This is a genomic window from Streptomyces sp. NBC_01267 (genome assembly GCF_036241575.1).
GTDB lineage: Bacteria > Actinomycetota > Actinomycetes > Streptomycetales > Streptomycetaceae > Streptomyces.
The window spans coordinates 685,140-913,818 of the sequence record NZ_CP108455.1 but is presented as its reverse complement, the minus strand read 5'-3'; the positions used below and the strand labels follow the sequence as shown (position 1 = coordinate 913,818).

General features: G+C 70.4%; 204 protein-coding genes and 4 pseudogenes (2 of these 208 only partly in view). 110 read left to right on the top strand and 98 right to left on the bottom strand.

Annotated elements, in window-relative coordinates; translation table 11 throughout:
- Nucleotides 1–332: the 5' portion of a fluoride efflux transporter CrcB gene (crcB, locus tag OG709_RS04305; RefSeq protein WP_250300758.1), read on the bottom strand. 160 nt of this gene lie to the left of the window's left edge; the window shows 332 of its 492 coding nt (coding positions 1–332); the start codon lies at nt 330–332; its stop codon lies beyond the left edge, outside the window.
- A gap of 243 nt (nt 333–575) precedes the next feature.
- Complete coding sequence (locus OG709_RS04300; RefSeq protein ID WP_250300756.1) at nt 576–1,106, bottom strand: gamma carbonic anhydrase family protein; 531 nt, start codon at nt 1,104–1,106, stop codon at nt 576–578.
- Between the two features lie 122 nt (nt 1,107–1,228).
- Here OG709_RS04300 and OG709_RS04295 point away from each other — a divergent pair, with 122 nt between their 5' ends.
- On the top strand, nt 1,229–1,951 hold the full coding sequence (locus OG709_RS04295) for an acyltransferase (protein WP_308409476.1): 723 nt from the start codon (nt 1,229–1,231) through the stop codon (nt 1,949–1,951).
- Nucleotides 1,952–2,047: 96 nt separating this feature from the next.
- Entirely contained in the window at nt 2,048–2,602 is a 555-nt protein-coding gene (locus tag OG709_RS04290; RefSeq protein WP_250300752.1) for a YbaK/EbsC family protein, read from the top strand.
- Between the two features lie 76 nt (nt 2,603–2,678).
- On the opposite strand, the gene OG709_RS04285 is transcribed toward OG709_RS04290, so the two are convergent.
- Nucleotides 2,679–3,095, bottom strand: a complete 417-nt coding sequence (locus tag OG709_RS04285) for a CoA-binding protein (protein ID WP_250300751.1) — start codon at nt 3,093–3,095, stop codon at nt 2,679–2,681.
- A 58-nt stretch (nt 3,096–3,153) separates the two neighbouring features.
- Between OG709_RS04285 and OG709_RS04280 the strand changes: the two genes are divergently transcribed.
- From OG709_RS04280 to OG709_RS04265, 4 genes are all read left to right on the top strand, one after another.
- Nucleotides 3,154–3,780 (top strand): YigZ family protein, encoded by a 627-nt coding sequence (locus OG709_RS04280; RefSeq protein ID WP_266644160.1) that lies wholly within the window; start codon nt 3,154–3,156, stop codon nt 3,778–3,780.
- 139 nt (nt 3,781–3,919) lie between these two features.
- A complete protein-coding gene (locus tag OG709_RS04275) occupies nt 3,920–5,086 on the top strand; it encodes an exonuclease SbcCD subunit D (RefSeq protein WP_266644162.1) in 1,167 nt (388 codons plus the stop codon).
- Nucleotides 5,083–8,094, top strand: coding sequence for an AAA family ATPase (locus tag OG709_RS04270; RefSeq protein WP_250300748.1), 3,012 nt, complete (start codon nt 5,083–5,085; stop codon nt 8,092–8,094). The genes OG709_RS04275 and OG709_RS04270 overlap by 4 nt, the downstream gene beginning before the upstream one ends.
- 115 nt (nt 8,095–8,209) lie before the next feature.
- Complete coding sequence (locus tag OG709_RS04265) at nt 8,210–8,767, top strand: GNAT family N-acetyltransferase (protein ID WP_250300747.1); 558 nt, start codon at nt 8,210–8,212, stop codon at nt 8,765–8,767.
- A gap of 149 nt (nt 8,768–8,916) precedes the next feature.
- Here OG709_RS04265 and OG709_RS04260 read toward each other — a convergent pair whose 3' ends face one another.
- Together OG709_RS04260 and OG709_RS04255 are read right to left on the bottom strand one after the other, a co-directional pair.
- The gene (locus OG709_RS04260; RefSeq protein WP_250300745.1) at nt 8,917–10,608 is read right to left on the bottom strand and encodes a DUF885 domain-containing protein; all 1,692 of its coding nucleotides are present in this window, start codon (nt 10,606–10,608) and stop codon (nt 8,917–8,919) included.
- A gap of 101 nt (nt 10,609–10,709) precedes the next feature.
- Entirely contained in the window at nt 10,710–11,198 is a 489-nt protein-coding gene (locus OG709_RS04255; protein ID WP_250300743.1) for an Lrp/AsnC family transcriptional regulator, read from the bottom strand.
- A 59-nt stretch (nt 11,199–11,257) separates the two neighbouring features.
- Here OG709_RS04255 and OG709_RS04250 point away from each other — a divergent pair, with 59 nt between their 5' ends.
- Nucleotides 11,258–12,472, top strand: a complete 1,215-nt coding sequence (locus OG709_RS04250; protein WP_266644166.1) for a trans-sulfuration enzyme family protein — start codon at nt 11,258–11,260, stop codon at nt 12,470–12,472.
- Here the strand turns inward: OG709_RS04250 and OG709_RS04245 are convergent.
- Both OG709_RS04245 and OG709_RS04240 read right to left on the bottom strand, forming a co-directional pair.
- Nucleotides 12,387–13,772, bottom strand: coding sequence for a GNAT family N-acetyltransferase (locus tag OG709_RS04245; RefSeq protein WP_329164868.1), 1,386 nt, complete (start codon nt 13,770–13,772; stop codon nt 12,387–12,389). The two genes, OG709_RS04250 and OG709_RS04245, sit on opposite strands and share 86 nt — an antisense overlap.
- 369 nt (nt 13,773–14,141) lie before the next feature.
- Nucleotides 14,142–14,972 carry an alpha/beta fold hydrolase gene (locus tag OG709_RS04240; protein ID WP_326695284.1) on the bottom strand — a complete coding sequence of 277 codons (831 nt, stop codon included), beginning with the start codon at nt 14,970–14,972 and terminating at the stop codon, nt 14,142–14,144.
- A gap of 158 nt (nt 14,973–15,130) precedes the next feature.
- Between OG709_RS04240 and OG709_RS04235 the strand changes: the two genes are divergently transcribed.
- Together OG709_RS04235 and OG709_RS04230 are read left to right on the top strand one after the other, a co-directional pair.
- Nucleotides 15,131–16,015: an RNA polymerase sigma-70 factor gene (locus tag OG709_RS04235; protein WP_326695285.1), complete on the top strand. Its 885-nt coding sequence runs from the start codon at nt 15,131–15,133 to the stop codon at nt 16,013–16,015.
- Between the two features lie 293 nt (nt 16,016–16,308).
- Complete coding sequence (locus OG709_RS04230; protein ID WP_250300738.1) at nt 16,309–17,070, top strand: GntR family transcriptional regulator; 762 nt, start codon at nt 16,309–16,311, stop codon at nt 17,068–17,070.
- Between the two features lie 37 nt (nt 17,071–17,107).
- On the opposite strand, the gene OG709_RS04225 is transcribed toward OG709_RS04230, so the two are convergent.
- The 3 genes from OG709_RS04225 to OG709_RS04215 form a co-directional block, all read right to left on the bottom strand.
- Complete coding sequence (locus tag OG709_RS04225) at nt 17,108–18,265, bottom strand: ROK family protein (protein ID WP_250300736.1); 1,158 nt, start codon at nt 18,263–18,265, stop codon at nt 17,108–17,110.
- Between the two features lie 105 nt (nt 18,266–18,370).
- Nucleotides 18,371–19,021, bottom strand: coding sequence for a response regulator transcription factor (locus tag OG709_RS04220; protein WP_250300735.1), 651 nt, complete (start codon nt 19,019–19,021; stop codon nt 18,371–18,373).
- Between the two features lie 4 nt (nt 19,022–19,025).
- The gene (locus OG709_RS04215; RefSeq protein WP_266644173.1) at nt 19,026–20,150 is read right to left on the bottom strand and encodes a sensor histidine kinase; all 1,125 of its coding nucleotides are present in this window, start codon (nt 20,148–20,150) and stop codon (nt 19,026–19,028) included.
- A gap of 108 nt (nt 20,151–20,258) precedes the next feature.
- Between OG709_RS04215 and OG709_RS04210 the strand changes: the two genes are divergently transcribed.
- From OG709_RS04210 to OG709_RS04200, 3 genes are all read left to right on the top strand, one after another.
- On the top strand, nt 20,259–21,206 hold the full coding sequence (locus OG709_RS04210; RefSeq protein ID WP_266644175.1) for an ABC transporter ATP-binding protein: 948 nt from the start codon (nt 20,259–20,261) through the stop codon (nt 21,204–21,206).
- A 239-nt stretch (nt 21,207–21,445) separates the two neighbouring features.
- Nucleotides 21,446–22,027, top strand: coding sequence for an ABC transporter permease (locus OG709_RS04205; RefSeq protein WP_329164865.1), 582 nt, complete (start codon nt 21,446–21,448; stop codon nt 22,025–22,027).
- A gap of 67 nt (nt 22,028–22,094) precedes the next feature.
- Complete coding sequence (locus OG709_RS04200) at nt 22,095–22,532, top strand: hypothetical protein (RefSeq protein ID WP_250300729.1); 438 nt, start codon at nt 22,095–22,097, stop codon at nt 22,530–22,532.
- A gap of 135 nt (nt 22,533–22,667) precedes the next feature.
- Here the strand turns inward: OG709_RS04200 and mug are convergent, their stop codons facing one another.
- Entirely contained in the window at nt 22,668–23,216 is a 549-nt protein-coding gene (mug, locus tag OG709_RS04195; RefSeq protein ID WP_250300728.1) for a G/U mismatch-specific DNA glycosylase, read from the bottom strand.
- A gap of 8 nt (nt 23,217–23,224) precedes the next feature.
- Nucleotides 23,225–24,658, bottom strand: coding sequence for an adenylosuccinate lyase (gene purB / locus OG709_RS04190; protein WP_266644179.1), 1,434 nt, complete (start codon nt 24,656–24,658; stop codon nt 23,225–23,227).
- A gap of 116 nt (nt 24,659–24,774) precedes the next feature.
- Here purB and OG709_RS04185 point away from each other — a divergent pair, with 116 nt between their 5' ends.
- On the top strand, nt 24,775–25,407 hold the full coding sequence (locus OG709_RS04185) for an alpha-ketoglutarate-dependent dioxygenase AlkB (protein WP_250300726.1): 633 nt from the start codon (nt 24,775–24,777) through the stop codon (nt 25,405–25,407).
- A gap of 170 nt (nt 25,408–25,577) precedes the next feature.
- On the top strand, nt 25,578–27,113 hold the full coding sequence (locus tag OG709_RS04180) for an ATP-dependent DNA ligase (protein ID WP_329164859.1): 1,536 nt from the start codon (nt 25,578–25,580) through the stop codon (nt 27,111–27,113).
- 139 nt (nt 27,114–27,252) lie between these two features.
- Here the strand turns inward: OG709_RS04180 and OG709_RS04175 are convergent, their stop codons facing one another.
- From OG709_RS04175 to OG709_RS04160, 4 genes and pseudogenes are all read right to left on the bottom strand, one after another.
- Nucleotides 27,253–28,095 (bottom strand): SGNH/GDSL hydrolase family protein, encoded by an 843-nt coding sequence (locus OG709_RS04175; RefSeq protein WP_329164858.1) that lies wholly within the window; start codon nt 28,093–28,095, stop codon nt 27,253–27,255.
- 58 nt (nt 28,096–28,153) lie between these two features.
- Entirely contained in the window at nt 28,154–29,188 is a 1,035-nt protein-coding gene (locus OG709_RS04170; protein WP_329164857.1) for a hemolysin family protein, read from the bottom strand.
- A complete protein-coding gene (locus OG709_RS04165; RefSeq protein WP_329164855.1) occupies nt 29,185–30,519 on the bottom strand; it encodes a hemolysin family protein in 1,335 nt (444 codons plus the stop codon). The genes OG709_RS04170 and OG709_RS04165 overlap by 4 nt, the downstream gene beginning before the upstream one ends.
- A gap of 177 nt (nt 30,520–30,696) precedes the next feature.
- Nucleotides 30,697–30,891, bottom strand: a pseudogene (locus OG709_RS04160) (GNAT family N-acetyltransferase); the annotation flags it as partial.
- Between OG709_RS04160 and OG709_RS04155 the strand changes: the two are divergent.
- A complete protein-coding gene (locus OG709_RS04155) occupies nt 30,892–31,509 on the top strand; it encodes an MBL fold metallo-hydrolase (protein ID WP_250300719.1) in 618 nt (205 codons plus the stop codon).
- A 78-nt stretch (nt 31,510–31,587) separates the two neighbouring features.
- Here the strand turns inward: OG709_RS04155 and OG709_RS04150 are convergent, their stop codons facing one another.
- A complete protein-coding gene (locus OG709_RS04150) occupies nt 31,588–32,478 on the bottom strand; it encodes a TIGR03621 family F420-dependent LLM class oxidoreductase (RefSeq protein WP_250300717.1) in 891 nt (296 codons plus the stop codon).
- Nucleotides 32,479–32,632: 154 nt separating this feature from the next.
- On the opposite strand from OG709_RS04150, the gene OG709_RS04145 reads away from it, so the two are divergent.
- Together OG709_RS04145 and OG709_RS04140 are read left to right on the top strand one after the other, a co-directional pair.
- Nucleotides 32,633–32,842: an antitoxin gene (locus OG709_RS04145; RefSeq protein WP_250300715.1), complete on the top strand. Its 210-nt coding sequence runs from the start codon at nt 32,633–32,635 to the stop codon at nt 32,840–32,842.
- 40 nt (nt 32,843–32,882) lie between these two features.
- The gene (locus OG709_RS04140) at nt 32,883–33,257 is read left to right on the top strand and encodes a fic family toxin-antitoxin system, toxin component (RefSeq protein WP_250300713.1); all 375 of its coding nucleotides are present in this window, start codon (nt 32,883–32,885) and stop codon (nt 33,255–33,257) included.
- Between the two features lie 7 nt (nt 33,258–33,264).
- Here OG709_RS04140 and OG709_RS04135 read toward each other — a convergent pair whose 3' ends face one another.
- The 4 genes from OG709_RS04135 to bioB form a co-directional block, all read right to left on the bottom strand.
- On the bottom strand, nt 33,265–33,960 hold the full coding sequence (locus tag OG709_RS04135; RefSeq protein WP_250300712.1) for a class I SAM-dependent methyltransferase: 696 nt from the start codon (nt 33,958–33,960) through the stop codon (nt 33,265–33,267).
- Nucleotides 33,961–34,066: 106 nt separating this feature from the next.
- The gene (gene bioD, locus OG709_RS04130; protein WP_250300711.1) at nt 34,067–34,774 is read right to left on the bottom strand and encodes a dethiobiotin synthase; all 708 of its coding nucleotides are present in this window, start codon (nt 34,772–34,774) and stop codon (nt 34,067–34,069) included.
- Between the two features lies 1 nt (nt 34,775).
- On the bottom strand, nt 34,776–36,047 hold the full coding sequence (locus OG709_RS04125; protein WP_250300710.1) for an adenosylmethionine--8-amino-7-oxononanoate transaminase: 1,272 nt from the start codon (nt 36,045–36,047) through the stop codon (nt 34,776–34,778).
- A complete protein-coding gene (gene bioB, locus OG709_RS04120) occupies nt 36,040–37,101 on the bottom strand; it encodes a biotin synthase BioB (RefSeq protein WP_250300709.1) in 1,062 nt (353 codons plus the stop codon). Before bioB ends, OG709_RS04125 begins: the two co-directional genes overlap by 8 nt.
- Before the next feature lie 143 nt (nt 37,102–37,244).
- Between bioB and OG709_RS04115 the strand changes: the two genes are divergently transcribed.
- A complete protein-coding gene (locus tag OG709_RS04115; RefSeq protein ID WP_250300708.1) occupies nt 37,245–38,402 on the top strand; it encodes an 8-amino-7-oxononanoate synthase in 1,158 nt (385 codons plus the stop codon).
- Between the two features lie 267 nt (nt 38,403–38,669).
- Nucleotides 38,670–39,101: an ATP-binding protein gene (locus OG709_RS04110; protein ID WP_326695289.1), complete on the top strand. Its 432-nt coding sequence runs from the start codon at nt 38,670–38,672 to the stop codon at nt 39,099–39,101.
- Nucleotides 39,102–39,205: 104 nt separating this feature from the next.
- On the opposite strand, the gene OG709_RS04105 is transcribed toward OG709_RS04110, so the two are convergent.
- From OG709_RS04105 to OG709_RS04095, 3 genes are all read right to left on the bottom strand, one after another.
- Nucleotides 39,206–39,679 carry a C40 family peptidase gene (locus tag OG709_RS04105; protein WP_250300705.1) on the bottom strand — a complete coding sequence of 158 codons (474 nt, stop codon included), beginning with the start codon at nt 39,677–39,679 and terminating at the stop codon, nt 39,206–39,208.
- Between the two features lie 537 nt (nt 39,680–40,216).
- Entirely contained in the window at nt 40,217–40,525 is a 309-nt protein-coding gene (locus OG709_RS04100; RefSeq protein WP_250300703.1) for a hypothetical protein, read from the bottom strand.
- A gap of 7 nt (nt 40,526–40,532) precedes the next feature.
- Nucleotides 40,533–41,165, bottom strand: coding sequence for an ATP-dependent Clp protease proteolytic subunit (locus OG709_RS04095; RefSeq protein WP_250300702.1), 633 nt, complete (start codon nt 41,163–41,165; stop codon nt 40,533–40,535).
- Between the two features lie 70 nt (nt 41,166–41,235).
- On the opposite strand from OG709_RS04095, the gene OG709_RS04090 reads away from it, so the two are divergent.
- On the top strand, nt 41,236–41,505 hold the full coding sequence (locus OG709_RS04090; protein ID WP_250300700.1) for a type II toxin-antitoxin system Phd/YefM family antitoxin: 270 nt from the start codon (nt 41,236–41,238) through the stop codon (nt 41,503–41,505).
- A gap of 275 nt (nt 41,506–41,780) precedes the next feature.
- A complete protein-coding gene (locus OG709_RS04085; protein WP_250300869.1) occupies nt 41,781–43,313 on the top strand; it encodes an alpha/beta hydrolase in 1,533 nt (510 codons plus the stop codon).
- Nucleotides 43,314–43,398: 85 nt separating this feature from the next.
- On the opposite strand, the gene OG709_RS04080 is transcribed toward OG709_RS04085, so the two are convergent.
- The 7 genes from OG709_RS04080 to OG709_RS04050 form a co-directional block, all read right to left on the bottom strand.
- Nucleotides 43,399–44,433 (bottom strand): NAD-dependent epimerase/dehydratase family protein, encoded by a 1,035-nt coding sequence (locus OG709_RS04080; protein WP_250300698.1) that lies wholly within the window; start codon nt 44,431–44,433, stop codon nt 43,399–43,401.
- Nucleotides 44,434–44,512: 79 nt separating this feature from the next.
- Nucleotides 44,513–45,214, bottom strand: coding sequence for a lysophospholipid acyltransferase family protein (locus OG709_RS04075; protein ID WP_250300696.1), 702 nt, complete (start codon nt 45,212–45,214; stop codon nt 44,513–44,515).
- Nucleotides 45,215–45,303: 89 nt separating this feature from the next.
- Entirely contained in the window at nt 45,304–45,465 is a 162-nt protein-coding gene (locus OG709_RS04070) for a hypothetical protein (protein WP_250300694.1), read from the bottom strand.
- A 55-nt stretch (nt 45,466–45,520) separates the two neighbouring features.
- Entirely contained in the window at nt 45,521–46,474 is a 954-nt protein-coding gene (locus OG709_RS04065) for a cytochrome c oxidase assembly protein (RefSeq protein WP_250300693.1), read from the bottom strand.
- Nucleotides 46,475–46,597: 123 nt separating this feature from the next.
- Nucleotides 46,598–47,623, bottom strand: coding sequence for a 6-phosphofructokinase (locus tag OG709_RS04060; protein ID WP_250300692.1), 1,026 nt, complete (start codon nt 47,621–47,623; stop codon nt 46,598–46,600).
- A gap of 141 nt (nt 47,624–47,764) precedes the next feature.
- On the bottom strand, nt 47,765–48,493 hold the full coding sequence (locus OG709_RS04055) for a type 1 glutamine amidotransferase (protein WP_250300691.1): 729 nt from the start codon (nt 48,491–48,493) through the stop codon (nt 47,765–47,767).
- Nucleotides 48,494–48,510: 17 nt separating this feature from the next.
- Complete coding sequence (locus OG709_RS04050; protein ID WP_250300690.1) at nt 48,511–49,749, bottom strand: MurT ligase domain-containing protein; 1,239 nt, start codon at nt 49,747–49,749, stop codon at nt 48,511–48,513.
- Nucleotides 49,750–49,864: 115 nt separating this feature from the next.
- On the opposite strand from OG709_RS04050, the gene def reads away from it, so the two are divergent.
- On the top strand, nt 49,865–50,395 hold the full coding sequence (def, locus tag OG709_RS04045) for a peptide deformylase (RefSeq protein ID WP_250300688.1): 531 nt from the start codon (nt 49,865–49,867) through the stop codon (nt 50,393–50,395).
- A gap of 32 nt (nt 50,396–50,427) precedes the next feature.
- Here def and OG709_RS04040 read toward each other — a convergent pair whose 3' ends face one another.
- Nucleotides 50,428–51,078 carry a TetR family transcriptional regulator gene (locus tag OG709_RS04040; protein WP_250300686.1) on the bottom strand — a complete coding sequence of 217 codons (651 nt, stop codon included), beginning with the start codon at nt 51,076–51,078 and terminating at the stop codon, nt 50,428–50,430.
- 164 nt (nt 51,079–51,242) lie between these two features.
- On the opposite strand from OG709_RS04040, the gene OG709_RS04035 reads away from it, so the two are divergent.
- Nucleotides 51,243–52,472 carry an acyl-CoA dehydrogenase family protein gene (locus tag OG709_RS04035; protein WP_250300684.1) on the top strand — a complete coding sequence of 410 codons (1,230 nt, stop codon included), beginning with the start codon at nt 51,243–51,245 and terminating at the stop codon, nt 52,470–52,472.
- A gap of 53 nt (nt 52,473–52,525) precedes the next feature.
- Here OG709_RS04035 and OG709_RS04030 read toward each other — a convergent pair whose 3' ends face one another.
- Nucleotides 52,526–53,014 (bottom strand): glutathione peroxidase, encoded by a 489-nt coding sequence (locus OG709_RS04030; RefSeq protein WP_250300682.1) that lies wholly within the window; start codon nt 53,012–53,014, stop codon nt 52,526–52,528.
- Between the two features lie 331 nt (nt 53,015–53,345).
- Between OG709_RS04030 and OG709_RS04025 the strand changes: the two genes are divergently transcribed.
- Complete coding sequence (locus OG709_RS04025; protein ID WP_266644200.1) at nt 53,346–53,534, top strand: hydrophobic protein; 189 nt, start codon at nt 53,346–53,348, stop codon at nt 53,532–53,534.
- 43 nt (nt 53,535–53,577) lie between these two features.
- Here the strand turns inward: OG709_RS04025 and OG709_RS04020 are convergent, their stop codons facing one another.
- Nucleotides 53,578–54,450: an acyl-CoA thioesterase gene (locus OG709_RS04020; protein ID WP_250300679.1), complete on the bottom strand. Its 873-nt coding sequence runs from the start codon at nt 54,448–54,450 to the stop codon at nt 53,578–53,580.
- Between the two features lie 34 nt (nt 54,451–54,484).
- Complete coding sequence (locus tag OG709_RS04015) at nt 54,485–57,067, bottom strand: DEAD/DEAH box helicase (protein WP_250300678.1); 2,583 nt, start codon at nt 57,065–57,067, stop codon at nt 54,485–54,487.
- Between the two features lie 82 nt (nt 57,068–57,149).
- Here OG709_RS04015 and OG709_RS04010 point away from each other — a divergent pair, with 82 nt between their 5' ends.
- A complete protein-coding gene (locus OG709_RS04010; RefSeq protein ID WP_250300677.1) occupies nt 57,150–57,944 on the top strand; it encodes a metal-dependent hydrolase in 795 nt (264 codons plus the stop codon).
- Nucleotides 57,945–58,037: 93 nt separating this feature from the next.
- Here the strand turns inward: OG709_RS04010 and OG709_RS04005 are convergent, their stop codons facing one another.
- The 4 genes from OG709_RS04005 to OG709_RS03990 all read right to left on the bottom strand — a co-directional run bounded on the left by OG709_RS04005 (nt 58,038) and on the right by OG709_RS03990 (nt 65,257).
- A complete protein-coding gene (locus OG709_RS04005; RefSeq protein WP_266644203.1) occupies nt 58,038–59,819 on the bottom strand; it encodes an ABC transporter ATP-binding protein in 1,782 nt (593 codons plus the stop codon).
- Entirely contained in the window at nt 59,816–61,666 is a 1,851-nt protein-coding gene (locus OG709_RS04000) for an ABC transporter ATP-binding protein (protein WP_329164840.1), read from the bottom strand. Before OG709_RS04000 ends, OG709_RS04005 begins: the two co-directional genes overlap by 4 nt.
- A gap of 114 nt (nt 61,667–61,780) precedes the next feature.
- On the bottom strand, nt 61,781–64,729 hold the full coding sequence (locus OG709_RS03995) for an FAD-binding and (Fe-S)-binding domain-containing protein (RefSeq protein ID WP_329164839.1): 2,949 nt from the start codon (nt 64,727–64,729) through the stop codon (nt 61,781–61,783).
- A 72-nt stretch (nt 64,730–64,801) separates the two neighbouring features.
- A complete protein-coding gene (locus OG709_RS03990; protein ID WP_250300673.1) occupies nt 64,802–65,257 on the bottom strand; it encodes a MarR family winged helix-turn-helix transcriptional regulator in 456 nt (151 codons plus the stop codon).
- A 175-nt stretch (nt 65,258–65,432) separates the two neighbouring features.
- Here OG709_RS03990 and OG709_RS03985 point away from each other — a divergent pair, with 175 nt between their 5' ends.
- Nucleotides 65,433–67,235 carry an ABC transporter ATP-binding protein gene (locus OG709_RS03985; RefSeq protein WP_250300671.1) on the top strand — a complete coding sequence of 601 codons (1,803 nt, stop codon included), beginning with the start codon at nt 65,433–65,435 and terminating at the stop codon, nt 67,233–67,235.
- Between the two features lie 327 nt (nt 67,236–67,562).
- On the opposite strand, the gene OG709_RS03980 is transcribed toward OG709_RS03985, so the two are convergent.
- Nucleotides 67,563–68,645 carry an FAD-dependent oxidoreductase gene (locus tag OG709_RS03980; RefSeq protein WP_250300670.1) on the bottom strand — a complete coding sequence of 361 codons (1,083 nt, stop codon included), beginning with the start codon at nt 68,643–68,645 and terminating at the stop codon, nt 67,563–67,565.
- A gap of 222 nt (nt 68,646–68,867) precedes the next feature.
- Between OG709_RS03980 and OG709_RS03975 the strand changes: the two genes are divergently transcribed.
- Entirely contained in the window at nt 68,868–69,290 is a 423-nt protein-coding gene (locus OG709_RS03975; RefSeq protein ID WP_250300668.1) for a secondary thiamine-phosphate synthase enzyme YjbQ, read from the top strand.
- A 384-nt stretch (nt 69,291–69,674) separates the two neighbouring features.
- Here the strand turns inward: OG709_RS03975 and OG709_RS03970 are convergent, their stop codons facing one another.
- Together OG709_RS03970 and OG709_RS03965 are read right to left on the bottom strand one after the other, a co-directional pair.
- Nucleotides 69,675–69,938: an RICIN domain-containing protein gene (locus OG709_RS03970; protein WP_250300879.1), complete on the bottom strand. Its 264-nt coding sequence runs from the start codon at nt 69,936–69,938 to the stop codon at nt 69,675–69,677.
- A gap of 94 nt (nt 69,939–70,032) precedes the next feature.
- Nucleotides 70,033–70,158: pseudogene (locus OG709_RS03965) on the bottom strand (IS5/IS1182 family transposase); the annotation flags it as partial.
- Between the two features lie 162 nt (nt 70,159–70,320).
- On the opposite strand from OG709_RS03965, the gene OG709_RS03960 reads away from it, so the two are divergent.
- The 6 genes from OG709_RS03960 (at nt 70,321) to OG709_RS03935 (ending at nt 77,615) form a co-directional block, all read left to right on the top strand.
- Nucleotides 70,321–70,926, top strand: a complete 606-nt coding sequence (locus OG709_RS03960) for a class I SAM-dependent methyltransferase (protein ID WP_250300667.1) — start codon at nt 70,321–70,323, stop codon at nt 70,924–70,926.
- A gap of 584 nt (nt 70,927–71,510) precedes the next feature.
- The gene (locus OG709_RS03955; RefSeq protein WP_250300665.1) at nt 71,511–72,314 is read left to right on the top strand and encodes a serine/threonine protein kinase; all 804 of its coding nucleotides are present in this window, start codon (nt 71,511–71,513) and stop codon (nt 72,312–72,314) included.
- A gap of 94 nt (nt 72,315–72,408) precedes the next feature.
- The gene (locus OG709_RS03950; protein ID WP_329169048.1) at nt 72,409–73,893 is read left to right on the top strand and encodes a serine/threonine-protein kinase; all 1,485 of its coding nucleotides are present in this window, start codon (nt 72,409–72,411) and stop codon (nt 73,891–73,893) included.
- 386 nt (nt 73,894–74,279) lie between these two features.
- Entirely contained in the window at nt 74,280–75,500 is a 1,221-nt protein-coding gene (locus tag OG709_RS03945; protein WP_329164831.1) for a DUF4185 domain-containing protein, read from the top strand.
- Nucleotides 75,501–75,559: 59 nt separating this feature from the next.
- Nucleotides 75,560–76,552, top strand: a complete 993-nt coding sequence (locus OG709_RS03940) for an LGFP repeat-containing protein (protein WP_443068530.1) — start codon at nt 75,560–75,562, stop codon at nt 76,550–76,552.
- Between the two features lie 70 nt (nt 76,553–76,622).
- Entirely contained in the window at nt 76,623–77,615 is a 993-nt protein-coding gene (locus tag OG709_RS03935) for an alpha/beta hydrolase (RefSeq protein WP_250300660.1), read from the top strand.
- A gap of 152 nt (nt 77,616–77,767) precedes the next feature.
- Here OG709_RS03935 and OG709_RS03930 read toward each other — a convergent pair whose 3' ends face one another.
- The gene (locus OG709_RS03930; RefSeq protein ID WP_266644221.1) at nt 77,768–79,294 is read right to left on the bottom strand and encodes a long-chain-fatty-acid--CoA ligase; all 1,527 of its coding nucleotides are present in this window, start codon (nt 79,292–79,294) and stop codon (nt 77,768–77,770) included.
- 225 nt (nt 79,295–79,519) lie between these two features.
- Between OG709_RS03930 and OG709_RS03925 the strand changes: the two genes are divergently transcribed.
- The 7 genes from OG709_RS03925 to OG709_RS03895 all read left to right on the top strand — a co-directional run bounded on the left by OG709_RS03925 (nt 79,520) and on the right by OG709_RS03895 (nt 87,977).
- Entirely contained in the window at nt 79,520–80,551 is a 1,032-nt protein-coding gene (locus OG709_RS03925) for an AraC family transcriptional regulator (protein WP_250300658.1), read from the top strand.
- A 321-nt stretch (nt 80,552–80,872) separates the two neighbouring features.
- Nucleotides 80,873–81,931, top strand: a complete 1,059-nt coding sequence (locus OG709_RS03920) for a 3-keto-5-aminohexanoate cleavage protein (RefSeq protein ID WP_250300656.1) — start codon at nt 80,873–80,875, stop codon at nt 81,929–81,931.
- 88 nt (nt 81,932–82,019) lie between these two features.
- Nucleotides 82,020–82,994: a quinone oxidoreductase family protein gene (locus tag OG709_RS03915; RefSeq protein ID WP_250300653.1), complete on the top strand. Its 975-nt coding sequence runs from the start codon at nt 82,020–82,022 to the stop codon at nt 82,992–82,994.
- Between the two features lie 96 nt (nt 82,995–83,090).
- Nucleotides 83,091–84,005, top strand: a complete 915-nt coding sequence (locus OG709_RS03910; RefSeq protein WP_250300651.1) for a TauD/TfdA dioxygenase family protein — start codon at nt 83,091–83,093, stop codon at nt 84,003–84,005.
- Between the two features lie 33 nt (nt 84,006–84,038).
- On the top strand, nt 84,039–85,379 hold the full coding sequence (locus OG709_RS03905) for an MFS transporter (protein ID WP_250300650.1): 1,341 nt from the start codon (nt 84,039–84,041) through the stop codon (nt 85,377–85,379).
- The gene (locus OG709_RS03900; protein WP_250300648.1) at nt 85,376–85,954 is read left to right on the top strand and encodes an RBBP9/YdeN family alpha/beta hydrolase; all 579 of its coding nucleotides are present in this window, start codon (nt 85,376–85,378) and stop codon (nt 85,952–85,954) included. Before OG709_RS03905 ends, OG709_RS03900 begins: the two co-directional genes overlap by 4 nt.
- A 46-nt stretch (nt 85,955–86,000) precedes the next feature.
- Nucleotides 86,001–87,977: an acetoacetate--CoA ligase gene (locus OG709_RS03895; protein ID WP_329164825.1), complete on the top strand. Its 1,977-nt coding sequence runs from the start codon at nt 86,001–86,003 to the stop codon at nt 87,975–87,977.
- Between the two features lie 98 nt (nt 87,978–88,075).
- Here OG709_RS03895 and OG709_RS03890 read toward each other — a convergent pair whose 3' ends face one another.
- The 3 genes from OG709_RS03890 to OG709_RS03880 all read right to left on the bottom strand — a co-directional run bounded on the left by OG709_RS03890 (nt 88,076) and on the right by OG709_RS03880 (nt 91,184).
- Nucleotides 88,076–88,834 (bottom strand): class I SAM-dependent methyltransferase, encoded by a 759-nt coding sequence (locus OG709_RS03890; protein WP_250300645.1) that lies wholly within the window; start codon nt 88,832–88,834, stop codon nt 88,076–88,078.
- A gap of 265 nt (nt 88,835–89,099) precedes the next feature.
- Nucleotides 89,100–89,675, bottom strand: a complete 576-nt coding sequence (locus tag OG709_RS03885) for a hypothetical protein (RefSeq protein WP_250300644.1) — start codon at nt 89,673–89,675, stop codon at nt 89,100–89,102.
- A 159-nt stretch (nt 89,676–89,834) separates the two neighbouring features.
- The gene (locus OG709_RS03880; RefSeq protein WP_329164822.1) at nt 89,835–91,184 is read right to left on the bottom strand and encodes a lipase/acyltransferase domain-containing protein; all 1,350 of its coding nucleotides are present in this window, start codon (nt 91,182–91,184) and stop codon (nt 89,835–89,837) included.
- 136 nt (nt 91,185–91,320) lie between these two features.
- Here OG709_RS03880 and OG709_RS03875 point away from each other — a divergent pair, with 136 nt between their 5' ends.
- The 4 genes from OG709_RS03875 to OG709_RS03860 all read left to right on the top strand — a co-directional run bounded on the left by OG709_RS03875 (nt 91,321) and on the right by OG709_RS03860 (nt 99,199).
- Entirely contained in the window at nt 91,321–95,742 is a 4,422-nt protein-coding gene (locus OG709_RS03875; RefSeq protein ID WP_329164821.1) for a WD40 repeat domain-containing protein, read from the top strand.
- Between the two features lie 161 nt (nt 95,743–95,903).
- The gene (locus tag OG709_RS03870; RefSeq protein WP_329169045.1) at nt 95,904–97,022 is read left to right on the top strand and encodes a hypothetical protein; all 1,119 of its coding nucleotides are present in this window, start codon (nt 95,904–95,906) and stop codon (nt 97,020–97,022) included.
- A 228-nt stretch (nt 97,023–97,250) separates the two neighbouring features.
- Entirely contained in the window at nt 97,251–97,922 is a 672-nt protein-coding gene (locus OG709_RS03865) for a GntR family transcriptional regulator (RefSeq protein ID WP_250300638.1), read from the top strand.
- A 68-nt stretch (nt 97,923–97,990) separates the two neighbouring features.
- Entirely contained in the window at nt 97,991–99,199 is a 1,209-nt protein-coding gene (locus tag OG709_RS03860) for an amidohydrolase (protein ID WP_329164819.1), read from the top strand.
- A 142-nt stretch (nt 99,200–99,341) separates the two neighbouring features.
- Here OG709_RS03860 and OG709_RS03855 read toward each other — a convergent pair whose 3' ends face one another.
- Nucleotides 99,342–99,743, bottom strand: a complete 402-nt coding sequence (locus tag OG709_RS03855; protein ID WP_326695306.1) for a DUF5997 family protein — start codon at nt 99,741–99,743, stop codon at nt 99,342–99,344.
- Between the two features lie 106 nt (nt 99,744–99,849).
- Here OG709_RS03855 and OG709_RS03850 point away from each other — a divergent pair, with 106 nt between their 5' ends.
- Both OG709_RS03850 and OG709_RS03845 read left to right on the top strand, forming a co-directional pair.
- Entirely contained in the window at nt 99,850–100,617 is a 768-nt protein-coding gene (locus OG709_RS03850; protein WP_266644237.1) for a LysR family substrate-binding domain-containing protein, read from the top strand.
- Between the two features lie 203 nt (nt 100,618–100,820).
- The gene (locus OG709_RS03845) at nt 100,821–101,732 is read left to right on the top strand and encodes an eCIS core domain-containing protein (protein WP_329164817.1); all 912 of its coding nucleotides are present in this window, start codon (nt 100,821–100,823) and stop codon (nt 101,730–101,732) included.
- A gap of 33 nt (nt 101,733–101,765) precedes the next feature.
- Here the strand turns inward: OG709_RS03845 and OG709_RS03840 are convergent, their stop codons facing one another.
- A complete protein-coding gene (locus tag OG709_RS03840; RefSeq protein ID WP_266644240.1) occupies nt 101,766–103,112 on the bottom strand; it encodes a COG1470 family protein in 1,347 nt (448 codons plus the stop codon).
- A 211-nt stretch (nt 103,113–103,323) separates the two neighbouring features.
- Between OG709_RS03840 and OG709_RS03835 the strand changes: the two genes are divergently transcribed.
- The 6 genes from OG709_RS03835 to OG709_RS03810 all read left to right on the top strand — a co-directional run bounded on the left by OG709_RS03835 (nt 103,324) and on the right by OG709_RS03810 (nt 111,402).
- Entirely contained in the window at nt 103,324–103,950 is a 627-nt protein-coding gene (locus tag OG709_RS03835) for a response regulator transcription factor (RefSeq protein WP_250300628.1), read from the top strand.
- A gap of 229 nt (nt 103,951–104,179) precedes the next feature.
- Nucleotides 104,180–106,285: an HYR domain-containing protein gene (locus OG709_RS03830; protein ID WP_329164815.1), complete on the top strand. Its 2,106-nt coding sequence runs from the start codon at nt 104,180–104,182 to the stop codon at nt 106,283–106,285.
- A 57-nt stretch (nt 106,286–106,342) separates the two neighbouring features.
- On the top strand, nt 106,343–107,137 hold the full coding sequence (locus OG709_RS03825) for a DUF4255 domain-containing protein (protein ID WP_326695310.1): 795 nt from the start codon (nt 106,343–106,345) through the stop codon (nt 107,135–107,137).
- Nucleotides 107,134–109,215, top strand: coding sequence for an ATP-binding protein (locus OG709_RS03820; RefSeq protein ID WP_329164813.1), 2,082 nt, complete (start codon nt 107,134–107,136; stop codon nt 109,213–109,215). The genes OG709_RS03825 and OG709_RS03820 overlap by 4 nt, the downstream gene beginning before the upstream one ends.
- Before the next feature lie 109 nt (nt 109,216–109,324).
- Nucleotides 109,325–110,140, top strand: a complete 816-nt coding sequence (locus tag OG709_RS03815; RefSeq protein ID WP_250300625.1) for an alpha/beta fold hydrolase — start codon at nt 109,325–109,327, stop codon at nt 110,138–110,140.
- Nucleotides 110,137–111,402: a cytochrome P450 gene (locus tag OG709_RS03810; protein ID WP_250300624.1), complete on the top strand. Its 1,266-nt coding sequence runs from the start codon at nt 110,137–110,139 to the stop codon at nt 111,400–111,402. Before OG709_RS03815 ends, OG709_RS03810 begins: the two co-directional genes overlap by 4 nt.
- A 27-nt stretch (nt 111,403–111,429) precedes the next feature.
- On the opposite strand, the gene OG709_RS03805 is transcribed toward OG709_RS03810, so the two are convergent.
- A complete protein-coding gene (locus OG709_RS03805) occupies nt 111,430–111,762 on the bottom strand; it encodes a hypothetical protein (protein ID WP_250300622.1) in 333 nt (110 codons plus the stop codon).
- A gap of 179 nt (nt 111,763–111,941) precedes the next feature.
- Here OG709_RS03805 and OG709_RS03800 point away from each other — a divergent pair, with 179 nt between their 5' ends.
- The 3 genes and pseudogenes from OG709_RS03800 to OG709_RS03790 all read left to right on the top strand — a co-directional run.
- The gene (locus tag OG709_RS03800) at nt 111,942–112,811 is read left to right on the top strand and encodes a helix-turn-helix domain-containing protein (RefSeq protein WP_250300620.1); all 870 of its coding nucleotides are present in this window, start codon (nt 111,942–111,944) and stop codon (nt 112,809–112,811) included.
- Nucleotides 112,808–113,047 carry a DUF397 domain-containing protein gene (locus tag OG709_RS03795; RefSeq protein WP_250300618.1) on the top strand — a complete coding sequence of 80 codons (240 nt, stop codon included), beginning with the start codon at nt 112,808–112,810 and terminating at the stop codon, nt 113,045–113,047. Before OG709_RS03800 ends, OG709_RS03795 begins: the two co-directional genes overlap by 4 nt.
- A gap of 353 nt (nt 113,048–113,400) precedes the next feature.
- Nucleotides 113,401–113,791: pseudogene (locus tag OG709_RS03790) on the top strand (transposase); the annotation flags it as partial.
- Nucleotides 113,792–113,928: 137 nt separating this feature from the next.
- Here the strand turns inward: OG709_RS03790 and OG709_RS03785 are convergent.
- Entirely contained in the window at nt 113,929–114,621 is a 693-nt protein-coding gene (locus OG709_RS03785) for a hypothetical protein (RefSeq protein ID WP_250300615.1), read from the bottom strand.
- A gap of 31 nt (nt 114,622–114,652) precedes the next feature.
- On the bottom strand, nt 114,653–118,447 hold the full coding sequence (locus OG709_RS03780; protein ID WP_329164810.1) for a phage tail protein: 3,795 nt from the start codon (nt 118,445–118,447) through the stop codon (nt 114,653–114,655).
- Between the two features lie 231 nt (nt 118,448–118,678).
- Between OG709_RS03780 and OG709_RS03775 the strand changes: the two genes are divergently transcribed.
- The 4 genes from OG709_RS03775 to OG709_RS03760 all read left to right on the top strand — a co-directional run bounded on the left by OG709_RS03775 (nt 118,679) and on the right by OG709_RS03760 (nt 121,423).
- Entirely contained in the window at nt 118,679–120,235 is a 1,557-nt protein-coding gene (locus tag OG709_RS03775) for a phage tail sheath family protein (RefSeq protein WP_250300611.1), read from the top strand.
- Between the two features lie 146 nt (nt 120,236–120,381).
- Nucleotides 120,382–120,825, top strand: coding sequence for a phage tail protein (locus OG709_RS03770; protein WP_250300609.1), 444 nt, complete (start codon nt 120,382–120,384; stop codon nt 120,823–120,825).
- A complete protein-coding gene (locus OG709_RS03765) occupies nt 120,825–121,283 on the top strand; it encodes a hypothetical protein (RefSeq protein WP_266644253.1) in 459 nt (152 codons plus the stop codon). Before OG709_RS03770 ends, OG709_RS03765 begins: the two co-directional genes overlap by 1 nt.
- The gene (locus tag OG709_RS03760; protein ID WP_250300606.1) at nt 121,280–121,423 is read left to right on the top strand and encodes a DUF6760 family protein; all 144 of its coding nucleotides are present in this window, start codon (nt 121,280–121,282) and stop codon (nt 121,421–121,423) included. Before OG709_RS03765 ends, OG709_RS03760 begins: the two co-directional genes overlap by 4 nt.
- A gap of 369 nt (nt 121,424–121,792) precedes the next feature.
- Here the strand turns inward: OG709_RS03760 and OG709_RS03755 are convergent, their stop codons facing one another.
- A complete protein-coding gene (locus tag OG709_RS03755; RefSeq protein ID WP_266644256.1) occupies nt 121,793–121,996 on the bottom strand; it encodes a hypothetical protein in 204 nt (67 codons plus the stop codon).
- 634 nt (nt 121,997–122,630) lie between these two features.
- On the opposite strand from OG709_RS03755, the gene OG709_RS03750 reads away from it, so the two are divergent.
- From OG709_RS03750 to OG709_RS03700, 11 genes are all read left to right on the top strand, one after another.
- Entirely contained in the window at nt 122,631–123,293 is a 663-nt protein-coding gene (locus OG709_RS03750; protein WP_329164806.1) for a hypothetical protein, read from the top strand.
- A gap of 133 nt (nt 123,294–123,426) precedes the next feature.
- The gene (locus tag OG709_RS03745) at nt 123,427–123,867 is read left to right on the top strand and encodes a phage tail protein (RefSeq protein ID WP_250300604.1); all 441 of its coding nucleotides are present in this window, start codon (nt 123,427–123,429) and stop codon (nt 123,865–123,867) included.
- 5 nt (nt 123,868–123,872) lie between these two features.
- The gene (locus tag OG709_RS03740; protein WP_329164803.1) at nt 123,873–124,670 is read left to right on the top strand and encodes a CIS tube protein; all 798 of its coding nucleotides are present in this window, start codon (nt 123,873–123,875) and stop codon (nt 124,668–124,670) included.
- On the top strand, nt 124,670–126,595 hold the full coding sequence (locus OG709_RS03735) for a VgrG-related protein (protein ID WP_326695318.1): 1,926 nt from the start codon (nt 124,670–124,672) through the stop codon (nt 126,593–126,595). Before OG709_RS03740 ends, OG709_RS03735 begins: the two co-directional genes overlap by 1 nt.
- Before the next feature lie 90 nt (nt 126,596–126,685).
- The gene (locus tag OG709_RS03730; protein ID WP_250300601.1) at nt 126,686–126,964 is read left to right on the top strand and encodes a PAAR domain-containing protein; all 279 of its coding nucleotides are present in this window, start codon (nt 126,686–126,688) and stop codon (nt 126,962–126,964) included.
- Between the two features lie 6 nt (nt 126,965–126,970).
- Nucleotides 126,971–127,447, top strand: coding sequence for a GPW/gp25 family protein (locus OG709_RS03725; RefSeq protein WP_326695319.1), 477 nt, complete (start codon nt 126,971–126,973; stop codon nt 127,445–127,447).
- Nucleotides 127,444–129,399, top strand: a complete 1,956-nt coding sequence (locus tag OG709_RS03720) for a putative baseplate assembly protein (RefSeq protein WP_250300599.1) — start codon at nt 127,444–127,446, stop codon at nt 129,397–129,399. Before OG709_RS03725 ends, OG709_RS03720 begins: the two co-directional genes overlap by 4 nt.
- Nucleotides 129,400–129,404: 5 nt before the next feature.
- Nucleotides 129,405–130,001 (top strand): phage tail protein, encoded by a 597-nt coding sequence (locus OG709_RS03715; RefSeq protein WP_326695321.1) that lies wholly within the window; start codon nt 129,405–129,407, stop codon nt 129,999–130,001.
- Between the two features lie 425 nt (nt 130,002–130,426).
- Nucleotides 130,427–131,221, top strand: a complete 795-nt coding sequence (locus OG709_RS03710; RefSeq protein ID WP_250300865.1) for a discoidin domain-containing protein — start codon at nt 130,427–130,429, stop codon at nt 131,219–131,221.
- Between the two features lie 117 nt (nt 131,222–131,338).
- On the top strand, nt 131,339–133,558 hold the full coding sequence (locus OG709_RS03705; protein WP_266644263.1) for an NADP-dependent isocitrate dehydrogenase: 2,220 nt from the start codon (nt 131,339–131,341) through the stop codon (nt 133,556–133,558).
- A gap of 163 nt (nt 133,559–133,721) precedes the next feature.
- Nucleotides 133,722–134,768, top strand: a complete 1,047-nt coding sequence (locus OG709_RS03700) for a lactonase family protein (RefSeq protein WP_250300596.1) — start codon at nt 133,722–133,724, stop codon at nt 134,766–134,768.
- 111 nt (nt 134,769–134,879) lie between these two features.
- Here the strand turns inward: OG709_RS03700 and OG709_RS03695 are convergent, their stop codons facing one another.
- The 4 genes from OG709_RS03695 to OG709_RS03680 all read right to left on the bottom strand — a co-directional run bounded on the left by OG709_RS03695 (nt 134,880) and on the right by OG709_RS03680 (nt 138,756).
- Nucleotides 134,880–135,806 carry a sirohydrochlorin chelatase gene (locus tag OG709_RS03695; RefSeq protein ID WP_250300595.1) on the bottom strand — a complete coding sequence of 309 codons (927 nt, stop codon included), beginning with the start codon at nt 135,804–135,806 and terminating at the stop codon, nt 134,880–134,882.
- 86 nt (nt 135,807–135,892) lie between these two features.
- The gene (locus tag OG709_RS03690) at nt 135,893–136,900 is read right to left on the bottom strand and encodes an N-acetylglucosamine kinase (protein ID WP_266644266.1); all 1,008 of its coding nucleotides are present in this window, start codon (nt 136,898–136,900) and stop codon (nt 135,893–135,895) included.
- Nucleotides 136,897–137,574, bottom strand: coding sequence for a uracil-DNA glycosylase (locus OG709_RS03685; RefSeq protein WP_250300593.1), 678 nt, complete (start codon nt 137,572–137,574; stop codon nt 136,897–136,899). Before OG709_RS03685 ends, OG709_RS03690 begins: the two co-directional genes overlap by 4 nt.
- 48 nt (nt 137,575–137,622) lie before the next feature.
- Nucleotides 137,623–138,756 (bottom strand): WD40/YVTN/BNR-like repeat-containing protein, encoded by a 1,134-nt coding sequence (locus OG709_RS03680; RefSeq protein ID WP_329164797.1) that lies wholly within the window; start codon nt 138,754–138,756, stop codon nt 137,623–137,625.
- A 208-nt stretch (nt 138,757–138,964) separates the two neighbouring features.
- Between OG709_RS03680 and OG709_RS03675 the strand changes: the two genes are divergently transcribed.
- Together OG709_RS03675 and OG709_RS03670 are read left to right on the top strand one after the other, a co-directional pair.
- Entirely contained in the window at nt 138,965–140,797 is a 1,833-nt protein-coding gene (locus tag OG709_RS03675) for an ABC transporter ATP-binding protein (RefSeq protein ID WP_329164796.1), read from the top strand.
- The gene (locus tag OG709_RS03670) at nt 140,794–142,635 is read left to right on the top strand and encodes an ABC transporter ATP-binding protein (RefSeq protein ID WP_329164794.1); all 1,842 of its coding nucleotides are present in this window, start codon (nt 140,794–140,796) and stop codon (nt 142,633–142,635) included. Before OG709_RS03675 ends, OG709_RS03670 begins: the two co-directional genes overlap by 4 nt.
- 42 nt (nt 142,636–142,677) lie before the next feature.
- Here OG709_RS03670 and OG709_RS03665 read toward each other — a convergent pair whose 3' ends face one another.
- The 3 genes from OG709_RS03665 to OG709_RS03655 form a co-directional block, all read right to left on the bottom strand.
- Nucleotides 142,678–143,361 (bottom strand): GntR family transcriptional regulator, encoded by a 684-nt coding sequence (locus tag OG709_RS03665; RefSeq protein ID WP_250300589.1) that lies wholly within the window; start codon nt 143,359–143,361, stop codon nt 142,678–142,680.
- A gap of 118 nt (nt 143,362–143,479) precedes the next feature.
- On the bottom strand, nt 143,480–143,803 hold the full coding sequence (locus OG709_RS03660) for an L-rhamnose mutarotase (RefSeq protein ID WP_250300588.1): 324 nt from the start codon (nt 143,801–143,803) through the stop codon (nt 143,480–143,482).
- Nucleotides 143,803–144,666, bottom strand: coding sequence for a fumarylacetoacetate hydrolase family protein (locus OG709_RS03655; RefSeq protein WP_250300587.1), 864 nt, complete (start codon nt 144,664–144,666; stop codon nt 143,803–143,805). The genes OG709_RS03660 and OG709_RS03655 overlap by 1 nt, the downstream gene beginning before the upstream one ends.
- Before the next feature lie 345 nt (nt 144,667–145,011).
- On the opposite strand from OG709_RS03655, the gene OG709_RS03650 reads away from it, so the two are divergent.
- Genes OG709_RS03650 through OG709_RS03640 form a run of 3 tightly spaced genes read left to right on the top strand, consistent with a single transcriptional unit; the run spans nt 145,012 to nt 147,817 of the window.
- A complete protein-coding gene (locus OG709_RS03650; RefSeq protein WP_266644274.1) occupies nt 145,012–145,767 on the top strand; it encodes a (Fe-S)-binding protein in 756 nt (251 codons plus the stop codon).
- Nucleotides 145,764–147,188 carry a LutB/LldF family L-lactate oxidation iron-sulfur protein gene (locus OG709_RS03645; RefSeq protein ID WP_266644275.1) on the top strand — a complete coding sequence of 475 codons (1,425 nt, stop codon included), beginning with the start codon at nt 145,764–145,766 and terminating at the stop codon, nt 147,186–147,188. Before OG709_RS03650 ends, OG709_RS03645 begins: the two co-directional genes overlap by 4 nt.
- Nucleotides 147,185–147,817, top strand: coding sequence for a LutC/YkgG family protein (locus tag OG709_RS03640; RefSeq protein WP_329164793.1), 633 nt, complete (start codon nt 147,185–147,187; stop codon nt 147,815–147,817). Before OG709_RS03645 ends, OG709_RS03640 begins: the two co-directional genes overlap by 4 nt.
- Before the next feature lie 162 nt (nt 147,818–147,979).
- Here the strand turns inward: OG709_RS03640 and OG709_RS03635 are convergent, their stop codons facing one another.
- Nucleotides 147,980–149,059, bottom strand: coding sequence for an NADH:flavin oxidoreductase/NADH oxidase (locus tag OG709_RS03635; protein ID WP_329164791.1), 1,080 nt, complete (start codon nt 149,057–149,059; stop codon nt 147,980–147,982).
- A 184-nt stretch (nt 149,060–149,243) separates the two neighbouring features.
- On the opposite strand from OG709_RS03635, the gene OG709_RS03630 reads away from it, so the two are divergent.
- Nucleotides 149,244–149,588, top strand: coding sequence for an ArsR/SmtB family transcription factor (locus tag OG709_RS03630; RefSeq protein ID WP_250300581.1), 345 nt, complete (start codon nt 149,244–149,246; stop codon nt 149,586–149,588).
- Between the two features lie 69 nt (nt 149,589–149,657).
- On the opposite strand, the gene OG709_RS03625 is transcribed toward OG709_RS03630, so the two are convergent.
- From OG709_RS03625 to OG709_RS03610, 4 genes are all read right to left on the bottom strand, one after another.
- Nucleotides 149,658–150,296 (bottom strand): TetR/AcrR family transcriptional regulator, encoded by a 639-nt coding sequence (locus OG709_RS03625; protein ID WP_329164789.1) that lies wholly within the window; start codon nt 150,294–150,296, stop codon nt 149,658–149,660.
- Between the two features lie 283 nt (nt 150,297–150,579).
- The gene (locus OG709_RS03620) at nt 150,580–151,275 is read right to left on the bottom strand and encodes an HAD family hydrolase (protein ID WP_329164787.1); all 696 of its coding nucleotides are present in this window, start codon (nt 151,273–151,275) and stop codon (nt 150,580–150,582) included.
- Nucleotides 151,276–151,335: 60 nt separating this feature from the next.
- Nucleotides 151,336–152,271, bottom strand: a complete 936-nt coding sequence (locus OG709_RS03615; protein WP_250300574.1) for a M56 family metallopeptidase — start codon at nt 152,269–152,271, stop codon at nt 151,336–151,338.
- Between the two features lie 153 nt (nt 152,272–152,424).
- Nucleotides 152,425–153,009, bottom strand: coding sequence for a DUF5134 domain-containing protein (locus OG709_RS03610; RefSeq protein ID WP_329164786.1), 585 nt, complete (start codon nt 153,007–153,009; stop codon nt 152,425–152,427).
- 155 nt (nt 153,010–153,164) lie between these two features.
- Here OG709_RS03610 and OG709_RS03605 point away from each other — a divergent pair, with 155 nt between their 5' ends.
- The gene (locus tag OG709_RS03605; protein ID WP_250300570.1) at nt 153,165–153,725 is read left to right on the top strand and encodes a GNAT family N-acetyltransferase; all 561 of its coding nucleotides are present in this window, start codon (nt 153,165–153,167) and stop codon (nt 153,723–153,725) included.
- Nucleotides 153,726–153,815: 90 nt separating this feature from the next.
- On the opposite strand, the gene OG709_RS03600 is transcribed toward OG709_RS03605, so the two are convergent.
- Together OG709_RS03600 and OG709_RS03595 are read right to left on the bottom strand one after the other, a co-directional pair.
- Nucleotides 153,816–154,466: a glycerophosphodiester phosphodiesterase gene (locus OG709_RS03600; RefSeq protein WP_250300864.1), complete on the bottom strand. Its 651-nt coding sequence runs from the start codon at nt 154,464–154,466 to the stop codon at nt 153,816–153,818.
- A gap of 114 nt (nt 154,467–154,580) precedes the next feature.
- Nucleotides 154,581–154,706 (bottom strand): hypothetical protein, encoded by a 126-nt coding sequence (locus tag OG709_RS03595; protein WP_266644287.1) that lies wholly within the window; start codon nt 154,704–154,706, stop codon nt 154,581–154,583.
- Between the two features lie 299 nt (nt 154,707–155,005).
- Between OG709_RS03595 and OG709_RS03590 the strand changes: the two genes are divergently transcribed.
- The 4 genes from OG709_RS03590 to OG709_RS03575 all read left to right on the top strand — a co-directional run bounded on the left by OG709_RS03590 (nt 155,006) and on the right by OG709_RS03575 (nt 158,924).
- On the top strand, nt 155,006–156,406 hold the full coding sequence (locus OG709_RS03590; protein WP_329164785.1) for a DUF6421 family protein: 1,401 nt from the start codon (nt 155,006–155,008) through the stop codon (nt 156,404–156,406).
- A gap of 26 nt (nt 156,407–156,432) precedes the next feature.
- Nucleotides 156,433–157,179, top strand: coding sequence for an SDR family NAD(P)-dependent oxidoreductase (locus OG709_RS03585; protein ID WP_250300566.1), 747 nt, complete (start codon nt 156,433–156,435; stop codon nt 157,177–157,179).
- The gene (locus tag OG709_RS03580; RefSeq protein WP_250300863.1) at nt 157,176–158,237 is read left to right on the top strand and encodes a threonine aldolase family protein; all 1,062 of its coding nucleotides are present in this window, start codon (nt 157,176–157,178) and stop codon (nt 158,235–158,237) included. Before OG709_RS03585 ends, OG709_RS03580 begins: the two co-directional genes overlap by 4 nt.
- An 87-nt stretch (nt 158,238–158,324) precedes the next feature.
- Nucleotides 158,325–158,924: a transglutaminase-like domain-containing protein gene (locus tag OG709_RS03575; protein WP_250300564.1), complete on the top strand. Its 600-nt coding sequence runs from the start codon at nt 158,325–158,327 to the stop codon at nt 158,922–158,924.
- Nucleotides 158,925–158,970: 46 nt separating this feature from the next.
- Here OG709_RS03575 and OG709_RS03570 read toward each other — a convergent pair whose 3' ends face one another.
- Complete coding sequence (locus OG709_RS03570) at nt 158,971–159,693, bottom strand: lysophospholipid acyltransferase family protein (protein WP_250300562.1); 723 nt, start codon at nt 159,691–159,693, stop codon at nt 158,971–158,973.
- Nucleotides 159,694–159,948: 255 nt separating this feature from the next.
- On the opposite strand from OG709_RS03570, the gene OG709_RS03565 reads away from it, so the two are divergent.
- From OG709_RS03565 to OG709_RS03545, 5 genes are all read left to right on the top strand, one after another.
- On the top strand, nt 159,949–160,368 hold the full coding sequence (locus OG709_RS03565) for a thioredoxin family protein (RefSeq protein ID WP_250300560.1): 420 nt from the start codon (nt 159,949–159,951) through the stop codon (nt 160,366–160,368).
- Nucleotides 160,369–160,582: 214 nt separating this feature from the next.
- Nucleotides 160,583–161,104, top strand: a complete 522-nt coding sequence (locus tag OG709_RS03560) for a flavin reductase family protein (protein ID WP_250300559.1) — start codon at nt 160,583–160,585, stop codon at nt 161,102–161,104.
- 199 nt (nt 161,105–161,303) lie between these two features.
- Nucleotides 161,304–162,089, top strand: a complete 786-nt coding sequence (locus OG709_RS03555) for an electron transfer flavoprotein subunit beta/FixA family protein (RefSeq protein ID WP_266644293.1) — start codon at nt 161,304–161,306, stop codon at nt 162,087–162,089.
- 71 nt (nt 162,090–162,160) lie between these two features.
- Nucleotides 162,161–163,123 (top strand): electron transfer flavoprotein subunit alpha/FixB family protein, encoded by a 963-nt coding sequence (locus OG709_RS03550; RefSeq protein ID WP_250300555.1) that lies wholly within the window; start codon nt 162,161–162,163, stop codon nt 163,121–163,123.
- A gap of 152 nt (nt 163,124–163,275) precedes the next feature.
- Complete coding sequence (locus OG709_RS03545; protein ID WP_250300553.1) at nt 163,276–164,574, top strand: DUF6986 family protein; 1,299 nt, start codon at nt 163,276–163,278, stop codon at nt 164,572–164,574.
- Nucleotides 164,575–164,644: 70 nt separating this feature from the next.
- Here OG709_RS03545 and OG709_RS03540 read toward each other — a convergent pair whose 3' ends face one another.
- On the bottom strand, nt 164,645–165,622 hold the full coding sequence (locus OG709_RS03540) for a LacI family DNA-binding transcriptional regulator (protein ID WP_250300862.1): 978 nt from the start codon (nt 165,620–165,622) through the stop codon (nt 164,645–164,647).
- A gap of 189 nt (nt 165,623–165,811) precedes the next feature.
- Here OG709_RS03540 and OG709_RS03535 point away from each other — a divergent pair, with 189 nt between their 5' ends.
- Nucleotides 165,812–166,771: an ROK family protein gene (locus tag OG709_RS03535; RefSeq protein WP_266644295.1), complete on the top strand. Its 960-nt coding sequence runs from the start codon at nt 165,812–165,814 to the stop codon at nt 166,769–166,771.
- On the opposite strand, the gene OG709_RS03530 is transcribed toward OG709_RS03535, so the two are convergent.
- Nucleotides 166,761–168,791 carry an NPCBM/NEW2 domain-containing protein gene (locus tag OG709_RS03530; RefSeq protein WP_329164776.1) on the bottom strand — a complete coding sequence of 677 codons (2,031 nt, stop codon included), beginning with the start codon at nt 168,789–168,791 and terminating at the stop codon, nt 166,761–166,763. The genes OG709_RS03535 and OG709_RS03530 overlap by 11 nt on opposite strands.
- A gap of 268 nt (nt 168,792–169,059) precedes the next feature.
- Here OG709_RS03530 and OG709_RS03525 point away from each other — a divergent pair, with 268 nt between their 5' ends.
- From OG709_RS03525 to OG709_RS03505, 5 genes are all read left to right on the top strand, one after another.
- Complete coding sequence (locus tag OG709_RS03525) at nt 169,060–170,352, top strand: ABC transporter substrate-binding protein (protein WP_250300548.1); 1,293 nt, start codon at nt 169,060–169,062, stop codon at nt 170,350–170,352.
- A gap of 23 nt (nt 170,353–170,375) precedes the next feature.
- On the top strand, nt 170,376–171,290 hold the full coding sequence (locus OG709_RS03520) for a carbohydrate ABC transporter permease (protein WP_266644298.1): 915 nt from the start codon (nt 170,376–170,378) through the stop codon (nt 171,288–171,290).
- Entirely contained in the window at nt 171,287–172,204 is a 918-nt protein-coding gene (locus tag OG709_RS03515; protein ID WP_250300544.1) for a carbohydrate ABC transporter permease, read from the top strand. Before OG709_RS03520 ends, OG709_RS03515 begins: the two co-directional genes overlap by 4 nt.
- A gap of 111 nt (nt 172,205–172,315) precedes the next feature.
- The gene (locus tag OG709_RS03510) at nt 172,316–173,794 is read left to right on the top strand and encodes an FG-GAP-like repeat-containing protein (RefSeq protein ID WP_329164773.1); all 1,479 of its coding nucleotides are present in this window, start codon (nt 172,316–172,318) and stop codon (nt 173,792–173,794) included.
- 329 nt (nt 173,795–174,123) lie between these two features.
- Nucleotides 174,124–175,161, top strand: coding sequence for an NUDIX domain-containing protein (locus OG709_RS03505; RefSeq protein WP_250300540.1), 1,038 nt, complete (start codon nt 174,124–174,126; stop codon nt 175,159–175,161).
- A 115-nt stretch (nt 175,162–175,276) separates the two neighbouring features.
- On the opposite strand, the gene OG709_RS03500 is transcribed toward OG709_RS03505, so the two are convergent.
- On the bottom strand, nt 175,277–176,641 hold the full coding sequence (locus OG709_RS03500; RefSeq protein WP_250300538.1) for a dipeptidase: 1,365 nt from the start codon (nt 176,639–176,641) through the stop codon (nt 175,277–175,279).
- 155 nt (nt 176,642–176,796) lie between these two features.
- On the opposite strand from OG709_RS03500, the gene OG709_RS03495 reads away from it, so the two are divergent.
- Nucleotides 176,797–178,104 carry a geranylgeranyl reductase family protein gene (locus tag OG709_RS03495; protein ID WP_329164771.1) on the top strand — a complete coding sequence of 436 codons (1,308 nt, stop codon included), beginning with the start codon at nt 176,797–176,799 and terminating at the stop codon, nt 178,102–178,104.
- A gap of 93 nt (nt 178,105–178,197) precedes the next feature.
- Here OG709_RS03495 and OG709_RS03490 read toward each other — a convergent pair whose 3' ends face one another.
- Nucleotides 178,198–178,659, bottom strand: coding sequence for a nitroreductase family deazaflavin-dependent oxidoreductase (locus OG709_RS03490; RefSeq protein WP_250300534.1), 462 nt, complete (start codon nt 178,657–178,659; stop codon nt 178,198–178,200).
- Between the two features lie 131 nt (nt 178,660–178,790).
- On the opposite strand from OG709_RS03490, the gene OG709_RS03485 reads away from it, so the two are divergent.
- From OG709_RS03485 to OG709_RS03475, 3 genes are read left to right on the top strand one after another with little or no spacing between them, the layout of a single operon-like run.
- Nucleotides 178,791–179,486, top strand: a complete 696-nt coding sequence (locus tag OG709_RS03485) for a TetR/AcrR family transcriptional regulator (protein ID WP_250300532.1) — start codon at nt 178,791–178,793, stop codon at nt 179,484–179,486.
- A 59-nt stretch (nt 179,487–179,545) separates the two neighbouring features.
- Nucleotides 179,546–180,904 carry a sensor histidine kinase gene (locus OG709_RS03480; protein ID WP_329164768.1) on the top strand — a complete coding sequence of 453 codons (1,359 nt, stop codon included), beginning with the start codon at nt 179,546–179,548 and terminating at the stop codon, nt 180,902–180,904.
- On the top strand, nt 180,901–181,566 hold the full coding sequence (locus tag OG709_RS03475; protein ID WP_250300528.1) for a response regulator: 666 nt from the start codon (nt 180,901–180,903) through the stop codon (nt 181,564–181,566). Before OG709_RS03480 ends, OG709_RS03475 begins: the two co-directional genes overlap by 4 nt.
- Here the strand turns inward: OG709_RS03475 and OG709_RS03470 are convergent.
- The 3 genes from OG709_RS03470 to OG709_RS03460 all read right to left on the bottom strand — a co-directional run bounded on the left by OG709_RS03470 (nt 181,527) and on the right by OG709_RS03460 (nt 183,928).
- Complete coding sequence (locus tag OG709_RS03470; protein WP_329164765.1) at nt 181,527–181,799, bottom strand: DUF6332 family protein; 273 nt, start codon at nt 181,797–181,799, stop codon at nt 181,527–181,529. The two genes, OG709_RS03475 and OG709_RS03470, sit on opposite strands and share 40 nt — an antisense overlap.
- An 85-nt stretch (nt 181,800–181,884) precedes the next feature.
- Nucleotides 181,885–182,622 (bottom strand): maleylpyruvate isomerase family mycothiol-dependent enzyme, encoded by a 738-nt coding sequence (locus OG709_RS03465; RefSeq protein ID WP_266645141.1) that lies wholly within the window; start codon nt 182,620–182,622, stop codon nt 181,885–181,887.
- Nucleotides 182,623–182,662: 40 nt separating this feature from the next.
- Nucleotides 182,663–183,928: an MFS transporter gene (locus OG709_RS03460; protein ID WP_250300524.1), complete on the bottom strand. Its 1,266-nt coding sequence runs from the start codon at nt 183,926–183,928 to the stop codon at nt 182,663–182,665.
- Between the two features lie 87 nt (nt 183,929–184,015).
- On the opposite strand from OG709_RS03460, the gene OG709_RS03455 reads away from it, so the two are divergent.
- Together OG709_RS03455 and OG709_RS03450 are read left to right on the top strand one after the other, a co-directional pair.
- Nucleotides 184,016–185,230 carry an ROK family protein gene (locus OG709_RS03455; protein ID WP_250300522.1) on the top strand — a complete coding sequence of 405 codons (1,215 nt, stop codon included), beginning with the start codon at nt 184,016–184,018 and terminating at the stop codon, nt 185,228–185,230.
- A gap of 275 nt (nt 185,231–185,505) precedes the next feature.
- Entirely contained in the window at nt 185,506–185,796 is a 291-nt protein-coding gene (locus tag OG709_RS03450) for an SHOCT domain-containing protein (protein WP_329164763.1), read from the top strand.
- A gap of 85 nt (nt 185,797–185,881) precedes the next feature.
- Here the strand turns inward: OG709_RS03450 and OG709_RS03445 are convergent, their stop codons facing one another.
- Together OG709_RS03445 and OG709_RS03440 are read right to left on the bottom strand one after the other, a co-directional pair.
- A complete protein-coding gene (locus OG709_RS03445) occupies nt 185,882–186,376 on the bottom strand; it encodes an ATP-binding protein (RefSeq protein ID WP_250300518.1) in 495 nt (164 codons plus the stop codon).
- Nucleotides 186,377–186,516: 140 nt separating this feature from the next.
- Nucleotides 186,517–186,825: a hypothetical protein gene (locus OG709_RS03440; protein WP_250300515.1), complete on the bottom strand. Its 309-nt coding sequence runs from the start codon at nt 186,823–186,825 to the stop codon at nt 186,517–186,519.
- Nucleotides 186,826–187,047: 222 nt separating this feature from the next.
- Between OG709_RS03440 and OG709_RS03435 the strand changes: the two genes are divergently transcribed.
- Nucleotides 187,048–188,181, top strand: coding sequence for a PLP-dependent cysteine synthase family protein (locus OG709_RS03435; protein ID WP_284347920.1), 1,134 nt, complete (start codon nt 187,048–187,050; stop codon nt 188,179–188,181).
- Nucleotides 188,182–188,235: 54 nt separating this feature from the next.
- On the opposite strand, the gene OG709_RS03430 is transcribed toward OG709_RS03435, so the two are convergent.
- Together OG709_RS03430 and OG709_RS03420 are read right to left on the bottom strand one after the other, a co-directional pair.
- Entirely contained in the window at nt 188,236–188,709 is a 474-nt protein-coding gene (locus OG709_RS03430; protein ID WP_250300512.1) for an SRPBCC family protein, read from the bottom strand.
- A 305-nt stretch (nt 188,710–189,014) separates the two neighbouring features.
- On the bottom strand, nt 189,015–189,851 hold the full coding sequence (locus tag OG709_RS03420; RefSeq protein WP_250300510.1) for a DeoR/GlpR family DNA-binding transcription regulator: 837 nt from the start codon (nt 189,849–189,851) through the stop codon (nt 189,015–189,017).
- A gap of 207 nt (nt 189,852–190,058) precedes the next feature.
- On the opposite strand from OG709_RS03420, the pseudogene OG709_RS03415 reads away from it, so the two are divergent.
- Nucleotides 190,059–192,400 (top strand): annotated as a pseudogene (locus OG709_RS03415) (hypothetical protein); the annotation flags it as partial.
- Here the strand turns inward: OG709_RS03415 and OG709_RS03410 are convergent.
- From OG709_RS03410 to OG709_RS03395, 4 genes are all read right to left on the bottom strand, one after another.
- The gene (locus tag OG709_RS03410; RefSeq protein WP_250300508.1) at nt 192,376–194,811 is read right to left on the bottom strand and encodes a right-handed parallel beta-helix repeat-containing protein; all 2,436 of its coding nucleotides are present in this window, start codon (nt 194,809–194,811) and stop codon (nt 192,376–192,378) included. The pseudogene OG709_RS03415 and the gene OG709_RS03410 sit on opposite strands and share 25 nt — an antisense overlap.
- Nucleotides 194,812–194,901: 90 nt before the next feature.
- Nucleotides 194,902–195,507, bottom strand: coding sequence for an Rv1733c family protein (locus tag OG709_RS03405; protein ID WP_250300506.1), 606 nt, complete (start codon nt 195,505–195,507; stop codon nt 194,902–194,904).
- Nucleotides 195,508–195,639: 132 nt separating this feature from the next.
- On the bottom strand, nt 195,640–196,473 hold the full coding sequence (locus OG709_RS03400) for an MOSC domain-containing protein (protein ID WP_329164755.1): 834 nt from the start codon (nt 196,471–196,473) through the stop codon (nt 195,640–195,642).
- A 43-nt stretch (nt 196,474–196,516) separates the two neighbouring features.
- A complete protein-coding gene (locus OG709_RS03395) occupies nt 196,517–196,954 on the bottom strand; it encodes a DUF6643 family protein (protein ID WP_250300502.1) in 438 nt (145 codons plus the stop codon).
- 283 nt (nt 196,955–197,237) lie between these two features.
- Between OG709_RS03395 and OG709_RS03390 the strand changes: the two genes are divergently transcribed.
- The gene (locus OG709_RS03390; RefSeq protein ID WP_329164753.1) at nt 197,238–198,539 is read left to right on the top strand and encodes a TerD family protein; all 1,302 of its coding nucleotides are present in this window, start codon (nt 197,238–197,240) and stop codon (nt 198,537–198,539) included.
- Between the two features lie 4 nt (nt 198,540–198,543).
- On the opposite strand, the gene OG709_RS03385 is transcribed toward OG709_RS03390, so the two are convergent.
- On the bottom strand, nt 198,544–199,770 hold the full coding sequence (locus OG709_RS03385; protein ID WP_329164751.1) for a glycosyltransferase: 1,227 nt from the start codon (nt 199,768–199,770) through the stop codon (nt 198,544–198,546).
- 58 nt (nt 199,771–199,828) lie between these two features.
- Between OG709_RS03385 and OG709_RS03380 the strand changes: the two genes are divergently transcribed.
- The 5 genes from OG709_RS03380 (at nt 199,829) to OG709_RS03360 (ending at nt 204,311) form a co-directional block, all read left to right on the top strand.
- Nucleotides 199,829–200,614, top strand: a complete 786-nt coding sequence (locus OG709_RS03380) for a glutamate racemase (RefSeq protein ID WP_329164749.1) — start codon at nt 199,829–199,831, stop codon at nt 200,612–200,614.
- Between the two features lie 59 nt (nt 200,615–200,673).
- A complete protein-coding gene (locus OG709_RS03375) occupies nt 200,674–201,219 on the top strand; it encodes a hypothetical protein (RefSeq protein ID WP_266644315.1) in 546 nt (181 codons plus the stop codon).
- A gap of 103 nt (nt 201,220–201,322) precedes the next feature.
- Nucleotides 201,323–202,936, top strand: coding sequence for an apolipoprotein N-acyltransferase (gene lnt / locus OG709_RS03370; RefSeq protein WP_250300491.1), 1,614 nt, complete (start codon nt 201,323–201,325; stop codon nt 202,934–202,936).
- Between the two features lie 20 nt (nt 202,937–202,956).
- A complete protein-coding gene (locus OG709_RS03365) occupies nt 202,957–203,436 on the top strand; it encodes an NUDIX hydrolase (protein ID WP_250300489.1) in 480 nt (159 codons plus the stop codon).
- An 80-nt stretch (nt 203,437–203,516) separates the two neighbouring features.
- Nucleotides 203,517–204,311: a 3-hydroxybutyrate dehydrogenase gene (locus OG709_RS03360; RefSeq protein ID WP_329164747.1), complete on the top strand. Its 795-nt coding sequence runs from the start codon at nt 203,517–203,519 to the stop codon at nt 204,309–204,311.
- Between the two features lie 187 nt (nt 204,312–204,498).
- Here the strand turns inward: OG709_RS03360 and OG709_RS03355 are convergent, their stop codons facing one another.
- Entirely contained in the window at nt 204,499–205,398 is a 900-nt protein-coding gene (locus OG709_RS03355; RefSeq protein WP_401275061.1) for a PaaX family transcriptional regulator, read from the bottom strand.
- Between the two features lie 199 nt (nt 205,399–205,597).
- On the opposite strand from OG709_RS03355, the gene OG709_RS03350 reads away from it, so the two are divergent.
- From OG709_RS03350 to OG709_RS03340, 3 genes are all read left to right on the top strand, one after another.
- A complete protein-coding gene (locus OG709_RS03350) occupies nt 205,598–206,311 on the top strand; it encodes a helix-turn-helix domain-containing protein (protein ID WP_266644317.1) in 714 nt (237 codons plus the stop codon).
- Nucleotides 206,312–206,515: 204 nt separating this feature from the next.
- Nucleotides 206,516–207,742 (top strand): EfeM/EfeO family lipoprotein, encoded by a 1,227-nt coding sequence (locus OG709_RS03345; protein ID WP_329164744.1) that lies wholly within the window; start codon nt 206,516–206,518, stop codon nt 207,740–207,742.
- A 215-nt stretch (nt 207,743–207,957) separates the two neighbouring features.
- Nucleotides 207,958–209,811, top strand: a complete 1,854-nt coding sequence (locus tag OG709_RS03340; protein ID WP_326695344.1) for a phospholipase C — start codon at nt 207,958–207,960, stop codon at nt 209,809–209,811.
- 64 nt (nt 209,812–209,875) lie between these two features.
- Here OG709_RS03340 and OG709_RS03335 read toward each other — a convergent pair whose 3' ends face one another.
- From OG709_RS03335 to OG709_RS03275, 13 genes are all read right to left on the bottom strand, one after another.
- A complete protein-coding gene (locus OG709_RS03335; RefSeq protein WP_250300477.1) occupies nt 209,876–210,604 on the bottom strand; it encodes a hypothetical protein in 729 nt (242 codons plus the stop codon).
- Nucleotides 210,605–210,774: 170 nt separating this feature from the next.
- Entirely contained in the window at nt 210,775–212,682 is a 1,908-nt protein-coding gene (locus tag OG709_RS03330; RefSeq protein WP_443068529.1) for a glycosyl hydrolase family 28-related protein, read from the bottom strand.
- Between the two features lie 127 nt (nt 212,683–212,809).
- A complete protein-coding gene (locus OG709_RS03325) occupies nt 212,810–213,784 on the bottom strand; it encodes an acetylxylan esterase (protein ID WP_329164741.1) in 975 nt (324 codons plus the stop codon).
- A gap of 4 nt (nt 213,785–213,788) precedes the next feature.
- Nucleotides 213,789–216,185, bottom strand: a complete 2,397-nt coding sequence (locus OG709_RS03320; protein ID WP_329164739.1) for a polysaccharide lyase 8 family protein — start codon at nt 216,183–216,185, stop codon at nt 213,789–213,791.
- Between the two features lie 8 nt (nt 216,186–216,193).
- Nucleotides 216,194–217,345, bottom strand: a complete 1,152-nt coding sequence (locus OG709_RS03315; RefSeq protein WP_250300472.1) for an SGNH/GDSL hydrolase family protein — start codon at nt 217,343–217,345, stop codon at nt 216,194–216,196.
- Nucleotides 217,333–218,412, bottom strand: a complete 1,080-nt coding sequence (locus OG709_RS03310; protein ID WP_266644326.1) for a right-handed parallel beta-helix repeat-containing protein — start codon at nt 218,410–218,412, stop codon at nt 217,333–217,335. Before OG709_RS03310 ends, OG709_RS03315 begins: the two co-directional genes overlap by 13 nt.
- Nucleotides 218,412–219,047, bottom strand: a complete 636-nt coding sequence (locus OG709_RS03305) for a DUF624 domain-containing protein (RefSeq protein ID WP_329164736.1) — start codon at nt 219,045–219,047, stop codon at nt 218,412–218,414. The genes OG709_RS03310 and OG709_RS03305 overlap by 1 nt, the downstream gene beginning before the upstream one ends.
- Before the next feature lie 3 nt (nt 219,048–219,050).
- Nucleotides 219,051–221,027, bottom strand: a complete 1,977-nt coding sequence (locus OG709_RS03300; RefSeq protein ID WP_329164735.1) for a hypothetical protein — start codon at nt 221,025–221,027, stop codon at nt 219,051–219,053.
- Between the two features lie 3 nt (nt 221,028–221,030).
- Nucleotides 221,031–222,818 carry a heparinase II/III domain-containing protein gene (locus OG709_RS03295; protein ID WP_266644330.1) on the bottom strand — a complete coding sequence of 596 codons (1,788 nt, stop codon included), beginning with the start codon at nt 222,816–222,818 and terminating at the stop codon, nt 221,031–221,033.
- A complete protein-coding gene (locus tag OG709_RS03290) occupies nt 222,806–223,570 on the bottom strand; it encodes an SDR family NAD(P)-dependent oxidoreductase (protein WP_250300461.1) in 765 nt (254 codons plus the stop codon). Before OG709_RS03290 ends, OG709_RS03295 begins: the two co-directional genes overlap by 13 nt.
- Before the next feature lie 24 nt (nt 223,571–223,594).
- Complete coding sequence (locus OG709_RS03285; protein ID WP_250300459.1) at nt 223,595–224,497, bottom strand: carbohydrate ABC transporter permease; 903 nt, start codon at nt 224,495–224,497, stop codon at nt 223,595–223,597.
- The gene (locus OG709_RS03280) at nt 224,484–225,458 is read right to left on the bottom strand and encodes a carbohydrate ABC transporter permease (protein WP_250300457.1); all 975 of its coding nucleotides are present in this window, start codon (nt 225,456–225,458) and stop codon (nt 224,484–224,486) included. Before OG709_RS03280 ends, OG709_RS03285 begins: the two co-directional genes overlap by 14 nt.
- A 12-nt stretch (nt 225,459–225,470) precedes the next feature.
- Nucleotides 225,471–226,736, bottom strand: coding sequence for an ABC transporter substrate-binding protein (locus OG709_RS03275; protein ID WP_266644331.1), 1,266 nt, complete (start codon nt 226,734–226,736; stop codon nt 225,471–225,473).
- 226 nt (nt 226,737–226,962) lie between these two features.
- Here OG709_RS03275 and OG709_RS03270 point away from each other — a divergent pair, with 226 nt between their 5' ends.
- The gene (locus OG709_RS03270) at nt 226,963–228,093 is read left to right on the top strand and encodes a LacI family DNA-binding transcriptional regulator (RefSeq protein WP_250300453.1); all 1,131 of its coding nucleotides are present in this window, start codon (nt 226,963–226,965) and stop codon (nt 228,091–228,093) included.
- A gap of 15 nt (nt 228,094–228,108) precedes the next feature.
- On the opposite strand, the gene OG709_RS03265 is transcribed toward OG709_RS03270, so the two are convergent.
- Nucleotides 228,109–228,679 carry the 3' end of an IclR family transcriptional regulator domain-containing protein gene (locus OG709_RS03265; RefSeq protein WP_250300451.1) on the bottom strand. Its footprint extends 1,091 nt past the window's final position, so only the last 571 of its 1,662 coding nucleotides appear in the window; its start codon lies off the right edge, out of view — the gene reads right to left on this strand; it ends in the stop codon at nt 228,109–228,111.

Sequence of the window (228,679 nt, the reverse complement as noted above, 5' to 3'; positions counted from 1 at the left end):
GTGAATCCGCCGAGCACCCCGGTACCGAAGAACGGCCGCACCAGCCGGTGCGCCGCCCAGACGTCGCTGATCACCACCATGAACACGCCGATGACCGCGCACCCCACGACGTTCACCACCAGGGTGGTCCAGGGGAACCCGGCGGGGGCCGTGGGCCAGATCAGGGCCGCCCCGTAACGGGCGGACGCCCCGATCGCACCGCCGACGGACACCACCGCCAGTACCGGCCAGGTATCACGTGTGATCTCGTGCCGCCGTGCCGGTGGTGAAGGCAGGGGACCGGGGGCCGGCTCGTCGGGCTGGTCCACCGTAGGGGGCTGCTGTGCGCCCATGGACATATCTCTCCTACTCACAGGGCTCCCGCACGCGGGAGCGATCCATCGCAAGTAGGGACCGTTGGCGGCCTCGTGCGCCGCGGTTCGGGTCCGGCGGGCCCCACCGCCGTGCATCCGCCGCAGTGGCGGACGCACCATCAAGGCTAGCGTCAGGTGACCGGCCGCCGCCAACCGGCCCGCTCGTGCGCCCCCCCGGTCCCGGCGTGCCCGCTTCGGGCCGTTGCTTCCGTACGAACCGTCTCAGCCGGCGTGCGCCTCGCGATGGGCCTTCGCCAGGTCGACGTACACCGCCGCGTTCAGCCTGATGCCCTCGCGCTCCTCCTCGGTCAGCTCGCGCCGGACCTTGGCCGGTACACCGGCGACCAGCGAACCCGGCGGCACCCGCATTCCCTGCGGAACCAGCGCCTGGGCGGCGATCAGTGAACCCGCCCCGATGTGCGCGCCGTTGAGGACCGTGGCGCCCATGCCGACGAGTACGTCGTCCTCGACGGTGCAGCCGTGCAGTACGGCGTTGTGGCCGACCGACACCCGCTCGCCGACCGTGACGGGGAACCCCACGTCGACATGGACCGTGGCGTTGTCCTGGATGTTGCTGCCGGCGCCCAGGACGATCGGGCCGCCGTCGGCGCGCAGCACCGTGTGGTACCAGACGCTCGATCCGGCGGCCAGTGTCACCTCGCCGAGCACGACAGAGGTCGGCGCCGTGAAGGCCTCCGGGTCGATGACCGGCTCCTTGCCGCCGACGCCGCTGATCAGGGCCTGCTCCGCCATGGCTGTCTCCTGGTTCCCGTGCTCGGTGTGGTCGCGCGCCACCGGCACCGTAAGCGACGTTGGGTGGAAGATCACAGCCCACCCCACTGATCGGCGCTCGGCGGGCTGAGTACGGTGTGGGGGTGGCCCGGAACAGAAACACGTTCTCATCGCTGACCTCCCGTGCGCTGCACGCCGGATGGCACTGGGTCCAGCGGGCGGGCGCGGTGACGGCGGAGCGGCCGGGCCGGCTGCGCTTCAGGAGCATAGGCACCGGGACCCGGCTCGCCTTTCCGCAGGGCGCCGTCTTCGGCGAGCCCTGGATCGAACTCGGCGACCACTGCATCATCGGTGAACAGGTCACCCTCACCGCCGGGATGATGCCCGATCTGGATCTCGGACCCGATCCGATCCTGACCCTCGGCAACGGGGTCGTGCTGGGGCGTGGCAGCCATGTGATCGCCGATACGAAGGTCACCATCGGCTCGGACACCTACTGCGGCCCGTACGTCTACATCACGTCCACGAACCACAGTTACGACGATCCGCACGAGCCCGTCGGCAAGCAGTGGCCGCGCATGGAGCCGGTCGAGATCGGGCCGGGCTGCTGGCTCGGAACGGGCGCGGTCGTCCTGCCCGGAGCCAGGCTCGGCCGCAACGTGGTGGTGGCCGCCGGTGCGGTCGTACGCGGCGAGGTGCCCGACCACGCGGTGGTGGCCGGGGCGCCCGCGCGGATCGTGCGGAGCTGGGACGCGGAGAAGGGCTGGCAGCCTCCGCTGCGCACACCCGCACCCGTACCGATCCCGGAAGGTGTGACGCCGGAACAGTTGCTGGCCCTCGCCGACCTCGAACCCGACACGTCCTGAGAACCGCGCCGGGGCCATCGGCCGACTGCTCGACGGCGGTCAACTTCCTGAAGGGCCGCCCGACATCACCCGCGCCGGTTCAGTAGCGTGACAGGCATGCGTGCTCCCATCGGAACATTCGACGTCGTCCACCCCGCCCCGGACTGTCTGGACCTGCTCACCGCACCCGTCGCGGACGCGGTGCGGAACTGGCAGGGGGACGTACCCGCCCAGGACCTGATCTATGTGGACAGCGATCCGGAGATCGCCGACACCGATGCCTTCGTGGCGCACTACGGGCCCGAACTCCTCGACGTCTCGGCGAACTGCGTCGTGGTCGCGGGCAAGCGCGGCGGCGAGGTCTCGCTCGCCGCGTGTCTGGTGCTCTCGCACACCCGCCTCGACGTCAACGGCGCCGTGCGCAAGCAACTCGGCGCCCGCAAGGCGTCCTTCGCGCCGGTGGAGACGGCCACCGGCGAGACCGGCATGGAGTACGGCGGGATCACACCGATCGGGCTTCCCGGTGCCTGGCCCCTGCTCGTGGACTCCGCAGTGGTGGACCGGGAATGGGTCCTGATCGGCAGCGGCCGGCGCCGGGGCAAGCTGATCGTGCCCGGCAAGGCCTTCGCCGGACTGCCGGGTGCGGTCGTCCTCGACGGACTGGGCGGCTGACGGCGAGGACGGCCGGAAGCGGGGGCGGAACGAGCCGAGCAGGGGCACGGCGCATCGGGACCAGGGCGGGCCCGGATCAGGGCAGAGCCGGTATCTCGATCGCCGGGCAACGGTCCATGACCATGTCGAGACCCGCGGCGGTGGACCGCTCGTACGCCTTCTCGTCGATCACCCCGAGCTGGAACCAGACGGCCTTGGCCCCGATGGCAACAGCCTGGTCGGCCACCTCCCCGGCCAGCTCGCTGTTGACGAAGACATCGACGACATCGACCGGGAACGGGATGTCCCGCAGCGAGGCGTACCCCGGCTCGCCGTGGACCGTCTCCGCCTTGGGGTGGACGGGCACGATCTGCTTGCCGAAGCGCTGGAGCACCCCGGCCACACCGTACGCCGCCCGGTGCTGGTTGTTCGACAGGCCCACCACCGCCCAGGTGTCACCCGCCGAGGTCAGGATCCTGCGGATGGTTTCCGTGTCTGCGTGGTCTGCGTGCATACCCGGTCAACGGCCCACCCGCGGAGACTGTTCCCGCCGGGCCGCATAGGCTGGCCGGATGCAGGAGCAGTACCGGACGGTCGCCCGTGAGGGCGTGCACGAGACCGAGATCAACCGATCGCGCTTCATCTGCGCGCTCGCGCCCGCCGCGAGCGAGGGGGAGGCGCAGGCCTTCGTCGCTCGCATCCGCAAGGAACACCCCACGGCCACCCACAACTGCTTCGCGTACGTCATCGGCGCCGACGCGTCCGTCCAGAAGGCGAGCGACGACGGCGAGCCCGGTGGCACCGCGGGAGTGCCGATGCTCCAGATGCTGATGCGACGCGAGATCCGGTACGCGGTCGCGGTCGTCACCCGCTACTACGGCGGGGTGAAGCTGGGAGCGGGCGGGCTGATCAGGGCGTACGGAGGAGCGGTCGGCGAGGCCCTGGACGAGCTGGGCACCCTCGTCCGGCAGCGCTTCCGGCTGGTCACCGTCACCGTCGACCACCAGCGGGCGGGCAAGCTGGAGAACGATCTGCGGGCGACCGGCCGGGCGGTGCGCGAGGTGCGGTACGCGGAAGCGGTGACCATCGAGATCGCGCTGCCGGACACGGACGTCGAGAACTTCCGGGCCTGGCTCGCGGACAGCACGGCGGGGTCGGCGGAGCTGGAACTCGGCGACGAGGCGTACGGGGACGTGTGACGGGCCCGTGGTCCGACGGGCCGGCGGATCCGGCGGGCGGACCCGTCCACGCCGGGTGGTCAGGCAGCGCGGCCGGATCCGACCGGACGGACGGAGTGACCGCATGCGCTGTCAGACCCCCCGGATAACCTCGGGCAACATGAGGCTGCTGCACACATCGGACTGGCACCTGGGCCGGTCCTTCCACCGGGTCGGGCTCCTCGACGCCCAGGCCGCGTACCTCGATCACCTGCTGGCGACGGTGCGTGAGCACGGGGTGGACGCCGTCCTGGTGGCCGGGGACGTCTACGACCGGGCGGTGCCGCCGCTCGCCGCCGTCGAGCTGTTCGACCGGGCGCTGCACCGGCTCGCCGAGGCGGGCGTACCGACGGTCATGATCTCGGGGAACCACGACTCCGCACGCAGGCTCGGGGTCGGCGCGGGCCTCATCGGGCGGGCGGGGATACATCTGCGGACCGATCCGGCGGGCTGTGCCACCCCGGTGATCCTCTCCGACGCGCACGGCGATGTCGCGCTGTACGGGCTGCCGTACCTCGAACCAGCCCTGGTACGTGATGAGTTGAAAGCGGCGAAGACAGGGCACGAGGCCGTGCTCGCCGCCGCGATGGGCCGGGTGCGGGCCGATCTCGCGCAGCGCGCGTCCGGCACCCGCTCCGTGGTCCTCGCCCATGCGTTCGTCGCCGGAGGCGAGCCCAGCGACAGCGAGCGGGACATCACCGTCGGCGGGGTGGCCGCCGTACCGGCCGGCGTCTTCGACGGCGTGGACTACGTGGCGCTCGGCCATCTGCACGGCAGCCAGACGCTCTCCGAGCGGATCCGCTATTCGGGCTCCCCCCTCGCGTACTCCTTCTCCGAGGTCGCGCACCGCAAGACGATGTGGCTGGTCGATCTGGGGCCCGCCGGGGAGATCACCGCGGAGCGGATCGACTGCCCCGTCCCCAGGGGGATCGCCAGGATCCGGGGCACGCTGGCGGACCTGCTGGCGGACCCGGCGCTGGAGCGGCACGAGGACTCCTGGGTCGAGGCGACCCTGACCGACCCGGTGCGGCCGGACGAGCCCATGACCAGGCTGGCCGGGCGCTTCCCGCACACGCTCAGCTTGCTGTTCGACCCCGACCGGGGCGTGGAGGACCCGCTCGTCTCGTACGCGCGGCGCCTCGAAGGCCGTACCGACCAGCAGATCGCGGAGGACTTCGTGGCGCACGTACGGGGCGGGGCCGGGCCCGACGAGGCGGAGCGGGGCGTGCTGTCGGGCGCCATCGACGACGTGCGGGTGGACGACGGTGTGAGCGAGGTGGCGCGATGAGGCTGCACTCCCTGCGTATCACCGCCTTCGGCCCCTTCGGCTCCACGCAGGAGGTGGACTTCGACGCGCTCTCCGCCGCCGGGATCTTCCTCCTCCACGGGCCCACCGGAGCGGGCAAGACCTCCGTCCTCGACGCTGTCTGCTACGCGCTGTACGGCGCGGTGCCCGGTGCCAGACAGACCCCCGGTGCCGGCCTGCGCAGCGATCACGCGCCCGTCGGCGAACCGACCGAGGTCTCCCTCGAACTGACCATCGGCGGACGTCGGTTGGAGATCACCCGGCTGCCCGCGCAGCCGCGCCCCAAGAAACGCGGCACCGGGCTCGTCATGGAGAAGGCCCAGAGCAGGCTGCGCGAGTACGACCCGCGGAGCGGCGACTGGCGGGCCCTGAGCCGGTCCCACCAGGAGATCGGCGAGGAGATCACCCAACTCGTCGGCATGAGCCGGGAGCAGTTCTGCCAGGTGGTCCTGCTGCCCCAGGGCGACTTCGCCCGGTTCCTGCGCGCCGACGCGGAGGCGCGCGGCAAACTGCTGGGCCGGCTCTTCGACACCCGCCGTTTCGCGGCAGTCGAGGAACGGCTCGCCGTCCTGCGCAGGGCGGCCGAGGCGCAGGTGCTCGCCGGTGACGAACGGCTGCTGACCCTCGCCCACCGGATGGCGGAGGCTGCGGGCCCCGCCGCAGGGGACTGGCCGCCGCCCGGCGACCGGCCCGGCGAACCGGGCCTCGCGGAGTCCGTCCTGGTGTGGGCCGCGGTCGCCCGCAGCGGAGCCCGGGAGCGTCTGGACATCGCACGGTCGGCCGTGTCGGCAGCGGAGAACAGACAAGCCGCTGCCCGGCTCGCCCTGGAAGCCGAACGAGAACTCGCCAGGCTCCAGGAGCGGTTCGAGCAGACCCGTCGGCGCGCCGAGGCGCTGGCGGGATGCCGGACCGAGCGTGAAGCGGCGCGCGACCGGCTGGACCGGGCACGGCGCGCCGAACGGATCGCCGACCCGCTGGCCCAGCGCGACGGGGCCGCGGAGCACCATCGTGCCGCGGCCCGCGCCTGGGAGGCCTTCACACAGAGGCTCCCCGATGAACTCGCGGGCGCGGGCGCCGAGCAGCTCTCCGCGCACGAGCGCAAGCTCCGGCAGGAACTGGGCGGCCTCGAGGCCGCCAGACGGGCCGAGCGACGCAGCGCCGACATCACCGCGGAGCGTGCGGGGCTGGACCGGCAGGCCCGTGCCGACGACGAACTGATCCAGGAATCAGCCGGCTGGCTGGCCGGCTGGGAGGCCGTGAGCCGCCGCTGCCAGGACCGGATCGACGCGGCCCAGGAAGCGGCGACCCGTGCCGAGCAGCTGGCCGGACAGCTCGAACCGGCCCGTCTGAGGCTGGAGGCCGCGCGCACCCGCGACCGGCTCACGGACGAATCGGCGGCGGCCGGCCGACGGCTCGACGCCGCCCGCGAGCACGCGAACGCCGCACGCGAGACCTGGCTCGACCTCCGTGAGCGCCGACTGCGCGGCATCGCGGCCGAGCTGGCCGCCGGGCTGCGCGACGGCGAGTCCTGCGCGGTATGCGGCGCCACCGAACACCCGATGCCCGCACGGGCCGGTACGGGGCATGTGGACCGTGCCGCGGAGGAAGCAGCGTACGAGACGCACACCCGTGCCGATCAGGACCGGGCCGCGGCCGAGCGCGCGCTCGGCACCGTCCGGGAGACGATCGCCGAGGCGCGCGCCGGATCCGGCAGCGCCTCCGTCGGCGAACTCGAAGAGCTCGTGGGTGAGTTGCGCCGCGAGCACACCAGGGCCCATCAGATCGCGGCAGACACCCACGCCGCACGGGAAGCTCGCAGCCGGGCCGAGCGCGAGCACGGCGAACGGATCACGGCGCAGCAGCAGGCCGAACGCAGAGTCGCCGCCCGGACGTCCCGGCGAGAGGCCCTGGAGGCCGAACAGGACTTGCTGGAGAAGGAGTTGGCGCTGGCGCGCGGTGCGGCAGGCAGTGTCGCCGAACACGCCGCGCTGCTGGAGCGCCGGGTGCTGTTCCTGGACCGGGCCGCCGAGGCGGTGCGCGCTGTCGACGCCACCGCCCAGCGGCTGAAGGAGGCCGACGGCCGACTCGCCGAGGCCGCTTTCCGCGCCGGGTTCGACACCCCGCAGGCAGCGGTGGCCGAGTTGGCGGACGACGCGGAGCACCGCGAACTGCAGCAGCGGCTCGACGCATGGCAGGCCGAGGAAGCCGCAGTCGCCGACCGGCTGGCCGAGCAGGACGCGGCCGACGCGGCCACCCGTCCACCGGCTGCTCCGGAGGCCGCCCTGACCGCGTTGGCGACAGCGGAACACGCGCTGCGGGACGCGGCTTCGGCGCTCGACGCGGCCGGTGAGCGCCGCACCGCGCTGGTACGCCTCTCGCAACAGGCATCCGTCGAACGGGACCGGCTCGGACCGCTCCGGTCGGAGTACGAGAGGGTGGCGCGACTCGCCACCCTCACCGCAGGCACCGCCGCTGACAACGAACGCAAGATGCGTCTGGAGTCGTACGTCCTGGCGGCCCGTCTGGAGCAGGTGGCCGCCGCCGCCACGGCCCGGTTGCACCTCATGTCCTCGGGCCGCTACACCCTGGTGCACTCCGACGCCAGAGACGGCGGGCGGGGCAGATCAGGACTCGGCCTGCACGTGGTCGATTCCTGGACCGGGAGGGAGCGCGACACGGCGACCCTCTCCGGCGGCGAGACGTTCTTCGTCTCCCTGGCCCTGGCGCTGGGGCTCGCCGATGTGGTCACCGACGAAGCGGGGGGCATGCGGCTCGACACGCTCTTCATCGACGAGGGCTTCGGAAGCCTGGACGACCAGACGCTGGACGAGGTCCTCGATGTGCTGGACTCGCTGCGCGAACGGGACCGCAGCGTCGGCATCGTGAGCCATGTCGCCGATCTGCGCCGGCGGATCCCGACCCAGCTGGAGATCGTCAAGGAGCGCCACGGGTCGGCGGTTCGGCACCGCACGGCAGGAGCCGACGGCTGAGGAGCCGGCCGCCCGAAGACAGCCCGGCCGAGCCACCGCCAGGCAGGAGCGGCTTCATTTCTCCCGCTCACCGGTTTTCCTGGACACGGATACCCGGGCTTGGTCGGATAGCGGGATGACATCGTTCTGGAAAGGCAAGCGGGTACGCCTGCGCGGCATCGAACCCGACGACTGGACCGCGTTCATGCGCTTCGCCGAGGACGAGGAGCGGCTGGGTGACGTACTGCACCCTCCCCGGTCCGCGGAGAACTACCGTGTCCGGGCCAAGGAACAGGCCGCCGCCAAGCCCGGCGACGACTGCTTCCAGCTGGTGATCGAAGCCGTCGACACCGGGGCCGTCGTCGGTGTCATCGGCTCCCACCACGCCGACCGCCGTGCGGGCCGGTTCGAGTACGGCGTCACGATCGGCGCGGACCACCGACGTAAGGGGTACGCGGCGGAAGCCGCCCGGCTGCTGATGCGCTTCATGTTCGCCGAGCAGCGCTTTCACAAGTGCGAAGCACACGTCTTCGCGTGCAACGAGGCGTCGTTGGAGCTCCAGCGCCGACTCGGTCTCGTAGAGGACGGGCGCCTCCGCGATCACGCGTTCCTCGACGGTCGGCACCACGACGTCGTGGTGATGAGCATGCTCGCCGACGAGTTCGCCCAGCGGCACCCGGCGGGCGAACGCTGATCCCGGTCTTCCTCAACACGCAGACCCACCAGGGAAGACGGCCGGTGCGTGACCACCGCCCCTTCGGTGTCGCCGGGAGAGTCCGCAGCGTCCCGGCAGCCGGGCCCACGCCACTCGCGTGAGCCCGGCCGCTGTCCGCAGCTGAGCGGCTACAGCTTCGAGAGTTCGTCGACCAGGTCGTCGAGGCCCAGCGACCCCTGCGACAGCGCCGCCATGTGCCAGGCCTTCGCATCGAAGGAATCGCCGTGCGCCTTACGGGCGTTCTCCCGGCCGAGCAGCCACGCACGCTCGCCCAGCTTGTACCCGATGGCCTGGCCGGGCATCGACAGATAGCGGACGAGCTCGCTCTCCACGAAGTCCGCCGGTCGCCCGCTGTGGTTGCCGAAGAACTCCTGGGCCAGCTCCGGTGTCCACCGCTCGCCCGGGTGGAAGGGCGAGTCCGCCGGAATTTCCAGCTCCAGGTGCATGCCGATGTCCACGATCACCCGACAGGCACGCATCATCTGCGCGTCCAGGTACCCGAGCCTGCGCTCCGCGTCCGGCAGGAATCCCAGCTCGTCCATGAGGCGTTCGGCATAGAGCGCCCAGCCCTCGGCGTTGGCGCTGACCAAGCCGACGCTCGCCTGATAGCGGGAGAGCTGGTCCGCGACATGCACCCACTGCGCCAGCTGGAGGTGATGACCGGGCACGCCCTCGTGGTACCAGGTCGAGACCAGGTCGTACACCGGGAAGCGGGTCTCGCCCATGGTCGGCAGCCAAGTGCGCCCCGGGCGGGAGAAGTCCTCCGAGGGCGACGTGTAGTACGGGGCTGCGGCCCCGCCGGGCGGGGCGATGCGGGATTCCACCCGCTTCACCCGGTCGGCGAGTTCGAAGTGGGTGCCGTCCAGCGCGTCCATGGCTTCCGTCATCAGCCCCTGGAGCCACTTCTGCACTTCGTCCACGCCCTCGATGTGCGTGCCGTGCTCATCGAGATGGGCGAGCGCCTCCCACGGCCCGGCGCCGGGCAGGATCTTCTCGGCCTCGGTCTTCATCTCGGCGAGCAGCCGATGGTATTCGGACCAGCCGTACGCGTACGCCTCGTCGAGATCGAGGTCGGTGCCGTTGTAGTAGCGCGACCAGCGGGCGTACCGCTCACGGCCCACGGTGTCCGGTGCGTCCTCGACGGCGGGCGCGTACACATCGCGCATCCAGTCCCGCAGCTCCGCCACGGCAGCGGTCGCCGCGCCCGCAGCGGTGTCCAGTTCCTCGCGCAGCGCCTGCGGGCCGGCAGCCGCGAACACCTCGAACCAACCGCTGCCGGCGGAGCCGTCGCCCGCCCACTCCGCGAGCTGGCCGACGAAGGTCTCGGTGGGGCGCGGACCGCCGAGCAGCCCCCGCTCAAGGCCCAGCGCCAGAGATTCCCGGTAGCCGCCGAGCGCGGCGGGGACGCCGTCCAGCCGCTTCACGACTGCGGCCCAGTCCGCGTCCGTCTCGGTCGGTGTCACGGTGAACACCTCGCGCACGGAATGCGCCGGGGACTGGATGTTACTGACGACGCGCAGCGCCTCATCGGCTTCGTGCACGGCGAGTTCGGCGTTGAGCCGCTCGCGCAGCAGCCTTCCGCAGCGCCGTTCGGCGTCGCTGTCGCCTCCCGGCCTGCGCTCCGCCTCGTCGAGTGCGGCCAGTGTCGTCCGGGCGAGCCCGGCGAGGGCGGCCTGTCCGGCCGGGGAGAAGTCCGGGAGGCGGCTGGAGCTCTCGCTCACGCCGAGATAGGTGCCGGTGATCGGGTCGAGTGCGATCAGGTCGTCGACATAGGCGTCGGCGACCTGGCGGGGCAGTGGGCGGTCGGAAGTCTGTGACATGGGGACATCCTGGTACGTCGGAGAGATCAGCGCCAACACTCTTCGACACCGGACTGCTCCCACCGGGATCCCGAGTTCCCGGCCTTCCGAACCACAGCGGCCTATGCCCCGGTTCCTCGCGCAGGTGGCAACAGCGGGCCGCAGTCCCACTGCTGGAAGATCAGCCGGGTCTCGACCCGGGCGACTTCGCGGCGCGCGGTGAATTCGTCCAGCACCAGACGTTGCAGGTCGGCGGTGTCCGCCACCGCTACGTGCACGAGGTAGTCGTCGGGGCCCGCCAGATGGAAGAGGGCCAGTGACTCGGGCAGGACCCGGATGCGCTCCACGAACGGCCCCACCAGTTCCCGCCGGTGCGGCCGTACCTGGACCGAGAGCAGTGCTTGCAGCCCCCGGCCGAGCTTTGCCGGGTCGAGTCTGAGCTGCTGGCCGAGTATCACCCCGGAGCGGCGCAGCCGCGCCACCCGGTCGAGACAGGTCGACGCGGCCACGCCGACCTCGGCCGCCAGTTCGCGGTAGGTCGTCCGGGCATCGTTCTGCAGCAGGCTGAGCAGATGCAGATCCACCGGGTCGAGTACGACAGATTCGGCCATCCGGCGAACGTAACACGGGATCTTTCCCGCATCCCCTTACGGGTGTTCAGAGTCCAGCCATGGAATCCGATGCCTCGGCCACACCCAGGGCCCTCGCCACCGAAGCCGTGCACGCCGGACGCGAAGACCTCGCCGGCCTCGGTCTGCACGCGGTACCCATCGATCTCTCGACCACCTACCCCTCCTACGACAGCAGGCGCGAGGCGGCGCGCATCGACGAGTTCGCCGTCACCGGCGCCCGCCCGGACGGCCCGCCGGTCTACGCCCGGCTCGACAACCCGACCACGGCCCGGTTCGAGACGGCACTCGCCCGGCTGGAAGGCACCGGGAGCGCCGTGGCGTTCGCCAGCGGCATGGCCGCGCTCACCGCGGTCCTGCTCGCACGGGCGAGCCAGGGGCTGCGTCATGTGGTGGCCGTCCGCCCGTTGTACGGATGCAGCGACCACCTCCTCACCGCGGGACTGCTCGGCACCGAGGTGACCTGGACGGACCCGGCAGGTGTTGCCGACGCGATACGGCCCGGAACCGGTCTGGTGATGGTCGAGACACCGGCCAATCCGACGCTCGCGGAGATCGACATCCGGGCGCTCGCCCACTCCTGCGGATCGGTGCCGCTACTCGTCGACAGTACGTTCGCCACGCCTGTGCTCCAGCGGCCGGCGGAACACGGCGCGCGGATCGTCCTGCACAGTGCCACGAAGTATCTCGGCGGCCACGGTGACGTGCTGGCCGGAGTGGTGGCCTGCGACGAGGAGTTCGCGCGGACGCTGCGCAGGATCCGGTTCGCGACGGGCGGCGTACTGCATCCGCTGGCCGGGTATCTGCTGCTGCGCGGACTCTCGACGCTGTCGGTCCGGATGAAGGCAGCGGCGGCCGGCGCGGCGGACCTGGCCGGCCGGCTGGCGGCCGATCCGCGGGTCGCACGCGTGCACTACCCGAAGCTGGGCGGCGCGATGGTCGCCTTCGAGGTGCACGGAGATCCGCACCAAGTGATCGCCGGTGTACGGCTGATCACCCCAGCTGTCAGCCTCGGGAGCGTCGACAGTCTCATTCAGCACCCGGCCTCCATCAGCCACCGCATCGTGGCCGAGGAGGACCGGCGTTCCGTGGGTGTGAGCGAACAACTGCTGCGGCTGTCCGTCGGTCTTGAGGACGTCGACGACCTGTGGCGGGACCTGGACGGTGCGCTCAGCAACCACTCTGTTCGCTCTGCCCGTAAGGGAGTTCATGCGGAAGACGCGAGCGGTCGGGTGTCGCCGCAAGCCGTGCGGTGATCACCAGCGTGCCGTCCTCGATCTGGTAGTCGATCGGCAGCCCGAGACCGCGCATGGCCGCCACCATCCCGGTATTGGCGGCCTGCGTCACGGCGTACACGCTTTCGCAGCCCGCTTCGTCCGCCATCGCCATCAGCCGGCCGAGCAGTTCGGAGCCGATGCCCCGGCGCTGCCAGTCGTCCTCGACGAGCAGGGCGACCTCGGTCTCGTCGCCGTCCCGGAGAAGGTGGCCCAGGGCGACGATGCGCCCCGAAGCGGTCTGCACGGCGAGGGTGCGGCCGAAGCGGGGGCTCAGCAGGTGGTCGAGGTAGCGGTCGGCGTCGCCCACCGGGCCGTGGTAGCGCAGACCGAGGGTCCGCTCGGTGCACCGGTCGTGCATCGCGCGGGCCGCCTGCACGTCGTCAGGACCGGCCCTGCGCACGGTGATCTCATTGCCCTCGGGCAGTGTGAACACGTCCCGGCTGTGGGGCATCCGTGAGCCGAGCCGGGCGTCGAGCTCGATGAGCGCGCGAGCCCGCGCGAACTCCGTGGGGGTGAACGGGAGATACGGCCGCTCGACGATGATGGCTCCGCCTGACGGGTCGCGCAGCCGCATCACGGTCTCCTGGAGCGCGCCGTCCATGGGGGTCGGATCGTCGGCCGGTGTGCCGTCGGCCGGGGCGGGCAGCGACCGGATCGTGCAGCGGCCCAGCAACTGCCTCAGGGCCAGGGGAAGTTCGGCGGTGTCGAGCGCGGTACGGGTGGCGAGTCCGAGAACCCGGGTCGGGGTGTCGACGAGGTCGTGGGCGTCCGCGCGCTCGATCCATGTGTGGTTCCCGCCCGCCGAGGCGATCTCGTGGCCCAAATGCTGGGCCTGGAACGTGACCGGCGCGCGCAACAGGAACTCGTCGACCGTGCCGTCGGCGAGAGGGTGGGTCTGGAGCGTCAGGATGTCCACCCGGTGACGGGCCAGCGCGGTGCACAGGGCAGCGAGGCTGCCCGGCTCGTCCCGCACGGTCGTGCGCATGCGCCACAGGGCGGTCTCCGGCCGGACCATCTCGTCCTCGTGCGGCGTATCAGCTGCGGCGGCGGGCGGCGGGGCGTGGCTGTGCCGCTGCGCCCACCAGAGGTGGAAGGCGGCCGTACCGGAGAGAGCCACGGCGGCGGCGACGAGCAGAAAGGGGCCGTCGGGTCCGTGCGCGACCAGATCGGCGACGACGTCGGCCAGGGCGACAGCGGTGAACAGGGCAGCCAGTTCGATGAGATCCCGGCGCCAGCGGTGCGGATGGCGGACACTCTTCGCGGAAGTCGTATCAGTCATGGCGTCACTGTGACTCAGCGGTGTTGCGCGATCACGAACACTCTGTGACTGATGGGTTAAGTGTGGTTTTGGTTGATTAAGGCCCATTTTCCGCCAGGCGCGGCGCAGCGCGCGAGATTCCATGCGCCATGGTGATGAAACTGCCATTGAACGTACCCCCTCACCCCAAGTGAACCGATCCCGGCATCAATTGGTTCCTGCCGGCAGCCGGACACCGTGCTCGATCTCTGGCGGTACTCGGATGCGCATCCGAGTACCAGCCGTACGACGCCGTCGCGAGGGTGGACGGTTCCCCGGCCGGACGGCGGCGACCGGAGCGGGGTGAGGTGTGGAACGCGGCCGAACGCGTGGCCGGATGTCGGGGTGGGCTCAGCGGCTGGTGTCCAGGATGACGCGGGCCACCAGTGCGGGATCGTCATTCATCGGAACGTGGCCGCAGCCGGGCAGTCGCACCAGCCGGGCGGCGGGCATGGTGTGCCTGGCGCGGATCCCCTGGCGGCGCAGCAGCAGCCGGTCCCTGGTACCCCAGGCAACGGTGACGGGCACCTTGTTCACCTCGGAGGTGAACAGGACGTCCCGTCCGGCCGCGAGGGTTTCGGCGAACCCCGTCGCGGTGCGCAGTGCCAGGGTCTCCGCCACGACGGCCTCCGGTGAACGGCGGCCGGGCCGTGCGTAGATGGTGCCGGTGAGGGCCGCCCGCCCGGCCGCCGAGCGGGAGAGCCGTTCGATGACGGGGAGCGGCAGGATCCTCGCCCCGTGCCGCATCGCGGTCAGTGTCGAGAAGGCGTAGCGCCGCTCGCCCTGCGTCCAGAACCCGGCAGGCGACAGCGCGGTGACCGACCGGACGAGATTCCGGTTCCCGAGCTCCAGCGCGAGCAGCCCGCCGAGGGAGTTCCCGGCGACATGCGGCCGCTCGATCCCGAGCGCCCCGCACATGGCCCGGAGCACGGGCACCACGGAGGCGAGGTCGTACGGCACGCCCTCGGGCAGCGCGGGCGAAGCGCCGAAACCGGGCAGGTCCACGGCGATCACCTCGCGTTCGGCGGCCAGAATGTGCCGCACGGGGTCCCAGGCCTGCCGGTGGTGGCCGATGCCGTGCAGCAGCAGGAGTGGATCGCCGCTCCCTGCGCGCTCGTACGCGATCGATACGGGGCGGTGACCCGCGGGGGTGTCGACCGTAAAGGTGACCTGGGCGGTCATGCTCTGCTCCCTCTGGTCGGGGGGCTCCCCGATGACAGGGAGGAGAATCTTAGACACTGCGTCAGTAACAATTACCCTCCGGTAGCTTGCACTTCAAGAGGGCGGCGTCGGACGGGTACCTCCTGGACAGCCTCCGATCGGTCGGCTGGGATGGGGGAGTGGCGACCGACACCGTGACGGAACTCTTCGAACAGCACCGCTCCGTACTGACCGGAGTGGCGTACCGCATGCTCGGCCGGGTGGCCGACGCCGAGGACATCGTGCAGGAGGCATGGCTGCGCTGGTCTGCGGAGGACCGCGAGGAGGTACGCGAACCGCGTGCGTTTCTCGTGACGATCACTACCCGGCTGGCCATCGACCGGCTCCGGCACGTGAAGTCGCGCCGCGAGGCGTACGTAGGGCCTTGGCTGCCCGAGCCGCTCGCCACCGAGTACGGCGACACGGTGACGGATACGGCCGAACGGGCGGTCCTGGCGGAGTCCGTCTCGTTCGCCGTCCTTGTGGTGCTCGAATCGCTCTCGCCGCTGGAGCGTGCGGTGTTCGTGCTGCGGGAGGCCTTCGGGTTTCCGTACGGGGAGATCGCGGCCGTACTCGACCGCGGTGAGGCCGCCGTACGTCAGCTCGCCGGTCGGGCCAGGCGTCACGTGGAGGAACGGAAGCCGCGCTACGACGTCGATCCGGTCGAACGGCGTGACCTGACGGAACGGTTCCTGGCCGCGGCGGCGGGCGGGGACCTGGAGCAGTTGCTCTCGCTCCTCGCCCCCGATGTGCGGCTGGTGGGCGACAGCGGAGGCAAGTCCAAGGCGCCGCTGCGGGTCATCGAAACCGCGGACAAGGTGGGTCGCTTCATCCTCGGCACCGCCGCAAAGGGGCTCGCGGGCGCCGAGTTTCGCTTCAGGGAGCTCAACAGCGCTCCTGCGCTCGTGGTGTACATCGAGGGCAAGGTGGACTCGGTGTTCCAGGTGGAGGTCGCTGACGGCCGCATCGCAAAGATATACATCGTGCGCAACCCGGACAAACTCGCCCTGCTTGCCGAGAAGTAACCCCTCGTTCCAGGACGGTTCCGCCTTCAAGGGAACCCCTGACCCCGCGCGCAGAGCCCCGCGAGCCGAGCCCCGCGAGCCGATCTGGCCGCGGGGCTCCGTGCTGTGCGGGACCCCATCGAGAACATCCCGTGAACGCTCTGCGGCAGGACCCGGCTTCGCTCCGTAGCGGGGCGAGGATTGGTCTTGACCAAGGAGAGGCGCCGTCCTACTCTCGCAGGGATAGTGCAGGAACCTTTAATAAATAAGGGCACAGAAAAGCCGCCGGGTTACGGCGATTGCGGAGGATCAGGGTGGGGACCACGCAGCTGGAGTCGGTGCCGGAGCCGAAGTACTGGCATCTCAAGACCGTTCTCAGTGACGCACTGGACTCGGATTTCGCCGTGGGGGAGATCCTTCCGAACGAGCGTGAACTGGCTGCCCGTTTCGGGGTCGCCCGAGCCACGCTGCGCCAGGCGCTGGAACAGCTGGAGCTGGAAGGCCGACTTCAGCGCCGCCGCGGAGTGGGCACCACGGTCGCCCCGCCGCGCGTGGGCGTCGACGTGTCGACCTCGCAGCAGACCTGGCCCGGAGCGTCCGACGACGCCTGGGAACCCGTCGGGTGCGGGGGCACTGTGCCACCGGCCGCGGTGGCCCGGATGCTCGACGTGGAGAGCGACGACGAGGTCCACACGGTACGCAGGATCCGGGTGACACACGGCCAGTCCGTCGCCACGGAACTGCTCTACGTCCCGACCGCGTCCGTGCCCGGACTGTCGGCCATCGACGTGCCGTCGGGCCCTGCGCGGGCCCGTGGGGTGCTGCGCGAGCTCCAGCACCTCAGCCTGGAGGGGCAGGACCGCGCGGTCGAACTCGGCTCGGCCCGTGCCGAGGACGCGAAAGAGCTCGACCGGTTGCCGGGGGCGCCCGTGCTCGTCGTGACCACCCGATACCTCGCCGGGGGCAGGACCCTCGCGGTATCGGTGGCCACCTACCGGGCGGACACCTGCCGGTTGACCTTCGGTGATTCGGGCGACCTGGAGATCAGCGACCAGCTGCCGGAGAAGGCCTGCTGACCCCTGATACGCGCTCATGCGCGGCCCGCCACCGACTTCAGCGGCGGGCCGTCACCGTGCTCTCCACCGCGAACAGTTGCTCCTCCACGTGGTCGAGCGCGAGCCGCAGCGCACCTGTCGCCACCGCGGCCTCGCCGAGCAGGGAGAGCGCGACCTGTGGCGGGCGCAGGCAGTAGCGCGCCAACTCGCCGCGCAGCGGCTCCAGTACGCCGTCGAGCCCGGCAGCCCAGCCCCCGATCACGACCAGTTCCGGATCGAGCGCCAGAACCAGCGCTGCCACATCGTGCACCAACCGCTGGATGAACCGCTCGACGGCGGCCCGGGCCCGTGCGTCGCCCTCCTTGGCATGGGCGAAGACCTCGGCCACAGCGAGCTCGTCCAGCGGATGCAGCGGCTCGTCCGTGGTGGAGAGCAGTTTCTCCGGTGTGACATCGCGGCCCAGCAGATGCAGTGCGCCGATCTCACCGGCTGCACCGCCGAAGCCGCGGTGCAGCCGTCCGCCGATCAGCGATCCCGCACCGGGGCTGAGCCCGGCGAGCACGAAGACGATGTCGTCGGATTCGGTCGCCACGCCCTTCCAGTGCTCGGCGACCGCAGCGGCGTTGGCGTCGTTCTCGACAAGCACCGGGCAACGGAACGAGCGTCGGAGCCGCTCGCCGAGCGCGAGTCCCGTCCACTCGGGAAGCGCGGTGCCCAGCCGTACGGTGCCGTCGGCCTCCACGATGCCGGGGCTGCCGACGCCGACCGCGCGCAGACTGCTGCGTGCCACTCCGGTCCGGCGCAGCACATCGGCGACCGTGGCGCGGACCCGCTCCAGCCGTTCGTCGGCGGATGCTGTCTCCGACACCTCACGGGAACCCGCGCCGAGGATCCGGCCGTCGAGGCCGGAGAGCAGTGCGGCTACCCGGTGCGGCCCGATCTCGATGCCGAGCAGGTGGCCGGCCTCGGCACGGAACCGGAACCGTCGGGCGGGGCGCCCCTGCCGACGGGTCTCACCCTCCTCGGGTGCGTCCTCGACGACCAGTCCGGCCACTATGAGACCTTCGATCACGCCCTCGACCGTCGGCCTGGACAGCCCGGTGATGCGGGTGAGATCGGTCAAGGTCGGGAACACCGCGCCACGTAGTGCGTGGAGCACCACGGACGAGTTGATCCGCCGCAGCAACGAGGGATCCCCGCCGGTCAGCTGCCCCAACGTGTGTCCTCCCAGCTCAGCTCGTGCTTGTGTCTGCCGGATGGTACCGGGTGACCGGGCGGGCGGCGAGTGGAGCCGGTCGCGGGCCCCGGGCCGGCCCCCGGATCAGGCGGGAGCGACGAATCCGGATTCGTACGCGGCGATGACCGCCTGGGTGCGGTCCCTGGCTCCCAACTTGGCCAGCACGGCGCTGACGTGGGACTTCACGGTCTCGGCCCCGATCACGAGCTGGGCGGCGATCTCCGCGTTCGACAGACCGCGGGCCATCAGCCGCAGCACCGCGGCCTCCCGTTCCGTCAGCGCGGCCCGGTCCAGGACTTCGCGGGCCGCGCTGTTGCCGTACTCCGCGGCGAGCGAACGGACCGCGGCCGGGAACAACAAGGATTCGCCCTCGGAGATCAACCGCACCGCGTGGACGATCTCGGCCGGACGGGCCCGCTTGAGCAGAAAACCATCGGCGCCCGCGCGCAGCGCCTCGTAGACGTACTCGTCGTTCTCGAAGGTCGTCACGACGAGGATCTTCGGTGGCGGTTGTGCGGACCGCAGCACCGCCCGGGTGGCCGCGATGCCGTCCAGCAAAGGCATCCGCACGTCCATCGCCACCACATCGGGCCGCAGCTGCCGCACCAGCGGCACCACGGCTGCGCCGTCCGCTGCCTCGCCGACCACTTCGATGTCTGGCTGGGCCTCCAGGACCGCGCGCAGTCCGGCGCGTACGAGAGGTTCGTCGTCGACAAGGAGCACGGTGATCGGCACCCGGTCAGCCTAGGCCGTCCAGCGGCAACTGCGCATACACCCTCCAATCACCCTCGTGGGGACCGGTCTCCGCCGTCCCGCCCAGCAGAGCCGCACGCTCCCGGATACCGCGCAGTCCGCTGCCGCCGGGCGAGCGGCCTGCGGCGCCACTCAGCGGATTGGTCACCTCCAGGTCGAGCAGACCGGCCACCACGGCGATCCGTACGCGCACCGGAACGGGGCCCGAGTGACGCAGCACATTGGTGAGTGCCTCCTGGAGGATGCGGTACCCCTCCCGGGAGATGGGGCCGGGCACCAGCTCCACCGGACCGCTCACCTCGGCCTCCACCTTCGCCCCTGAGGTGCGCGCGGACTCCAGCAGCCGGTCCGCCTCGCTGAGGGACGGACGCTGCCCCACCGGTGTGCCCGACTCCCGGAGAATGAGCAGTACGCGCTCCAGATCGTCGAGTGCTTCCCGCCCGGTCTCCTCGATCGCGGCCAGCGCCCGATCGGTGAACGCCGGGTCCTTCACGGCCCGCGCCGCGCCGGCCTGCACCACAGCCACCGTCAGGGCATGACCGATGGAGTCGTGCAGCTCGCGCGCGATGCGGTTGCGTTCGAGCAGTTGCTCGGTGCGCTCCTCCAGTACGGTCAGCCGCTGGGCCGCCGACGGCCCGAGCAGCCGACGTCCAACCACGGTGATCAGCGCCCCGGATGTGATGACGCTGAAGGGAATCGCGGCTGCCACCAGGGGGACGAGCAGCGCGGACCACCAGGAAGCGACGGCGAGCAGCCTGGGTATCAGCAGGGCCAGCTGCGCAGGCAGGAGCAGCGCCGGGACACTGAACAGCAGCCTTGCCTCCAGCCACAGCACCGTGCGCCAGCGGTCGGCCCATGTCAGGGACGATGCCACGGCGATCGAGGCATCGGGGCGCCCCCGCTCGTGCGGGGTCAACAGCAGCTGGGCCTGTATCCCTTCCTCCAGTCTGACCGCCGGGACGAGCCCGACCGGAATGACCAGGAGGGCGGGTACGTAGAAGTCGCGCATGTCGATGAACAGCCACACGGCGACAAACGCGAGCGGGACGCACATGTGCAGCCATCGCGTGTAGGTGACCGGGCGCAGTATCGGCCGGAGCAGGCGGAGCATGCCGATATCGTGCCAGCCCCACCGGTGCGGGCGGCTCCCCCGCACGGGGGATCCGAACTCCCCGCACGGGGGACGCGGCAGGCGTGGGCCGGCCGTCACGCTGAAGACATGACCAGCATCGATGTCCAGGAACTCACCAAGGAGTACGGGACCACCCGCGCTGTGGACCGGCTCACCTTCAGTGTCAGGCCCGGCCGGGTCACCGGCTTCCTGGGCCCCAACGGCGCCGGCAAGTCCACGACGATGCGGCTGCTGCTGGGCCTGGACCGTCCGACTTCCGGTACGGCCACGATCGGTGGGCGGAAGTACACGACTGCCGCTCAGCCGCTGGGACTTGCGGGGGCGCTGCTCGACGCGAACGCCGCGCACGGAGCTCGCACGGCCCGCGACCATCTGCTTGCTCTCGCTGTCAGCAATCGCATATCTGCCCGCCGGGTGGGCGCGGTCCTGGAAGAGGCGGGCATCGCGAGTGTCGCGGACCACCGCATCAGGACGTTCTCGCTCGGCATGCGGCAACGACTCGGAATAGCCGCCGCCCTGCTCGGGGAACCGTCGGTACTGCTGCTGGACGAGCCGTCGAACGGGCTGGATCCCGAAGGAATCATCTGGATCCGTGAGCTGATGCGGCGTCTCGCCCAAGAGGGCAGAACGGTTCTGGTCTCCAGCCATCTGATGAACGAGACCGCCTCGTTCGCCGATCATCTGGTGGTCCTGGGCAGGGGCAAGCTGCTGGCCGACACCCCGACACGGACGTTCATCGACTCACGCATCCGGCCCCGAGTGCGATTGCGGACCCCGGATGCGGACCGTCTGCGCGCTCTTCTGCTGAGGGAGGGGTTCGCTCTTGTCGAGTGCGAGGACGGTCGCCTGGTGGTCGAGGGAGCGCGGGTCGAGGACATCGGTCCCGTTGCCGCGGCGGAGGGCATCGCGCTGCTGGAACTCACTACGGAGGAAGCCACGTTGGAGCAGGCCTATCTCGACCTCACAGCGGACCTGGCGCAATTTGTGGCCCGCCGCACCACTGCGAAGCCGATGGGAGCCGCCACCCCTCCCTGACCCCGCTGTCAGCCTCGAACTCGAACTTCACCTCGTACATGGATGTATGCGCGTACGGCCCAGGAGGTATGAGACATGTCTTTTCCCGCGGTTCTCCACTCGGAGTGGATCAAGATCCGCTCGGTGCGTTCACTCGGAGGTGCGCTGCTGTCAGTGTTTCTGGCCACTGTGGCTTTCTCCCTGCTCGGCAGTGCCACCGTGGGGCACGAGAATGCGGGCAAGCCAGATATTTCGACCCCGTGCTCACCTCGTTCTTCGGCCTCAACTTCGGTCAGATCGCCGCTATTGGTTTCGGTGCGACAGTTGTTGCGGGCGAGTACCGAAACGGTGGTGTCCGTCTTGCCCTCACCGCGGTCCCGCGCAGAGGCCTGTACTACGCGGCGAAGTTGACCGCGATCGGGGCTCTTGTCCTCGCGGTCGGTCTGATCACCAGCCTCACCTGCTTCCTCGTCGGCCAACTGCTGATCGGCAGAGCGGGTATCGGCATCGGTGACCCCGGTGGGCTGCGGTCCGTTGTGGGCTGTGCGCTCTATCTGGCTCTCATAGCGCTGTTCGCCGCGGGCCTGGCAGCTGTCCTGCGGAGCGGGCTCGCCGTCATGGGGATACTCATCCCGTTCGTTCTTCTGGTCTCCTTCGTGATCGGAGATGTGTCCCGGAGTGCGAGCCTCGCCGACTTCCTGCCGGACCGGGCAGGCCAACAGGCCCTGCTCCAGAATCCTTCAGGTCAGCTGGGTCCCTGGAGCGGACTCGCTGTGATGGCCGGTTGGGTGGCAGCCGCCGTCGGGGCGGGCTGGGCGGCGCTGAGCCGCCGTGACGCCTGAACGGAGGTCACGGGCGAAGGAGGCGCTACGTGAGCCAACTGTCAGTGGTACCAGGTTTACTGACGTGATGACCACCGCCCAGTACCTTGCCGCCATCGACCTGTTGCGGGCCCGTCCGTTTCCACCTCGGCACGGCAGATCGGAGACGGGCACCAGCGGGCCCGGGTACCACGTGGTGGCGCTGTGCACGAGTGAGGACTTCTGGGACGACGACGGCACCCGTCGCCCGGAAGTGGAGGACCAGTACGAAGCGGAGTGCGAGTCACTGGCCATCGCACTCGATGAACGCTGGGGCGCGTCGCAGATGTTCAGCCTCTGGAGTGTGCTGAGCCGGCAAACGGAGGGGGAAGACATCCCCGAACCCTGGAGCGAGCTGTGCGGCACCACGCCGTACCTCCATCTCTGGAAGGTGGAGGAGCGATGGGTCGCTCTCGGCGTCGGCCAGTGGGACCAGGAGCTGCAATTTCAGTTGATCGCTACGGTCACCGAGATCGATCCGCCCTGAGATGTGGTCGACATGGGCGGAACCGATCGGTACGTGGCAAGAGAGGGCCGGCGGAAGACAGCAGGCAGGAGACGGCAAGCAAGGGACAACGGGCGAGCGGCACGGGAGTGACAGCGGAGCGACCCGTCACCTGGTTCAGGACCCGGCCTCGCTCTCCACGGCCGTACGCAACCGGCCGTACTCCTCCGCCATGGTCTGCGCGGTCCAGTGGGCGTTGAGTCCACTGGGGTTGGGCAGGGCCCAGATCCGGGTGGAACCGATCGTCCGTGTCTGCGGTCCGATCCGGGCCTTGAGGTCGCCGAAAGCCGTGCGGTATGCGGTGACACCCACGACGGCGAGCCACCGCGGTCGCAGCTTCTGCACCTTCGCAGTCAGAGCCCGCCCGCCCTCGCGGTACTCGTCGGCGCTCAGCTCATCGGCCCGAGCCGAGGCCCGTGCCACCACGTTCGTGATGCCGAGGCCGTACGTCAGCAGCTCCCGCTGCTCGGAGGGGGCCAGCAGGCGGGGAGTGAAGCCCGACAGGTGGAGTACCGGCCAGAAGCGGTTGCCGGGCCGGGCGAAGTGGTGGCCCGTCGCAGCCGTCATGAGCCCGGGGTTGATGCCGCAGAAGAGCACACTCAAGCCCTCCGCGACCACATCGGGAACGAGGCGGTCGCGGGCGGCTTCGAGTTCTTCGGGCTTCATGCCGATGATCAGAGGATCGAGCCCGGCGTGTAGGCGGCGGCTTCCGGGTGCTGCTTGGTGATCTCCTCGATCCGGGAGATCACCGCGCTCACCTGCGCGCCCGCCGCGCCGGTGAAGGAGAGCTTGTCGGCCATCAGCGCGTCCAGCTGAGCGCGGTCGAGCGGCATCCGCTCGTCGGCCGCCAGTTTGTCCAGCAGCTCGTTGCGCTCGGCTCCCTGCTCACGCATCGCGAGCGCGGAGGCGACCGCGTGCTCCTTGATGACCTCGTGCGCCGCTTCCCGGCCGACTCCGGCCCGTACCGCGGCCATCAGCACCTTCGTGGTGGCGAGGAACGGCAGGTAGCGGTCCAGCTCGCGGGCGACGACGGCGGGGAACACGCCGAATTCGTCGAGCACCGTCAGGAACGTCTCCAGCAGGCCGTCGAACGCGAAGAAGGCATCGGGCAGAGCGACCCTGCGTACGACCGAGCACGAGACGTCGCCCTCGTTCCACTGGTCACCGGCCAGCTCACCGGTCATCGAGGCGTAGCCGCGGAGAATCACCATCAGGCCGTTGACGCGCTCGCAGGAGCGGGTGTTCATCTTGTGCGGCATCGCGGACGAGCCGACCTGCCCCGGCTTGAAACCTTCGGTGACGAGCTCGTGCCCGGCCATCAGCCGGATGGTCTTCGCCAGCGAGGACGGAGCACCGGCCAACTGCACCAGCGCGGTCACCACGTCGTAGTCGAGCGAACGGGGGTAGACCTGGCCGACCGAGGTGAAGGCGTGAGCGAAGCCGAGGTGCCCCGCGATCCGCTGTTCGAGATCGGCCAGCTTGGACTCGTCCCCGCCCAGCAGGTCGAGCATGTCCTGGGCGGTACCGACCGGGCCCTTGATCCCGCGCAGCGGGTAGCGGCCCAACAGGTCCTCCAGGCGCCCGTAAGCCACCAGGAGCTCGTCCGCCGTCGTCGCGAACCGCTTGCCCAGCGTCGTCGCCTGCGCGGCCACGTTGTGTGAACGCCCGGCCATCACCAGCTCGGCCTGTTCACCGGCCAGCTTGCCGAGGCGTGCGAGCACGGCCACTGTCCGGTCGCGCATCAGCTCCAGCGAGAGCCGGATCTGAAGCTGCTCGACGTTCTCGGTGAGGTCCCGCGACGTCATGCCCTTGTGGACCTGCTCATGGCCGGCGAGGGCGTTGAACTCCTCGATGCGTGCCTTGACGTCGTGCCGGGTGACTTTCTCCCGCTCGGCGATCGAGGCCAGATCGACCTGGTCGAGCACCCGCTCGTAGTCGGCGACGGCCGCATCGGGCACCTCGATCCCGAGGTCCTTCTGGGCACGCAGCACGGCGAGCCACAGCTGGCGCTCCAGCTTCACCTTCTGCTCGGGGGACCAGAGGACGGCGAGCTCCGTGGAGGCGTAGCGGCCGGCCAGGACGTTGGGGATGCGAGGCTTTGCAGTCACGTGAAGTGATTCTACTGGCGGTTTCTGCAGGCCAGCGCCCCGGTGCTCTTTGTGGCTTGCTACGAGTGGAATCATCCGTCATGGCATACGAACAAGTGTTCGCTTAGGATGAGTGTATGGCTGTCCACCTGCAGAGTTCCCTGTTCGACCAGGACGACGCGATCACCCTTCGCCCGCTGGACGGGCTGCGCCGCTGCGACCTGGGACGGGGCGCCTGGATCGATGTGCTGCCCCAGTGGCTCGTCGGCGCGGACGCGCTCTTCGATGTGCTGGCTCGCGACGTCGAATGGCGCGCCGAGCGGCGCGTCATGTACGAGCGGGTGGTGGAGGTGCCACGGTTGCTGTCGTTCTTCGCCGCCCACGCCCCGTTGCCGCACCCGAGTCTCGACGAGGCGCGCGCGGCGCTCGGCGCGCACTACGCGGAGGAGCTCGGTGAACCGTTCACCACGGCCGGACTGTGTTTCTACCGGGACGGGCGGGACGGTGTCGCCTGGCACGGGGACACCATCGGCAGGGGAGGCAGCCAGGACACCATGGTGGCGATCCTCTCGCTGGGAGCGCCCCGGAATCTGGTGTTGCGGCCACGGGGAGGTGGCGGCCCGGAAAGCGTGAGGACGCCGCTCGGACACGGCGACCTCATCGTGATGGGCGGAAGCTGCCAGCGCACCTGGGAGCACGCGATTCTGAAGACGGCGCGACCGGTGGGGCCGCGTATCAGTGTGCAGTTCCGTCCGCACGGTGTCCTCTGACCGGAAGCCGACATAGCCGACGTAGCCCACGCAGCCGACGAAGTCCATGAAGCCGATGAAGTCCCCGGAACGCACCGGGAGCATCGCAATGTGGCGGAAGGGACCGGGACACCCGCGCGGAAAACGGGTACGGATCGGCCACCGTCGAGCGACCACCCGGAGTCCCAGCCGTGCTGCTTCATGAACTCGCCGAAACCTCTCGTGCCGTGGGCGCGGAAGCGGCCAGAAACGCGAAGATCTCTCTGCTGGCGGACTACCTGCGGAGTCTGGCACCGGAGGTACTGCCTGTGGCGGTCGCGCTGCTCTCCGGCGAATCCCGGCGCATGAGGATCGGTGTGGGACCGGCCGCCCTGCGGGAGCTGCCGCAGCCCGCACCCGCACCGTCCCTGGGTGTGGTGGAGACGCAGGACGCGCTGACCGCGCTCGCTGCCGTGCACGGCCCTGGCTCGCAGGGCGAACGGCGGACGCTGCTGGCGGAACTGTTCGGCAGGGCCACCGCGCAGGAGCAGGCCTTCCTCGGTGCCGTTCTCGTCGGTGAGTTGCGGCAGGGGGCGCTCGACGCCGTAGTGGCGGACGCGGTGGCGAAGGCCGCCGGAGTCGCCTCGGCGGATGTGCGCCGGGCGCTGATGTTCCGCGGTTCCGCGCGCGCCGTTGCCGAAGCGGCCATGTCGGGCGGGAAGGAAGCCCTGCGGGCGTTCGGCCTGGAGATCGGGCGGCCGGTGCGGCCGATGCTCGCCGTGGCGGCCCCCGATGTGGCCACGGCCCTGGACCGGATCAGCCCCGCCGCCCTGGAGTGGAAGCTGGACGGTATCCGGGTGCAAGTGCACAGGAACGGCGACGACGTGTCGGTGTTCACCCGGAGCCTGGACGACATCACGTCCCGTGTCCCCGAAGTGGTCGAGGCGGCAGCGGGGCTGCCGGTGCGGTCCGCCGTGCTCGACGGCGAGGCCGTCGCCGTGGGGCCTGACGGGCGTCCCCTCCCCTTCCAGGTCACGGCGGCGCGCGCCGCCTCGCGGCAGGACCCGGAGCGGCTCAGAGCCGAGGTGCCGCTGCACGTCTACTTCTTCGACCTGCTGCACCGCGACGGCAAGGACCTGATCGATCTGCCCGCGCGAACCCGCTGGGACACGCTCACCGGCCTGGTACCCGCGGAACTGCGCGTTCCGCGCATCGTGACCGAGGACGCCGCCGACGCCGAGCGCTTCTTCGACGCGGCTCTGGCGCACGGGCAGGAGGGAGTGGTGGTGAAGGCCCCCGAAGCGCCGTACGCGGCCGGGCGGCGCGGAGCCGGGTGGATCAAGGTCAAACCGCGGCACACCCTGGACCTGGTGGTCACCGCGGCCGAGTGGGGCCACGGCAGGCGCCGGGGCCGGCTGAGCAACCTTCACCTGGCGGCGCGCGGCGAGAAGTCGGATCCCGCACCATGGGTGATGCTCGGCAAGACCTTCAAGGGACTCACCGACGAACTGCTCACCTGGCAGACCCGGGAACTGCTGGACCGCGAGGAGAGTCGCGACGCCTACGTCGTACATGTCCGGCCCGAACTGGTGGTGGAGGTCGCGTTCGACGGACTCCAGCGGAGTCCGCGCTACCCGGCCGGTCTGGCCCTGCGGTTCGCCCGCGTACTCCGCTACCGGCCGGACAAGAGCCCGGCCGAGGCCGACACCCTCGCCACGGTCCGGGCTCTGGCCCCCGACTCCCTGTGAGCCCCGCACCGCCGGACCGGGGCCTGGCCGGCCGATCTCTGCCGGGCCCGGGACCGACAGGGCAGGCAAGCACCGACAGCGTGACCGGACCGACAGCACGACCGGACCGACTGCACCGACAGCACGACCGGACGAGGTCCTAAGGTGCCTCGTCGAGACGGCGCCACCCGGTGACCGGACCGGGGTCGTCCGCGTTCACCGGAGTGATCCAGAACGCCTTCCCCCGCTCGGGGCTGAACTGCGCACCCGTGCGCCCGTCACCGGACGACCGCCCGGTCAGGCGGCGGCCGATCCACGGCAGCAGGTGCTCGCGCGCGAACCGCGCATCGCTGACCCGCCGCGAAGCCCAGGAAGCAGGAACCGGCGGAGGCAGCAGTGCCTGCCAGTCGTCCTCCGCCTCCAGCCCCAGGGCCTGCCACACCGCCTCCGCGACCCGGCGGTGCCCCTCTGCCGTCAGATGCAGCCGGTCGACGCCCCACAGCCGCGGGTCCCCGAGCACCGGAGCGCCGTACAGATCGACCGTCAGTGCGCCGTACTCCGCGGCCAGCTTGTCGATGAAGGTGAACAGCTCCTCCATGCGCGGCCGGAAGCGTTCCATCACCGGGCCGTTGCGGCCGGGACTGCGCATCAGCACCAGTTGCCCGCACACGGGCGCCAGCCGTCCGACGGCCTCCTCCAGCCGTCCCCGCACCATGCCCATGTCGCACTTGGGGCGCAGCGCGTCGTTGAGACCGCCGACGAGCGTCACGACGTCGGGCCGTAGGGCCGCCGCGGCGGCGGTCTGCTCGTCGGTGATCTGGCCGATGAGCTTTCCGCGTACGGCGAGATTCGCGTAACGGAACCCGGAGGTCCGGGTGGCCAGGCGCGCGGCGAGCAGGTCCGCCCAGCCGCGGTACGAACCGTCGGGAAGGCCGTCCGACATTCCCTCGGTGAAGGAGTCGCCGACCGCGACCAGACTGGTGTAAGGGGCATTCGGTTTCATGGCGGGGAGATCGTATCGCGGTGGTGCGGCACCCGGCCCGTCCCGGACCGGCCTTCCCTCAACCGCCGGGTCCGGCCGGTGCGGTCGGTGGCCCGACCAGTTCCCGCAGGACGTCCTCCATCGTCACCAGGCCGGTGAGCGTGCCGTCGTCGCCCATCACGGCGGCCAGGTGCGTACGGCTGCGGCGCATCGCGGTCAGTACGTCGTCGAGCGGGCTGGAGGCCCGCACCCGGGCGATCGCCCGCATCGCGGCGACCGTGAACGGAAGGTCGCGTGGCAGGGCGTCCAGCGCGTCCTTGACATGCAGATAGCCCAGGATCCGCCGGTCGTCGTCCACCACGGGAAAGCGCGAGAAACCGGACTCGGACGACAACTGCTCCAGCTTCTCCGGCGTCGTGCCTAGGCGCGCGTACACCACCTGCTCCAGCGGCACGATCACGTCGCGCACCGGCCTGCGGCCCAGTTCCAGTGCGTCGTGCAGCCGCTCACCGGCCCGGTGGTCGAGCAGGCCCGCAGCCGACGCGTCGGTGACCAGACGGGCCAGTTCGTCATCCGTGAAGGTCGCGGCGACCTCGCTCTTCGCCTCGACGTGCAACAGCTTGAGCAGCGCGTTGGCGAAAGAGTTGATGGCGAAGATCACCGGTCGCAGCGCACGCGCCAGCGTCACCAGCGGCGGTCCGAGCAGCAACGCGGTACGGACCGGCCCGGCCAGGGCGATGTTCTTCGGGACCATCTCGCCGAAGAGCATGTGCAGATACGTCGCCACGGTGAGCGCGATGACGAAGGAGATGGGGTGGATCAGCCCGTCCGGCATCCCGACCCCGTGGAACAGCGGCTCCAGGAGATGAGCGATGGCCGGTTCGGCGACCACGCCGAGCACCAGCGTGCAGAGCGTGATGCCCAACTGCGCCGCCGCCATCAGCGCCGACAGATGCTCCAGCCCCCAGAGCACGCTCCGAGCCCGCCGGTCGCCCTCTTCCGCGGCGGGTTCGATCTGGCTGCGCCGTACCGAGATCAGCGCGAATTCCCCGCCCACGAAGAAGGCGTTGACGACCAGCGTCAACAGGCCGATGAACAACTGCAGAGCGGTCATCGGTCCGCCTCCTCTTCCTCACTGCCGGGAACCGGCGCGTGCAGCAGCAGACGTGCGGCGCGCCGCCCCGTCGCGTCCACCACGTCGATCCGCCAGCCACCCAGCTCGATGGTGTCGCCCTCGGCCGGGATGCGCCCCAGCACGGTGGCGACCAGACCGGCGAGCGTCTCGTACGGCCCTTCCGGGGCCCGCAGGCCGATGGACTCCAGCTGATCGGTGCGCGCGGCCCCGTCGACCGAGTAGACCGGCCTGCCCTCCGCGTCCTCACCGGCGCCCGCGAGATCGGGTGTCTCGTGCGGATCGTGCTCGTCGCGTACTTCCCCGACGACCTCTTCGACGATGTCCTCCAGGGTCACGACGCCCGCGGTGCCCCCGTACTCGTCGATCACCACGGCCATGGTGCGCTTGCCGTACATCCGGTCGAGCAGCCGGTCCACCGTGAGCGTCTCCGGTACGAGCAGCGGCTCGCGCAGCAGCTGGGAGACGGGATACCGGTTCCTGCGCTCCGCGGAAAGGGCCAGTACGTCCTTGATGTCGACGACGCCCACGATCTGGTCGAGGCCGCCGCGGTAGACGGGAAAGCGGGAGAGGCCGGTCGCCCTCGTGGCGTTCGCGACGTCCTCGGCCGTCGCCTGCAGATCGAGCGCCATCACCTGGACCCGCGGGGTCATCACGTTCTCGGCGGTCAGGTCCGCCAGGTTGAGCGTGCGGACGAACAGTTCGGCGGTGTCCGCCTCCAGGGCGCCCGCCTTCGCCGAGTGCCGGGCCAGCGCGACCAGCTCCTGCGGGGAGCGGGCGGAGGCCAGCTCCTCCGCCGGTTCCATGCCGAGTCTGCGCAGCAGCCGGTTGGCCGTGTTGTTGAGGTGGCTGATCAGTGGGCGGAAGACGGCACTGAAGTACCGCTGCGGGGTCGCCACCACCTTGGCCACGGCCAGCGGTGAGGAGATCGCCCAGTTCTTGGGTACCAGTTCGCCGACGACCATCAGGAAGACGGTGGAGAGTGCGGTGCCGATGACCAGGCCCACGGAGGAGGCCGCGCCGGAGGAGAGACCGAGCGATTCGGCCGGCCCGCGGATCAGCTTCCCGATCGAAGGCTCGGCGAGCATGCCGATGACCAGATTGGTGACCGTGATGCCGAGCTGCGCGCCGGAGAGCTGAAAGGTGAGCCCGCGCACGGCCCGCAACGCGCTCGCGGCGCCCCGCTCACCTCGGTCCACGGCCTGTTCGAGCTCGCTGCGCTCGACCGTCGTCAGCGAGAACTCCGCCGCGACGAAGGCTCCGCAGGCCAGGGAGAGCAGCAGCGCCACGATGAGCAGGAGCACTTCGGTCATCGTTTCACCTCCGTCCCATGATCGGCCAGGGAGTGGAGGAACGCGCGGTGTCGGCTACTGGGAGGCTCGCCCATGGGCGGACGCTCACACCTTTCGGTCGGTGACGCAGGGAACAGCCATAGTAAAGGACCGGCAAAGCAATGGCCCGGCCGTGAGCTTCACCCCGTCGCGAGGCGGCTACAACGGCTTCACCCAGCGTCGCCAGTGGTCCTCGCGAGGGTAGCCAGCCGCCGCCCACGCCCGCTGCGCCGGCTCGTTGGCCTCCAGCACCATGGCGTCGGCCCGGCGCCCGCCGAGGCCGATGAAGCGCTGCTCAGCCGATGCGGTCAAAGCGGCGGCGCCACCCTCGGCCGCGCGCGTACGCTCAGCAGGATGCGACTCACCAAGTACACGCACTCCTGTGTCCGGTTGGAGCATCCGGAGGGCGGGACACTGGTCATCGACCCCGGCATCTGGAGCGAGCCGCGGGCACTGCGCGGCGCCGACGCGATTCTGGTGACGCACGAACATGTCGACCACGTCGATGTGCTGCGGCTCAAAGGCCTGGGAGCGCCGGTGTACGCGCCCAGGGGCGCGGACTTCGGCGGTCTTCTGGACGTCATCGAGGTGACTCCGGGCGAGGAGTTCACCGCGGCCGGTTTCCACCTCACGGCCCACGGCGGCCGGCACGCCCGGATCTACGGTGAACTCCCTGACTGCGCCAACCTCGGCTACCTCGTCGACCGGAGCCTCTACCATCCCGGCGACTCCCTCCACGTACCCGACCGGCCGGTGGAGACGCTGCTCGTGCCTCTGCAGGCGTCGTGGATGCGGACTTCCGAGGCGATCGACTTCGTCCGCGAGGTCGGGCCGCGGCGCGCCTACGGCATCCATGACGCCCAGCTCAACGAGCGGGGCCTGCACAGCGTCAACGGCTGGCTGGAGGAGGAAGCGGGCGGGTGCTACAGCTGGCTGCCGCCGGGCACACGCTCCCCCTGCTCTCCGGCGTGACCGCCGGATCCGGGCTGCCCGGACCTCCCCCTCGCCCCCTCGGGCCTGCCGCACGGCCGCCCCGATTCCGCACAGCGGTCAGCTCCCCGCCAGTTCCTCGATCACCGGGCCGAACGCCTCCATGCAGGGGTCGAGCACGGTGATGTACGAGAAGCCGTAGCGCTCGCGCTGCTCACGGAGCTGGTCGGCCATCTGCCCGACCGTGCCGATGAGGAACACCGGAAGTCCGAGTACCTGATCCTCGGTCAGGTACGGGAAGGCCGGGACCTTGTCCCGCACCGCGGCGCGGCGGTCGTCCGTGACGATCACGGACTGGATGTGCAGATTCAGCTCCGCGGGCCTCCGCCGCCCGGCCGCCAGGCCCTGGTAGACGGCCACCCGCTCCTCCAGCTGACCGGCGGTGAGGAGCTCCAGCGCACCGTCCGCAGCCCCCGTCGCCGTGCGCGCGCCGGTGAACGCCGCGATGTCGGCGTGCTCCGCCGTCAGCCGCAGCATCCGGTCGCCGTTCCCGCCGAGCAGCAGCGGCGGCCCGGGGCGCTGCGCGGGCCGCGGCAGGTGCTCCTCGTCGGCCAGCAGCCGCTCCAGTTCCTGGACGGTGCGCCGGAGGTGGTCCACCCGGCCACCGGGCGAGCGCCACTCCACCTCGGCCTGCTCGTGCTCGCTCCGTACGTACCCGGTGCCGAGCCCCACCTCCAGGCGCCCGTCCGTCAACGCGTCGGTCGTGGCGATCTCACGGGCGAGGAGTGCGGGGGTCCAGAAGGCGGCGTTCAGCACGAAGGTGCCGACCCGGGGACGGCGGGTCGCCGCCGCAGCCGCCAGCACAGCGGGGAACGGCGCGGGCATCCCCAGATGGTCCGCGACGAGCAGGACGTCGTAACCGAGATCTTCGGCCCGACGGCACCGACGCCGCCACTCGGTGCCACCCGCGGGGGTGACCATGTTGACTCCGAAACGGAACGGCCTTGCCATGAGGGCTCCTCGTCCAGTTGTCCAGGGTGGTCCGGTGCCGCACATCATGGCCGCGAGCCGCACCGGCAGGCGCGCGGTTTCGCGCAGAGCGAGACGGCGGGACCGGTGGAGCCTCCTCTTGCCGGTGCTAGCACCCGCGCGCTAGCTTGACGGGGTGGCCAAGACCCAGTTGAACGTACGCGTGGACGAGGCAACCGCCGAAGCGGCGCGAGAGCGTGCGCTCCAGCGCGGGATGAGCGTGAACCGCTACATCGAGGAGCTGGTCAATCAGGACGCGGGCGAAGTGGGACACACCTTTGTCGAGGCAGCCGCCGACTTCATGAAGCAGTACGAGTCGGTGTTCGCCGAGGAGTTCGCCACGTGACAGCGGGCAGGACCGACAACGACCCTGGCAGGGGCAGCCGTTGAACCTCCGGATCGATCTGGCCTGGCTGCTCATGGTCGCCGAGCACAAGACACCGGGCGACCCGCCGGTCACCGACTGGGGCGCGCTCGTGGCAGCGGTCAGCAGGCACGAGGCGGAGGTCTTCGGCGTCCCTGTGTACAGCGACCCGCACAGCCGTGCCGCCGCACTGCTCCAACTGCTGCTCCATGTACCGGCGTTGGAGCATTCGAATGCGATGTTCGCGTCCGCCGTCGCCTACGGGTACCTCGTCGCCTGCGGACTGAAGGTCGTCACCTCGCCCGAACAGGTACGAGACCTGGCCCGGCTCGTCAAACAGGACAAGGCCGATGTCCGGGCGATCGCCGACGAACTGCGGCAGTGGAGCCTTCTCTGAACCCCGCTCACCCGGCGCCGTCGGCCGTCCCCGAAGGACCCGGCCGCCGTGCCACTCCCAGAACACAGGGCGACGTGGGGACCTGGAGACCGCTCTCCGGGATGGTCAGCCGCCGGTACTCGCCCAGCTCGAAGCCCGCAGCCCGGATCGCCGCCGGCGTGTCCCGCGCCGTGTGACAGCCACCGAAGAGCAGCGGCCAGACCGTACGGTCCAGAGCCCGCTGCGTCGTGGTCATCGCCCGCCCCCGGCCCAGCCCGTGCTCGAAGAACCGCAGCTCGCCGCCGGGCCGCAGTACCCGCCTGATCTCGGCGAGCGCCTGCGGTACGTCCCGCACGCTGCACAGCACCAGCGACGCCACGGCCGCGTCGAACATCTCCCCCTCCACCGGGAGGGCCTCGGCCGTCCCCGGCATCACGTCCACCGGAGTCCTGGCGCGCATCGCCGACCGGACCGCCAACTGCCGCAGGGAGCGCTCCGGTTCGACGGCCACCACCTCGGTGACGGCGGCCGGGTAGTGGGTGAAGTTGAGCCCGTTCCCGGCGCCGATCTCGATCACCCGCCCGGAGAGACCCGAGAGCAGTTCCGCGCGGTGGGCGGCGACCCCTCCCTTGACGTCGGCGCTGACACTGAACCGGGCGTAGAAACGTGCGAAGAGCGGATGGTGCACGTCGTCCCGGGACGTCCTGCTGCTGCGCAACGGCATTGCGGTCCTCTCCGGCGAAGGTGATGGCGAAGGTGATGGCGATGGCGATGGTGGGCGTTGGTGAAGGGGTGCGGGGGCACGGTGATTGTCCCCCCGACCACCCGGTTCATTCCCCGTGCGCGGCGGAGAACCCGGAGGACCGGACGCCGCCGAGCCGTGGTGCGAGCCAGCCCGGGGCCCTGTCACGGAAGTCGCCCGGCGTGAGCCGGCCCGCCCCGGCCGGGACCACGCCGAGCAGCGGAGCCCCCGCCGCCTCCGGCAGGTCCAGGAGATTGCACCGGGCGTCCAGGCCGGGATCGGCGGGCCAGCTGCCGATCACCACCCCCGGGCACTCCAGCCCCCGGTTCCGCAGGGCCTCGGCGGTCAGTGCGGTGGCATTGAGGGTGCCGAGCCCGGCGGGTGCCACGATCAGGACCGGCGCCCCCATCAGCACGGCCGCGTCGGCGAGCGTGCCGCCCGTGTCATCGAATCGTACGAGCAGTCCGCCCGCGCCCTCGACCAGCACCAGATCGTGCTCCGTGGCCAGTTTCCGTGCCGCGTCCGCCACGTCCCGCGGATCCACCGGGACCGCTGCGGCCCGGCGCGCGGCCGTCGCGGGCGCCAACGGGTCCGGGTACCGGGCGAGTTCGACGGCGGTCACCGGCCCGGCCAGCCGTGCGACCTCGGCCACGTCGCCGTGCTCACCCGGCTCAAGACCGGTCTGCGCGGGCTTGAGCACGGCGACCGACCTGCCCCGGGCGGCAGCCGCCACCGCGGCGGTCACCACCGTCTTGCCGATCTCCGTACCCGTTCCCGTCACGACGAGAATCGTCATGTCATCCCTCCCGCGCCACAGCGCACACCGCACGGCAGATCCGTGCCAGGTCCTGGTCCCCGGTGATGTACGGCGGCATGGTGTAGACGAGATCGCGGAACGGCCGCAGCCACACGCCCTCGCGCACCGCCGCCCGCGTCGCCGCTGCCATGTCCACCTCGTGGTCCAGTTGTACGACGCCGATCCCGCCGAGCACGCGTACGTCCCGTACGCCGGGCAGCGAGGCCGCCTCCGCGAGGCCGTCCCGCAGGCCCGACTCCAGCCGCCCGATCTCCCGCTCCCAGTCCTGGCCGAGCAGCAGATCGATCGAGGCACAGGCCACCGCGGCAGCAAGCGGATTGCCCATGAACGTCGGGCCGTGGGCCAGTACCGGCACCTCGCCCCGGGCGATGCCTTCGGCCACCCGGGGAGTGCAGAGCGTCGCCGCCATCGTCAGATAGCCACCGGTCAGGGCCTTGCCCACGCACATCACGTCCGGTGCGACCCCGGCGTGACCGGCGGCGAACAGCTTGCCCGTACGGCCGAACCCGGTGGCGATCTCGTCGAACACCAACAGCACGTCGTGCGCGTCGCACGCCTCGCGGAGCACCCGCAGATACGCCGGGGAGTGGAACCGCATTCCGCCCGCCCCCTGCACCACCGGCTCCACGATCACCGCGGCCAGCTCGTCGGCGTGGCGTGCCACCAGCTCGTGGAGATGGTCGGCGTACGTCTGCTCGTACTCCGCCGGCGGCGCGTCGGCGAAGACCTGACGCGGCAGCACCCCCGACCACAGCTCGTGCATCCCGCCCTCGGGGTCGCACACCGACATGGGCTGCCAGGTGTCCCCGTGGTAACCGCCCCGCCAGGTCAGCAGCCGCTGCTTGGCCGGGCGGCCGACCGAACGCCAGTACTGCAGACACATCTTCACCGCGACCTCGACGGACACCGAGCCCGAGTCCGAGAGGAAGACGTGCTGGAGCGGCTCGGGCGTGATCTCCACCAGTTTCGCCGCGAGCCGCACGGCGGGCTCATGGGTGAGCCCGCCGAACATCACATGACTCATCCGGTCCAGCTGGCCACGGGCGGCCTCGTCGAGCACCGGATGGCTGTACCCGTGGATCGCCGACCACCAGGACGACATGCCGTCGACGAGGTCTCCCGCCCCGGCGACGCGCAGCCGGACACCGGACGCGGACTCGACGAGCAGCGGCTCCTGCCGACCGGGCATCGGACCGTAGGGGTGCCAGACATGGCGCCGGTCGAGGTCGAGGATCTCCCTGGTGTCAGGCATTGGGCGCGAGATCTGTCCCGGCACCCCGGCGGCGGACCGACACCAGGCCCTCACGGTGTTCGGGCAGCGTGGTGGTCTCCGCGCCCTCCACCTCGAAACCGGCGTCCGCGATCATGTCCAGGTCGGCCCGGCCCGCCTGTCCCTCGCTGGTCAGATAGTCCCCGAGGAAGATCGAGTTGACCAGGTGCAGAGCCAGTGGCTGCAACGAGCGCAGATGCACCTCGCGCCCGCCGGCCAGCCGCACCTCCGCGTCGGGGCAGATGAACCGTGTCATCGCCAGGATGCGCAGACAGCGCTGCGGCGTGAGGTGCCAGTCCCCGGCCAGCGGGGTCCCCTCCATGGGGATCAGGAAGTTCACCGGCACCGAGTCCGGGTCCAGTTCGCGCAGCGCGAAGACCACGTCCACCAGATCGGCGTCGCTCTCGCCCATCCCGGCGATCAGCCCGGAGCAGGCCGAGAGCCCGGCGGCCTGCGCCTGTTGGACGGTCTCCACCCGGTCGGAGAAGTCGTGGGTGGTGCAGATGTCCGCGTAGGTCGCCTCCGAGGTGTTGAGGTTGTGGTTGTACGCGTCGGCGCCGGCCGCCCGCAGCCGCTCGGCCTGGCCGTCCTTCAACAGGCCGAGACAGGCGCACACCTCGATGTCCTCGTGCTGTCCCTTGATCGCCTCGATGGTCTCCGAGACCCTGTCCACGTCACGGTCGGTCGGCCCGCGGCCACTGGCGACCAGACAGACCCGCTTCGCCCCGCCGGCCACCCCGGCAGCCGCTGCCCGCGACGCCTCGTCGGGCTTCAGCCAGGTGTACTTGAGGATCTCGGCCTTGGAGCCGAGCCGCTGCGAGCAGTACGAACAGTCCTCCGGGCAGAGTCCGGACTTCAGATTGACCAGATAGTTGAGTTTCACCCGTCGCCCGAACCATTGACGGCGTACCCTTCCGGCCGCCGCCACCACATCCAGCAGTTCGTCGTCGGACGTCGCCAGTACGGCGAGCGCCTCTTCACGGGTCGGCAGTTCGCGCCGCAGCCCCTTGTCCACCAGCGTGTTCAACAGGTCCATAGCGCTGATCCTGGACCACGGCCCGGCCTCCGTCCAAGGAGGAACCGGACAACACCGCTGCCTTGTCGTGTGTGTATTGCCACACCATGCACCCGCACCACCCCGGCTAGGGTCTGTTAACTGCCTACAAAAAGGGACCGATCATGCCCTCAGCCACTCCACGAGCGCCCTTCGAGTGGACCGACGCCGCCGCCCGCGGGCGCGCGGCGGCCGGGCTGGTGCGCACACTCCGTCCGCGTACCGCCGAACCCGATCTGCTGGATCTGGCGAGCAACGACTATCTCGGACTGACCCGCAGGCCGGAGATCACCGGGGCCGCCGCAGCGGCGGCCCGCCGGTGGGGCGCGGGTGCCACCGGATCACGGCTGGTCACGGGCTCCACCGTGCTGCACGCCGAACTGGAGCGCGAGCTGGCGGAGTTCTGCGGCTTCGAGGCCGCGCTGGTCTTCTCGTCGGGTTACGCGGCCAACATCGCCGCGCTCACCGCGCTCACCGACCGGGGCTCCCTCATCGTCTCGGACGCGGACAACCATGCCTCGATCGTGGACGGTTGCCGGCTCTCCAGGGCGCAGACGGCCGTCGTCCCGCATGCCGACCCGGAGGCCGTGGACAAAGCGCTGGACGCCCACGACGGCCGCGCGCTCGCCGTGACCGACTCGGTCTTCTCGGTCGACGGCGACGCGGCGCCGCTGACCGAACTGGCCGCCGTCTGCCGCAGATACGGAGCGGCCCTGGTCGTCGACGACGCGCACGGCCTCGGTGTGCTCGGTGACGGCGGACGGGGCGCGCTGCGGGCGGCGGGGCTCGCGGGCGACGGCGACGTGGTCGCCACAGTGACCTTGTCGAAGTCCCTCGGCAGCCAGGGCGGTGCGGTACTGGGGCCCGCCCGGGTCATCGACCATCTCGTCAACACGGCCCGTACGTTCATCTTCGACACGGGACTGGCGCCGGCGTCGGCGGGGGCCGCACTGGCGAGTCTGCGGCTGTTGCGGAGCGACCCCCAACTGGCCGACCGGGTCCGTACGGTGGCCCGCACCCTGCACGGACGTCTCACCGCGGCGGGGCTGAGCGCCGTACAGCCGCAGGCCGCTGTCGTCTCCGTACTCGCCCCGTCGCCGGACCAGGCGCTGCGCTGGGCGGCCGACTGCCGTGACGCGGGCCTCGTCGTGGGCTGTTTCCGGCCGCCTTCGGTGCCCGACGGAATCTCCCGGCTCAGGCTCACGGCCCGCGCGGATCTCACGGAACGGCAGATCGAGGCGGCGGTGGGCACGATTCTGCGGACCGCGCCGACCGGACGATAGGGGGACCGGCCGGGACGCGAAGTCGACAAAGCCGACTCGACCCCCGAAATGCGGTCTCCCGTCGCAGAGTTCATCACTTTGAGCGACAGATATATGCGCATCTTGGTGGATCGCCGGTGTTCCGGTCACTTTGAGTGGCAGGCTGGCACGAAGCGCCGTCCGCAGCCGCCCGCAGCCGCCCGTGCCCGGCTGTGACCGGCTGTGACCGTCCTCGAAGCGCATCCGTACGAGTCGGAACCGGCACCGGCGGGAAAGGGGCAGGCCGTCATGGCAGACCACCAGGAAGCAACCGTCACCCTGCCGAGCGAGGCCGCTTCGGTTCCGGCGGCCAGGACGTTCGTGGCCCGAGCACTGGCCGAGTGGGGGCTTCCGGCGGACGCCGACCTTGCGGACACGGTCCGGCTGATCGTCTCGGAACTGGCGACCAACGCGGTTCAGCACACGTTCGGTCAGTCACCGGTCTTCACGGTCCAGGTCGTGCTGGAACGGGACGAACGGCTGTGCGTCGGCGTGACAGACAGTCACCCGCGGTGGCCTCAGCGCCTGCCTGCGGCCGTGCAGCAGGACAACGGCCGGGGGATGGTCATCATCCGCTGGCTGGCGGTCGAGAACCGCGGGCGGCTCTTCGTCACTCCGACGAAGGACGGCGGCAAGACCGTATGGATCGCGCTGCCCTGGACGGCAGCCGTCCAGGGCTGAACTGCCGCGATGCGCACCGGGGCCGGGGGCGACCGGCTCCGGTGCACGTGCCGGGTGCGGCGTCAGGTCACGCTGACCGGTCCGCCGAAGAGTGACGAGTGACCTCAGCCCACGCGGCCGTACCAGACGCTGTGGGTCCAGATCTTCTCCAGCCTGACCACGGATCCGGTCTTGGGCGAGTGCCAGATCTTACCGTTACCGGCGTAGATGCCGACGTGGTAGACGCTCCGGCCGTAGTGGAAGAACACCAGGTCCCCGCGCTGTCTGCCGGAGGCCGAGATGTGGCGCACGTTGTTGTACTGCCCCTGAGCCGTGCGCGGCAGCTTCTTGCCGGCCTTCTTGAACGAGTAGAGCGTCAGCCCCGAGCAGTCGAACCGTGAGGGCCCGGACGCTCCCCACTGGTAGGGCGAACCCCGCTTCGAGGCCGCGATCTGCACGGCTCTGACGCCGTGTGCCGCGGCCTGGGCCTCGGATGCGGCGCCCGGCGCCAGCGAGGTCCCCGCGACTGCGACAAGCGTGAAGGCCGATGCGGTTCCGACCCGGGTGAGCAGTGACGGGACGTGAATCTGCGCAGTCATGCGCAACCCTTCGTCAAACCGCCTGTGAAGGATGACCTGTCGGGTTCGGGCCGGCGAAGTTGCCCGGCCGCCGTGCGGGGTGACCGACTGATCAAGTCGGCCTTCCCGCCAAGCGGCTTCACCCCGAGGAGCGACAACGCTGTCGCCCCGGACTGCTTGGGTCCTCCACTCCTGCCGATCCACTCGTGTCGACCAGACATCCGGGTACGGCGGCAGGACTCGGCGTCCGCCCGGACCGCCCCGCCGTGGTGGCGGGGGCTTGTCGTCACCCGGATCTTCACTCACGACGCGCCGGATTTCTGGCTGACCGCGCCGAATTGTGAGGCTCCTCACCAATGGCCTGTTCGAGTGGACAGCTGGGCTGCGGTACTGGTCGTCGAGAGGTGTCCGCCGCCCTCACCAGGGCGGGAGCGCGGGGCCGGGACAGGCATACGGGCGCTGTGCGCAAGTCGGGACAGCCGATCGACCTACATGCGTCTAAGCCTTCCGGCGGACCCCCATCGGTGTACGAGCGACCGCCGAAAGGAGGGCGAAGGGTCAGCCGGCGGTGGCCCGGGGCACGGTGACGCGCCCGGTCCTGCGCTCGCCGTCCAGAACCAGCAGTGCGCGGACCAGAGTTTCGGCGTGCAGACGGCTTTCGCCGCGCTGGTGCATCAGCGTCAGGGCGTCCCGCAGGGCAACGGCACGGCCGGCGAGCGCCTGCGCCGCGCGGAGCGCGCTGTAGGTGTCACCCCCGTGTGCCGGATTGATGCGCCCCAACTGATCGACCACCTCGAGATAGTTGTCGATGAGCCGGCCCTCGGCGCGGGTGAGTGCGGGCAGCGGTGGCAACTCGGGCGGCAGCACGGGCGATTCACCTGCCGGGCCCGGCGGCGGACTGCTTACGGCTGTCCAGCACCTGGTCCACCAGTCCGTACTCCCGGGCTCGGGCCGCGTCGAACACCTGGTCCCGCTCGATGTCGGCCGCGATCCGGTCCGCGGACTGCCCGGTGTGACGTGCCAGCAGGTCCGCCACCACCGTTCGCACCCTGAGCAACTCGCGGGCGTGGATGTCCAGATCGGACAGCTGACCCTGCACCGGTTCGTCGAAGGCGGGCTGTTGCACGACGACCCGCGCCCCCGGCAGCGCCGTGCGTTTACCGGGGGCGCCCGCGGCCAGCAGTACGGCCGCCGTCGACGCCGCCTGCCCCAGGCAGAACGTCGCGATGTCACAGGAAACGGCCTGCATCGTGTCGTAGAGCGCGGTCATCGCGTCGACCGGGCCGCCGGGGGAGTTGATGTACAGCGAGATGTCCTGGTCGGGGGAGTCGTACTCCAGATACAGGAACTGCGCGATCGCATCGTTGACCGCGGTGTCGTCGACAGCGGTCCCCAGGAAGACGATGCGTTCCCCGAGCAGTTTGGAGTACGGGTCGAGGGTGCGGCTCCCGGAACTGGTGCGTTCGGTGAACTCAGGGAGGACGTGGCGGGCGGAAGGCCGGTGCATGGCATACCTCTCCTCGGATGACGCCTCTGTAAAAAATGTACAGGACGTACAGGCCGTTATGATGGGGAGCATGGCCTATGAGATTCCGGTGACGCAAGCCCGGGCAGAGCTCGCCGAGCTGATCAACCGTGTCGTCTACGGCGGGGAGCGGGTGGTGGTGACGCGGCACGGCAAGCCGCTCGTGGCCCTGGTCTCCGCCGCTGACCTGGAGCGACTCGAAAGCATGCGGGAGGCGGCCGAGGAACAGGTGACCAGTGCGGTGTCCTCGGTCCACCCGGTCACGTCCGCTCCCGGCGAACGCGGGCGCTTCGGGATCGCGGCGGAACACCGAGAGCGGTGATCGAGAACCGCCGGAAGGCCGGGTGCCGCAGCGGGAGTGCTCCGGTTCCGCCCCGCTGCACCGCTCACCGGGACAGGAGACTCCGCATTTCGGGTTGGTAAAGAAACGCCCATGTGGCCTGTTGTCAGGAACGGTTCACAGGCAAAGATCCCCCGTATGTACTGGAGAGCGCCGCGGCGAGCGGTGCTTCACTCAGGGGGAGGTACCACGTGAGACGTACCGCAGTGCTCGGCTCGGCCGGCGCTCTGGCCGCGGCGACTCTCATAGCGGGCGCCATGGCGGCTCCGTCGGCGATCGCCGACGGGCGAGGCCACGGCAGCCGGCACGGAAACCACGGCAGCTCCGAGGCGCACGGCGCCGCGGTCGCCGCCGCGCGTGCGGCGAGCGCAGGCATCGACTGGCAGGACTGTCCGGCGGACTGGGCACTCGCGAAACCCATCCAGTGCGGTTGGGTCACCGTCCCGGTCGACTACGCCAAGCCCGACGGGAAGCAGATCAAGCTCGCCGTCGACCGCGCGACGAGCACCGGAACCAAGTCCGAGCGACAGGGCTCCCTCGTCTACAACCCCGGCGGCCCCGGTGGTTCGGGCATGCGCTTCCCCACCAGGATCACCAACAAGAGCGCACTCTGGGCCAACACCGCCAAGGCGTACGACTACGTGGGCTTCGACCCGCGGGGGGTGGGCCACTCGGCGCCGATCTCCTGCATCGACCCGCAGGCGTACGTCAGTGCCCCGAAGGCCGATCCCGTACCGGACAGCGAGGCCGACAAGCGGGCCCAGCGCAAGCTCGCGGCGGAGTACGCCGACGGCTGCAAGGCGCGCAGCGGCGCGATGCTGCCGTACATGACCACGCCGAACACCGCACGGGACCTGGATGTCATCCGTGCCGCGCTCGGCGAGAAGAAGCTCAACTACCTGGGCGTCTCCTACGGCACCTACCTCGGTGCGGTCTACGGGACGCTCTTCCCCGACCATGTCCGCCGGATGATCGTCGACAGTGTGGTCGACCCCGAGCAGTCCAACATCTGGTACGAGGCCAACCTCAACCAGGACGTGGCGTTCCAGGGCCGCTGGAACGACTGGCAGACCTGGGTCGCCAAGAACGACGCCACCTTCCACATCGGGCGTACCGCGGCCGAGGTCGAGCAGCAGTGGCTGAAGCTGCGGGCCGAGGCGAAGAAGCACCCGATCGGCGGAGTCGTCGGCCCCAGCGAACTGCTCGGCTACTTCCAGAACGCCCCGTACTACGACTCCTCGTGGGTGCCGGTCGCCAAGGTCTGGAGCCAGTACCGGGCAGGTGACACGCAGGCCCTGGTCGACGCGGCGGGCCCCGACATGTCCGACGTCGCGGGCAACATCTCCGCGGAGAACGGCACCGCCGTCTACACCGCGGTCGAGTGCGCCGACGCCAAGTGGCCGACCAGCTGGCAGAAGTGGGACCGGGACAACACCCGGCTCAACAAGGACTATCCCTTCCTCACCTGGTCCAACGCCTGGATGAACCTGCCGTGTGCCACCTGGCCCGCCAAGCAGCAGACCCCGGTGGACGTCCACACGGGCAAGGGACTCCCGCCGGTCCTGATCGTGCAGTCCACGCGTGACGCGGCCACCCCGTTCCAGGGCGCTGTCGACCTGCACCAGCGATTCAAGGGTTCGCGTCTGATCATCGAGAAGGACGCGGGTTCGCACGGTGTGACCGGGCTCGTCAACCCGTGCATCAACTCCCGGGTGGACAGCTATCTGCTCACCGGCAGCACCGACCGCCACGATGTGACGTGCGCCCCGCACGCCACGCCGCAGCCGTAAGGCCGCACGTCCCACCGGGAGGGGGGTCGCCGGAGTCGTTCCGGCGGCCCCCCTCGCGGGTGTTCGCGTCAGGTCGTGGCACCGGTCAGGCCCTGCTGAGCCAGGCGTCCTCCGCCGCGTAGTCGAAGAGGTCGCCGTGCGGGTCGTACGTCCTCGCCAGGGTGGGGAAGGCCTCCCGCCAGTCCCGGCCGTGGAGCTGCGCGGTGAGCCACTCCACCGTCGCGGGCAGCGACTCCGCGTACCCGGTCACCGGGCGGTAGCCCAGCTCGCGTTCGGCCGCCGACATGTCGTACACGACGGGGCGGTCCACGCCCCAGGGCGTGTTGCCGACCGGGGCGGGCCCCTCGATCAGGACCAGTTCGCTCCGCACCCCGACGGCCTCGTCGATCGCCGTACTGATCTCCGCGACGGTCGGCGCCTGCGGATCCGCGCCGTTGAGGACGCGCGCCCCCGGTCGCAGCGCCGCCAGCCGGATCAGCTCCGCGAGGTTGGAGACGTGCGCCGGATGGAAGCGGCTCCGGCCGCCGTGGGCCAGGATCCGCACCGGACGCTTGTCCAGCGCGCGCTTCACGAAGAACAGCTCACGCGGGGAACGGCAGTGCGGGCCGTGGATCGCGCCCGCCCGCACCAGCGTCACCGGCAGCGTCCCGGCCGCTGCCAGCAGCCCCTGTTCCAGGGCGGTCTTGCGGGTGCCGTACGTCTGCGGGCCCGGCGCCAGGGTCCGCTGGTCCTCCGGGATCGGCACCGGGTAGCGCGGCTCGCCGTCCGGATCACCCATGGTGTCGAAACTGCGGCCCTCGGCGTCCTCGTACACCGCGCCGCTGGATATCACCACCGCCGAGCCGATCCGGTCCGCGAGGCCGGTCAGCTGCCGGGCGTGGGCATGGCCGTACGCGACCATGTCGACCAGTACGTCGCAGCCGTCACCGAGCGCGGTGGCCAGCTCCCCCTCGGCGTCGCGGTCGACGCGCACCGAACGCACCTCCCCGGGCCAGCTCGCGTCGCGGTCCGCCCCGCGTGCGGCCGCCCGGACCTCCCAGCCGTCCGACACCAGCGCGCGCACCGCCGCGCGCCCGATCTGCCCGGTGGCCCCGAGTACGAAAACACTTCCTCTGCTCATGCGGCCGACGCTACGGCGCACCCGCCCGGCGGCACCAGAGGAATCTGCCCAGGGCCGAGCCGGACCGTCCGACCGGTCGTCAGCGCAGCCTTCGCGGGAACTTCTTCGCGTGTGCGGCCTTCACGTCCGCGGCGTACGCGTCGACGTACTCCTGGCCCGAGAGCCCGAGGATCGCGTACATGATCTCGTCGGTGACCGCGCGCAGCGCTGCCTTCTCGTTCTCCAGGCCCGCGTAGCGGCTGAAGTCCAGCGGTTCGCCGAAGCGGATCGTCACCCGCTTGATCTTCGGCATCCGCTGTCCGGGCGGCTGGATCTCGAAGGTGCCGACCATCGCGCACGGCACCACCGGGACCCCGCCCCGGACGGCCATCACGGCGACTCCCACCTTGCCCTTGTACAGCCTGCCGTCGTGCGACCGGGTCCCCTCCGGGTAGATCCCGAGCAGCTCGCCCCTGCTGAGCACGCCGAGCCCTTCACGGACCGCGGCCCTGCCCGCTTCCCTGCCGGACCGGTCCACCGGGATCTGTCCCACGCTGCGGAAGAACGCGGCGGTCAGCCGGCCCTTGAGCCCGGGACCGGTGAAGTACTCCTGTTTCGCGAGGAAGGTGATGCGCCGTTTGAGGACGACCGGCATCAGGAAGTGGTCGGAGAACGAGAGGTGGTTGCCCGCAACGATGGCGGCGCCGTCCCTCGGGATGTGGTCGAGCCCCTCGATCCTGGGCCGGAACAGCAGGCGCAGCAGAGGTCTCAGAACGGCGTACTTCAACAGGTAGTAGAACATCGCGGCCTGCCTCCCGTGAACCCCCGGCGCCGACGCACAGTAGACGCCGGCCGGCCTCGTGCGATAGCCGACGGACCGAAACCGGCAGCTCAGCGGCTGCCACGCGACGCGATCATCCCGAGGGTCACCAGCCCCAGCACCACCCAGCCGAACCACAGCCAGCCGTTGCTCCCGAGCACCGCCGAGTAGCCCGTCACCGTGACCAGGGCTCCTACGGTGATGACACCCATCGTCTTCGTGGAACCGGGCATGGCCCCTCCTTCTGGAGATGGAGTGGCCATCGTCGCCCGAGGAGGGCCTCCTCCGCTACTGCCCGCGGGTACCCAGTGACGCGAGGTAGGCGTTGTACGCGGCCAGCTCCTGGTCGCCGTTGCGGTCCTCCGCCCGGTCGGAGCGCCGGGCGATCCGCTGTTCCGAGCTGTACCACTGGAAGACCAGGGCGATCAGCACCAGCACCGACGGGATCTCGCTGAAGGCCCAGGCGATCCCGCCCGCGGCCTCCTGGTCGCTGAGCGCGTCGATCCCCAGCGACACCGGCGGATGCTTGTACACCTGCACCATCGGCTCGGTCCCCATCATCAGCGCGATGCCGAAGAACGCGTGGAAGGGCATTCCCGCGAAGAGCTCCAGCATCCGCATGATGTAGCCGGGCCGGTGCGGTCCCGGGTCCACGCCCATGATCGGCCAGAAGAAGACCAGGCCGACGAAGAGGAAGTGCACCATCATCGCGATGTGCCCGGTCTTCGACCCCATCAGGGTGTCGAACAGCGGGGTGAAGTACAGGCCGTAGAGGCTGGCGATGAACAGCGGGATGGTGAACGCCGGATGCGTGATGACACGCATGTACCGGCTCTGCAGCAGGGCGAGCAGCAGCTCCCTCGGCCCCTTGCGGTTGCCCCGGCCCGCGACCGGCAGCGCCCGAAGCGCCAGGGTCACGGGTGCGCCGAGCAGCAACAGGATGGGCGAGAGCATGCTGATGATCATGTGCTGCACCATGTGCACGCTGAACATGACCATGCCGTAGTCGTTCAGCTTGGTGCACATCGTCACCCCGACGGTCAGCACGCCGACGACGAAGAGTGCGATCCGGTGGACCGGCCAGCTGTCGCCGCGTCGGCGCAGCCGCACGACGCCCCAGCCGTACAGGGCGAGCCCCACCAGACAGCTGATCAGGAAGAACGGGTCCGCGGAGAACTCCAGCCCCCGTCCCAGCGTGAACGGCGGCAGATCCATGGTCATGCCGTGCCCGCTGTGGTCCATCCGCTCACTCCTGATTCGTGCCCGATGTCCGCACCAGCGTAGAACTGCCCCCGGCCGCAGTTGCGACCGGGGGCAGTTCGTACCGTATCGGGCGAATGTGAAGCCCTGGTCCGGCCGGTGGACTCAGAGAACGCACTCGGCCTCGGCGTACCGCTCGGCCGGGACGGTCTTGAGGGTCTCCACCGCCTGCGCCAGCGGCACCAGGTTGATCTCCGTGCCGTGCAGCGCGGTCAGCATGCCGAACGCGCCGCGGTGCGCGGCCTCGACCGCGTGCCAGCCGAAACGGGTCGCGAGGACCCGGTCGTACGCGGTCGGGGTGCCGCCGCGCTGCACGTGGCCCAGTATCACCGGGCGGGCCTCCTTGCCGAGGCGCTCCTCCAGCTCGATGGAGAGCTGCCTGGCCACCCCGGCGAAGCGCTCGTGTCCGTACACGTCCTTGGCCCCGACGTCGAAGCTCATCGAGCCCTCGCGCGGCTTGGCACCCTCGGCGACCACGACGATCGCGAACTTCTTGCCCGCCGAGAAGCGCCTGCCGACCACTTCCGTCAGCTCGTCCATGTCGAAGGGACGCTCGGGAACGACGATCGCGTGGGCCCCGGCGGCCATGCCCGAATGCAGGGCGATCCAGCCGGTGTGCCGCCCCATGACCTCGACGATCAGCACCCGCTGGTGCGATTCGGCGGTGGTCTTGAGCCGGTCCAGTGCCTCGGTCGCGACTCCGACGGCCGTGTCGAAGCCGAAGGTGACATCGGTCGACGCGATGTCGTTGTCGATGGTCTTCGGTACGCCGACGATCGGCAGCCCCGCCTCGGAGAGCAGGTTCGCCGCCTTCAGCGTGCCCTCGCCGCCTATCGGGATGATCGCGTCCAGGCCGAGATCGGCCACATGACCCCTGGCGCGCTCCACGCCGTCCCGCAGATGCGCGGGCTGCACCCGGGAGGAGCCGAGGATCGTACCGCCCCGGGCCAGGATGCCGCCCACCGCGTCGAGGTCGAGCTTGCGGTAGTCACATTCGAGGAGGCCCTTCCACCCGTCGTGGAAGCCGATGACCTCGTCGCCGTGGTCGACGACGGCGCGGTGAACGACCGAGCGGATGACGGCATTCAGGCCGGGGCAGTCCCCGCCGGAGGTGAGCACACCAATTCGCATTGCCCGACTTACCTTTGCAACGTGGGCCTCTGACCGGACCACGTCGTCCGGGCTGGATCCCCGTCACCCTACCGGCGGAGGGCGACGGGGACATACCAGGCGTCCGACTGCTGGACGCCGCTCAGATGTACGTGAGAAGCCTCATGCGGGCTGGGTCGCGGCGGCGATGCGCTCGGCGCGCAGGGCCTCGTACCAGCGGTCGTCCGTCGGCGGCAGCGCGTTGACGTCGAGGGCCAGTTTCAGCAGCAGGTCGGCGATCAGCGGGTTGCGGGCCAGCACCGGGCCGTGCATGTACGTACCGAACACGGTGTCGTTGTACGCGCCCTCGGTGCCGTCGCCGGTGCCGTTGCCCCGGCCGAGCTGCACCCGGGCGAACGGCCGGGCGGTCGGACCGAGATGGGTGATGCCCTGGTGGTTCTCGAAGCCGGTCAGCTGCGGCAGTCCGAGCCTCGGGTCGATGTCGGCGTACACGTCGCCGACGCAGCGGTCGCCCTCGCCGCGGGTGGAGATGACGTCCAGCAGACCGAGACCCGGCTCCCGCTCACCGAGGTCGTTGATGAACTCGTGACCGAGGATCTGGTACCCGGCGCAGACCGAGAAGATGATCGCGCCGTTGGAGGCCGCCCGGCTGAGGCCGCCGTCGCGGCGCAGCCGCTCGGAGGCCAGCCGCTGCGGCCGGTCCTCGCCGCCGCCGATCAGATAGATGTCGCCGGAGGTCGGTACCGGCTGGTCGCTGCGTACGTCGATACGCGTCACGTCGAGGCCGCGCTGGCGGGCCCGGCGCTCCACCACCAGGGCATTGCCCTGGTCCCCGTACGTGCTCAGCAGGTCCGGGTAGACCCACACCAGGCGCAGGCTGTTGTCGCTCATCATCGTTTCCTCTGCGGTCAGTTGCCGACGCGGCGGCGCACGTCCTGGAACGCGGTGTAGTTGGCGATCAGTTCGATCCGGCCGGGGGGCGCGGACTGGACCGCCTCGTCGACGCTCTCGCAGACCCTGAACTGGAGGCCGGCCACTTCCAGGCGCACCGCGAGGTCCAGCTTGCGGTCACCGATCACCAGGATCGGGTGCCCGGCCAGCCGGGTGTAGTCCACGTCCCACAGCCAGGAGGTGTCCGTGCCGTCGGCGCCACGGGCGTTGACGCCGAGGATGACCGGGGTCGGCGGCGGGTCGATCAGTGAGAACGTTTCGAGCCAGCCCGCGGGGTTCTTGGCGAGCAGCAGACGCAGCTCGCGGTCGAGGAACGACACCACGTCGTACCGGCCCGCGACGGCCTGCACCGAGTACATCCGCTCCAGAGCGACCTGGGGCGGCACGCCGAAGGTCGCGGCGACGGCCGCCGACGTGGTCGCGTTCGCCTTGTTGGCCCGGCCGGGCAGCTGGAGATGGATCGGCCAGGCCGACCCGTGCGGGTCCAGGACGTAGTCGCCGGAGAGCGCCCAACTGGGCGCGGGGCGGCGGAATCCGCAGTCGCCGCAGTACCAGGAGTCGTTCGGCCACTGGAGTACGCCACCGCAGGACGGGCACGACCAGGCGTCGTCCTTCCACTCCTGGCCCGCCGCCACCCACACCACCGTGGGGGAGGAGGAAGCGGCCCAGACGACCAGCGGGTCGTCCGCGTTGGCGATGACGACGGCCTGCGTGCCGGCCAGTCCCTCGCGCCAGCGCTCGGCCAGCATGCGGGTCTCGCCCGCCCGGTCGAGCTGGTCGCGGGAGAGGTTCAACAGCGCGATCGCCTTGGGCGTCGTGTCGCGTGCGACCCCGGCGAGGTACTTCTCGTCGACCTCGATCACGCCGTAGCGCGCGTCCGACCCGCCGGCCAGTGCGGAGGTGATGCCCGCGGGCATGTTGGCGCCCAGGGCGTTCGACACGACCGGACCGCTGGCCCGCAGCGCCTCGGCGATGAGCCGGGTCGTCGTCGTCTTGCCGTTCGTCGCCGAGACCAGGATCACGTCCAGATGCTGGGCGAGACGTCCCAGCAGATCGGGGTCGAGCCTCAGCGCGACCTTGCCGCCGATGACCGATCCGCTGCCGCGTCCCGCGGCGCGCGATACCGCTGCCGCGGCCCTGCCTGCCGTCACGGCCAGTTTGGCCCGCGGCGACAGCGGCTCCGTGTTGCCGTCCATCGTCCTAGATCCTCCTTGCATCGGCGCGGGGCTCAGCCTATCGAGATCCGGCCGCGTGCCCGACCTCGGCACCACCGGGGCAGTGCGGTGTCCGGTGGAACGTACGCTTGCCGCCATGCGAAACCGCCCGATCCCCGGCAGTTCCGGACGCGTGAGGCCGATGAGTCTGTTCGGCGACCCCGTACTGCACGCGCCGTGCGAGACCGTGACCGATTTCGACCCGTCGCTCCACCGGCTCGTCGAGGACATGTTCGCCACGATGTACGCGGCGCAGGGCGTCGGCCTCGCGGCGAACCAGGTCGGCGTCGGACTCCGGGTGTTCGTGTACGACTGCCCCGACGACGAAGAGGTACGTCACCTCGGGCACCTGGTCAACCCGCGACTGGTCGAGGCGGACGGGGTCACCGTACGCGGCGCCGAGGGGTGTCTGTCGCTGCCGGGTGTCGAGGCGGGCACTCCGCGCTTCGACACCGCCGTGGTCGAGGGTTTCTCGGTGACCGGCGATCCGGTCCGGGTGAGCGGCACCGGGTTCTTCGCCCGGTGCCTCCAGCACGAGTGCGACCACCTCGACGGCACGGTGTACACGGACCGGCTGTCCGCCCGGCGCCGGAACAAGGCGCTGCGGGCGGCGGGCAAGGCCTCGTAGACCAGCTCGTACACGGGCCGTCGCGCCTCGCCTCAGAACCCCGGACCGCCCGGACGGTCCGCCGCGAGCGCGAGCCTGCCCCAGAGCAGGTCGGCCAGGCTGCTCACCAACTGCGCGCGGGGACAGGGGCGTTCGCCCAGCCACCAGTCGCCCGCCGCGTGCATCATGCCGACGATCCCATGGCCCCACACCCGGGCGAGCTGTGCGCTGTCCGGGCCGAGGTCGACGCGTTCGGCGATCACTTTGGCGAGCTCCTCGCCGAGCCTGCGCAGCAGCGGCGCCGAGTGCAGTCCCACGTCGAAGGGCTGCTCGGGCTGCTGGGACTCGTCCGCCGGATGCATCAGGAAGCGGTAGACCTGAGGACGGGCCTCGATCGCCGCGAGATACGTGTCCAGCGTCGCCTCGACGCGCGCGCGGCGTTCGGCCGGGGCGTCGAGCGCCGCCCGGAGCGCGTCGAGCAGTGCGTCGGTGTGGCGCTTGGCGAGGGCGCGGTAGAGCCCGCCCTTGTCGCCGAAGTGCCGGTAGAGGATGGGCTTGGTGATGCCGGCCTCGGCCGCGATGGCGTTCATGGACGCCTTCGGGCCGTCCCTGAGCACGACCCGGTCGGCGGCTTCCAGCAACTCCCTGCGACGGGTTTCCGCCGAACGCTGCTGCGTGGCCTGTGCGGCCTGTGTGGTGCCCATGGTGTCTCTCCCCGCCCGTACGTTTCGTGCCCCCGCGGAAACGTAACACCCCGCCCCATATGGGGGCCGATCGAGCCGGGAGGAGGTTGACAGGTGCTACTTGTCGGTAACAGACTGCGGTTACCGCAAGTAACATACTGATCGACCGCAGCGCTGGAGGGGACATGGCCGAGTTCACGCTCGAACTCAACGATGACCAGAAGCAGGTACGCGACTGGATCCACGGGTTCGCCGCGGACGTCATCCGCCCTGCTGCCGCAGAGTGGGACGAGCGTGAAGAGACGCCCTGGCCGGTGATCCAGGAGGCTGCCAAGGTCGGAATCTACTCGCTCGACTTCTACGCCCAGCAGTTCTTCGACCCCACCGGCCTCGGCATCCCGATGGCCATGGAGGAGCTCTTCTGGGGCGACGCGGGCATCGCGCTGTCGATCGTCGGCACGGGCCTGGCTGCCGTGGGCGTGCTCGCCAACGGCAACGAGGAACAGATCGGCACCTGGATCCCGCAGATGTACGGCGACGCCGACGACGTCAAGGTCGCCGCCTTCTGCTCCTCGGAGCCCGACGCCGGATCCGACGTCGCCGCGATGCGTACCCGCGCGGTGTACGACGAGGCGAAGGACGAGTGGGTGCTCAACGGCACCAAGACCTGGGCGACCAACGGCGGTATAGCCAACGTCCATGTCGTGGTCGCCGTCGTCGACCCCGAACTCGGCTCCAAGGGCCACGCGTCCTTCATCGTGCCGCCGCGCACCCCCGGCCTCTCACAGGGCCAGAAGTTCAAGAAGCACGGCATCCGCGCCTCGCACACCGCCGAGGTCGTGCTGGAGGACGTCCGCGTCCCCGGACACTGTCTGCTCGGCGGCAAGGACAAGCTCGACGAGCGCCTGGCCCGCGCCCGTGAGCGCGCCAGGCAGGGGGGCGGCGAGCGCGTGAAGAACGCCGCGATGGCCACCTTCGAGGCCTCCCGCCCCGCGGTGGGCGCCATGGCGGTCGGCACCGCGCGTGCCGCGTACGAGGTCGCCCTCGACTACGCCAAGACCCGCAGCCAGTTCGGCCGCCCGATCATCGACAACCAGGGCGTTGCCTTCCAACTCGCCGACATGCGGACCCAGATCGACGCCGCACGGCTGCTGGTCTGGCGCGCCTCCTGGATGGCAGCGGCGAACAAGCCGTTCACCTCGGCCGAGGGATCCATGTCCAAGCTGTACGCCAGCGAGACCGCCAAGAAGGTCACCGCCCAGGCCATCCAGATCCTCGGGGGCAACGGATTCACCCGCGAGTACCCGGTGGAGCGCATGCACCGGGACGCGGCGATCTACACCATCTTCGAGGGCACCAGCGAGATCCAGCGGCTGGTGATCGCCCGGACCCTGTCCGGCATGCCCATCCGCTGACCGCGGCAGGCCGGCGGGGGAAGCGGTCACCGCACCCCCCGCCCGCCGTCGGTTCAGGCCGGCAGCTGGCCCTCGATCAGGGCGACGACCACCGGCGCCTCGGGCTCGGTGCGCGGGCGGATACGGGCAACGACGTCACCCGCCGGGGAGATCAGGAACTTCTCGAAGTTCCACTGGACGTCCCCGGCCGTGGCCTCGTCGTCGGACGCCCGAGTCAGCTCCACGTACAGCGGGTGCCGCTGCTCGCCGTTGACGTCGGTCTTCTCCAGCATCGGGAACGTCACGCCGTAGTTCGCCGAGCAGAAACTCCCGATCTCCTCCGCGCTGCCCGGCTCCTGGCCCCCGAACTGGTTGCAGGGCACGCCGAGCACGGTGAACCCCCGGTCCGCGTACTGCTTCTGCAGGCGCTCCAGCCCGGTGTACTGCGGGGTCAGACCGCACTGGGACGCGACGTTCACCACCAGCACCGCCATGCCCCGGTACTCCGCCAGGGAGGTGGGATCGCCGGTCAGGGTGCGCAGCGGGATGTCGTAGAGGCTCATGGAAGGCTCCTGGTCCTGGGTCGGTGTCGGTACGGATACCGCCGGTCCACGGCCGGGCGCTTCACCCGGCCACTGACCTACAGGCTTCAGTATCGCGATGAACGACCGCTCGGAGATCAGTACCGGCCGATCTGGCAGGACGGCCTCCGGGACCGGCCGAGCGGCTGTGGGTGCGCCCGGGGCGACAACGCGTACGGTCGGCATCCGGCCCCTGCTGCGTCCCTGCCGCGGCCCAGGCAGGGCCCGGGAGTGCGGAGTAAAATCGGAGGTGCCTGATCATCGGCGCGCGTATGCGCGGCCTCGGGCAATGACGGCTTGGAGGCTGATCGCCATGGGGCCGCTTCTGATCGTTTTCCTGATCCTGGTTGTCGCGCTGGGGCTGAGCTTCCTCATTCACGCGCTCTGGTGGATCGTCATCGTCATCTTCGTGCTGTGGATCCTGGGGCTCGTCATCCGGCCCGCACGCCGTCGGAACCGGACCGATGACCAGCGGGAGAACGAGCGTTGGTACCACTGGTAGCAGGTTGGTACCACTACGGTGCGGCCCCGGGAGCGGACCGTCTTCATTCGCCGAGCCTGCGGAACAGTCCTTCCTGGACGACCGAGACCAGCAGGTTCCCCGCCCGGTCGAAGATGCGCCCGCGGGCAAGTCCCCGGCCACCGGTCGCGATGGGCGACTCCTGGTCGTAGAGGAACCACTCGTCGGCACGGAACGGCCGGTGGAACCACATGGCGTGATCGAGTGAGGCCATGTCGTAACCACGCGGTCCCCACAGCGGTTCGACGGGGATACGGACCGCGTCGAGCAGCGTCATGTCGCTGGCGTAGGTGAGGGCACAGGTGTGGACGAGCGGGTCGTCACCGAGCGGGCCGACCGCCCGCATCCACACCGCGCTCCGCGGGTCCGCGCCCTCGATCTCCTCGGGGGTCCAGCGAAGCGGGTCCGCGTACCGGATCTCGAACGGCTGCCTGCGCGCCATCCGTTCCAGGGCCTCGGGCAGCGCGCCCAGGTGTGCCCTGATCTCCTCGCTGACCGTCGGCAGCGACTCCGGGTCGGGGACCTCACGGGCCGGTGGCAGCTGGTGCTCGAAGCTGCCCTCCTCTGGCCGGTGGAAGGACGCCGTCAGGTTGAAGATGGTGCGGCCCTGCTGGACGGCGGTCACCCGGCGCGTGGTGAAGGAGCGGCCGTCCCTGACCCGTTCGACCTGGTAGACGATCGGGACCCCGGGCCTGCCGGGGCGCAGGAAGTACGCGTGCAGCGAGTGGACCGGACGTTCTCCGTCGGTGGTCCGGCCCGCCGCCACCAGCGCCTGTCCGGCGACCTGTCCGCCGAAGACCCGTTGCAGGGACTCGTGCGGGCTGCGTCCGCGGAAGATGTCGACCTCGATCTGCTCCAGGTCCAGCAGGTCGATGAGCCGCTCGCTCGGGTTCGTCATACGCTCTTCTCCCAGTTCGCAGTGGGTGCCGGGGTCACAGCTGGCCCACGGCGGTCACCCGGACGACCGCACGGCCCTCCTCGTCGGAGGCCGCGAGGTCCACCTCCGCGCTGATGCCCCAGTCGTGGTCGCCGTTCGGGTCGGCGAAGATCTGCCGGACGCGCCACATCCCGCGTGCGGTGTTCTCCTCGTCCGCCTCGATGATCAGCAGCTTGGGGCCGCGGGCGTCGGGACCGGTACCCAGATCGTCGTACTCGTCCCAGTAGGCGTCCATCGCCTCGCCCCAGGCGTCCTCGTCCCAGCCCGCGTCGCCGTCCAGCTCGCCGAGCGCGGCCACATTGTCCAGGGCGGCCAGTTCCACCCGGCGGAACATCGCGTTGCGCACCAGCACCCGGAAGGCGCGGGCGTTGGCGGTGACCGGCTTGACCTGGTCGGCGCGCTCCTCGGCCTGCTCGGCCGTCTCCACCTCGGGGTTGGCGAGCTGCTCCCACTCGTCGAGCAGACTGGAGTCCACCTGACGCACCAGCTCGCCCAGCCAGGCGATGAGGTCCTGAAGGTCCTCGGACTTCAGATCGTCCGGAATGGTGTGATCGAGGGCCTTGTACGCGCCCGCGAGGTACCGCAGCACGATCCCTTCGGTGCGCGCGAGTTCGTAGTGCGACGTGAACTCGGTGAAGGTCATGGCGCGTTCGTACATGTCGCGGATGACGGACTTCGGCGAGACCGGGTGGTCACCGACCCACGGGTGGCTCGTGCGGTAGACGTTGTACGCGTGCACCAGGAGCTCTTCGAGCGGCTTCGGGTACGTGACCTCCTGGAGCCGCTCCATCCGCTCCTCGTACTCCATGCCGTCGGCCTTCATCTGGCCGATCGCCTCACCGCGTGCCTTGTTCTGCTGCGCCGCCAGGATCTGCCGCGGGTCGTCCAGCGTCGACTCGACCACGGAGACCATGTCCAGGGCGTACGAGGGGGACTCGGCGTCCAGCAGGTCGAACGAGGCCAGCGCGAAGGTGGACAGCGGCTGGTTGAGCGCGAAGTCCTGCTGGAGATCCACGGTCAGCCGGATGGTGCGGCCCTCGGCGTCCGGGGTGTCCAGCTGCTCCACCACACCGCCGTCGAGCAGTGAACGGTAGATCGCGATGGCACGGCGGATGTGCCGCAGCTGGGCCTTGCGCGGCTCGTGGTTGTCCTCCAGCAGGTGACGCATCGCCTTGAAGGCATTGCCGGGCCGCGCGATCACCGAGAGCAGCATGGTGTGGGTGACCCGGAAACGGGAGGTCAGCGGCTCGGGATCGGAGGCGATCAGCTTCTCGAAGGTGGTGTCGCTCCACGCGATGAACCCCTCGGGGGCCTTCTTGCGGACCACCTTGCGGCGCTTCTTCGGGTCGTCGCCCGCCTTGGCGAGCGCCTTCTCGTTCTCGACGACGTGCTCGGGGGCCTGGGCGACGACGAAGCCCGCGGTGTCGAATCCGGCCCGGCCCGCCCGGCCCGCGATCTGGTGGAACTCCCGGGCGCGGAGCGTACGGACGCGCGTCCCGTCGTACTTCGTCAGCGCGGTGAACAGCACCGTACGGATGGGCACGTTGACCCCGACACCCAGCGTGTCCGTACCGCAGATGACCTTCAACAGACCGGCCTGCGCCAGCTTTTCGACCAGGCGGCGGTACTTGGGGAGCATCCCCGCGTGGTGGACGCCGATGCCGTGGCGTACGTAACGCGAGAGGTTCTGGCCGAACTTGGTGGTGAAGCGGAAGCTGCCGATCAGCTCGGCGATCTTGTCCTTCTCCTCGCGCGTGCACATGTTGATGCTCATGAGCGACTGCGCCCGCTCGACGGCGGCGGCCTGCGTGAAGTGCACGATGTAGACCGGCGACTGCTTGGTCTCCAGCAGCTCGGTCAGGGTCTCGGTGATCGGCGTCAGGCGGTACTCGTACGACAGCGGGACCGGGCGGCTCGCGGACCTGACGACCGAGGTGGGCAGGCCGGTGCGACGGGTCAGGTCCTCCTCGAAGCGGGCGACGTCACCGAGGGTCGCCGACATCAGGATGAACTGCGCCTGCGGCAGCTCCAGGATCGGGATCTGCCACGCCCAGCCGCGGTCCGGCTCCGCGTAGAAGTGGAACTCGTCCATCACGACCTGGCCGATGTCGGCGTACTTGCCGTCGCGCAGCGCGATCGAGGCCAGCACCTCTGCCGTGCAGCAGATGACCGGGGCGTCGGCGTTCACCGACGCGTCACCGGTGAGCATGCCGACGTTCTCGGTGCCGAAGAGCTTGCACAGGTCGAAGAACTTCTCCGAGACCAGCGCCTTGATCGGAGCGGTGTAGAAAGTGACCTTGTCCTGAGCCAGCGCGGTGAAGTGCGCACCCGCCGCGACCAGGCTCTTTCCCGATCCGGTGGGCGTCGAGAGGATCACGTTGGCCCCGGACACCACCTCGATCAGCGCCTCCTCCTGAGCCGGATAGAGCGTGATGCCCTGATCCTCCGCCCACGACGAGAAAGCCTCGAAGAGAGCATCGGGGTCGGCGGTCGGGGGGAGCTGATCGATAAGGGTCACACCCCCATCTTGCCTGCCTTCACCCTCCAGGGGGGAACCGGCTGCCGGTATGAAGATCATGAGCGATACGCTTCCCTCTCGACCGAACCACGCCTGAACCTCAACTGGGCTTCAGCACAACGGAAAACGGGGCGGAACGACCATGATGGGACCGGCACACTCGCTGTCAGGAGCGGCGGCCTGGCTGGGGGTGGGGGCGGCGGCCTCGGCGTACGGACATCCGATGCCGTGGCCGGTCATCGTCGTCGGCGCGCTGATCAGCGCGGGCGCCGCGCTCGCCCCGGACCTGGACCACAAGGCCGCGACGATCTCGCGGGCCTTCGGGCCGGTGTCGCACGCGCTGTGCGACATCGTCGACTCGATCGCCACCGTCGTCTACCGGGCGACCCGCGGCAAGAAGGACCCCCGCCGGGAGGGCGGTCACCGCACGCTGACCCACACCTGGCTCTGGGCGGTGCTGCTGGGTACGGGAGCCTCGGCCGCGGCGATCTACGGCGGACGGTGGGCCGTCCTCGGCATCCTCTTCGTCCATGTGGTGCTCGCCATCGAGGGTCTGCTCTGGCGGGCGGCGCGCGGCTCCAGCAGCGCCGTTCTGGTGTGGCTGCTGGGCGCGGCCGGCGCCTGGATCCTGGCCGAGGTGCTGGACCAGCCGGGCATGGGCTCGGACTGGTTCTTCACCGCCCCCGGCCACGAGTACATGTGGCTGGGCCTGCCGATCGTGCTGGGCGCGCTCATGCACGACCTGGGGGACGCGCTGACGGTGTCGGGCTGCCCGATCCTCTGGCCGATCCCGATCGGGCGCAGGCACTGGTACCCGATAGGGCCGCCGAAGATGATGCGGTTCCGGGCCGGGAGCTGGGTGGAGCTGAAGGTGCTCATGCCGGTGTTCATGGTGCTGGGCGGCGTGGGCTGCGTGGCAGCGCTCGGGATCTTGTAGCCGTGCGGGGGCCGGTCGGCCCCCGCACCGGACGAGCGTGCCCCGCCCGCGACCGGTCCCGGCACCGCGGGCGGGGAACAGCGGGCCCGCCCGCTATCCGTGCCAGGACCTCCACAACGCCGCGTACGCGCCGTCCGCGGTCACCAGCTCCTCGTGGCTGCCCAGCTCACTGATCCGCCCCTGCTCCACCACCGCGATCACATCCGCGTCGTGCGCGGTGTGCAGCCGGTGGGCGATCGCCACGACCGTACGGCCGTCGAGCACCCGCGCGAGCGACCGCTCCAGATGGCGGGCCGCACGCGGGTCGAGCAACGAGGTCGCCTCGTCGAGCACCAGCGTGTGCGGATCCGCGAGGACCAGCCGGGCCAGCGCGATCTGCTGGGCCTGGGCCGGGGTGAGGGCCAGGCCGCCCGAACCGACCTCGGTGTCCAGCTCCTTCTCCAGGGCGCGCGCCCATCCGTCGGCGTCGACCGCGCCGAGCGCCGCCCACAGCTGGGCGTCGTCCGCGCCGGTCCGGGCCAGCAGCAGGTTGTCGCGCAGCGAGCCCACGAAGACGTGGTGCTCCTGGTTGACCAGGGCGACGTGTTCCCTCACCCGTTCGGTCGGCATCCGGGACAGCTCGGCGCCGCCGAGCGTGATCTCGCCGGTACGCGGCGCGTAGATCCCGGCGAGCAGCCGGCCGAGCGTCGACTTGCCCGCGCCCGACGGGCCGACCAGCGCCATCCGGGTGCCGGGCGGTACGTCGAGCGACACCCGGTGCAGGACGTCGACGCCCTCGCGGTAGCCGAAGTGCACGTCGTCGGCGCGCACCACGCGCCCGTCGGGACCGATCCGTTCGTCTCCGGCGTCCGGTTCGATCTCCCGTACGCCGACGAGCCGGGCCAGCGACACCTGGGCGACCTGGAGCTCGTCGTACCAGCGCAGGATGAGACCGACCGGGTCCACCATCATCTGGGCGAGCAGCGCACCTGTGGTGAGCTGCCCGACGGTCATCCACCCCTGGAGCACGAAGACCCCACCGAGCATCAGCACCGCGCCGAGGATCGTCACATAGGTGACGTTGATGACCGGGAAGAGCACCGACCGCAGCCAGAGCGTGTACCGCTCCCACGCGGTCCACTCCTTCACCCGCTGCTCGGACAGCGCCACCCGGCGCGGGCCGAGGCGGTGCGCCTCGATGGTCCGCCCCGCGTCCACCGTCTCGGCGAGCATCGCGGCGACCGCCGCGTATCCGGCAGCCTCCGAACGGTAGGCGGACGGGGCCCGCCGGAAGTACCAGCGGCAGCCGACGATCAGCACCGGCAGCGCCACCAGGACCGCGAGCGCCAGCGGCGGCGCCGTGACGGTGAGCGCGCCGATCAGCAGACCGGCCCACACCACCCCGATCGCCAGCTGGGGCACGGCCTCCCGCATCGCGTTCGCGAGCCGGTCGATGTCGGTGGTGATACGGGAGAGCAGATCACCGGTACCGGCCCGCTCCAGGACACCCGGCGGTAGCGCCACCGACCGTACGAGGAAGTCCTCGCGCAGATCGGCCAGCATCTGTTCGCCGAGCATCGCGCCGCGCAAACCCATCAGCCGTACGAAGACGGTCTGGACGACGAGTGCGATGCTGAAGATCACCGCGACACGCGCCAGATGGAGGTCGTGCGTGTCCCTGGAGAGGTCCTCGACCAGCCCGCCCAGCAGGTAGGGGCCGACCAGCGAGGCGATCACGGCGATCGCATTGGCGCCGATGAGCACGGCGAACGCCCGCCGGTGACGGCCCAGCAGCTCGCGGACGTAGGTCCGGACGGTGGTGGGCGTACCGACGGGCAGGGTGGCTGCCGTCTCCGGTGCCGCCGGGTCGTGGGCGGGCCGGGCCACGCCGATCATGCCGACTCCTCGATGTCCGCGAAGGCTTGCACGGTGTCTTCGGTGCTTCTGGTGTTCTTGGCGCTCATGGTGCTCTCGGTGTGTTCGGTGTCGTCGGCCTCGCGGGTGACGACCGCGCGGTAGAGCGGTTCGGCGCCCAGCAGTTCGCGGTGCGTGCCGACCGCGGCGACCGTGCCCTCGTGCACGAACACCACCCGGTCCGCCTGGTCGAGCAGCAGCGGTGACGAGGCGAAGACCACCGTCGTACGCCCGCCGCGCAGCTGCTTCACGCCCTGCGCGACCCGGGCCTCGGTGTGTGAGTCGACGGCCGAGGTCGGTTCGTCGAGCACCAGCGCCTCCGGGTCGGTCACCAGCGAGCGGGCCAGGGCGAGGCGCTGCCGCTGCCCGCCGGACAGCGACCTGCCGCGCTCGGTGATCCGCGTCCGCATGGGGTCCCCGCCCGGCTCCACGGACGCCTGGGCGAGAGCCTGCAGAACATCCCCGCACTGAGCCGCGGCCAGCGCGTCGTCGGCCGTCACCTTGCCGGACGACGGCACATCGAGCAGCTCCCGCAAGGTGCCCGACAGCAGTACCGGGTCCTTGTCCTGCACCAGGACAGCCGTACGGGCGGTGTCCAGTGGCAGCTCGTCGAGGGCGACCCCGCCGAGCAGCACCGAAGGAGGCCGCTGCGCCTCTTCCTCGGCCGCGGGATGCCCGCCGAGGCGTTCGGCCAGTGCGCCGGCCGCGTCCGGGTCCCCGCACACCACAGCGGTGAAGTCACCGCCGGTCGCCAGCAGTCCGGTCGCCGGGTCGTAGAGATCCCCGCTCGGAACACCGCCCGCCGTGCCCTCGTACGCGCGGGTGTCGTACGTGGTGCGCTCCAGCGCCAGCACCCGTGCCGCCCGCTTGGCCGAGGGCCGGGAGAAGGAGTACGCCATGGCGATCTCCTGGAAGTGCCGCAGCGGGAAGAGCAGCAGGGTCACCGCGCTGTACACGGTGACGAGCTGACCGACCTCGATGCGTCCGTCGGCGGCGAGCTTCGCGCCGTAACAGACCACCCCGATCAGCAGCAGTCCGGGCAGCAGCACCTGGATTCCCGAGATCAGCGCCCACATCCGGGCACTGCGCACGGCCGCCCGGCGCACCTCCTGGGAGGCACTCCGGTAGCGGCCGAGGAACAGTTCCTCGCCGCCGATGCCGCGCAGTACGCGCAGACCCGCGACGGTGTCCGAGGCCAGCTCGGTCGCCCGCCCGGCCTTCTCGCGCTGCACGTCGGCCCGCGCGGTGGCGGTGGAGAGCAACGGCAGTACGGCCAGGGCCAGTACGGGCATCGCGAGCGCCACCACCACACCCAGCGACGGCAGGTAGAGGACCAGCCCGACGCAGATGATGACCAGCGCCGTCGCCGCGGCGGCGAAGCGGGAGAGCGCCTCGACGAACCAGCCGATCTTCTCGACGTCGCCCGTGGACACCGCGACGACCTCGCCCGCCGCGACCCGGCGGGTCAGCGCCGACCCGAGTTCGGCGGTCTTCCGCGCGAGGAGTTGCTGGACCCGGGCCGCCGCGGTGATCCAGTTGGTGACGGCGGTCCGGTGCAGCATGGTGTCGCCCACCGCGATCACGGCGCCGAGCAGCAGAATCAGCCCGCCGGAGAGGGCGAGACGACCACCCGAGCGGTCGACCACGGCCTGCACGGCGAAGCCGACGGCCAGCGGCAGCCCGGCGATCCCGCACTGGTGGAGCAGCCCCCAGCCGAGCGACTTGAACTGGCCGACCAGCTGATTGCGTCCGAGCCAGTAGAGGAAACGGGGCCCGGACCGTACGTCGGGATCACCCGGATCCGGATAAGGAAGATCTCGAATCTGCATGACGCCCCATGAATCGGTGGTTGGCTCAAACCGTGCAAGGTTCGCGCTTCAGCACTGTTCAGGGCAATCGAATTTCCCGCGCGGACGGCCGCCCGGATGGATCCCGGGCGCGGTTCAGCTGCGCCGGAGGTACGCCGGGCCGGGGCGGGTGGCCCGCTCCAGCTCCAGCAGGACGGAGTAGTAACTGCGGCCCGTCGCATGGTCCATGCCGACCTCGCACATCCGGTTCGCCGAGAGATGGGCGTCGAAATCCCTCGCCTTGACCTCGGCGGCCTCGCGGGCGGTCGCCGACTCGGTGAGTTCCTTGTGGAGCATCCCGCGGTCCCCGGCGAACGCGCAGCACCCGACGTCGTCCGGCACGACGACCTCCTCGGCGCACGCCTCGGCGACCGCCCGCAACTCGGCCTCGTCGCCGAGGTGCTGCATCGAACAGGTGGGGTGCAGGACGGCCGAACCGGCCTTGCGCAGCACCGTGAGCCGGGGGAGGAGTTCGTCGGCGGCCCAGACGACCGAGTCGACGATCTTCAACTCGCGGTGCAGTTCCCGGTTGTCGTCGCTGAGGTAGGGCACCACCTCGTGGGCGATGCCCAGTGTGCAGGAGGAGGCGTCGACGATCAGCGGGTACTTGCCCCCACCGGTCCAGCCCCAGGCGGCCTCGACGATGCGATTGGCCATCAGGGTGTTGCCCTCGTCGTACCCCTTGGAGTGCCAGATCGTCGCGCAGCAGGTCCCCGCGACGTCCTCGGGGATCCACACCGGCTGCCCGGCCCGCTCGGCGAGGGCCACGACGGCCTGGGGGAGCGACGGCCCGCGGAAATCGGCCGGTCCGCCGAAGATCCGGTTGACGCACGCCGGGTAGTAGACCGCGGTCGCGCCCTTGCGCGAGGTGCGCGGGAGCCTACGGGCGGCGGCGCCGGGAATCTCCGGCAGCCACTCGGGCACCAGGTCCGGGCGCACCGCCTTGCGGGCGAGGCCGGTGACCGACTGCAGCAGCCGGTCACTGATCCGGTCCGCGGCGCCCACCGCGAGCCGGGCCGCGGCCTCGACCGCCTTGAAGTTCTTGGCGGTCAGCGCGGCGATCCGCTCCTCGCGCGGGGTGTGCCGCCGGTGGCGGAAGTCCTTCATCAGCGCGCCCGTGTCGATGCCGACCGGACAGGCCAGCTTGCAGGTGGAGTCGCCCGCGCAGGTGTCCACCGCGTCGTACCCGTACGCGTCCAGCAGCCCGTTCTCGACCGGGGAGCCGGGGGACTGGCGCATCATCTCCCGGCGCAGCACGATCCGTTGGCGCGGAGTGGTGGTCACGTCGTGGCTGGGGCAGGTCGGTTCGCAGAAGCCGCACTCGATACAGGGGTCCGCGATCAGCTCGACCTCGGGAATGGTCTTGAGACCGCGCAGATGGGCCTCGGGGTCCCGGTCGAGGACGATGCGCGGCGCGAGCACCCCGTCGGGGTCGATGACCTGCTTGATGCGCCACATCAGCTCGGTCGCCTTCGGGCCCCATTCGAGCTCCAGGAACGGTGCGATGTTGCGGCCCGTGGCGTGCTCGGCCTTGAGGGAGCCGTCGAAACGCTCGACCGTCAGCCGGCAGAAGTCGTCCATGAACGCGGCGTAGCGCGCCACGTCCGCGGGCAGCGCAGCGTCGAAGGCCAGCAGGAAGTGCAGATTGCCGTGCGCGGCGTGACCGGCCACGGCGGCCTCGAAATCGTGCCGGGTCTGCAATTCGATGAGCGCCGTACAGGCGTCGGCGAGCTTCGACGGCGGGACGGCGAAGTCCTCGGTGATCAGCGTCGTACCGGACGGGCGGGCGCCGCCCACCGCGGTGACGAATGCCTTGCGGGCCTTCCAGTAGCCGGCGATGACCTTGGGGTCACGGGTGAACTCATTGGTCACCGACGCGACGGGCGCGACCAGTTCGAGCCCCGCGACGGCCTCGGCCGCCACCCGCTCGTACGCCTCCCGGCCCGCTTCGTCGGGCGCCCGGAACTCGACGAGCAGCGCCGTCGTCTCCTTGGGCAGCCCGGCCCAGTCGGCGGGCACCCCCTCGACGCTCACCGAGGCGCGCAGCGTATTGCCGTCCATCAGCTCGACGGCCATGGCACCGGCCTCGTTGAACAGCGGGACGGCCGCCGCCGCGGCACGCAGGGTCGGGAAGAAGAGCAGCGCGGTGGACAGCTTGCGGTCCAGCGGCAGGGTGTCGAAGACGACCTCGGAGATGAAGCCGAAGGTGCCCTCGGAGCCGACCATCAGCCCGCGCAGGATCTCGACCGGCGTCGCGCCGTCCAGGAAGGCGTCCAGTCGGTACCCGTTGGTGTTCTTGATCTCGTACTTGGCACGGATGCGGGCGGTGAGCTCCGGGTCCGCCTCGATCTCGGCCTTGATCGCGAGCAGCCCCGCGCACAGCTCGGGCTCGGCCGCCGCGAGGTCCTCGTCGGCGGAGGGGGCCGCCGTGTCGACGACGGTGCCGCCCGGCAGGACGAAGGTCAGCGAGGCCAGCGTGCGGTACGAGTTGCGGGTGGTGCCCGCGGTCATGCCCGACGCGTTGTTGGCGACGACGCCCCCGAGGGTGCAGGCGATCGCACTGGCCGGGTCGGGGCCGAGGATCCGGCCGTGCCGGGCGAGCGTGGCGTTGGCCCGCACCACGGTGGTGCCCGGCCGGATCCGGGCCCGTGCCCCGTCGTCCAGGACCTCGATGCCCGACCAGTGGCGGCGTACGTCGACGAGGATGTCCTCGCCCTGCGCCTGCCCGTTGAGCGAGGTACCGGCGGCCCGGAACACCACTTCGTGGCCCGTGCCGCGCGCGTACGAGAGGACGGACGCGATGTCGTCGACGTCCTCCGCGATCACCACGACCCGGGGGACGAAGCGGTAGGGGCTCGCATCGGAGGCGTAGCGCACGAGGTCGGAGACCTTCGACAGCACCTTCTCCGCACCGAGCAGCGCGACCAGCTCACCGCGCAGCGGTTCCGGCGTCCCGGCCGCGCCCGCGTCGGGCACCCGGTCGGGTGACGGCGTTCCGCCCGTACGCGGACGGAGTGCGCCGGGCTTCGGCTCCAGCAGCGGCATCTGGCAGTTCCCCTCGTGCAACTTTCGGACAGGAAAAATCTGGGACAGAGCAGAGACGGACGGTGCGGCGGGTCAGCGGTGGTGGCCGGGCGGGCCGTCCATGAGTGTGGACAACAGCTCGCCGAGCACCTCGCGCTGCTCCGCGGAGAGTGGCGCAAGGATCTCCTCCGCGGCGCCTCGGCGCGCGGCGCGCAGGGCGCGCAGGGTGGCCCGCCCGCTGTCGGTGAGCTCGATCCGTACCACGCGGCGGTTGGTCGGATCGGGCACGCGGCGGACGCTGCCGCTCTCCTCCAGGGCATCGACGAGGCTGGTCACGGCGCGGGGCACCACCTCCAGCCGCTGGGCGAGATCGGCCATGCGCGGCGGCTCGGCGCAGTGCGAGACGGTGCGCAGCAGCCGGGACTGGGCGGGGGTGATACCGACCGGCTCCAGATGGTGCTTGTGGATCCGGTGCAGTCTCCGGGTCAGCCGGAGGAGCTGCTCGGCCAGCAGGCCGTCGGTGTCGGGTGCACCAGCAGGTGATGACATGCCGGGAACAATATCAGGACCTTGTACATTGTGAGCATAGGTAACAGTGAGCTATGCTCGCAAAGTCCTGCCCCGGCCCGGCCGTCGCACTGCCTGTGACGCCCCTCCGCCGCTGATGTCCGCTTCTCGCGACGCCCGGTGCTGTCGTTTCCTCAGCTGTCTGCCGAAGGAGCCCATGAAACCCGATCGCCCCGACTGGACGCCTCCACCCCGTGACGCCGGGCAGCCGCCCGCCGAACTGCGGCGCATCGTCCGGCTCTTCCGCCCCTACCGCGCACGCCTGGCGCTCGTCGGACTGCTCGTCTGCGCGTCGTCGCTGGTCTCGGTCGCTTCGCCGTTCATGCTGCGCGAAATCCTCGACACCGCGATCCCGCAGAACCGCACCGGGCTGCTGAGCCTGCTCGCCCTGGGCATGATCGTCACGGCCGTGGTCAACAGCGTCTTCGGAGTCCTCCAGACCCTGATCTCGACCACGGTCGGCCAGCGCGTCATGCACGACCTGCGCACCGCCGTCTACACCCAGCTCCAGCGCATGCCGCTCGCCTTCTTCACCAGGACGCGCACCGGTGAGGTCCAGTCCCGTATCGCCAACGACATCGGCGGCATGCAGGCGACCGTCACCTCCACCGCGACCTCCCTGGTCTCCAACCTCACCGCTGTGATCGCCACGGTGGTCGCGATGCTCGCCCTCGACTGGCGGCTGACGATCGTCTCGATGCTGCTGCTCCCGGTGTTCGTCTGGATCAGCCGCAGGGTCGGCCGCGAGCGCAAGAGGATCACGACGCAACGGCAGAAGCAGATGGCGGTGATGGCCGCCACGGTCACCGAGTCGCTGTCCGTCAGCGGCATTCTGCTCGGCCGCACCATGGGCCGCGCGGACTCCCTCACCAAGAGCTTCACCGAGGAGTCCGAGCAGCTGGTCGACCTCGAAGTGCGCTCCAGCATGGCGGGACGCTGGCGGATGTCGACGATCGGCATCGTCATGGCCGCCATGCCGGCCGTCATCTACTGGGCGGCCGGCCTGGCGCTCCAGGAGGGCGGCCCCCAGGTCTCGATCGGCACGCTCGTCGCTTTCGTCTCGCTCCAGCAGGGCCTCTTCCGGCCGGCCGTGAGCCTGCTGTCGACGGGTGTGGACATGCAGACCTCGCTCGCCCTCTTCCAGCGGATATTCGAGTACCTGGATCTGCCGGTGGACATCACCGAGCCCGAACACCCGGTCCGACTGGACAAGGTCCGCGGCGAAGTGCGCTTCCAGGACGTCGACTTCGGATACGACGAGAAGAGCGGCCCCACCCTGGCCGCCATCGACATCGAGGTGCCCGCGGGTGGCAGCCTCGCGGTCGTCGGACCCACGGGCTCGGGCAAGTCCACGCTCAGCTATCTGGTGCCGCGGCTGTACGACGTGACGGGCGGCCGGGTCACCCTCGACGGCGTCGACGTGCGCGAGCTCGACTTCGCCACGCTGGCCCGTGCCGTGGGCGTCGTCTCCCAGGAGACGTACCTCTTCCACGCGTCGGTCGCCGACAACCTGCGCTTCGCCAAACCGGACGCCACCGACGCGGAACTCGAAGAGGCCGCCCGGACGGCGCAGATCCACGACCACATCGCTTCGCTGCCCGACGGGTACGAGACCCTGGTCGGCGAGCGTGGCTACCGGTTCTCCGGTGGGGAGAAGCAGCGTCTGGCCATCGCCCGTACGATCCTGCGCGATCCGCCGGTGCTGATCCTCGACGAGGCGACCAGCGCCCTGGACACCCGCACCGAACACGCCGTCCAGCAGGCCATCGACGGACTCTCCGCGGGCCGCACCACCATCACCATCGCGCACCGGCTCTCCACGGTCAGGGATGCCGACCAGATCGTGGTGCTGGACGCCGGGCAGGTCGCCGAGCGGGGCACGCACGGGGAACTGCTCCGCCTCGACGGCCGGTACGCCGCGCTGGTCCGCAGGGACAGTGAGCTGGCACCGGCCGTGTGACGGCCCGGTGAAACACGACAGCGCCGCCGCTCCCGTGGGACGGGAAGCGACGGCGCCGGTCAGGACGGGTGTCAGACGAGCCAGCCCACGAAGTGGACGATGCCGGCGAGCAGGTTGGTGAGGAAGTTCATGATGGTGCGTTCTCCTAGTACATGGTTTCGTGCAGTGGGACTGCGCCTGCGAGATCTGCAGCTCGTCGCTTGCGCTCAGTAAGCATGTTGCTTCGTGGGGTAGTTGAGCAACCAAATCCCGTACGACCACACGTTCCAGCGAACACCCGATCCCCTGTTCGTGTGTTCGTAGCACTGAATGAAGAAACCATGGGTGTCAGACCGGCGCCGGTACGCGCTCCAACAGCCGCCCGATGTCGCGGACGGCGGCCCGGCCGGCCCGGTTGGCGCCGATCGTGGAAGCCGAAGGGCCGTATCCGACCAGGTGGATCCGCTCGTCACGCGCGGCGCGGGTGCCCTCCATGCGGATGCCGCCGCCCGGCTCACGGAGCTTCAACGGCGACAGGTGATCTATCGCGGCCCGGAAACCGGTGGCCCAGAGAATGCGGTCCGCGGCCACCGTGCGTCCGTCGTCCCAGGCCACCCCGTCCGGTGTGATCCGGTCGAACATCGGAAGGCGGTCGAGTACGCCCTCGGCGCGCGCGGCCCGGATCGCGTCGTTCACCGGCAGCCCGGTCACGGCCACGACACTCTGCGGGGGAAGCCCCTCCCGTACCCGTTCCTCGACCCTCGCGACGGCGGCGCGCCCCTGCTCCGCGTCGAACGGACCCTCCCGGAAGACCGGGGGCCGCCGGGTCACCCAGGTCGTCGCCTCGGCGACCTCGGCGATCTCCATCAGATGCTGGGTTCCGGACGCGCCGCCGCCCACCACGACCACCCGCCGGCCGGTGAACTCCTGCGGACCGCGGTACCCGGACGTGTGCAACTGCCTGCCGAGGAAGGTCTCCTGGCCGGGATACCGCGGCCAGAACGGCCGGTCCCAGGTGCCCGTGGCGTTGACCACCGCCCGTGTCGACCAGACCCCCTGCGACGTCTCCACGCGCAGTCGTCCGGCAGCGCCCTCGCGGACGGCTGCGACCTCGACCGGCCGGCGCACCCGCAGCTCGAAGGCGTCCTCGTACGCCGCGAAGTAGTCACCCACCACCTCGGACGACGGCCGGCTCCCGTCGGCGTCCGTCAGCTCCATGCCGGGCAGGGAGTGCATTCCGTGCACCTTGCCGTACGTCAGTCCGGGCCACCGGAACTGCCAGGCGCCGCCCGGTCGCGGGGCGTGATCCAGTACGACGAAGTCACGGTCGGGCACCAGGCCCGCCCGCCGCAGATGGTAGGCGACGGACAGCCCGGCCTGCCCCGCGCCGATGACCACCACGTCCACGTCGCGTACCCGGAAGTCGTTCACGTTTCACCTAACGGCGCGGGGTCCCGGTATCTTCCCGCTCTGCGCTCTGCGCTCTGCGCTCAGCACTGTGGCGCTCAGCGGTGGTCACCGGTGAACAGCAGCGGAGCGCCACAGGGTGCGGGAACGTCTCACCACACGGACGCGCGATCCCACTCCTGGAGAGGGAAGACCTGGAGAGGGAAGACCTGGAGAGGGAAGACCTGGGGAGGGAGGATGGGAGCCATGTCCGAAACCTTCGCCACACACGTCCTGCACATCGAGACCGGCAGCACCGAGACCGTCACCGACCTGACGGAGAACTGCGAGCAGTTCCTGCGGGAGACCGCGGCGGGCCGCGACGGCCTGCTGAACATCTTCGTCCCGCACGCGACGGCTGGGATCGCCGTCATCGAGACCGGAGCGGGCAGCGACGACGACCTCCTCGCCGCCCTGCACGGCCTGCTGCCCGCCGACGACCGCTGGCAGCACCGGCACGGCAGCCGCGGTCACGGCAGGGACCATGTGCTGCCCGCGTTCGTTGCGCCGCACGCGACGCTGCCGGTGATCGGCGGGAGGCTGGAACTCGGGACGTGGCAGTCCGTGTGCCTGGTGGACACGAACATCGACAATCCCGACCGGCAGGTGCGGCTGAGCTTCCTGGGCTGACCAGGACCACTCCCAGGGGCCGTGCCGCCTGCTGCGTCCCTATGACGGATGCCGCAAAAGTCTGCTCGGAGCGCGATGGCTGTCGCGCATGAAGCGGGCTGCGCCATCCCTCGAACGCCAGCGGGAGAACGTGCTCGCTACCGCCGCGTCCGTGGGCGCGCACATCATCGGCTGGGCCGACGACTCGGAGTTCTCAGCGCCACGGACCCCGTCACGCTTCCGAAGCTTGGACTCTGGCTCCGCGATGAGAGGGGCCCTTACGACGGCCTTGTCGGGGCCGTGAGACCCCGGCCGCCCGCCGGGGCCGAGTTCCGCCGTCGTCGGTCGCGCTTGGGCCCGGCCCGCCCTCTGCGCCTTCATGCGGAGGGCGGGCGGTGGATCACCTCAGAGTGTGTCCTTGACCTTGATGTAGCCGCGCTGGACTACGAACTTCTGGTTGGTATTGGTGGAGCCGCACTGGTAGAGGATGACGCTGTCACCGTTGTTGCGGGTGTTGCCGACGTCCAGAAACATTCCGGATTTACGGGGCGTCTCGACGTTCAGAGTGCCGTCGTTGATCGTGTACTCGGTCCCGTTGTGGGGATCTTTGTACTTGAAGCTGCCGTTGTCCTTCGGGAGGGTCACCCCGGAGGGCGCCGAGGCGTTCACGGTGACCTGCGGATCGACTTGGCCAGCGCGTTCCGCAAGCCGCCGCGCACCATTGGGGACAGCAGCCTCGCTTCCCGACATCGCAATCGCAGGCCCGGATGTGGGGAATCTTGTCCAGCAGCGGCATGAGCTGGGTGACGTAGTGTCGGTTTCCGCTGGTCAGAGAGACGGCGAGTGGGGTTCCGTACCGGCCGACGATGTTGTGGTGTGTCGTTGGGGCAAGGGAGACCCGGCCTTGTTGCTCCGCCAATGCCCGGCGGCACGGGTGCCCCAGTCGGCAACTGCGGTCAGGGTGATGGTCGAACGAGGTTGCTGCTCTGCTCGGGTGTAGCACTGGGAGTTGGTTCCTTGGGCGAGATCGGGCGCCCCTATAGTTGACCTTATGAGTCGCTGGGCGGATTTGACCGGGAATGCGTCCGGGGAGCACTATGCCGCACGATTCGCGGCCCTGGCCCGTAGTGGCAAGAACGTGCACGGTGAGGCGCGGTTCTGCGCAGCTCTCGTGCCTGTGGGGGCGCGGGTGCTGGACGCCGGGTGCGGTACCGGACGCGTCATGATCCGGCTCGCGGAACTCGGCTATGACTGTGTCGGGGTGGATCTTGACGCGTCGATGCTGGCAGTGGCGCGGAAGCAGTCGCCTGGCCTGCCCTGGTTCCAGCTCGATCTGGCCGAGTTCGAGCCGACCCTGCTCGGCATTGCAGGAGGCTTCGACCTTATCGTTGCTGCGGGCAATATCTTCCCGTTGCTCGCCCCCGGCACCGAGACCACGGTGGTTGAGCACCTGTCCGCGGCACTGTGTCCGGGCGGCCTGCTGGTCGCCGGCTTCGGTCTGGACGAAGCCCACCTGCCGGTGCCGCCCAGCCTCACGCTGTCGGACTACGACGACTGGTGCTCCGGGGCCGGCCTTACCCTCGTCGACCGGTTCGCCACCTGGGATGCCGACCCTTACGACGGCGGCGGTTATGCCGTCAGCGTCCACCGTCGGTGAGGGCGTACTGGACGTCTTGACTGCAGAGCCCACCAGGCGGGCTGGGGACCACTGTGCGCCGTGGGTAACTCCCTGGAGGTAACCAGTTGTTGGTTTTCATTCCTCGGATGGTGCAGGGCGGCACTTGGGAATAGCCAGGTCGCCGAAAGGCTGAGTTGCCTCAACGGAGTTTGGTGGGAAAGAACACCGACGACCCCTACCGTCAGGTGCGGTTGAGCTTTCCGGGATGCCGGGGTCCACCGAAGCGGGTGACTGTCCACGACGCTCACGACGTGGCGCGACCGACGGAGGTGCATCGATGACCGGTGAGAACGTGTCCGAGGTCGAGTCCGATCAGGTGGCTGAGCCGCAGTCGGCGAGGACCGTGGACGGTCAGCTCATCGACGGGTCGGTGCAGCCGTTCGCAGCCCGTCGTCAGCCCCAACTCCACTGGAATCACCGCTCGTTCGGCAGATCCGTGACACGTGCGGTGAAGGCGAGTACCACACGTACAGAATCTGCCGGAATCAAGCGGGAGACCCCCGCACCGTATGGGTAGCTCTGGTCTGTGCGGCAACTGCCGACGTGTGGGGGAGGACGGGGCGATGAGCGGCATTGTGATTCATCTTCCGCGGGGGAGCGGTGATGTCGGAGGGCGGCCGGGTGACGCGGTGACGTTGCGGCTCGGGCCGGGGGAAGTTGCGCGGTTCGGGCGGGGATCGGCGACGGTCCCGGTCGAACTCCGTCTCGTCGACGCGGCGATCTCCCGGCTGGCCGGTGAGATCCGGGTGACCGACGACCACTGGCAGTTGAGCAACTACAGCGCGACCCACAGCTATCTGGTGGAGAACCCGGAGGGTGCGGGTGAGTACCTGAGGGTGCCGCCTCGACGGGCCGGGGCGCCCATCCCGTTCGAGTTCTCCCGGGTCGTCCTGCCGGCCCTCCGCGACACCACGGTCGCCTTCCACGTGTTCGCCCCCGACCATGTCTACCTCGACCCCGACGGCACCGGTGATCCGAGTGGAAGCCGTACGGTCATGGCGTACTCGCTGGACGAGTCGGCCGCCTACTTCCTGGTACTCGTCGCGCTGTGCGAACCACGGCTGCGGGACGAATCACCGGTCGCGGTGCCGACCACCCCCCAGATCGTCGAGCGGCTCAGGGACCACGCCGCCTGTGCCCGGCTGACCGCCCGTGCGGTCAGTTCGCACATCGACTATCTCGCCGAGGAGAAGTTACGGATCAGCGCCCCGGCCGAGGACGATCCGGGTAAAGGGGCGCGCCGCAACGGCAAGCGGGAGACGATCGTCGGTGTCACGCTGCGGTTCGGGCTCGTGCGGGAGGAGCATCTCGCGCTTCTGCCGCCCCGGAGCGGGACGGCCGTGGGGAAGCGGCCGAAGGCGGAATGACGTGGCAACCGGGGGAGGACAAGTGGTGTACGCCGGCACGGAAGGTGCACCGGAGAGAGCGGTGAACACGGCCGACGCACGGGGGAGCGACCACATGGACGTGCTGCCGCGCGGTTTCCGGCTCGGTGACTGGGAGGTCGTCGAGCTGATCGGGACGGGCGGCTGGTCCACGGTCTACGCGGGCCGGCCCGCCCACGCCGGCACGGGCGATCAGGACACCGGTCCGGGCGCGGAACCCGTCGCGCTCAAGGTGCTGCCGACCGCCGGGCTCACACCGCGCCAGGCCCGCGAGGTGGCCGAGGCGGCCGGCCGTGAGCTCGAACTCGGCCGCCGGGCCAGCCATCCCCGGCTGATCCGCCTGCTGGACTCCCTCGTACTCACCGAACCGGAACACCCTTCCCTGGACGGCGCGATCGTGCTCGTCATGGAGCGCGCCGACTGCAGTCTGCGGGATCTGCTCGCGACCGGAACGAGCGAGGCGGAGGGCGCGCGGATCATCGGCGAGGTCTGCGAGGGTCTCGCCTATCTGCACCGCGGCGGCTGGGTGCACGGGGACCTCAAACCGGACAACGTGCTGGTGGGACCGGACGGTTCGGCCAGACTCTCGGACTTCGGGCTCGCCACGGAGCTGACCGGCACCCACGGGTACGCGCCTCCGATGGGCACGCTCGACTACCTTCCGCCGGAGCGGTGGAAGAGCCGGCTCGGCGTAGACGGTGTGCGGGTCCGGCCGAGCGCCGACGTGTGGGCCCTGGGCATCGTGATCCACGAGGTGTTCGCGTCCGGCGCCTCGCCGTTTCCCGGTGCCACTCCGGCGGCGCGCAGTGCCGCGGCACAGGAGTACGCGGACGGGCGCGCCCCGTTACGCATGGACAACGCGGTGCCGCCGTTCTGGCGTGCGCTGGCCGCCGACTGTCTGGCCCCGACGCACGCCGCCCGTACGGTGCACACCGCCGAGAGCCTGCTGACGCGCATCACCGCATGGCGGGCCGCTGGGACGGAGGCCGCCGGAACAGAGGCCGCTGGGAGTTCCGGGAGTTCGGGGAACTCAGCGCGGTCCTTCGCCGGTCCCGGCGTCGCCGACCGTCCCGCCGCACGTTCGACGGCCCGTGGACGAGGACGCATCCGCGGAGCGCTCGTGGTGGTCGCGGTGTGTGCGCCGGTCTGGGCCTGCGCGGTGCGTGACGATGCGGCCGGCCGGCTCGCCGGATCCGGCCGGCCCGTCGGCCGGCTCCGGGTGTTCAACGCCGAGGAGCGCTGCCAGGACCGAACGGACCGGCGCCTCGTGTGCAGTCTCGGCCTTGCGATCGATCCCTTGCGGCACTACACCCCCGACAACGTCGTACCGGTACGGGTGTGGGACGGCGACATCCTCGCTGTCGACTGCCAACTGTCCGACGGGACGATCATCGTCGACGAGGAGGGCACGCCGTCGACCCACTGGTACCGGGTACGTCTCCCGTCGGGTTCCGCACGCTCCACGGCGTGGCTGCCCGCCGTACGCACCAGGGACCGGCCGGCGGTTCCCCGGTGCCTGAGTCCCACGGCTCACCGGCAGTCGGAGGCTCCCACTGCCTGAGGACACCTCCGCGCCGGGCCGACCTGGCCGCCGCCGATGCGGAGGGGCGCGACCGCGCGATGCCGCTGTTCACCGGTCGGCACGGCTCGCGCACCAAGTCGTTAGCGGACAGGGGGACGCGCTGTCACTCCGGATCGTTCCGGGTGCCCTGCTCCGGGTCCCTGTCACTACCGTGCGGGTCGTGCCGGTCCACGGACGGGGACGACCCGGTCCGAGGAGGGTTCCATGACATCTGATCTGCTCGCAGGCCCCGCGTCCTTCAGCGGCAAGCGGATCTACTGGCTCTCCGTCGGTCAACTCGCCCCGCTCGTACCGCCGAAGGGCAACTCCAACTCGGCCTGACCTCGTACGACAACTCCACACCCTCACCCTCAGAGAGGTTCACGATGTCCGTCGAACCGAGACCGCAGGACCAACCGCTCACCCGCCGACTGACACTCAAGGCGGGTGTGGGGCTCGTTCTCGGGGCGGGGCTGGCCGCCGCCCCCTTGCCCGCCGCTGCGGCGACCGGGAGCACGCCGAAACCGCGTACCGGCCCGCGCGTCCTCGCAAGCGGCGCCTCCCTGTGCGACCAGCCCGGTGACTCGGCGAGCGCCCAGGGCCTGGGCTCCGGCGACCTCGCGATCCCCTACTACCGGGAGCACGACGGCTCGTGGGGCTATGTCTTCGGCGACTCGTGGACCGGCATTCAGCAGACCGGCGACTACATGGGCTCGCCGATCATGCTGAACCAGGATGGTTTCGACGCCTCGGGACAGACCCCGATCTCGTTCACCTGGGCGATGCCCAGCGGCGGAGGGGCACGGCAGCTCTTCGACTACACCCCTCAGCAGGACAACGGCCACGGCTGGGAATTCAGCCGCATCCCCAACGACTGCGTGGAGTTCGGCGGCCGTACCTACCTCCAGTACACGTCCGTGAACACCTGGACCCCCGGTGCCGGCCGTGACGGTTCCCTGATGTCCGGCGTCGCCTACTCCGACGACTACGGGGTCACCTGGACCGACTACCCGTACCACTGGGCCGGTGACGAGCAGGGAACCAACCAGTCCATGTACGGCATGTGGTCGTTCGCGGGCATCGACCCCGACGGCTGGCTGTACGTCTTCTCCAAGCGCTGGAACGGCAGCCACCGCAACACCGCCGACGGCGGTGCGATCCAGCTGTTCCGTATCCAGCCGAGCGACTTCCGCGACGGAAATTTCGGAGCACAGCAGAACTGGGCGTACGTGGGCAACAGTTGGCAGTGGACCACGGATGCGGCGCCCTCGGCGATCCTCACCGGCAACAACATCGGTGAGTTCTCCGTGAAACGGATCGGATCCACGTACTGCATGAGCTACTTCGACGTGGACGACTACTCGATCTGCACCCGCACCGCGTCCCGCCCCGACGCGGTGTGGTCCGCGCCCACCCCGCAGATCGTCGGCAACAACACGGTCCCGCCCAGCCATTGGGGCAGGCCTCAGGTGCCCACCCTGTACGGCGGCTACATCCACCCCGGCAGCGCGAGCGCCACCTCCCTGACGCTGATCGTCTCCCAGTGGAACGGCCAGAAGGGCTCCCCTCCGTACTGGGCGCTCCAGTTCGACGGGGTGAACCCGTGACGGGCTTCGTGGGTGGCGTCCGGCGGGACAGTGCCGCCGTTCGGCGTGCGGGATGTGTGATGGCTGTGCTGTTGCTCATGGCGGTCGTGACCGCGCTGAGCGGTCGGCCCGCGTGGGCGCGGGACGCGAACCCCGTGCCCGGACCTCTCGGGAACCGGGCGCCCGCCGCGGTGTTCTGCGACGTCCCGGCCGACCGGGACATCGCCGTCACGCGCAAGGTCTACGAGGTGGGCCAGCGCATGAACGTCTCCGACAAGGTGATGCTGGCCGGCTTCGAGACGGGCTGGGTCGAGTCCCACATGAACAACCTGAACTGCGGGGACCGGGACTCACTCGGTGTCTTCCAGCAGCGGCCCTCACAGGGCTGGGGCACGGCTGAACAGATCCTCGACGTCGACTACGCGGCGGGCAAGTTCTTCGAAGTGGCCCAGCAGATGGAGCCCGGCATGGAGGGCAGTACCGCCGGGCAGCTCGCCCAGGCCGTGCAGCGCTCCGCCTACCCGGACCGGTACGACGAGGCGGAGGGCACCGCCCGGCAGCAGCGGGACGAGGCGTTCCAGCCGTACGGCACGATCGGGGCGAAGTACGCCGACCTGGGCGGCCCCGGTGGCATCCTCGGGCCGCCGATCCGCGCCGAGGCGGACGCCTCCCTCGGCGGGCGCTTCCAGCAGTTCCAGAACGGCATCATCCTCTGGCACCCGGACGTGGCCTACGCGGTCCACGGGGACATCCTGACCGAGTTCTGGGCGACGGACGCGGAGCGCAGCTGGGGCTTCCCGACGATGGACGAGGCGGACGCCGCACAGGCGCCCGACGGTACCCGGGGCCGCTACCAGTTCTTCGAACACGGCCTGTTCCTGTGGTCGCCGCAGACCGGTGCGCACATCGTCCACGGCGCGATCTACGACGCGTTCCACGCCGCGGGCCACGAGGGCGCTCTCGGCTACCCCGTCGCCGACGAGGTGGACGAGGGCAACGGCAGGGCCCAGCAGTTCCAGAAGGTCACGATCCACTGGAACGCCGACCGGGGCACCTGGATCACCGACAACTGACGGATCAGCCATAAGTGCCGGACCGTCACCAACTGTCAGCAATCCCGTCAGTCATGCGAATCAGGAGATCATGTTGAGCGAGCACCGGCCCACGCGCAGGAGTGTCCTCAAGGCCGTCGGCGGCGCGTCCGCGGCGCTGGCAGTCGGGGGCGCGGGCGTCCTCGCGTCCGCGTCGTCGGCCGCCGCGGCCGACGACGGCTTCGGGCTGCACATCGTCGAGCACAACGAGAGCGACCCCCGCATGTGGTACTACCGGTTCCAGACCGCCGAGATCGGCTGGAACCCCGGCGTCAACGTCCTGCTCCCCGACGACTACCACACCAGCGGTCGCACCTACCCCGTCCTGTACCTGCTCCACGGCGGCCTCCAGGACTTCATCACCTTCGACAGCCCGCCCCAGAACATCCGCGACTGGACGGCCGGCAAGCCGCTCATCGTCGTGATGCCCGACGGTGGCCACGCGGGCTGGTACTCCAACCCGGTCAGCTCCAACGCCGGCCCCCGCAACTGGGAGGCCTTCCACATGAACCAGCTGCTCCCGTGGGTCGAGGCGAACTTCCGGACGTACGCCGAGTACGACGGCCGTGCCGTGTCGGGGTTCTCGATGGGCGGCTTCGGGGCTCTGAAGTACGCGGCGAAGTACTACGGAACCTTCGCCTCGGTGAGCGCCCACTCCGGGCCGGCCAGTCTGCGCCGCGACGGCGGTCTGGTCGTCCACTGGGCCAACGTGTCCTCCGCGGCCTCGGACCTGGGCGGTGGCACGGTCTACGGCGCGCCGCTGTGGGACGAGGCCAGGGTCAGCGCCGACAACCCGGTGGAGCGCATCGAGAGCTACCGGAACAAGCGGGTCTTCCTGGTCGCCGGCACCAGCCCCGACCCGACCAACCCGTTCGACTCGTTCAACGAGACCCAAGTGCTCGCCGGGCAGCGGGAATTCCGCGGCCTCCTCGACAACGCGGGCATCCCGTACGAGGCACACGAGGAGCCCGGCGGACACATCATTCGCGAAGCCATGGTCCGTCTGGACATCGACGGCATCGTCGGCCGTCTCCGTAAGGCGTAGCCGAGGCGGTCCGGCAGGCCGGGTGCGCGACGCCGGTGTCAGCGTGCCCGGTGCCTGCCCTTCAGCCGGGGAACGTCGGCCCGTCGTGGCGGAGCGGGACGTGGCGACGGCCCTGGACCGTGATCCGGCCGTCGCCACGACTCACGCGCCACTCACCCGCTGTCCCCTGCGGAACCCTCCAGATCCTCGACCGTGATCTCACGCTTGAGGATCTTGCCCGTAGCCCCCTTGGGGAGTTCGTCGGTGAACGTCACGATTCTGGGGTACTTGTAGGCGGCCACCCGCTCACGGACGAAGTCACGGATCTGGTCCGCCGTGGCCCCGCTGCCCTCCCGCCGGACGACGACGGCGGCCACCTCCTCGCCGTGCAGGTCGTGCGGCACACCGACGACCGCGGCCTCGGCCACGGCGGGGTGCTCGTACAGCACCTCCTCGACCTCCCGCGGGTAGACGTTGTACCCGCCGCGGATGATGAGGTCCTTCCGACGGTCGACGATGAAGTAGAAGCCGTCCTCGTCGACGCGTGCGAGGTCGCCGCTGCGGAACCACCCGTCGTGCAAGGCCCCGGCGGTCGCCTCCGGCCGGTTCCAGTAGCCCTTCATGACGTTCTCGCCGCGGATCGCGATCTCACCGACCTCGCCGGGACGCACCGGCGCGCCCTCCGCCGACACGAGGGTCATCTCGACGCCGCGGACGGGCAGCCCGATCGACCCTGCCTTGCGAGGCCGGTCCGGATGATTGAACGAGGTCACCGGGGAGGTCTCGGACAGCCCGTACCCCTCCAGCACGATGACGTCGAAGTTCTGCTCGAACGCGTGCAGGATCTCGACGGGCAGCGCCGAGCCGCCGGACACGGCCAGCCGCAGCCGGGAGAGACCGGAGGCGTCGAAGCCGTCGGAGGTCTCGGTCCGGAGCAGGGCGGTGTACATGGTGGGCACGCCGAGGAAGACGGTGACCCGGTCCCGGTGCATGATCTCCAGCGCCCGGCGCGGATCGAACCGTGGCAGCAGGGTGAGTGCCGCCCCCGCCGAGATCGCGGCGTTGAGGGCGCAGGTCTGTCCGAACGCGTGGAACAGGGGGAGTCCGCCGAAGAGCACGTCGTCCGGCCCCAACGTCAGCAGCGTCTCGACCGTGGTGACCGTGTTGCTGATCAGATTGCCGTGCGTGAGCTCGGCGCCCTTCGGGGTGCCGGTCGTGCCGGAGGTGTAAAGGATCACCGCTGTGTCGCTCGGCGCCCGGTCGCCGACCCCGGGCTCCGGCGACACGGCCCGCAGCGCGGCATCGAACGCCGCCGAGCCCGTGACCAGGCACTCGGCCCCGGTCTCCGCCGCGGCCCGGGTGGCTTCCCCCGCCGACATCGGAGACGTCACCACCGTCCGTGCACCGGAGTCGCGGAGCACGAACGCGATCTCCCGTGCCTTGAGCAGCGGATTCATCGGCACCACGACGGCCCCGGCGCGGAGGACGCCGTAGTACGCGACCGGGAAGGAAGTGATGTTGGGCATCGCCAGGGCGACCCGATCGCCCGGCCGGACTCCGTCGGCGTGGAGCAGCGCCGCCATCCGGGCGCTCGCGTCGTCCAGTTCCGCGTACGTCAGAACGGTTTCGGACTCGCGTACGGCGACTCGGCCGCCGTGCTGCCGGGCGGCGTGCACCAGGAATGTGGCCAGGTTGGTCATGCCGTTGCCTCCTCGGGTCGGAGCAGCCGGCGCGTCTGCCACGGGCCCGGCACCGGATGCCCTGCCCGTGGTCGAACGCCGCATCCTCTGTCAGGGTGCCCCGCGCGGTCGCCGGCCGTCCGCGGTGCACCTGCGGAGCCACCACGGTAGGTCGCGCGGCATCCGGGTGCTTGACGTGGCGGGACAGGCTACTTACCTTTCGGGGACACCGCGGTGAGGAGTGCGATGAGACCGCTTGTCCGCAGCGCGGCACTCAACGGCTATGTGGAGTTGAGCCGTTCGCTGGCCATCGACCCGCAGCCGCTCATGCAGCGTGTGGGGTTGGACGCCGCCGCCCTCACCGTGCAGGACCGGTGGATCTCCGGCGTTGCGGTGGCCCGCCTGCTGGAAGTCTCGGCGGCCGACTCCGGCCATGAGGACTTCGGCCTGCGGATGTCCGAGTTCCGGCGCCTGGGCAGTCTCGGCCCCATCAGCCTCGCCCTCCGTGAGGAACCGGACGTACGCAGTGTGCTGGAGCTGCTGCTGCGCCATGAGCACATGTACAACGCGGCACTCCATGCCCGGCTCTCCGAGCGGGAGGACCTGGCCACCCTGAAGGTGGCACTCGACTTCGGGGAGGCGGTGGAGGCCCGGCAGGCCACCGAGCTGGCCGTGGGCGCGTTCCACCTGGTGCTGCGCATGTTCCTGGGCCCCCAGTGGCTGCCACTCTCCGTGTACTTCGCCCATGGGGCGCCGGCGGACCGCGGCACGCATCGGCGGATTTTCGGCCCGACGGTGCAGTTCGACCAGGAATTCGACGGAATCATCTTCTCGGCGAGTGATCTCGACCTGCCCAACACGGCGTCCGATCCGCTGCTCAGGAACTATGCCCGGCAGTACGTCGAGACCGTCGCGGTTCCGAGGGACACCGACACCGTGGACCGGGTGCGCGAGCTGATCGAGGTCCTGCTGCCGACCGGGCGGTGCTCGGTGGACCGGGTCGCGCGCAGCCTGGGCGTGGACCGGCGCAGCGTGCACCGGCGCCTCGCGAGCACCGGCGACACCTTTTCCTCGCTCCTCAATTCGACGCGCGTGCGGATGGCCGAGCAGTTCGTGGCGAACCCGAGCCGCTCTCTCACCGAGGTCTCCGATCTGCTCGGCTTCTCCACGGCCAGTGCCTTCTCCCGTTGGTTCCGGGAGCAGTTCGGGTGCAGCCCGAGGGAGTGGCGTGGCCGGGCGACGACCGGCTCCGACCTCACGAGGACCGACCCCCACTGACCGCCCCTCCGGGCGCTCACTCACCGCTGCGGTGCCTCGCAGCAGGCTGCCGTGGGTCCGTCACCGCACCGTCGCGGGAGAGTCCCCAAACGGCAAGTTCCCCGTCCCACAGGGTTAAGCGCGCGCGTTCATCGGCTCCTACCTTGGGGTTCACCGCAACGTAGCCGCGTTCCGCGAGGGCGGCCCGCAGGTACTCCCGATCCGAGCCGTCTGTGCACGGCAGGGTCGTCACGGCCTCACCCCGTCCTCGCCATCAGGCTCGTGCCACCCCGCGTACCAGACGCAGGTGGGGGCCGACCCAACCGACGAAGGAGACGGACCGTGCACTTCCACGACGACTCGCTCTATCCCGAGAACCAGGAACCGCTGGTCATCCAGGCGGCGCCCTACGGACCCGAGTGGCTGCCCGGTGACGCCGACGACATCCCCCTCACCATGGACGAGCACGTCCAGGCCGCCGTCGACTGCTACGACGCCGGCGCCACCGTGCTGCACATCCACGTGCGCGAGCTCGACGGCCACGGCTCCAAGCGGATGTCCATGTTCAACGAGCTGATCGGCCGGCTGCGCGAGGCCGTGCCGGACATGGTCCTGCAGATCGGCGGATCGATCTCCTTCGCCCCCGAGGGCGAGGGCGACGAGGCGAAGTGGCTCAGCTACGACACCCGCCACCTGCTGGCCGATCTCGACCCCAGGCCCGACCAGGTGACGATCGCCATCAACACCAGCCAGATGAACATCGTCGAGATCATGACGGACGACGACCTCCAGGGAACGTCGATCGCGAACCCGGCGATGTACAAGGCGTACCGGGACATGGTCGTCGAGGCCGGACCGGACTTCTACCTGGAACACCTGAAACGGCTCCGCGCGAACGGCATCCAGCCGCACTTCCAACTCGCCACCCTGGCCCAGCTGGAGACCGTGGAGCGGCTGATCAGGGCCGGGATCCACACCGGCCCGCTGGTCCTCAACTACGTGGCGATCGGCGGCGGATTCGCCGGCCGGCACCCCGCCGACCTGATCGAGTTCATCCGTCGCACCCCGGACGGCGCCGTCCTCACCATCGAGAGCTCCATGCGCGCCGTGGCGCCGATGAACGCGATCGGGATCGCGCTCGGCGCTCACGTACGGGTCGGCAACGAGGACAACCTCTGGAGCCGCAAGGGCGTGCCCATGAGTTCGGTCGCCCAGGTGGAGCAGATGGTCAGGATTTCGGAGAGCCTCGGCCGTCCCGTCGCGACCGGGCTCGAAGCCAGGAAGATCTACCGGCTCGGCGAGTACTTCACGGACACCGACGAGACCCTCGCGCAGCTCGGCATGGTGCCGAACCGGCGCCCCGGGCAGCGCGGCTTCATGCTGCGCAACCCCAAGAACTGACCCGCGCCCGCCCCACGGCGGTGCCCGCGGAGTACCCACTCGGGCTCCCGCGGGCACCGCCGCCCCGAAGACAGCAAGGGAGTTCCCCGTGGCACACACCATCCGCTTCCACGAGACCGGCGGCCCCGAGGTACTGCGCTGGGAGGAGGCCACCGTCGGGGACCCCGGTCCCGGCGAGGTACGGATTCGCCACGAAGCGGTGGGGCTGAACTTCGCCGACATCTACTTCCGCACCGGGCTCTACCCGGCTCCGCTGCCCGCCGGACTCGGCGTGGAGGCCGCAGGCGTGATCGAGGCGGTCGGCGCGGACGTGTCCGGCTTCGCCGAGGGGGACCGTGTGACCTACACCGGCAGCCCGCTCGGGGCCTACAGCACCGAACGGATCATGCCTCCGGACTCGCTGATCAAGCTGCCGGACGAGATCGGCTTCGAGACCGCTGCCGCGATGACCATGCGTGGCCTCACCTCCTCGTACCTGCTGCGCAGGATCTACCCGCTGAAGCCCGGCGACACGGTGCTGCTGCATGCGGCGGCGGGCGGCGTCGGGCTCATCGTCTGCCAGTGGGCCGAACTGCTGGGCCTCACGGTGATCGGCACGGTATCCACCGAGGAGAAGGCGGAGGTCGCCCGCGCCCACGGCTGCGACCACATCGTGTACTACCGGCGGGAGAACGTGGCCGAGCGGGTGCGCGAACTGACCGGCGGCGCCGGTGTACCGGTGGTGTTCGACAGCGTCGGGGCGACCACCTACGCCGATTCGCTGGCGTCCCTGCGGCGGCGCGGCCTGCTGGTGTGCTTCGGTACCGCCTCGGGGCCCGTACCTCCGATCGACGCCGCCCAACTGGCCCTCCATGGATCGGCCTTCGTGACCCGCCCGGCCCTGGCCGACTACATCGCCGATCCGGCGGAGCGCGCCGAACTGGCCGGCGAACTGTTCGGACATGTCGCCGCCGGACGCATCAAGATCGAGATCAATCAGCGCTACGCCCTCGAGGACGCGTCCCAGGCACACCGGGACCTGGCGAGCGGCCGGACGACAGGATCCTCCGTCTTCGTCCTCTGACCCTTCCCGTTCCGACCCTCCCCGGAGCACGGCCCAGGCGCCTTCCGGCGTCGCTGAACACCGCACGGATCACGAGCCCGCACAGGAGGTACCACCATGACCCAGATCAGCAAGCCCCGCCCGGCCGCCCCGGCACTCGTCCGGCCGGAAGTCCGTCACTCGATCAAGGCCGAGCCTCTGACCTGCACCATCGGGGCCGAGCTGTCCGGCGTGAACCTGGCCGACGCCGCGCACGACGACGATCTGTTCGCCGAGATCCGGGCACTGCTCCTGGAGCACAAGGTGCTGTTCCTGCGGGGGCAGGACATCACCCGTGCCGAACATGTCGCCTTCGCCACCCGGTTCGGCCCGCTGGAGGACCATCCGGTGGCCGGCAGCGATCCCGAGCACCCCGGGCTGGTCCGTATCTACAAGGACCTGGACAGTGCGCCCGATCACTACGAGAACGCGCTGCACACCGACGCGACCTGGCGGGAGAACCCGCCGATGGGTGCCGTACTGCGCTGTGTGGAGTCACCGCCGGTGGGTGGGGACACCGTCTGGATCAACATGGCCGAGGCGTACCGCAGGCTGCCCGACCACATCAAGACGCAGATCCGGGGTCTGCGGGCCCGGCACAGTATCGAGGCGTCGTTCGGCGCGGTGATGCCCGAGGAGCGGCGCCACGCCCTGAAGGCCCGGTACCCCGACGCCGAGCACCCGGTGGTGCGGACCCATCCGGAGACCGGCGAGGAGATCCTTTTCGTCAACAGTTTCACCACGCATCTCACCAACTACCACACGCCGCAGAACGTGCGCTTCGGCATCGACTACGCGCCGGGGGCGAGCAACCTGCTGACCTATCTGCTCAGCCAGGCATCGGTGCCCGAGTACCAGGTCCGCTGGCGCTGGCAGCCGAACAGCTTCGCCATCTGGGACAACCGCTCCACGCAGCACTACGCCGTCCAGGACTACTGGCCGGCCGTCCGCAAGATGGAGCGCTGCGGAATCGTCGGAGACCGGCCTCTCTGAAGAAGCGGACCAGGATCAGAAGAGGTGGTACCGATGAGTCTTCCCACCACTGCGGATCCGGCGCCCGGCACCGGCTCTCCCGCACCGGCTGTCTCCCGGCGCTACGCCTGGACCGTCTTCGCCCTGAGTTTCGGACTGCTGCTGTCCGACTACATGTCGCGCCAGGTACTCAATGCCGTCTTTCCGCTGTTGAAGGCGGACTGGGGTCTCACCGACGCGAAGCTGGGATCGCTCAGCGGCATCGTGGCGCTGGCGGTCGGCGTGCTGACCTTCCCGATGTCCCTCCTGGCGGACCGCTGGGGCCGGGTGCGCAGCCTGGTACTCGCCGCGGTGGCGTGGAGTGTGGCCACCCTCGCCTGCGCGGTGGCGGCCGGTTACGGGCAGATGTTCCTCGGCCGGCTGTTCGTCGGCATCGGCGAGGCCGCGTACGGCAGCGTCGGCATCGCGCTCGTCCTCAGCGTCTTCCCGGCCCGCCTCCGGGCCACCCTCTCCGGTGCGTTCATGGGGGGCGGCTCGTTCGGTTCGGTCCTGGGTGTGGCGCTCAGCGGCGTGATCGCCCAACACTTCGGCTGGCGCTGGGCGTTCGGCATCATGGGGTTCTTCGGACTCGCTCTGGCCACGACGTTCGCCGTAGTGGTCACCGAGAAGCGGCTCGACCCACGGCGCGATGCCACCGGCGACCGCCGCGAGGAACGTGCCAAGGCCCCGCTGCGGGACCTCCTGGCGCAGCTCTTCTCCTCGGTCTCGGTGGTCAGTGCCTATGTCGGCAGCGGCCTCCAACTGTTCCTCCCCGGGGCGCTGCTGGCCTGGCTGCCCAGTTTCTTCAACCGCTACTACCACATGCCCACCGCCGAAGCGGGCGTCGTTGCCGCCCTGTTCGCGCTCCTCATCGGGATCGGCATGATCCTCGGAGGCGTCGTCGCCGACCGGGCAGGCCGGACCCTCGCTATCCGTAAGTGGACCACGGCGATCATCTGCAGCCTCCTCTCCCTCGTCCTCCTGTCGGCCGCCTTCGGCGCACCGACCGGACCGGCACAGATGGTCCTGCTGGCGGCCGGGGCCCTGGTGTCGGGAGCGACGGCCGGACCGGCCGCCGCGATGGTGGCCAACCTGACCCCCGGCGCCATCTCCGGTACGGCCTTCGGCACCCTCACACTGGCGAACAGCCTGCTCGGGCTGGCCCCGGGATCCGCGGTGACCGGCATGGCCGCGGACCACGTCGGCCTGCTCGGCGCGCTGCGGCTGATGCCGCTGATCGCGATGGCCGCCGCGCTGGCTTTCGCCGTCGGACGCAGGCACTACGACCGCGACATCCTCCGACTGGCCGCACGTGCCACCCCTGCGGCCACCCGAACAAAGGCAGTGACCACATGAACACCCGCACCGGGGCCACGATCGTGGTCGTACCAGGACTGCGCGACCACGTCCCCGACCACTGGCAGACCATCCTGGCCGAACGGCTCACCGCAGCCGGGCGCACGGTGCGCACCGTCGCACCCCTGACGGAAAATCAACTCAGCTGCGCGGCAAGGGTCGCAGCACTGGAATCGGTGGTCGCGGCAGTTCCCGGACCGGTGGTGCTGGTCTCCCACAGCGCCGGGGTGATGACCACCGTGCACTGGGCGCGCAGCAGCAGCCGTCCGGTCGTGGGCGCCCTGCTGGCGACCCCTCCGGACTTCGACACACCGCTGCCGGAGGGATATCCGACCCCCGAAACGCTCCACGGCAACGGCTGGACGCCCACCCCGCGGACCGCCCTGCCGTTCCCCAGCGTCGTCGCGGCGAGCAGTGACGACCCGCTGGGCAAGGCGGTGCGCATCGCCCGGCTCGCCGAGTGCTGGGGCAGCCGTCTCGTGCAGCTCGGCGAGGTCGGGCACCTCAACCCCGGCTCGGGCTACGGACCGTGGCCGCGGGCCGAGGAACTCGTACGCGAGATCGAACAGGGCTGACGCCCCACGGAACACCCCACCTCAGCCACCTCTCAAGGGAGCGACGATGCATCACGACACCGAACTGCTGTGGTCCCCGGTCCGGGCCGAGGCCTCCAACGTCGCCGACTTCATGCGCTGGCTGGACAGCACCCGGGGACTGCGGTTCGCCGACTACGCGGCACTGTGGCGGTGGAGCACCACCGACGTCCCCGGGTTCTGGTCCGCGGTGTGGGACTACTACGGCCTGGACGCCCGTTCCCCTCATGACGAGGTACTCGCGGACGCGTCGATGCCCGGTGCCTCCTGGTTCCCGGGCACACGTCTGAACTTCGCCGAACGATGCTTCGCCCACGCCTCCGACGAGCGGCCGGCGCTCGTCAGCCTGCACGAGGGCGGTGCACCCGCGGAGACCTCCTGGGCGCAGTTGCGACGCGAGGTCGCCGCGTTGACGGCCTCGTTGCGCAGGCTGGGAGTGGGGCCCGGCGACACGGTCGCCGGATACCTGCCGAACACTCCGCACGCCGTGATCGGGGTCCTGGCGACCGCGGCGGTGGGCGCGCTGTGGACCGTGTGCTCGCCCGACTTCGGTACGCCCAGTGTGCTGGCGCGGCTGCGGCAGGCCCGCCCGACGGTCCTGCTGGCCGTGGACGGCTACCGCCACGGCGGCAAGGAGTACGACCGGCTCCCCGCGGTCGAGGAGATCACGGCCGGGCTGCCCACGCTGCGGCATCTGGTGGCCGTCGGCCACCTGCGGCCGTCCTCGGCCGAGTCCCGCTGGACGGTGCGCGACGACGTGGCACAGCACTCCTGGTCCACCCTGCTCGATCAGGACGTCCCACTGGTCTTCGCCGATGTTCCCTTCGGCCACCCGCTGTGGACCCTGTGGTCCTCGGGCACCACCGGGCTTCCCAAGGGCATCGTGCAGAGCCACGGGGGCATCGTCGTCGAACTGCTCAAGGCGCTCGGTCTGGGCGCCGACCTGCGCGCCGACGACCGCTACTTCTTCCACACCTCGACCAGTTGGATGGTCTGGAACTTCATGGTCGCGGGCCTGTTGCACGGCTCGACCATCGTCCTCTACGACGGCAGCCCCACCCACCCGGACGTCAACGGGGTCTGGCGGGTCGCCGAACAGACCCGTGCGAGCGTGGTCGGCGTGGGGGCGGCCTATCTGATCTCGGGCGAGAAGGCCGACGCCCACCCGGCGGCCGAGGCCGACCTGAGCGCGCTGCGCACCGTCCTCCAGACCGGTTCGTCGCTGCCTCCGAGCACCTGGCGCTGGGCCCAGGACCGTCTCGGCCCCGACGTCTGGCTGCAGTCGATCTGCGGGGGCACCGACATCTGCTCGGTACTCGCCGGCGGCAGCGCGCTGCTTCCGGTACGGGTCGGCCGCATCCAGTGCCCGGCCCTCGGCGTCGCCCTGGCCGCCTGGGACCCCTCGGGCCGGCCGGTCGTCGGTGAGCAGGGCGAGCTGGTGGTGACCGAACCGCTGCCGTCGATGCCCCTGCACTTCGTCGACGACCCGGACGGCTCGCGCTACCGGGGGAGTTACTTCGACATGTACCCGGGTGTCTGGCGGCACGGTGACTGGGTCACGGTCGACCGGGATCTGACCGTAGTGGTGGCGGGCCGTTCGGACTCGACGCTCAACCGCATGGGCGTCCGGATGGGCTCGGCCGACATCTACGCCGTCGTGGAGCAGCTGCCCGAGGTGGCCGACAGCCTGGTGATCGGGGCGGAGATGCCGGACGGCCGGTACTTCATGCCGTTGTTCGTGGTCCTCGGGGACGGTGCGACGCTCGACGACGGTCTCCGCGCACTGATCACCGGGGCGATCCGCGGTGAGCTCTCCCCCCGCCATGTGCCGGACGCCATCACCGAGGTGCCGGCGTTGCCGCGTACCCTGACGGGCAAGCGGCTGGAGGTTCCGGTCAAGCGGATCATCCAGGGCGCCGACGTCGATGAGGTGAGCAGCGCCGGTGCCATCACCCACCCCGAGATGCTGAGTTGGTTCGCCGCCTTCGCCGCCTCGTCCAGGTAGACACGGCCCGCTGTCGAACACGGCCGAACGGTGCTCCCCGGTGAACTCCGGCTCCCGGAACCGCTGTTGACCCAGCGGACCCGGGACCCGGTCACGTCTTATGCCCGGTCGGCGGTGACGGCCCATACCGGCAGGAGCAGCCGGTTCTGTTCGTCAGCGGGCAAGCCGCCCACGAATTCCCGCCCGCCCGGGACGTTCAGCACGTCCACGATCTGGTAAAGGATGTCCCGATCGAATCTCGTGGACACCGTATAGGTGGTCTGTTCCAGCTTGTTGATCGCCCAGCCCGCACCGGCGAAGGTGCTGCGCACATCCTCCGCGGAACAGCGGTTGGGCGCCGCGATTTCCTTGGGCAGCAGGTCCGAGAAGCAGATCACGTGCAACGTTGCGCCTGGCGTGCTGACGCGATGCAACGTGGCGAGATACCGCTTTCGCTCTTCCGGGTCCAAGCCGTGGTAGAGGGCGCTGTCGATCACGGTGTCGAAGCGGGCATCCGCGTCGAGCCCCTCAAGGGTGATGGCGTCGGAGACGACGAACTGCACGTCGAGACCGAGCGGTGCCGTCCGCTCAACAGCGAGCCTGATGGCATTGGGTGATGCGTCGACAGCAGTGACCCGGTGCCCTCGCCCTGCGAGGAACCGCGCGTTCTCGCCCAGGCCGCATCCGAGGTCGAGTACTTCGCCCCGGAACCCACCGGCCTGCTCGATCTCGACGAGAGCCGGCTGAGGACCTCCGATGTCCCAGGGGATGATGTCACCGCAGATCTCTCGCAGTGGCGAGTCAGGGCTGAAGAGCGCGTCACCGTCGTAATTGGAATCGAATTGAATGCCGGTCAGATGTGAGACTTTTTCAGGCATGTTTCTTCTCCCGGATCCCTTGTCACTTGGAGCTCTGGGTGGCGTCGACATGGGGAGGACCACGTGGATTGCCTCCAGGATCGGGAAGATCGCTGGACGTGGCCTCGCCTGGGGGAATCTGATGTTCTCCCATCGTGCCGTGTGTGACGTGGATACGGAACTCCTCGAAATGGTGAAGCCCGCTCTCCAGGGCGTTCTTCTGGTGTGGGTACAGAGGTTCATGCTGCAAAAAGAGACGTCAGCTGCCTGGTGGGGTTGCCGTGAATCAGTAGGTGCCGGGGAGCAGCCCCCCGGCATGGCGGCTGAGGCTCTCGCGGGCGTGGCGGCCGGTGATCTTGGCCAGCTCGTGCCAGAGCGGCACGGCGGTGAGATAGAGGCCGAGGGCCGAGATGATGCCGAGCGATACGTCGACGCTGACCCGGCCCTGCTTGGCCCAGTAGACGTCCTGGAGATCCAGCAGCAGCGCGAACTCGTCGGCGATCAGGGCCGCCCCCGCCCCGTAGGCGGACGCCACCACCGGATGGCCGACGTACTGGGCGTCTCCCCGGACCGCGACCAGACCGACACCCGACATCGCCGCGATACCCAGGTTGTAGTGGTGCAGATGCGTGCCGCCCATCGAGACGTTCCCCAGGGGCAGCCACCCTCCGCGGATGCCGTGGGTGATCACCCGCACCGTGCCGAACGTGGCCCCGAACGAGAGCCACGCCGCGAACAGCGAACGCTGGGTCGGGGTGGAGCGCTGCCTCAGCGTGACTCTCCAGCGCTCGGTCAGGCGTGGCCTCCGCTGCGCGCGGCCCCCGGGCCCGTACGCCTGTGCGTTGTTCCCGCCGCCCGACATGACGTCTCCGCTCCGCGCTACGCTTCCGCACGCTGTCTTCCACGCTACGTCCAGGGGCGAGGGGCCGCCGCCCGGGACGCCCGCGGCGCTGCGAGCTGTGCGGTGTCGCAGGGGGCACCGTGGGAGGCGGACGAGCTCTGCAGGCTGCCGACCGCCGCGCTATCCCGTCAGGACGATGCTGGTGACCTCGTGGACGCGGCCCCGGTTCACCGGGTCTCCCACCGCCACCCGCCAGGTTCCCGGACCGGGCAGGTCGAGTTCGGTGCCGTAGCGGCCGTCGCCGCGGTTGCGTAGATGCGTGCGTACGGCGACCGCGCCGGTCTCCTCATCGGTCGCGGTGGCCGCCAGCGTGAGCCTGTCGTCGTCCGCGATCACCGCGACGGGGCACACGCCGATGTCGGCGATGTCGGGGATCCGGACCGACAACTCCTGCCGGCCGTCGAGGAACTGCCGGGGATCGCGGGACGTGAGGACGGCCTCCACCTGGTTGAGCAGCGCCTTCTCGTTCTGCAGCGCGCCGTGCTTCTGGGCGAAGTGGCGCACGGTGGAGTCGTCGGTGAGCTGGGCGGGGAAGCAGGAGAACCGGGGGACGGTGCCGTCGCCTGTGTGGTCGGTCCCGTCGACGTCCTGCCGCAGTTCGAGTCCCGCCGCCGTGACCCGCGCGGACTGGTGGGTGGGTTGGCGGTAGCCGCCGAAGACGTGCAGGGCGTACCGGCCGCCCGGCGCGGCGTCCAGTTCGCGGTGGAGGAGCAGGGCGTCCTCGGTCGCGACGGAGTCCAGGCCCGGCACCGCGCGTCCGGCCAGGGACGAGCGTCCGCCCTGTTCGTCGACCAGACAGGGCCAGGTCGGCAGGAGCTGGTGCAGCGACGGCAGCGAGCGGGCCAGCCGGGTGAAGGGCGCGGTCAGCCTGCCGAGCCGGGGTGCGACCCCCCGGTGCAGCGAATCCAGCGCGTTCAGCGAGCCGCGGTACGGCGTTCCGATGGTGAGCAGGGAGCGCGTGTGGGCGTGGCCGCCGAGGACGTCGAGGTAGTAGCGGGCGATCAGGCCACCCATGGAGTGGGCGACGAAGACCGCCTTCGCCCCCGGGTTGGCGCTGCGGAGCCGCCAGTCGGCGAGCGCGGGCTCCACGCGCGCGGCGAGCCGCCGGGCGTTCAGCCGCACCGAGAGCCGCCAGTCGTACGGGAAGGGCAGCAGGTTCCCGGCCTCCGCCGACAGCCCGAGGCGCCGTTCGAGGAACCGCAGGAGGACGCCGTACCCGTCGATCGCGGACACCCCGGGAAACACGTGCAGCCCCTTGAGCAGGGCGACGGCCTCGACGCCGTCACCCGGGTCCTCGTCGCCCGTGCCCGGCGGCAGCACGAGACGGTCGAGCCCGCCCGGTCCACTGCGGGCATGGCGTCCCGCGACCGCCAGCGTGTGGTTCCAGAGTTCGTGCCCGTCCCTGGCCAGTACGCTCCCCATGATTCCGGGCAGGACGACGATCAGGTCCGCTGTTGTGTGCGTCGGCACCGGCTCCCCCTGTCAGGTCGATTCACCGTACGATGCGCCTGGTTGACGGTGATGCATGATGCCAGGACCGTTGTTGCGGACCTGCCGGAGACCGCAGCGGGGACGACCACGGGGGTACGACGGTGCGAGGGCTGGAATGACGGAGGACGCCCGCTTCGTCACGGTCGGCGTCGGCGACTACCAGGACGGGGGCTGGCCCGCGCTGCGCCACGTTCCGGGGAGCGTGCAGCGGGTCCGCGAACTGCTTCTGTCGCTCGGATACGACCACGACCTGCCGGAACTGGCCCGGAAACACGGCTGGCACGAGATCACCGCAAGGCTCAAGGCCTGGCGAAGCAGCGGCTCCCGGCTCGTCCTGTACTGGACCGGCCACGCCTGTGTCGACGCGGGCGAACACTTCCTGGTGACGGCGGACTCCCCGGTATCCGGACTCGACGGCTTCAACGCGGTCCCCACGACAGCGCTGGCACGCTTCCTCGTCCACCAGAGCTTCAGCGAGGTCCTGGTCCTCCTCGACTGCTGCGCCGGAGGGGTCGCCGCCTCCCGGATGGCCGCCGAGATCAGCAAGGTCATCGACCACACCAGCAGCGCCGGGCCCGACCGGCGGTTCGCGGTGATCGCCTCGTCGTGCGGTTACGAGAGCGCCGAGGACGGTGTGTTCGCGGAAGCCTTCGAGAACGTCGTACGGCGTGGCCCCGACGACCGGCGCTGGACCGAGCACGACGAGGAGATCCGTTCCGACGAACTGGCCCATGTGATCGGGCAGGTGCTCGCGGACCGGGATGGCCGGACCGCCTATCTCGCGCGCGGCGCGCCGGTCCCGGTACTGCGCAATCCCCTGCACCCCGCCGCGGCCATCCCCGACGAGGACGTGGAGACCAAACAGCTGCGCAGGCTCCGGGCCAATTCGGTGGACCAGCATCTGGTGCTCTCCGCGCGGGGCATCGAGGTCGGCGAGACCGGCTGGTACTTCTGCGGACGTGACCGCCTGATGCGACGGGTCATCGACTGGCTGACCACGGCGGAGCGCGGCCTGTTCGCCGTGACGGGCTCGCCGGGGACGGGCAAGTCCGCGCTGCTCGGCCGGATCGCGACGCTGTCGGTGCCGTGGCTGCGGACGGTCGCCGAGGAGGAAGGGGCACTCGACGACACCCCCAACTCGTCCCTGCCACCGCTCGGTTCGATCGATCTGGCGTTGTCCTGCCGCAACAAGACCCTCGACGACTGCCTGCGCGCCGTGGCCGACGTCCTGCACCTTCCCGTACCCACCGACGGCTGGCTCCGCGCCTCCCGGATCGTCCAGCAGGTGGGCGAACTGGGCCGCCCGGTGGCCGTCGTCCTCGACGGCCTCGACGAGGCCCAGCCCGCCGAAGCCGTTCCCATCGCGGCCGACCTGCTCCGGCCCCTCGCCGAACTGCCGGGCGTGCGGGTGCTGGTGGGCACCCGCCCCCACCGGGCGGGCGGCGAGGCGACGACGCCCACCGCACGGGGCGGTCCGTTGCTGCGGGCCCTCGCGCCCGACCAACTCGCCGTCCTCGACGACGAGCCCGACTCGGGCGCCGACCTCAGGACCTACGCCCTGCGCCGGTTGACGGGGGCCGAAGGATCACCGCTGCGAGACCGTGAGTCGCTCGCGTGGACGTGGGCGGACCGGATCGCCGCGGCCAGTGACGGGATCTTCCTCTACGCGAGGGTCGCCGCCCGTGCAGTGCTCGGGGAACTGCGAGCGGGCAGCAGCCCGGAAGGGCGCCTGCGGGAGCTGCTGTCGGGCGGTCTGTCCGCCGTCCTCGACCAGGAGTTCGGCCGCTCGGCCGACCCCGGACGGCTGCGCGGACTGCTCCGCCCGCTGGCCTGGGCCGAGGGCGCGGGGATCCCCCGCCGCGACGTATGGCCCGTCCTCGCGACCGCGCTGGCGGACGACGGGCGTGTCTACCGGGACGAGGACATCTCCTGGGTGCTGCGGTACGCGGGATTCCATCTCGTCGAGTCGGGGGAGTCGGGCCACACCGTCTACCGTCTCTACCATCAGGCCCTCATCGACCACTTCCGCGCCCAGTCGCCGCCCGACGCGCAGCAGCGCATCGCCCGCGCCCTGCGCGCCATGGTGCCCGGCGGCTCCACGGCCGCCTGGGAGGCAGCCCACCCGTATCTGCACCGGCACGCCGCAGGGCACGCCCTGGCCGCGGGCCTGCTGCCCGAGATGATGCTCGACCCCGGCTTCCTGACCTGTTCCGATCCGGCGCGGACCGAGGCGGCGGTACGGGCGCTACCGGGCCGGTTCACGCTGCCGCTCGCCCGGCTGTACCTACGGGCCGCGCCGGCGTTGCGGCAACTGTCGCCCACCGAGCGGATGCGGACCCTGCAGATGACGGCACTGGCCGAGGAACCGTCCGTACTGGACTGGCTGCACCGGCACTCGGACCTGCCCGCACGGCTCAGCGCCGCGTCCACGGTTCCCGACGATTTCAGCGTCGCGCTCCGCGGCCACTCCGGTCCGGTCACCGCGCTGCACACGGTCCTGGACGCCGACGGCAGGGAACTGCTCGCCTCGGCGGGCGGCGACGCCACGGTGCGGTTGTGGGACCCGGATCCGGGCGAGACCCGGATGGTCCTCACCGGCGCGGACGCCACGGTGACCGCGCTCACCCGGCTCGTCGACGCGAGGGGGCGGCAACTGCTGGCGGCCGGGGCGGGCCGGGACATCCATGTGTGGGACCTCGCCGACGGCTCGCCGGTCACGGTGCTCCGGGCCCACAGCGATGTCGTCCTGTCCCTGACGGCCGTCGACGGACCGACACCCCTGCTGGTCTCCGCGGGAAAGGACCGTGTACTGCGGGTGTGGAGCCCCGACGACTGGAGCCACACCGTCCTGCGCGGCCACCTGGCCCCGGTGGCGGCGCTGGCCGCGGGCCGGCTGCCCGACGGACGCCGCTTCCTGCTGTCGGCCGGGGCGGACTGTCTCCTGCGCCGGTGGGACCTGCCTCCGTCCGGCGGCCCGGCGACGCCCGCGGGAGTGATGTACGGCCACACCGGCCCGGTGCACGCGCTCGCCGTGGCGCGGATGTCAGGGACCGGCCGGTGCCTGGCCGTCTCGGGCGGCGACGACGGGACCGTACGGATCTGGGACCCCGAGCGGCTGAGTACGTACCGCGTCGTCCCCGGACGGATCAGGAGCGTCAGAGCACTCGCACCGTTCACTCCCGGCGACCGCACCCTGGTCGCGGTGGCCGGTCAGGGGTCACGCATCGCCGTCGTCGATCCGGCCGCCGGTACCGTGGTGCGTCTGCTCAACAGCCGCGTGTCCGCGCCGACGGATCCGGAAGGCACCCGAGCGGGTACGGGCAACCAGGTCGTCCTCTCCCTACGGGAGCCCGCGTCGCCGGGCCGCTCGGAGCCACAACCGGGCGCCGGGGCGTACGCGCTCACCCCGCTCACCTCGGGGAACGGCACCCCGCTGTTCGCATCGGCGGGCTGGGACGGCGCCGTACGTCTCTGGGACGCGAACAGCGGCGGCTCACCGGACCAGCCCGACTACGACCGGCACCGCGCCCGGCTGATCTCCGCTCTCCCGCATCCTCCGGAGGAACTGCCCTGGGCGCTCGCCGTCGTGGGTGTCGAGGGCGGTGCGTGGCTCACGGACGCCCAGGGCCGGAGGCACGCGCCGCTGTGGCCGGGGCACCGCACGGTGCGGCATCTGGCCACCCTGCTCCTCCCGGACGGCAGGTCGGTCGTGGCGCTGGTGGAGGAGGACTCCTCCGTCGTCCGGCTGCTCGACGCCGCGACGCAGGAGGAGGTCACGGTGCTCGCACCGGCGGACGAGGACCGGGGCACCACCGGACCGGTGACGTCGCTCACCGCGTTCACCGAACCGGGCCGGATCGCTGTCCTGTACGTGCGCTACGAGAAGTCGGCACCGCTGGCCTTCGCGTGGCATCGGCCCACCGGTCATGTGCGGATCGAGGGTGCCTTCGCGCCCGGACAGTACCTGGCGGAGGTGCCGTTCGGGAACGGGCAGGGCCAGTGGCTGGTGGCGGCGGTCGACTTCCAGGGGAATGTCGAGGTGCACGGGGCAGCCGAGGACGGCACCGAAGTCTGGCCGGTGGGCGCCACCTGGGCACCCGTGGTCACGCGCATGCGACCGGTGGCCCTGCGCATGCCGTCGGGGGAGTGGGCTCTCGCCGTCGCCACTCACGGGCCGTCCCCCGAACCGGGGGCCCCACCGGTCTTCCCGTACGTTCCCCAGCACGTCCTGGAACTCTGGGACCTGAGCGAAACACCCGCTGAAATGAAACGCCTGACGCTGCGCCACACGGGAGACGCCGTCCTGCGCTGGGCGCGTCTGGAGCGCCACGACCAGGACCTGCTCGTGGCGGTCTGCGCCGACAACCACCTGCGGGTCTGGAACCCGGACAGGCCCGATCGCGACCCGGTGACCGTCCCGCTGCCCGGCCCGGCCACCGGGCTCACCACCGTCGGGCCCGACACGGTGTACGTCCTGATCGACGAACACTGGCTCGCCTTCCGGCTGCTGGGGCTCGGTCCGCTGCTCACCCGGTGACGGGCCAGACGGAACCCCATCTACGGAACCCCGGAGCGCCGTTGCCGCTCTTACTCGTCGTCCACCAGGGGATCAGGAGCGGTCGGTGAGGGGAAGACGAGTCGGTGCGTGAAGCGAGCGCGGTACGGAGCGCCACCGATTACGGCTCGGACACCGGTCGGGTGGCGCGGCTCCCGATCCGCCGGCACCACGCCCTGCTGATCGGCTGGACCGTCCTCTGGTTCTTCCTCGTGGAGCCGTCCGGCGGTGTCTCGTGGCACTACCTGCGCCAGGGCGAGCAGTTGCTCTTCGACGCGGGACCGGGCGGCGGCCTCTCGCTCTACGCGCACCACCCGGAGCTGCAGATCGGACCCGTCAGCCTGCTGGCGGCCGGACTCTTCGCGCCCTTCCCCGACCACGTGGGGGAGTTGCTGGCCGAGGCGACGATGTCCGGCCTCGGCCTGGTGATGCTCGTCCTGGTCGGCAGGACCGCGGCCTGGGACCACCGTGGTACCGGAACCAACCACCGCCGGTTGCAGCAACGCATCCTCGTGGCCGGTCTGGCCTTCATCCCCATGTGGATCGAGGTCTCCGTCCGGTTCGGACATCTCGACGACGTCCTCGCGCTCCTCTTCACCACCCTCGCGGTCCACGCACTGGCCAGGAACAAACCCGCTGCCGTCGGCATCTTCCTTGCCCTGGCGGTCGACTCCAAGCCCTGGGCGATCGGCTTCCTCCCGCTGCTCCTGGCACTGCCGCGCCCCGTCTGGAAACGCGCCCTGCTCTGGCTGGCCGGGCTCGTCGCGATCGCCTGGCTGCCCTTCTACCTGGGCGATCTGGGGTCCCTCGCGGCAGCGAAGTTCACCATTCCCAACCAGTCGGCCTCCTCGCTGCGCTGGCTGGGCGTGTCCGACCCGGCCACGCCCTGGTGGGACCGCCCGGCGCAGCTCGCGATCGGTCTGGGGCTGGGCACGCTCGCCGTGTGGCGCGGACGTTGGCCGGCGGTGGTACTGCTCGGCGCCAACGCCCGCATCCTGCTCGACCCCAGCGTGTACACGTACTACTCCGCCTCGATCCTGCTCGGCACCGTGCTCTGGGACGCGGTCGGCCAGCGGCGCCTGGTGCCCTGGTGGAGCTGGATAGCCCTGGCCCTTCTGTACGGCGGCACGCTGCTCATCCCCTCCGACTCCGCGCGGGGTCTGGTGCGGCTGGCCTTCGTCGTGCTGTCGACGGCGTACGTCCTGCTCTGGCCCACCAGACGTTCCCGGCGGCGTGGTGCGCACCGGGGGACCGGTCCCTGAGCGGCGGAGCAGGACACTTCGCGGTGCAGGCGCGGTACCAGTTGGTATACCCGAAGCGGTTCGGGTCTTCAGATGCGCTCTCAACTCATGGATGTACACGGATATATCGGTCACGTGCGATGACTGTGATCATGCTTGGTATGCCAAATGTTAGTGTCGTCTCGCACTCCGCACCCCTGCCGCGCCGGTCATGCCCTCGCTGCCGGTCGCGCCCTCCGAGGAGACGCCATGACGAACGATTCGCCCGGGACCGGCGCATCCCATGTGGAGCACGCCGAGCGCACGATCCGCGCGCGCATCCTCTCGGGCGAGTACGCGCCCGGTGAACGCCTGCGCGAGCGTGAGTTGTCGGAGGGGTTGGGGTACTCCCGCATCCCGGTCCGTGAGGCCTTGACCCGCCTCACCTCGGAGGGGCTGGTCGAGCTCTCGCCGCGGCGCGGTGCGTCCGTGCGGCGGCTGTCCCTCCGCGACGTGGCCGAACTGTTCGACCTGCGCCTCAGCCTGGAGGTCTTCGCGGCCCGCAAGGCCGCGGAACAGTGCGCCGCCGGACAGCGGGGCGGACGGCTGCGTGAGCTCATGGCCATCGCCGAGGCCGCCACCGGGCGGGGCGACCTGCGCGAGATCCCCGAGGCCAACACCGCACTGCACGCGGAGATCGTCGCGATGACCGGGAACCGTCTGCTGCAGACGGCCCTTCAGCCGTCGCTCGGCCTGGTGCAGTGGCTGTTCACCCTCACCGGAGGGCGGGATCCGCGCGTCCAGTGCGCCGAGCACCAGGAGATCTGCGCCGCCATCCACGCGGGCAAGCCCGACCTGGCCTCCGCCCTCTCCTACGTACACATCGAGAGAGGGCGCGAACCTTCCCTGGAGACCCTCGCAGAGGTGCTCCCGGCCGACTGACCGCCGTCGGGATGCGACTGCGTCCCCTCGCGCAGGATACGAACGATGCGAAATCTGGAGAAAAACCCATGTTGATCACGAACGTACGTCCCTGGGGCGGAGAGCCCTGCGACATCGAGATCCGGGACGGCGTGATAGCCGCGCTCACCGCCCACGCCCCGGACCGGCAGTCGCCCGCCGACAGCGTGGCGGGCCGGGGCCGGCTCGCCCTGCCGTCCTTCTCCGACGTTCACTGCCACCTCGACTCGACCCGTATCGGCCTGCCGTTCCGCCCCCACACGGGCGGCCCCGGTGTCTGGGGCATGACGATGAACGACCGTGCCCACTGGCGGGAGGACGAGTGGGGCGTGGCCGAGCGGGCCACCCACACCCTGGGACGCATGATCGAGCGCGGCACGACGCGGGTCCGCAGCTACGCGCAGATCGACGCGGACTGCGGGCTGGAGCGCTTCGAGGGCGTCCTCGCGGCCAAGGAGGCGCACGCCGACCGGTGCGAGGTCGAGATCATGGCCTTCCCGCAGGCCGGGCTGCTCAAGGAGAAGGGCGTGCCGGAGCTGATGGACCAGGCCCTGTCGTCGGGAGCAGCCGTCGTCGGCGGCATCGACCCGTGCACCCTGGACCGGGACCCGGTACGCCACCTGGACATCCTCTTCGACCTCGCCGAGCGCCACCAGGCACCCATCGACGTCCACCTCCACGAGCCCGGCCCGCTGGGCGTGTTCAGCGTCGACCTCATCCTGGAACGGGTCCGCGCGCTGGACATGGCCGGCCAGGTGACGCTGTCCCACGCCTACGAGCTGGGGAGCGTCGACGAGGCGACCACGCGGCGGCTCATCGAGGAGTTCGCCGAGCTGGACATCGCGATGGCCACGGTCGCTCCTGCCCAGCACCACGCGCTGCCGCTGGCCGACCTGACGGCTGCGGGGGTCCGGGTCGGCCTGGGCGAGGACGGCCAGCGAGACTTCTGGTCGCCCTACGGCAACGCGGACATGCTGGACCGCACCTGGCAGCTCGCCTTCACCAACCGCTACCGGGCCGACGAACTGATCGAGCACTGCATGGCCGTCGCCAGCCGCGGTGGCGCCTCGATCCTCGACGGGAACCTGCCACGGCTGGCATCCGTCGCCGACCGCCCCGGTCTCGCCGTGGGCGACCGTGCGGACCTGCTGCTCCTCGACGGCGAGACGGTGACGTCGGCGGTCATGGACCGCAGCGCCGACCGTACGGTCCTGCACGCGGGCCGGGTCGTCGCCGATGCTCTGCAGCTCGTCGGCTGACGCAGCGGCCCGCTCCTGCGGCCGTCACGCCCGGCTCCGCACTCCGGAGCAGCGTGGCGGCAGCCGGAACGGGGCGGGACCAGGGAACGCGAGCGGGATGCGGGACCAGGGAACGCGGGCGGGATCAGGAACGCCCGTGGGATCAGGAACGCGGGCCGGACTGAGTGCCTCGTTCCGCGTTCTTCTCCTTGACGCGTACGGCTTCCTTGCGGACCTCGGCCTGAGTGGCGCGCTCACGCTCCAGCCACTCGGGGCGGTCCGACTTCAGCGTCTCGATCTGCTCGGTGGTGAGGGCGTCCGTGACTCCGCCCCGGGCGAGACCCGAGATGGAGACGCCCAGCTTCGCCGCGACCACCGGCCGGGGGTGCGGGCCGCTGCGGCGCAGCTCCACCAGCCACTCGGGCGGGTCGGTCTGCAGCGCGTTCAGTTCGCTGCGCGAAACGACACCCTCCTGGAACTCGGCGGGGGTGGCTTCGAGGTACACACCCAGCTTCTTCGCCGCGGTAGCGGGCTTCATCGTCTGGGTGGTCTGGTGCGACGTCATGGTGTCAAGAGTAACGAGCGCGTGCGACGCCTCCGACCACGCCTGCGACCGCGCCTGCGACCACGCCCGCGACCGCGCCTCCGATCACGACCGGTAACCTGGCCGGGTGACAGGCTCGGAAGTACCCCCTTCGTTCCGGCTCGCCTATGTCCCAGGCGTGACACCCACCAAGTGGGTGCGGATCTGGAACGAGCGGCTGCCCGACGTCCCGCTGACCCTCGTCGCGGTGTCCGCCGCCGAAGCATCCGACGTGTTGCGGGCCGGCGGCGCCGACGCCGGGTTCGTACGGCTGCCCATCGACCGGACGGACCTCAGCGCGATCCCTCTGTACACGGAGACGACCGTGGTCGTGATCCCGAAGGATCACGTCATGGCGGCCGTCGCCGAGGTGACCGCCGAGGAGCTGGCCGACGACATCGTGCTGCACCCCCTCGACGACACCCTCGAATGGGAGAACCGGCCGGGGCGGCCCGCGTTCGAGCGCCCGGCCACCACGGAGGACGCCGTCGAACTGGTGGCAGCGGGAGTGGGGTTGCTCGTCGTCCCGCAGTCGCTCGCCCGTCTGTACCACCGCAAGGACCTCACGTACCGGCCCGTCCCGGACGCTCCGGAGTCGCGCGTCGCGCTGTCGTGGCCGGAGGACGAGACCACCGACCGGGTGGAGGACTTCATCGGCATCGTCCGTGGGAGGACCGTCAACAGCACCCGCGGGCGTGCCACGGCCCCCGCCCCGGCCCAGCCGAAGCGCAAGCGGCCCGACAAGGGCGGCGCGCAGCGCAAGCCCGCAGCGGGAAAGTCCAACGGCAAGGGTGCGCGGAGCGGCTCCGGTGGCGCCCAGGGCGGCAAGCGGGGCAAGCCGCGCCGCCGGCCGTGACCAGGCGGCCCGGACGGCCTGCCGTCCGGGTGCCGATGGTGTGACGTCCCGGGGGCCGGACCGTACGGACCGGCTGCCCGAACGGGCAGCTGCGGCTGCCCCGGGCGGGTGAGGGACGTGCTGGACGGGGCAGCGTCCCTGCGGTGAAGGTGGAGGATCGAGGCCACGTGTGGCGGCGCCTTCGACCGGCGCGGTCAGGGGAGATGACGATGAGCGTGCACGATCACCCGCACGAGCAGGACCACGATCCGGTACACGACCACGACCACGGGCAGGCGCACGACCGGGGCCAGGAGCACGGCCGCCACGAGTACGACGAGGCGTCCGCCCCGGCCGGAGGTGTCGATGCCCAGGAGAGCCCGGCGGACACCTCGCGGCTCTACCGGGCGGCCGTCTCCCATCGCGCCGATGTGGTCGGAACAGCCGGAATGGGCGTCCTGCAGCGGTCCGTCGGCAACAGTGCCGTCGGGGCGATGGTCCAGCGCAGCAGGGACCGGGAGGCCGGAGGTCCGGAGACGGAGGCCGAGCAGGCCGGGGCGGACCGGCGTTCCCCCGTGCACGATGTCATCTCCTCCGGAGGGGCGCCGCTGGACACCGATACCCGGGCCGATCTGGAGGGACGGATGGGCGCCGACTTCTCCGACGTACGGGTGCACACCGACTCCGCGGCCCACGAATCGGCGAAGGGCGTCGGCGCACACGCGTACACGGTCGGCAACAACGTGGTCTTCCAGCGGGATGCCTACGATCCGTCCTCGCCGCAGGGCCGTACGACGCTGGCGCACGAGCTGACCCATGTGGTCCAGCAGCGCAACGGGCCGGTGGAAGGCACGGAGGCACCCGGCGGGATCCGGGTGAGCGACCCTTCCGACCGGTACGAGCGGGAGGCCGTGGCGAACGCGGACCGGGTGCTGTCGGAGCCCGCCCCGGCCGCCGGCCCGGCTCCTGCCGCCGCAGCCCCGGCTGCCGCCTCCGTCCCCGCGGTGCAGCGCGCGGAATCCGAGGACGAGGACGAGCAACCAGCCGATGTGCAGGGCTCGTTCGTCCAGCGAGCGGAGGCTGAAGGCGCGGGAGAAGAGAAGGAGAAGGAAGAAGAGGAGTCCCCGTCGGCGTGAGCCCCCATCGGCGTGAGCGCCCGGCGCGGCCGGTCAGCTCTTGGGCTGCATCGTTCCACCGAGGAGCAGGGACTCGGCGCACCGTGAGGGCGTCGGTGCGTTCACCGGCTTGCCCACCTTGCGGCAGTCCACGGTCATGGTGACCTTGCCGCCCGGGGTCACCAGGATCGGGGTGACGAAGTGGTAGTCGGAGTCCCGGAAGTTCTCCAGTGCGAGGCGCAGCACCGGTGAGTCCTGGCCGGACGACACCGTGATCGTTCCGGCGTCGCCCTGCGGGTTCTGGACCACGATGTCGGTCAGCCGGAAGGTGTGCGTGTCCGGCACCTGCAACGCCGTCGCGGTGGTCGAGCCGCCTCCCACCGCGTCCCTGACCTGCACGTGTGCGCTGGTCGGGGCGGCGGCCGACGCGGCATCGGCCGCCGATGACGGGCTCGGCCCGGGGCCGCCTGTCCCGTTCGATCCCGCGCTCGCCCCCTGCTTTCCGCCGCTACTGGACGCCGTGTCGCCACCCGTACTGTCACCCGCGCTGTCGCCGCCGGAAGCGGCGCCCGGCTTCTTGCTCTCCTCGGCAGCCGCAGACGCGACGGCCTCGGGCGTGATGGCCTCCCGGGCCGCCGACTTCACGGCCGGTCTCAGCAACCCGTACCAGATACCGCCCGCCGCGAGGATCAGCACGACCGCGACGGCGATAGCCCGCGGCAGCCAGCGCGGGAGGATCGCCTCCTGCTGGTAGGAGCCGTCGACGACCACCGGTTCTAGCGGCTCCTGACCCTCCGGGACGGCGGCCGTGGCCGTCGTCTGGAACGGGTGGGTGAGGGGTGTCCCGCGCCACATCCGCTTCGTCGGCTTGACCCGCAACTTGCCGAACTCGGCCTTGCCTGGACCGATCCGCAGCTCCGGCTCGGTGAACGTGATGCGCGCGCGCTCCGTACCGGACCGGGCACCGAGCCGCACGGTGACGGGAACATTGCCCCGGTTGTCCACGGCGAACTGGTGCGTGCCGCGTCGGGAGCCGTGCGAAGCGCGCGGCACCAGCTCGCCCGTCAGATCGGTGAAGGGCAGGACGGTCACCCGTCCCTCGGGCACCACCGCTTCGCCCGGTTCGCTCGTCGGCACCACCCGGATGCCGAACGCGCTCTCGCCCGCAAGGACGGACGAGTCACGCGGCGGGCGGAACCTCACCTCCACGGTCCCCGAATTGCCCGGGTACAAGGACAGGCTCTGCGGTTCCACGGCTGCCCATGCAGCACACGAGCCGACCATCTCGAAGCGGTATTCCTCCACGGTGGAACCGGAGTTGAGCACCTGCAGGGGAACGACCGCCTCCTCGCCGGGAGTGGCGGTGACGATCGACGCGTCGAGGCTTGCCGTGAGACTCATAGCCGCAACGTAGGAGCGGAGGCGACCCACGACATCGGCCGCGAAGGAATACTTTCAGGCAGATTCGCTGCCCGTTACGACATTCTAGTTTCCTTGTCAGTACACCCGGGCATCGTTTGACCGCCTCATGACCCATGAGACACACATATGCAGCCGTGAAGTCAGCGCAATGTGTGGCGCGTTCCGGCTGTTGCCCAGGGGGAGCCTTGCTATGGAGCGCACCAACGTCGCCTTACGTGCACAGGATCCGATCTCTCAAGCCGGTGTGGCCAGTCAGCTGCGTGCACGACCCGAGGTCAGCCTGACCGAGTGGACCGAGGGCGAGCCCTCGCCCCAGGTCGCCGTCGTGGTCGTGGACGCGATCGACGAGGAGGTGCTGCGGATGCTGCGTCACATCCAGCGCACCAGCACCGCCCGAACTGTCCTGGTCACGACCGACATCGACGAACAGAAACTGGTCAGTGCCGCAGAGTGCGGTGTAGCCGGAGTGGTCCGCCGCGCCGAGGCGACCCCGGATCATCTGGTACAGGTCATCGCGACCGTGGCGCGCGGCGAGGGACATCTCCCCTCCGACCTGCTCGGGCGGCTGCTGGAGGAGGTGGGCCGGCTCCAGGGGCAGGTACTGGGGCCGCGCGGACTGCACTTCACCGGGCTCGCGGCCCGTGAGATCGACGTGCTGCGGCTGGTCGCCGAGGGCTACGACACCGCGGACATCGCCACGAAGTTGGCTTATTCCGAGCGCACGATAAAGAACGTCCTGCACTCGGTCATGACCCGTCTGCAACTGCGCAACCGGTCGCACGCCGTGGCCTACGTCATGCGGCAGGGGCTCATCTGACGTACCCGGTACCGCTGTTGGGGAGTGCCGGGAGTGCGGGGGCATGTGCCCGTGCGCCCCCGGCACTGCCCCAAAGGGCAGTTGAGGCTTCCCGTCCCTGTGGTTCGCGGCGCGCTGTGCGATCGCGGCCGGTGCGGGACCGTGCGGACAGGCGAACCGACGGGCCGGTGTGCTGCCGGTACGCCGGTCGGCTCGCCGGACCGTTCGGCGGGGTACGGGGGAGGCTTCGGTGCGAGGGATCCAGCGGTTACGGCACGTCCCACGGTTCGGCCCGGTGCGGCGGGCGGAACCCCCACCGGTCACGGGCTGGAACAGGATCCGGCGTACCGTCGGCGCCCTCCGCTTCCCGGCGCTCGCCCTGCTGCTCCTGACCATCGGGCTCGGCCCGGGTGCCGGTTCACCGGCCCTGGCCGTGGACGTACCACCGGAGCCCTGGGTCACCCCGGCGACGGTCCACGAGGCGGTCGATCCGGGCGGGTCCATCGCTGTCGACAAGCAGGTACGGACGCCGACGATCCCGCCCAAGCCGGACGTGGTCCTGCTCGTCGACGGCACGGCGAGCATGGGGGACGCGATCAAGAGTGTCCGGGACGACCTGCCTGCGATCACCGACAAGATCCTGGCCGGTCAGCCGGACTCGCGCTTCGCCGTGGCCACGTTCGGGGACCAGGTCGGCGACGTCAACGCGGGTTTCAGGGTGCTGACAGGACTGACCGACGACCTCTCGAAGGTGCGGGACGGTGTCAACGGGCTGAAGACCGATCTGGGCGGTAAGAGCAAAGGCCCGTCCGAGGACTGGATCAACGGGCTCTGGCAGATAGCGAACGGAGCAGGGGGCCAGACCGTCTTCCGCGACGGCGCCAGCCCGGTCGTCGTGCTGGTGAGTGACGCGTCCAGCCATTCTCCCAGCAACGGTCACACCATCGACGACACGATCTACGCACTACAGGACAAGGGCGTCCGGGTGATCGGCGTCGATGTCGTCAACCAAAGCACCATCGGGGACGGCCTGGACGGTAACGGCGACGCCGGTGACCCCAACTACGTCGAGGATCCGCCCACCGTCCCGGGGCAGGCCACCCGCATCATCAAAGCCACCAACGGCCGAATGCTGGAGGGCATCGACAGCGACAAGGTCGCCGAAGCCATCGCCGACGGCTTCAGTGACTTGCCGACGACCGTCGGACACCGCCTCGACAACTGCGACCCGCATCTGAACGTGGCTCTTGACCCGCCCACCGCCTCCGTCACCAGCGGGGACACCGCACACTTCGCCGAGACCATCGACGTCGCGGCGGACGCCCCCCAGGGCACCACGCTGACCTGTACCGTCCAGTTCCTGCTCGGTACGCAGGCACCCGGAACGCAGAGCGTCGGCCCGGCAGCGGTCGGCGACCCGGACTTCCAGCAGAAGATCAGCATCGATGTGAACGACGTCAGTGCGCCCGTGGTGACCGTGGACAACCGCACGGTCAGAGCCACCGGCGACAACGGCGCCCGTATCAACTACACCGCGACCGCCCAGGACGCCGAGGACGGCGCGCTCCCCGTCAGTTGCACGCCCGCGTCGGGTTCGCTGTTCCCGGTCGGCGTGACCACGGTCACCTGCACGGCCACGGACGCGGCCGGTAACACCGGTACGGCCACCGCCCGGTTCGAGGTGGAGAAGCGGCCCGTACCGCCGTCCGCGGACGTGGCGGTGAAGGTTGCTGTCTCACCGGACCGTACATACACGACCCGCCCTGCGACAGCGCGCTACACCGTGACCAACGCGGGCCCCGACACGGCCACCGGCGTGGTCATCGGCTCCACCTGGCCGAACACCTCTGCCGCCAAGGACCGTTCACTGATCGCGCAGACCCGGTGCACGGCGAGCAGACCGTGCACCGTCCCGGCCGGTGGCCGCATCGAGGTGACGCAGACGGCGACCTACCGTGCGGCGATCACCGGCGTCGTCCGGGCCGAGGTGAGCGGCACCCTGCCCGACAAGCGCTCGGTCGACAACAGGGCCCAGGACGGGCTGCGCGTCCTGAAGCCCTCGCTCACCGTCACCCCGCAGGTCGCCAAGCCCGGCCAGGTGGTGGTGGCCCGGGGGAAGGACTACCCGCCGGGCGAGAGCGTACGACTCACCTGGGACGTCGGGATCACGGCGGCCACCAGCGGTGTGGCGGCCGGCCGGGACGGCACCTTCGAGGCGCAGGTCCTGGTCCTGCGCAAGGACCGGCTGGGCCCGAGGGAGCTCCGCGCGGACGCGTCGCGTCTCGAACGGCTGAAGAAGCCGGTCCTGGTGGTCCAACGCAACACCGAACCACCGGACTTCGCGGGCCGCGAGTAAGTACTCGCCCCCACGTACATCTGCACATTCCGTACCTCACTATCCGGGAGTGATCAGGTGATCCACGAGGTCGACGACGTGCTGCGGGCCCTGATCCGGGCCGAGGTGCTCGAAGGGGGCCAGATCGCAGTGGTCTTCGACGCCCCGACCAGGGAGTGGGCCGCCAAGGTCAACGCACCCATGGTCAACCTCTACCTCTACGACATCCGGGAGGACGTACGGCGGCGTGAGCGGGGCCTGCACAACGAGTACGACGAGCGCGGCACGATCGTCGCCCGCCGCCGCCCGCCCCGCTTCTTCAAGCTGTCGTACCTGATCACCGCGTGGACCAAGCGCCCGGAGGACGAACACCGGCTGCTCTCCTCGCTGTTGGCCTGCCTCCTGCAGCACGAGGCGCTGCCACCGGAGCGGCTGGCCGGATCCCTGGCGGAGATCGGGGCCTCCGTACCGATGTCGATCGCGCTGCCGCCCCCGGAGGACCGGTCCTTCGCCGACGTGTGGAGCGCGCTGGGCGGTGAGCTGAAACCCTCGCTGGACCTGGTGATCAGCGTGCCGGTGACGGCCTCGCCCTCGTACGGTGCGGGCCCGCCGGTACGGGACGAAGGACTCCAGGCGCGGTTCGGGGAGCTTCCGGTGCCGCCGGAGCGGCGGATGCGGTCGTTGCCGGGGCACCAGGGACTACCGGTGTACGGGAGCCGGCCCGGACGTCCGGAGCGGGAGGCCGTGTCACCTTCGCCGGAGACAGGCAGGGACCGTCGTAGCGGCCTCTCCTTGCGTATCACCGAGAACCGCCGTTCCGAGGACCGTCGCTCGGGCCGCACGCCGAGAAGTCAGGAGGACAGCACCGAATGACCACTCCGGCCACCTCGGTCAGCCCGGCCGTTCCCGCCGCCTCCGGCGATCCCAGCCTGCGTCATCTCCTCGCCCGAGCCCTCCTCGTGGAGCAACGCATCCGACGCGCCGTGGAGGCCAGGGAGCTCACGGACCCGTCCCCGGACGACGAGTTCCGTGGCCTGTATCTGACCGCCGAGACGATCACCCGGCTACTGGACGACGACACGTCCCGCGCGTACCCCACACCGGTCCAGGAAGAGCCGCCGGACTCCGACGACGGCTCCCGACTGGCAGCCCTGACGAGGGAGTTCGGCCTCACCGAACTCGACACGGAGATCCTTCTCATCGCACTCGTACCGGACCTGGACGACCGCTTCGAAGCGTTCTACGGGTACCTCAACGACGACGTCACCCGTCGCCGCCCGTCCATCGGCCTGGCTCTTGGCCTCTGCGGTCGCACCCCCTCCGACCACGCCGCCCGTGCCCGCCTGGGCGCCCAAGCCCCGCTGCGCGCAGGCCGGTTGCTGCTGTCCGAGGAGCTGGACCGCCCCTACCTGGGCCGTTCCCTGCGCGTCCCCGACCGGGTCACCGCCCACCTCCTGGGCGACGACACCCCGGACCCCCGGCTGGCCGGACTGCTGGCCGACTGGCATGCGGTGGCCGGGGTCGGCGATCCGGCGCCACTCGCCCGGGTCCTCGACCGAGGCGTCCCACTCGCCTATCTCCAGGAGGACCAGGGAGGCGCGGGCACAGCACTGGCGGCGTCCGCGCTCACCCTCGCGGGCCGCGAGGTCCTGGGCCTGGACCTGTCCCGGCTCGCGGAGGATCCGTCCCCCACCGACGCGGTACGCACCCTGGTCCGTGAGGCGCGCCTCACGCACGCCGGCGTGGTCTGCGCCCCGCTCGACGCGGTGTCCCGGGAACACCCGCACCTCGTCCGCCTGCTCACCGACACCCCGGTCCCGACGATCCTGGTCGGCCGGGCCCCCTGGGACGCGTCGTGGTCGGTCACCCCGCCCCTGCTCCTGCACGCCCCCCGCGTGGAGCCGACGGCGCGCGCGGCCCTGTGGACCGACGCCTACGCCCGCCGTGCCGAGACCCCGGTGCCGGACGCCATCGACGTGGACCGGCTGCTCGCCCCTTTCCTGCTCACTCCGGAACAGCTCATCGGGGCCGCGCGCGGGGCCGCCCAGACGGCCCAACTGGACGGCGGACCCCTGACGCCCGACCACGTACGCCACGGGGCCCGCGCCCAGAACGCGGCAGGCCTGGACCGGCTGGCCCGCCGTATCGAACCGACGGTCACCTGGAACGATCTGGTCCTGCCCCCGGACACCCACAGCCAACTCCGTGAACTCACCGCCCGCGCCCGCCACCGCGACCGGGTCCTGGGGGAGTGGGGCATGCGGCCGGGAGGCGGCCGGGGCCGCGGTGTATCGGCGCTCTTCGCAGGCGACTCCGGCACCGGCAAGACGATGTCGGCGGAGGTGATCGCCGCAGACCTCGGCCTGGACCTCTACACGGTGGACCTGGCCACGGTGATCGACAAATACGTGGGCGAGACCGAGAAGAACCTGGAACGTATCTTCTCCGAAGCGGCAGGCGTGAACGGGGTCCTGCTCTTCGACGAGGCGGACGCGATCTTCGGCAAACGCTCGGACGTGAAGGACGCCCACGACCGCTACGCGAACGTCGAGAGCGCGTACCTCCTCCAGCGCATGGAGTCCTTCGACGGCCTGGCCATCCTCGCCACCAACCTCCGCGCCAACCTGGACGACGCCTTCACCCGCCGCCTCGACCTCGTCATCGACTTCCCGGTCCCGGACCCGGAGCAACGCCTCACCCTCTGGGAGCGCTGCCTGGGCCCGGTACTCCCGCGCGGTACGGACCTGGACCTTGCGTTCTGCGCGGACAATTTCGAGCTGGCGGGCGGCAATATCCGCTCGATCGCGGTGACAGCCGCGTACTTGGCGGCGGACACGGACGAGCCGGTGACCATGGCGACGCTGATCCACGCGATCCAGCGGGAGTACCAGAAGCTGGGGCGGCTGACGCTGGCGTCGGAGTTCGGCCCGTATCTGGGATGGGTGACGTGACGCCGGAGGTTCCCCCACGCGCACTTGCGCGGGCCCCGGGTTGCCGCCACCGTGGGCGGGGCCGGGCCGGTGACAGACCCGCCCGATCCGTACGGCGACAGGAGCCGACGTGACCTCACTGACCCTGCCCCACGCGCTGCACGGCAACGGCCCGCACAAGGTGATCGCGGTCCACGGCTGGCTCGCCGACCGGTCCGCGTACGACCCGGTGCTGGCGGATCTCGACCTCGGCTCGTTCCAGTACGCACTGGTGGACCTACGGGGTTACGGGGAGGCCAGGGACGCGGAGGGCACCTTCACCACGGCCGAAGGGGCCGCCGACGTGATCGCGCTGGCCGACCACCTCGGCTGGGACCGGTTCTCGCTGATCGGCCACTCGATGGGCGGCTCCGTCGCGCAGCGAACCGTGGCCGCCGCACCGCACCGGATACGGCGGATCGTCGGGGTCTCACCCGTCCCCGCGTCAGGCCTGCCCCTCCCGCCCGACCAGTGGGAACTCTTCGCCGCGGCGGCGCACACCCCGCAGAACCGCCGCACGATCCTCGACACCACCACCGGAGGCCGGCGCCCGGCGGGCTGGCTGGACCGGATGGTGCGCCGCTCGGTCGACCGGAGCGACGCGAAGGCGTTCCGGACCTGGCTGGATTCCTGGGCGGGCGAGGACTTCCACGACCAGATCGAAGGTTCACCCGTGCCCGCCCTCGCCGTCGCGGGCGCGCTGGACCCGGCCCTGTCGGCGGAGTTGCAGCGCGCCACCTGGATGCGCTGGTTCCCGCGCGCCGAACTGGTCGAGCTGCCTTCGTGCGGCCACTACGCGATGGACGAGGCTCCGCTCGACCTGATCCGTACGGTGGAGGACTTCCTACGAGCCGATGCCGAGGACGAGGACGACGCCGACGCTGAGGACGACGGGGCGAAGGCATGAACGACGTTCCCGTACCGGACGTGTTCGACCCGAGGCAGTACGCCCGCGGCATCCCCCACGACCGCTACCGCCACCTGCGCGACCACCACCCCGTCGCCTGGCAGGAGGAGCCGGAGGTACTCGGCTGGCCGGCGGGCCCCGGCTTCTGGGCGGTCACCCGGCACGAGGACGCCGTCCGGGTCCTGAAGGACTTCTCGACGTACTCCTCGCACCTGGGCGCCACCCAGATCCGCGACCCGGACCCCGAGGATCTGCCGTTCATCCGCCGCATGGTGCTCAACCAGGACCCACCGCACCACCGGCGCCTGCGCACCCTCGTCAGCCGCGCCTTCACCCCGAAGCGCGTCGACCGCTTCGAGACAGCCGTCCGCGAACGCGCCCGCTCCCTCCTCACCCGGGCGCTCGCCGAGGCACAGGCCACCGACGGCACCTGCGACCTCGTCACCCAGGTCACCGACGACTACGCCCTGCTCAACCTCACCGACCTGCTGGGCGTACCGGACACCGACCGGCGCCTCCTCCTCCACTGGACCCAACGCGTCATCGGCTACCAGGACCCGGACGAGGCCGGCACACCGGTACTGGGCCCGGACGGCAAGCCGGTCAACCCACGCTCCCCGGCGGCCCTCCGCGACATGTTCGACTACGTACACGAACTGGCGGCCCACAAGCGCCGCCATCCCGGCGACGACGTGATGACAGCCCTGGCCACGGACCCCGAACTCACCGCTCCAGAGCTGGAGATGTTCTTCTTCATCCTGGTGGTCGCAGGCAACGACACGGTACGCAGCGCGGCCCCCGGCGGCCTGCACCTCCTGGCCCAACACCCTGAGGCGTACAGCCGCCTGCGCAACGGCGAGGTCCAACTCCCCACCGCCATCGACGAACTCCTCCGCCGCCACCCACCGGTCCTCACCATCCGCCGCACCGCGACGCAGGACACGGACCTGGCGGGCACGCGTGTCCGCAGTGGCGACAAGGTGGTGGTCTTCCACGCCTCGGCCAACCACGACGAACGCGTCTTCCGCGACCCGTTCGCCCTGGACCTTTCCCGGTCCCCGAACCCACACATCTCGTTCGGAGACGGCCCCCATGTCTGCCTGGGCGCGCACTTCGCCCGCTTGGAACTACGGGTTCTGTACGAGGAGGCGTGCCGCATTCTTCCGCCGGGTCCACTCCAACTCGCGGGCCCGCCGAGCCGCTTGGTGTCGAACTTCATCAACGGTCTGAAGTCGTTGCCGGTCCGGGCGGCTGAGCTTTGACGGTCCGGCCAGCGGTCCCGTATCGCCTCAGCTGAGCCCTTCCGGCCAGATCAACCGAGCGCGGGTCCTGCTTCCACCACTGAAGAATCGAAGAGCCGAGCCAGGCGTACGGGCGCTGAGGCGCGAGACACCGTTGACGGAGACGACATCGGCTCGATCTTCGAACGCCAGCCCCCAGGCTGCCACGGCGCCATCCTCGCAATCTCCGAGTTCTTGTACGACAGCGAACATGCGCGGCGCGGACTCTCGCACGATGTCGTGCAGCAGCGACTCGAACTCCTGCCTGCCAAGCAGCCCCAACTCCTGCGAATCTGCGTTGTCCTCGCGGGGCTCATCAACGTGGTGCGACTTCTCATTCATGGTGTACCTCCACGGGTTGGCGATACTGTTGAGTCTAAATTTTTATTCAACAGAACGCAGTCGCTCAATCGGGTGATGCTCAACTGCTCTCTTGCGAAGCTGATTTCCTGTTGGGCAAGCAGGTACCTCGCCCAGACGCGCGTCCAGTGCCCGCGTCACGTGTGTCAAGGAGAAGTGCAGTGACCGAGACATCCAGCCCCACGGTGTGGCGACGTTGGCTCGCATTCGAGCTGGTCCGTCTGCGGAAGCAGGCAGGGCTCGACCAGAAGGAGGTAGCCAAGGCGCTGCGCTGCACCGTCGCGAAGGTTTCGTACTACGAGACGTCCGAACGTCCCGTGGTCTTGCGGGACTTGGACGAAGTCCTGCTCCCGCTCTACGGCGTTCCGAAGGAGCGTTGGGACGACTACCTCCGAGCTGCCAGGAACGCCCGCCGCAAGGGCTGGTGGGAGGGGGAGGGCGGGGCCCCGATGCCGAGTTGGTTTTCCCTGTTCATCGGCTTGGAACAAGGGGCATCGCAAGTTCGGGCGTACGAGAGCGAGGCCATCCCGGGGCTCCTCCAGACCAGGGCGTACACCGACGCCATCACGCGACGGGGCACCGCCGAGCGGGAACGGGACGAAGTGGAGCGTCTCACCGACCTACGCATGACGCGGCAGTCCGCGCTGATTCGGGAATCCGCCCCGCTGCGACTCTGGACGGTGCTCAACGAAGCGGTCCTGCGCCGAGTCGTCGGTAGCCCGGCGATCATGAGGGACCAACTTCTCCACCTTGCCGAGATGAATCGCCATCCCAAGATCACCGTGCAGGTACTCCCGTACGAGCACGGGGCTCACCCTGGCATGGCGGCAGGCCCGTTCCAGATCCTCGGCTTCCCGTGGCCGGCCGACCCCGGCGTGGCGTATGTGGAGCATCGGGCGGGCGCTTGTTACCTCGAACGCACCCACGAGATCGAGGCGCATACTGTGGCCTTCGAACACCTCGTCGCACTGGCGCTGAGTCCGGAGGACTCAGTGGCGATGGTGCGAGAAGTCGCGAAGGAATACGTGTGAACGACATAGAACAGCCTCGGTCGTACGACGAGTTGAACGCACTGGTGTGGCGGAAGTCCACCTTCAGCGGCGATCAGGGGGCCTGCGTGGAGGTCGCGCCCTTGCCAGATGGTCGCATAGCCGTACGTAACAGCAATCACCCCGATGCGGGAGCCGTGCATTTCACCGTTGTAGAGATGGACGCCTGGATTAAGGGCGCGAAGGCGGGGGAGTTCGACTACCTCGTCGGTGAGTAGCCAGCCACCAGACCTGCTGAGCGTGCCGGACAGCGATCGGGGCTGCCTCCTGCGCTGGAACCAAGGTGTCATTGGATACCAGGATCCGGACGAGGCCATCACATCGGTACTGGGCCCGGGACGGTATGCCGGTCAACACGCGGCCTCTGGTGTCACTGCGCGACATGTTCGACTACGCGTACGAGTTGGTGGCGCACAAGCGCCAATTCCCAGACGACGACGTGGTGACGACCCTGGCCACGGAAACCGAACTGACAGCGCCGGAACCGGAGACGTATGTCTTCCTGCTGGTGGGCGCCGAAACCGACACGGAACGACAGTGCAGCACCCGGCGGTTTGCACCTCTTGGCGGGAGTTTCCGCGTGCACCGGGGCCGCAAGGGCGAACCCAAGGCCTTCCACCTGGCAGGACTACCGCGACCCCATCGTGCGGGCACACAACCAGCTCAAAGGCCCCATCGTCCTGGTCTGGGACAACCTGCACACCCATCTCATGCCGCAGATGAAGGAATTCATCGCCGCGAACGAGGACTGGCTGACCGTCTTCCACTTCCCGCCCGACGCACCTGACCTCAACCCGCAGGAAGGCATCTGGTCCCTGGTGAAGCGAACGATCGGCAACCTCGCCGCCGCGAACCTCGACCAGCTCGCCGCCGCCGTGAAGCGCAGCCTCAAGCAGACCCAGAACCGATCACACCTCATCGACGGCTGCCTCATAGGAACCGGCCTGACCCTGACCAGCTGACACGATCAAGCAGACATCGTAAATTCAAGTTCAGTAACAGCTTGACCAAGGAGATAGGGGCACCCTCTGCCGCATTGGTGCCATCATCCAGGCCGTCCACACGCTTTTGAACTGCAACTATTCAGGATGAAAGAGGTTCAGTGTGAGGTCTTTATTGATAGGCGATCGAGGAGAGGTCCGTAATCGACATCAGGGAACTCGATCTGTAGGAAGTCAAGTAATTTCTTTATGTGGGTTGCGATGTAGATATTGCCCGGTTCTGTCAGAGATATGTCCGAGAAGAGATACTGCCAATAGTGTCCACCTTTGGTGATTCGGACATTGTCAAGGTAAGAGCAGTAGCTAATATGTAGCTTGTACGGCCCTCGGGTATTGTCGTAGAACCAAAGCTCCGGCGTCACGCCGAATGGCATCATCCGCAGGCTTCCCAGGGTGCCGGACCCGCTTTGGGAGTGGGTGTCGAAAATCCGGAATCGAGAAAATAGGTCCTGCTGTTCGGGGCTCCATTCGCTGCGGTTGTGCCATGGCGGTGGACCCATTCGTATACTCTCAGATAGGTGGAGAAGGTTGAATTCGCCACCTATCTCCGATTCTGGATCGGATGCTTGCCAGTGAGCTCCGACATCTCGGAATCGCATAAAACAGTTCTGCATCTCCTCGGGGAGGACGGTGTAGCCCTGAGATGCAAGCTGCTCGAACACCTTTTGAGCGTCTCCGGCTCGCTTGAGGAGATCACCTTGATTACTGGAAAGTACTGTCACTGCTGGGGATGCAATGAGATCTTCTGTTATCTGAACGAACCTCTGCTCGATAGTGCTCAGCTCTGTCACAGTTGCCCCTCTCGCGGGGATTTCGAAGTGTTCAGGGAATGGTAATCTCTCCAAGTCGAATGACAGATTTAAGTAGGTCGAGCATCACGGGTAGACCGGCCCATGGGATAGGTTTTGACTGGTCCCATGCCTCCAGCCGGTCTTCCAGGTCGGTGACCGAGTCGTAAGGTTTCTGTATTCCTTGGGCATTTTTTCGAAGTAAAACAACCTGACGTGCGAAATAAAGGTATTCCTCCCCGCCCATGCGGTCTGCGATTCTCGCTTCTCCGGCCGTGTTGAGGCTGATGGTCTGGACAGCTGTATTTGGCGGGGGATTTTGAGGGTCTGAATATGATCCCGAAGGGGTATGTCTGCGTATCCATTGGCTGCCGTCACTGTCGTAAGTTCCCCAGGAGACATCTATGAGACTCGGGAAGCCCTCATATCGTGCTCCGTGGCCGAACTCGACCTTGACTTGATACCAGATCGCTGGGTTCTTTGGATGTTCATTCGAGTACGCGAGGAATGAATGAGCAGGCTCCTCGACTTTTGTTAAGAAGTCCGGATTGTTTACGCTCTGGCGTGCCGGCACAAGATTTGAGTCGGTCGCCATCCCCCCTAGTCGACCGGGAAGGAGGTGCATCTTCAGCCAGTATTCCTGCGGGCCTTGAAGTTTTCTGGCGTCGACGTAACGCCAGCCCTTCAGCGTGAACCCCTTGTTCGCTGTGGAGACCTGGCCTTCGGGAGGTGGCCACGCTATGTAATGGGCGGTAAAATTCGTAGCCAGAACACTGTTTCGGAACGGTGGGAGTACGGGAGGAGGAAGCGGTGGCAACGGCTTCTTTTGGAGGGCCAGGAGTTCGGCCAGCCGCTCAAATTTGAGTACCAACTCATCAAAGCGAGCCTGCATGTTGGGATGACTGGCTGCGACAGACCTCTTCGTTGGTAGCGCCTGCTCCGCACGCATTACTTCGTTGTGCTGGCTGAGTGCGTCGCTGTGCGCAGATTCCTGTGTCGTTCTTTCGGATGAAGAAACGCTTGGAAGGGAGTCTTTCCAGCGTAACAGGTAATCGGTTATCGAAACTGGCGTGCTGTGGACCATCAGCTCCCTGCGACTTCCTACTTCTTTGAAGAGGAGCGTATGGCTTCCAAAATCTGCCGTGCGGAATCTTCTCTTTGGGAGGGTGTAAAAGAATGGCTTCTTGTCTTTTGCTTTACTGGTGTCGGCGCCGGTGCGATCGGGGTAATTCGGTCTTGAATTCCGCGCGTCACCTTTGTCGTCATTCCTGCCCTTTCTGTCTTTCGCTCTGGCCCAGAGAGCCTTCCCTTTCTTTGCGATGAGGTCGACGATTTTGTCGATGGCCCTGTTGACGGGCCGGGCCACCGCATGGAAGACGCTCTTGACCTTGCTGGCAAGGCCGCCGATCCCCAAGAGTGAAGCCAGGAACCCGATCAGCACCGGGACGCTCGCCGCCAGCGCCGCCTCCACCATCTTCGGAACCCCGGCCGAGCCGCCGTTCGCGATGGAAATGACCGCGTCCAGAATGGAGTTGACGAACTCCACCAGTTGCGCGCCCTGGTTCACGACAAAGGAGACGATGTCGATGATTCCCTTGACCGCGCGGACGAATGCCGAGGCAGGGTTGAGCAGGGAGACGATCCAGGTGATGCCCGCGATCAGGACCGTGGGGATCAGATAGCTGGTGAGTTTGCTGAGGATGGTGGACTTGAGGTCGCCGGCCTCGGCGGCTATTTCCTTTACCGCGCCTGCCGGGCCTTCTCGTACGAGGTTCTGGGCGACCGGTACGGACTGTTCCACCGTGTTCATGGCCTGGTCGGGGACGCCCTTGCGGGTGACCCGGGCCCGGATGTTCGCCCAGGTCAGGCCCAGTAGTGAGGCGATGATCTGGATGATGCCCTTGAGGTCGAACTTCTGCGGGAGTTCCAGGCCAGCCTGGACCGCGGTGCCCAGGAGCCAGGACACCACGCCAGATTTGAGGTGTTCGGCGATGTTGGTGATGAAGAGCTGGAGCCCGGCTCCTACCGCCCGCACGAGGTTGCCCAGGAACCCGATCGGGTCCTTGATGATCTTCATGATCGCGGAGGCGGCCTTGGCGAGGATGCCCAGGAGCAGGTTCTTCAGGTCGTTGATCGTCTTGATGACGCCGACGATCGCGTCCTTCGCCTTGTCGACCAGGCCCTTGTTGGCGTCCTGGAGTTTCTTGATGTCCTCGTCGATCTTCTTCAGGGCCGCTGTGTACTTCGTCGCCAGGTCCTGGACCAGTTGCTTCGACTTGTCGTTGACCTCGGTTTCCAGGTCGTCGAACTTTCCGGCGAAGTCCTTCGCTGATTCCTCGCCGAACTTCCGTAGGTCGGCGGGGAGTTTGTCGACCTCGGCCTTCAACTCGTTCCGGCCCTTGGCGATGCGGGCCTTCGCCTTGCCCAGTTCCGTACCGATGAGGTCGGCGACGGACGAGATGACGCCCTGCATGCGGGAGACGTAGAGCTTCCGGGACTCCTGGTAGAGGCTGTTGGCCTCCTTCGGCATCCCCATGAGCTTGTCCTTGGCCCACTTGAGACCACCGGACATCCCGGAGTACCGCTTGTGCTTGTACGCGTTCATCCGGCGCTTCTGGTCCGTGGTGAACGCGTCCCGGGCGGCCTTCTCGCCCGCCGTGAATTTCTCGTCCACCTGCTTGTCCAGGCCGGAGAGGATCTTCTCGACGTCGCTCTTCGTGGCGTCGAATACCTTCTGGAGCTTCGAGGTGACCTGGGCGCGCTTCTGCTCGTCCTGCGACTTCGCCGTGCCCTTCCCGGCGTCGACCTTCTTCCCCGCACCGGTACGGGTGGCCGTCAGGGCGTTCATGGCCTGGGCGCCGGAGGACGCGGCGCCCGCCTTCGCCTTGGAGAGCTGCTGGTTCTCCGCTGCTCTGCCCTGCGCCGGGGCCTTCGCGGAGTGGGCCTCGGCTGACTTCTTCGCCGACAGGGCCTGGTTGAACTCCGGTTCGTTGCCCTTGGCCAGTTGGCCCTCGGTGACCTGGGCGTCCGACATTTCCTTGTCGTTCGCCTCGGGGCCGCCCGAGAAGTCGGTGACGGCCGCGGGCTGTTTCTCAGGGATCGCGGCGGCGGCGTCCGGGGCGCCCGGGTTCGCCGGTGGGTGGTCGGGGGTCATCGGGGTGACCGGCTTGTCCTTGGCCGCCGCGGTGTCCGGCGGGGCCTTGGTGGCGGTGTCGATGTCCTTCGCCGAGGACGTCTTGCCGTCGGTGACCTTGCCGTCCACCTCGGACTTGATCTTGTCGGCCTTGCCCGACTTGGAGAACTTGTCGGCCTCGTCGAGGTTCTTCGGGGCCTGCGCGTCGATGGCCTTGTTCACCGCGTCGATGAACGCCTGCTTGTTGAACTCGCCCGGTTTCGCCGCGTTCATCTTCTCGGCGTTGGCCGCCTTGCCCTGGGCTTCCTTGTCGTCCGGGGGAGCGACCGCCGCGTCCTGGGCCGACTTGGATTCGCCTGCGGCGGGCGGGTGTTGGGAGACCCTCTGCTTCTTCGCGGTGACATCCGCGTTGACCGCACGCAGCCCCGGCGCCTGTTCGGCCGGGGTGATCACTACGGGAGCCGGACCGGTTCCGCCGGCCGCCGGGGGTGCCTTGGTGAGGCGCTGCGCGACCACCATCCGGGCCACCGTTGCGTTCCCCAACCGGCCCTGGAGACGCTGTGCGGTGCGCGGGTCGAGCCTGCGGGCGTGCGGTGCGGTGGGTGAAGGGGTGCGCTCGGGAGCGGGCGACTCCGTCGAGCGGGACAGGCTGGTGCGGGTGGCGTCGGCGCGTTCCTTCCCCGAAGTCGCCTTCATCCGCACTCCCGGTCACCGTTCCCGGACAGGACTGCCAGCGTGGGCGGCGGCGACGGACCGTACGGAGTGCGCGTGCACCAGACGGCAGGGCAGATCTGATTGGTACGGGTGGGTCAACTGGGTTGCCTCTTAGGGCAGTTGCCCGTGCGCGCGAGGCGGCCTCGCATCCGTTCCCGGTACATCGGTCCCGCGGTGAGAATCACCGTGTTCCCCGGTCAAGGAGAGACTCATATGCCGTCGTACCTGTCCCCGGGCGTCTACGTCGAAGAGATCGAGTCCGGATCCCGGCCGATCGAAGGGGTGGGCACCTCGGTTGCCGCCTTCGTCGGCTTTGCCCAGCAGGGGCCGTTCGACGAGCCGACCCTGATCACGAACTGGAGCCAGTTCGTGAGCCGCTTCGGCGATTTCGTCGGCGGAACGTACCTCGCGACCTCCGTGTACGGCTTCTTCGCCAATGGTGGCGGCACCTGCTACGTCGTACGCATCGGTGACGGTTCGGAGCCGGTGGAGGGTGGCGAAGAAGCCGGAGACGGTGCGCCGGGGCAGCTGCCCGCCGGCTCGGAGACGCAGCTCGGCCCGTACGCCGTGAAGCCACGTGCCGGAGTGACCGGTCAGATCACCGTCGAGGTTGCCGACGACGAGGGCGACGACCCGCCGTCCGACGTCTTCCAGCTGATCGTCAAGAGGGACGGCCAGGTGGCGGAGACGTATCCGTCCGTCACCACCAAGCGCAGCAAGGACAACGTCGCCACCCGGGTCAACGCCAAGTCGGAGCTCGTCGAGATGCGGGAGCCCGGACGCGGTGCGGCGCCCGCCAGGCCCGGGACACAGTCGGTCGAGTTGGCCCCGGCGGCTCCCGCGGCCGGTGCGCCCGGCGTGCTGACGCCGGAGGTGTACGTCGGCGACGCGGACCGCCGGACCGGCCTGAGCGGTCTGGAAGCGGTCGACGAGGTCACGATGGTCGTCGTTCCCGACCTGATGAGCGCGTACGAACGCGGGCTGCTGGACCTGGAGTCGGTGATCGCCGTACAGCAGGGGCTCATCAGCCACTGCGAGCTGATGGGCGACCGGATCGCCATCCTCGACCCGCCCCCGGCGCTCAGCCCGCAGCAGGTCAGGGCCTGGCGCACGGACCGGGCCAACTTCGACTCGAAGTACGCGACGCTCTACTACCCCTGGATCAGCGTGGCCGACCCGTCGTCGGGGCGCGCCTCCCTCGTACCGCCGAGCGGTCACGTCGCCGGGCTGTGGGCACGCAGCGACGACTCGCGCGGGGTGCACAAGGCGCCGGCGAACGAAGTCGTGCGCGGGGCGGTCGCGTTGCAGACCCAGCTGACCAAGGGCGAGCACGATCTGCTCAACCCGATCGGACTGAACTGCATTCGTTCGTTCCCGGGCCGCGGTATCAGGGTTTGGGGAGCGCGGACGCTCGCCTCCGATCCCGCTTGGCGGTACCTCAATGTGCGGCGCCTCTTCAACTACCTGGAGGAGTCGATTCTCTCCGGCACGCAGTGGGTCGTGTTCGAGCCGAACGACGACGCGCTGTGGGCCCGTATCCGCCGAACGGTCTCCGCGTTCCTGGTCAATGAATGGCGCAGGGGCGCGCTGTTCGGGCTCACTCCGGACGAGGCGTTCTACGTGAAGTGCGACCGGGAGACCAACCCGGTGGAGAGCATCGACGCCGGGCAGGTCATCTGCGAGGTGGGCGTGGCGCCCGTCAAACCGGCCGAGTTCGTGGTGTTCCGGCTGTCGCAGCTGACCGGTGGCATCGGAGGGATCGACGAGTGACCCGTGCCGCCCCGGCTCCGTGAACCGGCTGCTACCCGTCCCGCCCGTGAACCGCCCCGCCCGCGAACCGGCCCAGTGCCAGCGCCACTGCCTGTGTGACTGCCTGTGTTCCGGTCAATTCCTGAGCATGGCGTAAGGAGTCTGTTGTGCCACTTCCCGATCTCGACAGTTCCGTCGGGCATTCCTTCGGTCTGGAATTCGACAGCGTCGTCATCAAGCAGATCACCGAGGTCAGTGGTCTGAAGATGGAACAGGACGTCATCGAACTGAAGCAGAACACCGCCGACGGCAAGTACGCCATCAAGAAGCTGCCGGGCCGTCCCAAGGCCGGTGAGGTCACGGTGACGCGCGGCCTCACCGAGGACAACAGCTTCGAGCGCTGGATCAAGGACTCCCGCTTCGGGCGGATGACGGACGCCCGTCGCAACGGCGCGGTCATCGTCTACGACTACGAAGGCGTCGCGATCAAGCGCTACAAGCTCATCAACGCCTGGCCCAAGTCCCTGGAGATCGGCACGCTCAAGGCGGGCGACACCTCGGTGCTGACGGAGAAGCTCGCGCTCACCTACGAGAGCATGGAACTCGACTGATGCGACGCGCGGCACAATTCCCGGCAGGACCGATCGATCAACAGGCACCGGACGAGGGCGCGGCCGTACCGGCCCGCTCCCGCGACACGCTGCGGACCGAGTTCACCTTCGAGCTGCCACGCGGCTACCTCGACGATTCCGGCACCCTGCACCGCACCGGCGCCATGCGCCTCGCGACCGCACGCGATGAACTCGTGCCGCTGCGGGACGACCGCGTACGGGAGAACTCGGCCTATCTGTCCGTGGTGCTGATCTCCCGGGTCGTCACCCGGATCGGCACCCTCGATGACATCCACCCGGGCATCATCGAGGACCTCTTCGCCTCCGACCTGGCCTTTCTTCAGGACTTCTACCGGCGGATCAACGCCGAGGGGCACACCCGTGCCGCCGTGACCTGTCCGTCCTGTTCGGAGGAGTTCGCGGTGGATCTCGCCGGGGGCCGCCTGGGGGAATCGTGACGTACGCGGCCGACCTGCTCTACGAGGAGGTCGCGTACCTCGCCTACCACTTCCACTGGCCGCTGGACGATCTGCTGGATATGGAGCACCCGGAACGCCTGAGATTCGTCGCGCAGGTGGCCCGCCTCAACGGGCAGTAACGGCAGCAACGCAGGGGAGGAGGGGGAGACCATGGGACTGCTGTCCTGGCTGCGTGGGGACGACCGGCGTACACGTGCGGATTCGGATCCGGGTACCGGTTCGGTTACCGGCGCGGGCGCGCAGGTGTCCGATGCTCCCGCAGATCGCCGTGACCGTTCCGACCGGGTGAATCTGCGTGAACTTGCCCCGGTGCAGCGGACATTGGGTGATCAGGACCTGCTGATCGACCCCACCGGATTCCAGGGCGGGCTCACCACCCGGCAGGACACCGCACTCGGCAGGCCCCTCGGACATCTGGTCAGCCCGGAGGCGCCCGGGGGGCTCGTGCACGGGGTTTCCGTCCCTGGCCCGCCCGTGGCGCCGACGGCTCAGCGGGCGGTCGAGATGCCACTGCGGGCGGGGGCGGTGTCCCGTACCGCGCCTGTTCCCGTGCAGCGTTCCTCCGGCGGGCACGCGGCGTACGGGGACGGGACGCCGGCCATGACCTCGGCGGGGCCTTCGACGGTGTCGGAGCTGCCTGTGCGGCACTTGGTGGGTGAGCAGCCGGTCGGGGAAGCGGCGCCGGACGTCATGTCCCCGGAGTCCGCGCGGGAGCCGGAGCGACCGTTGCTGTCCGGGACCGTTCAGCGGTCGGTCGCGGCTCCTGAGGGGAATCCGCTGCCCGGCGGACCCAGGCGTACGCCCGGACTCGGGGCGCCTCTGTCCGCACTCCCTCCGACGGCACAGCGGCAGGCTGCCGCATCTCTCCCGGGTACGGACCGGCCGGGCGGCGCGGAGGGACCTGCTGGGGAGGTGCCTGTTAGGGAGGGAGCCGACGCGGGGGACGAACCTTCCGAAGCCGCCGTACCGTTCGCGTCCGAGAGTGTCCCGGCCGAGCCCACCGCCCCTTTGCTCGGTGAGGACCCGCTGGTCTCTCGCCCAGCTCCGCCGGTTCCGCCACGGGAGGCGGGAGACGGAACCGACGGCGGCGCCCAGGCTTTGCGTGATCCGGTGCAGCGCACCACCTCCGCACCCGGTAGCGAGCAGTTCTCGCTCTCCCCGCTGTCTCCGCCTACCGGCCCGGTGGCGCCCCTGCTAGGCGACCGCCCGCTGCCCCTGCATGCGGTGGAAGGGGCGGAGGCGGGCCGGGAGTCAACTGCCGCAGTGCAGCGATCGGCTACGGCGGCCGGGGCGGCTGCCCGGACCGGCGCGCCCTCGGCTGCTCCCGTGCCCCCGACCGTGCCCGTGCGCTGGACGCACGGCGACCCCGAGTCGACCGGAGCCGCCGTCCAGCGCACCGTGGTACCCGCAGCCGACGCCTTACCCTCCAGGCCGCCCGGCCCGGTCCCGGCTGCCTCGTCCTCGACGTCTCGGGCCTCACTCGCCGCCGTACAGCGGAGCACTGGAGCCGGTGGCCCTCCGGTACCCCGTTCCCTGGCGGGCACCGGAGGGCAGCGCGCGAGTTCAGGTCCTGCTCACGGACTCGCCGACGCGGGTTCCTACGCGGTCGCCGCCGGGGTCGCCCAGCGGCTGTCCGACGGCAGCGTGGTGTTCGGTTCCCCGTCTCCGCCGGGCCGGTCCCGCCCGGTGGTGCAGCGCGAGGAGGAGACCAGCGAACCGCCGCCCCCGGAACCGGATCAGGTACCGGAACCGGAGCCCGAACCCGTCGACGATGCGGGAGGCGATGTGGGGTCCGATGCGGGAGGGGCCGGGCCCACGGGTTCCGCCGCCTCCGTACAGACACACCAGGAGGGCCAAGGGCAGGCAGGTGCGCCACCGGTCACCGACGAACTCGTACGCGCCCTGTACCCCCCGCTCAGCCGGCTCTTCAGAGCGGACCTGCGGCAGGAGCGCGAACGCGCCGGGTTCCTCATCGACACCAGGCACTGAACGAACACACCACACCAGGCACTGAAACCGGCACGAGGCACTGAACCAACACCAGGCACCGCACCATCACCAGGCACCGACGCAACACCAGGCACCGAGCCGTGGAGCAGCGAGAGATTGAGAGGTACGTGCCATGCCCGCCACCCCACAGGACATCGACCCCGCCGTCAGTGTCTGTTTCGTCGTGACGATCGACGACATCGAACTCGGGTCGTTCAACACATGTGACGGGCTGGGCTGCGAAGTGGTCCTCGAAACGCGTGAGGAGGGCGGCAACAACGGTCATCTGTGGCAGCTCCCGACCCGGCTGAAGTACTCGAACGTCAAGCTGTCCAGGCCGCTCACCCAGGAGACCGAGAAGGTCGCCCGCTGGTTCGCCACGATGACGACCGGCTTCAGCCGCAAGACCGCTCACATCGAGGCACGCACCGGCGACGGCCGCAAAGTGGCCCAGTGGGGGCTGCTCGAAGTCGTGCCCGTGCGCTGGACCGGTCCCTCGTTCACGCCCGAGTCGCCCAAGGTCGCGACGGAGACGATCGAGATCGCCCACCACGGCTACGTGATGGAGGGCTGAGCGGCATGAGCGGTGCGGGACCCATCGCCTTCAGCGCCGCCGGTACGTCCGGTGTGTCATCGGGTGCGAAGGGCGGATCGGCGCGGCCCAAGCTGGAGCACGCGTACCTGGAGCTGCGGACACCCCCGACCGGCGGTGGTCTCACCCCGGGCGGTCCCTGCGGGCGTATCGAATTCCAGTTCAATCCCAAGGAGTTGAGCCTCACCAAGGCCGCCTCCTGGAAGCGGAGTCCGGCCAAGGGTGCCAAGAGCTCGGGGCCGCCCGAGTACCAGGGGTCGCAGCCCAGCAAACTCACCGTCGAGATGTTCTTCGACGCCAGCGACACCCAGGACACCCGGGTGGTGACATCCGTCGAGCAGCTCTTCGCGTGCTGTGTGCCGACGAGCGAGACCCGGCAGCAGCAGCGGTCCTCGCCGCCGTGGGTCGTCTTCCACTGGGGAGGGCTCACCGGATTCCCCGGCTACGTCAGCCAAGTCCAGGCCAAATACACCCTGTTCACCACCTCCGGAGTGCCGATCCGGGCGGTCTGCCAGGTCACCATGGAGGAGATCAGCGGGGAGACGCCGGGACAGAACCCGACCTCCGGTGCCCTGGCCGCCCGCCGGATCCACCAGGTGGACGCCGGGGACTCGCTGCCGTCCCTCGCGCAGCGCGAGTACGGGGACCCGGCGGCCTGGCGGGTGATAGCCGAGGCGAACGGGATCGACGACCCGATGCGGCTGGCGCCCGGCAGCCAGCTCCTCCTCCCCGCCCTCGACGAGCTGAGCCGGCTCGAAGAGGCGCCGGACCGGGGGCGGTTCTGATGGCTCAGCAGGGCGTCGCCACCGCGCTGGTCGTGGAGTTCGACGGGACTCCGCTGCCGCCGAAGTTCGTGAACACCCTCGTCGAAGGCTATGTCGACGACAGCCGCACGCTCCCCGACCTCTTCGTCCTGCGCTTCCGCGACCCCGACCGGGTGCTCCTCGGCCAGGCCGGGATCAAGATCGGGAAGGAGATCCGGCTGCTGGCCCGCGCCGGCGGCGACACGGCACCGAAACCGCTGCTCACCGGAGTGGTCACCGCGCTGGAAGTGGAGCTGGACGAGACCGGCACCTTCACCGTGCTGCGCGGACTCGACGAGTCGTACCGGCTGTTCCGGGGGCGCCGGGTGGCCAGCTACCAGAACATGACCCTCGCCGACATCTGCGCCCAGGTCGCCCAGCGGGCAGGTCTGAAACCCGGCACCGTGGACGTGGCCGGGCCGGTCATCGAACACATCGCCCAACCCAACGTCACCGACTGGGAGTTCGTCCGCGGCCTCGCGGAGGAGGCGGGCGCCCAGGCGTACGTGCGCGACGGGCAGTTGCACGTCACCAGGCCCGCCGAGGCGAGTGGCGCCCCCGACGGGTCGGCGCGCGCCGACCGGAACCCCCTCGTCCTGGAGATGGGCAGCAATCTGCTCCGCTGCCGCGCCGGGGTGTCGGCCGCCGAGCAGGTCTCCGAGGTCGAGGTGCGCGGCTGGGACATCCAGGGCAAGAAGTCGCTGGTCGGGCGGGCCCCGGCCGGAAAGTCGGCGACGCTGGAGCTGGGCGTGACCGCGGCGGACGTGAGCGCGCCGTTCGGCGAGGCACGGTTCGTCGTCACGGACACGGCGTACGGGAACCAGGCGCAGGTGGACCAGGCGGCCAAGGCGCTGGCGGAGCGGATCGCCGGGTCGTTCGCGGAGCTGGAGGCGGTGATCCGCGGCAACCCGGAGGTGAGGGCGGGCACCGCGGTGGCGCTGAACGCCGTCGGGGCCCCCTTCGAGGGGCGGTACACGGTCACCTCGTCGCGCCATGTCTTCGACGCCGTACGCGGTTACGAGACGTGGATCACGGTCTCCGGGCAGCAGGAACGCTCGCTGTTCGGGCTGACCGGCGGCGGCGCCGGCGGGGCGGCCGGGCCCGGCAGCGGATCGCGCTGCCACGGACTGGTCAGCGGGACCGTCACGGACACCCAGGACCCGGAGGGCTCGGGGCGGGTGAAGGTCCGCTTCCCGTGGCTGTCCGACGAGTACGCGAGCGACTGGGCCCGCACCGCACAGTCCGGCGGAACGGGCGGGGGCGAGGCGTTCATCCCGGAGAACGGCGACGAGGTGCTGGTCGGCTTCGAGCACGGCCATCTGGACCGGCCGTACGTGCTCGCCGGTCTGTACAACGGGAAGGACCGGCCCTCGAAGGGCGGTGCGGGGGGCGCCGCCTCCGGCGCCGGGGCGGGGACTGCAGGCTCTCCGGGGGCCCCGGGCGGCGATCTCGTCGACCCCACCAGCGGGGCGGTCAACCGCCGCGCCTTCGCCTCCAAGGGCGGGAACCAGCTGGAACTGCTGGACGCCGCGAACGGGCCGCAGGGCGTCCGCCTCCTCACCGGCGACGGAAAACTGAAGATCGAACTCGACCGCAAGGACACGGTGATCGTGATCAACAGCGACGGCAGCGTGCACATCGAGGCCACCGAGCAGGTCTCCGTCAAGGCCGCCAAGGGGGTGGCCCTGGACGCCGGACAGGGAACGCTCGAACTCGCCGGGGAGAGCGTCACGTTGACCTCCAGGTCCGGCGTCCAGGTCGACGGCGGCACCGGGAAACTCAAGCTGTCGACGGGCGGCGCCGTCGACCTCCAGGGCGCCCAGGTGGCGGTCAACGGAACCCAGCGCACCGACATCAAGGGCGGCAGCTCCCTGTCCGTCAACGCGCCGATGGTCACGATCAATTGATCGCCGCGCCGACGGCCGTGCCGACCCGACAGACGGCTCCGCTGATGTTTCCGCGTACCCCGACGTGCTGACCGAGAGGAACGTACATCCATGTCTGCCGCAGCCGCACGGGTCGGCGACCCCACCGGCCACCCCGGGACGATCGGCCCGCCCGGCGTCCCGACGGTCCTCATCGGCGGCCAACCCGCCGCCACGGTCGGCACCGTGCACCACTGCACGTCCCCGGCCGCCCATCCGCCGTCCACGATCGCGCCGCCCGGCAGCTCCTCCGTGCTGATCGGGGGCCATCCCGCCGCCCGCGCCGGAGACCTGTCCGGGTGCGGTTCACCGATCGTGTCCGGCTGCGCGACGGTGCTGATCGGGGGCTGAACGGACATGGGCCAGGAGTTCATCGGCGCGGGCTGGGCCTTTCCGCCGCGTACCGACGCCACCGGTTCGATCGCCCTGGTGCGCGGCGAGCACGAACTGGAGGAATCCATCCGGCTGATCCTGGCGACCTCACCGGGGGAGCGGCCCATGCGGCCGGAGTTCGGCTGCGCCGTCAACGACTACGTCTTCGCGCCCGCCGACGCGGGAACGGCGGGGCAACTCGCGTACGAGGTACGGCTCGCGCTCGACCGGTGGGAGCCCCGCATCGAGGTGACCGAGGTGGCGGTCCGGTTCGACGAGGCGGACAACGGCGTGCTCTACATCGACATCGGCTACACGGTGCGCGGCGCCAACGACCCCCGGAACCTGGTCTTCCCGTTCTACGTCATCCCGCAGCACGACGACCAGGCGCCCCACCATGAACAGGCGCCCCACCACGGACAGGCGCCCCAGCACGAACAGGCCAAGGGAGACGGCGCGTGACACTGCCCAGTCCGCATCTGGACGACCGCCGCTTCCAAGGGCTGGTGGACGAGGCCAAGCGCCTCGTCCAGCAGCGCTGCCCGGAGTGGACCGACCACAATGTGTCGGACCCCGGAGTGACGCTCATCGAGGCGTTCGCGACCATGGTCGACCAGCTCGTCTACCGGGTGAACCGGGTGCCGGAGAAGAGCTATCTGACCTTCCTGGACCTGATCGGCGTCCAGCTCCACCCGCCGACGGCCGCCCACACCCGGGTGACGTTCCGGCTCTCCGCGCCCCAGCCGGAAGCCGTGGTCGTACGGGCCGGAACGGAGGTCGCCACCGTCCGCACCGAGACGGAGGAAGCGGTGGTCTTCACCACCAGCAGCGAACTCTCCGTCGAACCCTGCGAGTTCGCGCACCTCGCCACCTGGCCGGCGTCCGGGGACGCCGTCGACCGCACCGAGGAACTGTCGATCGGCCGGGACGTCCCGTGCTTCGGGACCACCCCCGCGCCCGGCGACGCCCTGTACATCGGACTCAGCTCGCCGGTTCCGGCCGGTGTGGTCGTGCTGCGGCTGGAGTGCCGGGTCGAGGGCGTCGGCGTGGACCCCTCGCGGCCCCCGCTGATCTGGGAAGCCTGGGACGGCAGCGCCTGGGCGGTCTGCGAGATCGAGAAGGACACCACCGGCGGGTTCAACCGGTCCGGCGAACTGATCCTCCACCTCCCCGGCACGCACACCGCGGCGCGGGTGGTGCGCCGGACCGGCGGCTGGCTGCGCTGTCGGCTGATCGAGGCCGCCGCCGACCAGCCGACCTACGTGGCCCCGCCCGTCGTCCGCCGGATCAGCGCGTTCACCATCGGAGCGACCGTCGACGCCGAGCACGCCGAGACGGTCACCGACGAGGTGCTCGGGCACGCCGAGGGCGTACCGGGCCAGACGCTCCGGGTCGCCCGGCCGCCCGTCGTCCCCGGCGACTTCGTCGTCGAGGTGGCGGACCCGGCCGCCGGACCCGAAGGCACCCACTGGACGCGGGTCGACGACTTCGCGCACTCGGGCCCCGAGGACCGGCACATCACCCTGGATCCCAACTCGGGACGCGTCGAATTCGGTCCCGCGGTCCGCGAACGGGACGGCAGCGTCCGGTACTACGGGGCGGTGCCGCCGAAGGGGGCCGCTGTCCGGGTGCGCTCGTACCGCACGGGCGGCGGCCTGCGCGGAAACGTCGCCCGCTCCACGCTCCGGGTGCTGCGCAGCGCCCTCCCGTACGTCGCCCGGGTGGAGAACCGCAGCCCGGCGCTGGGCGGGGTGGACGGTGAGACCGTCGAGAGCGCGCGGGTACGCGGCCCCATGACGCTGCGGACGCTGCACCGGGCCGTCGTCCCGCAGGACTACGAACTGCTCGCGCGCGAGGTCGCCCCGGACGCCGCCAGGGTCCACTGCATTCCCGGGGGAGACACGGACGCCGAGGCGGGCGGGGTGCGGCTGCTCGTCGTACCGTCCGGGCGCAGCGACGAGCAGGGCCGGATCGAGTTCGACGAGCTGATCCCGCCGCAGCACACCCTGGCCCTCATCGCGGGCCACCTCGACGAGCGGCGCCCGATCGGGGCCAGGCTGGTGGTGGAACCGCCCTTCTACCAGGGCGTCACCGTCGTCGCCTCGGCCCAGGCGCGGCGGGGGGCGGACGCCGAACGGGTGCAGGAGACGGCCCTGGCCGCGCTGTACGGGTACTTCAACGCGCTGACCGGTGGTCCGGGCGGGCAGGGCTGGCCGTTCGGCCGGCCGATCCAGTCGGGCGAGGCGTTCGCCGTGCTGCAGCAGGTGCCCGGCGTGGACCTGGTGGAGGACGTACGGCTCTACCCGGCGGACCCGGTGACCGGGGAGCGCACCGCGGCGACCACCCGCATCACCCTCGACCGGCACGCGCTGGTCTTCAGCTACGAACACCAGCTCCGGATCCGGGAGGCCTGAGCCCCATGTCCTCGCGCACCGGCGTTCCCGGGCTCCCGACCCCGCACCCGCTGATCGACCAGCTGCCCGCCGTCTACCTGGAGCAGGACTTCCTCCAGCGGTTCCTCGCCGCGCTCGACGACGTACTCGCTCCCGTCCTCCTCACCATCGACAACCTCCCGGCCCACCTCGATCCGCGCAGCGCCCCCGACGACTTCCTCGGCTGGCTGGCCCAGTGGGTCGCGGTCGAACCGTACGAGGACAGCCCCCTCCCGCAGCGCCGTGCGGCCGTACGCGGAGCGGTGTCCCGGCACAGCAGGCGGGGGACCCTGCGCGGGCTGGCGGACGCGGTGCGGCTGGAGACCGGCGCCGAGCCGGAGATCTCCGAGAGCGGCGGCACGGTGTGGTCGTCGCACTCCGGCACCGCACTGCCCGGCCGCCCCCGCCCCGGGGTGACGATCCGGGTCCGGGTGCCGGAACCGCACCGGATCGACCGGGTACGGCTGGAGGAACTGATCCTCACCGAGGTCCCCGCGCACGTGGGGTACGAGCTGGAGATCCTCGCGGGCGGTACCGGGCAGGGCGCCGGACCGCAGCCGCCGGAAGCGGGGGGTGGACGGTGATCTGTGAAGCCTGTGGGCACCGGAACGCGCCGGGGACGGCGTTCTGCGTGGCGTGTGCGGCGTTCCTGGAGTGGGAGGAACCGGAGGCGGAAGAGGGTGACCGGACGACGGCGCCCGCGCCCGGTCCGGGGCCTGTGCCTGCCCCGCCTCCGCAGTCGCCGACGCCTGTACGGTCCCAGCAGCAGCAGCAGCAGCAGCAGCAGCAGCAGCCGGGTCCGGGGCCTGCGCCTGCACCGCCTCCGCAGCTGCCCCCACCCGGTCCGGGTCCTGCACCTGCACCTGTACCGTCCCCGCCTGGCTCGGGGCCCGCGCCCGTACCGCCCCCGCAGACGCCCGCACCCCCGGTACCGGCGCCCCCGGCACCCGTCACGGCCGCTCCACGCCGCCCCGGGGACCTGCCCGACGCGCACGTTCCGGGCCCCGAGGTGCTGCCCGACCCCGCACCGGACCCGGCGCCCACCGCACCGGCCCGCACGGTCACCGGCACCGTCCGCTGCCCCAACTGCCGTACCGAGAACAGCCCGGACCGTACGCTGTGCTTCCACTGCGCCCTGCTCCTGAACCCCGGTCCGCCACCCGGGATCCCGCTCCCCTGGTGGCGCCGGATCTTCCGTCGCCGTCCCCGGCAGGCGCTCACCGCCGGGACCAGGCCACGCCGCCGTCTCTGGCGCCGCCCCAGCCTGGCGCTGCCCCTCACCCTCGTCGTGCTGGCCTGTGCGGTCTGGTTCGCGCTGCCGCATCTGCGGGCGGTGTTCGGATTCGCCGAGGACGAGACCGGGACCCCGGAGTCGATGCCGCCCGCGGCCTACCGCAGCTCCAGCGCCGAACGCGGCCACCCGGCGGCTGCCGCGTTCGACGGATTCAACAACCGGTACTGGGCGCCGAAAGCCGTCGGCCCCGGCACCGGCGAATTCGTGGAGTGCGACTTCGACCAGCCGGTCCGGCTGCTCAAGGTGATCATCTTCTCCGGCACCTCGGCCAAACAGGACGAGTTCCTGGAGCAGGCCCGCCCGGCGAAGATCACTGTGCTGCTGACCACCCGGGAGGGGAAGCAGATCACCAAGAAGATCACCCTTGCCGACCAGCCGGGCCAGCAGACCTTCGACGTACACGGTTCGAAGATCGTCCGGGCCCGGCTGACCACCGACGCGGCCTACGGCACCGCGAAAGGCCACCGGCTGGCCATCGCGGAGATCGAATTCTTCGGCCACCGGTCCTGAGGCCCAGGCCCCGGCAAGACGTTTCGGCCTCAGGTGACGCGGGGCCCTGTCGAGAGGGGGCCGCTCAGGAGATATCTTGATGTCAAGCAATGTTGCAGACGTGGAGCGGAGCACCCGGTGACTGACTCGACCATCATCTATACACATACCGACGAAGCCCCGGCCCTGGCGACGTATTCGTTCTTGCCCGTGATCCAGGCGTACGCCTCCACGGCGGGTGTCACGGTGGAGAGCCGTGACATCTCCCTGGCAGGGCGCATCATCGCCAGTTTTCCCGACCGTCTCGACGAGAACCTGCGTGTCGACGACGCACTCGCCGAGCTCGGTGAGCTGGCCAGGACGCCCGGCGCGAACATCATCAAGCTGCCGAACATCTCGGCGTCGATTCCGCAGCTGAAGGCCGCGATCGCCGAGCTGCAGGCGCAGGGCTACGCGCTGCCGGACTACCCGGACGACCCGAAGTCCGACGAGGACAAGGACGTCCGCGCCCGGTACGACAAGGTCAAGGGCAGCGCGGTCAACCCGGTTCTGCGCGAGGGCAACTCCGACCGCCGGGCCCCCGCCTCGGTCAAGAACTACGCGAAGGCGCACCCGCACCGCATGGGTGCCTGGACCGCCGAGTCGAAGACGAACGTCGCCCACATGGACGCCGACGACTTCCGCTCCACCGAGAAGTCCGTGGTCATCGCCGAAGCCGGCACGCTCCGCATCGAGCTGGCGGGCGACGACGGCAGCACCACCGTGCTGCGCGAGTCGGTGCCCGTACTGGCCGGCGAGGTCATCGACGCCTCGGTGATGCGGGTCGCCGCGCTCCGTGAGTTCTTCACGGCGCAGATCGCCCGCGCCAAGGCCGAGGGCGTGCTGTTCTCGGTCCACCTCAAGGCCACGATGATGAAGGTCTCCGACCCGATCATCTTCGGTCACGTGGTGCGCGCCTTCTTCCCGAAGACGTTCGCCGAGCACGGTGCCGCGCTCGCGGCGGCCGGACTGACCCCGAACGACGGTCTCGGCGGCATCCTCAAGGGCCTGGACTCGCTGTCCGACGGCGCGAAGATCCAGGCGTCCTTCGAGGCCGAGCTCGCCGAGGGCCCCGCGCTGGCGATGGTCGACTCCGACCGCGGCATCACCAACCTGCACGTACCGAGCGATGTCATCGTCGACGCCTCCATGCCGGCGATGATCCGCACCTCCGGTCACATGTGGGGCCCGGACGGCCAGGAGGCCGACACCCTCGCGACCATCCCGGACAGCAGCTACGCCGGTATCTACCAGGTCGTCATCGACGACTGCCGTGCGCACGGTGCCTACGACCCGTCGACGATGGGCTCCGTCCCGAACGTCGGCCTGATGGCGCAGAAGGCCGAGGAGTACGGCAGCCACGACAAGACCTTCGAGATCCCCACCACGGGTACGGTGCGGGTCGTCGACGGTCAGGGCAACGCCGTGCTGGAGCACGCGGTGAGCGCCGGTGACATCTGGCGCATGTGCCAGACCAAGGACCTGCCGATCCAGGACTGGGTCAAGCTCGCCGTCACCCGCGCCCGCGCGACCGGTGTCCCGGCCGTGTTCTGGCTCGACGAGAGCCGGGCGCACGACGCCAGCCTGATCGCGAAGGTCAAGGCGTACCTCCCGGAGCACGACACCACCGGCCTGCAGATCGAGATCATGACGCCGGAGGACGCGATCGCGTTCTCGCTGGAGCGCATCCGCCGCGGCGAGGACACCATCTCGGTCACCGGCAATGTGCTGCGTGACTACCTGACCGACCTGTTCCCGATCCTTGAGCTGGGCACGAGCGCGAAGATGCTCTCGGTCGTCCCGCTCATGAACGGCGGCGGGCTGTTCGAGACCGGCGCCGGCGGCTCCGCGCCGAAGCACGTCCAGCAGCTCATCAAGGAGAACTACCTCCGCTGGGACAGCCTGGGCGAGTTCCTCGCCCTCGCGGTCAGCTTCGAGCACCTCGCTCAGACGACGGGCAACGCGCGCGCACAGGTGCTCGCCGACACCCTCGACCGCGCGACCGGCACGTTCCTCAACGAGGACAAGTCGCCGAGCCGCAAGCTGGGCGGCATCGACAACCGCGGCAGCCACTTCTACCTGGCGCTGTACTGGGCCCAGGAGCTGGCTGCGCAGACCGACGACGCGCAGCTCGCGGAGGCGTTCGCCGCGCTCGCCAAGACGCTGGGCGAGCAGGAGCAGACCATCGTCGACGAGCTGATCGCGGTGCAGGGTTCGCCCGTCGACATCGGCAGCTACTACCAGCCCGACGCCGCCAAGGCCTCGGCCGTCATGCGCCCGTCGGCGACCTTCAACCAGGCCATCGCCAGCCTGGGCTGAGGTTCCTGATCCCGTAACAGCTCCGCCCCGGCCGGTCGTCGACCAGCCGGGGCGGAGCTGCATCTGCTCCGGTGCCGGTCGGAAAAAGGTCTAGACCCCCTGCTAGCGTCTGCCCCGACACCGGCCAGGTACTGGCCGGGCACCAGCGGAGAGGGGTCGCACCGTGGGCACGACAGGCGCCGGGCGGGCATTCATAGGGTCGTTCACGTCGGGTGGGGGGCCGGGCCTCGTCGCCGCCTCCCTGGACCCGGAGACGGGGGCTCTGACCGTCCTGGGGGCGACCGATGCCGTGCCGAACCCCTCGTTCCTCGCCCCGTCCCCGGACGGCACGGTCCTCTACGCGGTCTCCGAGACGCCCGACGGCGCGGCGGCGGCCTTCGACGTGACCGGCGCCCAGCCCCGGCTGATCGGGACCGCGGTGCGGGTGGACGGTGCGGACCCCACCCATCTCGCCCTCACGGGCGGCCGTCTCGTCACGGCCAACTACAGCTCGGGAAGCGTCAGCGTGCTGCCCGTCCGCGCCCAGGACGGCGGCCTGGACGCGCTGTCGTCGGTACTGCACCACGAGGGCAGCGGTCCGCACCCGGAGCGCCAGGAGAGCGCGCACGCCCACCAGGTGAAGCAGGACCCCTCCGGACGCTGGGTGCTGAGCGTCGACCTCGGCACCGACTCCGTACGGATCTGCGCACTCGACGCGGCGACCGGCACGCTGCGGCTGCACGGGGAGACCGCGTTGCGGCCGGGGAGCGGACCGCGCCACCTGGCCTTCCACCCCGCGGGCACCCACGCGTACGTAGTCAACGAACTGGAGCCGACGCTCACGGTCTGCCGCTGGGACGCCGGAACCGGCACGCTCGAGCCGGTCGGTGAGACGGCGCTGCTGCCCGAGGGCACGGAGGGGGAGACCTATGCCTCCGCGGTCGTCGTCGCGGCGGACGGGCGGTTCGTCTGGGCGGCGAACCGGGGACACGACAGCATCTCGGTCCTCGCGCTCGACGAGAGCGGGGAGAAGCCCGTTCTGATCACCACGGTGGGCTGCGGCGGCCGGTGGCCGCGCGATCTCGCCCTGGACCCCTCGGGGCAGCGGTTGTACGCGGCCAACGAGCGCTCCGGGGACGTCACCTGGTTCGACATCGACGCCGCGACGGGCATCCCCGGCCGCGCGGGGGCCGTCGCGGTGGCTGCCGCCTCGTGCGTGGTCTTTGCCTGACGGGCTGACGGGCTGACGACTGCGGGGCCGGTGGACCGCCTCCGCGTGAAGGGGCTCGCACCGGAACGCCGGTGCGAGCCCCTTCACACGCGCATCACGAGGCCCGCGCGGTCAGCCGACCGGAGCCCCCTGGGACGGCTGCTGCGGGGTGATGCCCAGCGCGGCCGTGTACTTCGAGAGAACCAGCTTGCCGACCGCCGGGTAGGCGCCGAGGGCCTCGGCAGCGGCGCAGCCCGCCTCCTTGGCGGCGCTGTCCAGCAACTCCTCCGTCACCTCGGGGCCGATCAGGTACGGCGCGAGCGCGAGCTGGAGCGAGCCCGAGCCACGCAGCTGCTCGGCGACCGACGTGATGGAACCGTCGACGTCCAGCGCGGCGGCCATCACCGGTACGGCCAGCCGGGCGGCCAGCAGCATCCCGGTGATCCCGGCGGCCTGCACGGCCTCCTCGCCGCCGACCGTCGCCAGGATGATGCCGTCGGCCGCGGTGGCGACCGTGAACAGCCTGGCCCGGTCGGCGCGGGACAGCCCGGCCTCCGACAGGCGGACGTGCAGCCCCTCCGCGAGCAGCGGGTGCGGGCCGAGCACCTCGGTCAGCTCCGCCGACGTGGTGCTGTCCATGACGGCCTGCCGTATGCGCCGCTCGGTGGCCGCGTCCGGACCCGCCAGCAGGGGCACCACGACGGCGGTCGGGCCGGTGGGCTCGGCGACCTCACGGCCGACCGCCTTCGCCTGCTCGTAGCGCGCCACGCGCTCCGTCGCGGTGTGGGAGAGGACGGTCTCCAGGGCGGGGAACTCGTCGTCGGCGCCGTCCAGGTAACCGATCCGGGCGTCCAGGCCGGGCAGCTCGGAACGGGCGATGGAGATGACTTCTTCCGCCAGACCGCGCACAGCGGCGGAAGGCGTGCCGGGAACAGCGAGAACCAGCGCGGGCGCGCCCTCAGGGGCCACCGCGGGTTCCGGGCGGCGGTGCCGTCCCGTCTGGCGAGGTCGCGGCATTCGTACGGGCAGGCCGGATGCGGGCCCATTGGGGGAGCTCATGGCGCCGCATGCTACTGGCTTTGCAGGCCGGACCGTTCGGGGAGGGTGCTTTCGTGCGACGTCTGTCCCCATTTATCCGTTGCAGGTCAACCGGATCCCGTATCCTGTTCCGCCACCACGCGCAAGAGCTTTGGGTGGTGCGGCAGTCGCAGACTTTCCGTGGCGAGTGCGGAAGCGATGAGCAGGGCCCCCGCCAACGGGTCCCCGACCGCGGGCACGGGCCGCGTGTACGGCAACTGCCCGGCGAACTCTTCACCCGTGGGTGTGAGAAGGGCATTCCCCATCTTGAACAGGCCACCGGTGAGGGCGACTTCGCAGGCTCCGTCCGACTCCGGCGGGCAGACCGCGGCGGCGGCCTCGACGATCTGCCGGGCCGCGTTCCGCAGAATCGTGCGCGCCACCGGATCACCGTCCCCGGCGCACCGAGCCACCTCCGGGGCGAACGACGCGAGGACCGCGGGCCGGTCCGAGCGGGGGTAGAGCCGGCCGGGCAGACCGGCTGCCGGACCGAACACCGCCTCGGCCCGCTCCAGCAGTGCCGTGGAGCCGCCGCGCCGTCCGTCGTACGCACGCATCGCCGCTTCCAGCCCCGCCCGGCCGATCCAGGCTCCGCCGCCGCAGTCGCCGAGCAGATGGCCCCACCCGTCGGCCCTGCGCCAGTCGGTGAGATCGGTACCCAGCGCGATCATCCCGGTGCCTGCCGCGACCACCGCACCGGGCCGCTGTCCCAGCGCCCCGGCATAGGCCGTCACCGCGTCGGCGGCCAGGGCCAGGCGCCGGACGCCGAGCGAACTCTCCAGCGCGGCCGGCAGTTCGGCGCGCAGGTCATCACCGAGCGTCGCCATCCCGGCGGCGCCGATCGCCACGGCCGACACCTCGACACCCCCGGCGCGGCCGAGCAGTTCACGGGCCATCGGCAGCAACTGGCCGAGCAGGTGCGCTGATTCGATCCCGGAAGCGCCGGTCCGTACGGGCTCACGCGAGGCGAGTGGCTCTCGGGCGGCGACCGGCGCGGTGCTGCCGTGCTCCGATGCCTCGGCGAGTGCGACCCGCAGCCCGGAACCGCCGGAATCCACCCCCAGCACCCAGGTCACGGCAACCGCCAGTCGACGGGCTGCGCGCCCTGGCGGATCAGCAGTTCGTTCGTCCGGCTGAACGGGCGCGAACCGAAGAATCCGCGGTCCGCCGACATGGGTGAGGGGTGCGCGGACTCGACCGCCGGCAGGTCGCCCAGCAGGGGCCGCAGGTTACGGGCGTCACGCCCCCACAGCACCGAGACCAGCGGCTTCCCCCGCGCCACGAGCGCCCGGATGGCCTGTTCGGTCACTTCCTCCCAGCCCTTGCCGCGATGCGCGGCCGGTGTGCGGGGCGCCGTCGTCAGCGCCCTGTTGAGCAGCAGTACGCCCTGTGCCGCCCACGGAGTCAGATCGCCCGTGGAGGGACGCGGCAGGCCCAGATCCGCGTGCAGTTCGCGGAAGATGTTGTCCAGGCTGCCGGGCACCGGCCGTACCTCCGGTGCCACCGAGAAGCTCAGCCCCACGGCATGACCCGGTGTCGGATAGGGATCCTGGCCGACGATCAGGACGCGTACCTCGTCGAACGGCTGCTGGAACGCGCGCAGCACGTTCGCCCCCGCCGGGAGGTAGGTGCGTCCTGCGGCGATCTCGGCGCGCAGGAAGCCGCCCATCGCCGTGATCCGCTCGGCTGCGGGTGCGAGCGCCTGCGCCCACCCCGCCTCGACAATTTCATTCAACGGTCGTGCTGCCACGGGGCGTCACTCTACTGGTGCGGCGCACCGGGACGGTGCCGGGTACGGTCAGCCGATCACCGCCGCCCTGACGCAGAGCACGTCGGGCAGGTGCGAGGCGAGCTGCTGCCAGCTGTCGCCGTCGTCCGCACTGGCGTACACCTCGCCGTTGCGGTTGCCGAAGTAGACCCCGGCCGGATCCGCGTCGTCCGTGGTGAGCGCGTCGCGCAGCACCGTGCCGTAGTGCTCCTCCCGGGGCAGCCCGGCGGACAGCGCCTCCCAGCTCGATCCCGCGTCGCTCGTCCGGTAGACACGGCACTTGTGGTCCGCGGGGACCCGGTCCGAGTCGGCGGTGATGGGGAAGACGTACGCCGTGTCCGCGCGGTGCGGATGGGCGGCGACCGCGAAGCCGAAGGTGGACGGCAGGCCCGCGCCGATGTCCTTCCAGCTGGCGCCCGCATCGTCGCTGCGGTAGACGCCCCAGTGGTTCTGCAGATACAGCCGGTCCGGGTCCCCGGCGTCCTGCGCGATCTTGTGGACGCACTGACCGAACTCCGGGTCGGGATCCGGCAGGAAGACCGCCGACACCCCCTTGTTGGACGGCTCCCAGTCCGCACCGCCGTCCAGGGAGCGGAACACCCCGGCCGTGGAGACCGCGACAGTCACCGCGTCGGCGCTCCGCCGGTCGGTGACGACCGTGTGCACCGCCTCGCCCCCGCCGCCGGGTACCCATTTCGACCGGGTCGGGTGCTCCCACAGGGGGCGCACCAGCTCGAACGTCTCGCCCCGGTCCTCCGACCGGAACAGCGCGGCCGGTTCCGTCCCCGCGTAGACCACATCGGGCGCTGCGGGGCCCGCCGGGTGCAGCTGCCACACCCGCTCCAACGAAGCCCCGGTGTCCTTCGGGAACGTGACCGCCGGCTTCTTCGCCTCGCTCCAGCTCGCCCCGAGGTCGTCCGAGTGGAACACCGACGGGCCCCAGTGCGCGCTGTCCCCGCCGACCAGGAGTCTCGGCGTGTCACGGCGCGTGTCGATGGCGATCGAGTACACGGCCTGCGAGTTGAAGTACGGCCCTTCGAACTCCCAGGATCCGGCCTTTCCCGGACCGGTTCCCGGACCGGTTCCCGGACCGGTTCCCGGACCGGTTCTGCGGCCGATGAAGAGGCCCTTGCGCGTGCCTACGGTCAGGAGTACCTCGGTCATGATCAATACCTCCAGGACGTCCTTGTCACGGATACCTGTCAGTGTGCCTCCCGCCACTGACAGTGACCTCCGGGAGCGGTCCGTCCTGTGACCCGTGACCCGCCCCGCCCGCCCCGGCGGACGGTGCCGGAAGCCGGATCCGCCCCGGTGCCGTGCCGCACCGACCCGTCCTCGTAGGGCAGTTGAGGCCCCCAGTAGGGTCATGATCATGGCAGCGACGCAGCGGAATCCGGGAACCCCGGACAGTCGGAGCGCCGGGCGGTACCTGTGGTGGCTGATCACCAGCCAGCCCCGCAGGATCGCGACAGGCGCCCTCCTGGGCACTACGGCGACGGTCGGTCTCACCTTGCCGCCCTATCTGCTCCAACGGGCGATCGACGACGGACTCCAGCCCGGACATTCCGGTGCGCTGCTCGGCTGGGCCGCCGCACTGCTGGGCGTCGGCGTGCTGAACGCCTGGCTCAGCATCATGCGGCACCGCACGATGACCAAGGTCCGGATGGACGCGGCCTTCCGTACCGTCCAGGTCGTGGTCCGGCACTCGACCCGGCTCGGCGCGGTTCTGCCGCGCCGGGTCACGGCCGGCGAGGTCGCCACCATCGGCGGCAGCGACGTGGCACGGATCAGCGAGACCCTCACGGTCACCGGTCCGGGCATCGGAGCGGTCGTCGCCTACTGCGTGGTGGCAGGGCTGCTGTTCACCGTGTCCCCGCTGATCATGATCGTGCTGCTGCTCGGTGTGCCGGTGCTTGCGGTGCTGGTCGGCCCCCTGCTCGGACGCCTCCAGGGCGTCGAGACCACCTACCGCGAGCGGCAGGGAGAGCTCGCGGCCCGCCTCGCCGACCTGGTGGGCGGGCTGCGGGTCCTCGGCGGCCTCGGCGGAAAAGGGCTGTACGCCGACCGGTACCGGCGCGGCTCACAGGCACTCCGCGCGGAGGGCTACCGGGTCGGCGCGGTGACCAGCTGGATCCAGGCCCTCGCGGTGGGACTCCCCGCGCTGTTCCTTGCCGCCGTCACCTGGCTGGCGGCCCGGCTGGCCGTCGAGGGGACCATCACGGCCGGGCAACTGGTGGCCGTGTACGGCTACGTGGCGGTCCTCGTGGTACCGGTGGCTTACTTCATCGAGGGTGGCTACGGAATCAGCCGGGGGCTGGTGGCCGCCCGGCGCGTGGTGCGATTCCTGAACCTGGAACCCGGAGGGGTAACAGGCCCGTCCCCCGTGGACGCACCGAGCCGGCCCTCCGTACTGCGCGATCCGGTGTCGGGGGTCGAGGTGGCGCCGGGTCTGCTGACCGCGCTGGTCGGCGCGCGCCCCGCCGAGAGCGCCGAAGTGATCGACCGCCTCGGCCGGTTCACCGGATCGGACGCCACCTGGGGCGACGTACGGCTCGACGCGGTACCGCTCGCCCAGGTGCGTGCGCGGATCCTGGTCGCCGACAACGAGTCCGACCTGTTCGCGGCCACCCTCCGGCAGGCCGTCGAGGGCAAGACGGACCGGGACGACGACGCGATCACCCACGCACTGCACACGGCGGTGGCCCAGGACATCGTCAACGGGCTGCCCGACGGACTCGCCACACCGCTCGACGCGCAGGGCCGCAACCTCTCGGGCGGCCAGCGCCAGAGGATCCGGCTGGTCAGGGCCCTGCTGGCCGATCCCGAAGTGCTGCTTGCCGCCGAGCCCACATCGGCGGTCGACGCACACACCGAGGCCGCCGTCGCGGCCCGGCTCAAGGCGGCACGTGCCGGCGGTACGACGCTGGTCACCACCACGTCGCCCCTGCTGCTGGAAAGGGCGGACACCGTCTACTACCTGGTCGACGGGGTGACGGCCGCCGTCGGCGGCCATTTCGAGCTGCTGCGCGACGAGCCCGGCTACCGGGCCCTGGTCGTCCGCAGTACGGGCGAGGAGGCCCCCGAAAGTACGGGCGAGGAGGCCCCCGAAGAGGAGGGCACCACGGAGGACGGAGAGGGCGAGGGCATGGACGGTGCGCGAGGTACGGACACCCACGGGCCGGAGCCGAAGGCGGCCGTCCGATGACCGGCCGACTGCTTCCGGTCGCCGGGAAGCGCTCGGTCCGCAGGGCGGCCGGTCAGCTGATCCGCCAGGACGCACGGGCCTTCACCGCGGTCATCGTGCTCAACGCCCTGGCCGCTGCGGCCGGTCTCGCCGGGCCGTGGCTGCTCGGCCGCATCATCGACCGGGTCGGCGCGGGCGGCGGGGTCTCCACCGTCGACCGGCTCGCCCTCGCCATCCTGCTCTTCTCCCTGGCGGAGCTGCTGCTCACGCGCTACGCGGGCCACTTCGCGTACCGCTTCGGCGAGCGGACATCGGCGCGGGTCCGCGAGCAGTTCGTCGACCGTGCGCTCGCCCTGCCCGTCACGGTCGTGGAACGCGCGGGCACCGGCGATCTCACGGTCCGCGGGACCGTGGACGTCGCCAACGTGGGCACGACCCTGCGGGACGCCGCCCCGGACGTCTTCACCGCCCTCGTCCAGGCCCTGTTCATCCTCGGCGCAGTCTTCGCCGTCAACCCGCTGCTCGGCTGCTGCGGACTGATCGGCCTGGTGGGCATCTGGTGTGCGGGGCGCTGGTACCTGCGCCGGGCACGGACCGCCTACCTCGCCGAGGGCGCCGCCTACTCGGCCGTCACCGAAGTACTCACCGCCACCGCGTCCGGCGCCCGCACGGTCGAGGCGCTCGGCCTGGAACAACGGCGCATCGAATCCTGTGACGAGGCGATCGACAACTGGCGGCGCACCCGCCTGCGGACCCTGCAGCTGCGCAGCGTGCTGTTCCCGTCGGTGGACGTCTCACACGTACTGCCGGTGATCGCTGTCCTGCTCTTCGGCGGTGTCCTGCACGACCGGGGGGTGGTGACACTGGGCGCGGTCGTCGCCTCCGCGGTCTACCTCCGCCAGCTCGCCGCACCGCTGGACGTCGTCCTCCAGTGGATGGAACAGCTGCAGAGCAGTGGAGCCGCGTTCGCCAGGGTGGAGGGGCTGGCCCAGGCTCCGTCCGTCGCCGTTCCCGCGCCCACGGGTGCGCCCGCGGACGACCGTATCGAGATGGCAGGCGTCCGCTACGCCTACGAGAGCGGGCCCGATGTCCTGCACGGGGTCGACCTGACGGTGCGGCCCGGCGAACGGCTGGCCGTCGTCGGACCGTCGGGAGCGGGGAAATCCACCCTCGGCAGGCTCCTCGCCGGTGTCGACGCCCCGCACACCGGCACGGTCACGGTCGGTGGACTGCCGCTGGCCGACCTGGGTCCCGAGCAACTGCGCCGCCAGGTCGTCCTGGTCACCCAGGAACACCATGTCTTCCTCGGCACGGTACGGGACAACCTGCTGGTCGCCGCGGTCTCCGCGACCGACGACGAACTGACCGCGGCGCTCGCCGCGGTGGGCGCCGACTGGGTGGCGGACCTCCCCGACGGGCTGTCCACCGAACTGGGCGCGGGCGGGCAGCAGCTCGACGGAGCCCAGGCCCAGCAACTCGCCCTGGCCCGCGTCGTGCTGGCGGACCCGCACACCCTGATACTCGACGAGGCGACCGCCCTCCTCGACCCGACGACGGCACGGCACACCGAGCGCGCGCTGGCCGCCGTCCTCGAAGGCCGTACGGTCATCGCCATCGCGCACCGCCTGCACACCGCGCACGACGCGGACCGCGTCGCTGTCATGGCGGACGGCGCGCTGGCCGAACTCGGCACACACGACCAGCTCGTGGCCGACGACGGGGCGTACGCCGCGCTCTGGAACACCTGGCACGGCGCGCCCCGGGACTCTATGAACAGGGACTCTATGAACAGGGACTCCATGAACAGGGACTCCATGAACGTGGAGTCCACGAACAGGGACTCCACGAAAAGAGGGTGACCGGTCCGGGCGCGAGTCCCCGGGACCGGGCGCTCGCCGGCGTCAGCGCCGACTCTGCTGACGGCTGCGCTGACGTTGGATGCTGTGCTGCAGATGCTCCGTCATCGCCTCCGCGGCCCGCTCGGGACTGCGGCGCAGCACGGCGCGCAGGATGCGGTCGTGCTCGGCGAGGGTCAGGGCGGCGGCCCCGGGGATGCTGCTCAGGCGGAAGATGTGCAGATGGGAGTGGAGCCGCATCACCGCGTCCGCCAGCAGGGGACGGCCCGCGGCGCGGGCGATCGCGTCGTGGAAGCGCTGGTCGCCCGCGGCGAACTCGCGGTAGACGGCGTACCGTTCACCGGAACCCGGGCGGTCCCGCATCTCCTCCACCAGGCTCTCGATGCAGTCCAGCTGTTCGTCGTCCGCGTTCGCCGCGGCCAGCGCCGCGGCCCTCGGCTCCAGCAGCAGCCGCATCTCGAACAGCTCCTCCAGGCCCTGCGGGCTGAGCAGTTCGGTGGCCCGGTAGCCCGCGAGTGAGCGCTTGGTGACCAGCCCGTCCGCCTCCAGCCGGGCCAGCGCTTCGCGTACCGGGGTCGGGGAGACCTGGAGCGTACGGGCGAGGGCCTCGATGCCGACGCGAGCGCCCGGTTTGATCTGGTGGTCCATGACCATGGTCTGGACGGCTTCGTAGACGCTGTCGGCCAGGACCTGGCGCGGCGGCTCCGGGGCTTCCGCGTCCGACAGCATCCGGCCTCCTCTGGTCCCTCGGGGACGGCCCCGCAGCGTGAGCCGGGACCGTCCCCGCATCCTATAGGACTTGTACCGTGCGAGCCCGGGTCTCCGCCGCGCGCACCGGAGCGAGCGGCTACTCCATGAGGAAGACCTGCTCCGTCGGAGCCCACCAGTCGTCGGGCCCGGCCTCGGGGACGCGCTCCTGGCAGGGGTCTGTCAGCTTCCACCACGCGCGGGTCGCCTCGTCCTGCGCGATCTCCGCGAGATCCGCCGTCAGGTCATCCCCGTGGTACTCGAAGTAACTGAAGAGCCGGTCACCGAGCAGGTGGATCGAGTAGTTGGCGATGTGACTCGCCCGCAGCCGGGCGAGCACGGCCTCCGGGACCGCCCGGTGCAGCTCGCGGTACTCCGCCAGCTTCTCCGGGCGCACCCTGATCACCTGCGCGATCCGCTGCATCAGGCCGTCACCGCGTCCCGCATCGTCTGGCGCTGCGATCCCAGCCCTTCGATGTCGAGCTCGACCACGTCGCCCGCCGAGAGGTACGGGAAGCGGCCGGAGAGCGCGACGCCCTGCGGGGTGCCGGTGTTGATGACGTCGCCGGGCTCCAGCACCAGGTAGTGACTGAGGTGGCGTACGAGCTCGTGGACCCCGAAGATCATGTCCGCGGTGCTGGAGTCCTGCCGGGGCTCGCCGTTGACACGGCTGCGCAGATTCAGCGCCTGCGGGCCCTGGGGGAGGTCCTCGGCCGGTACCAGCCACGGGCCCAGGGGGTTGAAGGTCTCGCTGGACTTCCCCTTCGACCACTGGCCGCCCGATTCGTCGAGCTGGTACGTCCGTTCCGACACGTCGTGCGAGACCGCGTAGCCCGCGACACACGCAGCTGCGGCCTCCGCGGAGTCGAGGTAGCGGGCGGTACGGCCGATGACGACGGCGAGTTCGACCTCCCAGTCCACGGTCTTCGCGCCGGGCGGGATCAGGACGTCGTCGTACGGGCCGACCACGGTGTTGGGGTGCTTGAAGAAGATGATCGGCGCGGTGGGCGGTTCGCTGCCCGACTCGGCCGCGTGCGCCGCGTAGTTCTGTCCTATGCAGACGACAGCGGACGGCCGGGCCACCGGGGCACCGACGCGCAGCTGTTCACCCTCGGGGAACTCGGCGAGTGAACCCGCCCGCAGAGCTTCCCGCACCCGGGAGATGCCACCGTCGGCGAGGAAGCGTCCGTCGATATCGGCGGTCAGCGGGCCGAGGTCGTAGAGCACGCCGGCTTCCCGCACGGCGGGGCGTTCGCTGCCCAGCTCTCCCAGTCGCATGAGCTGCATACGGCAGCCTCCTCAATAGATCGGATGTCACTCGGATGGAACCTATAGGAAAAGCGGAACAGGGAGAACCCCCCACCTGCAGAAGTCTCCTCCGTACCCAGAAAATCGAGCGAGAAGGGTTGACGCGCGACCGGTCGACAGGGCTACCCTCCGGAGGTCCTGTGCTTCCTATAGGAAACATCCGAACGCTCTGGAGATGGCATGGACGACTCCGCGACGTCAGTCCCCGCGGTGCGCCCCGGAGTAGGCGGAGCGTTGGCGCAAGGACGACGTGCCCACCTCCGTACCGACCGTCGCCCGACCCCCTGCCGCGGCTCCGGCCGTGCGTGACCCCGAGAAGGAACTGTGCGGGTAGCACTCTTCGTGACCTGTGTGAACGATGCGCTGTACCCACGAACCGGCCGTGCCGTGGTGACACTTCTGGAACGGCTGGGGGTGGAGGTCGCCTTCCCGGCCGCGCAGACGTGCTGCGGGCAGCCGCAGTACAACACCGGCTACCGTCGTGAGACCGAGCCGCTGGTCCGGCGGTACGACATGGCCTTCGCCGACTACGACTACGTGGTCACCCCGTCCGGCTCGTGCGCGGCGATGGTGCGCGACAACTATCCGCGGATCGGCAGGAAGGCGGCGGCGGAGGGGCGCGGCAGCGGCCTCGCCACTGCTGCGGCCCGCTCCGTACCGAAGACCTATGAACTCACCGAGTTCCTGGTGGATGTGCTGGGGGTGACGGATGTCGGTGCGTACTTCCCGCACAGCGTCACTTACCACCCGACCTGTCATGGACTGCGGATGCTGGGCCTGGGCGACCGGCCGAGGCGGCTGCTGGAGGCGGTGCGGGGGCTGGAGCTGCGGGAGTTGCCGGGGGCGGAGGAATGCTGTGGTTTCGGTGGGACGTTCGCGGTGAAGAACGCCGCGGTCTCCTCGGCGATGGGTGAGGACAAGGTCCGTGCGATCACCGGGACCGGAGCCGCCGCGGTCTGCACCGTCGACAACTCCTGCCTGATGCACATCGGCGGGACACTGTCACGCCAGGGTTCCGAGGTGCGCCCCCTGCATCTCGCGGAAATTCTTGCGTCGACCGAAGAGGAGCCTTGGGTATGAGCGGGACGTTTGTGGGGATGCCGTCGTTCCCGGTGGCCGCCGGGGTGGCGGTGACCGACGAGAGGCTGCGGGGGAATCTCCGCCGGGCGACGCACACGATTCGTGACAAGCGGGCTGTCGCGGTCGGGGAGCTGGCGGACTGGGGTGCGTTGCGGGAGGCGGGAAAGGAGATCAAGGACCGGACGCTGCGTGGTCTGGACGGGTATTTGGTGGAGTTGGAGGCCGCGGTGACGGCGGCCGGCGGGGTGGTGCACTGGGCGTCCGATGCCGATGAGGCGAACCGGATCGTGGTGGATCTGGTGCGGGCGACCGGTGAGCGTGAGGTCGTCAAGGTCAAGTCGATGGCGACGCAGGAGATCGGCCTGAACGAGGCGTTGGAGGCGGCGGGGATCGCTGCGTTCGAGACGGATCTGGCCGAGTTGATCGTGCAGTTGGGCGAGGACCGGCCCTCGCACATTCTCGTTCCGGCGATTCACCGGAATCGGGAGGAGATCCGGGAGATCTTCGTGCGGACGATGAGTGAGTGGGGGCGTCCGGCACCGGAGGGTCTGACGGATTCGCCCGCGGAGTTGGCCGAGGCGGCGCGGGTTCATCTGCGGGAGAAGTTCCTGCGGGCGAAGGTGGGGATCTCCGGGGCGAACTTCATGGTCGCGGAGACGGGGACGTTGGTGGTGGTGGAGTCGGAGGGCAACGGGCGGATGTGCCTGACACTGCCGGAGACATTGATCTCGGTGGTGGGGATCGAGAAGGTGGTGCCGTCGTGGCGGGATCTGGAGGTGTTTCTGCAGACGCTGCCACGTTCGTCGACGGCGGAGCGGATGAATCCGTACACGTCGATGTGGACGGGGGTGACGGACGGGGACGGTCCGGAGGCGTTCCATCTGGTGTTGCTGGACAACGGGCGCACGGCGACGCTGGGGGACGAGGTGGGGCGTCAGGCGTTGCGGTGCATCCGGTGTTCGGCGTGCCTGAATGTCTGTCCGGTGTATGAGCGGGCGGGCGGTCATGCGTACGGCTCGGTGTACCCGGGGCCGATCGGAGCGATTCTGAGTCCTCAGCTGCGGGGGATCCGGAGTGAGGTCGACGCCTCGCTGCCGTTCGCTTCGTCGTTGTGCGGTGCGTGTTACGAGGTGTGTCCGGTGGCGATCGACATTCCGGAGGTGCTGGTGCATCTGCGGGAGCGGGTCGTGGAGCAGGGGGGCAAGGGGCATCGGCTGGAGAAGGCAGCGATGAAGGCGGCCGGCTGGGTGTTGAACCATCCCGGAGCGCTGGGTGCGGGGGAGCGGTTGGCGTCGAAGACGCGGAAGGGGCATCCGAAGAAATTGCCGGGGCCTGGTGGGCGGCAGTGGGGTCAGAGCCGTGACCTGCCGCAGTTGCCGGCCGAACCGTTCCGTGACTGGTGGAAGAAGAACCGCGCATGACGTCCCGTGACCGTATTCTCACCCGTGTCCGTACTGCTCTTGCCGGTGCTCCGCAGGCTCCTGAGATCTCGCGTGACTATCTGAGCACGCATACCGCCGATGATCCGGCGATCGTCCTCGATCTCCTCCACGAGAACCTCGCCGACTACCGCGCGATCGTCCACCGCACCCGGGCGGACGGCCTTCCGGGCCTGTTGGCGCGACTGCTGGACGAGCGCGGCTCACGGACCGTCCTGGCACCGGCAGGGCTTCCCCCGCAATGGCTGGCAGGAGCGACCGGTGTCCGGAAGGTCGAGGACACGCCGACGGCGACGGCGCAGGAACTGGACGCGGTGGACAGCGTGGTCACCGGCTGCGCGGTGGCGATCGCGGAGACCGGCACGATCGTCCTGGACGGAGGTGCTGATCAGGGGCGCCGCCGCATCACGCTCATCCCCGACCACCACATCTGCGTGGTGCGGGCTCCGGAGCAGGTGGTGGCGTCGGTACCGCAGGCACTCCCGCGCTTGGATCCCGGGCGTCCGTCGACCTGGATCTCCGGTCCGTCGGCGACCAGTGACATCGAGCTCGACCGTGTCGAGGGTGTTCATGGTCCCCGCACGCTCGAAGTCGTCCTCGTCGAAAGCTGACAGCGTCGAAGGCCGGCGGCATCGAGGGGGCGAGAACGCCCTCGCGGTGTTGCCGGTCGCCCGACGGACCTGCCGGGCCGCGCTGGGAGGTGACCCGCCGCGAATCGAGCGGCGGTCACCCTCCGGCACCTGGTCCGACCGGGCAAGGGTTGCTTCGTCAGGTCAGGCGGAGCGGTGGTACTGCTGCGGCACGTGCACCTCGTCGCCGAGCTCGCGGGCGGCGAGGCGGGCCCAGGAAGGGCTGCGGAGCAGTTCCCGGCCGAGCAGCACCGCGTCGGCCTCGCCGTTTGCCAGGATCTTCTCGGCCTGTTCGACCTCGGTGATCAGGCCGACCGCGGCGACGGCCAGCGGGGTCTCGGCCCTGACGCGCGCGGCGAACGGCACCTGGTACCCGGGGCCGGTCGGGATACGTACCCGGGTCGCGTTGCCGCCGGTCGACACGTCCAGCAGGTCCACGCCGTGCTCCTTGAGCACGGGGGCGAGGCGCACTGTGTCGTCCGGCGTCCAGCCGCCCTCGTCCAGCCAGTCGGTGGCCGAGATCCGGAAGAACAGCGGCAGTTCGTCCGGCCACACCGCCCGTACCGCGTCGACCACTTCGAGGGCGAAACGGGTGCGGTTCTCGAAGGACCCGCCGTACTCGTCGGTGCGGTGGTTGCTGTGCGGGGACAGGAACTCGTCCACCAGGTAGCCATGTGCGCCATGGACCTCGACGACCTGGAATCCGGCATCCAGCGCCCGCCTGGCGGCATCCGCGAACTGGCCGACGATTTGCTTGATCTGAGCCGTCGTCAGCTCCTCCGGTACGTGATGCCCCTCGTCGAAGGGGACCGCGCTGGGTGCGAGTGGCTGCCATCCGCCCTGGTCCGGGCCCACCGGACCGCCGCCGTTCCAGGGGCGGTCGGCGGACGCCTTGCGCCCGGCATGGGCCAGCTGGATTGCCGGGACCGTGCCCTGGCTCTTGAGGAACCCGGTGATCCGGCGGAACGCCTCGACCTGGGCGTCGTTCCAGATGCCGAGGTCGGCCGGGCTGATGCGGGCCTCGGGGCTGACGCCGGTCGCCTCGACGATGACCAGGCCCGTACCACCGGCGGCACGGGCCGCGTAGTGCGAGAAGTGCCAGTCGTTGGCGACACCGGTGCCGGGCCCCGAACTGTCCGCCGAGTACTGGCACATGGGGGGCATCCATACGCGGTTCGGGACGGTCAGCGACCGCAGGGTGTACGGCTCGAACAAGGCGCTCACGACAGGCTCCACTCACAACGGCGTCGGGACTGCTCGTACGATACTCGTCGTAGTACGGTGAGTGTCAAACTACGAGAGATCTCGTACAATGGGTCACCGGGTCCGCTCGTCGCTGATCCTGATCCTGATCGCCCCGGCGCCGATCGCCCGGGTCGGTGAAGTGGAACCATGAGGTGGAGTCGTCGTGACAGTTGCAGCGAGCAACCGCGCCCTTGCCCATCCGGGGCGCGACGAGATCTGTCTGGAGGGGGTGCTCCATGCGCTGGCCGACCCGATGCGGATGCGCATTGTCCGCGAACTCGCGGCTGACGCAGGGGAATTGGCCTGCTCGCGGTTCGCGCTCCCGGTGACCAAGTCGACGAGCACGCACCACTTCCGGGTGCTGCGGGAGTGTGGTGTGATCCGGCAGATCTACCGGGGCACCGCGAAGATGAGTGTGCTGCGCGAAGACGATCTGGGTGCGCTCTTCCCCGGTCTGCTGGACGCGATCCTGGCGGCGGCCGACGCGGAAGCGGCACGGCGTTCCTGAACCGGCTTTGGATTCGGGGGAGTTGAGATGGCTCCCGGCCGACCCGGCAAGGGGGCGGCCGGACCGTTTCTAGGAATCCCCGGCGAAGCCATGGCGCGTGTCGCCGGGCGGCTCGCTGTCCGGCGGCACTCCGAGGTCCCAGTCGAGCCCGTACCGCTGGAACAGCTCGGCCCGCAGCCGCGCGGGTGGCATCGGGGCCCCGGGCAGCAGCTGGGCGAAGACGGCGCCCATGAGCAGGGCGCGCAGCAGCGGATAGTCGGCGTCGGGATCGGGCGATCCGTACCGTTCCATGGTCGAGTGCAGGACCTGGGCGAGCCGCTGCTGCTCCGGGCACTGCACGAACCCCTGCTCCTGCAGGATCCCGGCCATATGGGTGCGCATCAGTACGGGGTGATCGGTGGCCAGCCCCAGGATCGCATCGATGGCCCGTGCCAGCAGCTCCCGCCCGTCCCCGGTGCGCGGCGCGCGCTCGACGGCGGCGGTGAGCGTGCTGTGCATGAGCCGGTGCACGGCGGACTGCAGCAGATGACGCTTGCCCGGGAAGTAGTACGAGACGAGACCACGGGCAGATCCGGCCCGGTCGGCGATGTCCGCCAGGGTCGTCGCCTCGTATCCGCGCTCGCTGACAAGATCCACTGTGGCCTGCAGGAGCCGCTCGCGGGAACGTCGCCGCAACTCCTCATTGACCGATTGGCTGCGCGGGGACATGCTTACTCCTGCGTTGACTGGCTCTCAGCCAACTATAATCAGCGCATCCTGCAAAGGGCCCCGTCAGGGGCTGTTCTGCGGGATTTCACCCGGACCGGGCGACGCGGGGGATCGTCCGGTCCGGGTGTTCAGGCTGCCGTTCCGCCTGTTGCCTGCTGCTCACTGTTGCTGAACCTGCGGTCGCTCTGTCTGCTGTTGCTCTGCCTGCTGTCGCTCTGTCCGTGGTGAGGGCGTCGCACCGGGTCCCCGTTCCGTCCTCCGGCTCCGCCCCCGCGGTTCCGGGTCAGCCGGTGAGGTCCAGGACCGGGAGGAGCCCGTCCGGGCGGTCCTCGACCGGCAGATGGTCCACGAAGTGCACCGCACATCCCGCGTCCCGCGCGCCACCGTCCGCACGGCGGTCGTCGCCGACCATCAGGGCGTCGTGCGGATCCTGGCCGAGCGCCTCGCAGGCGGTGCGGAACAGCCGGGGGTCGGGCTTCTGGACGCCGTGCTCGTACGAGAGGGTGTAGGTGTCCACGTACGGATCGAGCCCGTGGGCGTGGAACACCGGCCGCAGATCCCACCCGATGTTGCTCACCACACCGACCGGGATGCCACGCCGGCGCAGCGTCTCCAGCACCTCGACGGTATCCGGGTACGGGCTCCAGGCGGCCGGGGTCATGTGCCGTTCGTAGAGCGCGTCGTACAGGGCCGGATCAGGCAGGCCGACCTGGCGTGCGGCACCTGTGAAAGCGGCGCGGTGGTGTTCCGCGGTCCGGTCGCGCGAGGCCCACAACTCGGCCAGAGCAGGCGGTACCTGGCGCGCCGCCGGGCCGCCCGGGAGCGCGCCGTAGAAGGTCAGCCCCTCCTCGTAGCGGCTGAATTCCTCCGGGCTCACGGCGATACCCGCCTCGTCCAGAACCGTCCGCAGCCATAGGGCGACAGGCTCGATCCGGAAGAGCGTTCCGGAGAAGTCGAACAACACAGCTTTGATCGTCATGGCCGCATTCTTCCCCAGCGGCGCGTCGGTGGGGATGCACGAAGGCCCTGACCGATCTCCCTAGCCGAGCGCCCGCAGTCCGGGCACGAAGGCCACCAGCAGGGGGACCACCGGCACCAGCGAGGCGGCGGCGGTGAGTCGCAGCCGGCGGGCCGTGGTGAGGCGCGGCGCCGCGTTCAGCAGCCGGTCGACGCGTCGCGGCAGCTCCGCGCCGGGTGTCGGGCAGGGGCCGAACACCCCACGGTGTTCGTTGAGTTGGACCAGTGCGAGGGCAATGGTCAGCCGCCCGAAGCGGCGGGACGCCACATCGTCGGCAGCGAGCTCCACCAGCCGGTGCATCTCGTTGCGGAAGGCCGCGAAGACCGGGATCTGCGGGAAGCCCACCGCCAGCGCGGCCGAGCAGTGCAGCAGCCAGTCGTGACGGGCCCGCGCATGGCCCTGCTCATGGGCGAGTACCGCGTCGAGCTGACGGCCTTTCAACCCCCGCAGAGCAGCTGTGGTGATGACCAGCTGGGGAGCCGTACCAGGGAGCCACCAGGCGTCGGGCCGCTCACCCTCCAGTACGACGAGACGGTCGCTGCCGGGCTCCTCGCCCGGCAACACCGGTGCGCGCACCAGCAGTTCACGGCGGCTCCGGCGGCGAGAAGCCCGCGCCCGACGGATCTCGCGGGTGAGCATCGCCGCTGTCCAGATGCCACCGGCCGCCAGCACCATCGCTGTCGCCGCGGACCACTGGGCGTACGTACCGAGGGCGTAGGCCTCCACGACGGCATGCGGCGCGGGTGCGAAGAGATTCCCCCGTACCAGCTGCCAGGCCGCCGCCGCGCTGAACGTCATCGCCAGTGCGAAACAGAGCAGGACCGCGGCCACCACGCACTGCCACACCCACAGCGCCACCACCGGCTCCCGGTCCGGCCATTGAGCGCGCGCCAGAAGCCGCGGTGCCGCAACTGCAGCCACGGCTCCGAGTAGCAACAGCGCTAGGGAGACCACCATGGGCATCAGTTTATGAGCGCGGAACGGCGCCGGGGTATGGGCTGGCTCCGCAAGTGACGCAGGACACGGTCACGCAGGCCTCACCCGAAGTTTGGATGCCGATTCGCCGGGTCTCGCCCCACCGGCTGCGAGGTCGCCGTGCCGAGGCCGGCTTCACAGCGACAGGAGCATCGCGAACATGGCGATCCCCATCGAGAGCCGGCAGGCGAGTGCCAGTTCGGGGCGCGCGCCCCAGCCGCCGGCGCCACCGCCGTGGGCCCCGCTGTCCGGACCCCCGGCCGCGACCGGTGCGGCCACCGGCACCAGAGCGGCGCCGGTACGCAGCACGTACCCCGCGTAGTAGGCCAGCAGCACCCCGGTGACCAGGGGTATCCCGCCTGCCGCATGCTCCATGTGTCCGCCGTGACCGCCGCTCCCGGGGGCCATCGTCACCGCCATGTAGACCATGGCCAGGGAACCGATCAGATGATGCAGATGGCGTGCGCCGGTACGGGTCAGCCACAGGGCCCGCAGCGCGCCGCCCCCGAACACCACGGCGAAGACCGCCCACCCCCAGGCGGGGGGTGGGGCCACCGCGGCGGGCAGGGCCATCGCCGCCATGCCGAACCCCATGACCGCCTCGCTCCCGGCCGCCGTCCGCGCCCCCGGTGAACTGCTGCGCAGCCGCAGCAGGCAGTAGGCCCCCGTCGCCGCGCTCAACGCCATCAGCAGCCAGCCGGGCGTTGCGGATCCGTGCACGGCGCACCTCCCCGTTCGACGTGTCGGCATCTCGACGCATCGATTCCCACCGTGGCCGGAGCGCACGCGAGCGCAGGGGGGTAAAGGGGGAGCGCGTCGCGGGCGCGTTACTGTCTGGGCATCGCAGGACCGCTTTCGACGGGAGACATCACCCCATGGACACCGCCCCCGACCAGCTCACTTTCCGGGACGCAGCCGAGTCCGACGTACCTGCGCTCGTCAGGTTGATCGAGTCGGCCTACCGCGGCGACGCCAGCCGCACCGGCTGGACCACGGAAGCGGACATCCTGGACGGGCAGCGCACCGACCCGGAGGGAGTGCGCGCCGTCATCGCGGCCGACAGCAGCCGGATGCTCCTGGTGGAACGCGACGGCGAGCCGATCGCCTGCTGTCAGCTGGAGCACCGGGGCCCGGCCGCGTACTTCGGCATGTTCGCCGTGCGCCCCGGCCTCCAGGGCGGCGGCCTCGGCAGGCAGATCATCACGGAGGCCGAGCGCCGGGTGCGCGAGGAGTGGGGCGTCGGGGAGATGCACATGACCGTGATCTCGGTCCGCGACGACCTGATCGCCTGGTACGAGCGGCGCGGCTACCACCGTACGGGAAAGATGACACCGTTCCCGTACGGCGACGAGCGCTTCGGCATACCGCTCCGCGACGACCTGCAGTTCGAACTGCTGGTCAAGCCGCTCCAGGACCCGCTTCCGGAAGGGCTGTGAGCCGTCTGCGTACCGGCTCCCGGCCGCTCCCGGGCTTCATGGGCCGCCCCCGGTCCGGCCGGGATCGCCACGGATCCTCAGGGCCGGTCCTCAGGCGGTGAACCGCCCGGTGCGCCTGATCTCCGGATAGTCGGTGGTCGCACCGTCCAGGTCCAGCGCACGCACGAGCCGGAGATGGTCCTGGGTGTTCACCACCCAGCCGAGCACCTTCAGGCCCTCCGCGTGTGCCCGCTCGACGATCTCCAGGGTCAGCCTGCGGATGTTCAGCGCCACCGTCGCGGCGCCGACGGCCTTCGCCCGGTCCACCACGTCGGCGCCCCAGCGGCTGGCGATGAGCACGGTCCGTACGCCCGGAACCAGTGCGGCGATCTCGGCGACCGCCTCGTCGTGGAACGAGGAGACCTCGACGCGGCCGACGAGATCGCGCCGCAGCATCACCTGCGCCAGTGCGCGCGCGGCGGCGGCGTCCTTGATCTCCGCCTGGATCGGTGAGCGGACGGCGTCGAGGACCTCCTCGAAGACCGGGATCCGCTCGCCCTGGCCCGCGTCGAGTTCCCGCAGTTCGGCGAGCGTCTTGTCGGCGATGGCTCCCTTGCCGTCGGTCGTGCGGTCCACTTCGGTGTCGTGCATGACGACGAGTGCGCCGTCCTTGCTCAGATGCAGGTCGAGCTCGATGGCGTCCATCCCCGCGTGTTCCGCGCGTACGAAGGACCGCAGGGTGTTCTCCGGCTCGACGCCCATGACCCCGCGATGTCCGATGATGAGGAGACTCAAGGTTCTCTCGCTTCCGTCGACGGCGGCTCTCGCGTGGCATTGCTGCCCACGGGATTGCTACCCACTGGGCAGGGCCGCAGCCTAACGGTCCGCCCGCGCTGTCGTCCCGGGCTCGCGGGGCGCGGCCGAGAAGCCGGCCCGGGCCCCCGCGATCCCCAGGATCAGGCCGGTGACGACAGCGGCGACAAGAACGGCTCGGATACTCACGCGCCAGGCTCCAGAGATGTCAGGACGGTCGGAACCCGTCCGTCCTACCTGTCGCGGACACCGTGGACGGTCTTCTTCACCCAGGGGTGGGCGCGGCTGGATCTCCGTTGACGGGTCGGATTTTCCCGCCCTGTATCCCGTCCTGTATGGGGAAAGCCGCCACCTGTTGCCCTTCCGGCGGGAAGATTCGCTGCGATCAAGGGGGCTGGGCGGGATAATTTATTGAGAGGACTCTTGAACGCATGATCCGAACCCGGATACGGTGTCTTGACGCTAGATTCTCCTGTGAGGGAAGTGACATGACGGAAATTCTTGTGCAGGACACGGTCGACGGCGGCATATCCGGTGCGCGTCGCGTAGTCGAGCACCCGGCCTGGCCCGTGCTCAAGAAGGCCGTCGAGGAGATCCGGCCCTGGCAGTCCCCGGACGGTTCCATCGACTTCGACGCCGAAGGCGCGCCCACCCGCGCCACCGCCGAGGCGACGCTCTCCCGCGTGACCGGCGCGGTCGACGCCCTCTCCCCGCTGCTGCCGCACGACGCCGCGTACCACCGGGCGCTCGTCGCCGACCTGCGGAAGTGGGCCGACAGCGGCTTCACGGTCCCGGACTTCCTGGACTCGCTGCTCGCCTTCCATCCGGCGGCCCGGCGTGCGGACGGCCTCCAGCACCTGGTCGTCTTCGCGATGTACACGCAGAACGGCAACCCGGACCGCAACCTCGAAGCGGTCGTGCTCCGCATGGTCTGGCCCGAGTGGCTCTCCGAGCTGGAGGCGACCCGCTACGACAACCCGCTGTTCTGCGGGATCACCTTCGAGGACTTCACCTCCGGATACGACACCAACTCCGCGGTGCTCTTCCCGGAGACCATCGCCGTCCGCGAAGCTCCCGACCGCTTCACCTGGGGCGGTATCTTCTGTGACCGCGAAGCCGCCCGGTTCCGCGCGGTCACGGAGGCCGCTGTGGACGTCCTCCGCCTCGAACTCCCCGACGACATCCGGGAGATGGTGGCCGACCAGGAGCGCTGCCAGCAGGCGTTCGTGCTGTGGGACATGGTCCACGACCGCACCCACAGCCACGGGGACCTGCCGTTCGACCCGTTCATGATCAAGCAGCGTCAGCCGTTCTGGATGTACGGCCTGGAAGAGCTCCGCTGCGACCTCACGGCCTTCCGGGAGGCGGTGAAGCTGGAGGCCGACGGGTTCGGACAGGGCCGCGACGTCCAGTACGCCGTGCTCTTCGACCGGATGTTCCGCTTCCCGGTGACCGGCGAGCGCATACGCAACTACGACGGACTCGGCGGCCAGCTGCTCTTCGCCTACCTCCACCAGCACGACGTGGTGCGCTGGACCGACAGCACCCTGACGATCGACTGGGAGCGGGCCCCGCAGGTCACCAACCAGCTCTGCGCCGAGATCGAGGACCTCTACCGGGCCGGAATCGACCGCCCCAAGCTCGTCCACTGGTTCGCTGCGTACGACCTGGTCTCCCGCTATCTGTCCCCGCACCCCGGATCGCGCTGGGCCAAGGGTCCGGACGCCCTGGATCTGAGCCAGCCACCGCGTAAACTTGTTGATGACGTGCTTCCGGACGAGTTTCCGCTCAGCATGTTCTACGAGGCGCTCTCCAAGAAGCTGAAGACCGTGGTCGCCTCCACCAAGGGGATCACGGCGGCGGGTACTCCCGAGCGGGAAGCCGCGTGAGTGCTCGTACGGAGGAGGCGAAGGCAATGGGTAAGGGAATGTTGGACGGAGCCGTGGTCGCCGTGGCCGGCGCGGCAGGGCCCGCGGGCCGGGCCGCGCTGCTGAGACTGGCCGAGGCCGGAGCGACCGTGATCGGTGCCGACGCCGATGTGGGCCGCCTCGCCGAAGCGGTCGACGCGGCCCGTTACGCACACGGCGGGGCCACCGTCATCGGTGAGCCCGTCGACCTGCTCGATCTGGACGCGACCCGCGCCTGGGCCGACCGGACGGAGTCGGAGTTCGGCCGGATCGACGGTCTGGTGCATCTGGTCGGCGGCTGGCGCGGCAGCGCCACGTTCTCCGAGACGGACCTCCGCGACTGGAACACGCTGGAGCGGCTGCTCATCCGAACCGTGCAGCACACCTCGCTCGCCTTCCACGACGCGCTGTTGCGCAGCGACCGCGGTCGCTATGTGCTGATCAGCGCGGCCGGTGCCTCCAAGCCCACGGCGGGCAACGCCGCGTACGCGGCCTCGAAGGCCGCCGCGGAAGCCTGGACGCTGGCGCTCGGCGACGCCTTCCGCAAGGCGGGCGGCGAGGCCGGACCGCGGGCAGCCGCGTCCGTGCTGGTCATCAAGGCGTTGGTGCACGACGCGATGCGCGCCGAGCGCCCGAACGCGAAGTTCTCGGGCTTCACCGACGTCCTGGAGCTGGCCGAGGCCATCGCCGGTGTCTGGGAGCAGCCCGCCGGAGAAGTGAATGGAAAGCGCCTGTGGCTGACCCCCGCGCCGTGAAGACCGATGCCGTACGCCACCACGACCCGCAGGTGCGCGGCTTCGCCAGTGACAACTACGCCGGAGCGCACCCCGAGATCCTCGCGGCGCTCGCCGTGGCCAACGGCGGGCACCAGGTGGCGTACGGCGGCGACGCGTACACCGACCACCTCCAGCGGCTGATCCACAGCCACTTCGGGCCGGACGCGGAGGTGTTCCCGGTCTTCAACGGGACCGGGGCCAATGTGGTCGCCCTCCAGGGGCTCACCGACCGCTGGGGTGCGGTCGTCGCGGCGGAGACCGCGCACATCAACGTGGACGAGGGCGGCGCGCCGGAGCGGATGGCCGGGCTGAAGCTGCTGACCGTGCCGACGCCGGACGGCAAGCTCACCCCCGAGCTCATCGACCGGCAGGCATTCGGCTGGGACGACGAGCACCGGGCCATGCCGCAGGTCGTGTCGATCACCCAGAACACCGAACTCGGCACCGTCTACACACCTGACGAGATCCGGGCGATCTGCGACCACGCCCACGGCTACGGGATGAAGGTGCACCTCGACGGGGCCCGGATAGCCAACGCCGCGGCCTCGCTCGACGTACCGATGCGGGCGTTCACCAACGCCGTGGGCGTGGACATCCTGTCGTTCGGCGGCACGAAGAACGGCATGCTCTTCGGTGAGGCCGTCGTGGTCCTGAACCCGGACGCGGTACGGCACATGAAGCATGTGCGGAAGATGTCGATGCAGCTCGCCTCGAAGATGCGCTTCGTCTCGGTGCAGCTGGAGGCGCTGCTCACCCGCGACCTGTGGCTGCGCAACGCCCGCCACTCCAACGCCATGGCCCAGCGGCTCGCGGCCGGGGTGCGTGGGACGGACGGCGTGGAGATCCTCTACGACGTCCAGGCCAACGCCGTTTTCGCGCGGCTGCCGCACGACGTCAGCGAGCGGCTGCAGAAGCGGTACCGCTTCTACTTCTGGGACGAGCCCGCGGGCGACGTCCGCTGGATGTGCTCCTTCGACACCACCGAGGAAGACGTGGACGGGTTCCTGATGGCACTGAAGGAAGAGCTGGCCCGGTAGGGCGTGCAGCCGACTTTCCATGTATGAATATGCGGTCGACCGGAAATCAATTGACTCCGGTCGGCCGCACTCGTACCCTCGCCCGTCATGGAGCTGATCCAGGAAGTACCCGAACCCGCCGCGTACTTGGCCGCTGACGAGAGCATCGACCACGGGCACCCGCTCGTCCGGGAGACGGCGGCCCGGCTGCGCCGCGACGCCACCGACGCATACTCATACGCCAAAGCGGCGTTCGAATGGGTACGTGACGCGATTCCGCACTCGAACGACTCGGGCGATCCGCGTGTCACCTGGCGCGCCTCCGACGTCATCGGGCAGCGCACCGGCATCTGCTACGCCAAATCCCACGCCCTGGCGGCGCTGCTGCGCGCCGAGTCTCTTCCCGCGGCCCTCTGCTACCAGCGGCTCGCGGACGACGACGGAACACATCCGGTGATCCACGGCCTGGTCGCCGTACTGCTGCCCGGTCGGCGGAGCTGGGCCCGCCAGGACGCACGCGGCAACAAACCGGGTGTCGACGCGCAGTTCTGCCCGGACGGGAGCCGCACGGCCTGGACCGTGCGCCCCGAGCACGGAGAAGTGGACTACCCGACGCTGTACGCCGCTCCGCACCCGGCCGTACTGGCCGTGCTGCGGGCGGCGCCGGACCGTCCGTATCTCGCGCGTACGCTCCCCGCCGCGCTCTGAGGCGGGAGCGGGCCGTCCCGCTCCCGGGAGAGACGTTTCCGCTGGGTCAGCCGGCCTCGCGCACCTGCGCGGCGGTCGGCGCGGTGCCGCCGAGATGCGCCGGGACCCACCAGGTGTCCGCCGCGTTCTTCGGGCGTACCGGATAGGCGCGCTGGGCTGCTTCGAGCAGTTCCTGCACCCGCTCGCGCAGCCGGCGGGTGATCGCCCCGGCGTACTCGTCGGTGGGCGCCTCCATCGGCTCGCCGACCCGGATCGTCACCGGGATGTGGCTGCGCTTGAGGTTGCGCGGCCGACCCTTGGTCCACAGCCGCTGGGTGCCCCACAGCGCCATCGGGATCAGCGGTACGCCGGCGTCCTGGGCCAGCCGCGCGGCGCCCGACTTGAAGCTCTTGAGCGTGAAGGACTCCGAGATGGTGGCCTCGGGGAAGACGCCGATGATCTCGCCGGAGCGCAGCGCCGTGAGGGCGTGCCGGTAGGCGGCCTCGCCCTGCTTGCGGTCCACCGGGATGTGCTTCATCCCGCGCATCAGCGGCCCGGAGATCTTGTGCCGGAACACCGACTCCTTCGCCATGAAGCGGACCAGACGCTTCTGCGGGAGCGCGACGAGGCCGTCGAAGATGAAGTCCAGATAGCCGATGTGATTGCTGACGAGCACGGCCCCGCCGGAGCGCGGGATGTGCTCGGAACCCTGTGTATCGATCTTCAGGTCGAGCGCCTTGAACAGACCGCGAGCGGCGCCGATGACCGGTCGATAGACGAGTTCTGCCATCTGGAAAAGACCCTTCTGTGCCCGGGGATGTGTCCCCCGGCGGAAGTTACGCTGCCGTAGGTTTTCGGCATTGGGCAGATCGTGCCCCATGGCGTCCAGAGTAGCCACCCCTGGTGTCGCCGGGCCGCGAGATTCTTGTCACGTCGTCAAAAGAGCGCCCGCACCACGCCTCAACAGCGGATACGCGGTGCGGCCGGAGCCGGGGGCGGTTCTCCACGCGACCGCGGGAATCACCGTGGCCAGGTGGGTGCTGCAATGAGGCGACACGCTGAACCGCGGCGTGTGACGGTACGCGCGGACCCGCGCGCTGCCGGACCGGTACGACGGCGAAGCGAACGGAGACCGAAGGTGCGCGCAGGCGACAGCGAAGTGCTGCTCAGCGCCCGCGAGTTGGGTGAACCGCTGGGGGAACGGGCGACGCTCGTCCAGTTCTCCAGCGCCTTCTGCCAGCCCTGCCGGGCGACCCGGCGGACACTGGAGGAAGTGGCCGCCATGGTCGACGGCGTCGCCCACGTCGAGCTCGACGCCGAGGCGCAGCTGGGCCTCGTGCGGCAACTGGACATCCGGAAGACCCCCACGGTGCTGGTGCTCGACGCGGACGGCCGGATCGTCCGCCGCGCCTCGGGCCAGCCGCGTCGCGCCGATGTCATCGCCGCTCTGGGGCATGCGGTCTGACGCGCCGTGATCGATCTCCTACATTCCGCGACGCTCTTGACTGGGCGCTTCTCGTGTCGTCAATCTGACGCTATGTCGCAGCTGCTTCGCCCCTACGGCCGACTTCTTCACGGCTGGGCCCCCACGGGCCTCGCCCGCACCGCCGACGGGCGCTGTCCGGGTGTCTGAACACTCCGGGTCCCGTTCGCCGACACCGCAGAAGGAACACCATTCCATGACGGCTCAGACTTCTGAAGCAGCTCCGACGACTCCCACCGACCGGCCCGCCGCTTCCGCGCTGCTCCGCTCGGTCTTCCGCAGGCATGCCGCCGGTGTCGCGGTGATCACCGCGGCCGGTGACAGGCCTGTCGGTTTCACGGCCACCTCGCTCAACTCGGTGGCCGCCGAGCCGCCGCTCATCTCCTTCGGCGTCGGGACCGGCTCGTCGAGCTGGCCGGTGGTGGCCGAGGCCGAGCATGTCGGCGTGCACATACTCGGCGAGCACCAGCAGGAGCTGGCCGCCACCTTCGCGCGCAGTGGTGCCGACCGGTTCGCCGCACCCACCGATTGGCGCAGCGGCCCCGAGGGTGTGCCGCTGCTGGACGGCGTACTGGCCTGGCTGGTCTGCCGGGTGGTGGCGCGGATTCCCGCAGGGGACCACCGCATCGTGATCGCCGAGGCCGTCGCCGGGGACCCGGCCGGGGCAGGGCGCCCGCTGCTCTACCACCAGGGCCGCTTCACCGCGCTCCGGGACTGAGAACCTCCTGCGTGACCGGGCGGTCGGCGTTGCCCAGGTCACAGTTCAAAGCGCTTGCTCACTGGGTACATTCTGGATGTACTGACGAGTAATATTTTGGTGGGGGAGTCGGAACCCCCGACCGGAAATCGCCCCAACAGGCGCCTATGCTGCGAGCAACAAGGCAGCCCGGAAAAGACGATGCAGTAGGAGAGCCGGCGTGAGCTTGAGGATCGTTGTCTGTGTGAAGTACGTGCCCGACGCCACCGGCGACCGGCATTTCGCCGATGACCTGACGCTGGACCGTGACGATGTCGACGGTCTGCTGTCGGAGCTCGACGAGTACGCGGTGGAGCAGGCGCTCCAGATCGCCGGTGAGGCGGACGACGCCGAGATCACCGTGCTCACCGTCGGCCCCGAGGACGCGAAGGACGCGCTGCGCAAGGCGCTGTCGATGGGTGCGGACAAGGCTGTTCACGTCGAGGACGACGATCTGCACGGCACCGACGTGATGGGGACGTCGCTGGTTCTCGCCAAGGCGATCGAGAAGACCGGCTACGACCTGGTCGTCTGCGGCATGGCATCGACGGACGGCACCATGGGTGTGCTTCCGGCGCTGCTCGCCGAGCGGCTCGGCGTCCCGCAGGTCACCCTGCTCTCCGAGGTCTCGGTCGACGGCACCACGGTCAAGGGCCGCCGGGACGGAGACACCGCCAGCGAGCAGCTGGAGGCTTCGCTGCCTGCCGTCGTGTCGGTGACGGACCAGTCGGGCGAGGCCCGCTACCCGTCCTTCAAGGGCATCATGGCCGCCAAGAAGAAGCCGGTCGAGGCCCTCGACCTGGGGGACCTGGACCTGGACGCGGACCTGGTCGGTCTCGAAGGCGCCTGGACCAAGGTGGAGTCCGCTACGGAGCGTCCGGCCCGCACCGCGGGCACGATCGTCAAGGACGAGGGCGAGGGCGGCAAGCAGCTCGCGGAGTTCCTGGTGAGCCAGAAGTTCATCTGAGGCTCGACGAGCCCCCTCCATCCGCCTGATCGCCCGCAGATTCTTCGTATTCGCAGCAGGAGAGCATTGTCATGGCTGAAGTTCTCGTCTACGTCGACCACGTCGACGGTGCCGTCCGTAAGCCCACCCTGGAGCTGTTGACGCTGGCCCGGCGGATCGGTGACCCGGTCGCCGTCGCGCTCGGCTCCGGCGCCGAGGCCACCGCCGCCGCGCTCGCCGAGCACGGCGCGGTGAAGGTCCTCACCGCCGACGCCCCCGAGTTCGGCGACTACCTCGTCGTGCCGAAGGTCGACGCGCTGCAGGCCGCCTACGACGCGGTCTCCCCGGCCGCGGTCCTCGTCCCCTCGTCCGCCGAGGGCAAGGAGATCGCGGCGCGCCTCGCGGTCCGTATCGGCTCCGGCATCATCACCGACGCCACCGACCTGGAGGCCGGTGACGAGGGTCCGGTGGCCACGCAGGCCGCGTTCGCCGCGTCGTTCACCACCAAGTCCCGTGTCAGCAAGGGCGTTCCGGTCATCACGGTCAAGCCCAACTCGGCTCCGGTCGAGGCCGCCCCGGCCGCGGGCACCGTCGAGGCCCTGACGGTCTCCTTCGGTGAGAAGTCCACCGGCACCAAGATCGTCTCGCGTACGCCGCGGGAGTCGACGGGCCGCCCGGAGCTGACCGAGGCCGCGATCGTGGTCTCCGGCGGCCGGGGCGTCAACGGCGCCGAGAACTTCCACATCATCGAAGCCCTCGCCGACTCCCTCGGTGCGGCCGTCGGCGCCTCGCGCGCCGCGGTCGACGCCGGGTGGTACCCGCACTCGAACCAGGTCGGCCAGACCGGCAAGTCCGTCTCGCCGCAGCTCTACATCGCCAACGGCATCTCCGGTGCGATCCAGCACCGCGCCGGTATGCAGACCTCGAAGACCATCGTGGCCGTCAACAAGGACGCCGAGGCCCCGATCTTCGACCTCGTCGACTACGGCGTCGTCGGTGACCTCTTCCAGGTCGTCCCGCAGCTCACCGAGGAAGTCACCTCGCGCAAGGGCTGACCAGCGTATTCCGTACGGCCGGGGGCCGCGTGGCGAATTTCGCCGCGCGGCCCCCGGCCGTTTCGGGCACCCATTGACGCAGATCATGACCGCCCATTAACTTCGCTGTACGGATTATTTATTCCGATGAGCGGAAAACAGGAGGATGCAGGATGGGTCAGCAGGAGAAGGTGGCGACGAGCCTGGCCGGCGCGGTCAGCGAGGACATCAGCGCTTCCCTCGTCGCCGTCGACGAGGAGCTCGCGCGCCACTACCCGGGGGACCCCGGAACCCGCCAGCCCGTCCATACGGTGTACGTACCCGGGGACGCGTTCGAGCCCCGGACCGTCCGCTCCTGGGGCGACCAGGCCCTCGCCTCGCTCGACGCACACGCGCCGGACGCCGGCTCCTTCGCCGCGCTCCTCGGAATCGGTACCGAACTGGCGGGCCCGGTGTACGAGCGGGTGCGCGCCAAACTGCAGCGCGAGCCCGTGGAGGACCTGCGCATCGACTTCGAGGACGGTTACGGCCCGCGCCCCGACGCCGAGGAGGACGCGGCGGCGGCCCGCGCCGCCCGACTGGTGGCCGAGGCGTACGCCGACGGCACGGCCGCCCCGTACATGGGCATCCGCATGAAGTGTATGGAGGCAGCGGTCCGCGACCGCGGAATCCGCACCACGGACATCTTCCTCACCGGGCTGATGCAGGCCGGCGGGCTGCCCGAAGGGCTGGTCCTGACCCTGCCCAAGGTCACCTATCCCGAGCAGGTCACCGCGTTCGTCCGGCTCCTCGAAGCCTTCGAGGAGGCCCACGGCCTGCCCGGCGGGCGGATCGGCTTCGAGATCCAGATCGAGACCAGCCAGTCCATCCTCGCCGCCGACGGCACCGCCGCCGTCGCCAGGATGATCACCGCGGCGGAGGGCAGGGCCACCGGACTCCACTACGGCACCTTCGACTACAGCGCCTGCGTCGGCGTCAGCGCGGCCCACCAGGCCAGTGACCACCCCGCCGCCGACCACGCCAAGGCCGTGATGCAGGTGGCGGCGGCCGGTACCGGCGTCCGTGTCTCGGACGGTTCCACCAATGTGCTGCCGATCGGGACGACCGAGCACGTCCACGAGGCCTGGCGGCTGCACTACGGCCTCACCCGCCGTGCGCTGGCCCGTGCGTACTACCAGGGCTGGGACATGCACCCGGCTCATCTGCCGACCCGGTACGCCGCCGTGTACGCCTTCTACCGCGAGGGCCTGGAGCCCGCCGCCGCCCGGCTCGCCGCGTACGTGGCCAAGGCCGGCGGCGACGTCATGGACGAGCCCGCGACCGCCAAGGCGCTCAGCGGTTACCTGCTGCGCGGTCTGGACTGCGGCGCCCTCGACTCCGCGGAGGTCACCGGGCTCACCGGCCTGACCCGCGCCGACCTGGACGGCTTCGCGAGCCCGCGCCGCGCGGACCTGACGGTGACGGCCCCTTGAGGCCTGCCCGGTCAGGGCCTGTCCGGCCCCCGTCGTCGACGACGGGGGCCGGACTGTGCCCGAACTGCCGTTATGCGGGCGGGATCTCGCCCGAGCCGCGCGCGATGAGCCGGGTCGGCAGCACCTTCTGGGACGGTGCGTCGTTCGCCCCGTCCAGTCGGCGGAAGAGCGTTTCGGCGGCGGTGCGTCCCAGCGCCGCCGCGTCCTGGGCGATCACGGTGATGCCCAGCAGGTCGGCCAGTTCGATGTCGTCGAAACCGACCAGGGCGACCGGCTGATCGCGCTCCGCCAGGACCCGTACGGCGGTGACCGTCACACGGTTGTTGCCCGCGAAGATCGCGGTGACCGGTTCCGGTCCGTCCAGCAGGGCCCCCACCGCGGCACGGACCCGTTCCGCCTCGGTGACGCCGAGCGAGACCCAGGCGTCCTCCACCGTCAGGTCCGCCTCGGTCATCGCCGCGTGGTAGCCGCGCAGTCGCTCGGTGGCCGTGTGGATGCGCGGCTGGTCCCCGATGAAGCCGATCCGGCGATGGCCCCCGGCGATGAGATGGGCGACGCCGTCGCGCGCGCCGCCGAAGCTGTCCGAGAGCACCATGTCCGCGTCGATCTTCCCGGCGGGCCGGTCGACGAAGACGGTGGCGACCCCGGCGGCGATCTCGGGTTCCAGATAGCGGTGGTCGTCACCGGCCGGGATCACGATCAGCCCGTCCACCCGGCGGGCGCACAGCGCGAGCACCAGTTCCTGCTCGCGCTCGGGGTCCTCCGCGCTCGATCCGTTGATGAGCAGGGCGCCATGGGCGCGGGCCACCTCTTCCACCGCGCGGTTCAGCGGCCCGTAGAACGGGTCGGCGAGGTCCTCCAGGACCAGGCCGATGCTGGCGGTACGGCCCTTGCGCAGCACACGCGCACTGTCGTTGCGGCGGAACCCCAGGGCCTCGATGGCCTCCTGCACCCGGCGCTCCGTGTCGGGCGTGACGCCCGGCTCGCCGTTGACCACCCGTGAGACGGTCTTGAGGCCGACTCCGGCACGAGCGGCGACGTCCTTCATCGTCGGCCGGTTGCCGTATCGGGGCTCGGGGTGGCTGGCGGTGTGGGCCACAGTGCGCTGTCCTGTCGTCGGCTGGTGGAGCGGGAAGAGCTGTGGCGTCGAGCATAGGGCCTGGACAACGTTGTCAGGTGAATGGAGACTGGCCACAGCACTCTTCATTACCCCTTGTCACCTGGAGATCCGACACCGATGCACAACCACCTGGTAGCCGCGCTCGACATCGGCGGCACAAAGATCGCCGGCGCGCTGGTGGACGGCAGGGGGCAGATTCTCGTCCGCACACAGGCGCCGACGCCCGCCAAGGAGGACGGCGACACGGTGATGGACGCCGTCCGGACCGTGCTGGCGGACCTCGCCGCCGACCCGCGCTGGGAGCGTACGACGGCCGTCGGGATCGGCAGCGCCGGCCCCGTGGACGCCTCGGACGGGACCGTCAGCCCGGTGAACGTGCCGGGCTGGCGCGACTATCCGCTGGTCGGCCGGGTGCGCGACGCCGTGGGCGGACTGCCCGTCACGCTCGTCGGTGACGGCGTCGCGATGACCGCCGCCGAACACTGGCGGGGCGCCGCCCGCGGTTACGACAACGCCCTGTGCATGGTCGTCTCGACCGGTGTGGGCGGCGGCCTGGTGCTGGGGGGTGTGCTGCGCGCGGGTCCCACCGGGAACGCGGGGCACATCGGTCACATCAGCGTGGACCTGGACGGGGACTCCTGCCCGTGCGGGTCGCGCGGCTGCGTGGAGCGCATCGCCAGCGGGCCGAACATCGCCCGCCGGGCGCTGGCCGACGGCTGGCTGCCCGGCCCGGACGGAGACGCCACCGCCGCCGCGGTCGCCGCAGCGGCCCGCTCGGGCGACCCGGTCGCCACCGCCTCCTTCGAGCGCGCGGCCCAGGCGCTGGCCGCGGGGATCGCCGCCACGGCGACCCTCGTCGAGATCGACATCGCCGTGATCGGCGGGGGAGTGGCGGGCGCGGGCGAGGTGCTCTTCGCCCCGCTGCGGCGGGCGCTGCGGGACTACGCCACGCTCTCCTTCGTACAACAGCTGAAGGTGGCTCCCGCGCTCATGGGCAATGACGCGGGTCTGGTCGGGGCGGCAGCCGCCGCCTCGCTCGGCGAACCGGGCGGGGCGGCGGCGGTTGTCAGCAGCTGAGCTTCGCGTCCGCCCAGTCGGCGTGGTCGGAGTCGTTCCCGTCCCCGGCGTCGGTGACCACCAGACGTACCACCTGCGCACCGCTCACGTCGGCCGAGATCGAGTGCGCGAAGTCGACGTTGGTGAGGACGCCGGTCGACGCCACCTTCGTGCCGTCCGCCCAGATCTCGAAGGTGACCGTGCCCTTGATCCCCGTCTCGTCGTCGACACCCGCCTGGGCGCTCACATTGGAGCAGGCGCCGCCGGCGTAGTACTCGACAGCGCTCGGCGCGTGCACCCCGAGGCCCTTGGCGTAGACGATCCCGTTGATGGTGATCGGGCTGCCGTCGCCCGCTTTGGTCTCACCGTTGCTGGTGTCCTTCTCCACCGGGCCCCAGCCGTTGCTGGACGACACCGCGGGCAGATCGCTGAGATACGAACTCCCCGACGGCGGCGCCACGACGACATGGGCCTGGACGGGCAGCTCGGTCGTGACGCGTTCCCCGGTGAGGGAGCGGTACGTCGAGGTCAGCTTCAGGTCGTACGAGCCCGTGGCGGCCCCTGCGGGCGGCGTGAGCCGCCAGGAGGTCCGCAGGGACTCCCCGGTCGGCACGGATGCCGCAGTGGCCTTGGAGAGGGCCTTCACACCCCAGCCGGCCGGAGCGGAGAGCGAGGCGCCCGCCTGGAGCGCCGGGGTACGGCCCTGGTCGGTGACCGTGGTGGTCAACGTGCTCGCCTTGCCCGCCTGGACGAGCAGGGAGCCGCTGATGCCCGACTCGACGGCCGACGGGTACGCGGCCCACTTGGGGTCCTGTGCGACGCGCAGCAGCACCGTGCCGTGCGCCGGGACGGTCGCCGAGAGGCTGCCCGCCGTGTTGTAGGTCTTGTGCTGCCAGAGATCGCGCTCGGTGTACCCGGACGCCTCGGGCAGCCCGACCGCGCTCGCCGTGGTGGAGACGCGCTGCGGGCTGTCGCTCTCGTTGAAGAGCGCGACGGCGCGGCTGCCGTCCGCCATCTCCTTCGCGACCACCCAGCGACCGCCCTCGGAGGACAGCACCTTGCCCTGCTTGCCGAGCGGGTCCTGGTCGACGGCGATGACTTCCTTGTTGGTCACGATGTCGTACGTCTCGGCCGATGCCTTGCGCAGGTCGGTGCCGATGAGCAGCGGCGACGCCATGATCGACCACATCGAGAAGTGCGTGCGGTACTCGGTGTCGGTCATACCGCCGTTGCCGACCTCCAGCATGTCCGGGTCGTTCCAGTGCCCGGGGCCGGCCGCCGCGTCGAGCGGCAGGTTCTGCTTGAGGATCGACAGCATGGACGACCAGCTGTCGCTGATGTCACCGGTGGTGCGCCACAGGTTCCCGACGTCCCCGGCCCACTCCCAGGGCTTGTTGGAGCCCCATTCGCAGATGCTGTAGACGATCGGGCGGCCGGTCGCCGCGAGCGCGTCACGCATCGTCTTGTAGCGCTGCACCGCGTCGATGCCCAGGTTGTTGCAGTTGTCGTACTTGAGGTAGTCGACGCCCCAGTCGGCGAACTGCTGGGCGTCGCTGTACTCGTGGCCGAGCGCTCCGGGCAGCCCCACGCTGTCGCACGTCTTGGTGCCGGCGCTCGTATAGATGCCGAGCTTCAGGCCCTTGGAGTGGACGTAGTCGGCAACTGCCTTGATCCCGTTGGGGAATCGCACGGGATCGGGGACCAACTTGCCGTCGGCGTCCCGCTGCGGCTTCGCCCAGCAGTCGTCGAGGTTGACGTACTGGTAGCCGGCCGCCTTGAGTCCCTTGTCGACGAAGATGTCGGCGATGCCCTTCACCATCGTCTCGTTGAAGTCGGCGCTGCAGCCGGTGGAGTTCCAGTTGTTGAAGCCCATCGGAGGTGTCAGTGCGAGACCGTTGCCGAGATGCGGGGACACACTGTCCGGCGCGGTGCTCGCGACGGCCGGGGAGGCTACCCCGCCGGCACACAGCAGGGCTGTGACCAGTGCTCCGAGGACTCTTCGGCGGGTTCCGGTGGTGGTGCGGGCTGGAAGGTGACGCATCGATACGTTCCTCCGTACGTTCCCGTGATCGGATGTCTGCATGTACGTGTCAGTGACGAGCGTTTACGGTAGGGCTTGTTCGACTCTGTTGGAAGAGTCGCGGTAACGGTTGTTCGATATCTCGCTAAAACCCTTGACTGGCACGTCAGTTGAGGGTGAGATCCAATCCTCGCGTTCGTTTGTGTTGAGTTTCACCCTGGAGGAGGGGGACATGGCGCAGTCTTCGTACAACGGTTCAGTCGTGCCTGGGAGTGTGGCTGGACATCGGATGTCCCGGCGGGGCCTTCTGCGTGGCGCGGCGGCCGGTGCCGGCGCCGTGGCGCTGCCTTCGCTCCTCACGGCCTGCAGCAGCGGCCCCGGAGGAGACTCCAAGACCATCAAGCTGGGGTCGAATTCCTCGGACGCGGTGCCGAAGAAAGCATTTGCCGACGCCTTCGCCGCGTACGAGAAGCAGTCCAAGGACGGCCGGAAGATCAAGGTCAACACGGTTGACCACAACAGCTTCCAGGAGAACATCAACCGGTATCTGCAGAGCGATCCGGACGAAGTCTTCATGTGGTTCGCCGGAAACCGGATGCAGTACTTCGCCAAGAAGGGCCTGCTGTACGACATCAGCGACCTCTGGCAGGAGTACAAGGGCTTCACCCCCGCGCTGAAGGCCCAGTCGACGGGAGCGGACGGCAAGCAGTACTTCACGCCGTACTACTACTACCCGTGGGCGGTCTTCCATCGGAAGAGCCTCTTCACCAAGTACGGCTACGAGGCGCCGAAGACACTCGACGAGTACGTCGCGCTCGCCAAGCAGATGCAGAAGGACAAGCTGGACCCCATCGGCTTCTGCGACAAGGACGGGTGGCCCGCGATGGGCACCTTCGACTACCTCAACATGCGGACCAACGGCTACGACTTCCACAAGTCCCTGATGGCCGGGGAGGAGGCGTGGACCGACAAGCGGGTCAAGGACGTCTTCGACACCTGGCGGCGTCTCCTGCCGTACTGCCAGAAGGGCGCCAACGGCCGTACGTGGCAGGAGGCGGCACAGAGCCTGCAGAAGCGCGAGATCGGCATGGTGGTCCTCGGGATGCCGCACCCGGGCCAGCAGTTCCCGGCGAACGAGCGCCCCGACATCGACTTCTTCGCGTTCCCCGAGATCAACCCGGAGCACGGACAGGACGCCGTCGAGGCACCCATCGACGGATTCCTGCTGGCGAAGAAGTCCAAGGAACTCAAGAACAAGAAGTCCATGGAGAGCGCGAAGGACCTGCTCAGGTGGCTGGCCACGCCGAAGGCCGAGGACGTCTACCTCGCCGGTGACCCCAACAACATCGCGGTCAACAGCGGGGCGGACCTCTCGAAGTACACCCCGCTGCAGAAGAAGTCCGCCGAACTGATCGCCGGTGCCAAGCAGATCTCGCAGTTCATGGACCGTGACACCCGCCCCGACTTCGCCTCGACGGTGATGATCCCGGCCATCCAGAAGTTCATCTCCAGCCCGAACGATGTCGACGGCCTGTGCAACGACATCGAGCGTCAGAAGAAGTCCATCTTCGCTTCCGAGTGATCAGCCCCCTGGAGTAAAGACCCGTGGCGCTCAACACCGCGCGGCGCTCCGGACGACGAGGCCGCCGCCGTTTCACCAGGCGCGACCTCGTCGTCCTCGGGGTGCTGCTGGGCATACCCGTCCTGCTCGACGTCGCCATCGTGTGGGGGCCGACCCTCGCTTCGGTGGTGCTCTCCTTCACCAGCTGGGACGGCATCGGATCCATCAAGTGGGTGGGGACGCAGAACTACGCGAACCTCTTCACCAACTACCCGCCGTTCTGGCCCGCCGTGCGGCACAACCTGCTGTGGCTCGCCTTCCTCGGGCTCGTCGCCGTGCCGTTCGGCCTGCTGCTCGCCGTACTCATCGACAGGGGCGTGCGGTTCAGCCGCTTCTACCAGTCGACCCTGTACATGCCGGTGGTGCTCTCGCTCGCCGTGGTGGGCTTCATCGCCCAGCTGATCTTCTCCCGCGACCAGGGCGTACTCAACGCCGTGCTCGGGAACACGAAGAATCCCACCGACTGGCTCGGCGATCCGAACCTCAACATCTGGATGATCCTGCTGGCGGCGGCCTGGCGGCACACCGGCTACGTGATGATCCTCTACCTGGCCGGACTCAAGGCCGTCGATCCCTCGCTCAAGGAAGCGGCGTCCATCGACGGCGCGAGCGAGGCGCAGACCTTCTTCAGGATCGTCTTCCCGACCCTGCGGCCGGTCAATGTGATCGTCGGCGTCATCACCGTCATCGAGTCGCTGCGCGCCTTCGACATCGTCTACGCGGTGAACCACGGCCGCAACGGCCTGGAAGTGCTCTCGGTGCTCGTCACCGACAACATCATCGGCGAAGCCAGCAGAATCGGCTTCGGCTCCGCGATCGCCGTGGTGCTGCTGGCGGTCTCCATGGGCTTCGTCGTGACGTATCTGGTGCAGGAGATCCGAGGAGAGAAGTCCCGATGACCGTAGGCACCGCCCCGCCCCGCGCCGTGGCCCCGGCGTCCGTGCCCACCGCCCGCCGGCGGGGGACGCGTCCGGGCCGGATCGGCGTACACGTCTTCCTGATGGGCGTCTCGATCGCGTTCCTCGCGCCTCTGCTGCTCGCGGTCTACGCCTCGCTCAGGCCGTACGACGAGACGTCCAAGTACGGGTACTTCTCGCTGCCGAAGCACCTCTCCTTCCACTACTACAAACAGGCGTTCAGCGACTCGGGGATGACGAAGTACTTCGTCAACACCCTGATCATCGCGGTGCCCGGCGTCATCGTCACGCTGTTCCTCGCGTCCTTCGTCGCCTTCGCCGTCTCCCGGATCCGGCTGCGCGGCGGCATCGTGCTGCTGATGCTCTTCACCGCGGGCAACCTGCTGCCGCAACAGGTCATCGTCACCCCGCTGTACGTCGTCTTCAACCGCATCCCGCTGCCGTACTGGATGTCCGACTCGATGACGATGTTCGACTCCTACTGGGCCGTCGTCCTGGTACAGGTCGGATTCCAGATCGGCTTCTGCGTCTTCGTCCTCGCGAACTTCATGCGGACCCTGCCCGAGGAGATCCTGGAAGCCGCGATCGTCGACGGGGCTGGCGTCTGGACCCAGTTCTGGCGGATCACGCTGCCCCTGTGCCGCCCGGCCATCGCCGCGCTCGCCACCCTCGAATTCACCTGGATGTACAACGACTTCCTGTGGGCCCTGGTCTTCATGTCCGACGGGGACAAGCTGCCCATCACCTCGGCGCTGAACAACCTCCGCGGTCAGTTCTTCACCGACTACAACCTGCTCGCCGCGGGATCGGTGATCGTCGCGCTCCCCACGCTGGTGGTGTTCCTGCTGTTGCAGAAGCACTTCATCGCGGGACTGACGCTCGGTTCGACCAAGTGACGGACGAAGTCGGTGGGTTTGCGCTTCTGCCCGCCCCATTGCCTGTGCAACCATTCCGCGCTCACGTGTGTCAGGGGAGGTGAAGCAACCATCTGAAAGAGCGGAGCTCGTGTGTCTTCCCGAACCCTGGGTACTGGTGTGGCCCTCGCCGTCGCCGTCGTGTCCGCCGTCGTCGTCGCACCGGCGGCCCGAGCCGGATCCCCGTCCGCCACGACCGCCGGCGCCGTCGCGGCGGTCGAGAAGGCGGACTTCAACGGCGACGGCTATGCCGATGTCGCCTTCGCGGCGCCGTCCGCCACGGTCGACGGGAAGAAGGGCGCCGGTTACGTCGGGGCGATGTACGGCTCCAAGTCCGGTGTGAACCGGGCCTCCAGGCAGGTCATCACCCAGAACTCCGAGGGCGTGCCCGACTCCGCCGAGTCCGCCGACGCGTTCGGCAGCGCCCTCGCCTCCGCGGACCTCGACGGCGACGGCTACACCGATCTCGTCGTCGGGGCCTCCGGCGAGGACGCGGGCGTCGGCAAGCTCGGCACGCTCACCGTGCTCTGGGGGAGCCCCACGGGCCTCTCCGGCGGTGCGGTGATCGCCAAGGGGGAGACCGACACCGGAGGCATCGGCGACAAGCTCGCCGTCGGGGACTTCAACGGTGACGGCAGCCAGGACGTGGTGACCACCGCGAGCGGGATGCATCTGCGGCTGCTCTCCGGGCCGTTCGGGCGCGACGGCTCCGCACACGGCACGACGGTCGTCCGGGACGTGGACGACACCCGGTACCTGGACATCGCCGCGGGAGACATCACCGGCGACGGCATCACCGACCTCGTCGGTACGGTCAACGACGGTGACGAGTACGACGCCCGGCGGGTGCGCTTCCTGCGCGGTACGCCCGACGGGTTCGCCGCCGCCACGACCGTCACCAACTCCAAGGGGGGCCGCGTCCAGGGCGGCGAACACGTCACCACCGGTGACGTGAACCACGACGGATTCGCCGACATCGTTGTCGGCCGCCCGGTCGAGGGGTACGACAGCGATGTCGATCTGCCCCTCGCCAAGGGCGGCATGATCATGTACATCCCGGGTGGCTCGACCGGGCCGCAGGGCGACGGGGCGAAGGCCTTCAGCCAGGACTCCCCGGGCGTCCCCGGGGCGTCGGAGGTGGGCGACGGCTTCGGAGCCGCGGTCTCCGTCGGTGACACGAACGGCGACGGGTACGGCGACATCGTGGTCGGTGTTCCCGGCGAGGCCCTCGGCACCAAGGCGCGGGCGGGGCAGGTGATCGTGCTGCGGGGCAGCGCCACCGGCCCCACCGCCACCGGTTCCAAGGCGTTCCACCAGGACACCCCGGGCATCGAGGGGGTCGCCGAACCGAAGGACGAGTTCGGCGGGGCGACCTCGCTGGCGGACGCCGATTCCGACGGCCGGGCCGAGCTGATCGTCGGCGCCCCCGGTGAGAACGAGAACGCGGGATCCGTCTGGGCGCTGCCGGGCACCGCCGACGGCACGACGGGCACCGGCTCGATGACCTTCGGCAGCGGCACGCTCGGCACCGACCCGGCGAACGCGCGGCTCGGGTCGTCCTTCAACCGCTGACACCTGACCCGGCACGATCCGTCGGCCCGGCGCATCCACCTGCCCGCGGGCCGACGGATACGCCGGGCCCGATCCGCTCCGCCGTTCTTCCCCGATGTCAGCACGCGGGTTCATGGGCGATACCTGTGAGTATCCCGAGGGACGACGAGGGTGACGAGCACCATGCCGCACAACGGGGTTTCCGTGGCAGGGTGTTGCGGGCAAGCCACTGAAGGCCAGGGCCTGTCCGGCGGATCGGGGTCGGACAGGGCGCGGCGTCGGGGCAACGCGGCGAGGTGCCGTGCCCCGGCCATGATCTGCCGGACAGGTCTGAGGGAAGAGGGGGAACCGTGATCGTCTGGGTCAACGGTGCGTTCAGCGCGGGGAAGACCAGTGCCGCGCGAGAACTGATCGATCTGATCCCGAACAGCACCTTCTACGACCCCGAAGTACTCGGCGGGGCGCTGCGGTTGCTGCTGCCGCCGAAGAGGCTGGCCGAGGTGAACGACTACCAGGACCTGCCGATCTGGCGGCGCATGGTCGTCGACGCGGCCTCCGCGCTCCTCGCCGAGATGGGCGGGGTGCTCGTCGTGCCGATGACGCTGCTCAGACAGGAGTACCGCGACGAGATCTTCGGAGGACTGGCCTCCCGCCGCATCCCGGTCTGTCATGTGCTCCTGGCACCGGAGGAAACGATCCTGCGCGAACGGATCGCCGGCCGCGAGGAGTTCCCGGACGATCCCGAGGGCAGCGCGCGCACAAGACAGTGGGCGTACGAACACATCGAGCCCTACCGGACGGCGCTCGGCTGGCTCACCACGGACGCCCATACGCTCGACACCAGCGCCCTCACCCCGGCCGACACCGCGCGGCAGATCGCCGAGGCGGTCCGTACCGGGGCCGCGCGGGCCTGCGAGATCGTCCAGACCCCCGAGCCGACCGCGGAGACACTCGCCGCGGGCGTCCTGCTCTTCGACGAGCAGGACCGGGTGCTGCTCGTCGACCCGACGTACAAGCCCGGCTGGGAGTTCCCCGGCGGAGTGGTGGAGAACGGTGAGGCCCCGGCCCGCGCGGGCATCCGCGAGGTCGCCGAGGAGATAGGGATACAACTGGACCGCGTGCCCACGCTGTTGGTGGTGGACTGGGAGCCGCCGAACCCCCCGGGATACGGGGGCCTGCGGCTGCTCTTCGACGGTGGCCGCCTCGACAGCGGCGAAGCGGAACGGCTGCTGCTGCCCGGTTCCGAACTGCGCGGCTGGCGGTTCGTCAGCGAGCAGGACGCGGCGGAGCTGCTGCCGCCCGTCAGGTACGAGCGGCTGCGCTGGGCCCTGCGGGCCAGGGAGCGGTCGGTCGTCCTGAACCTGGAGGCCGGTGTCCCGGTCGGCTGACACCTGCGGTACGGCTGCGGCGACCCCGTGACGGGACCGCCGCAGTCGGCGCGGGCCGTGGCCGCTACCGCGCACCGCCGCCCGGTGACGGGCGGTCCGGGCGTGCGGCGCGCGGTCAGCTCTGCTTGGACCTGGCGTAGTTGACGAGGAAGTGCGCCTCGGCGACCGAGAGCCGCTCCAGCTCCTCGGGGGACACGCTCTCGTTGACGGCGTGGATCTGCGCCTCCGGCTCGCTGAGTCCGATCAGCAGGATCTCCGCCTCCGGATAGAGCGTGGCCAGCGTGTTGCACAGCGGGATCGAGCCGCCCATGCCCGCGGACTGCATCTCCTCGCCGGGGTACGCGATCCGCATCGCCTCGGCCATCGAGGTGTACGCGGGGCTGCTGGTGTCGGCGCGGAACGGCTGCCCCTGGCCGACCTGCTCCACCGAGACCCGCGCGCCCCACGGGGTGTGCGCCTCCAGGTGCGCGGTCAGCAGCTTGGTCGCCTCCGCGGCGTCGGTGCCCGGCGGCACCCGCAGGCTGACCTGGGCCCGTGCGCTCGCCTGCACCGACGGAGTGGCGCCCACGACGGGCGGGCAGTCGATTCCGATGACCGTGACTGCGGGGCGGGCCCAGATCCGGTCGGCGACCGTTCCGGTGCCGATCAGCGCGACACCGTCGAGGACCTTCGCATCCTGACGGAACTCGGCCTCCGGGTACTGGAGCCCCGCCCAGCTCGCGTCCGCGGCCAGGCCGTCGACGGTCGTCGAGCCGTCGGCGGCGCGCAGCGAGTCCAGCACGCGGATCAGCGCGGCGAGCGCGTCGGGCGCCGCGCCGCCGAACTGGCCGGAGTGCAGATTGCCTTCGAGGGTGTCCAGCTGGACCCGGAGCATCGTCATGCCGCGCAGGGTGGCGGTGACGGTGGGCAGGCCGACCCGGAAGTTCCCGGTGTCCCCGATGACGACGGCGTCGGCGGCGAGCAGTTCGGGGTGTGCCTCCGCGTACCGCTCCAGGCCGCCGGTGCCCTGCTCCTCCGAGCCCTCCGCGATGACCTTGACGGAGACGGGGACGCCTCCGCCGGCCTTGAGGGCGCGCAGCGCGAGCAGGTGCATGATGAACCCGCCCTTGCAGTCGGCGGCGCCCCGCCCGTACCAGCGGCCGTTCCGCTCGGTCAGCTCGAACGGCGGGGAGAGCCAGGCGTCCTCGTCGAGCGGCGGCTGCACGTCGTAGTGCGCGTAGAGCAGCACCGTCGGGGCGTCGGCGGGGCCGGGCAGGAAGCCGTAGACCGACTGGGTGCCGTCCGGAGTGTCCAGCAGGGCGACGTCCTGGAAGCCCTCGTCACGCAGCGCACCGGCAACCCAGTTCGCCGCGTCCTCGCACTCGCTCCTGGGGAAGAGCGCCGGATCCGCCACCGACCGGAACGCGACCAGCTCGGTCAGCTCCGCCTGGGCGCGGGGCATCAGCGAGGCGATGGTCTCGGCAATCGGAATCGCGGTCATGGGCACGCTCCTCGTGGGTGCGACGTTGAAGTACGTGTACGTGTGTGTACAACGAAGGTGCGATCGATCCTCCCACAGCGGGATAGGGCGACATCGCGCCGTAGTATGCCGTCGACAGCACGGGCCACTGGTCGGATCAGGAGCAGCAGCACATCGTGAGCAGCGAGAACGCAGACGCGAGCACGGAGAACGACCGGCCGGTATGGGATGTGGTGGTGGTCGGCGCAGGTCCTGCCGGGGCCTCTGCGGCATATGCCGCGGCGGTGGCGGGACGCCGGGTCCTCCTTCTGGAGAAGGCCGAGTTGCCCCGCTACAAAACATGCGGGGGCGGCATCATCGGCCCGTCCCGCGACTCCCTGCCGCCGGGGTTCGAACTGCCCCTGCGTGACCGGGTGTACGCGGTGACGTTCTCGATGAACGGCAGGATGACCCGGACCCGGCGCTCCAAGCAGATGCTCTTCGGGCTGATCAACCGCCCGGAGTTCGACCAGGGGCTGGTCGAGGAGGCGCAGAAGGCGGGCGCCGAGATCCGTACGGGTGCGGCGGTGGCGAGGGTCGAGCAGCACGGCTCCGCTGTCCCGGACCGGCGCACCGTCGCCGTGGTCCTCTCCGACGGGGAGACGGTGCTGGCGCGCGCGGTCGTGGGCGCGGACGGCAGTGCCAGCCGCATAGGGGCACATGTCGGTGTGAAGCTCGACCAGGTGGACCTCGGCCTGGAGGCGGAGATCCCGGTGCCGCCGACGGTCGCCGAGGACTGGGCGGGCCGGGTGCTCATCGACTGGGGCCCCATTCCGGGGAGTTACGGATGGGTGTTCCCCAAGGGCGACACGCTCACCGTCGGTGTGATCTCGGCACGCGGCGAGGGCGCGGCCACCAAGCGCTATCTGGAGGACTTCATCGCGCGGCAGGGTCTGGCGGGCTTCGAGCCGTCCGTCTCCTCCGGACATCTGACACGGTGTCGCAGCGAGGACTCACCGCTCTCCCGGGGGCGCGTGCTGGTCTGCGGGGACGCGGCCGGTCTGCTGGAGCCCTGGACGCGTGAGGGGATCTCCTTCGCCCTGCGTTCGGGCCGGCTCGCGGGGGAGTGGGCGGTCCGGGTGTCGGAGGCGCACGACGCGGTGGACGCCCGCCGTCAGGCGCTGAACTACGCCTTCGCCATCAAGGCCGGACTCGGTGTCGAGATGGCGGTCGGGCGCCGGATGCTCAAGCTGTTCGAGCGCCGCCCGAAGATGCTGCACACGGTGATCACCGGATTCCGGCCCGCCTGGAAGGCGTTCGCCGGGATCACCCGCGGTTCGACTTCACTCGGGGAGCTGGTCCGTACGCATCCGATGGCCCAGCGCGCCCTGGGCGTTCTGGACCGCAAGGAGCCCGACAAGGCGGGCAAGGTCGCCGGTCCCGGTGAGAACGCAGCCGAGGACACCGGCGAGGACGTGGGCAGGGAAGTCAGCCCGGTCGAGTAGTCGGTCGTCGGCCGGGTGTCCGGTCAGCCGGGTGTCCGGCCGACCGCGCGTCCGGTCGGCCAACTGGCCGGGTTGGCCGGTCCGGTCGGTCGGTCAGTGTGCCGCGGTGATCCGGAAGACGGGGTGGTCGGGGGCGATCCGCCGGAGTTCCTCGGTGGTCGATTCGGGGCCGACGCCGCCGAAGAACGTCCCGACCTCCGCCTTCCAGCGCTTCAGATAGGCGCGCAGGATCTCGGGCTTCTCGTCGTCGGGCACCTCGACCGCGGTGAAGGGCTGCTGCTTGCCGCCGAGCCCGAGTTCGCCGCCTCCGGCCACGCGCATGTTGTGCGTCCACTGGACGTGGCCGCGGGCGGCGATCAGATACTGTCCGCCGTCCAGCGTCAGCGGGTTGACCGGAGTGTGACGCCACTCGCCGCTCTTGCGTCCGCGCACCGCCAGGATGCGAGAGCCCCGGACGCTGATGCCGCGCCGGGTCAGCCCGCCGACCACCCGGTTGAAGACGTTGACCGTGAGCCAGCCGGGCTTCTTGACGTAGGTGGGGGCGGTGGCAGTCATGAGTTTCTCCCTCTGAACAATGTGAGCACTGCTCTCTCTCCTGGGACCAGTCTGCATCGGAACAGTGATCTAAAGCAAGAGCAGTGCTCACATTGTTGGTCACTGATCTGATATCTGGCAGACTGGCTGCCATGAGTGCTGTCCGAGGAGCCAGGGAACGGGCCCGTGTCGAGGTCACCGCAGCTATCAAGGACGAGGCGCGCAGACAGCTCGCCGACCAGGGGGCGGCCAAACTCTCCCTGCGTGCGGTGGCCCGTGAGCTGGGCATGGTCTCCTCCGGCCTCTACCGCTACTTCCCCAGCCGGGACGACCTGCTGACCGCGCTGATCATCGACGCCTACGACGCGATCGGGGAAGCCGCCGAAGCCGCCCTCGCCCCTGCGGGCCGGGCCACCGACCACGACCGATGGGTCATGGTCTGCGCGGCGGTACGCCGGTGGGCGCTCGCCCACCCCCACGAGTACGCCCTGATCTACGGCTCTCCGGTCCCCGGCTACGCGGCCCCGCAGGCGACCGTCGGTCCCGCGTCCAGGGTCGCGCTGGTCCTGATATCCGTCACCCTCGACGCGAACCGCACCGGCGGACTGGCCCTCCCCCCGCTGCCTGAAACACTGCGGCCGGAGGCCGGGCGTCTCGCCGCGGATGTCGCCCCGGAGCTCCCGCCCGCGGTCGCCGTGGCCCTCGCCGCGGCCTGGGCGCAGCTCTTCGGGCTCATTTCCTTCGAGCTCTTCGGCCAGTTCCACAAGGTGGTGACGGACCGCGAAACCTTCTTCGCGCACGCCGCCGGGAACCTCGCGGAGTCCGTCGGTCTACTCCGCAGGGAGTAGGCCTGACCGCCACGCCGGGCTGACGCTTCCGGCGCGGTCCTCGGTCTAGCGTTGCCCGCATGGACCAGCCCGGCACCGATGAGCAGCGCGTACGCGGACGCGGTGGCCCGCCCTGGGCACAGGGCGGGCAGGGGCGGTGGCAGCCACCGTGGGCCTCGCCGTCCGAGGGCCGGTTGCCCTGGCGCTCCACGCTCGTCACCACGGTGATCGTCCTGGTGGGCAGTAATTTCGCCGCGCACGGGCAGGCCGGCCACCGCGTGCCGCTCGACATCTACGCCCGGCTCCTGATGCTGCTCGGCCAGGCTCTCCTGCTGCTGCGGATCAAGCACCCCGTACTCGTCGCCTTCGGTACCGCCGCCACCACGATGATCTACCTCGGCGCGGGATACCCGTACGGACCGGTCTTCGTCACGGTCGCCGTCGCCTGCTTCTCCGCCGTGGTGTCCGGCCACCGCTACGCCGCCTGGTCGGCCATCGGCATGCTCTGGGCGGGGCATGTGCTGACCGTCCACTGGTTCTACCGTTGGCTTCCGCCGGCCGGTGACCATGCCGCGCCCTGGGGGCAGGAACTGGTCGTCACCGCCTGGGTGGTGGCCGTGCTCGCCGCAGCGGAACTGGTTCGGGTACGGCGTGAGCAGTGGGCCCGCGAGCGGGCCGAGCGCCGGGCCGCCGAGAAGCGCCGCACCGACGAGGAACGGCTCCGGATCGCCAGGGAACTCCACGACGTGCTGGCCCACAGCATCTCCGTCATCAATGTGCAGGCAGGGGTCGGGCTCGCGCTCCTGGACTCGGACCCCGAGCAGGCGCGCACCGCCCTGACCACGATCAAGGCCGCGAGCAAGGAAGCCCTGGGCGAGGTCCGGCAGGTACTGGACACGCTGCGCGCCCCGGGCGCCGCGCCCCGGGCGCCCGCGCCCGGACTCGCCCGGCTCTCCGAACTCGTCGAGCAGGCTTCGGCCGCCGGTCTGACGGTGGGGACCACGACGGAAGGGGCACGCAGGGAACTCCCGCCCGGCGCGGACCTCGCAGCCTTCCGGATCCTGCAGGAGGCCCTGACCAATGTCGTCCGCCACTCCGAGTCCCGTACCGCCCACATCACGCTCACCTATGCCCCGGAGCGGCTCGCGCTGCGCATCGACGACGAAGGTCCCGCCAGTCACGGCGAAGCGGGCGGCAGCGGCAACGGCCTGGTGGGCATGCGCGAGCGGGCAGCGGCCCTGGGCGGCACGATCGACGCGGGCCCACGCCCCGGAGGCGGCTTCCGGGTCGAGGCCTTCATCCCGCTCTCCGCCGGCCGACGGTCGGCCACGCCATCCTCGTCGCCGTCGCCGTCGCCGTCGCCGTCGCCGTCGCCGTCACCGGAACAGTCGTCCGAACAGGCCGCCGGTCCCGCCGCCGCACCGAAGGAGTCCCCGTGATCCGCGTACTGCTCGCCGACGACCAGTCCCTCGTCAGAGCCGGATTCCGGGCGCTGCTCGGGGCCCAGCCGGACATCGAGGTGGCCGGTGAGGCCGCCGACGGCGCCCAGGCGCTGCAACTGGTGCGCGAACTGCGCCCCGACATCGTGCTGATGGACATCCGGATGCCCGTGCTCGACGGTCTGGCCGCCACCCGGAAGATCACCGACGACCAGGACCTCGACGGGGTCAAGGTGGTCATGCTCACCACTTTCGAGCTCGACGAGTACGTCTTCGAGGCGATCCGCTCCGGCGCGTCCGGGTTCCTGGTCAAGGACACCGAGCCGGAGGAACTGCTGCGCGCGGTACGGGCGGTGGTCGACGGCGACGCGCTGCTCTCGCCGGGGGTGACACGCAGACTCATCGCGGAGTTCGCCGCCCGTTCCAAGGAACCGGCGGCTCTCTCCGACCTCGGCGGACTCACCGACCGGGAGAGGGAGGTGATGGCCCTGGTCGGCATCGGGCTCTCCAACGACGAGATCGCCCGCAGGCTCGTCGTCAGCCCGCTGACCGCCAAGACGCACGTCAGCCGGGCCATGGTGAAACTCGGCGCCCGGGACCGCGCCCAACTGGTCGTGCTGGCCTACGAGTCGGGCTTGGTCCGGCCCGGTTGGCTGGGCTGAGCGACACCGCGGAAGCGCCACAGGACATGGACGACGCGGGCGAGGAACGCGACGGTGGCCGCCGAGGCCGCCGCCACGAACAGGACATGCGCGATGCCGGACGGCACGTCGAGGAAGAAGAGCGGGCAGACGACCCCGACGAAGGTGGCAGCTGCCACGAAGCCCGCAGTGACCAGTGCGTAACCGATCTCGACGGTGATGGCATCGCGCTCGGACCGAGACCTTGTGCCCATACGGCAAGTCTCACACGCCGCGCCCGGCCCGGGGCGGTTTCCCGGGGTACGCGGCCGGACGGCCCGATGACGGCGGCTGCCGCGATCAGATCCCGGCCGTCTCCCGCCAGAGCCGCGCGAGCGCCGCGTCGCCCGTGACGGACACGGCGGTGAGCGGCAGGCGGTTCCACAGCGTCGCGTAGAGCAGCGTGGCGGTCGCGCTCAACTCGACGTCGGCGACGCCGGTATCGGTGGTGTCGGCCTGCGGCGGCCCGTCGGACAGCCGGACCGTCCACACGTCACCGGTGTCGGTCGCCCGGACCCGGAGGGTCTTCGGTACGTCCGTACGCATCCGGCTCCTGGGCATCGACTGGAGCCCGCGGAGCAGTTCGTCGACACCGTCCGCGGCGAACTCCGGCTCGGACGCGGTGATCTCGGTGCCCAGCGCCGATTCGGCGTCCATCCGGTGCACCGCCGTCTCGTGCGCCTGCCGCCGCGCCCAGAACGTGAGCGGGGAGTCCGCGGGCAGGATGGTCCAGGACTTCAGGTCGTCCGGCGCTGCGCGCAACGCGGCGACCAGCGTCCGGTGTCCGTCCCTGAACCAGTCCACCAGCGCGGTCCCGTCCAGGCCGGGCGGGGCGTCCGCGGGGGGCTGGTACTGCGAGAGGCCCTCCACCACGTACGCCGTCGACCAGCGGTGGGTCCGGCCGGTGTGCGCCAGCAGGTCCCGTACCTGCCAGTCCGGACAGGTCGGCACGTCGGCCCCGGGGCCCGCCTGCGCGGCGGCCTCGGCGAGCCGACGGCCCTCCTGGTCCAGGGCGTCGATGAACTCGGCGGTTCTCAGATGCTTCACAGGTGCTCCCATACGGGGATTGTGGCAGCGGTCAGGTGGTGGGTGCGGCGGAATCGACGGACGGGGTGCCGGGCGCGGACGTCGTGGCCGACGACGCGTTGCGCGTGGCGTACCCGATGAGCGCGGCGGTCGCGGCCAGCAGCGCCATCGTGGTGAGGGCGACGGGCAGGGTCAGCGCGTCCGCGAGGAAGCCGATCACGGGCGGTCCCAGGAGCATGCCTCCGTAACCCAGGGTGGACGCGGTGGCGACGCCGCCGGGGCCGGCGAGCGCGCCCGCGCGGGCCATCGCCACGGGGAAGCTGTTGGCCAGGCCGAGCCCCGCCATCACGAAGCCGATCAGCGCGAGCCAGGTGGTGGGCGCGAGGGACCCCAGCAGCATTCCGGCCGCGGCGAGGGTCGCGCCCCCGACCAGGACGCGCGTCTGGCCCAGGCGTTCGAGGAGTGCGGTGCCGGTGAGCCGGCCGAGAGTCATGGCCAGCGCGAAGAGCGAGTAGGCGGCGGCTGCGACACCCGGGTGCGTGTGCAGGTCCTGCTTGAGGTGCAGTGCGCTCCAGTCGGCCATGGAGCCCTCGCCGTAACTGGTGCAGAGCGCGATCGTGCCGAACACGAGGACCAGGCGGCGGCTGCGGGCGTCGAGACGCCGTGTTCCGGGCTTCCGAGGGGTGCTGTTCTCGGCCGCCGGGGCCCGGTGGCGCAGCAGTTCACGTCCGGCGACACCGGTCACCAGCAGTCCGACGACGGTCAGGCCCAGCAGATGGGTGGCGGCGGAGAGGCGGCCCGCGACCAGACCGCCGACGCCTGCTCCGACCATGCCGCCGAGGCTGAACGCGGCGTGGAAACTCGGCATCACGGGGCGGCGGAGCGCGGCCACCAGGTCGACGGCCGCGCTGTTCATCGCGACGTTGACGCCGCCGTACCCGGCGCCGAAGACCAGCAGGACCAGACCCAGGGTGAGGGCCGAATGCGTCTGCGGCGGCAGCGCGATGCTCAGCGAGAGGAGCACTCCGCAGACCACGGTGACCACGTGATTGCCGAAGCGCCGGCAGAGCCGTCCGGTGAGCATCATCGTGATCACGGCCCCGACGGACACACCCAGCAGCGCGAGGCCGAGGGCGCTCGACGACGCACCGGTCTGCGACTTGATCGCGGGGATGCGGACCACCCAGCCGGCGAAGAGGAAGCCGTCGAGGGCGAAGAACACGGTGATGGTGGCGCGGAGACGGAGCAACGAGGGTGCGGCGCTGTTTTCGCCGGGTCCCCCCGAGAAGGCCGTTCGTACTTTGTTTAGATTCGGCACAAAAGAAGGATAGGGGCAGTGGCGGCCGGGGACAAGGGCGGTACCGGATCGTCTGCCACCGCCCGGGATCATGGGAGACTCGCCCCCATGAACGGCAAGGTGACGACCCACCGGACGAAGCTGGAACGTGGCCGCAGCGCGCTGGGACCGGCGCTGGAACTGGTCCACACGGGCCGCGCGCCCACCCGCGCCGTCCTCACGGCGGAGCTGGGCGTCACCCGCGCCACCGCGGGCGCGGTCGCCGCGGAACTCGAAGCGCTCGGACTCATCCAGGTCGACTCCCGGCCCGGCGCCGCGGCCGGATCCCAGGGGCGGCCGTCGCACCGGCTGTCGGTCAACGGCAACGGCCCCGTCGTCCTCGCGGCCCAGGTGCACGCCGACGGATTCCGCGCCGCACTCGTCGGGCTCGGCGGCCGGACCGTGATGACCTCGCCCGGCTGCGTCACCGTCTCCGCCGACCCCGCCCAGGTGCTCGGCGCCGTGGTCGACGCGGGGGCCGCGCTGCTGCGCGACAGCGGTCTGCGCTGTGTCGGCGCGGGACTCGCCGTGCCGTCGGCCGTCGCCGAACCGGAAGGGACCGCCCTCAACCCGCTGCATCTCGCCTGGCCCGCGGGTGCGCCGGTCCGCGACATCTTCGCCGACCGGGTACGCGCCGCGGGCATCGCGGGCCCCGCCTTCACCGGCAACGATGTCAACCTCGCAGCCCTTGCCGAACACCGTCACGGAGCGGGCCGCGGCGCCCAGCACCTGCTCTGCGTGGCGACCGGCCACCGCGGCGTGGGCGGGGCGCTGGTCCTCGACGGCCGTCTGCACACCGGGAGTTCGGGCCTGGCCCTGGAGGTCGGCCATGTCACCGTCAACCCCGAGGGCCGCCCCTGCTACTGCGGGAGCCGGGGCTGTCTCGACGTCGAGACCGACCCGCTGGCCTTCCTGACCGCCGCCGGACGCACGCCGGGCCCCGAGGTCTCGCTCCTCCAGCAGTCCCGGGACATTCTCCGTACGGAGTACGGCGATCCCGGTGTCCGGATCGCCGCCCAGGAGGTGGTCGACCGCCTCGGTCTCGGTCTCGCCGGGCTGGTCAACATCCTCAACCCGGACCGCATCATCCTCGGCGGCCTGCACCGCGAACTGCTCGACGCCGACCCGGAGCGGCTGCGCGCGGTGGTCGCCGACCGCAGCCTGTGGGGGCGCAGCGGCGGGGTACCGATCCTGCCCTGCACCCTGGACCACAACAGCCTGGTGGGAGCAGCCGAGTTGGCCTGGCAGCCGGTGCTCGACGACCCGCTGTCCGTCATCGGCTGAGGAGCCGCGCGAGGGAGCCGTGCGAAGGAGTCGCGCGAGGGGGTCGCGCAGGGCAGACGAGGGGGCCGCGCAGGGAAGACCCGCGCAGGGAAGCCACGGACGGGACGCCCGCAGGCGGAGCCGCGCACCGAAGCCGCGTCGGGAGCAGCCGCACCGTCGCCGCGTACTCCCGCTGGGGTAGTCCCGGAGCCGCTGGCCGTACGACGCCCGCGGCCCCCTCGCGGAGGGAGGCTCGATATCGGAAAGGGCCATTCCCACCGAGGAGCTGAACCGATATGAACACCCTGGCGTTCGCGGGACCCGGACCGTGGATCCTGTTCTTCCCGTTCTTCTGGGCAGCCGTCGTCATCACGGTCGTCACGGTGCTGCGCCGCACCGTGTGGCGGGGCCGGCGCGGCCCGTGGCAGGGGCCCGGCCGGCCGCGCACCGGGCGCGGCGAGCAGTCGCCGATCGAGATCCTCGGACGCAGGTTCGCGACCGGTGAGATCGATGAGGACGAGTACTGGCGCAGGCTGTCCGTGCTGGACGAGCAGTTCGGTCCGCCGTCCAGGAGCGGGCCCGCCTGACCCTCCCGTCACGACGGCAGGACGCCCCCGGCGCACGCGCGGCGGGGGCGCCCTGCCGCCGTGACGCCCCCGGGGCGCCGTCCGGTCAGCTGACCAGCACCGGCCGGGTGGCCGGATGCGGTTCGGCGAAAGGGCCGGGGGTCGTTGCCCCGTAGAGCAGTTCGCAGTCCAGGGCCGCGGCCGAGGACGGCGCGGGAAGCGTGAACCACACGATCTTCCCGGTCGCCCCCTGCGGCCGTACGCCCCAGCACTCACTGACCGCGGCGATCATCGAGAGGCCGCGTCCGCAGGTGGCGAACTGGTCGGCGTCGCGCACCGTGGGCATCCGGGGATCGTGGTCGTGGACCGACACGGTGAGCCGGTCGAGCAGCAGATCCATCTCGACCGTGCACAACTTGTCCGGTTCGGCATGGCGGTGGACATTGGTGAGCAACTCGGTGACGCCCAGCGCTGCTTGGTCGATCAGCGGATCGAGATGCCAGTAGCGCAGTTGCGCCGACACAATTCTGCGGACCTGTCCGATGCGGGACGGCAGGGCCTGAAGTTCTACTGTGCAATGCCTGGTTGGCTGGCTGATCACGGCTGCGACTCCCCGAAATAGGTCCGGAAGAAGACGAAGTGGTCCGGCGGGGGGCTGTTCTCAGCGTGACCGCCGGTGAACCGTTAGTGATGTGAGTCCAGGGTCGCCCAGGGGGTGCGGCTTCGCAACTCGCGTTCCGGTCAGCGGCGGCTCCCGCGTACGGCGTCCAGGAAGCGGGCGGCGGCCTTCGAGCTGTCGAGCGGCATGTTCCGCTGCCCCATCGTCAGCCGGTACCGGGTGCCGTTGACGGTCGCCACCATGCGGCCGACCCTGGCGAACCACGGCCGTCCGGCGCTGACCGCGCCGAGCGGGGCGCTGTCGATCTCGCGTCCGTTGCTGGTCAGCAGGGCAAGCCTGCCGTCCTTGATCAGTACTTGTCCCGCCCGGGTGAGGGAGCGGGTCCATCGCTCGATCCGTACACCCGTCGCAGTGAATTCGGCCTCTGACATGGCTCGCCCCGCCCTCTTCGAATTGATCCCCTCCGGGAAGTGTGCCGGGCGGCGGGCCCTCGCACCAGTCCGCAACGGCCGCCGGGCGGCATTGGCATGTGCCTTTCCTGGGCGGCGCCCCACAAGTCAGCCCTATGGACGGTCAAAGTGAACGTTTGTGCAGGTGGGGTGCCTATGGTTACGACCGGGGGCCGGAGTTCAGAACAGCGAGGAGCAGGGCGCGTGAGCACGAGTGAGCGGGATCCGGACGCCGGGGCCGCAGTGACCGTCGATGTCGATCGCAGCGACCCGGAGTACCGGGCCTGGCTGAAGGAGGCGGTGCGCAAGGTACAGGCCGACGCGAACCGTTCCGCCGACACCCATCTGCTGCGCTTTCCGCTCCCCGAGGAGTGGGGCATCGACCTCTACCTCAAGGACGAGTCCACCCACCCGACGGGCAGCCTCAAGCACCGGCTCGCCCGCTCGCTCTTCCTCTACGGGCTGTGCAACGGCTGGATCCGGCCCGGCAAGCCGGTGATCGAGGCGTCCAGCGGCTCCACGGCGGTCTCCGAGGCGTACTTCTCCAAGCTCATCGGCGTCCCGTTCATCGCCGTCATGCCGCGCACCACCAGCCCGGAGAAGTGCCGGCTGATCGAATTCCACGGCGGCCGGTGCCACTTCCTGGACGACTCCCGGAGGATGTACGAGGAGGCCGCCGCGCTCGCGGCCTCGACCGGCGGTCACTACATCGACCAGTTCACGTACGCGGAACGGGCCACCGACTGGCGCGGCAACAACAACATCGCCGAGTCGATCTACCAGCAGCTGAAACTGGAGCGGTACCCCGAGCCCGCCTGGATCGTCGCCACCGCGGGGACCGGCGGCACATCGGCGACCATCGCGCGCTATGTGCACTACATGCAGCACGACACCCGGATCTGTGTCCCGGACCCGGAGAACTCCTGTTTCTTCGACGGCTGGACCCGGAACGACCCCCTCGCGACCAGCGACTGCGGGTCCCGGATCGAGGGCATCGGCAGGCCCCGGATGGAGCCGAGCTTCGTGCCGGGCGCCATCGACCGGATGATGAAGGTGCCGGACGCGGCCAGCGTCGCCGCGATCCGCGCCCTCGACCGGGTCATCGGGCGCAAGGCGGGGGGATCCACCGGTACGGGGCTGTGGAGCGCGCTGAAGATCGTCGCCGAGATGGTGGCAGAGGGGCGCACCGGCAGCGTGGTGACGCTGCTCTGCGACCCGGGCGACCGCTATCTCGACAAGTACTACTCCGACAGCTGGCTCGCCGTACAAGGGATCGACATCGCGCCCTGCACCGAGGTGATCGAACGGTTCCTGGCCACCGGCGACTGGACCGAGTGACCGGGATTGCCTGAACGCGGCGCCACGACCGGCGGGTTCGGGTCCGGCGCGGTACTACGCGGGGGCCGTGGCGAGCCGTTCGTCCAGCTTCTGCACGGCCTGGCGGAAGGCCCGCCCCATTCCGGCCCGGCCCAGCCGCATCCCGGCGAGCAGGGGGGCGGGGCCGTCGGCCGCGAAGGTCCACTGGACCCGGGTCCCCGATTCGGTGGTGGTCAGCCGCCACTCCTCCAACAGGGCCCGCAGGCCAGGAGCGTTGGTCTCGTCGACCCGGTAGGCGTACCGGATCGAAGGCTCCGCCGCCAGGATCGATTCGTCCATGCGGACGCCGCCCTTGAGCCGTACCGAACGGCCGCCCTCGGTGTGGCGGGCCTGGGTAACGGCGCTGAACCAGGTGGGCATGGCCTCCAGGTCCTCGGCGAGCGCACCGTAGACGGCCTCGGCGTCGGCGGCGACCCCGGCGGCGTAGACCAGGCGCAGGGGGGCGGACTCTATGAAGTCGAGGCCGACGGGGCGGAGTCGGTGAGCCATCGGGCCGCACCTCCTGGGGAGTCTGGGGCGTACGGGCCCGCACACCATAGCTGACGGCCTGTCAGCTGTCTGCCCCGCCGACCCGGGCGCCCGAACCCCGCGCTATCTCACACCCGTTGGGGTCGTGAGTGACCACCTGAGGCAGCGGGGCGCTCTCCAGCAGGCCGGCTGGGCGCATCCGGAACCCGGGCAGGTTCCACGGCGGAGGCGGCTCAGGACCGTCGGTCCGGCCACCGTGGAGCAACGGCACCGCAGCCCCGCGGTGACGCGCGGCACCGGGTGAGTACGAGGGCGGGCGGAAGACCTCAGGACAGGTCCTGGCCGCCCTCGCCCGCGACGACCAGCCGCGGCAGGCACTCGGCGATCTCCTCGCGGGCCTCCGCGGACAGCCCGGCGTCGGTGACGAACGCGTCCACGTCCTCCAGTGTCGCGAAGGAACTCAGCCCCACCGTGCCCCACTTGGTGTGGTCGGCGACCACCACCACCCGGCGCGCGGACCGGACGAACCGGCGGTTCGTCTCCGCCTCCGCCAGGTTCGGCGTGGACAGCCCGGCCTCGGCCGATATCCCGTGCACCCCCAGGAACAGCACATCGAAGTGCAGCGAACGGATCGCCTGGTCGGCCACCGGACCGACCAGGGAGTCCGACGGCGTACGCACGCCGCCGGTGAGCACCACGGTCGCCGCCCCCGGACGCGGCCCGCTCCCGGCGGTCACCCGGTGCGCCGAGTGGAAGACATCGGCGACCCGTACGGAATTGGTCACCACCGTCAGGTCCGGCACGTCCAGCAACTGGTGGGCGAGGGCGTAGGTCGTGGTCCCGCCGGACAGGGCGATGGCGCTGCCCGGTACGGCCATCGCCGCGGCGGCCCGCGCGATGTCCTCCTTGGCGCTGAGTTCCAGCCCGGACTTGGCCTCGAACCCCGGCTCGTGCGTGGACGCCTCGACCACCGGCACGGCGCCGCCGTGCACCTTCTCGATGACACCCTGACGCGCCAGCGCGTCGAGGTCCCGGCGGACCGTCATGTCCGAGACCTTGAGCTTGCGGGTGAGTTCGTTGACCCGGACGCCGCCCCGCCGCCGGACCTCGTCGAGGATCAGAGCGCGACGCTGCTCCGCGAGCAAATTCTGGTTGTCGCTCACCGCAGTCTCCGATCCTTCCGCATCACGACACGGCCCCGGCCCGCCTGATCGCCGAGGATCCCTCATCCTCGCACGCAGAGTTCCGGAGTGCCCCACCGGTTGCCGGGCCCGGTCCACGGGGAGATTCAGTGAGAGCCGCGCGGCCGGCGTCCGGGATTCCGGGCACCGCGCCGTCGAGCGTCCCCACCACGAGAGCGAGCCACCGCAGTGTCACCAGCCCCGCCTTCCCGCCCGAGCGGCGAACCCGCCCTCGAACTTCTCGTCCACGGCGTCGGCGGGGCCACCCCGCAGGAGATGCTCGGCGACTCGTGCCCGGTCCGCGTCAGCGGCGACGAGACGGCCGCCGTCTACCGCCGCACCGAGGACGTCGACGCCGAATCCCACCCGGAGCGGTACCAGGACGGCCCGGTCCCCGAGGCGTACGTCTGGTCCAACCTCACCTCGGGCAACAGCGCCCGCGCCCTGTGGCTGCTGCTGCTCCCGTTCATGGTGGTCAACCTCGCCCACTGGATGCTGCCTTCCGCCCACGGAGCGCGCCGGACCGCCCGCCTGTACGGAGTGCTGGTGCGGCTCGTCGCCCTCAGCCTCACCGTGCTGCTGGTCGCCGCGGCCTGCGAGGTGGCACTGGACCTGACGGCCTGGCAGTGCGCGGGCTCGCCCGCCTGCTCCGACGGCAAGTCGTGGCTCGGCTTCCTCTCGGCCGCACGCGGCGATTGGTGGGCACAGCCCGGCCGCAGGCTGGCCGCCGCCGCGCTGGTGCCCAGCGGCCTCACCACGCTGCTCTGGTACCTCTCCAACCGCACCTGGAGCGCGTACGAGTCCCAGCAGCCGCTGGGGGAGGAGTTCCACACCGACCCGGAGGACGCCGAGCCGTCCGCCCGCCCGGCGCTCGGCAGGCCCGGATTCTGGTACGGACGCCGCCTCGTCGCCCGGCTGCGCGCCGCCCACACCGCCGCCGGGTTCCTGACCGTGGCCGCGGCGCTCACCGTCGCCACCGCCACCTTCGACCGCCGTGCCTCGGGGACGCTCCTGGAGGCCATCGGCTGGCTCCTGGAGGCAACGCTGCTGGTGGCCGGGGGAGTTGTCCTCTGGGTCGTCTGCCGCAGGGGCCGTACCGAGACCCGCCTCGACGACGACCTGGACCAGGCCGTCGTCACCCTCCTGCCGGGCGCCGCACTGGTCCTGCTCGCCCTGTCCGCCGTGTACGCGGCCTGGTCCCGGCCCGGCTGGGAGTCGCACGGCACCCTGCCCGGCGACCGTACGTTCGGCATCATCACGCTGTCCCAGCTGGGCCTCGTCGTCGTGCTCGCCGTCGTGGCCCTGGCGCTGTACCGCAGGGCGCCCCACGGCCGTACCGCGCTGCGCGGCCTCGGCGGTCCGGCCGTCGCCCTGCTGGCCTGCGCGCTGGGCGGGGTGATGACCGGCGGTGTCGCCCAGCGGGTGGCCGACTGGCTCGACGGGTCCGGCACCCCCGGCATGGGCCGGAAGAGCGCCATCACCGGGCCGCCGGTCCTGCTCAGCTGGCAGGCCTCGGTGATCCCGGTGCTGCTGCTCGTCCTGCTGCTCCCGGCCGCCTACTACGCGGCCCGCACGGTACGCCGCCGACGCCGCATCGCCCGGACCCTCATGGCCGACTACCCGGGGGAGAAGGCCGACACCGTCCGCACCAGGCAGATCGCCGGAGTCCGGGCCCGCGCCCAACTCACCGACGCGGCGCCGCCGTTCCTCGGCGCCGTGTCGGCCGCCACCCTGCTGCTCGGGGCCGGCGCGCTGCTCGGCTCCTGGTTCAGCGAAGAAGTACCGGGCCGCGCGGCCCAGGTGGCACCGGGCTTCATCGCGTCCGCCGCCCAGGCGGTGCAGGCGCTCGGCTCCTGGCTGATCGGCCTCGGCTTCATACTGTTCGTCACCTGGGGCAGGCGCGCCTACCGCGACGCCTCGGCCCGGCGCAGCGTCGGCATCCTCTGGGACGTGGGCACCTTCTGGCCGCGCGCGGCCCACCCGTTCGCGCCGCCCTGCTACGCCGAGCGAGCCGTCCCCGACCTGACCTGGCGGATGTTCACATGGACCGACCTCACCGGGGGCAGGCTGGTCATCTCCGGACACTCCCAGGGCAGCGTGCTGGCGGCGGCAGCGGTCTGGCAACTTCCCGCCCGCACCCGGCGCAGAGTCGCCCTCCTCACCTACGGATCCCCGCTGGAGCGGCTGTACGGCCGGTGGTTCCCGGCGTACTTCGGCCCCGACTGTCTGTCCGGCCTCCACCAGGAGGTGCGCTGCTGGCGCAATCTGTGGCGCCTGACCGACCCGATCGGCGGCTGGGTGATCCCCGCCGGTGACGTGGACCGGGGGCCGCTGCTCGACCCGTCGGCGTACGGCCGAACGCGCCGGCACCCGCTGCCCGAGGCGGTGCTGGGGCACTCCGACTACCAGGCCGACCCCGCCTTCGCCGAGGAGCGTGCGGGGCTGCTGACCCGGCTCGCCGCCGCGGTGCCACGACAGGCACCGCAGCGGACGACGGACAGCCGGGTCAGGGAAGTTCCGGCAGATCCTCGGCGAACAGCAGACTGAGATCGTCGGTCGACATCTCGGAGAACTGCGCGACCCGGCCGGCGTGCCGCTCCACCATCGACTCGAAAGTCTGGCGGGCGGTACGGCCGTTGCCGAACGCCGGGCCCTTCGGCAACTCGGTGAAGTACTTCAGCAGCGCGTCCGGCGTGCCGTCGCCGAGCCGGTACTCGTGCTCCTCGGCCTGCTGTTCCACGATCCGCAGCAGTTCCGCCGGCTCGTAGTCGCCGAAGGTGATGGTCCGTGAGAAACGGGAAGCGACACCGGGGTTGACGCCGAGGAAGCGCTCCATCTCCAAGGTGTACCCGGCGACGATCACCACCACGGCGTCGCGGTGGTCCTCCATCAGCTTCACCAGGGTGTCGATGGCTTCCTTGCCGAAGTCCCGGCCGGAATCCTCGGGGGAGAGGGCGTACGCCTCATCGATGAACAGCACGCCGCCGCGCGCCCGGTCGAACGCCTCCTGGGTACGGATGGCCGTCGAACCGATGTGCTCGCCCACCAGGTCGACACGGGAGACCTCGACGAGGTGTCCGCGCTCCAGCACTCCCAGCGAGGCCAGGATCTCGCCGTACAGCCGGGCCACCGTCGTCTTTCCCGTGCCGGGGGAGCCGGTGAAGACCAGATGGCGGCGGGCCGAGGCCGCCTTGAGCCCCGCCTCGCGACGGCGGCGGCCGATCTCGATCATGTCCGTGAGGGCGCGCACCTCCCGCTTGACGCTCTCCAGGCCCACCAGGGTGTCGAGTTCACCGAGGACGTCCTCCGACGACCGTATGGGCTCGGTGACGGCCGGGGCGGCCGGGACGGCGGGTGTCCCGGTGGGGCGCTGGGCGGGGACCGCGCCGAGCAGCCCGGCGGTCTGGGTCGCGGTCGCCACGGCAGGAGTCTCCGGCGGCTCCGTCAGCAGACCGCTCTCGTCACTGGTGCAGTCCTCCACGACCGGACCGCCCGCGCCGCCGTCGCCGTGGGCGCCGTCGGCGAACTCGTAGCCACCGCGCGCGCACCGCTCGGTCCGGCAGCGGGTCAGGGTGGTGCGGCAGCCGTCTATGACGTGGAACCCGTACCCGCCGCTGCCGGTCACCCGGCAGTTGTGGAAGGTGCCGCGGCCCTCGGCCGAGACGTAGAAACCGGCCTCGGCGGGCGTGGTGACCGTGCACCGCTCGATCCGCGGGTCGGCGCCCTTGGTGACGATGACCCCGGTCTGCGCGGCGTCTATGGTGCAGCCGCTGAGCGTGCCGCCACTTCCGTGGTCGCGGAACCAGGCGCCGGTCGCGGCCTCCCTGATACGGCAGTCGTCGAGCTGCGCGGTGGCGCCGTCGCTCACCGACACGGCCGTGTTGCGGACCTGGGAGAGGTCGCTGTCGACGACATCGGCACGTGAGCCGCGGTCGAGCACGAAGATCGCGTCGGGCACGTCGTGCACCCGGCAGGAGTCCAGCACGACCGTCGCACCGTCGCTGACCCAGACGGCCGGGTAGTCGCCCGTACTGTCATGGATCTCACACTGGTTGGCGTCCACCCGGGTGCCCGGGTCCCAGACGGACAGGCCGTTGCGTCCGAAGCGCCGGACGGTCGAACGCGTCAGGGTCAGCACCGAACGGGACCGCAGATCGACCGCGTTCTCCGGAATGTCATGGATGTCGCAGTCGGACAGCGTCAGCACCGCATCGGTGTCCAGCGTGACCCCGTCGGCCGAAGTGCGGTGCACCGTGCAGTCGGTGAGGTGCGCCGACGCCCGCGCGGCGACCTGCACACCGGTGCCCTTGACCTCGTACACCTCGCAGCCGAACGCCTCCAGACCGCTGCCCTCGCCGGTGATGCTCAGCCCGGCCCCGGACGCGTGATGCACCCGGCACCGCTCGATCCGCGGATGCGCGCCGCCGTGCACCGAGATGCCCGACTGCCCGGCCGCGACGACCTCGCAGTCCTCGAACACCCCTCCGGCGCCGTCGAGTACGCCGATCCCGACCCCGGCCGGGTTGTCGACGGTGCAGCGGCGCACGGTGGGCCGCGCCGCTCCGCGTACCTCGATGCCGACGGCGGACCGGGTGACGATCCGCAGATCCAGCAGCTCCGGCGTGCCCTCCTCGACGAGCAGCGCGGGGGCCGACGAGTCCTGGCCCTCGATCTGGAGATCCTGGACCACCGCCGACGCCCGTACGGTGAGCGGGATCCCGTCGGCGGGAGCGATCCGCACCGAGCCGGCCGCACCTTCACTGCCGCGCAGGGTGACGCCGTGCTGCACGACGAGATTCTCGCGGTACGTGCCCGGCGCGACGGTGAGGACATCGCCGTCGCCTGCGGCCTCCAGGGCCGCGGAGAGTGAGGCGTACTCGCCTGTGCGGCGCCGCCACCTCGATGTTCCGGTGTACGTCACCTGGACCGTGCCCTGTGCCATGGCGGTGTTGTGCCCCCACCTCGTGTGCCCGACGGATGTGGCCCCACCGTAGCGCGCGTGGGACGCGGGAGTTGACGCGAGGAGCCGGTCTCAGCTGCCTGTGCCGGTGCGTCCCCAGTCGGGACCGGCTTTCGCCCAGGCGCGGTCGAGCCTGACGTACCGTCCCCGTACGAGCCGCCATACGACGAACCGCCGGCCGAGCACGATGAGCCCGGCCGCCGCCGCAGCCGCGCCCGTCCCGGCGAGGACCGCGTGGGCCCGCGCTGTGGACGCCTTCATGGGCCTGCTGACGATCCGTCCGCGGTCGTCCGTCCAGATGCGCAGGTGGGCGCCCGGGAGGTCGTCGCGGTCGAAGGTGGAGAGCGGCCCGCTGTGCCTGCTGCCGTCCACACCGGTCCAGACGGCGGCGACCCGGCCGCGGGGCACCGCGTCGGCCACCCCGTCGGGATTGGCGACCACCGAACGGTCGGCCAGCGCCCGCACCACCGTGGCCGTCGTCGCGTGCCGGTGACGGCGCTGCTCCTGTGCCGCGTCCTGCAGCGCGCTGTCGGTGAGCGCACCGCACAGCCACCCGACCACCGGGCTCACGACGGCGATCAGCAGCACCGCGGCGAGCGCCACCCACGCCTCGGCGAGGTCGGTCCCACGGCGCAGCGGATTGTGCCGCCAACGCCACACACCGGAAGCGGTCCGCACGGTCCCGCACCCCCTTCCGTATCCGCCCTCACCCCACTGGGCACGGCAGGCGCACGGGTGGAGCGCCGGGAGGGCGGTCCCCCTCCGTCCAACGCGCCTGCTGTATCTGTGAGTTCCCTGGGAAGCGGGAACTCATTCGAGGATGTGCACCGGATCACCGACGTGCAGGACGCCGGTCCGTTCGGGGACGAGATTCTGGCCGAACAGCAGATCGTTGTCCACGCGGCGATGGCGCGCGAGCGTGCGCAGCGGTTCCCTGCCGCGCTCGGACGTCCGCTGGTCGGTGGTGGTCACGACACACCGGCCACTGGGTTTGGCCACCCGGAAGGTGACCTCACCGATCGCGATACGGGTCCAGCCGTCCTCCGCCCACGGCGGGACGCCCGACACGACGACACTTGGCCGGAACCGGTCCATCGGCAGCGGACCCTCCTCGGGGAGTTCCCCCTGTGCGATGAGGGAGTTCAGGGCATCGAGCGAGGAGACGGTGGTCAGCAGCAGCGGATAGCCGTCGGCCAGGCTGACGGTCTCACCGGGCCGTGCGTACCTCGGGTCGACCGGACGCCGGTGCGCCGGATCGTCGAGATGCACGAGCCGTACGGGAGCGCCGAGGTACGAGCTGAACCAGGTGTCCGCCGCCGGACCGGCGGGCACGACCTCGACCCTGTCCCGGAAGAGCTGCACCCCGATGGTCCCCACCGGTCCGGGCACCGCGACCGTCAGGGCCGCGCTGCCGGGCGCGGACAGCCTGATCCCACCGTCCGGCAGCGGTTCCGCACCCGCCAACGTCAGGCGTGGCTGCTGGCGTTGGGTGACGGCCTTCCCGTGTTCGTCCACGACCATCCACCGGCGGTCTCCGGCCAGCCCCCAGGGCTCGACCACCGCCGAGCCCGGCGCACACCCCGTGAGGGACTTGACCGGATGGACATGGATCTCGTGCAGGACTGCGTGGATGGGCTGCGACACAGCAGCCATCCTGCCACCCGGTCCTGACGGGCTGTCGGGTGGATCAGTATCCGCGTCCCTGGTACGGGCGGTTGTACGGGTCCTCGTACGGCGCGGGCCTCGGCGCCGCGGGGCGCATCGCCTCGTATCCGGCGCCACCCACCGGCCGCTGCGGCTGCTGCTGCGGCCCCGGGTAGCCGCGGGGCGCCGCGGCCTGCTGCGGGATGTACGGGGCCGGAGCGTGCTGCATCGGCACCGGCTGCGCCATCGGCTGCGGATAGCCGTACGACGGCGCGTGCTGCGAGGGGCCCGGCGGCAGCGCCGGCAGGGCCGAAGGCAGCGCGGGCAGGTAGCTGTTGCCGGTGTCGTACGCCGAGGGCACTCGGATCGGCGCGATCTGAGGGGTGCCCCGCTCTGCGACAAGAGAATCGTAGATAGGGGTGTCCGGGAAGGACGGCGCGGAGTAGTAACCGCCGCCGTAGGTCGCACGGGGGGACGTCATGGCACATAAGTTAAGCCCACGATGTGCTGATTGGGGAGCCCGATAAGAGGGTTCTTTTGCGTGTTGAGAGTGACTGTGGATCCCCAATGCGAGCGAACTTGGCAAAAACGGTCGTCCAACTGCGTCAAGATGGGGTAGTGACCTGCTCGGGAGTTGGTTACCAGTGAGTTGCCAGAACGTTGCGTGACGATCTTCCCGTGCCCCTCGGGAGCGCACCGCGGTGCCTGCGATTAGGTTGGCCGTACGGAAATCTTCGGCTTCGCGACGCCAGTTGGGGGCGAGCATGTCAATGCTTAAGGGAACCAATGTTCCGGTGTCGGCTCAGGCCGTGCGGGTCGAATTGGGGTGGCGGCAGGGGCCGGGGGTGCCGGATGTCGATGCGTCGGCACTGTTGCTGGTGTCGGGAAAGGTGCGCTCCGACGCGGACTTCGTCTTTTACAACCAGCCCGAGCACGCTTCGGGAGCCGTGCGCCACGAAGGGAAAAAACCCGCGGGCGACACCGTGACCGACACGCTCTCGGTCGATCTCGCCCGCGTGGAACCCGCCATCGAGCGGGTGGTCCTCGCGGCCTCGGCCGACGGGGGCATCTTCGGACAGGTCCCCGGGCTGTACATCCGGTTGACCGACGCGGCGGACGGCACGGAGATCGCACGCTTCGACAGCCAGGACGCGACCGTCGAGACGGCCTTCCTCCTCGGTGAACTCTACCGGCGCCAGGGCGCCTGGAAGTTTCGTGCGGTCGGGCAGGGGTACAGCACCGGCCTCGGCGGGCTGGCCACCGACTTCGGGATCAGTGTGGACGAGCCGCAGCAGGCCGCCCCGTCGGCGGCTTCCGCTCCGGCGCCCGCCCCGCCCGCCTTCCCGCCGCCGCCCGCGGTCGCCGCGCCGTACACCGCCCCCGTACCGCCCCCGCCGCCCGTCGCACCCCCGGCCGCGCCGGCCCCCGTGCGGCTCAGTAAAGTCACTCTGACGAAGGACGCGCCGACCGTCTCCCTCGCCAAGCAGGGCGGCACGTCGGGCGCCATGCGGGTGAATCTCAACTGGGAGACGCGCAAGCAGTTCAAGGGCTGGGGCGCCAAGCTCAGCAGAGCCGTCGCCGTGCACTCCGATCTCGACCTGGATCTCTGCGCGCTCTACGAACTGGCCGACGGGCGTAAGGGTGTCGTACAAGCACTGGGTAATGCTTTCGGTTCGCTGAACCAGCCGCCGTACATCCATCTCGACGGCGACGACCGCACCGGATCCGTTTCGGCCGGAGAGAATCTCACGGTCAACCTCGACCAGAAGAACAGAATCCGACGGGTTCTCATCTTCGTGACGATCTACGAGGGCGCCAGGAGCTTCGCCGATCTCCATGCGACGGTCACCCTTCAGCCCCAGAACGGCGCGGCGATCGACTTCTCGCTCGACGAATGCACCGTGCCGTCCACGGTCTGCGCACTCGCGCTGCTCACCAACGACGGCGGTGATCTCGTCGTCCAGCGCGAGGCCCGCTATCTGGTGCCCGCCCGCGGGGTCAGCCCGCAGCGCACCGTCGACCAGGCGTACGGCTGGGGCATGAACTGGACGCCCGGCCGGAAGTGAACGTTCACCGCTCCGGCGCGGTTCCCGGACCGGCCTCGCTGCCGGGAACCGCGCCGGAGCCCGGGTGGGCGTCGGGTTCCGGGCGGGCGTACGTCCGCCCCTTCCAGGCAGCGCCGCGTCCCCGGTAGTGCTGCACCGCCGAGTCGACCGTCATCAGGAGATAGAGCAGCGCGGTGAACGGCAGCAGCACGGCGAGCCAGAACGGCTGCCGGTAGTAGCGCAGCATCGGGAGATACGTCCCCGCCATCACCAGCCAGGCGAGACCGCCCGCCCACGCGGCCGGGGCGTTGTGCGACAGCAGCCCGGCCACCAGCGTGGCGGGCGGCGCGAGATAGATCAGGGCGAGTCCGAGCACCGTACCTGCGAGCAGCGGAAGACTGTGGCGCAGCTGTGCGTACGCGCTGCGCGAGACCATCCGCCACAGGTCGCTCAGGCGCGGATAGGGGCGCACGCTGTCCACCCGCTCGGCGAGCCCCAGCCAGATGCGCCCGCCGCTGCGCCGTACGGCGCGGGCCAGCGACACGTCGTCGATCACCGCCTGCCGGATGGAATCGGGGATGCGGGCCCGTTCGGCGGCCTCGGTGCGCAGCAGCACGCAACCGCCCGCCGCGGCCGAGGTCCTCGACCCCGGCCGGTTGATCCACCGGAACGGATAGAGCTGCGCGAAGAAGTACACGAACGCGGGCACCACCAGCCGCTCCCAGACGCCGGCGACCCGCAGCCGCGCCATCTGGGACACCAGATCGAGCCGGGCCGTCCCGGCGGCGGCCACCAACTCGCGCAGGCTGTCCGGCCGGTGGGCGATGTCGGCGTCGGTGAGCAGCAGATACTCAGGGCCTCGCGCGCGGGCCAGCTGCATTCCGTACCGCAGCGCCCAGAGCTTCCCGGTCCAGCCGGGCTCCGGCTCGCCGGGGGAGACCACGGTCAGCGTCAGCCCGCCGTGCCGTGCGGAGAGGTCCCTGGCCAGCTGCCCGGTGCCGTCGGAACTGCCGTCGTCGACCAGGAGGATCTCGGCGTTCCCCGGGTAGTCCTGGGCCAGCAGCGACGGCAGGCTCAGCGGAAGTACTTCGGCCTCGTCCCTGGCGGGCACGACGACGGCGACGTCCGGCCAGTCGGCGGGCTCGGTACGTGCGGGTAGGCGCTGGTCCGTGCGCCAGAAGAAACCCTGCCCCAGCAACAGCCACACCCATGCGGCCAGCGAACAGACGGCGATCCAGGCAATGGTGGTCATCCGCCGAAGTCTGCCGCACCACCGCGGCCCGGCAGGGCCGGTCGACTAAGGTGACCGGGTGAAGATCGCACTGATGGATTCCGGAATCGGCCTGCTCGCGGCGGCTGCCGCGGTACGTCGGCTGCGGCCCGACGCGGAGCTCGTCCTCTCCTGCGACCCCGACAACATGCCGTGGGGGCCGCAGACGTCCGCCGACGTGACGTCGCTCGCGCTGACCGTGGCGCGCGCCGCGGCCGTACACCGGCCGGACGTACTGATCGTCGCCTGCAACACGGCGTCCGTGCACGCCCTGCCCGCGCTCCGGGCCGAGCTGGAGCCGGACATCCCGGTCATCGGTACGGTGCCCGCCATCAAGCCGGCCGCCGCGGACGGGGGGTCCGTCGCCATCTGGGCGACCCCGGCGACCACCGGCAGCGCCTACCAGCACGGTCTGATCCGTGAATTCGCCTCCGGCGCGGATGTCACCGAGGTGCCCTGCCCGGGACTCGCGGACGCCGTCCAGTACGCCGACGAGGACGCGATCGACCGTGCCGTGGCCGCAGCCGCCGCCCTCACCCCGCCCGGCGTAAGGGGCATCGTCCTGGGCTGCACCCATTACGAGCTGGTCGCGGAGCGGATCCGTGACGCCGTGCGACGGCCGGACGGACCTCCGGTCGAGCTGTACGGATCGGCCGGTGCGGTGGCCGCACAGGCGCTGCGCCGCATCGGTGCCGGGCCCGCGCCCGACGCCGACCCGAGCGCCTCGCTGACCGTGCTGCTGAGCGGTCGCCAGGCACCGCTGCCGGGCCCCGCGCTGGCGTACGCCGAAGGGCGTCTGCTCCCGGCCGTCAGCCCCGCGCACTGAGCGGCGCATCCGCCGCGCGGTCACTGCCGCACCCGTGGAACGTGAGTAGGCTGCTGCGCATGAGGGACCACAGCCACAGCGAGTCCGCTCCTCCGGTCTGGCACGGCCACGCGACCAACCGTGTGCAGTGGCCGCTCTCGGCCGTCGGCGCGGCCTGCCTGGCGCTCGGCATCCAGCTGGCCGTCGACTCCGCCTGGACCACGGGCCTCGCACCGCTGGTGATGTCCGTGGTCGGCTGTGTGCTCGTCGGCCTGATGATGCTCTACGGCACACTCGCCTTCGTACATGTGTCGGTGAAGGTCGACGAGCACTCCTTCGAGGTCCGCTGCGGCTACATCGGTCTGCCGCGCCGCCGCATCCTGCTCGAACATGTGGTGGGCGCCGAGTTCGCACCGACGGTGACCCCGCGCCAGTGGGGCGGCTGGGGGTACCGGTGGCGCCCGGAGAAGGGCACCGCGGTGGTGGTGCGGCGCGGGGAGGGCCTGGTCCTCACACTCGGGGACGGCCGGAGCTTCACCGTCACGGTCGACGACGCCGAAGCGGCCGTACGCGTCATCCGGGACCGGCTGCGGCTCCCCGGCACCGGCAAGCCCGCCGGGGCATGAGACACGCGTCCGGGTAGGGCCTTCGTTTGGATCAGGCCGCGCGCCCCGGCGTCCGGGGGCCGCGCTTGCCCGACGCACAGCAGGCCACCGTAGACTCCGCCTGGTGAGCGCCCCCACCACCCTTGACGAGCCCGCGCCCGACTCCGGGCCCGAGCAGTTCGCCCAGCAGCCCGCCGTTCCGTCGCGCGGCCGGCGGCTCGCCCGCGCGCTCGTGCGACCGGCGGTGGCGGCCCTGTCCGGCCTGCTGCTGTACGCCAGCTTCCCGCCGCGGCCCCTGTGGTGGCTCGCCCCCTTCGCCTTCGCCGCACTCGGGTACACCCTGTACGGCCGCCGGGCCAGGGCCGGTTTCGGCCTCGGCTACCTCGCGGGCCTCGGCTACCTGCTGCCGCTCCTGGTGTGGACGGGGGTGGAGGTCGGCCCCGGCCCCTGGCTGGGACTCGCGGCTGTCGAAGCGCTCTTCATCGCCGCCGCCGGCGCCGGGATCGCCTACGTCTCACGGCTGCCGCTCGCGCCGCTCTGGGCAGCGGGGGTGTGGATCGCCGTCGAGGCGGCCCGTGCGCGAGTGCCGTTCGGCGGCTTCCCCTGGGGGAAGGTCGCCTTCGGGCAGCCCGAAGGGGTGTTCCTGCCGCTGGCCGCCGTCGGCGGCACGCCACTGCTCGGCTTCGCCGTCGTCCTCTGCGGCTTCGGAATCGCCGAAGCGGTACGGCGCTGGGCCACCCTGCGCAGCGTCCTGAACCGCAGGGTCGCGACCGCCGCTGTCCTGGCCGTCGCACCCGTCGCGGCGGGCTTCGCCGCCCTGCCGCTCGTCGACACCGGCGCCCAGGACGGCACGGCGACCGTCGCCCTCATCCAGGGGAACGTGCCCAGGATGGGCCTCGACTTCGCGACCCAGCGCCGCGCGGTGCTCGATCACCACGTGCGGGAGACGCTGAAGCTGGCCGCGGACGTCAAGGCGGGCCGGGCCGCGCAACCGGACCTGGTGCTGTGGCCGGAGAACTCGTCGGACATCGACCCGTACCTCAACGCCGACGCCTACGACGCCATCGACAAGGCCGCCAAGGCGATCAAGGCGCCCATCTCGGTCGGCGCGGTCGTCACACCGGACAACGGCAAGGGCGCCCCGCTCAACCAGCAGATCCTCTGGGACCCCGTGAAGGGCCCGGTCGACACGTACAACAAGCGTCAGCTCCAGCCGTTCGGCGAGTACATGCCGTACCGGTCCTTCTTCCGCCTCTTCAGCTCCGACGTCGACCTGGTCCGCCAGGACTTCGTGCCCGGCCACAAGGCGGCCGACTTCGACATGCGGGGGACCAAGGTCGGCCCCGTCACCTGTTACGAGGCCGCATTCGACTGGGCCGTACGGGACCAGGTGAAGGCCGGTGCGCAGATCATCTCGGTACCGAGCAACAACGCCACCTTCGACCGCAGCGAGATGACCTACCAGCAGCTCGCGATGTCGCGGGTGCGGGCGGTGGAGCACAGCCGGGCCGTGATGGTCCCGGTCACCACCGGTGTGAGCGCGGTCATCCGTCCGGACGGCTCGGTCGCGCAGAAGACCAAGATGTTCACCGCCGACGCCCTGGTGGCCGAGGTGCCCAAGCGTTCCTCGCTGACCCCGGCCACCCGGCTCGGCACCCTCCCCGAGTGGCTGCTCGTCGCACTCGCCGCGGGCGGGATCGGCTGGGCAGTGACCCGTACGGTGAAGACGCGCAGGTGAGCGGCCGATAGGGTCGGCGCATGGGCACTCCCGACTTCATCCGAGAAATCAGGGCCACCGCGGGCCATCAGCTGCTTCTGCTGCCGGGGGTGAGCGCCGTGGTCCTCGACGACGAGGGGCGGGTACTGCTCGGACGGCGCGCCGACACCGGCACGTGGTCGATCATCGGCGGCATCCCCGAACCGGGTGAGCAGCCCGCCGACACGGCAGTGCGTGAGGTGTACGAGGAGACGGCCGTACGGTGTGTGCCGGAGCGGGTGATCCTCGTCCAGGCGCTCAAGCCGATCCAGTACCCCAACGGGGACCACTGCCAGTTCATGGACACCAGCCTGCTCTGCCGGGCGACCGGCGGTGCGGCCCGGGTCAACGACGACGAGTCCCTTGAGGTGGGCTGGTTCGCGCCGGACGCGCTTCCCGAACTGGCGGAGTTCGCGCTCACCCGGATCAAGCGGGCGCTCACCGACGAGCCCACCTGGTTCGCACCCGCCACCTTCGAATGAAGGGCGGGCACGGCCCCGCAGGAGAGCGGTCGCGCCCCGGTGCGTGAGGGCGGGAGGACCGGGTGGTTAGGCTGCGCGGCATGACGACGCCTCGTTCCGTACCTGCCCCACTCGGCCTCGATCTGCGGGGCCGTACCGCTCTCGTCACCGGCGCCGCGGGCGGCATCGGCAGTGCCTGCGCACTGCGGCTGGCCGCCGCCGGCGCCACGGTCCGGGCCGGTGACCGCGACGCGGCGGGGCTCGAAGCACTCGTCGGCCGCGCCGGTGACCTGCCCGGGGCCGTCGAGCCGTACGTCCTCGACCTGACCGATCTCGACGCGGCGGAACGGGCGGCGGCGGGCACCGACATCCTGGTCAACAACGCCGGGCTGCAACTCGTCCGGCCCATCGAGGAGTTCCCGCCCGACGTCTTCCACACCATCCTCACCGTGATGCTGGAGGCGCCCTTCCGGCTGATCAGGGGCGCCCTGCCGCACATGTACGAGCAGGGCTGGGGCCGGATCGTCAACCTGTCGTCCGTGCACGGACTGCGTGCCTCCGCGTTCAAGTCGGCCTATGTGTCCGCCAAACACGGGCTCGAAGGCCTCTCCAAGACCGCGGCCCTCGAAGGCGCCCCGCACGGGGTGACCTCCAACTGCGTCAACCCCGGATACGTACGCACCCCGCTCGTCGAGCGGCAGATCGCCGACCAGGCGGCCGCCCACTCCATCCCGGAGGAGCGCGTCCTCAACGAGGTGCTGCTGAAGGACTCGGCGCTCAAGCGGCTCGTCGAACCGGACGAGGTCGCGGAGGCGGTCGCCTATCTCTGCACCCCGCAGGCCGCGTTCATCACCGGCACGTCACTCGCCCTCGACGGCGGCTGGACCGCCCACTAAGGTCTTTCGTTTGGATCACGCCGGGTCAGGGAGCGGGGTGTGGTGCGTGCGATCGCAAGGCGGAGGATTGAGGCAATGGGGTCTCCCCTGGCCCTTAAGGCCTTGGGGAAGGAGCCATGGTGATTGACGACAACGCGGCGAGCGTGCGTGCCACACCCCGCGAGCCCGGCGTGATCCAAACGAGGCCCTAGACCCCGTGCGGTTCCGTTGCGGCCGTCCCGGGCGGGACCCCGCGGACGAGCCCCCGGGCGGCGTACGCCCGCGCACCGTCCGCCAGCCGTGACTGGAGTGCGAAGAAGAGGTCCGCGGCGCGGATACCGATCCACTTCTCCGGAAGCAACTCCTCCGGGAGGCCCGGGTCCAGATAGGGCAGTTGCCGCCAGTCGGTGAGTACCCGGACGTAGTCGACGAAGGCGTCCCGCGCCGCGGCGTCCGCCGTGCCCGGCTGCGGGCGCTCCAGTACGGCGGCGTGCTTGCGGACGAACTCGCCGTACAACTGCTCCAGTTGGCCGAGATCCCACCACTGCCGCACTTTTTCGGCCGGGTCGGCGAAGGCCAGGTGGTCGGCACGGAAGAGGTCCGTGTACCCGTCGAGTCCCAGGCGGCGCAGCATCTCCGCCGTGGTGTCGTACAGGTGGGCCGGGGCGATGTAGACGCCCGACGAGACGGTGCCGAACCCCAGCCGGGTCAGCCGGGAGCGCATCAGATGCCGCTTGCTGCGCTCGGACTCCGGCACCGAGAACACCGCGAGCAGCCAGCCGTCGGCAGGCGTCGCGCGCTCCCGCCGGAAGATCCGGTGGTCTCCCTCCCGCAGTACCGACAGACCCTCGTCGGAGAGGGCGTAGCCCGCCGCGCCGTCCCGCCGTTCGGCCCGCAGGATGCCGCGGCGCTTGAGCCGGGAGATGGAGGACCGGACGGCCGGAGCGTCGATGCCCAGATCCGAGAGCAGGGCGATCAGGGACGCCACCGACAGCCAGCCGCCCTCGGTCCTGGAGTACAGGCCGTACACCGTCACGATGAACTGGCGCGGCTGCGCGGAGGCTGCCGAGGAGTCGCCCTCCGCAGGGTCGTGCGCCTCTGCTGCGATCGTCACATGAGCAGGCTATCAATCACCCGGCAGGCGGTCGGAACGTCCTCTCCGCTGGTCACGGCCGCCTGCCTGCTGTGCGCTGTCGTCCAGAACCCGCGCGCGGCTCCCGCTCCGGCCGGTCTCCTCCTCCGCTAAGAGCGCTCTGCCGCTGCTCCACTGTTTGACAACAGCTGTTGCCGAGGTGGCAAATGGAGAGATGACAGATCGGGAGAGCGCGAATCGACAGGGCGACGGCGCGGAGGGTGCGGGCGGAGAGGGTACGGACGACGACGGCTTCGCGGCCGTTCTGACCGCGGTGGGCCCCCGGCTGCGAGCCCTGCGGCAGGACCGTGGCATCACTCTCGCGCAGCTGAGCGAGATGACCAGGATCTCTCTCAGTACCCTTTCCCGGCTGGAGTCCGGCAGGCGCAAACCGACCCTGGAGCTGCTGCTGCCCCTGGCGAAGACGTTCGGCGTGCAGCTCGATGAACTGGTGGACGCGCCGCTGACCGGGGATCCCCGCATCCACCCCCGCCCCTTCAACCGGCACGGCATGACCATCATCCCGCTGACCCGCCATCTCGGCGGGCTGCACGCCTACAAGCAGGTGATTCCCGCCGGGCAGCAACGGCTGGGGAAACTGGAGCAGCGGGTGCACGAGGGGTACGAGTGGCTCTACGTCCTGGCCGGGCGGCTGCGGCTCGTGCTGGGCGAGCACGACCTCGTCCTCACCGCGGGTGAGGTCGCGGAGTTCGACACCCGTACCCCGCACGTCTGGGCCAGTGCGGGCCCCGAGGCGGTGGAATTCCTCAGCCTGTTCGGACAGCAGGGCGAGCGGATGCATGTACGCGCCCGTCCCCTCGACAAGAAGCCGACGGACGGGGACGGGAACGGGGATGCCGGGGGCGCGCCCCGGCCGACGCGGGCCTGACGCCGGTCAGCGCCGCCGCGGCTCTCCGTACCAGCGCCACCGGGTGAGCCGCGTGCGGCCGGGAGCCGGAACCGTAACGCGCGCCCAGGGCGCGGACCAGGGCGGAACCTGCCGGCAGCCCGGCAAACCGCTCCGGAATCCGCTCCGTTGATCGCCGGCGTCTACCATGAGCCTCGCCGTCGAGCGCTGAGTCAGGAGGCCGGTGTGCCGGACAGGACCGCCCCACGTTCCCCGCGGCGCTTCTCGCGGCGCACGCTGATCACGGGCGGGGTGGCACTGGCCGCCGCGCTCGCTCTCGCCGGCACGGGAGCGGCGGGACTCCTGCACGGCCCGGGCCATCCGGCCGAGCCCTCCGACGGCATGCCGCACACGCGCGTCGAGGCATCGGCGGGCAGCTGTGGGAACGGCTGGCGGAATCCGCGCCCCGGCACCCAGGTCTTCGAGGTGCGCAACACGTCCGCCACGCCCGTCGAGGTGTACCTGAAGGACGTGTCCAGCGGCGCTGTGTACGGCGAGCTGGAAGGACTGGGTCCGGGCAGCAGCCGGGCGCTGACGGTGGACCTCGCCGCCGGTTCGTACGCCTTCGCCTGTTTCCCCGACGACGCCGCTTCCGTCACCGGCCCCACGGTCCGGGTGCGTGGCGGGAAGGGGGGCGGCGGCCCGGCCGCCCTGCCGGTGAGCAGCCACGACCTGATTCCGCCGACGCTGAGCTATCAGAAGTGGGTGACCGGCCGGACGGACGACCTCGTCGCCGCCACGCAGCAGCTCGACTCCGCACTCCGGTCCGGCGACACGGGACGGGCCCGGAAGGCATGGCTCACCGCGCATCTCGTGTACGAACGGATGGGCGCCGCTTACGGGACGTTCGGCGACGCGGACAGGGCGATCAACGGAACCACCGCGAGCCTGCCCGGCGGGGTCCACGACAAGGACTTCACCGGATTCCACCGCATCGAGTACGGCCTGTGGCACGGTGCGCCGGTGTCCGGCCTGCGCCCGTTCGCCGACCGGCTGCTCAAGGACGTACGGACCCTGCGCGCGGACTGGACACGGGCCCGGATGGACCCCCTGGACCTCGGCCTGCGGGCGCACGAAATCCTGGAGAACACCGTGCAGTTCGAGCTGACCGGCCGCACCGACTACGGCAGCGGCAGCAACCTCGCCACCGCCCGCGCCAACCTCGACGGCACCCGGGTGGTGCTCGCCCGGCTGCGCCCGCTGCTCACCGGCCGCTACCCCGGGCTGGCGCGGCTGGACAGTGAACTGGACCGGACGCAGCGGGTTCTGGACCGCCAGGACCACGACGGCCGCTGGACGCCGCTCGACCGGCTCGGCCGCGGACAGCGCGAGCAGGTGAACGCCGCAGTCGGTGGAGTCGTCGAGCGGCTGGCGGACGTCGCGGCCCTCTGCGACGTGCGCAGGACGTCCTGACGGTCCTGACGGTCCTGACGGGCTGACGTGCGCAGGACGTCCTGGCGGACCGGGCGGGCCCGGGGCGGCGCCTGACGGTGCGTCGAACGGATGGTTGGTCAACTTTTTGTTGTCGCGCCGTACACCGGGTGTTCACTCTCGTGACATGGTGATGGATCGTGTCGCGTTGAGTGGTGCATGACAGATGCGCCGGTCGGAGTGAAGGGCGGAACCGTATGGGCAGCACCGGAAGGAAGACGGGCGCGCGGCGCTGGGGAGCACTGGCCGGAGCCGCCGCGCTCACCGTGCTCGGCGGGGCGGCGCCCACCTGGGCCGCGGCGCCCGCCGGGCATCACTCCGGCAGTGCCACGGCCACCCCCGTCAAACATCTGGTGGTTCTCTTCGACGAGAACATCTCCTTCGACCACTACTTCGCTACCTATCCGCAGGCTGCGAACACCGACGGGACGAAGTTCACCCCGTCCCCGCGCACCCCCCGCGACATCGACAACCTGCGCACCGCCGGGCTGCTCGACAAGAACCCCAATCAGTACCTGCCCAAGCGCCTCGGCCCGGACCAGGCCATGACCTGCGACCAGAACCACTCGTACGGTCCGGAGCAGTACGCGTACAACGGCGGCAAGGCCGACAAGTTCGTGGAGAACACCGACTCGGGCAAGTGCTCGGGCCATCTCTTCGGTGAACCCGGGCTGGCCATGGACTACTTCGACGGCAACACCGTCACCGCCATGTGGAACTACGCCCAGCACTACGCACTCAACGACAACTCCTTCGGTTCCGCGTACGGCCCCTCGACGCCGGGAGCGATCGAGCTGGTGTCGGGGCAGACGCACGGTGTGGTGTCGACCGACCCGAAGTCATCGACCGAGCACCCGGTCCGGACCGACAAGCCCGATCCCGCGGCGGTCGCCTCGCCGGATGCGCACGGCGTCGGCACCATGATCACCGACCCGGACCCGGCCTACGACGACTGCTCGGGCAACGATCACACCAGCACGTCCTCCCTCGCCGAACTGGGCGGCAAGAACATCGGCGACCGGCTCAACGAGAAGAACGTGAGCTGGGGCTGGTTCCAGGGCGGCTTCCGCCCGAGCACCGCCTGGAACGGCAAGTCGGACGACCTCGCCAAGTGCGGCGGCACCACCCACGCCAACGTCGGCGGCGAGCAGGTCGTGGACTACAGCCCGCACCACAACCCCTTCGCGTACTACAGCTCGACCGCGAACCCGCACCACCTGGCTCCGAAGTCCGTCGCCGAGATCGGCCACGCGGGCCGGGCCAACCACAACTACGACCTCACGGACTTCGACGCGGCCCTCAAGTCCGGTCACCTCCCCTCGGTGAGCTTCCTCAAGGCCCCCTCCTACCAGGACGGGCACGCCGGATACTCCGATCCCACCGATGAACAGGACTTCCTCATCGGCCAGATCAACAAGATCCAGCAGGCTCCGCAGTGGAAGGACACCGCGGTCGTCCTCGCCTACGACGACTCGGACGGCTGGTACGACCACGTCTACGCCAAGCCGCTGAACGGCTCCGACGACACCACGAAGCAGACGAACGGCAAGACCGTTGACTCGCCCGCCTGCCAGAACGGCCCGAAGGCCACAGGCGGTTACGCCGACCGGTGCGGTCCCGGAGCGCGGCAGCCGCTGATGGTCATCTCGCCCTACGGCAAGGTCAACCGGATCGACCACACCAGGACCGAGCAGACCTCGATCATCAAATTCGTCGAGGAGAACTGGCACACCGAACGCATCGGTGACCACTCCTTCGACACCCGGGCCGGTTCGCTGGCCGGGATGCTCGACTTCAAGCACCCCAACGGCAAGCAGGTGCTGCTGAACAAGGACGGGTCGGTCAAGTCGGTCGGCCCGATCCGGCCCGTCGCACCCGTCACCACGGAGATCTCGCACCCGCAGACGCGGAGCGCCGCGGTCCAGGAGCTCGCCGCGGAAGGATCCGATCAGCCCGTCCTGCTCACCGGGGCCGTCCTCGGCGTGGTCGTGCTGGGCGGCGCGGGGGTCGCTGTGGCGATCCGCCGCCGCTCGGGACGCGGGACGGTCTGAGCAGCGCCCCAGGAGCGGTCCGAGGGCCCCACCGCGGTCGGTGGGGCCCTCGGACACGGCCGGCTCATGCTGCGTTGGCCGGTCCCACCTGTTCGCGCAGCTTCGACAGGTCGACCGTCTGGTCGGGCGTCGGCGTACTCGTCGGCACCGGCTTGTCGAAGTCGGAGAAGCCGACGGTCGCGTGGGCGGTGTTGCCCTGCACGGAGAGCCGGACGGGATACGCCTTCCCGTGCGCCGCGACGTACAGGATCTCCTTGCGGCCGTTGCGCTCGCTGCTGAGCGGGATGACGGCGACTCCGTCGACCGTGGTCTCCTTGCCCTTGGTCAGCGCGTTCGGCGAGTCACCTGTGTCGTCCTTGGTCGCGCTGAGGAAGGCGTTCAGATCGCAGACCTGCGCGATGTCCTCCAGTGGGGATTCCTTCGCGGAGCCTCCCAGGTAGCGCCCGTGCAGCACCGCGGACGTCGCGTTGCCACCCGGAACCTGGTTCTTCCAGAACGTCGCGTCCGGCTTGATCCAGACGGAGTTTCCCCGCTTGACGATCTGGATGGAGCCCTGCCCGCCCACGCTCACCGAGCCCTTGCAATTGGCCTGCTTGTCGAGCGTGAGGTCGATGGACGAGGCGTTGCCCGACTCGTCGAAACTACCCTGGACCTTGAGGTGCAGCGATGTCGACGAGAAGAGGGCGTCGTGTGCTTTCTGGCCGATCTGCTGAGCCGACAGCGAGCCGGTGCCGCTGTCCGCGCTGGCCGAGCTGCCCGCTGCGATCGTCAGAACGACTGCTGCTGAGCACACTGCCAGAGGCTTGGCCGTACGGTGTCCGGTCAACGTCGCCTCCTTGAGATGTACCTGGTCAAGGGCGTGCGAACTGTGCACGAAGAGCCTACGCCCGCTGCGCGCAGGTCGCCTGGTGGGGACAGACCGGTGCCCCGCCGGCCCTCTCGGGGACAGGCGGGGCACCGGTCTCAAGGAGCCATGGGCAGATCCGCCCGGGTGGTGCCGCCCGGCACACCACCGTTGGTCCACACGGGAGCGGGCCACGTCCCGGGGCAGGCCGGTGGGTCGGCGTACCATCCGGAGTTGCCCGCTCCCCGGGTGATCTCGAAGCCGGCCCCGACACAGTTGTGGATCGGGTTCGACTGTGCGATGTGGGTGGCGGTGACGCCGGTGAACGACGCGGTGCCGGGAGCCTGGATCTGGAGCGCGTAGGTTCCGGCCCCGTCGATCCTGACGTTCGTGAAGTGCAGCCCGTTCGTCGCATGGTCGATGAGCATGATCGCGGCGTAGGAGCTGTCCAGGATCTCGCTGTCGGTGATGTCGATATTGCCGTTGACCGGTTCGTTGAGCCCGCTGAACCAGATGGCCCCGACGCCGAACTGCCAGTTGAAGTCGTTGTTCCCGGCCCGGATCAGGGTGTTGCGCGCGGCTGTCGTGGTACCGGAGACCGCCGTGCCGTGAGCGGAGTCGACCCCCGGATAGCGGTTGGCGACATGCAGTCCACCGCCATTGGTCACGGTGTCCGCCATGACGTTGTCCGAGAGGGTGATGTCCTTGCCGCCGTACGTGGCGATGTTGTTCGCCAGGACCGGCAGGACCACCGTGTCGAACGTGAACGTGTCGTTGACGTTCGGGACGTTCTCCGCCCACATCGCCAGACCGTCGTCACCGGTGTTACGCACAAAGGTCTGGGTGACCGTGGAATTGGTGACGCCCGTGTGGAAGTTGACGCCGTCCGCGGTCTGATCGAGGATGCGGCTGTTCTTGATGGTGAAGTTGTTCATCGGGCCGTCCATCCACGCCCCGACCTTGGTGTGCTGCATCCATACGTCGTCGACCGTGGAGTCGGAGAGCGCGCCTCCGATGGCATTGACCTGAGCGTTGTCCTCCCGCTCGCGGATGTCGCCCATGACGGCGAAGTCCTTGAGGGTGACGCCGCTGCTGCCGCCCGCCGCTGCGTACTTTCCGTACACCCCGACGGCCTTGCTCCGGTCGGTCGGATCGCGCCCGGTCAGCACGCTGTACCAGGGGCCCGCCCCGGCCAGGGTCACCTTGTCGACCACGATGTGGTCCCGCACTTGGAAGGTGCCCTGCGGGATGTAGACCGTCCTGCCCTGTGCCGTGCCCGCGTCGACCGCCGCCTGGATCCTGGCGGTCGAGTCCGCGGCCCCGGTCGGGTCCGCGCCGAAGTCGCTCACCACGTCCAGGGCGCCGGAGGGCTTGCCGATCGGCGCGGCCACCTGCTCGAAGTCGGCGAGATCGATGGTGAACGTCGGCGACTGGGCGGTGGACGAGACCTGGAGGCGGACCTTGGTGCCGGCCGCCAGCGTCGACCCGAACAGGGTGCGTGTCTCGTCGTAGAAGTGGTGCGGGTCGGTGTCGCCCGGGTTGTTGTTGAAGGGATAACTGCCGTAGTACCAGCTGTACTTGGATGTCACCGGCACGCTCTTGAGCTGGTTGCCGTCGACCTTGAGGTCGATGGACGCGTCGCGACCGGCACCGTCCGGACTGTCCGGCAGCGAGTAGCGGAACGACATGGCGTCGGCGGGAGCCGTGAGGGTGAACTCCACGTACTGGCCGGGGGCGTCGAGCGTCACGGCCTGACGTCCCGATGCCTCGGACGCGAGGTGCCCGTAGAGGCGGTCGGGGCCGATCGGAGTGCCGTTGGTGGCGGCGTACTCGGCCTCCTGCTCCTTGAACGGCACGGTGGCACCGCGGCCGGAGATCCCGACGGGGGAGGGGGCGGGCACCCCCGCCGCCTGAGCGGCGGGGGCGGCGGACAGGACCACTGCGGCGGCCGTCCCGGCCACGGCGAGAGCCATGGTGAGCGAGGCGGACAGGCCGCGGCGGAGCAGTCGGTGTGGGGGAGGTGTCACAGACGTACGTCCTTGCGGCTCGTGAGGAACTCTGCGGACGCCGAAAGGCTAGAAGTCGGGCCGCAGGCAGTCCATGAGTCCACGCAAGAAACCACGATCTGTATGAAAACGTACGACAGGGAGGCGGCTACTGGTCGAACACCCCGCGCAACGCCGCTATCTTGCGCGGAAGGTCGTACTCGGCACCGCCCTCGTGGCCGTTGTACGGGAACACCTCGATCTCGGCCGGACCCGCATAGCGGTGGTACGCCGCGAAGACCGTCGACGACGGGCAGACCCTGTCCATCAGCCCCACCGAGAACCACCCGGGGACGGTCGCCCGCGCCGCGAAGTTGACCCCGTCGAAGTACGAGAGCGTCTCCATCGCCTCCTCGATCCGGAACCGGTGCCCGGAGAGCCACCGGGCGATCTCCGCGTACGGACCCGAGTCGGTGATCTGTGAGGCGCGCCGGTAGTGACAGAGGAACGGCACGTCGGCGACGGCCGCCACCACGTCGTCCCGCAGCCCGGCCACCGCCAGTGACAGCCCGCCGCCCTGGCTTCCGCCGAGCACCGCGACCCGGGTGGCGTCGACGGCCGGATGCGCCTTCGCCGCGTCCACCGCACGGACCGCGTCGGTGATCAGACGCCGGTAGTAGTGCAGGTCCGGGTTCTCGATGCCACGGGTGAGGAAACCGGGGGACGACGAACCGTGACCGTCGGGGCCGATGTCCGGGGTGTCGGCGGTCAGCTTGCCGCCGCCGCCCTGGCCCCGGTTGTCCATCACCAGATGGGCGTAGCCGAGGGCGCTCCAGGTCAGCCAGGAGTACGGGACGCCCCGGCCGCCGTTGTAGCCGATGTACTGCACCACGGCGGGCAGCGGCTCGGCACGGCCGCGGGGCAGCAGCAGCCAGGCCTTGACCGGCTGCCCGCCCCAGCCGCCGAACGTCACGTCGAACACGTCGACGGTCGCGAACCCGGCGTCGTACGGAACGAACTCCGCGCCCAGGGGACAGCGGGCCGCCTCGGTGAGCGTCCTGTCCCAGAAGGCGTCGAAGTCCGCCGGTTCCTGCGGCTCGGGACGGTACTCGCGCAACCGTTCCAGCTCCATGTCGAACAGCAAGGGTCTAGCTCCTCTTCAGGGTGAGACCGAGGGGCGCGCCATGGCGGCCCGAGGTGTCGGCGGTGATCCGGATGCCCTCCGTGGTGGGCGCTGTCCGCACCCCGGGATCGGCGGAGACGACCGTGAGACCGCGCTGCGCCAGATCGAGGACGACGGAGGAACGCAGCTGGGTGGGATCGGAGAGCGAGACGGTGACCGTGCTGCCCTCCGGCCGTACGAGCACCGACGCGGCGCCGTCCGACGCGAGGTCCTGCGCGGTGCCCGCGGTCCAGAAGTTCGCGGCGAGCAGCCCGTCCGTCGGGCGCCGCACCGCGTGGACCGCGGTGGAGGCGGCGACCAGCTCGACCGGCGGCGCGTCCGACCAGAGTTCGGTGCGCTCGGCCGAGGCGGCCGGGGCCTGGAGCCAGAAGTACCCCGCACCGTCCGGAGTCGTCCCGTGGTCCTGCCACAGCGTCAGGTACGGCCGCGTCACCGGGGTGTCCGTGCCGTACTTGGTGTTGATCTCGCGCCAGGTCGCCGTACGTTCCTCCCGCAGCGCCCGCACGGTCGCGGCCCGCGGGAACACATAACCGCCGGTCCCCTCCAGATGCAGCCAGCGCACCTCGCCGAGCTCCGCCGACCAGCCCGCGTCGGTGGCGGCCGGCTCCCCGTTGACGAGCAGCGCCGCCTTCGGATCGCGCAGTTTGCGGTTCTCCACGACCGTCTCGACGGTGCCCGCGCCGGCCGAGATGCCCGAGCCGACGCAGGCGATCACATCGTCCAGGCAGAACCAGCTCTTGAGCCCGGTGAGCGTGGAGCCGTACGCGCGCAGCTCCATGCCGTACGCGCCGAGCGTCGTCCCGGGCAGCGCGGTCCCGCCCGCCCAGTCCGACGTACTGGTGGTGCGCTGTCCGGCCGCGTCCGCGGGGCGGCCCGCGACGACGGTGGTACCGGGCAGCCGCGCCGGGTCGACCGTGGGCCAGTAGTCCTCGCTGTAGTGACCGAGGTCGTCGGTGTACAGCAGCACCATGCCGTCGGAGAGGTGCCAGCCGTGCAGGTTCTCGTTCTGGATCGACTCGTAGTTGTAGACGCGTGTCGAGTACGCGGAGATGCCCAGGGCGAACGACGGCCGGTGGTGCGCCGCCTTGTCCATCCGCGGGTGCTGCTTGTGGCCGACCAGCCGGCCGCGCGCCGGGATCGCGGAGGCGATGACCTGCCGGGCGGCGACGAGCGAGGCCAGGTCGGTCACGGCCAGGAAGTCCCGGTAGGTGTCCTCGGCGATCCACTGCTTGACCAGAGCGGTGAACCGGTCGGCGGTCGCACCGGGGAAGGTGGGAACGAGACGTACCACCGCCTCGATGACGGTCTGGGCCGACACATGCCCCTGTTTGCTGGGCCGGGCGATCTCGCGCCCGCAGACCGAGGCCATCACATCGCCACGGGCGATCAGCGGGTCGAACCCTTCGTCGACCCAGCCGCGGACGTTGTCCAGATCGGGATCGGTGACCGACCAGTTGGTACCGGCGAGCAGATTCAGCAGCCGGGAGAGATTGTTCAGCAGCTCCTTGCCGTAGCCGCCGTTGTACGGGTGCTTGTAGTGCTGGAGGAACGAACCGTCGGAGTAGAACCCCTCCCCGGTGCCCTCCGCCGCCGCGCTCACGTCGTTGAAGGCCAGCACGCTGTTGGCGCCGGAACCCTCGACGTCCGAAAGAGCGTCGCGCACCCGGCCGAGATCGTCGCCGTCGTCCCGCAGCACCGCGTGGACGGCCACCACGGTGGACACCCACACCCGGTTGGCACCGGTCGCGATCTGCCGGTCGGCCCGCCACAGATTCGGGTCCGGGGTGTAGTCCCGCACCGCTGTGGTGATCCGGGTCAGCCGGTCCGTACCGAGTACGTCGTACAGCAGCACCGACGCGTCGTTGAGGGCGAGCGCCGAGCCGATCTCCCAGTCCCAGTCGTTGTCGTACCGGGCATGCCCCGGCCCGTAGCGATGGGCCAGCATCCAGTCGACCCCGGCGAGCAGCAGATCGCGGAGCGCCGTGTCGCCGTGCTGCGGGGTGCCGGGGACGGCCCAGGCGGTCGCGATCGTCGCGAGCCGCTTGAACGCGGTCGTCACCTGGTTGGAGAGCGTCGTGCCGGTCAGGTCGGGGAACAGGCCGTCGGTGCGCGTCGGATCGAGCCCGGCCGCGGCGGTGGTGGCCGCCTTGCCGATCCGGGCGACGGCCGCCGCGATCTGCGGGTCCGTCAGGTCCAGATCCGGGCCGCCGGTCAGCAGGGTGTGCCAGCGGGAGCGCAGCGCCGCCGCGTCACCGGTCGCCGCCCGCGCCGGGGCGGACGCGAACGTGACCGGCAGCGCGACGGCCGCGCCGACCGCTGCCGCTCCGGCGAGGACGGTGCGCCTGGTGGTGCCTCGGTTCATGGTGGCCCTCACAGGAGGTGACGGCGGTCGACGGCCGCGGCGAGCGCGGCATGACCGGATGGATTGGGGTGCAGACCGTCACCGCTGTCGAAGGCGGGCAGGATCCGTGACGGGTTCGCGGGGTCGCGCAGCGCGGTGTCGAAGTCGGCCACGGCGTCGAAGATCCGCCCCGTGCGTACCGCCCGGTTGACGCTGCCCCGGACCGTTTCGAGCTCCGGTGTCCAGCGGGTCCAGCCGCCGAACGGGGTGACGGTGGCGCCGACCACCCGCAGACCCGCGTCGCGCGCCCGCAGCGCCAGCTGCCGGTAGGCCGCGAGGAAGAGCGCCGGATCGGTCTGGGAGGGCGCTTGCTGGAGGTCGTTGACCCCGAGGGCGATGACCAGGGTGCGCAGCCCCGGCAGCGACCGCACGTCGCGGTCGAACCTGGACTGCCCGCCGGGGCCGAACTTGACGTCGTCCAGCAGCAGCCGGTTGCCGCTGACCCCGAGGTTGGCGACGGCCGAACCGGGCAGCCGCCTCGCCAGCTGGTCGGGCCAGCGCAGATCGGCGTCGTCCGGGGTGCCGACGCCCTCGGTGATGGAGTCGCCGAGCACCGCGACGACCGGCCCGTGCGCACCGGTCACCTCGACGCCGGTCAGCAGGAACACCGAGGTGGTGGGTACGCCGTCGACCGTGTGCGTGGCATGGGTGTTGCGGTGGAAGGACAACGGCCCGGTGGGGCCGGGCAGTCGGGTCTCGACGGTGAGCGCGGCGCCCTCGGCGGTCCGGAGGCCGTCGACCGGATCGCTGGTCAGCGAGGCACCGGCGGCCAGCCAGGCCTGCCGCCGCCCGCCGAAGGTCACCGGGCGCCCGCCCGCCGTGACCGGGCCGATGAGGACCGGTACGGAGCCGAAGGCGTGTCCGTAGCGCAGCCGTACCCCGCCGCCGGCCGACAGCCGGACCGTGGCACGGAAGACACCGTTCGTCAGGCCCTTGCTCGCCACCGTGTCGGCCTCCATCGGCGCGGTCTGCGCCGTGGCCCAGGAGACCGTCCAGCCGGAGCGGCGCTCCCCGGGCTCCGCCGCCCGCGCGCCGGTCGTCGTGGCGGCGACCGCTGCCAGTGAGGCCGCCGCCGTCAGCACCCCGCGTCTCGCGGGTCCCCGCCCGGTCACTGCGGGCACGCGCCGGTCGGCAGGTACGCGCTGCCGTAGGTGCCGACCGCGTCCCCGCCGGTGTTGCCGCTCATGGTGTTGGCGCACACCGGGCCCTGCGGGGTCTGCATGAACTTGATCCCGCCGCCGGCGTTCCCGGTGATGGTGTTGCCGTACACGCTGGTCCCGGTGCCGTCGGTCGCGGTGTCGCCGCCGAGCCTGATACCCGAACCGACGTTGTCGTGCAGGGTGTTGTACCGGAGGATGTTGCCGCTGCCGCGCGCGTCGAGCCCGCCCGAACCGGGGTCCTGCTGGGCGCTGCAGTCGTTGTGCTCGACGTAGTTGTGCGTCGAGTTCTCCTTGATGTCGACGCACTCGTTGCCGTGGGTGGCGATGGTGTTGTCGTGGATGCGGTTGTTCCGGCTGATGTCGGGGGCGGCGTCGGGCGCGCCGTTGGCTCCCTGCTGCTCGGGGGCGGTGCCGAGGTAGATGCCCTCGCCGTTCTTCCCGCCGCCGCCGAACCTGAAGTCGTTGACACCGCAGTTGCTGATGGTGTTGCCGGAGATGTCGGCGCCGGTGACGAGATAGCGCAGCCGTACGCATTCGTCCGCCGCGTTCTTGAGTGTCATACCGGTGAGGTGCAGCGCGCCCACACCGTTGCCCGGGGTGGTGCTCATCGCGTAGACCAGCTTGGCCCGGTAGCCCGACACGGTGTCGGCGGAGCCGTGCAGTCCGTCGACGGTGAAGCCGCTCAGCGTCACCGAGTCGTGCCGCACCTGGATGATCCTGCTGTCCCCGGCGCCCTTGACCACGGCGTCGGAGGGGCCGGTGAGGGTGACGCCGGCGCGCTCGGTCACCACGTCCTGCCGGTAGGTACCGGCCGCGAGGTGTACCACCGCGCCCGTCGGCGCCAGATGCACCGCTCGCTGGATCGTGGCGAGCGGGGCGCCCGCCGACGTACCGGAGTTGCTGTCGCTGCCGGACGGCGAGACGTAGTACGCGGTCGCGGTATCGGCGGCCGTGGACGGCAGCGGGAACGCGAGCGCCCCGCCGGCGGCGAGTGCCGCGACCAGGGTGGTGCGCAGTAAGCGGTGCATCAGATGTGCCTCCTGTTGTCGGTGAGCCGGTCGGTGAGCCGGTCGGTGAGTCCGTCGGCGAAGGACAGGGCGAGCAGTACGGGAATGCTGGGGCCGAGCAGCAGCGGTCCCAGCGGCACGACGAGGGAGAGGAGCACGGCGGAGACCACCGCGCCGAGCAGCGCGGTACCACGCGCGGCCGACCCGAAGCCGAGCGCGAGCGCGCCCCGGGTCCACGTGCTGACCGTCCCGCCGGGCACCCGGCCCGCCTCGGCCGCGAGCGCCACATGGTGGATGACGGCCGCCGCGGCGATGCCCATCTGCGCGGCGAGCACCACGAACGTCCAGGGCTCGGAACGGCCCAGCACATGAAGGATGTTGGCCGTCAGCATGCCCGCGACGACCGTGGACACCAGCGCGTGCCGCCACAGGGCGCGCCAGTACCGGGGGAACGCGGTGAAGGCGTTGACGAAGCACCGGCTGTCACCCTCCGCGCGCCACCGCTGGAGCCCGTACGCCATAGCCGCCAGCGCGGGGAGCCAGGTCACCACACCGAGCGACAGCACGACGAACGCGGCCCCGCCGGCCGCCGGGTAGGCGAGGAACTCCAGCCGGCGCAGCAGCGTCGGCCAGCTGGACGAGAGACGTGCCTGCATGATTCAGCCGACCCTTCCTGTGTACGGCTCCGCACGGTCGAGCAGCACCCGGCCGTCCAGCTCCACCCGCCGGGCGGCGACCACGTACGGCGCCGCGCCGTCGGCGAGCAGCACGGCCGCCGCGTCGGCCACCACCCGGGAGGTACGGATCCGGCGGGCGGCGGGGGAGAGGAGCACGGTCTCGCCCGCGAAGGCCACACCGTGTCCGGCGTCGCACGGCACGGCTTCGGCCGACCGGGCCGCACCCGGCTCGATCGTGGTGAGGAACAGCCCCGACGCGGTGCGCGCGGTCGACGACCGCAGGGTGTGCAGGGTGCGGGTGAGTTCCAGCCCCGGTGTGCTGGACGTCGGGTTCGCGGCGACCTCCGTCACCTCCGAGGTCACCGTGGCATCAGGAGGCGCGAACTGCCGTACGTGCGCGGTGACTTCACCCGACCGGATCAGCCGGGTGCCGTCCGGCAGGGCCTCGGTCGGCCGGTCGCTCTGGAGCAGGAACGTCCACTCCCGCTCACCGTCCGCCTCGGCCAGGTCCAGCAGCACCAGCCGCCCCGCAGGGGTGAACACCAGCGTCCTGTCGAGCCGGGTCACCCCGAGTGCCGGGTCGTACATCGCGGCGATCTCCGCCGTGGCGTGCGCCCAGCCGCGGTCCGCCACCAGCACATCGCGCTGCCGGGCCTGCCGCTCGTGGGGAATGTCCTGGTAGACGTGGTAGCGGTCCTCGTCCGCGTACCCCTGCCCGTCGACCAGCAGCAGATTGTGGTGCGCGGCCCGCTTGCGGTTGCTGTACCCCTCGTCGACCGCGAGGAACGCACCCTCCGAGACCAGCACGAAGGACCCCGAATCGGGGTGGTGGTGCCCCTGGTCGAGGGTGTCCCAGCCCAGCTCGGCCCGGTGTTCCGCAGCGGTGTCCCACGCCTTGTGGCCACCACCCGGACTCGCCTTGAACGACACCAGCGTGGCACCGTCGTCCCAGCCCGTCCGGGCCGCCAGCAGGCCCAGGTCCGGGAAGAACGCCCGGGTTTCGGTCGGGCGGACCGGGGTCACCGACGGGTCGTACCAGAGGTACTCCAGATACGCCTCCGGAAGGATCCCCGGCCGGACCCCGCTCTCCGCGGCCTCCAGGGCGAGGAGTTCACCCGAAGCCAGATCGCCCAGCCACTGCGCCTCGCCGATGCCGTACCGCGCGGCGAGCCGGTAGTACAGCCCGGCGCTGTGCCCGCTGCGCCGGTCGTGGCAGTCGCCGTGGTCCACGTTGAGCGCGAAGCCCGGCGCTGTCTGGTGCAGCCGGAACCGGAAGGTACGGGACAGGAAGCCGCCCCGCTCCCACCAGTCGACGCCCTCGGCCTCCTGGAGCAGATCCAGGTGGATCGCCAGCCAGGGCACCCCGTAGCGCCAGTAGACGACCCCCTCGGCGTGCGAGCCGTCGTCCGGCAGCAGATCGAGGACCCGGCCGAGGTTGTCCTTGGCCCGCCGGGTCCACTCCTCCTTGCCGAGCACGTAACCCGCGGTGGCCAGGCCCGCGTAGCAGATCCAGTTGTGGTTCTGCCAGTACGACGACGACCACCAGCGCCCCTCGCTCGCCACCGCGAACTCGTACAACCGCCGCCCCTGGAGCAGCAGTTTGTACCGCAGCAGCGCGCGCACCTCGTCGGGCAGGTCGTCCCCGATCCAGCGGAGGGCGAGCGAGAGATGGTGCAACAGCCAGCCCGCGTCCAGATCGTGGTCCGGCATATGGGCCCGGCCCCAGTGCGGCAGCCGCACCGCCGCCTCGATCCAGCGCCGGCTCTCCGCGAGATGCGCGGGGTCGCCGCCGACGCGGTACGCCAGCGCGGGGTTGGACGCGGCCGGCCCCAGCCAGGTGATGCTGGCCAACGGGTGCCCGGTGGGCGGGGCCAGCCCGCGGTGGCGGGCGGCCTCCTCGTACAGCCGCGCCTCCCGCGCGGGACGCGGACCGGGCGGCGGCGTCGCCGAGAGCAGCACGCGTCAGCCCTCCGTCCGGAACCGTGCGGTGGAACCGTCGGCCAGCTCGACCGTCAGCACGTCACCGTCCAGCCGCACGCCGGCGACCGCGGGGCCCGCGGAAGCCGCCTGGTACACCGAGGCGAACGTGACGCGCTCCGCCCCGGCGGTGAAGTCCACCCGGGTGCACGTGCGCTGCGGATCGTCGGCCGGGCCGGGACCCGGCACGGCCACCGGACGTACCGGCACCCCCGGTGTACCGGTGTGCCAGCCGTGCAGTGTCTCGTCGCCGTACCAGGTGGTGCGCACCGGCCCCGCCGCCTGGAGCTGGATGTCCAGCGCGGTGCCGGGGCGCAGCTGGGCGGTGATCCGGCGCTCACCGGCGGCGCTCACCGTCAGCAGGTCGACCAGATAGCAGTCGCCGACAGCGATCCGCCGCACCGCGCGCACCCCCTCGTACGCCTCGGTCACCTCGGCCGTGACCGAGGCGCCGTCCGTGCCGAGTAGGGATCCCGTGCACTCGGCCTGCTCCGCGCCGTCGACGCGGAAGGCGGGATGGGCCTCGGTCGACGCGTACAGATCCCGGAACTCCAGGTGTGCGTACGGTACTTGACCGGGGTCCGGCTGCCACGGCGTGCTGTCCCCGTACAGATACAGCGACAACTTGTCGCGGTGCCCGTGCGAACCGCCGTGCGGGCCGAAGTCCAGCAGCGCATGGATCCCGGCGGCGCGCAGCACCGCATGGCCGGTCTGCGGGAAGACGGTGACGGCGCCGGGCCCGGGACGCTCCGGCAGTGGCGGCCCGGCGAACCAGCCGTCCAGCTCCCGGTCGAGCCCGTCGTCCTGCGCGCCGAGCTCGGCCCTGGCCCGCGTCGCGACCGCGGCGAGCGCCGGTGACGGCACCAACTGCTGTGCCAGTGCCACCAGTTCGAGCCACTCCAGGGCGAGCGGGTGCCGTCGGTACGGGCCGTCGTGCAGGGCGGGCAGGATGCCTCCCGGGGTGGCGATGGCCGCCAGGACGTCCGTCATGCCCGCCAGGACACCCACGACGTCGGACGGGATGGCCGCGGGGTCGGCGGAGCGCAGGGCCAGCAGCGCCGCACGCAGCACGAACCCGTGGTAGTACGTGCTGCCTTCCCACTCCCAGCCGTCGTCCGCGACGGCGACCCGCAGGTGTGCGTACAGGCCGTGCTCACCCTCCAGCCACTGTTTCGCGCCGTCCCACTCCTGGCCGCGCACCATGGCCGCCGCCGGACCGGTCGCGGCGCCCGCAGCGTTCAGCCAGGCCGTGTAGTTGGACGCCAGGAGGCCCTGGCCGGTGAGCACCCCGCGGGCGTCGAGCGCCGCCTGCTCCAGGGAGTCGAGCAACGGCAGCAGCGGGGCCAGGTCGTCCGTGCGCTGCCCGGCCAGCGTGGTGACCGCGTGCCCGATGTTCACCGCCCAGATCGCGTCGGTGAGCGCCTGGTGGAAGAGGCGCCCGCGCAGCATCCATTCCTGGGCCTCGCCGTGCGAGTCGCTCGCCAGTTCCGCGTAGAGCCCCGCGTACTCGGTGAGCCGGGCGACGGCCTCCGTGCGCTCCCCGCGGTGCGCGAGCAGCCGCAGCCGCCGCGCCCACGCCTGGTGCGACAGCACCAGCCAGGCGCCGCGCACCTTCTCGTCGTCCACCCGGCAGCCGTGCGCGCAGCGCGCACCGCCCTCGGGAAAGACACCGGTGAACAGGTCACCGTGGTCGAGCTCCACGCCGTGCGCCGGACAGACGTACGCGTGCCACCAGCCGCCCCGCTCCCGGGCGATGCCTTTCAGCGGGGCCATACGCCACCGTCGATGTCCACCGTGGTGGCCGTGAGGAATCCGGACGCCGGGGACGCCAGGTGCACCACGGCGGCGGCGACGTCCTCGGGGGTGCCGGCCCGGCCGACCGGGATGCCCGCCTCCATGGCCTGCTGCGCGGCGGGCGCGGTGAACGTGCCGTGGAACGCGGTGCCCTTGATGAAGCCGGGCGCGACCGCGTTCACGGTGATCCCGTCACCGGCGACCTCCTTGGCCAGCCCCTTGGTGAAGCCCCGTACGCCCGCCTTGGCCGCGGCGTACGCCACCGAGCCGGGTCCGCCGCCGTTGTGCGCGGCGAGCGAGGACATCGTGATGATGCGGCCGGCCGACGACCGGGCGAGGTGCGGCAGGGCGGCCCGGCAGGTGCGGAACGTCGAGCTGAGATTGGTGGAGACGACCTGGTCGAAGTGCGCGTCCGTCATCTCCGCGATCGTCGCGCGGCCGATCAGATGACCGGCGTTGCAGACCAGGACGTCCAGGCCGCCGAGGAAACCGGTCGCCTCGTCCACCAGTTGGTCCACATCGGCGGTGACGGTCACGTCCGCCCGGAACGCCTTCGCGCGGCGGCCCAGCGCCTCGATCGCGGAGACCGTCTTCGCGGCTTCGTCGCCGGAGGAGTGGTAGTGGACAGCCACATCGGCGCCCGCCTCGGCAAGAGCGACGGCGATGGCCCGGCCGATGCCGTGGCCCGCTCCCGTCACCAGAGCGCGGGAGCCGTTGAGATCAGCAGACATGGATGAAACCCTTTCTGGAGCCGGTCACTTGAGACCGGCGGTGGCGAAGCCCTGCACGAAGTAGCGCTGGCCGATGAGGAAGAGAACGACCATGGGAAGGGTGGCCAGGGTGGTGCCGGCCATCAGGAACTGCCACTGGGTGCCGTTCTCCGTCTTGAAGACGGAGAGCCCCACCTGGATCACCCGGAGGTTGTCGCTGCGGGTCACCAGCAGTGGCCAGAGGAAGTTGTTCCACGACGCCTCGAAGGTCAGCAGCGCCACCGTGGTGAGGGCGGGTTTGACCTGCGGGGTCATGATCTGGGCGTAGATGCGGAACTCGCTCAGCCCGTCGAGCCTGGCCGCCTCCTCCAGCTCCACCGGCAGGTCCAGGTAGAACTGCCGGAAGAGGAAGACGGCGAACGGGGTGACGGCGCCCGGGACGATCAGCGCCCACCAGGTGTCCAGCCAGCCGCTGCCGCCCTGGCCGAAGAGGTCGTTCCCGCCGGCCAGCGGCATGAAGCGGACGATCAGGAACTCCGGCAGCACCTTGGTGTACGTCGGGATCATCAGCGCGGCGACGAAGAGGTAGAAGATCGTCTCGCTGCCGCGGAACCTGATGCGCGCCAGGGCGTACCCGGCCATCGACGCGACCACCACATTGAGCAGGGTGTGGCTGAACGCGATGATGAAACTGTTCCGGGCGTACGTGGCGAACGGCGCGGCCTTCAGCGCGTCCGCGTAATTGCTGAACTGCCAGTGTTCCGGCAGCAGTCCGGCATGCTGCGAGGCGATCTCCACCGGGCTCTTCAGCGAGGTGAGCACCATCCAGACGAACGGCACCACCATCAGCAGCGAGATCGCGCTCAGCGTCGCGTAGAGCGCGATCCGGCGGGCCGGGACCGGCCTCCGGGCCCGCGCCTTCGGCTTGCGGAGCTCAACTGTGGCCACGGGTGCCTCCCATGATCCGCCGGTTGACCAGGGTGAAGCCCATCAGTAGGACGAAGAGCACCAGCGACTGGGCGCTGGCGTATCCGACGCGGAACTCCCGGAAGGCGGACTTGTAGATCTCGTACGTCATCATCGTGGTGCTGTTGGCCGGACCGCCGTCGGTCAGGACGTAGATCTGGTCGAAGGCCTGGAACGCGTTGATCATCGACGTGATCAGCACGAAGAACGTCGCGGGTTTCAGCAGCGGCAGGGTGATCGAGAAGAACTGCCGCACCCTGGACGCGCCGTCCACCGACGCCGCCTCGTACAGCTCCTTCGGCAGGGACTGGAGCGCGGCCAGATAGATGAGCATCTTCATGCCGATGCCCTGCCAGATGCCGACCAGGATGACCGAGGGCATGGCCCAGGCCGTCGAGGACAGCCAGGCCGGACCGTTGATCCCGACGAGCGAGAGCAGGGTGTTGAAGAGGCCGTTGTCCGGCTTGTAGATCCACAGCCAGACCAGCGCGATGGCCACCGTGGCCGTCACCTGCGGCAGGAAGACCGCGGTGCGGAAGATGCCGCGGGCCTTGAGCCCGGTGTGCAGGGCCAGGGCCATCAGCAGCCCCAGCACCATGCCGAACGGCACGGTGAAGAAGGTGTAGACGACGGTGTTGACGATGGACTTGCGGAAGACCGCGTCGCCCAGCATCTCCCGGAAGTTCTGCAGGCCCACGAACTGCGGTGCGGTCAGCACGTCGTACTTCGTGAAGGCCAGCACCACCGAGGCGAGGACCGGCAGACCGATCCAGAGTGAGGCGTGCAGCAGCGCGGGCGCCACCATCAGCATTCCGGCGCGGCGCCGGCGGCGGCCCGGCCCCGTCGGGGGGCGGCGGGCGCGCCGGGTGCGCCGGGGCGCGGTGTCGTCGGGCGGGGAAGGCGGCCGGGTGGGCCGTGCCTTCAGTACGGACGTTGCTCCCACAGTGACGCGTCCTTACATCCGGCCGATGGCGGCTTCGGCGAGCCGGCCGAGTTCCGCGATGGCGTCCTTCGCGGACTGGCCGCCCACGATGGCGGGTTCCAGCGTCGGCTTGATCTTTTCCCGGATCTCCATCCAGGCCGCGGTGCCGCCCTCCGAACAGGCGGAGCCCATGTTCTTCAGCGAGATGTCGACGAACTTGTTCTCCTTGGCGTAACCGGAGTCGTCGAGATCGCTGAGTCCGGGCACCGAGCCGCGCTGTTCGGCGGCGCCGAGGACCGAATCGGGGGTCGCGAGGTACTCGACGAGGGCGCGTGCCGCCGCCGGGTGCTTGGAACTGGCGGACTGGGTGACGAGGGTGCCGCCCTGGAGCATCGCGGGCCTGCGGTTGGCGAGAATGAACGCGCCGACCTTGTCCTCCTTGATGAGCTCCGGATTCTGGACCTCCAGCTGGTGCCACAGCCCGCTGGTCGTCATCATCATCGACGCCTTGCCGGTCTGGATGTTCGTAGGGGCGCCGAGATCCGTCTTCTTCGTGTAGTCCGCGGAACCGTCGGCGCTCAGGTCCTTGAAGAACTGCAGCGCCTCTACCCCGCGGGCGTCGGTGAACCGCACCTTCTTGCCGTCCGCGCTGAACAGCGAGCCGCCGTTCGCGTACAGGAACGCCTCCCAGCACTGCCGCAGTTCGATGGAGAACGGGTCGAAACCGATTCGCCCGTGCCCCGTCAACTGCTTCGCCACCGCGCGGAGTTCCTGCCAGTTGGCCGGAGTCTTCCGGATTCCGGCCGCCTCGAAGTGGTCCTTGCGGAAGACGACGATCCGGGTGTCGAGGACGACCGGCAGGGCGTACAGCTTGCCGTCGTAGCGGGACGGCTCCAGGACCCGCTTCTGGTAGTCGTGCGCGGTGGCCAGCTCCTCCGGGAGCGGGGCGATCGCCTTCTTGGCGGCGAACGGGGGGATCCAGCCGACACCCATCATCATGACGTCGGGCAGCAACCCGCCCGCGAGGCCGGTGGTGATCTTCTCGTTGAGCTGGGTGTACGTGGTGTAGTCCACGTTGACCTTGACGCGCGGGTGCTTCTTGCGGAACCCGCCGAGGATCTCCTGCTCCAGGAGCTTCTTGCCGTCGGATCCTTCGTAGATCGGGGTGAGGAGGGTGATCTCGCCCTCGGCGGGGCCGTCGGCCGAGCCGGCCGTGGTGCTGCCGGCGCCGCATCCGGTGAGGGCGACGGCGGTCCCCGCGCCGATGACAGTGAGCATCGATCGTCTGCTGAGTTCCATGGGGCACCCCTTTTGAGGTGAAGGCGATGGATCGATCCAGTCATTGCACCCCAGAGATGGCTGGGAAGTGCTTGTAAATCGATGCACTGAGAGTAGGAACGTCTCCGGAGGGACGTCAACAGCTGGTACGCAAGAATCTTTCAGGGAAGTTAACGGATGTATCGGTGAAGAGAGTTCAGTAAATCGGTACACTGAGTTCGCTAGTGCGGTCCGAACCGGAGGTGGCATGAGCCAGGTAACGATCCATCAGGTCGCGGAGGCCGCAGGGGTCTCCGCAAGTACGGTCTCCAACGTCCTCAACGGGCGTACGGACCGTATGCAGGCCACGACGCTCGCCCGCGTGGAGCAGGCGATAGAACGGCTCAGCTACCGGCCCAACCGCGCGGCCCGCATGCTGCGCACCGGCCGGATCAAGGTCATCGGCCTCATCGTGCCGTCGGTCGCCAACCCCTTCTGGGGTTCACTCGCCCGCGAGTTGGAGGCCATCGCCCTCGCCGACGGGTACCACGTACTGCTCTGCAACAGCGAGCGTGATCCCGCGCGTGAGCTGAAGTACGGGGAGGAACTGCTCGCGGACGGGGTGAGCGGTGTGGTGCTCTGCTCCTCGCTGCCCACGCTCGACCACGTGACTCCGCTGCTCAGCCGCGGCCTCAAGATGGTCGCGTTCGACCGCACCGCGCAGGCGGGCGACCCGCCCTCGCTGGCCAGTATCAGCGTGGACAACGCGATGGGCGCCGAACTGGCGACCCGTCACCTGATCGAACTCGGCCATCGCAGGCTGGCGTTCGTCTCGGGCTCCGTGCACAGCGTCAACCGCCGCGAACGGCTGCGCGGCTTCCACGCCGCGCTGGAGGCGGCCGGGCTCGACCCCGGGGACGCCGTGGTGTGGCCGGGAGCCGTCACCACGGAGTTCGGGGACAAGGACGCCGCCGAGCTGGGCCGGAACGCCGCCCGGGAACTCCTCACCGGGGACCGTCCGCCCACCGCGTTCGTCGCCATCAACGACATGTGCGCGATCGGCATCTGCCGGGGGGCGAAGGACGCGGGCCGCAGGGCCGGACACGACATCTCGGTGGTCGGCTTCGACGACATCCTGCTCGCCGACCTCTTCGAACCGCCGCTCACCACGGTCCGTCAGCCACTGCCCGAGATGGCGGCCGAGACCTTCCAGCAACTGCGTGCCTGCATCGAGTCGGCGCCCGCGGCCGGACGGTCCCTGCTCATCCGGCCGCGCCTGGTGGTCCGGGAGTCCACCGCTGCCGCACCCCGTACGCCGGAACCAGGTCCTGTCCGGCCGGTCTTCGCCGACAGCCCGGCGGAGGCTGCCCTGCCGTCCACCGCCGGAGGTTCCCGCTGACCGGCCGATCGCTGGTCAGTCGATCCGCAGTGGCTGCCGGTCGGAGACCAGGGCGACATCGCCGGTGATCCGGGCGCCGCACTCCCGCAGGGCGGGCAGGATGCCGGTACGTGCTGCGTCCGCCGAGGTGCGCCCGGCGTGCAGGGAGACGTTCACCGCGGCGATCACCGAGCCGTTCCGGTCCCGCACCGGTACCGCGAGCGACCGCAGCCCCTCCTCCAACTCCTGGTCGACCATGGCATATCCGGATTCCTCCGTGGTGTCCAGGACGGCGCGGACGGCGTCGGCGCCGGTGAGTGTGTGCGGTGTCAGCGGGCGCAGTCCGGCGCTGCCGAGCCGGGCGGCTCGCTCAGTGGGGGGCAGCCCGGCGAGCAGTACCCGGCCCATCGACGTGGCGTACGCGGGGAAGCGGGTGCCGACCGTGATGTTCACGCTCATGATGCGCCCGGCGGCGACGCGCGCCACGTAACGGATGTCGTCACCGTCCAGGACCGCCACCGATGCCGACTCGTGGACCTGTGCCACCAGGGCGGCCAGGTGCGGCTGGGCGAGCTCGCCGAGGGTGAGCCCGGACAGGACGGAATAG

Bases quoted from the DNA above. Each gene is read 5' to 3' on its own strand.
- OG709_RS03390 (WP_329164753.1), top strand. From the start codon at position 197,238: ATGTCAATGCTTAAGGGAACCAATGTTCCGGTGTCGGCTCAGGCCGTG.
- OG709_RS03990 (WP_250300673.1), bottom strand. From the start codon at position 65,257: ATGTCATCACCTGCTGGTGCACCCGACACCGACGGCCTGCTGGCCGAG.
- OG709_RS03735 (WP_326695318.1), top strand. From the start codon at position 124,670: ATGGCTCAGCAGGGCGTCGCCACCGCGCTGGTCGTGGAGTTCGACGGG.
- OG709_RS04025 (WP_266644200.1), top strand. From the start codon at position 53,346: ATGGGGCCGCTTCTGATCGTTTTCCTGATCCTGGTTGTCGCGCTGGGG.
- OG709_RS03410 (WP_250300508.1), bottom strand. From the start codon at position 194,811: ATGGCACAGGGCACGGTCCAGGTGACGTACACCGGAACATCGAGGTGG.
- OG709_RS04185 (WP_250300726.1), top strand. From the start codon at position 24,775: ATGGCTGTCCACCTGCAGAGTTCCCTGTTCGACCAGGACGACGCGATC.
- OG709_RS04065 (WP_250300693.1), bottom strand. From the start codon at position 46,474: ATGGACCACAGCGGGCACGGCATGACCATGGATCTGCCGCCGTTCACG.
- OG709_RS03450 (WP_329164763.1), top strand. From the start codon at position 185,506: ATGAACACCCTGGCGTTCGCGGGACCCGGACCGTGGATCCTGTTCTTC.
- OG709_RS03845 (WP_329164817.1), top strand. From the start codon at position 100,821: ATGACGATGAGCGTGCACGATCACCCGCACGAGCAGGACCACGATCCG.
- OG709_RS03955 (WP_250300665.1), top strand. From the start codon at position 71,511: ATGAGCGGCATTGTGATTCATCTTCCGCGGGGGAGCGGTGATGTCGGA.
- def (WP_250300688.1), top strand. From the start codon at position 49,865: ATGCGAAACCGCCCGATCCCCGGCAGTTCCGGACGCGTGAGGCCGATG.
- OG709_RS03575 (WP_250300564.1), top strand. From the start codon at position 158,325: ATGGAGCTGATCCAGGAAGTACCCGAACCCGCCGCGTACTTGGCCGCT.
- OG709_RS03640 (WP_329164793.1), top strand. From the start codon at position 147,185: ATGACGTCCCGTGACCGTATTCTCACCCGTGTCCGTACTGCTCTTGCC.
- OG709_RS04260 (WP_250300745.1), bottom strand. From the start codon at position 10,608: ATGTCACAGACTTCCGACCGCCCACTGCCCCGCCAGGTCGCCGACGCC.
- OG709_RS03780 (WP_329164810.1), bottom strand. From the start codon at position 118,447: ATGAAGGCGACTTCGGGGAAGGAACGCGCCGACGCCACCCGCACCAGC.
- OG709_RS04085 (WP_250300869.1), top strand. From the start codon at position 41,781: ATGGCGGCTCCGTCGGCGATCGCCGACGGGCGAGGCCACGGCAGCCGG.
- OG709_RS04210 (WP_266644175.1), top strand. From the start codon at position 20,259: ATGACCAGCATCGATGTCCAGGAACTCACCAAGGAGTACGGGACCACC.
- OG709_RS03500 (WP_250300538.1), bottom strand. From the start codon at position 176,641: ATGACCGCGATTCCGATTGCCGAGACCATCGCCTCGCTGATGCCCCGC.
- OG709_RS03740 (WP_329164803.1), top strand. From the start codon at position 123,873: ATGAGCGGTGCGGGACCCATCGCCTTCAGCGCCGCCGGTACGTCCGGT.
- OG709_RS04055 (WP_250300691.1), bottom strand. From the start codon at position 48,493: ATGAGCGACAACAGCCTGCGCCTGGTGTGGGTCTACCCGGACCTGCTG.
- OG709_RS03395 (WP_250300502.1), bottom strand. From the start codon at position 196,954: ATGACGTCCCCCCGTGCGACCTACGGCGGCGGTTACTACTCCGCGCCG.
- OG709_RS04015 (WP_250300678.1), bottom strand. From the start codon at position 57,067: ATGATCTTCATACCGGCAGCCGGTTCCCCCCTGGAGGGTGAAGGCAGG.
- OG709_RS03960 (WP_250300667.1), top strand. From the start codon at position 70,321: ATGAGTCGCTGGGCGGATTTGACCGGGAATGCGTCCGGGGAGCACTAT.
- OG709_RS03275 (WP_266644331.1), bottom strand. From the start codon at position 226,736: ATGGAACTCAGCAGACGATCGATGCTCACTGTCATCGGCGCGGGGACC.
- OG709_RS03890 (WP_250300645.1), bottom strand. From the start codon at position 88,834: ATGCCTGAAAAAGTCTCACATCTGACCGGCATTCAATTCGATTCCAAT.
- OG709_RS03680 (WP_329164797.1), bottom strand. From the start codon at position 138,756: ATGACCGAGGTACTCCTGACCGTAGGCACGCGCAAGGGCCTCTTCATC.
- OG709_RS04155 (WP_250300719.1), top strand. From the start codon at position 30,892: ATGCGACTCACCAAGTACACGCACTCCTGTGTCCGGTTGGAGCATCCG.
- OG709_RS03620 (WP_329164787.1), bottom strand. From the start codon at position 151,275: ATGACGATCAAAGCTGTGTTGTTCGACTTCTCCGGAACGCTCTTCCGG.
- OG709_RS03340 (WP_326695344.1), top strand. From the start codon at position 207,958: ATGGGCAGCACCGGAAGGAAGACGGGCGCGCGGCGCTGGGGAGCACTG.
- OG709_RS04060 (WP_250300692.1), bottom strand. From the start codon at position 47,623: ATGCGAATTGGTGTGCTCACCTCCGGCGGGGACTGCCCCGGCCTGAAT.
- OG709_RS03900 (WP_250300648.1), top strand. From the start codon at position 85,376: ATGAACACCCGCACCGGGGCCACGATCGTGGTCGTACCAGGACTGCGC.
- OG709_RS04035 (WP_250300684.1), top strand. From the start codon at position 51,243: ATGGCCGAGTTCACGCTCGAACTCAACGATGACCAGAAGCAGGTACGC.
- OG709_RS03695 (WP_250300595.1), bottom strand. From the start codon at position 135,806: ATGAGCTCCCCCAATGGGCCCGCATCCGGCCTGCCCGTACGAATGCCG.
- OG709_RS03810 (WP_250300624.1), top strand. From the start codon at position 110,137: ATGAACGACGTTCCCGTACCGGACGTGTTCGACCCGAGGCAGTACGCC.
- OG709_RS03835 (WP_250300628.1), top strand. From the start codon at position 103,324: ATGGAGCGCACCAACGTCGCCTTACGTGCACAGGATCCGATCTCTCAA.
- OG709_RS04265 (WP_250300747.1), top strand. From the start codon at position 8,210: ATGACATCGTTCTGGAAAGGCAAGCGGGTACGCCTGCGCGGCATCGAA.
- OG709_RS04280 (WP_266644160.1), top strand. From the start codon at position 3,154: ATGCAGGAGCAGTACCGGACGGTCGCCCGTGAGGGCGTGCACGAGACC.
- OG709_RS03290 (WP_250300461.1), bottom strand. From the start codon at position 223,570: ATGTCTGCTGATCTCAACGGCTCCCGCGCTCTGGTGACGGGAGCGGGC.
- OG709_RS03385 (WP_329164751.1), bottom strand. From the start codon at position 199,770: ATGACCACCATTGCCTGGATCGCCGTCTGTTCGCTGGCCGCATGGGTG.
- OG709_RS03660 (WP_250300588.1), bottom strand. From the start codon at position 143,803: ATGCAGCGGATCGCGCAGGTGATCAGGGTGCGCCCGGAGAAGCTGGCG.
- OG709_RS03820 (WP_329164813.1), top strand. From the start codon at position 107,134: ATGACCACTCCGGCCACCTCGGTCAGCCCGGCCGTTCCCGCCGCCTCC.
- OG709_RS03485 (WP_250300532.1), top strand. From the start codon at position 178,791: ATGAGTGCTGTCCGAGGAGCCAGGGAACGGGCCCGTGTCGAGGTCACC.
- OG709_RS04290 (WP_250300752.1), top strand. From the start codon at position 2,048: ATGCGTGCTCCCATCGGAACATTCGACGTCGTCCACCCCGCCCCGGAC.
- OG709_RS04250 (WP_266644166.1), top strand. From the start codon at position 11,258: ATGGAATCCGATGCCTCGGCCACACCCAGGGCCCTCGCCACCGAAGCC.
- OG709_RS03310 (WP_266644326.1), bottom strand. From the start codon at position 218,412: ATGCACCGCTTACTGCGCACCACCCTGGTCGCGGCACTCGCCGCCGGC.
- OG709_RS03360 (WP_329164747.1), top strand. From the start codon at position 203,517: ATGACGACGCCTCGTTCCGTACCTGCCCCACTCGGCCTCGATCTGCGG.
- OG709_RS03675 (WP_329164796.1), top strand. From the start codon at position 138,965: ATGGCAGCGACGCAGCGGAATCCGGGAACCCCGGACAGTCGGAGCGCC.
- OG709_RS03590 (WP_329164785.1), top strand. From the start codon at position 155,006: ATGACGGAAATTCTTGTGCAGGACACGGTCGACGGCGGCATATCCGGT.
- OG709_RS04125 (WP_250300710.1), bottom strand. From the start codon at position 36,047: ATGCCTGACACCAGGGAGATCCTCGACCTCGACCGGCGCCATGTCTGG.
- OG709_RS03490 (WP_250300534.1), bottom strand. From the start codon at position 178,659: ATGACTGCCACCGCCCCCACCTACGTCAAGAAGCCCGGCTGGCTCACG.
- OG709_RS03535 (WP_266644295.1), top strand. From the start codon at position 165,812: ATGCACAACCACCTGGTAGCCGCGCTCGACATCGGCGGCACAAAGATC.
- OG709_RS03805 (WP_250300622.1), bottom strand. From the start codon at position 111,762: ATGAATGAGAAGTCGCACCACGTTGATGAGCCCCGCGAGGACAACGCA.
- OG709_RS03550 (WP_250300555.1), top strand. From the start codon at position 162,161: ATGGCTGAAGTTCTCGTCTACGTCGACCACGTCGACGGTGCCGTCCGT.
- OG709_RS03895 (WP_329164825.1), top strand. From the start codon at position 86,001: ATGCATCACGACACCGAACTGCTGTGGTCCCCGGTCCGGGCCGAGGCC.
- OG709_RS03755 (WP_266644256.1), bottom strand. From the start codon at position 121,996: ATGACGTCCGGCGCCGCTTCCCCGACCGGCTGCTCACCCACCAAGTGC.
- OG709_RS04005 (WP_266644203.1), bottom strand. From the start codon at position 59,819: ATGATCGGCGTGGCCCGGCCCGCCCACGACCCGGCGGCACCGGAGACG.
- OG709_RS03350 (WP_266644317.1), top strand. From the start codon at position 205,598: ATGACAGATCGGGAGAGCGCGAATCGACAGGGCGACGGCGCGGAGGGT.
- OG709_RS03665 (WP_250300589.1), bottom strand. From the start codon at position 143,361: ATGCTGTCGGACGCGGAAGCCCCGGAGCCGCCGCGCCAGGTCCTGGCC.
- OG709_RS03840 (WP_266644240.1), bottom strand. From the start codon at position 103,112: ATGAGTCTCACGGCAAGCCTCGACGCGTCGATCGTCACCGCCACTCCC.
- OG709_RS04165 (WP_329164855.1), bottom strand. From the start codon at position 30,519: ATGACCGAAGTGCTCCTGCTCATCGTGGCGCTGCTGCTCTCCCTGGCC.
- OG709_RS03855 (WP_326695306.1), bottom strand. From the start codon at position 99,743: ATGACGTCGCACCAGACCACCCAGACGATGAAGCCCGCTACCGCGGCG.
- OG709_RS03765 (WP_266644253.1), top strand. From the start codon at position 120,825: ATGCGACGCGCGGCACAATTCCCGGCAGGACCGATCGATCAACAGGCA.
- OG709_RS03525 (WP_250300548.1), top strand. From the start codon at position 169,060: ATGTCCCGGCGGGGCCTTCTGCGTGGCGCGGCGGCCGGTGCCGGCGCC.
- OG709_RS03905 (WP_250300650.1), top strand. From the start codon at position 84,039: ATGAGTCTTCCCACCACTGCGGATCCGGCGCCCGGCACCGGCTCTCCC.
- OG709_RS04075 (WP_250300696.1), bottom strand. From the start codon at position 45,214: ATGTTCTACTACCTGTTGAAGTACGCCGTTCTGAGACCTCTGCTGCGC.
- OG709_RS04255 (WP_250300743.1), bottom strand. From the start codon at position 11,198: ATGGCCGAATCTGTCGTACTCGACCCGGTGGATCTGCATCTGCTCAGC.
- OG709_RS04095 (WP_250300702.1), bottom strand. From the start codon at position 41,165: ATGCACCGGCCTTCCGCCCGCCACGTCCTCCCTGAGTTCACCGAACGC.
- OG709_RS03320 (WP_329164739.1), bottom strand. From the start codon at position 216,185: ATGAACCGAGGCACCACCAGGCGCACCGTCCTCGCCGGAGCGGCAGCG.
- OG709_RS03930 (WP_266644221.1), bottom strand. From the start codon at position 79,294: ATGACCAACCTGGCCACATTCCTGGTGCACGCCGCCCGGCAGCACGGC.
- OG709_RS03645 (WP_266644275.1), top strand. From the start codon at position 145,764: ATGAGCGGGACGTTTGTGGGGATGCCGTCGTTCCCGGTGGCCGCCGGG.
- OG709_RS03940 (WP_443068530.1), top strand. From the start codon at position 75,560: ATGGCTGTGCTGTTGCTCATGGCGGTCGTGACCGCGCTGAGCGGTCGG.
- OG709_RS03865 (WP_250300638.1), top strand. From the start codon at position 97,251: ATGACGAACGATTCGCCCGGGACCGGCGCATCCCATGTGGAGCACGCC.
- OG709_RS03725 (WP_326695319.1), top strand. From the start codon at position 126,971: ATGGGCCAGGAGTTCATCGGCGCGGGCTGGGCCTTTCCGCCGCGTACC.
- OG709_RS03540 (WP_250300862.1), bottom strand. From the start codon at position 165,622: ATGAAGGACGTCGCCGCTCGTGCCGGAGTCGGCCTCAAGACCGTCTCA.
- OG709_RS04175 (WP_329164858.1), bottom strand. From the start codon at position 28,095: ATGAAACCGAATGCCCCTTACACCAGTCTGGTCGCGGTCGGCGACTCC.
- OG709_RS03570 (WP_250300562.1), bottom strand. From the start codon at position 159,693: ATGGCAGAACTCGTCTATCGACCGGTCATCGGCGCCGCTCGCGGTCTG.
- OG709_RS04070 (WP_250300694.1), bottom strand. From the start codon at position 45,465: ATGCCCGGTTCCACGAAGACGATGGGTGTCATCACCGTAGGAGCCCTG.
- OG709_RS03305 (WP_329164736.1), bottom strand. From the start codon at position 219,047: ATGCAGGCACGTCTCTCGTCCAGCTGGCCGACGCTGCTGCGCCGGCTG.
- OG709_RS03530 (WP_329164776.1), bottom strand. From the start codon at position 168,791: ATGCGTCACCTTCCAGCCCGCACCACCACCGGAACCCGCCGAAGAGTC.
- OG709_RS04080 (WP_250300698.1), bottom strand. From the start codon at position 44,433: ATGAGCAGAGGAAGTGTTTTCGTACTCGGGGCCACCGGGCAGATCGGG.
- OG709_RS03995 (WP_329164839.1), bottom strand. From the start codon at position 64,729: ATGCCGCTGCTGGAGCCGAAGCCCGGCGCACTCCGTCCGCGTACGGGC.
- OG709_RS03545 (WP_250300553.1), top strand. From the start codon at position 163,276: ATGGGTCAGCAGGAGAAGGTGGCGACGAGCCTGGCCGGCGCGGTCAGC.
- OG709_RS04115 (WP_250300708.1), top strand. From the start codon at position 37,245: ATGCCCTCAGCCACTCCACGAGCGCCCTTCGAGTGGACCGACGCCGCC.
- OG709_RS04105 (WP_250300705.1), bottom strand. From the start codon at position 39,679: ATGACTGCGCAGATTCACGTCCCGTCACTGCTCACCCGGGTCGGAACC.
- OG709_RS04150 (WP_250300717.1), bottom strand. From the start codon at position 32,478: ATGGCAAGGCCGTTCCGTTTCGGAGTCAACATGGTCACCCCCGCGGGT.
- bioD (WP_250300711.1), bottom strand. From the start codon at position 34,774: ATGACGATTCTCGTCGTGACGGGAACGGGTACGGAGATCGGCAAGACG.
- OG709_RS04010 (WP_250300677.1), top strand. From the start codon at position 57,150: ATGATGGGACCGGCACACTCGCTGTCAGGAGCGGCGGCCTGGCTGGGG.
- OG709_RS04050 (WP_250300690.1), bottom strand. From the start codon at position 49,749: ATGGACGGCAACACGGAGCCGCTGTCGCCGCGGGCCAAACTGGCCGTG.
- OG709_RS03375 (WP_266644315.1), top strand. From the start codon at position 200,674: ATGAGGGACCACAGCCACAGCGAGTCCGCTCCTCCGGTCTGGCACGGC.
- OG709_RS04110 (WP_326695289.1), top strand. From the start codon at position 38,670: ATGGCAGACCACCAGGAAGCAACCGTCACCCTGCCGAGCGAGGCCGCT.
- OG709_RS03585 (WP_250300566.1), top strand. From the start codon at position 156,433: ATGGGTAAGGGAATGTTGGACGGAGCCGTGGTCGCCGTGGCCGGCGCG.
- OG709_RS03885 (WP_250300644.1), bottom strand. From the start codon at position 89,675: ATGTCGGGCGGCGGGAACAACGCACAGGCGTACGGGCCCGGGGGCCGC.
- OG709_RS03730 (WP_250300601.1), top strand. From the start codon at position 126,686: ATGTCTGCCGCAGCCGCACGGGTCGGCGACCCCACCGGCCACCCCGGG.
- OG709_RS03470 (WP_329164765.1), bottom strand. From the start codon at position 181,799: ATGGGCACAAGGTCTCGGTCCGAGCGCGATGCCATCACCGTCGAGATC.
- OG709_RS03975 (WP_250300668.1), top strand. From the start codon at position 68,868: ATGTCCGAAACCTTCGCCACACACGTCCTGCACATCGAGACCGGCAGC.
- OG709_RS03440 (WP_250300515.1), bottom strand. From the start codon at position 186,825: ATGTCAGAGGCCGAATTCACTGCGACGGGTGTACGGATCGAGCGATGG.
- OG709_RS03775 (WP_250300611.1), top strand. From the start codon at position 118,679: ATGCCGTCGTACCTGTCCCCGGGCGTCTACGTCGAAGAGATCGAGTCC.
- OG709_RS03480 (WP_329164768.1), top strand. From the start codon at position 179,546: ATGGACCAGCCCGGCACCGATGAGCAGCGCGTACGCGGACGCGGTGGC.
- OG709_RS04090 (WP_250300700.1), top strand. From the start codon at position 41,236: ATGGCCTATGAGATTCCGGTGACGCAAGCCCGGGCAGAGCTCGCCGAG.
- OG709_RS03455 (WP_250300522.1), top strand. From the start codon at position 184,016: ATGAACGGCAAGGTGACGACCCACCGGACGAAGCTGGAACGTGGCCGC.
- OG709_RS03295 (WP_266644330.1), bottom strand. From the start codon at position 222,818: ATGGCCCCGCTGAAAGGCATCGCCCGGGAGCGGGGCGGCTGGTGGCAC.
- OG709_RS04285 (WP_250300751.1), bottom strand. From the start codon at position 3,095: ATGCACGCAGACCACGCAGACACGGAAACCATCCGCAGGATCCTGACC.
- OG709_RS03945 (WP_329164831.1), top strand. From the start codon at position 74,280: ATGTCCGTCGAACCGAGACCGCAGGACCAACCGCTCACCCGCCGACTG.
- OG709_RS03875 (WP_329164821.1), top strand. From the start codon at position 91,321: ATGACGGAGGACGCCCGCTTCGTCACGGTCGGCGTCGGCGACTACCAG.
- OG709_RS04270 (WP_250300748.1), top strand. From the start codon at position 5,083: ATGAGGCTGCACTCCCTGCGTATCACCGCCTTCGGCCCCTTCGGCTCC.
- OG709_RS04135 (WP_250300712.1), bottom strand. From the start codon at position 33,960: ATGCCGTTGCGCAGCAGCAGGACGTCCCGGGACGACGTGCACCATCCG.
- OG709_RS04240 (WP_326695284.1), bottom strand. From the start codon at position 14,972: ATGACCGCCCAGGTCACCTTTACGGTCGACACCCCCGCGGGTCACCGC.
- OG709_RS03860 (WP_329164819.1), top strand. From the start codon at position 97,991: ATGTTGATCACGAACGTACGTCCCTGGGGCGGAGAGCCCTGCGACATC.
- bioB (WP_250300709.1), bottom strand. From the start codon at position 37,101: ATGGACCTGTTGAACACGCTGGTGGACAAGGGGCTGCGGCGCGAACTG.
- OG709_RS03605 (WP_250300570.1), top strand. From the start codon at position 153,165: ATGGACACCGCCCCCGACCAGCTCACTTTCCGGGACGCAGCCGAGTCC.
- OG709_RS04040 (WP_250300686.1), bottom strand. From the start codon at position 51,078: ATGGGCACCACACAGGCCGCACAGGCCACGCAGCAGCGTTCGGCGGAA.
- OG709_RS03910 (WP_250300651.1), top strand. From the start codon at position 83,091: ATGACCCAGATCAGCAAGCCCCGCCCGGCCGCCCCGGCACTCGTCCGG.
- OG709_RS03670 (WP_329164794.1), top strand. From the start codon at position 140,794: ATGACCGGCCGACTGCTTCCGGTCGCCGGGAAGCGCTCGGTCCGCAGG.
- OG709_RS04000 (WP_329164840.1), bottom strand. From the start codon at position 61,666: ATGCAGATTCGAGATCTTCCTTATCCGGATCCGGGTGATCCCGACGTA.
- OG709_RS03270 (WP_250300453.1), top strand. From the start codon at position 226,963: ATGAGCCAGGTAACGATCCATCAGGTCGCGGAGGCCGCAGGGGTCTCC.
- OG709_RS03430 (WP_250300512.1), bottom strand. From the start codon at position 188,709: ATGGCTCACCGACTCCGCCCCGTCGGCCTCGACTTCATAGAGTCCGCC.
- OG709_RS03925 (WP_250300658.1), top strand. From the start codon at position 79,520: ATGAGACCGCTTGTCCGCAGCGCGGCACTCAACGGCTATGTGGAGTTG.
- OG709_RS04020 (WP_250300679.1), bottom strand. From the start codon at position 54,450: ATGACGAACCCGAGCGAGCGGCTCATCGACCTGCTGGACCTGGAGCAG.
- OG709_RS03985 (WP_250300671.1), top strand. From the start codon at position 65,433: ATGAAACCCGATCGCCCCGACTGGACGCCTCCACCCCGTGACGCCGGG.
- OG709_RS03745 (WP_250300604.1), top strand. From the start codon at position 123,427: ATGCCCGCCACCCCACAGGACATCGACCCCGCCGTCAGTGTCTGTTTC.
- OG709_RS03615 (WP_250300574.1), bottom strand. From the start codon at position 152,271: ATGGTGGTCTCCCTAGCGCTGTTGCTACTCGGAGCCGTGGCTGCAGTT.
- OG709_RS04300 (WP_250300756.1), bottom strand. From the start codon at position 1,106: ATGGCGGAGCAGGCCCTGATCAGCGGCGTCGGCGGCAAGGAGCCGGTC.
- OG709_RS03655 (WP_250300587.1), bottom strand. From the start codon at position 144,666: ATGCAGCTCATGCGACTGGGAGAGCTGGGCAGCGAACGCCCCGCCGTG.
- OG709_RS04215 (WP_266644173.1), bottom strand. From the start codon at position 20,150: ATGCTCCGCCTGCTCCGGCCGATACTGCGCCCGGTCACCTACACGCGA.
- OG709_RS03560 (WP_250300559.1), top strand. From the start codon at position 160,583: ATGACGGCTCAGACTTCTGAAGCAGCTCCGACGACTCCCACCGACCGG.
- OG709_RS04170 (WP_329164857.1), bottom strand. From the start codon at position 29,188: ATGACCGCTCTGCAGTTGTTCATCGGCCTGTTGACGCTGGTCGTCAAC.
- OG709_RS04275 (WP_266644162.1), top strand. From the start codon at position 3,920: ATGAGGCTGCTGCACACATCGGACTGGCACCTGGGCCGGTCCTTCCAC.
- OG709_RS04200 (WP_250300729.1), top strand. From the start codon at position 22,095: ATGACCACCGCCCAGTACCTTGCCGCCATCGACCTGTTGCGGGCCCGT.
- OG709_RS03950 (WP_329169048.1), top strand. From the start codon at position 72,409: ATGGACGTGCTGCCGCGCGGTTTCCGGCTCGGTGACTGGGAGGTCGTC.
- OG709_RS03715 (WP_326695321.1), top strand. From the start codon at position 129,405: ATGTCCTCGCGCACCGGCGTTCCCGGGCTCCCGACCCCGCACCCGCTG.
- mug (WP_250300728.1), bottom strand. From the start codon at position 23,216: ATGAAGCCCGAAGAACTCGAAGCCGCCCGCGACCGCCTCGTTCCCGAT.
- OG709_RS03625 (WP_329164789.1), bottom strand. From the start codon at position 150,296: ATGTCCCCGCGCAGCCAATCGGTCAATGAGGAGTTGCGGCGACGTTCC.
- OG709_RS03515 (WP_250300544.1), top strand. From the start codon at position 171,287: ATGACCGTAGGCACCGCCCCGCCCCGCGCCGTGGCCCCGGCGTCCGTG.
- OG709_RS03365 (WP_250300489.1), top strand. From the start codon at position 202,957: ATGGGCACTCCCGACTTCATCCGAGAAATCAGGGCCACCGCGGGCCAT.
- OG709_RS04245 (WP_329164868.1), bottom strand. From the start codon at position 13,772: ATGACTGATACGACTTCCGCGAAGAGTGTCCGCCATCCGCACCGCTGG.
- OG709_RS03565 (WP_250300560.1), top strand. From the start codon at position 159,949: ATGAGGCGACACGCTGAACCGCGGCGTGTGACGGTACGCGCGGACCCG.
- OG709_RS03935 (WP_250300660.1), top strand. From the start codon at position 76,623: ATGTTGAGCGAGCACCGGCCCACGCGCAGGAGTGTCCTCAAGGCCGTC.
- OG709_RS04030 (WP_250300682.1), bottom strand. From the start codon at position 53,014: ATGAGCCTCTACGACATCCCGCTGCGCACCCTGACCGGCGATCCCACC.
- OG709_RS03600 (WP_250300864.1), bottom strand. From the start codon at position 154,466: ATGGGCGTCGAGCCGGAGAACACCCTGCGGTCCTTCGTACGCGCGGAA.